General features: G+C 71.2%; 169 protein-coding genes, 5 tRNA genes, 2 pseudogenes and 1 riboswitch (1 of these 177 only partly in view). Of the genes and pseudogenes, 118 read left to right on the forward strand and 58 right to left on the reverse strand.

Features of this window, described 5'->3' with window-relative positions:
- From ACF1GV_RS33205 to ACF1GV_RS33235, 7 genes are all read right to left on the reverse strand, one after another.
- On the reverse strand, positions 1-221 hold the 5' portion of the coding sequence (locus ACF1GV_RS33205) for a DUF742 domain-containing protein (RefSeq protein WP_391688291.1). The gene continues 352 nt to the left of window position 1, outside the view; the window shows 221 of its 573 coding nt (coding positions 1-221); it begins with the start codon at positions 219-221; its stop codon lies off the left edge, out of view.
- Between the two features lie 98 nt (positions 222-319).
- Positions 320-733 carry a roadblock/LC7 domain-containing protein gene (locus tag ACF1GV_RS33210; RefSeq protein WP_004983065.1) on the reverse strand — a complete coding sequence of 138 codons (414 nt, stop codon included), beginning with the start codon at positions 731-733 and terminating at the stop codon, positions 320-322.
- A 10-nt stretch (positions 734-743) separates the two neighbouring features.
- Positions 744-4,016, reverse strand: a complete 3,273-nt coding sequence (locus ACF1GV_RS33215) for a nitrate- and nitrite sensing domain-containing protein (RefSeq protein WP_391688294.1) — start codon at positions 4,014-4,016, stop codon at positions 744-746.
- 420 nt (positions 4,017-4,436) lie between these two features.
- Positions 4,437-5,027, reverse strand: coding sequence for an ATP/GTP-binding protein (locus tag ACF1GV_RS33220; RefSeq protein WP_391688297.1), 591 nt, complete (start codon positions 5,025-5,027; stop codon positions 4,437-4,439).
- Positions 5,008-5,403, reverse strand: coding sequence for a DUF742 domain-containing protein (locus ACF1GV_RS33225; RefSeq protein ID WP_361627748.1), 396 nt, complete (start codon positions 5,401-5,403; stop codon positions 5,008-5,010). Before ACF1GV_RS33225 ends, ACF1GV_RS33220 begins: the two co-directional genes overlap by 20 nt.
- Positions 5,404-5,514: 111 nt before the next feature.
- Positions 5,515-5,928 carry a roadblock/LC7 domain-containing protein gene (locus tag ACF1GV_RS33230; protein ID WP_023546525.1) on the reverse strand — a complete coding sequence of 138 codons (414 nt, stop codon included), beginning with the start codon at positions 5,926-5,928 and terminating at the stop codon, positions 5,515-5,517.
- Between the two features lie 9 nt (positions 5,929-5,937).
- The gene (locus ACF1GV_RS33235) at positions 5,938-9,636 is read right to left on the reverse strand and encodes a nitrate- and nitrite sensing domain-containing protein (RefSeq protein WP_391688300.1); all 3,699 of its coding nucleotides are present in this window, start codon (positions 9,634-9,636) and stop codon (positions 5,938-5,940) included.
- 609 nt (positions 9,637-10,245) lie between these two features.
- Between ACF1GV_RS33235 and ACF1GV_RS33240 the strand changes: the two genes are divergently transcribed.
- The 9 genes from ACF1GV_RS33240 (at position 10,246) to ACF1GV_RS33280 (ending at position 14,238) form a co-directional block, all read left to right on the forward strand.
- Positions 10,246-10,428 carry a hypothetical protein gene (locus ACF1GV_RS33240; protein WP_363266638.1) on the forward strand — a complete coding sequence of 61 codons (183 nt, stop codon included), beginning with the start codon at positions 10,246-10,248 and terminating at the stop codon, positions 10,426-10,428.
- Positions 10,429-10,615: 187 nt separating this feature from the next.
- Positions 10,616-11,401: a fumarylacetoacetate hydrolase family protein gene (locus ACF1GV_RS33245; protein ID WP_391688303.1), complete on the forward strand. Its 786-nt coding sequence runs from the start codon at positions 10,616-10,618 to the stop codon at positions 11,399-11,401.
- Positions 11,394-12,878, forward strand: coding sequence for a glutamate--tRNA ligase (gene gltX / locus ACF1GV_RS33250; protein WP_391688306.1), 1,485 nt, complete (start codon positions 11,394-11,396; stop codon positions 12,876-12,878). The genes ACF1GV_RS33245 and gltX overlap by 8 nt, the downstream gene beginning before the upstream one ends.
- Before the next feature lie 74 nt (positions 12,879-12,952).
- Entirely contained in the window at positions 12,953-13,684 is a 732-nt protein-coding gene (locus ACF1GV_RS33255; RefSeq protein WP_391688308.1) for an HAD family hydrolase, read from the forward strand.
- A gap of 92 nt (positions 13,685-13,776) precedes the next feature.
- A tRNA-Gln gene (locus ACF1GV_RS33260) sits at positions 13,777-13,848 on the forward strand.
- Between the two features lie 21 nt (positions 13,849-13,869).
- Positions 13,870-13,942, forward strand: a tRNA-Glu gene (locus tag ACF1GV_RS33265).
- A 29-nt stretch (positions 13,943-13,971) separates the two neighbouring features.
- Positions 13,972-14,044, forward strand: a tRNA-Glu gene (locus tag ACF1GV_RS33270).
- A 21-nt stretch (positions 14,045-14,065) separates the two neighbouring features.
- Positions 14,066-14,137: transfer RNA gene (locus ACF1GV_RS33275), tRNA-Gln, on the forward strand.
- Between the two features lie 28 nt (positions 14,138-14,165).
- A tRNA-Glu gene (locus ACF1GV_RS33280) sits at positions 14,166-14,238 on the forward strand.
- Between the two features lie 218 nt (positions 14,239-14,456).
- On the opposite strand, the gene ndgR is transcribed toward ACF1GV_RS33280, so the two are convergent.
- Entirely contained in the window at positions 14,457-15,173 is a 717-nt protein-coding gene (gene ndgR / locus ACF1GV_RS33285) for an IclR family transcriptional regulator NdgR (protein WP_361627730.1), read from the reverse strand.
- Positions 15,174-15,369: 196 nt separating this feature from the next.
- Between ndgR and leuC the strand changes: the two genes are divergently transcribed.
- From leuC to ACF1GV_RS33305, 4 genes are all read left to right on the forward strand, one after another.
- Positions 15,370-16,800 carry a 3-isopropylmalate dehydratase large subunit gene (gene leuC / locus ACF1GV_RS33290; protein ID WP_391688312.1) on the forward strand — a complete coding sequence of 477 codons (1,431 nt, stop codon included), beginning with the start codon at positions 15,370-15,372 and terminating at the stop codon, positions 16,798-16,800.
- A 5-nt stretch (positions 16,801-16,805) separates the two neighbouring features.
- Positions 16,806-17,399: a 3-isopropylmalate dehydratase small subunit gene (gene leuD / locus ACF1GV_RS33295; RefSeq protein ID WP_391688315.1), complete on the forward strand. Its 594-nt coding sequence runs from the start codon at positions 16,806-16,808 to the stop codon at positions 17,397-17,399.
- A gap of 276 nt (positions 17,400-17,675) precedes the next feature.
- On the forward strand, positions 17,676-17,906 hold the full coding sequence (locus ACF1GV_RS33300) for a hypothetical protein (protein WP_363266631.1): 231 nt from the start codon (positions 17,676-17,678) through the stop codon (positions 17,904-17,906).
- A 137-nt stretch (positions 17,907-18,043) separates the two neighbouring features.
- Positions 18,044-18,700, forward strand: coding sequence for an HU family DNA-binding protein (locus ACF1GV_RS33305; protein WP_391688320.1), 657 nt, complete (start codon positions 18,044-18,046; stop codon positions 18,698-18,700).
- 163 nt (positions 18,701-18,863) lie between these two features.
- Here the strand turns inward: ACF1GV_RS33305 and ACF1GV_RS33310 are convergent, their stop codons facing one another.
- A complete protein-coding gene (locus tag ACF1GV_RS33310) occupies positions 18,864-19,067 on the reverse strand; it encodes a hypothetical protein (RefSeq protein ID WP_391688323.1) in 204 nt (67 codons plus the stop codon).
- A gap of 10 nt (positions 19,068-19,077) precedes the next feature.
- Entirely contained in the window at positions 19,078-19,716 is a 639-nt protein-coding gene (gene cofC, locus ACF1GV_RS33315; protein ID WP_391688326.1) for a 2-phospho-L-lactate guanylyltransferase, read from the reverse strand.
- A 156-nt stretch (positions 19,717-19,872) separates the two neighbouring features.
- On the opposite strand from cofC, the gene ACF1GV_RS33320 reads away from it, so the two are divergent.
- The 3 genes from ACF1GV_RS33320 (at position 19,873) to ACF1GV_RS33330 (ending at position 22,934) form a co-directional block, all read left to right on the forward strand.
- Positions 19,873-20,655, forward strand: a complete 783-nt coding sequence (locus ACF1GV_RS33320; protein WP_391688329.1) for a lysophospholipid acyltransferase family protein — start codon at positions 19,873-19,875, stop codon at positions 20,653-20,655.
- The gene (locus tag ACF1GV_RS33325) at positions 20,652-21,671 is read left to right on the forward strand and encodes an NAD(P)H-dependent glycerol-3-phosphate dehydrogenase (RefSeq protein WP_391688331.1); all 1,020 of its coding nucleotides are present in this window, start codon (positions 20,652-20,654) and stop codon (positions 21,669-21,671) included. Before ACF1GV_RS33320 ends, ACF1GV_RS33325 begins: the two co-directional genes overlap by 4 nt.
- Before the next feature lie 105 nt (positions 21,672-21,776).
- Positions 21,777-22,934, forward strand: coding sequence for a D-alanine--D-alanine ligase family protein (locus ACF1GV_RS33330; protein ID WP_391688334.1), 1,158 nt, complete (start codon positions 21,777-21,779; stop codon positions 22,932-22,934).
- Between the two features lie 13 nt (positions 22,935-22,947).
- Here the strand turns inward: ACF1GV_RS33330 and ACF1GV_RS33335 are convergent, their stop codons facing one another.
- Both ACF1GV_RS33335 and ACF1GV_RS33340 read right to left on the reverse strand, forming a co-directional pair.
- Positions 22,948-23,448: a DUF3515 domain-containing protein gene (locus tag ACF1GV_RS33335; protein WP_391688337.1), complete on the reverse strand. Its 501-nt coding sequence runs from the start codon at positions 23,446-23,448 to the stop codon at positions 22,948-22,950.
- A 20-nt stretch (positions 23,449-23,468) separates the two neighbouring features.
- Positions 23,469-23,702 carry an Lrp/AsnC family transcriptional regulator gene (locus ACF1GV_RS33340; protein ID WP_029384521.1) on the reverse strand — a complete coding sequence of 78 codons (234 nt, stop codon included), beginning with the start codon at positions 23,700-23,702 and terminating at the stop codon, positions 23,469-23,471.
- Positions 23,703-23,971: 269 nt separating this feature from the next.
- Between ACF1GV_RS33340 and ACF1GV_RS33345 the strand changes: the two genes are divergently transcribed.
- Both ACF1GV_RS33345 and thiD read left to right on the forward strand, forming a co-directional pair.
- On the forward strand, positions 23,972-24,937 hold the full coding sequence (locus ACF1GV_RS33345; protein WP_391688340.1) for a thiamine-phosphate kinase: 966 nt from the start codon (positions 23,972-23,974) through the stop codon (positions 24,935-24,937).
- Positions 24,934-25,734, forward strand: a complete 801-nt coding sequence (gene thiD / locus ACF1GV_RS33350) for a bifunctional hydroxymethylpyrimidine kinase/phosphomethylpyrimidine kinase (RefSeq protein WP_391688342.1) — start codon at positions 24,934-24,936, stop codon at positions 25,732-25,734. The genes ACF1GV_RS33345 and thiD overlap by 4 nt, the downstream gene beginning before the upstream one ends.
- Before the next feature lie 16 nt (positions 25,735-25,750).
- Here the strand turns inward: thiD and ACF1GV_RS33355 are convergent, their stop codons facing one another.
- From ACF1GV_RS33355 to rpmB, 3 genes are all read right to left on the reverse strand, one after another.
- A complete protein-coding gene (locus ACF1GV_RS33355; protein ID WP_391688345.1) occupies positions 25,751-26,947 on the reverse strand; it encodes an FAD-dependent monooxygenase in 1,197 nt (398 codons plus the stop codon).
- A gap of 34 nt (positions 26,948-26,981) precedes the next feature.
- On the reverse strand, positions 26,982-30,011 hold the full coding sequence (locus ACF1GV_RS33360) for a BTAD domain-containing putative transcriptional regulator (RefSeq protein ID WP_391688347.1): 3,030 nt from the start codon (positions 30,009-30,011) through the stop codon (positions 26,982-26,984).
- Positions 30,012-30,163: 152 nt separating this feature from the next.
- The gene (gene rpmB / locus ACF1GV_RS33365) at positions 30,164-30,349 is read right to left on the reverse strand and encodes a 50S ribosomal protein L28 (protein ID WP_004924906.1); all 186 of its coding nucleotides are present in this window, start codon (positions 30,347-30,349) and stop codon (positions 30,164-30,166) included.
- Positions 30,350-30,615: 266 nt separating this feature from the next.
- Between rpmB and ACF1GV_RS33370 the strand changes: the two genes are divergently transcribed.
- Positions 30,616-32,313: a DAK2 domain-containing protein gene (locus ACF1GV_RS33370; RefSeq protein ID WP_391688350.1), complete on the forward strand. Its 1,698-nt coding sequence runs from the start codon at positions 30,616-30,618 to the stop codon at positions 32,311-32,313.
- A gap of 79 nt (positions 32,314-32,392) precedes the next feature.
- On the opposite strand, the gene ACF1GV_RS33375 is transcribed toward ACF1GV_RS33370, so the two are convergent.
- Together ACF1GV_RS33375 and ACF1GV_RS33380 are read right to left on the reverse strand one after the other, a co-directional pair.
- Entirely contained in the window at positions 32,393-35,314 is a 2,922-nt protein-coding gene (locus tag ACF1GV_RS33375) for a tetratricopeptide repeat protein (RefSeq protein ID WP_391688353.1), read from the reverse strand.
- Positions 35,311-37,140 carry an HSP90 family protein gene (locus ACF1GV_RS33380; protein WP_391688356.1) on the reverse strand — a complete coding sequence of 610 codons (1,830 nt, stop codon included), beginning with the start codon at positions 37,138-37,140 and terminating at the stop codon, positions 35,311-35,313. Before ACF1GV_RS33380 ends, ACF1GV_RS33375 begins: the two co-directional genes overlap by 4 nt.
- Positions 37,141-37,366: 226 nt before the next feature.
- Here ACF1GV_RS33380 and recG point away from each other — a divergent pair, with 226 nt between their 5' ends.
- The 8 genes from recG (at position 37,367) to mutM (ending at position 44,638) form a co-directional block, all read left to right on the forward strand.
- The gene (gene recG / locus ACF1GV_RS33385; RefSeq protein ID WP_391688359.1) at positions 37,367-39,580 is read left to right on the forward strand and encodes an ATP-dependent DNA helicase RecG; all 2,214 of its coding nucleotides are present in this window, start codon (positions 37,367-37,369) and stop codon (positions 39,578-39,580) included.
- Positions 39,581-39,684: 104 nt separating this feature from the next.
- Complete coding sequence (rsmD, locus tag ACF1GV_RS33390; protein WP_363266614.1) at positions 39,685-40,272, forward strand: 16S rRNA (guanine(966)-N(2))-methyltransferase RsmD; 588 nt, start codon at positions 39,685-39,687, stop codon at positions 40,270-40,272.
- Positions 40,273-40,298: 26 nt separating this feature from the next.
- Positions 40,299-40,778, forward strand: coding sequence for a pantetheine-phosphate adenylyltransferase (gene coaD, locus ACF1GV_RS33395; RefSeq protein ID WP_391688362.1), 480 nt, complete (start codon positions 40,299-40,301; stop codon positions 40,776-40,778).
- Between the two features lie 58 nt (positions 40,779-40,836).
- Positions 40,837-41,922, forward strand: a complete 1,086-nt coding sequence (locus tag ACF1GV_RS33400) for an ATP synthase F0 subunit B (RefSeq protein ID WP_391688365.1) — start codon at positions 40,837-40,839, stop codon at positions 41,920-41,922.
- 133 nt (positions 41,923-42,055) lie between these two features.
- Positions 42,056-42,703, forward strand: a complete 648-nt coding sequence (locus ACF1GV_RS33405) for a YceD family protein (protein WP_391688368.1) — start codon at positions 42,056-42,058, stop codon at positions 42,701-42,703.
- 2 nt (positions 42,704-42,705) lie between these two features.
- Complete coding sequence (rpmF, locus tag ACF1GV_RS33410; protein WP_003951102.1) at positions 42,706-42,879, forward strand: 50S ribosomal protein L32; 174 nt, start codon at positions 42,706-42,708, stop codon at positions 42,877-42,879.
- 7 nt (positions 42,880-42,886) lie between these two features.
- Positions 42,887-43,687, forward strand: coding sequence for a ribonuclease III (gene rnc / locus ACF1GV_RS33415; RefSeq protein WP_391688371.1), 801 nt, complete (start codon positions 42,887-42,889; stop codon positions 43,685-43,687).
- Between the two features lie 90 nt (positions 43,688-43,777).
- On the forward strand, positions 43,778-44,638 hold the full coding sequence (gene mutM / locus ACF1GV_RS33420; RefSeq protein ID WP_391688373.1) for a bifunctional DNA-formamidopyrimidine glycosylase/DNA-(apurinic or apyrimidinic site) lyase: 861 nt from the start codon (positions 43,778-43,780) through the stop codon (positions 44,636-44,638).
- Here the strand turns inward: mutM and ACF1GV_RS33425 are convergent.
- Positions 44,628-45,029, reverse strand: coding sequence for a winged helix-turn-helix transcriptional regulator (locus ACF1GV_RS33425; protein ID WP_391688376.1), 402 nt, complete (start codon positions 45,027-45,029; stop codon positions 44,628-44,630). The two genes, mutM and ACF1GV_RS33425, sit on opposite strands and share 11 nt — an antisense overlap.
- A 105-nt stretch (positions 45,030-45,134) precedes the next feature.
- Here ACF1GV_RS33425 and ACF1GV_RS33430 point away from each other — a divergent pair, with 105 nt between their 5' ends.
- Positions 45,135-45,719 (forward strand): flavodoxin family protein, encoded by a 585-nt coding sequence (locus ACF1GV_RS33430; RefSeq protein ID WP_391688379.1) that lies wholly within the window; start codon positions 45,135-45,137, stop codon positions 45,717-45,719.
- Positions 45,720-45,983: 264 nt separating this feature from the next.
- Here the strand turns inward: ACF1GV_RS33430 and ACF1GV_RS33435 are convergent, their stop codons facing one another.
- Positions 45,984-47,132: a CAP domain-containing protein gene (locus ACF1GV_RS33435; RefSeq protein WP_391688382.1), complete on the reverse strand. Its 1,149-nt coding sequence runs from the start codon at positions 47,130-47,132 to the stop codon at positions 45,984-45,986.
- A 186-nt stretch (positions 47,133-47,318) separates the two neighbouring features.
- Between ACF1GV_RS33435 and ACF1GV_RS33440 the strand changes: the two genes are divergently transcribed.
- From ACF1GV_RS33440 to ACF1GV_RS33455, 4 genes are all read left to right on the forward strand, one after another.
- Positions 47,319-47,600: an acylphosphatase gene (locus ACF1GV_RS33440; protein ID WP_361627643.1), complete on the forward strand. Its 282-nt coding sequence runs from the start codon at positions 47,319-47,321 to the stop codon at positions 47,598-47,600.
- A 379-nt stretch (positions 47,601-47,979) separates the two neighbouring features.
- Entirely contained in the window at positions 47,980-48,183 is a 204-nt protein-coding gene (locus tag ACF1GV_RS33445; protein WP_361627640.1) for a hypothetical protein, read from the forward strand.
- Positions 48,184-48,420: 237 nt separating this feature from the next.
- Positions 48,421-52,041 (forward strand): chromosome segregation protein SMC, encoded by a 3,621-nt coding sequence (gene smc / locus ACF1GV_RS33450; RefSeq protein WP_391688385.1) that lies wholly within the window; start codon positions 48,421-48,423, stop codon positions 52,039-52,041.
- Positions 52,042-52,280: 239 nt separating this feature from the next.
- On the forward strand, positions 52,281-53,699 hold the full coding sequence (locus tag ACF1GV_RS33455; RefSeq protein ID WP_391688387.1) for a sugar porter family MFS transporter: 1,419 nt from the start codon (positions 52,281-52,283) through the stop codon (positions 53,697-53,699).
- A gap of 460 nt (positions 53,700-54,159) precedes the next feature.
- Here the strand turns inward: ACF1GV_RS33455 and ACF1GV_RS33460 are convergent, their stop codons facing one another.
- The gene (locus tag ACF1GV_RS33460; RefSeq protein WP_391688390.1) at positions 54,160-55,608 is read right to left on the reverse strand and encodes a cytosine permease; all 1,449 of its coding nucleotides are present in this window, start codon (positions 55,606-55,608) and stop codon (positions 54,160-54,162) included.
- A 173-nt stretch (positions 55,609-55,781) separates the two neighbouring features.
- Here ACF1GV_RS33460 and ftsY point away from each other — a divergent pair, with 173 nt between their 5' ends.
- Complete coding sequence (gene ftsY / locus ACF1GV_RS33465) at positions 55,782-56,990, forward strand: signal recognition particle-docking protein FtsY (protein WP_363266599.1); 1,209 nt, start codon at positions 55,782-55,784, stop codon at positions 56,988-56,990.
- A gap of 282 nt (positions 56,991-57,272) precedes the next feature.
- On the opposite strand, the gene ACF1GV_RS33470 is transcribed toward ftsY, so the two are convergent.
- Positions 57,273-57,953: a bifunctional DNA primase/polymerase gene (locus tag ACF1GV_RS33470; protein ID WP_391688393.1), complete on the reverse strand. Its 681-nt coding sequence runs from the start codon at positions 57,951-57,953 to the stop codon at positions 57,273-57,275.
- Positions 57,954-58,414: 461 nt separating this feature from the next.
- Here ACF1GV_RS33470 and ACF1GV_RS33475 point away from each other — a divergent pair, with 461 nt between their 5' ends.
- The 6 genes from ACF1GV_RS33475 to ftsH all read left to right on the forward strand — a co-directional run bounded on the left by ACF1GV_RS33475 (position 58,415) and on the right by ftsH (position 68,100).
- Positions 58,415-59,902 (forward strand): hypothetical protein, encoded by a 1,488-nt coding sequence (locus ACF1GV_RS33475; protein ID WP_391688706.1) that lies wholly within the window; start codon positions 58,415-58,417, stop codon positions 59,900-59,902.
- A gap of 292 nt (positions 59,903-60,194) precedes the next feature.
- Positions 60,195-61,544, forward strand: a complete 1,350-nt coding sequence (locus tag ACF1GV_RS33480; RefSeq protein WP_391688396.1) for an ammonium transporter — start codon at positions 60,195-60,197, stop codon at positions 61,542-61,544.
- Positions 61,541-61,879, forward strand: coding sequence for a P-II family nitrogen regulator (locus ACF1GV_RS33485; RefSeq protein ID WP_103781692.1), 339 nt, complete (start codon positions 61,541-61,543; stop codon positions 61,877-61,879). Before ACF1GV_RS33480 ends, ACF1GV_RS33485 begins: the two co-directional genes overlap by 4 nt.
- A gap of 25 nt (positions 61,880-61,904) precedes the next feature.
- Entirely contained in the window at positions 61,905-64,349 is a 2,445-nt protein-coding gene (locus ACF1GV_RS33490; RefSeq protein ID WP_391688399.1) for a [protein-PII] uridylyltransferase, read from the forward strand.
- A gap of 156 nt (positions 64,350-64,505) precedes the next feature.
- On the forward strand, positions 64,506-66,059 hold the full coding sequence (gene ffh, locus ACF1GV_RS33495) for a signal recognition particle protein (protein WP_391688402.1): 1,554 nt from the start codon (positions 64,506-64,508) through the stop codon (positions 66,057-66,059).
- A gap of 103 nt (positions 66,060-66,162) precedes the next feature.
- A complete protein-coding gene (gene ftsH / locus ACF1GV_RS33500) occupies positions 66,163-68,100 on the forward strand; it encodes an ATP-dependent zinc metalloprotease FtsH (protein ID WP_391688405.1) in 1,938 nt (645 codons plus the stop codon).
- A 7-nt stretch (positions 68,101-68,107) separates the two neighbouring features.
- On the opposite strand, the gene ACF1GV_RS33505 is transcribed toward ftsH, so the two are convergent.
- Positions 68,108-68,953, reverse strand: a complete 846-nt coding sequence (locus tag ACF1GV_RS33505) for an SAM-dependent methyltransferase (RefSeq protein ID WP_391688407.1) — start codon at positions 68,951-68,953, stop codon at positions 68,108-68,110.
- Positions 68,954-69,517: 564 nt separating this feature from the next.
- Here ACF1GV_RS33505 and ACF1GV_RS33510 point away from each other — a divergent pair.
- The 17 genes from ACF1GV_RS33510 to ACF1GV_RS33590 all read left to right on the forward strand — a co-directional run bounded on the left by ACF1GV_RS33510 (position 69,518) and on the right by ACF1GV_RS33590 (position 82,641).
- Positions 69,518-70,114, forward strand: coding sequence for a hypothetical protein (locus ACF1GV_RS33510; RefSeq protein WP_391688409.1), 597 nt, complete (start codon positions 69,518-69,520; stop codon positions 70,112-70,114).
- A gap of 334 nt (positions 70,115-70,448) precedes the next feature.
- On the forward strand, positions 70,449-70,868 hold the full coding sequence (gene rpsP, locus ACF1GV_RS33515; RefSeq protein WP_391688412.1) for a 30S ribosomal protein S16: 420 nt from the start codon (positions 70,449-70,451) through the stop codon (positions 70,866-70,868).
- 2 nt (positions 70,869-70,870) lie between these two features.
- On the forward strand, positions 70,871-71,110 hold the full coding sequence (locus ACF1GV_RS33520) for an RNA-binding protein (RefSeq protein ID WP_005479813.1): 240 nt from the start codon (positions 70,871-70,873) through the stop codon (positions 71,108-71,110).
- A gap of 80 nt (positions 71,111-71,190) precedes the next feature.
- Entirely contained in the window at positions 71,191-71,748 is a 558-nt protein-coding gene (rimM, locus tag ACF1GV_RS33525) for a ribosome maturation factor RimM (protein ID WP_391688415.1), read from the forward strand.
- Positions 71,745-72,578, forward strand: coding sequence for a tRNA (guanosine(37)-N1)-methyltransferase TrmD (gene trmD, locus ACF1GV_RS33530; protein ID WP_391688418.1), 834 nt, complete (start codon positions 71,745-71,747; stop codon positions 72,576-72,578). Before rimM ends, trmD begins: the two co-directional genes overlap by 4 nt.
- 135 nt (positions 72,579-72,713) lie before the next feature.
- Positions 72,714-73,064, forward strand: a complete 351-nt coding sequence (rplS, locus tag ACF1GV_RS33535) for a 50S ribosomal protein L19 (RefSeq protein WP_030866123.1) — start codon at positions 72,714-72,716, stop codon at positions 73,062-73,064.
- Positions 73,065-73,109: 45 nt separating this feature from the next.
- Positions 73,110-73,847 carry a signal peptidase I gene (gene lepB / locus ACF1GV_RS33540; RefSeq protein ID WP_391688422.1) on the forward strand — a complete coding sequence of 246 codons (738 nt, stop codon included), beginning with the start codon at positions 73,110-73,112 and terminating at the stop codon, positions 73,845-73,847.
- Complete coding sequence (lepB, locus tag ACF1GV_RS33545; RefSeq protein WP_391688424.1) at positions 73,840-75,000, forward strand: signal peptidase I; 1,161 nt, start codon at positions 73,840-73,842, stop codon at positions 74,998-75,000. Before lepB (ACF1GV_RS33540) ends, lepB (ACF1GV_RS33545) begins: the two co-directional genes overlap by 8 nt.
- Positions 74,888-75,853, forward strand: coding sequence for a signal peptidase I (gene lepB / locus ACF1GV_RS33550; RefSeq protein WP_391688427.1), 966 nt, complete (start codon positions 74,888-74,890; stop codon positions 75,851-75,853). Before lepB (ACF1GV_RS33545) ends, lepB (ACF1GV_RS33550) begins: the two co-directional genes overlap by 113 nt.
- A gap of 178 nt (positions 75,854-76,031) precedes the next feature.
- The gene (lepB, locus tag ACF1GV_RS33555) at positions 76,032-76,772 is read left to right on the forward strand and encodes a signal peptidase I (protein WP_391688430.1); all 741 of its coding nucleotides are present in this window, start codon (positions 76,032-76,034) and stop codon (positions 76,770-76,772) included.
- The gene (locus tag ACF1GV_RS33560; protein WP_363266583.1) at positions 76,762-77,256 is read left to right on the forward strand and encodes an NUDIX hydrolase; all 495 of its coding nucleotides are present in this window, start codon (positions 76,762-76,764) and stop codon (positions 77,254-77,256) included. The genes lepB (ACF1GV_RS33555) and ACF1GV_RS33560 overlap by 11 nt, the downstream gene beginning before the upstream one ends.
- Positions 77,257-77,312: 56 nt before the next feature.
- Positions 77,313-77,621, forward strand: coding sequence for a DUF2469 domain-containing protein (locus tag ACF1GV_RS33565; protein WP_006139554.1), 309 nt, complete (start codon positions 77,313-77,315; stop codon positions 77,619-77,621).
- Positions 77,622-77,739: 118 nt separating this feature from the next.
- A complete protein-coding gene (locus ACF1GV_RS33570; protein WP_391688434.1) occupies positions 77,740-78,102 on the forward strand; it encodes a YraN family protein in 363 nt (120 codons plus the stop codon).
- Between the two features lies 1 nt (position 78,103).
- Positions 78,104-79,729, forward strand: a complete 1,626-nt coding sequence (locus ACF1GV_RS33575) for a YifB family Mg chelatase-like AAA ATPase (protein ID WP_391688437.1) — start codon at positions 78,104-78,106, stop codon at positions 79,727-79,729.
- Entirely contained in the window at positions 79,726-80,886 is a 1,161-nt protein-coding gene (gene dprA / locus ACF1GV_RS33580) for a DNA-processing protein DprA (RefSeq protein WP_391688439.1), read from the forward strand. Before ACF1GV_RS33575 ends, dprA begins: the two co-directional genes overlap by 4 nt.
- A gap of 245 nt (positions 80,887-81,131) precedes the next feature.
- Positions 81,132-81,974, forward strand: coding sequence for an RNA polymerase sigma factor WhiG (gene whiG, locus ACF1GV_RS33585; protein ID WP_391688442.1), 843 nt, complete (start codon positions 81,132-81,134; stop codon positions 81,972-81,974).
- Positions 81,975-82,083: 109 nt separating this feature from the next.
- Positions 82,084-82,641 carry a TetR/AcrR family transcriptional regulator gene (locus ACF1GV_RS33590; protein ID WP_391688709.1) on the forward strand — a complete coding sequence of 186 codons (558 nt, stop codon included), beginning with the start codon at positions 82,084-82,086 and terminating at the stop codon, positions 82,639-82,641.
- Between the two features lie 40 nt (positions 82,642-82,681).
- On the opposite strand, the pseudogene ACF1GV_RS33595 reads toward ACF1GV_RS33590, so the two are convergent.
- Positions 82,682-83,233 (reverse strand): annotated as a pseudogene (locus tag ACF1GV_RS33595) (murein hydrolase activator EnvC family protein); the annotation flags it as partial.
- 300 nt (positions 83,234-83,533) lie between these two features.
- Between ACF1GV_RS33595 and rpsB the strand changes: the two are divergent.
- The 10 genes from rpsB to ACF1GV_RS33645 all read left to right on the forward strand — a co-directional run bounded on the left by rpsB (position 83,534) and on the right by ACF1GV_RS33645 (position 94,093).
- A complete protein-coding gene (rpsB, locus tag ACF1GV_RS33600; RefSeq protein WP_391688445.1) occupies positions 83,534-84,457 on the forward strand; it encodes a 30S ribosomal protein S2 in 924 nt (307 codons plus the stop codon).
- Between the two features lie 180 nt (positions 84,458-84,637).
- The gene (tsf, locus tag ACF1GV_RS33605; RefSeq protein WP_391688448.1) at positions 84,638-85,474 is read left to right on the forward strand and encodes a translation elongation factor Ts; all 837 of its coding nucleotides are present in this window, start codon (positions 84,638-84,640) and stop codon (positions 85,472-85,474) included.
- Positions 85,475-85,671: 197 nt separating this feature from the next.
- Positions 85,672-86,430, forward strand: a complete 759-nt coding sequence (gene pyrH / locus ACF1GV_RS33610; RefSeq protein WP_361627557.1) for a UMP kinase — start codon at positions 85,672-85,674, stop codon at positions 86,428-86,430.
- Between the two features lie 144 nt (positions 86,431-86,574).
- The gene (gene frr, locus ACF1GV_RS33615) at positions 86,575-87,132 is read left to right on the forward strand and encodes a ribosome recycling factor (protein ID WP_363266575.1); all 558 of its coding nucleotides are present in this window, start codon (positions 86,575-86,577) and stop codon (positions 87,130-87,132) included.
- The gene (locus ACF1GV_RS33620; RefSeq protein ID WP_391688452.1) at positions 87,132-88,319 is read left to right on the forward strand and encodes a phosphatidate cytidylyltransferase; all 1,188 of its coding nucleotides are present in this window, start codon (positions 87,132-87,134) and stop codon (positions 88,317-88,319) included. The genes frr and ACF1GV_RS33620 overlap by 1 nt, the downstream gene beginning before the upstream one ends.
- Before the next feature lie 159 nt (positions 88,320-88,478).
- The gene (locus tag ACF1GV_RS33625; RefSeq protein WP_391688455.1) at positions 88,479-88,928 is read left to right on the forward strand and encodes an SRPBCC family protein; all 450 of its coding nucleotides are present in this window, start codon (positions 88,479-88,481) and stop codon (positions 88,926-88,928) included.
- A gap of 96 nt (positions 88,929-89,024) precedes the next feature.
- On the forward strand, positions 89,025-90,131 hold the full coding sequence (gene rlmN, locus ACF1GV_RS33630; protein WP_391688458.1) for a 23S rRNA (adenine(2503)-C(2))-methyltransferase RlmN: 1,107 nt from the start codon (positions 89,025-89,027) through the stop codon (positions 90,129-90,131).
- A 24-nt stretch (positions 90,132-90,155) separates the two neighbouring features.
- A riboswitch (TPP riboswitch) is annotated at positions 90,156-90,264 on the forward strand.
- 74 nt (positions 90,265-90,338) lie between these two features.
- Complete coding sequence (locus tag ACF1GV_RS33635; RefSeq protein WP_391688461.1) at positions 90,339-91,427, forward strand: thiamine ABC transporter substrate binding subunit; 1,089 nt, start codon at positions 90,339-90,341, stop codon at positions 91,425-91,427.
- Positions 91,428-91,471: 44 nt separating this feature from the next.
- Entirely contained in the window at positions 91,472-93,073 is a 1,602-nt protein-coding gene (locus tag ACF1GV_RS33640) for an ABC transporter permease (RefSeq protein WP_391688463.1), read from the forward strand.
- Entirely contained in the window at positions 93,074-94,093 is a 1,020-nt protein-coding gene (locus tag ACF1GV_RS33645) for an ABC transporter ATP-binding protein (protein ID WP_391688466.1), read from the forward strand.
- A gap of 80 nt (positions 94,094-94,173) precedes the next feature.
- On the opposite strand, the gene ACF1GV_RS33650 is transcribed toward ACF1GV_RS33645, so the two are convergent.
- The 7 genes from ACF1GV_RS33650 to ACF1GV_RS33680 form a co-directional block, all read right to left on the reverse strand.
- A complete protein-coding gene (locus ACF1GV_RS33650) occupies positions 94,174-94,872 on the reverse strand; it encodes an LAETG motif-containing sortase-dependent surface protein (RefSeq protein WP_391688469.1) in 699 nt (232 codons plus the stop codon).
- Between the two features lie 171 nt (positions 94,873-95,043).
- On the reverse strand, positions 95,044-96,168 hold the full coding sequence (locus ACF1GV_RS33655) for an LOG family protein (RefSeq protein ID WP_391688471.1): 1,125 nt from the start codon (positions 96,166-96,168) through the stop codon (positions 95,044-95,046).
- 26 nt (positions 96,169-96,194) lie between these two features.
- Entirely contained in the window at positions 96,195-96,602 is a 408-nt protein-coding gene (locus ACF1GV_RS33660; protein ID WP_391688473.1) for a VOC family protein, read from the reverse strand.
- 100 nt (positions 96,603-96,702) lie between these two features.
- Positions 96,703-98,094, reverse strand: a complete 1,392-nt coding sequence (locus tag ACF1GV_RS33665; protein WP_391688476.1) for a hypothetical protein — start codon at positions 98,092-98,094, stop codon at positions 96,703-96,705.
- Complete coding sequence (locus tag ACF1GV_RS33670) at positions 98,076-98,816, reverse strand: ABC transporter ATP-binding protein (protein ID WP_391688479.1); 741 nt, start codon at positions 98,814-98,816, stop codon at positions 98,076-98,078. Before ACF1GV_RS33670 ends, ACF1GV_RS33665 begins: the two co-directional genes overlap by 19 nt.
- 260 nt (positions 98,817-99,076) lie before the next feature.
- The gene (locus ACF1GV_RS33675; RefSeq protein ID WP_391688482.1) at positions 99,077-100,441 is read right to left on the reverse strand and encodes an aspartate aminotransferase family protein; all 1,365 of its coding nucleotides are present in this window, start codon (positions 100,439-100,441) and stop codon (positions 99,077-99,079) included.
- A gap of 2 nt (positions 100,442-100,443) precedes the next feature.
- On the reverse strand, positions 100,444-100,995 hold the full coding sequence (locus ACF1GV_RS33680; protein WP_391688712.1) for an Lrp/AsnC family transcriptional regulator: 552 nt from the start codon (positions 100,993-100,995) through the stop codon (positions 100,444-100,446).
- Between the two features lie 164 nt (positions 100,996-101,159).
- Between ACF1GV_RS33680 and ACF1GV_RS33685 the strand changes: the two genes are divergently transcribed.
- Positions 101,160-102,599, forward strand: coding sequence for a gamma-aminobutyraldehyde dehydrogenase (locus ACF1GV_RS33685; RefSeq protein ID WP_391688485.1), 1,440 nt, complete (start codon positions 101,160-101,162; stop codon positions 102,597-102,599).
- Positions 102,600-102,856: 257 nt separating this feature from the next.
- A complete protein-coding gene (locus ACF1GV_RS33690) occupies positions 102,857-103,396 on the forward strand; it encodes an HXXEE domain-containing protein (protein ID WP_391688488.1) in 540 nt (179 codons plus the stop codon).
- 6 nt (positions 103,397-103,402) lie between these two features.
- On the opposite strand, the gene ACF1GV_RS33695 is transcribed toward ACF1GV_RS33690, so the two are convergent.
- Both ACF1GV_RS33695 and ACF1GV_RS33700 read right to left on the reverse strand, forming a co-directional pair.
- Positions 103,403-104,566 carry a serine hydrolase domain-containing protein gene (locus ACF1GV_RS33695; protein WP_391688491.1) on the reverse strand — a complete coding sequence of 388 codons (1,164 nt, stop codon included), beginning with the start codon at positions 104,564-104,566 and terminating at the stop codon, positions 103,403-103,405.
- Between the two features lie 148 nt (positions 104,567-104,714).
- Complete coding sequence (locus tag ACF1GV_RS33700; RefSeq protein WP_391688494.1) at positions 104,715-105,089, reverse strand: winged helix-turn-helix transcriptional regulator; 375 nt, start codon at positions 105,087-105,089, stop codon at positions 104,715-104,717.
- A 69-nt stretch (positions 105,090-105,158) separates the two neighbouring features.
- On the opposite strand from ACF1GV_RS33700, the gene ACF1GV_RS33705 reads away from it, so the two are divergent.
- Positions 105,159-105,776 (forward strand): NADPH-dependent F420 reductase, encoded by a 618-nt coding sequence (locus ACF1GV_RS33705; RefSeq protein WP_391688497.1) that lies wholly within the window; start codon positions 105,159-105,161, stop codon positions 105,774-105,776.
- Here the strand turns inward: ACF1GV_RS33705 and ACF1GV_RS33710 are convergent.
- Complete coding sequence (locus tag ACF1GV_RS33710) at positions 105,749-106,474, reverse strand: glycerophosphodiester phosphodiesterase (RefSeq protein ID WP_391688500.1); 726 nt, start codon at positions 106,472-106,474, stop codon at positions 105,749-105,751. The two genes, ACF1GV_RS33705 and ACF1GV_RS33710, sit on opposite strands and share 28 nt — an antisense overlap.
- Positions 106,475-106,556: 82 nt before the next feature.
- Positions 106,557-107,627: an adenosine deaminase gene (locus tag ACF1GV_RS33715; RefSeq protein WP_391688503.1), complete on the reverse strand. Its 1,071-nt coding sequence runs from the start codon at positions 107,625-107,627 to the stop codon at positions 106,557-106,559.
- A gap of 264 nt (positions 107,628-107,891) precedes the next feature.
- Here ACF1GV_RS33715 and ACF1GV_RS33720 point away from each other — a divergent pair, with 264 nt between their 5' ends.
- Positions 107,892-108,752 (forward strand): DUF4190 domain-containing protein, encoded by an 861-nt coding sequence (locus ACF1GV_RS33720; RefSeq protein ID WP_391688506.1) that lies wholly within the window; start codon positions 107,892-107,894, stop codon positions 108,750-108,752.
- 138 nt (positions 108,753-108,890) lie between these two features.
- On the opposite strand, the gene ACF1GV_RS33725 is transcribed toward ACF1GV_RS33720, so the two are convergent.
- Entirely contained in the window at positions 108,891-109,454 is a 564-nt protein-coding gene (locus tag ACF1GV_RS33725) for an NADAR family protein (RefSeq protein WP_391688509.1), read from the reverse strand.
- Between the two features lie 257 nt (positions 109,455-109,711).
- On the opposite strand from ACF1GV_RS33725, the gene ACF1GV_RS33730 reads away from it, so the two are divergent.
- The 8 genes from ACF1GV_RS33730 to ACF1GV_RS33765 all read left to right on the forward strand — a co-directional run bounded on the left by ACF1GV_RS33730 (position 109,712) and on the right by ACF1GV_RS33765 (position 119,367).
- Complete coding sequence (locus ACF1GV_RS33730; protein WP_391688511.1) at positions 109,712-111,253, forward strand: gamma-aminobutyraldehyde dehydrogenase; 1,542 nt, start codon at positions 109,712-109,714, stop codon at positions 111,251-111,253.
- A 53-nt stretch (positions 111,254-111,306) separates the two neighbouring features.
- A complete protein-coding gene (locus ACF1GV_RS33735; RefSeq protein WP_391688514.1) occupies positions 111,307-112,554 on the forward strand; it encodes a spermidine/putrescine ABC transporter substrate-binding protein in 1,248 nt (415 codons plus the stop codon).
- A gap of 5 nt (positions 112,555-112,559) precedes the next feature.
- Complete coding sequence (locus tag ACF1GV_RS33740) at positions 112,560-113,708, forward strand: ABC transporter ATP-binding protein (protein WP_391688517.1); 1,149 nt, start codon at positions 112,560-112,562, stop codon at positions 113,706-113,708.
- Positions 113,708-114,637, forward strand: coding sequence for an ABC transporter permease (locus ACF1GV_RS33745; RefSeq protein WP_363266547.1), 930 nt, complete (start codon positions 113,708-113,710; stop codon positions 114,635-114,637). Before ACF1GV_RS33740 ends, ACF1GV_RS33745 begins: the two co-directional genes overlap by 1 nt.
- On the forward strand, positions 114,638-115,438 hold the full coding sequence (locus ACF1GV_RS33750) for an ABC transporter permease (RefSeq protein WP_391688520.1): 801 nt from the start codon (positions 114,638-114,640) through the stop codon (positions 115,436-115,438).
- A gap of 36 nt (positions 115,439-115,474) precedes the next feature.
- Positions 115,475-116,893, forward strand: a complete 1,419-nt coding sequence (locus ACF1GV_RS33755) for an NAD(P)/FAD-dependent oxidoreductase (RefSeq protein WP_391688523.1) — start codon at positions 115,475-115,477, stop codon at positions 116,891-116,893.
- Between the two features lie 135 nt (positions 116,894-117,028).
- Positions 117,029-117,484 carry a hypothetical protein gene (locus tag ACF1GV_RS33760; RefSeq protein WP_391688526.1) on the forward strand — a complete coding sequence of 152 codons (456 nt, stop codon included), beginning with the start codon at positions 117,029-117,031 and terminating at the stop codon, positions 117,482-117,484.
- Positions 117,485-117,570: 86 nt separating this feature from the next.
- Entirely contained in the window at positions 117,571-119,367 is a 1,797-nt protein-coding gene (locus tag ACF1GV_RS33765) for a chitinase (RefSeq protein WP_391688529.1), read from the forward strand.
- On the opposite strand, the gene ACF1GV_RS33770 is transcribed toward ACF1GV_RS33765, so the two are convergent.
- Positions 119,306-119,944: a phosphatase PAP2 family protein gene (locus ACF1GV_RS33770; RefSeq protein WP_391688531.1), complete on the reverse strand. Its 639-nt coding sequence runs from the start codon at positions 119,942-119,944 to the stop codon at positions 119,306-119,308. The two genes, ACF1GV_RS33765 and ACF1GV_RS33770, sit on opposite strands and share 62 nt — an antisense overlap.
- A gap of 399 nt (positions 119,945-120,343) precedes the next feature.
- Positions 120,344-121,678 (reverse strand): 4-aminobutyrate--2-oxoglutarate transaminase, encoded by a 1,335-nt coding sequence (gabT, locus tag ACF1GV_RS33775; protein ID WP_391688534.1) that lies wholly within the window; start codon positions 121,676-121,678, stop codon positions 120,344-120,346.
- A gap of 239 nt (positions 121,679-121,917) precedes the next feature.
- On the opposite strand from gabT, the gene ACF1GV_RS33780 reads away from it, so the two are divergent.
- From ACF1GV_RS33780 to ACF1GV_RS33795, 4 genes are all read left to right on the forward strand, one after another.
- Positions 121,918-124,383 carry an ATP/GTP-binding protein gene (locus tag ACF1GV_RS33780; RefSeq protein ID WP_391688537.1) on the forward strand — a complete coding sequence of 822 codons (2,466 nt, stop codon included), beginning with the start codon at positions 121,918-121,920 and terminating at the stop codon, positions 124,381-124,383.
- 186 nt (positions 124,384-124,569) lie between these two features.
- Positions 124,570-126,237: a PucR family transcriptional regulator gene (locus ACF1GV_RS33785; RefSeq protein WP_391688540.1), complete on the forward strand. Its 1,668-nt coding sequence runs from the start codon at positions 124,570-124,572 to the stop codon at positions 126,235-126,237.
- A 129-nt stretch (positions 126,238-126,366) separates the two neighbouring features.
- Positions 126,367-127,812, forward strand: coding sequence for an aldehyde dehydrogenase family protein (locus tag ACF1GV_RS33790; protein WP_391688543.1), 1,446 nt, complete (start codon positions 126,367-126,369; stop codon positions 127,810-127,812).
- Between the two features lie 122 nt (positions 127,813-127,934).
- A complete protein-coding gene (locus tag ACF1GV_RS33795; RefSeq protein WP_391688545.1) occupies positions 127,935-128,615 on the forward strand; it encodes a hypothetical protein in 681 nt (226 codons plus the stop codon).
- Between the two features lie 43 nt (positions 128,616-128,658).
- Here ACF1GV_RS33795 and ACF1GV_RS33800 read toward each other — a convergent pair whose 3' ends face one another.
- Positions 128,659-131,481: a glycoside hydrolase family 3 C-terminal domain-containing protein gene (locus ACF1GV_RS33800; protein ID WP_391688547.1), complete on the reverse strand. Its 2,823-nt coding sequence runs from the start codon at positions 131,479-131,481 to the stop codon at positions 128,659-128,661.
- Positions 131,482-131,689: 208 nt separating this feature from the next.
- Here ACF1GV_RS33800 and ACF1GV_RS33805 point away from each other — a divergent pair, with 208 nt between their 5' ends.
- From ACF1GV_RS33805 to ACF1GV_RS33830, 6 genes are all read left to right on the forward strand, one after another.
- Positions 131,690-133,381 carry an extracellular solute-binding protein gene (locus ACF1GV_RS33805; protein WP_391688548.1) on the forward strand — a complete coding sequence of 564 codons (1,692 nt, stop codon included), beginning with the start codon at positions 131,690-131,692 and terminating at the stop codon, positions 133,379-133,381.
- Positions 133,382-133,410: 29 nt separating this feature from the next.
- Positions 133,411-134,445 carry an ABC transporter permease gene (locus ACF1GV_RS33810; protein ID WP_391688551.1) on the forward strand — a complete coding sequence of 345 codons (1,035 nt, stop codon included), beginning with the start codon at positions 133,411-133,413 and terminating at the stop codon, positions 134,443-134,445.
- Positions 134,442-135,389, forward strand: coding sequence for a carbohydrate ABC transporter permease (locus ACF1GV_RS33815; protein WP_391688554.1), 948 nt, complete (start codon positions 134,442-134,444; stop codon positions 135,387-135,389). Before ACF1GV_RS33810 ends, ACF1GV_RS33815 begins: the two co-directional genes overlap by 4 nt.
- A gap of 163 nt (positions 135,390-135,552) precedes the next feature.
- A complete protein-coding gene (locus ACF1GV_RS33820) occupies positions 135,553-137,583 on the forward strand; it encodes a beta-galactosidase (protein ID WP_391688557.1) in 2,031 nt (676 codons plus the stop codon).
- On the forward strand, positions 137,580-139,772 hold the full coding sequence (locus tag ACF1GV_RS33825; RefSeq protein ID WP_391688560.1) for a glycoside hydrolase N-terminal domain-containing protein: 2,193 nt from the start codon (positions 137,580-137,582) through the stop codon (positions 139,770-139,772). The genes ACF1GV_RS33820 and ACF1GV_RS33825 overlap by 4 nt, the downstream gene beginning before the upstream one ends.
- Positions 139,773-139,819: 47 nt before the next feature.
- The gene (locus tag ACF1GV_RS33830; RefSeq protein ID WP_391688563.1) at positions 139,820-140,533 is read left to right on the forward strand and encodes a hypothetical protein; all 714 of its coding nucleotides are present in this window, start codon (positions 139,820-139,822) and stop codon (positions 140,531-140,533) included.
- A gap of 46 nt (positions 140,534-140,579) precedes the next feature.
- Here the strand turns inward: ACF1GV_RS33830 and ACF1GV_RS33835 are convergent, their stop codons facing one another.
- Positions 140,580-141,587 (reverse strand): LacI family DNA-binding transcriptional regulator, encoded by a 1,008-nt coding sequence (locus tag ACF1GV_RS33835; protein ID WP_391688566.1) that lies wholly within the window; start codon positions 141,585-141,587, stop codon positions 140,580-140,582.
- Positions 141,588-141,890: 303 nt separating this feature from the next.
- On the opposite strand from ACF1GV_RS33835, the gene ACF1GV_RS33840 reads away from it, so the two are divergent.
- The 8 genes from ACF1GV_RS33840 to ACF1GV_RS33875 all read left to right on the forward strand — a co-directional run bounded on the left by ACF1GV_RS33840 (position 141,891) and on the right by ACF1GV_RS33875 (position 151,979).
- Positions 141,891-143,855, forward strand: coding sequence for an acyl-CoA dehydrogenase family protein (locus tag ACF1GV_RS33840; protein WP_391688568.1), 1,965 nt, complete (start codon positions 141,891-141,893; stop codon positions 143,853-143,855).
- A gap of 79 nt (positions 143,856-143,934) precedes the next feature.
- Positions 143,935-144,690 carry a hypothetical protein gene (locus tag ACF1GV_RS33845; RefSeq protein WP_391688570.1) on the forward strand — a complete coding sequence of 252 codons (756 nt, stop codon included), beginning with the start codon at positions 143,935-143,937 and terminating at the stop codon, positions 144,688-144,690.
- A 37-nt stretch (positions 144,691-144,727) separates the two neighbouring features.
- Positions 144,728-145,984: a 1-deoxy-D-xylulose-5-phosphate reductoisomerase gene (gene dxr / locus ACF1GV_RS33850; protein ID WP_391688572.1), complete on the forward strand. Its 1,257-nt coding sequence runs from the start codon at positions 144,728-144,730 to the stop codon at positions 145,982-145,984.
- Positions 145,981-147,285 carry a M50 family metallopeptidase gene (locus ACF1GV_RS33855; protein WP_391688574.1) on the forward strand — a complete coding sequence of 435 codons (1,305 nt, stop codon included), beginning with the start codon at positions 145,981-145,983 and terminating at the stop codon, positions 147,283-147,285. Before dxr ends, ACF1GV_RS33855 begins: the two co-directional genes overlap by 4 nt.
- A 170-nt stretch (positions 147,286-147,455) precedes the next feature.
- Positions 147,456-148,613, forward strand: a complete 1,158-nt coding sequence (ispG, locus tag ACF1GV_RS33860; protein WP_391688577.1) for a flavodoxin-dependent (E)-4-hydroxy-3-methylbut-2-enyl-diphosphate synthase — start codon at positions 147,456-147,458, stop codon at positions 148,611-148,613.
- 176 nt (positions 148,614-148,789) lie between these two features.
- Positions 148,790-149,638 (forward strand): GNAT family N-acetyltransferase, encoded by an 849-nt coding sequence (locus tag ACF1GV_RS33865; protein ID WP_391688580.1) that lies wholly within the window; start codon positions 148,790-148,792, stop codon positions 149,636-149,638.
- A 34-nt stretch (positions 149,639-149,672) separates the two neighbouring features.
- Positions 149,673-150,203: a GNAT family N-acetyltransferase gene (locus tag ACF1GV_RS33870; protein WP_391688583.1), complete on the forward strand. Its 531-nt coding sequence runs from the start codon at positions 149,673-149,675 to the stop codon at positions 150,201-150,203.
- 75 nt (positions 150,204-150,278) lie between these two features.
- Positions 150,279-151,979, forward strand: coding sequence for a proline--tRNA ligase (locus tag ACF1GV_RS33875; protein WP_391688586.1), 1,701 nt, complete (start codon positions 150,279-150,281; stop codon positions 151,977-151,979).
- A gap of 368 nt (positions 151,980-152,347) precedes the next feature.
- On the opposite strand, the gene ACF1GV_RS33880 is transcribed toward ACF1GV_RS33875, so the two are convergent.
- Genes ACF1GV_RS33880 through ACF1GV_RS33890 form a run of 3 tightly spaced genes read right to left on the reverse strand, consistent with a single transcriptional unit; the run spans position 152,348 to position 154,297 of the window.
- A complete protein-coding gene (locus tag ACF1GV_RS33880) occupies positions 152,348-153,247 on the reverse strand; it encodes an aminoglycoside phosphotransferase family protein (protein WP_391688589.1) in 900 nt (299 codons plus the stop codon).
- Between the two features lie 22 nt (positions 153,248-153,269).
- Entirely contained in the window at positions 153,270-153,719 is a 450-nt protein-coding gene (locus ACF1GV_RS33885) for a ferritin-like domain-containing protein (protein ID WP_391688592.1), read from the reverse strand.
- On the reverse strand, positions 153,716-154,297 hold the full coding sequence (locus tag ACF1GV_RS33890; protein ID WP_391688595.1) for a hypothetical protein: 582 nt from the start codon (positions 154,295-154,297) through the stop codon (positions 153,716-153,718). Before ACF1GV_RS33890 ends, ACF1GV_RS33885 begins: the two co-directional genes overlap by 4 nt.
- Before the next feature lie 261 nt (positions 154,298-154,558).
- On the opposite strand from ACF1GV_RS33890, the gene rimP reads away from it, so the two are divergent.
- The 9 genes and pseudogenes from rimP (at position 154,559) to ACF1GV_RS33935 (ending at position 165,242) form a co-directional block, all read left to right on the forward strand.
- A complete protein-coding gene (rimP, locus tag ACF1GV_RS33895; protein WP_391688598.1) occupies positions 154,559-155,062 on the forward strand; it encodes a ribosome maturation factor RimP in 504 nt (167 codons plus the stop codon).
- Positions 155,063-155,064: 2 nt separating this feature from the next.
- Entirely contained in the window at positions 155,065-156,075 is a 1,011-nt protein-coding gene (gene nusA / locus ACF1GV_RS33900) for a transcription termination factor NusA (RefSeq protein WP_363266516.1), read from the forward strand.
- Between the two features lie 102 nt (positions 156,076-156,177).
- Entirely contained in the window at positions 156,178-156,474 is a 297-nt protein-coding gene (locus ACF1GV_RS33905) for a YlxR family protein (RefSeq protein ID WP_391688601.1), read from the forward strand.
- Positions 156,475-156,623: 149 nt separating this feature from the next.
- Complete coding sequence (infB, locus tag ACF1GV_RS33910) at positions 156,624-159,680, forward strand: translation initiation factor IF-2 (protein ID WP_391688604.1); 3,057 nt, start codon at positions 156,624-156,626, stop codon at positions 159,678-159,680.
- Between the two features lie 192 nt (positions 159,681-159,872).
- Positions 159,873-160,169 carry a DUF503 domain-containing protein gene (locus ACF1GV_RS33915; protein WP_361638706.1) on the forward strand — a complete coding sequence of 99 codons (297 nt, stop codon included), beginning with the start codon at positions 159,873-159,875 and terminating at the stop codon, positions 160,167-160,169.
- 42 nt (positions 160,170-160,211) lie between these two features.
- Entirely contained in the window at positions 160,212-160,667 is a 456-nt protein-coding gene (rbfA, locus tag ACF1GV_RS33920) for a 30S ribosome-binding factor RbfA (protein WP_391688608.1), read from the forward strand.
- Positions 160,664-161,569: a tRNA pseudouridine(55) synthase TruB gene (gene truB, locus ACF1GV_RS33925; RefSeq protein WP_391688611.1), complete on the forward strand. Its 906-nt coding sequence runs from the start codon at positions 160,664-160,666 to the stop codon at positions 161,567-161,569. The genes rbfA and truB overlap by 4 nt, the downstream gene beginning before the upstream one ends.
- 314 nt (positions 161,570-161,883) lie before the next feature.
- Positions 161,884-164,050, forward strand: a pseudogene (locus ACF1GV_RS33930) (trypsin-like peptidase domain-containing protein); the annotation flags it as partial.
- Between the two features lie 235 nt (positions 164,051-164,285).
- Positions 164,286-165,242 (forward strand): bifunctional riboflavin kinase/FAD synthetase, encoded by a 957-nt coding sequence (locus tag ACF1GV_RS33935; protein ID WP_391688614.1) that lies wholly within the window; start codon positions 164,286-164,288, stop codon positions 165,240-165,242.
- A gap of 74 nt (positions 165,243-165,316) precedes the next feature.
- On the opposite strand, the gene ACF1GV_RS33940 is transcribed toward ACF1GV_RS33935, so the two are convergent.
- The 3 genes from ACF1GV_RS33940 to eccE all read right to left on the reverse strand — a co-directional run bounded on the left by ACF1GV_RS33940 (position 165,317) and on the right by eccE (position 171,698).
- Positions 165,317-169,249 carry an SCO5717 family growth-regulating ATPase gene (locus ACF1GV_RS33940; protein WP_391688617.1) on the reverse strand — a complete coding sequence of 1,311 codons (3,933 nt, stop codon included), beginning with the start codon at positions 169,247-169,249 and terminating at the stop codon, positions 165,317-165,319.
- Positions 169,250-169,584: 335 nt separating this feature from the next.
- Positions 169,585-170,328, reverse strand: a complete 744-nt coding sequence (locus tag ACF1GV_RS33945) for a hypothetical protein (protein WP_391688715.1) — start codon at positions 170,326-170,328, stop codon at positions 169,585-169,587.
- 35 nt (positions 170,329-170,363) lie between these two features.
- A complete protein-coding gene (gene eccE / locus ACF1GV_RS33950) occupies positions 170,364-171,698 on the reverse strand; it encodes a type VII secretion protein EccE (RefSeq protein ID WP_391688620.1) in 1,335 nt (444 codons plus the stop codon).
- Between the two features lie 185 nt (positions 171,699-171,883).
- Between eccE and eccB the strand changes: the two genes are divergently transcribed.
- Complete coding sequence (eccB, locus tag ACF1GV_RS33955) at positions 171,884-173,410, forward strand: type VII secretion protein EccB (protein ID WP_391688623.1); 1,527 nt, start codon at positions 171,884-171,886, stop codon at positions 173,408-173,410.
- Between the two features lie 16 nt (positions 173,411-173,426).
- A complete protein-coding gene (mycP, locus tag ACF1GV_RS33960) occupies positions 173,427-174,674 on the forward strand; it encodes a type VII secretion-associated serine protease mycosin (RefSeq protein ID WP_391688626.1) in 1,248 nt (415 codons plus the stop codon).
- A 198-nt stretch (positions 174,675-174,872) separates the two neighbouring features.
- Here mycP (ACF1GV_RS33960) and ACF1GV_RS33965 read toward each other — a convergent pair whose 3' ends face one another.
- Positions 174,873-175,196: a DUF397 domain-containing protein gene (locus tag ACF1GV_RS33965; RefSeq protein WP_391688629.1), complete on the reverse strand. Its 324-nt coding sequence runs from the start codon at positions 175,194-175,196 to the stop codon at positions 174,873-174,875.
- A gap of 295 nt (positions 175,197-175,491) precedes the next feature.
- Here ACF1GV_RS33965 and ACF1GV_RS33970 point away from each other — a divergent pair, with 295 nt between their 5' ends.
- Positions 175,492-175,830 (forward strand): WXG100 family type VII secretion target, encoded by a 339-nt coding sequence (locus tag ACF1GV_RS33970; protein ID WP_391688632.1) that lies wholly within the window; start codon positions 175,492-175,494, stop codon positions 175,828-175,830.
- Between the two features lie 32 nt (positions 175,831-175,862).
- On the forward strand, positions 175,863-176,174 hold the full coding sequence (locus ACF1GV_RS33975; RefSeq protein WP_391688635.1) for a WXG100 family type VII secretion target: 312 nt from the start codon (positions 175,863-175,865) through the stop codon (positions 176,172-176,174).
- A 352-nt stretch (positions 176,175-176,526) separates the two neighbouring features.
- Here ACF1GV_RS33975 and ACF1GV_RS33980 read toward each other — a convergent pair whose 3' ends face one another.
- From ACF1GV_RS33980 to eccCa, 10 genes are all read right to left on the reverse strand, one after another.
- Entirely contained in the window at positions 176,527-177,003 is a 477-nt protein-coding gene (locus tag ACF1GV_RS33980; RefSeq protein ID WP_391688638.1) for a hypothetical protein, read from the reverse strand.
- Positions 177,004-177,339: 336 nt separating this feature from the next.
- A complete protein-coding gene (locus ACF1GV_RS33985; protein WP_391688641.1) occupies positions 177,340-177,987 on the reverse strand; it encodes a hypothetical protein in 648 nt (215 codons plus the stop codon).
- A gap of 261 nt (positions 177,988-178,248) precedes the next feature.
- Complete coding sequence (locus tag ACF1GV_RS33990) at positions 178,249-178,854, reverse strand: hypothetical protein (protein WP_391688644.1); 606 nt, start codon at positions 178,852-178,854, stop codon at positions 178,249-178,251.
- 254 nt (positions 178,855-179,108) lie between these two features.
- On the reverse strand, positions 179,109-179,567 hold the full coding sequence (locus ACF1GV_RS33995; RefSeq protein WP_391688646.1) for a hypothetical protein: 459 nt from the start codon (positions 179,565-179,567) through the stop codon (positions 179,109-179,111).
- Between the two features lie 74 nt (positions 179,568-179,641).
- The gene (locus ACF1GV_RS34000) at positions 179,642-181,432 is read right to left on the reverse strand and encodes an alpha/beta hydrolase (RefSeq protein WP_391688649.1); all 1,791 of its coding nucleotides are present in this window, start codon (positions 181,430-181,432) and stop codon (positions 179,642-179,644) included.
- A 2-nt stretch (positions 181,433-181,434) separates the two neighbouring features.
- Entirely contained in the window at positions 181,435-181,875 is a 441-nt protein-coding gene (locus ACF1GV_RS34005; protein WP_391688652.1) for a hypothetical protein, read from the reverse strand.
- Positions 181,876-181,933: 58 nt separating this feature from the next.
- Positions 181,934-183,337, reverse strand: coding sequence for a type VII secretion-associated serine protease mycosin (mycP, locus tag ACF1GV_RS34010; protein WP_391688655.1), 1,404 nt, complete (start codon positions 183,335-183,337; stop codon positions 181,934-181,936).
- Between the two features lie 32 nt (positions 183,338-183,369).
- A complete protein-coding gene (locus ACF1GV_RS34015; RefSeq protein WP_391688658.1) occupies positions 183,370-184,974 on the reverse strand; it encodes a WXG100 family type VII secretion target in 1,605 nt (534 codons plus the stop codon).
- Complete coding sequence (locus ACF1GV_RS34020; protein ID WP_391688661.1) at positions 184,974-185,396, reverse strand: hypothetical protein; 423 nt, start codon at positions 185,394-185,396, stop codon at positions 184,974-184,976. Before ACF1GV_RS34020 ends, ACF1GV_RS34015 begins: the two co-directional genes overlap by 1 nt.
- 171 nt (positions 185,397-185,567) lie before the next feature.
- Entirely contained in the window at positions 185,568-189,530 is a 3,963-nt protein-coding gene (eccCa, locus tag ACF1GV_RS34025) for a type VII secretion protein EccCa (protein WP_391688664.1), read from the reverse strand.
- Positions 189,531-189,693: 163 nt separating this feature from the next.
- On the opposite strand from eccCa, the gene eccD reads away from it, so the two are divergent.
- The 6 genes from eccD to ACF1GV_RS34055 all read left to right on the forward strand — a co-directional run bounded on the left by eccD (position 189,694) and on the right by ACF1GV_RS34055 (position 196,871).
- Positions 189,694-191,163 (forward strand): type VII secretion integral membrane protein EccD, encoded by a 1,470-nt coding sequence (eccD, locus tag ACF1GV_RS34030; RefSeq protein WP_391688667.1) that lies wholly within the window; start codon positions 189,694-189,696, stop codon positions 191,161-191,163.
- A 255-nt stretch (positions 191,164-191,418) separates the two neighbouring features.
- Positions 191,419-191,706: a 30S ribosomal protein S15 gene (gene rpsO, locus ACF1GV_RS34035; RefSeq protein ID WP_055632174.1), complete on the forward strand. Its 288-nt coding sequence runs from the start codon at positions 191,419-191,421 to the stop codon at positions 191,704-191,706.
- A 326-nt stretch (positions 191,707-192,032) separates the two neighbouring features.
- A complete protein-coding gene (locus ACF1GV_RS34040) occupies positions 192,033-194,252 on the forward strand; it encodes a polyribonucleotide nucleotidyltransferase (RefSeq protein WP_363266508.1) in 2,220 nt (739 codons plus the stop codon).
- Positions 194,249-195,628, forward strand: coding sequence for a M16 family metallopeptidase (locus ACF1GV_RS34045; protein WP_391688671.1), 1,380 nt, complete (start codon positions 194,249-194,251; stop codon positions 195,626-195,628). The genes ACF1GV_RS34040 and ACF1GV_RS34045 overlap by 4 nt, the downstream gene beginning before the upstream one ends.
- Positions 195,629-195,652: 24 nt before the next feature.
- On the forward strand, positions 195,653-196,405 hold the full coding sequence (gene dapB / locus ACF1GV_RS34050; protein ID WP_391688674.1) for a 4-hydroxy-tetrahydrodipicolinate reductase: 753 nt from the start codon (positions 195,653-195,655) through the stop codon (positions 196,403-196,405).
- A 13-nt stretch (positions 196,406-196,418) separates the two neighbouring features.
- Positions 196,419-196,871: a tetratricopeptide repeat protein gene (locus ACF1GV_RS34055; protein WP_363266505.1), complete on the forward strand. Its 453-nt coding sequence runs from the start codon at positions 196,419-196,421 to the stop codon at positions 196,869-196,871.
- Between the two features lie 92 nt (positions 196,872-196,963).
- On the opposite strand, the gene ACF1GV_RS34060 is transcribed toward ACF1GV_RS34055, so the two are convergent.
- Entirely contained in the window at positions 196,964-197,524 is a 561-nt protein-coding gene (locus tag ACF1GV_RS34060) for a hypothetical protein (protein ID WP_391688678.1), read from the reverse strand.
- Between the two features lie 126 nt (positions 197,525-197,650).
- Positions 197,651-197,890 (reverse strand): hypothetical protein, encoded by a 240-nt coding sequence (locus ACF1GV_RS34065; protein WP_391688681.1) that lies wholly within the window; start codon positions 197,888-197,890, stop codon positions 197,651-197,653.
- A 168-nt stretch (positions 197,891-198,058) separates the two neighbouring features.
- On the opposite strand from ACF1GV_RS34065, the gene thyX reads away from it, so the two are divergent.
- The 3 genes from thyX (at position 198,059) to ACF1GV_RS34080 (ending at position 201,756) form a co-directional block, all read left to right on the forward strand.
- Entirely contained in the window at positions 198,059-198,793 is a 735-nt protein-coding gene (thyX, locus tag ACF1GV_RS34070) for an FAD-dependent thymidylate synthase (RefSeq protein WP_391688683.1), read from the forward strand.
- 211 nt (positions 198,794-199,004) lie between these two features.
- On the forward strand, positions 199,005-199,904 hold the full coding sequence (gene dapA / locus ACF1GV_RS34075) for a 4-hydroxy-tetrahydrodipicolinate synthase (protein ID WP_391688687.1): 900 nt from the start codon (positions 199,005-199,007) through the stop codon (positions 199,902-199,904).
- Positions 199,905-200,070: 166 nt separating this feature from the next.
- The gene (locus tag ACF1GV_RS34080) at positions 200,071-201,756 is read left to right on the forward strand and encodes a ribonuclease J (protein WP_391688690.1); all 1,686 of its coding nucleotides are present in this window, start codon (positions 200,071-200,073) and stop codon (positions 201,754-201,756) included.
- Positions 201,757-201,903: the final 147 nt, after the last annotated feature.

A 201,903-nucleotide genomic window follows, 5' to 3' on the forward strand; every position in this document is an offset into this window, starting at 1 on the left:
GCGGGCGCCGGCTCGGGGGTGCGACGCTGGGGCTGCACGGGCTGGATGCGCGGGGCCGGCGGCTGGTCGTACGGCGACGGGCCGGGGCCCTGGGGCATGTACGGCTGCCGGTGGCTCGGGGCGGAGGGGTAGGCGTACGGGTTCGCGGAACCGTCGCCGCGGCCCTGGCCAGGGCCGTACGACCAGTTGCCCGAAGGCGATCCGCCTGGGGGTGTTGCCACTTTTTCTCCTCCTCCGAGCGTGTCTGGCATCCCACCACGTGGAAGCCCGCGTCCCGAAACCTTACGGCCCCGGGACGCCAATACGCACCGTCCCCCTGTCAGTTGAGCAGGCTGCCCTGGAGCTCAGCCCGCAGATCCGGCGTCAGGACAGTACCGGCCCGGTCCACCAGAAGGGCCATTTCGTATCCGATGAGACCGATGTCCGCCTCCGGGTGCGCCAGCACCGCAAGCGAGGAACCGTCGGAAATGGACATGATGAAGAGGAATCCCCGCTCCATCTCCACAACCGTCTGGTTCACGCTGCCGCCCTCGAAGATCCGGGACGCACCGGCGGTCAGCGAGGTCAGACCGGAGGCGACGGCCGCGAGCTGATCGGCGCGGTCGCGGGGGAAGCCTTCGGACATCGCCAGAAGGAGTCCGTCGGCGGAGACCACCACCGTGTGGGACACCCCCGGGGTGTTGTCCACGAAGTTGGTGATCAACCAGTTCAGGTTCTGTGCCGCCTGGCTCATCGGGCTCACACTAACGCTCCTGGTTGTAGGTGCTGTCAGGACCGAAGCCCTGGCCGTTCGTTTCACTGCCTGCGCTCGCGCTGCGTCCACGCTGGACGCCCCGGCGCAGGTTGCTCAGCCTGCCCCGGACGTCCTCCGGGGCGCGGGAGACCTGTGGGCCCCCCTGGGGGGTGGTTTCGGCGGCGCCGTCGACCAGGTTGGCCTTGGGAATCCGCCGCGGCAGGCCGGAGGCTGTCACCCCGCCTGCCTTGGGCTTCCGAAGCTGCGCGGCCTGCTGCCAGCGGTCGTCGTTCGCCGACCGCCAGCTGCCATTGTCGCCGTTGGGCTCCGGAGTGGGCGCCGGCGCTTCCTCGTTCACGCGCTGCGCGGAGCCGTTCGAACCGCTCGCGTGGGATCCGCGGCGCGGCAGCCCGGCGTCGGTCAACTCGTGGACGGCGGAAGTGGCCGGTCCCGGACGGTCGAAGCCTACGCGGTCCTGCTGACTCGCGTCAGCGGTCCGCTGCGGTTCCGTTTCCGGTGCCTGAGCAGCGTACTGGGACCCGTAGCCGTTCTGGTAGCCGCTGTGCTGCTGGGGCCAGTCGTCCTGGTAGGACGTCCGGTCGAAGCCCGAGGGGCCGTCCGTGGTGCCGGCGTGCGCCGCCGCGGACTCTTCCTGCGCGGGCTCCGCATAGGACGACTCGGAGTAGCCGCCGGCGTTCTGGAAACCGTCGTTCTGCGGTACGTGGCCGTTCTGCCCGTAGTAGGAGTCCTCGTACGACGGCGCCTGCTGCCCGTCGTAGCCGCCGCGCTGCTCCTCGTACGCCGTGTGCTGGTCGTACCCGGCGCCCTGCTCGGGGAAGCCGCCCTGCTCGGGGAAGCCGCCCTGCTGGGCGTCGTAGGCGGACTGCTGCTGGGTGGTGGAGCCGAAGTCGTCGGCGTACCCGCCCTGCTCGGGGTTCTGCTCCTGGGGCTGGCCGTTCGACTGGGACTCCAGGGCCGCGCGGCGCTCCTCGCGCATCAGCGAGCGGCCGACCGGGTCCAGGTCCCGCAGGTCGTCGGGGACCTCGACATAGCGGCTGTCGTCGAAGCCCAGCTCCGCGGCCGTCCGCATCGGCTGGCTGAAGTCCTCACCCCGGTAGTTCTGCTCCGGGATGATCTGCGAGACGGTGAACTCGTCGCGCTGGACGTGCTGTTCGCCGCCACCACCGTGCGTGATCGCGTCCGGCAGCATGACCAGCGAGGTCGTGCCGGCCTGCTCGCCCGAGGGGCGCAGCTGGACCCGGATGCCGTGCCGGTCGGACAGCCGGCCGACCACGAACAGGCCCATGCGCTGGGAGATCGCGACGTCCACGGTCGGCGGGTTTGCCAGCTTGTGGTTGATGTCGGCGAAGTCCTCGGCCGTCAGGCCGATGCCCTTGTCGTGGATCTCGATCATCACGCGGCCGTCCGGGAGACGGGTCGCGGTGACACGGACCTTGGTCTGCGGGGAGGAGAACGTGGTGGCGTTCTCCAGCAGCTCGGCCAGCAGGTGTACGAGGTCGGTCACGGCCCGGCCGTGGATCTCGGCCTCCGGCACGCCCTGTAGCTCGATGCGCTCGTACTGCTCCACCTCGGAGGAGGCGGCGCGCAGCACGTCGACCAGCGGCACCGGCTGGTCCCAGCGGCGGCCGGGCTCCTCGCCGGCGAGGACCAGCAGGTTCTCGCCGTTGCGGCGCATACGGGTGGCGAGGTGGTCCAGCTTGAAGAGGTTCTCCAGCTGGTCCGGGTCGGCCTCGTTGTTCTCCAGGTCCGTGATCAGGGACAGCTGGCCCTCGATCAGCGACTGGTTGCGGCGCGAGAGGTTGGTGAAGATCGCGTTGATGTTGCCCCGCAGCAGGGCCTGCTCGGAGGCGAGCCGGACCGCCTCGCGGTGCACCTGGTCGAAGGCTCGGGCGACCTCGCCGATCTCGTCGGTGGTGGTGATCGGGATCGGCGCGACCCGGGTGTCGACCCGGCCGGGGTCGGTGCGCGAGAGCTGGTCGACCAGCATCGGCAGGCGCTGCTCGGCGATGCCGAACGCGGCGTTGCGCAGCTGGCGCATCGCGCGGCTCATCTGGCGGGCCACGGCACCGGCCAGGATGAAGGCGAGCAGCAGGGCGATCACCACGATGGCGCCGGTGACGATGGCGTCCTGCTTGGCGCTGTCGGCGATGCTCTGCGCGTCGGCCACGGCCTTGTCGACCAGTTCGGTCTCGACCTGGCGGTAGCCGTCGAACTTCGCGGTGGAGGCGCCCATCCAGGTCTGCGGCGTCACGCCCTTGGCGGCCAGCTCCTCGGAGCTGAAGGTGCCGGCGGCGATGCCCTGGAGCATCTTGTCGGCGACGGGCATGGCGGTGTAGGCGCCACCCTGCGTGGAGCTGTTGTCACCGGCGTTGACGGCGGCGCCCCGGTCACCGACCTTCTGGCGCTGCTGCGCCATGACCTGGTCGAGACGGTCGACGTCGGCCTGGGTGGCGCCGGAGACGAACTCGTTGACGGCGATGCCCTCGAGGTAGCGGTACGTGGCGAGGGAGACGCGCTGCTGCGCGGCCACGCTCCGCTTGTCGGCGGGCCGGATCAGCAGGTGCACGCCGATCGCGCGCTGCAGCGAGGTCGCGGCCTTGGCGAGGGAGACGGCGTAGACGGTACGGCCGTAGGAGGTGACGTTGCCGGTGCCGAGACTCAGCTCGTTGGCGAACTCCATCAGGGAGTGCTGGACGAGGACGTAGCCCTCTTCCGTCTTCACCGGGTCCATCGGCTTGGTGAACGCGGCCTGACGCAGGGCGCCCAGCTTGTTCTCGTTGGACCGGAACAGCTGCATACGGCGGTCGAGGGCGGCCGTGTGCGGCAGGTTCTTCGCCGCCTCGTCGAACTTCCCCTTGGCCGAGTCGGTGGCGGCGCGCAGCTGCTTGACCTCGGCCGTCTCGCCCTTGCCCTGGAGCAGGTCGGGGGCGGTGAGGTCACGCTCGTCGAGCAGGGCCTGGCCGTAGTCCTCCGCTGCGCGGACCAGCAGGGCGACGTTCTCCGCGTCCTCCGCGTTCTGCCAGGTGTCGATCGAGCTCTTGACCTGGAAGCCGCCCATGACGAGGCCGACGAGCACGGGTATGAGCAGGATCGCGTTCAGCCGGGTCGGCACCCGCCAGTTGCGGGGGGAGAAGCGGCCGCCGCTCGGGGCCGGCGCCGCCGACGGTTCCGAACCGGGCACAGGAGCGGGCGCCGCTGTGCGCGGCGGCGGGGTGAAGTTGCCCCGCGCCGCCGGCTCGGGACTGTTCTTGCTTCGCCTCACTCGACCAACAACCTCTCGGCGGTCGGCACCTTCGTCGTGCCGCAGCGTGTCCGTGCCCGGTCGGCCAAAACGACTCCCGGTAGGCCTACCAGTACGTCTTTGACTATTGGGCAGTTCAGGCATTCCAGCACGACGACCTGCGCTCTTCCAAACAGCGGAATGCGCGGGCTCGAGGTGATGTAAGCCCCGCATAAAACGGTCATAAAGAGCGAGCCCCGCCAAAAGACGGGGCGTTCGTGCGCACAGCGACACCGGGCGACCGCGACGCGTGGCGGTTCTCCACGATTCCTCTGCCGAACTGTTATGAACACCGGAGCCGGCCGTGTCAAAGGCCACAGCCGGCTCCGTCACCACCCCAGGACAACTGCCGTATCGCCCTTCCGACTTGAGTGCCGGCCCGGCGTCCCACCGAGGTGAGCGCTAGCGCAGGCGCGCCATCAGGGCGTGTTCCACCAGCGTGATCAGGGCGGACTTGGCGTCGGCGCGGTGGCGCGCGTCCGTCGTGATGATCGGGGTGTCCGGCCCGATCTGCAGCGCCTCCCGCACCTCTTCGGGCTGGTAGGGCTGCTGTCCGTCGAAGCCGTTGAGGGCGACGACGAAGGGCAGGCCGCTGTTCTCGAAGTAGTCGACGGCGGGGAAGCAGTCGGCGAGGCGGCGGGTGTCGACGAGTACCACGGCGCCGATGGCGCCGCGGACGAGGTCGTCCCACATGAACCAGAAGCGGTCCTGTCCGGGGGTGCCGAACAGGTAGAGGATCAGGTCCTGGTCCAGGGTGATGCGGCCGAAGTCCATGGCCACCGTGGTGGTGGTCTTGTCTCCGGTGTGGGTGAGGTCGTCGATGCCCGCGGACGCGGACGTCATCACGGCCTCCGTGCGCAGCGGGTTGATCTCCGAGACGGCGCCGACGAACGTGGTCTTGCCCACGCCGAAGCCGCCCGCCACCACGATCTTCGCCGAGGTGGTCGAGCGACCCGCGGCCGTCGCCTGACCGCTAGAGCTTGCGAAGTCCACTGAGCACCCTTTCGAGCAGTGTCACGTCCGGAGCACCGGTGGCCTCGTCGCCGCCCGGCTGGTGGATCGCGACGAGACCGGCTTCGGCGAGGTCCGCGACCAGAATGCGGGCCACGCCCAGCGGCATGTTGAGCAGCGCGGAGACCTCCGCGACCGACTTCACCTCACGGCACAGATGGCAGATGCGCTGGTGCTCCGGGAGCAACCCCATGAGCGCAGCCGGGTCGGCCGTGGTGCTGATCAGCGCCTCGATGGCGAGCTGGTAGCGCGGCCGGGTCCGGCCGCCGGTCATGGCGTACGGCCTGACCAGCGGCTGGTCGCCCTCTTCCTCGTACGACCCTGCGTACGGATCATGATGGGCGGTGGGCGGGGTCATGGATCCTCCGGGCGAGACAGCAAGTCGGTCGGGCTGGCCGTCGGACGGGGCCGGTGGGGGGATTGTGGCGGCCGGACGGTTTTTCGGTGACGCGTATGGATCACGGGCCGGTCAGTGGAGCAGACTTCCTTGGAGCTCGGCACGCAGGTCGGGCGTGAGCACCGCGCCCGCGCGGTCGACCAGGAGTGCCATCTCGTAGCCGACGAGGCCGATGTCGCACTCCGGGTGCGCGAGCACGGCCAGCGACGAGCCGTCCGAGACGGACATCAGGAACAGAAAACCCCGTTCCATCTCGACGACCGTCTGTGCCACGGTGCCGCCCTCGAAGATCCGCGAGGCACCGGCCGTCAGCGAGGTCAGCCCGGACGCGACGGCCGCCAGCTGGTCGGCACGGTCGCGCGGGAAGCCCTCGGACATCGCCAGCAGCAGACCGTCGGCGGAGACGACGACCGTGTGGGACACCCCGGGGGTGTTGTCCACAAAGTTGGTGATCAACCAGTTGAGGTTCTGTGCCGCCTGGCTCATCTGGCTCAACTAACGCTCCTGCTGGTGAGTGGGGCTCGGGAAGCTGCCGGTCTGGCCGCTGCCGGCCTGACGGCCCTGAGCGATGCCCCGACGAAGATTGGTCAGCCGTCCGCGCACGTCCTGAGGCGCGCGCGAGACCTGCGGACCGGCCTGGTTCTGCTGTTGCTGAGCCGTGCCCGGCACGAGGTTCGCCCGGGGCACGCGGCGCGGCAGACCGGAGGTGGTGACCCCACCCGAGGCGGGCTGACGCACCCGCTCCGCCTGCCGGACGAGATCGTCGTTCGGCGAGCTGCGCCAGCCGCTCTGGGCCGGCCGCTGCTGCGGGGCAGCGGGAGCCGGCGCCTGCTGCTGCTGCGGGGCGGGAGCGGCGCTCTGCTGCTGCTCCTCCTCGCGGCCGCCGCGGAACCAGTTGGTCTCCAGCGTGTCGTACAGCGGAGTACGGCCGTCACCCGGACCGCTGGCCGGCGGCAGCGCCTCCGGCTCACGCCGGACGGGACGCTGCTGCGGAGCCTGCGGCTCGGTGTACGAAGGCCGCTGCTGCGGGGCCTGCTGCTGGGGGTAGCCGTAGCCACCCGACTGCGGCTGACCGAACGGGTCGCCGGCCGCGGGCTCCGGACGCGCGGGCAGCGCATGCCGGCCCGTGTTGGAGCCGTCGTGCTGCGGCGCCGGGAACTGGCCGGTGGAGCCGTCGTCGTACGCCTGCGGGGCCGGGAACCGGCCCGTGGCGGGCCCGGCGTCACGGCTGTCGGCGCCGAAGATGTCGGAGCGGACGAACTGGTCGCTGCCCTGGCCACCGCTCGGACGCGGCGTGCCGAAGTCCTGACGGGCGAAGTCGGAGGCGCCGTTCGGGCCCTGCGCCTGGTCCCCGCGGCCCACGACCGGGATCTCGGCGGTCGCGCCGGGACCCTGACGGTCGTCGATCCGCGGCATCCGCGAGGTCTGCTCGGCCTCCGGCTCCTCGTGGCCGCGCGGGGTGTCCAGCGAGGCACGCGACACCGGCGGCTCGCCGCTCTGGTCGCTCCAGCTCGGCGTACGCGGCTGCTGCGGAGCGGTGCCGGGCAGCTCGGCCCGGGCACCACCGCGCGGCGGCAGCTGCGGACGGCGACGCCGGCCGCCCTTCTCCGCGCCCGCACCCGCGTCGTCGGCAGGGCGCTGCGCCGGCGCCGGACCGCGCGAGGGACCGAAGGGGTCCTGGCCGGGCGCACCCGGACCGGCGGCCTGCAGACCCTGCGGCGCGGCCGGCTGACCGAAGGGGGCACCCGTGCCGGCCGGCGCGGGCCGGCCCTGCTGCTGCGGACCGCGGGGAGCGGCCGGCGCACCCGGGCGGGGGCCGTCCCGGCCGGGCAGCGCGGCACGCGGCCCCTGACCGGCGCCCAGCAGGCCGCCGTTGCCGGCACCCGGGCCACCCGCGGACGGCGAGGCGCCGAAGGCTCCGGCGCCCTGGCCGCCACCGTTCTGCACGGCGGCCTGGCGGCGTGCGGCGGCCGCACCGGCGGCGGCCTGCGCGGCGGCGGGACCGCCGGTGGAGCCCTGGCCGGGCTTCGGCGGCTGCGGCTTCTTGCCACCCTGCGCCACGTCGACCGGCAACATGACCAGCGCGGTCGTACCACCGGAGTCGGACGGACGCAGCTGGATGCGGATGCCGTGGCGCTGCGAGAGGCGGCCGACCACGAACAGACCCATGCGGCGGGAGACGGAGACGTCCACGGTGGGCGGCGAGGCCAGCCGCTCGTTGATCGCGGCGAGGTCCTCGGGGGAGAGGCCGATGCCGGTGTCGTGGATCTCGATCAGCACGCGGCCGTCGGGCAGCGCGTGACCGGTGACCTTGACCTTGGTCTGCGGCGAGGAGAACGAGGTCGCGTTCTCCAACAGCTCGGCGAGCAGGTGCACGAGGTCGTTGACGACCCGGCCGGCGACCTCGGTCGTCGGCACGGAGGCCAGCTCGATGCGCTCGTACTGCTCCACCTCGGACGCGGCGGCGCGCAGCACGTCGACCAGCGGAACCGGGCGGGTCCAGCGCCGGCCGGGCTCCTCACCCGCGAGGACGAGGAGGTTCTCACCGTTACGGCGCATACGGGTGGCGAGGTGGTCCAGCTTGAACAGCGAGGACAGCTGGTCCGGGTCGGCCTCGCGGGACTCCAGCTCGGAGATCAGCGACAGCTGGCGCTGGATCAGACCCTGGGAGCGGCGCGAGAGGTTGGTGAACATCGCGTTGACGTTGCCCCGCAGCAGGGCCTGCTCGGCGGCGAGGCGGACCGCCTCGCGGTGCACGTCGTCGAAGGCCGCGGCCACCTGGCCGATCTCGTCGCGGGAGTGCACACCGACCGACTCCACGGAGGTGTCGACGTCCTGCGGGTCCGACTCCGACAGCTGCTTGACCAGCTCGGGCAGGCGGTCCTGGGCGACCCTGGTGGCGGTCTCCTGGAGCCGGCGCAGCGAGCGGATCATGGACCGGGCCACGACGAACGCGCCGACCAGCGACACACCGAGGACCAGCAGGATCAGCGCACCCGAGATGATCGCCTCGCGCTCGGAGTCGCTGCGCAGCTCACGGGCCTTCTGCTCCATCTCGCTGAGCAGGGTCAGCTCGATGTTCGACATCTGCTGGAGCTTGGTGCCGCTGTCGTCCAGCCAGTCCTTGTACGACCGCTTGTCGAGCTTCTTCAGACCACCGATGTCCTGGACCGCACGGCTCGCGTACGTGTCGGCGTCCTCGATGATCGGGTTGCCCTCTTGGATGGGCTTGAGCAGTTCCTCGGCGTTCTTGTCGCCGTAGATGCTGCGGAACGTGCTCAGTTCCGACTTCTGGCCCTCCGTCGCCGACTCGGCGTAGTTGCGGTCGTTCTCGGAGAGGTCGCCGTAGGTGGTGTTGCTGGCGGGCAGGGCGGCCGCGATGACCGCGCGCTGCATGGAGGCGTACTCCTTGGCGGAGGAGAACGCGGCCAGTGCGCGGGTGCGCTGGATCATCTCCGGGTTGCTGGTGGCCTCGGCCATGTCCTGGGAAAGGTCCAGCAGGTGGGTGATCAGCCGGTGGTAGGCCTCGACCGTCTGCGAGGAGTTGCCCTGGGAGGTGTAGGCCTCCTGGCGGATCCTGCCGAGGGTGTTCAGATCCCGGGCGATGGCGACGACGCTCTCGCGGACACCCTGCAGGTTGCCGTCCTCGACCTGCTCCGAGGCGTCGATGAAGTTGTCCTTGGCACGGTCGGTCTTGTCCCGCAGCCCCTTGACGGTGGGGTCCTCGGCCTTGGAACCGTGTGCCAGCGGACCGGCGGACTCGTCGCGCTCCTCCTGGAGCGCCGCGGCCAGCTCGGTGGCCTGCTTGGTCATCTCGGTCAGCAGCTTCATGTTCTCGAGCTGCTGGATGTTGTCCATCGACTCGCTGATGCGCAGGGCGCCCAGGGTGGTCGCGGCGACCACGGGGAGCGCGAGCAGCGACACCAGTCGGGTGGAGATGCGCCAGTTGCGCAGGGCTATTCGCGTGCCGGGGCCGGAGGGGCCCTGCGGCGGCTTGACCTTGGGAGTGGTGGGGCTGGGAGCCGACACGGTCACCCCCGGACGCCCGGGGCGTTCACCGCCGTCGCCGGACGGGGCCGCCTGGCCCGGGTTCTGGGCGTGCTGGGGCGAGGAGCTGACGGCCATCGGGCCAGTCCCGCCGTGCGGCTCCGGCTCCGCCGAAGCGCTGCCATCCCTCTTGAAACGTCCCTGCACTAGCGTCGCAACCTCTGGACCAGGCGTTCCTCCGCAGATACGGAGGAACGGTGTCGGCGTCTTGGGAGATCGCCCTGAATGCGTCTCCCGGGTGGTCGTGAGTGACCGGCGCTGGACTTCCCCTCTCGCCGCCCACCTTGTCGGGAGCGACGCTGCTTCGCGCCCCCCGTGCGCCGGCTCGATCCTGCGGCGGTCCGTGGCATTCCAGCACAGTGCAGGATCTCCAACAAGGTTCGTGGCTGTTGTGTGACCTCTGTGACAGCACGTGAGGGCCGGGTTACCAGGTGTGGAAAGTGATCCCGGACGAATCGGGCGTATCCGAGCGAGTCGGCGGGTCGGGGTCGGTGTCCCAGTCGCCATGATCAGGAGCGGAATGAGGGCTTCAGGGGCTCAATGTCCGTTTCGGTGGGGTGATCCGCGGGTCGGAATTGACCGGTTTGAGCTGTGATTCGTGAGCAAACTCACACGAGGATCATGTGGTCTTCACGCCTTCGACGGGAATGCGCACGTTTGGCCTCGTGCTTGACAAGAGGTGACGTTCTGACAATCCGCGCGTGAGGTAGCTTTGGGCCCCTCCCAGCGCCCCGAGACGAACAGGTCTTGTTAACCGTGAAGACGACGATGATGTTCCACACGCTTGCCAACCCGCGGCGCACGACGCTGGCGCACCTGAAGGACGCCGACGAGCTGCAGATCCCCGAGCAGCCGGAGCACTCCATCGATCTGCCGGCGCAGACCGCCAACCCGCGGCGCACGGTCCTCATGGACGTCCCCGTGACCGCCGCGCACTGAGCGCACAGCCGCGACCCGGCAGCCGAGGGCGCCCGCACCGAGCGGGCGCCCTTCGTCGTACACGGGACGGCACGGGATACACGCGAACCCCGGCGACCATGCGCGAGGTTCCGGCCTGTCCACCGCGTTAGCCTGGAGCGTCAGACTCCAGCCAGCTCAGTGACAAGTTAAGGGGCGCAAGGATCCCGTGCGCATCGCCAGGTTCTCCATCGACGGGAACGTCGCCTTCGGCGCGGTCGAAGGCGGCAAGCCGGACGAGCTCGTCCTCGACATCATCAAGGGCATCCCGTTCGCGGACTTCGAGCTCTCCGGCACCAAGGTGCCGCTGAGCAAGGTGCGGCTGCTGCCCCCCGTGCTGCCCAACAAGGTCGTCGCCTTCGGCCGCAACTACGCCGAGCACGCCCGTGAGCTGGGCAACGAGGTGCCGGACGCCCCCTTCGCCTTCTTCAAGCCGTCCACCTCGGTGATCGGCCCCGGCGACGCGATCCAGTACCCGCCCTTCACCGAGGACCTCCAGCACGAGGCCGAGCTCGCCGTCGTCATCGGCCGTATGTGCCGCGAGGTCCCGCGCGAGCGGGTGGCGGACGTGATCTTCGGCTACACCTGCGCCGTCGACGTCACCGCCCGGGACGTCCAGCGGCGCGAGAAGCAGTGGGCGCGGGCCAAGGGCTTCGACACCTCCTGCCCGCTCGGCCCCTGGGTCGAGACGGACCTGGACCTCGCGACCGCGTCCGACCTGACGATCCAGCTCACGGTCAACGGCGAACAGCGCCAACTGGGCCGCACGAGCGAGATGATCCACTCGATCGAGGATCTGATCGTCAACATCTCCGAGGCCATGACGCTGCTGCCCGGCGACGTCATCCTCACCGGCACCCCGGCAGGGGTCGGCCCCCTGAACGTCGGCGACGAGGTCGCCGTCACCATCGAAGGCATCGGCACTCTCACCAACAAGGTTGTCAAGCGTGGCTAGCGCACCCGGCTCCCCCGTACGCGTCCGTTTCTGTCCCTCGCCCACCGGTAACCCCCACGTGGGCCTGGTCCGCACCGCCCTGTTCAACTGGGCGTTCGCCCGGCACCACCAGGGCACGCTGGTCTTCCGCATCGAGGACACCGACGCGGCCCGCGACTCCGAGGAGTCCTACAACCAGCTGCTCGACGCGATGCGCTGGCTCGGCTTCGACTGGGACGAGGGCCCCGAGGTCGGCGGCCCGCACGCGCCCTACCGGCAGTCGCAGCGCATGGACCTGTACAAGGACGTCGCGCAGAAGCTCCTGGACGCCGGCCACGCCTACCACTGCTACTGCTCCCAGGAGGAGCTGGACACCCGCCGCGAGGCCGCCCGCGCCGCCGGCAAGCCCTCCGGCTACGACGGCCACTGCCGCGACCTGAGCGCCGAGCAGGTCGAGCAGTACCGGGCCGAAGGCCGCGCCCCGATCGTCCGCTTCCGCATGCCCGACGAGACGATCACCTTCACCGACCTGGTGCGCGGCGAGCTGACCTTCACCCCGGAGAACGTTCCGGACTACGGCATCGTGCGCGCCAACGGCGCCCCGCTGTACACGCTGGTCAACCCGGTCGACGACGCCCTGATGGAGATCACCCACGTCCTGCGCGGTGAGGACCTGCTCTCCTCCACCCCGCGCCAGATCGCGCTGTACAAGGCGCTGATCGAGCTGGGCGTCGCCAAGGACACCCCCGCCTTCGGTCACCTGCCGTACGTGATGGGCGAGGGCAACAAGAAGCTGTCCAAGCGCGACCCGCAGTCGAGCCTGAACCTCTACCGCGAGCGGGGCTTCCTGCCCGAGGGCCTGCTCAACTATCTGTCCCTGCTGGGCTGGTCGCTCTCCGCGGACCAGGACATCTTCTCCATCGAGGAGATGGTCGCCGCCTTCGACATCTCCGAGGTGAACCCCAACCCGGCGCGCTTCGACCTGAAGAAGTGCGAGGCGATCAACGCCGACCACATCCGCATGCTGGACGTGAAGGACTTCGCCGAGCGCTGCCGCCCGTGGCTGAAGGCCCCCTTCGCCACCTGGGCGCCGGAGGACTTCGACGAGGCCAAGTGGCAGGCCGTCGCCCCGCACGCGCAGACACGCGTGAAGGTGCTGTCGGAGATCACCGACAACGTCGACTTCCTCTTCCTCGCCGAGCCGGTCTTCGACGAGGCGTCGTGGACGAAGGCGATGAAGGAGGGCTCGGACGCCCTGCTGCGCACGGCCCGCGAGAAGCTGGAGGCGGCCGACTGGTCGTCTCCGGAGTCGCTGAAGGAGGCCGTCCTGGCCGCCGGTGAGGCGCACGGCCTCAAGCTCGGCAAGGCCCAGGCCCCGGTCCGGGTCGCCGTCACCGGCCGCACGGTCGGCCTGCCGCTCTTCGAGTCCCTTGAGGTCCTGGGCAAGGAGAAGTCGCTGGCCCGGATCGACGCGGCGCTGGTGAAGCTGGCGGCGTAGCGCGCACCCGCGTGACAGGGGCGGTGTCCGGCAAGGCCCGGGTGCCGCCCCTGGCGTTTCGCTACCGTCGGCTCATGAGCATCCGAGCCGTCCTCTGGGACGTCGACGACACCCTCTTCGACTACACGAGCGCCGACCGCGCCGGCATGCGCGCGCACCTGGCCGCCGAGGGACTGCTCGGTGCCTTCGGTACGGCGGAGCAGGCGCTCGCACTCTGGAAGCAGGCCACCGAGCTGCACTGGGGGCGCTTCGCGGCCGGGGAGGCGACCTTCGAGGCGCAGCGCCGCGACCGGGTGCGCACGTTCCTGGGCGCGGAACTGACCGACGCGGAGGCCGACGACTGGTTCCGGCGTTACGTCGGTCACTACGAGTCCGCCTGGGCCCTCTTCCCGGACGCCGTGCCCGCCCTGGACGCCCTCGCCGCCGGCTACCGGCACGCGGTGCTGTCCAACTCCAGCCTTGTCGTCCAGGACCGCAAGCTGCGCGTCCTCGGCGTCCACGGCCGCTTCGAGACCATCCTGTGCGCGGCCGAGCTGGGCGTGTCCAAGCCCGAGGCAGCCGCCTTCCACGCGGCCTGCACGGCCCTGCGCCTCGCCCCGCACGAGGTGGCCTACGTCGGGGACCACCCGGACATCGACGGGCGGGGGGCGGCCGAGGCGGGCCTGCTGTCGGTGTGGATCGACCGTGACGGGGCGCGTACGGGCGGTGATGTGCCCCGGGGCCCGCACCGGATCTCGACCCTGGCCGAACTCCCGGCGGTGCTCGGCGCTGATACCCGTTTTGGAGCCCGGTCCACCTTCAGGTAATGTTCTTCCTGCGCCGCCGGGGAGCGGGCCGAAAGGCCGGGACCCGGGGGAGCGAAACTAGAACGAGATCCCCGCAGGGGCTTGAGTTCCAGTGGCCTATGGTGTAATTGGCAGCACGACTGATTCTGGTTCAGTTAGTCTTGGTTCGAGTCCAGGTAGGCCAGCTCGCAGAGCTTATCTGCAAAGCCCCCGTTGTGTAGCGGCCTAGCACGCTGCCCTCTCAAGGCAGTAGCGCCGGTTCGAATCCGGTCGGGGGTACTGATCTCGATCATGTCGGGATCGCTAGGGCCCCCGTTGTGTAGCGGCCTAGCACGCCGCCCTCTCAAGGCGGTAGCGCCGGTTCGAATCCGGTCGGGGGTACTGACTGGTCTAAACCATCATTGGTCTATGGTGTAATTGGCAGCACGACTGATTCTGGTTCAGTTAGTCTTGGTTCGAGTCCAGGTAGACCAGCTCGGACCTGCGGAAACGCAGTGTCCAGGCCCCCGTTGTGTAGCGGCCTAGCACGCCGCCCTCTCAAGGCGGTAGCGCCGGTTCGAATCCGGTCGGGGGTACAAGAAGAAGGCCCTTCGCTTCGGCGGAGGGCCTTCGTCGTGCCCGGCGCCGCAGCAGCGGCTCGTCCAGGGGCCGGCGCGACAACTCGGCATACGGCGCGAGCTCTTCGGCCCCGTCGTAGCCGAGCCTGGGTCGGCCCCCTCGAAGAGGTCCCGCCGCGGCGTCGGGACGGGACCTCTGGCTGTGGGGGCTGACCTCTACCGGTGCGGGGCGGACCTCAGCCCGTGCGGCGCAGGGCCTCCGAGAGGCGGGCCGCGGCATCGATGACCGCCTGGGCGTGCATACGGCCCGGGTGGCGCGTGAGGCGCTCGATGGGACCGGAGACGGACACGGCGGCCACCACGCGGTTGGAGGGGCCGCGCACGGGCGCGGAGACCGACGCGACGCCCGGCTCGCGCTCACCGATCGACTGGGCCCAGCCACGGCGCCGTACGCCGGACAGGGCCGTGGCCGTGAAGCGGGCGCCCTGCAGGCCCCGGTGCAGGCGCTCGGGCTCCTCCCAGGCCATCAGCACCTGCGCCGACGAGCCGGCCTTCATGGTGAGCGTGGAGCCGACTGGCACGGTGTCCCGCAGTCCGGACAGGCGCTCCGCGGCGGCGACGCAGATACGCATGTCACCCTGGCGGCGATAGAGCTGCGCGCTCTCGCCCGTCACGTCACGCAGATGTGTGAGCACCGGGCCGGCGGTGGCGAGGAGACGGTCCTCACCCGCGGCCGCGGCCAGTTCTGCGAGCCGAGGGCCGAGAATGAAACGTCCCTGCATGTCACGCGCCACCATGCGGTGGTGTTCCAGTGCCACGGCCAGGCGGTGAGCCGTGGGTCGAGCCAGTCCGGTGGCCGCGACCAGACCCGCGAGGGTGGCCGGACCGGACTCCAGAGCGCTCAGGACGAGGGCCGCCTTGTCCAGAACGCCGACGCCGCTACTGTTGTCCATGCAACGATACTCGCGTCTCACTCTGTGAAACGCAAGTTCAATTTTCCGTGGAACCCGCCACTCTGGATGTCACGAAGGCACAGCGGCCCGCGATTCGACGGGCCTGGTGGCGGATGTCCGGTCGCAGGGGCGCGGGCAACGCCTCCTCAAGATCTCTAGTTGGGCCGGTGGACGTTTGCCGGTCGGAGGGAAAGCGATGGGTAGGACACTCGCGGAGAAGGTCTGGGACGACCACGTCGTCCGGCGCGCCGAGGGCGAGCCCGACCTCCTCTTCATCGATCTGCACCTGCTGCACGAGGTGACCAGCCCGCAGGCCTTCGACGGCCTCCGCAAGAGCGGCCGCCAGGTGCGCAGGCTCGACCTGACCATCGCCACCGAGGACCACAACACCCCGACCCTCGACATCGACAAGCCCATCGCGGACCCCGTCTCCCGGGTCCAGCTGGAGACCCTGCGCAAGAACTGCGCCGACTTCGGGGTGCGGCTGCACCCGCTGGGCGACGTCGAGCAGGGCGTCGTGCACGTCGTCGGCCCGCAGCTGGGCCTGACCCAGCCCGGCACCACCGTGGTCTGCGGTGACTCCCACACCTCCACGCACGGCGCCTTCGGCGCGCTGGCGTTCGGCATCGGCACCTCGCAGGTCGAGCATGTGCTGGCCACCCAGACGCTGCCCATGGCCCGCCCGAAGACCATGGCGATCACGGTCGACGGCGAACTGCCCGAGGGCGTCACCGCCAAGGACCTGATCCTGGCGATCATCGCGAAGATCGGCACCGGCGGCGGCCAGGGCTACATCCTGGAGTACCGCGGCTCCGCCATCGAGAAGCTCTCGATGGAGGCCCGGATGACCATCTGCAACATGTCGATCGAGGCCGGCGCCCGCGCGGGCATGATCGCCCCTGACGAGACCACCTTCGCGTACCTCAAGGGCCGTCCGCACGCCCCCGAGGGCGCCGACTGGGACGCCGCCGTCGCGTACTGGAAGACGCTGCGGACGGACGACGACGCCCAGTTCGACGCCGAGGTCGTCATCAACGCCGCCGAGCTGTCCCCGTTCGTCACCTGGGGCACCAACCCGGGCCAGGGCGCGCCGCTTTCCGCGTCCGTCCCCGACCCGGCTTCGTACGAAGACCCTTCGGAGCGCTTCGCCGCCGAAAAGGCCCTGGAGTACATGGGGTTGGAGGCCGGTCAGCCGCTGAGCTCCATCAAGGTGGACACCGTCTTCGTAGGCTCCTGCACCAACGGCCGCATCGAGGACCTGCGCGCCGCGGCCGACCTGCTGCGGGGCCGCAAAGTCGCCGACGGGGTACGGATGCTGGTCGTCCCGGGCTCCGCGCGGGTGGGTCTGCAGGCCGTCTCCGAGGGTCTCGACGTGGTCTTCAAGGAGGCCGGCGCCGAGTGGCGGCACGCGGGCTGCTCCATGTGCCTGGGCATGAACCCCGACCAGCTGGCCCCCGGTGAGCGCTCGGCGTCCACCTCCAACCGCAACTTCGAGGGCCGGCAGGGCAAGGGCGGCCGCACCCACCTGGTGTCGCCGCAGGTCGCGGCCGCGACCGCGGTGCTGGGCCACCTGGCCTCGCCCGCCGACCTGACCGACGCCGAGACCCGTACGCCCGCTGGAGTCTGAGGATCATGGAAGCTTTCACCACGCACACCGGCCGGGCCGTCCCGCTGCGCCGCAGCAACGTGGACACCGACCAGATCATCCCCGCCCACTGGCTCAAGAAGGTCACTCGCGACGGGTTCGAGGACGGGCTGTTCGAGGCCTGGCGCAAGGACCCCGAGTTCGTGCTGAACCGTCCCGAGCGGCAGGGCGCCACCGTCCTGGTCGCGGGCCCGGACTTCGGTACCGGCTCCTCCCGTGAGCACGCGGTGTGGGCGCTGCAGAACTTCGGCTTCAAGGCGGTGATCTCCTCCCGCTTCGCCGACATCTTCCGCGGCAACTCGCTGAAGAACGGCCTGCTCACCGTGGTCCTGGACCAGAAGACCGTGGACGCACTGTGGGAGCTGGTCGAGAAGGACCCGACCGCTGAGGTCACCGTGGACCTTCAGGCGCGTGAGGTGCGCGCCGAGGGCATCACCGCCTCCTTCGAGCTGGACGAGAACTCCCGATGGCGGCTGCTGAACGGTCTGGACGACATCTCCATCACGCTGCAGAACGAGGCGGACATCGCCGCGTACGAGGCGAAGCGGCCGTCCTTCAAGCCGCGCACCCTCCAGGTCTGAACCATCGGCCCGGCCCGCGCCCGCTGAGGGTCGGGTTTCGGCCACCGCATCACCCCGCCTGTACCCCCGATCGGCCCGATCGGGGGTACAGGCGTTTTTGGGTCCGTACGGCGTCGGCCGGCGGTCGGGGGCGGTTCAACTTCCCACGTTACGACGGTGGTTGCTGGGGTATCCGAGGCTCAGGAACGCGTCTTCGCGGTGCGCCCGGATGGCTGTTGGAGGCGGCAGTTGCCCCCTGCGCGGGCGACAACTCGCCCCAGATGGCACAATCTGTGCATGGAACACGACGGCCAACTCGAGCTCTATGCGGCGGTCGCGGACCAACTGAAACAAGCGCACGCCAGGGTGCGCGCACTGCAAGTCCCGGAGGGCGTACGGATGGCGCTGACCCGGAAGCTGCTGGTCATTACGGCCGCGGCCAAACACGATCTTGCCGGTGCGACAAGGCGGCTGGAGCGGTTCATGGCGGATCTCGATGCGGGGCGCGTCCCCGAAGAGGACGACTGAACACATCCGTGATCGCCGAGTTCGTTGCGGCACAAGGGTGATAAGCCCGTTTCGTGTTTGATTTGCGGTATATATCTGCCTAACGTGCGAAAAAGCTTGAACACTTTCGTTCTGGCGATGTCTCCGAAGGGGAAGACGTGAACAAGGCGCAGCTCGTAGAAGCGATTGCCGACAAGATGGGTGGCCGCCAGCAGGCCGCCGATGCTGTCGACGCGGTCCTGGACGCCATCGTCCGCTCGGTCGTCGGGGGCGACCGGGTCTCGGTCACCGGGTTCGGTTCCTTCGAGAAGGTCGACCGGCCGGCCCGCTACGCCCGTAACCCGCAGACCGGCGAGCGGGTTCGGGTCAAGAAGACCTCCGTTCCGCGCTTCCGCGCGGGTCAGGGCTTCAAGGACCTGGTCAGCGGGTCGAAGAAGCTCCCGAAGAACGACATCGCGGTCAAGAAGGCCCCCAAGGGCAGCCTGTCCGGCCCGTCCGCCACCATCGCCAAGCCCGCGGGCAAGAAGGCCGCGGCCAAGAAGACGACGGCGGCCGCGAAGAAGACCACCACCGCGAAGAAGGCGACCCCGGCGAAGAAGACCAGCACGGCCGCCGCGAAGAAGACCACGGCCAAGAAGGCGCCCGCGAAGAAGACCACGACGCCGGCCGCCAAGAAGACGACCGCGGCGAAGACCACGGCCGCCAAGAAGACCACGGCGAAGAAGGCCCCGGCGAAGAAGGCGACCGCCAAGAAGGCGCCCGCCAAGAAGTCGTCGGCGCGCAAGACCGCCGCGAAGAAGACCACCGCGCGCTAGGAGGCGACCGCACGGGTTACTCACGCGCCGGGCCGGACTCCCTGACGGAGTCCGGCCCGCGGTGTGTTGTGGACCTGGTGTCCTGGTGGCGGCGCCGCTTTGGGACGGGACGGCCCGGCCGACGGGACATTCCGACCGGGGCCCACGGGGGACGCGGCCGGTGTCAGAACGTCTGCAGGGTCACCAGCGTGATGCGGCGGGAGGCGCCTTCACCTTCCGTTTCGATACGGACCCGTTGGCCGGGGCGCAGCAGGCGCAGGCCGCCCGCATCGAAGGCCGGGGCGTCGAAGGGCACGGGGGTGCCGTCGTCGAGGAGCACCTGGCCGCAGCGGGTCTCGGGGTCGTACGTGTATGCGGTGGCCTGCATGACGGTCAGCCTACTGCCCGGGGATCAGCAGCCGCGCGGCCGCCGCGGCCGTCCGGGGGCCCACGCCGAGGGAGAGCGCGGCGCGCAGGTCGTCGCCGGTGTCCACGTCCTGGCGTACGGAATCGGCCCGGTCCAGGGGCAGCTCGACCGCGCCGGACGCGCGGTGGCGGGCACGGGAGCGAGCGCCGAATGCCGGCTGCAATTCCTGTCCGGCACCGGCCGACAGGAGCGTGGTGCCGATTTCCGCTGCGTCCGGGAGAAATGCGCGCGGGAATGGGGCGGCCGTATCGAGGACCCGGGCCAATTCCAGCGGGCGCAGGGCCGGCAGATCGGCGTTCAGGGCCGCCACGGGAGTTCGGGGGTGCTCGGCGCGTACGACCGCCGTCGCGTGCGCCAGCGCCGCGTTCAGGCCGGCGGACGGGGTGTCGGGGACGATACGGGCGCCCAGGGCCGCCAGCTCATGGCCGGCCAGGGCGTCGTTCGTGACGACCACCACATCATCCACCGCGTCGCAGGCCAGCGCCGCCGCGATCGTGTCCTGGGCGAAGGCGAGCGCGAGGCCCGGGCGCACCCCGTCCCCGGCCGTGTCCGCGAGCCTGCTCTTGGCCCGCGCCAGAGGCTTCAGGGGGATGACCAAGGTCCACTGCACCGGCGTACCGTCCCTCTCGTGTCCTGGTCATTGTCGCCGGGCCATCTCGTCGGCGGGACGGCGGGGCGTACGGTGTTCTCGACAGACCGGCGGCCCGGGGCGACACTTGTGCGGCCCCACGGGCCCCGGTGGCAAGCCCTAGAGGAAGGTGTCCGCGTGCCCCGCCGCAGAATCGGCTTCTGGTACCGCTTCGCCGCGGTGATCTGCAAACCACCGCTGGTGTTTCTGCTCAAGCGGGACTGGCGCGGAATGGAGAACATTCCGGCCGACGGCGGATTCATCACCGTGGTGAACCACAATTCGCACGTCGACCCCTTCGCATATGCCCACTACCAGTACAACACCGGCCGGGTCCCGCGATTCCTGGCCAAGAGCGGGCTTTTCAAGAAGGGCTTCGTCGGCGCCGCCATGCGTGGCACCGGCCAGATCCCCGTCTACCGCGAGTCCACCGACGCGCTCAGCGCCTTCCGGGCCGCGATCGACGCCGTGGAGCGCGGCGAGTGCGTCGCCTTCTACCCCGAGGGCACCCTCACCCGCGACCCCAACGGCTGGCCCATGACCGGCAAGACGGGCGCCGCGCGCGTCGCGCTGCAGACCAGGTGCCCGGTCATCCCGGTCGCCCAGTGGGGCTGCAACGAGCTGCTGCCGCCGTACGCCAGGAAGCCGGACCTCTTCCCGCGCAAGACCCACCGCGTGCTGGCCGGGCCGCCCGTGGACCTCTCCCGCTTCTACGGCAAGGAGATGACCGCGGAGGTGCTGAAGGAGGCCACCGAGGTGATCATGGCGGCCATCACCCGCCAGCTGGAGGAGATCCGCGGCGAGAAGGCGCCCGCCGCGCCGTACGACCCGCGCCGCGAGCGCATCGAGCAGCGCCGCCGCACCCAGGCCCAGGCCGAGGCGCGGGCGCAGGGCAAGCAGGCGGAAGGGCAGGGCACGTGAGCAAGCCGGTCACGCCGGTCAAGGCAGCCGTCTTCAGCGCCGGTTCATGGGGCACCGCCTTCGGCATGGTGCTCGCCGACGCCGGGTGCGAGGTCGTGCTGTGGGCGCGACGCCCCGAGGTCGCCGAGGCGATCAACTCCACCCGGACCAACCCCGACTACTTCCCCGGCGTGCAGCTGCCCGAGAACCTGCGCGCCACCACCGACCCCGCCGAGGCCGCCGCCGGCGCCGACTTCACCGTGCTGTCGGTGCCCTCCCAGACGCTGCGCGCCAACCTCGCCGAGTGGACCCCGCTGCTCGCCCCGCGCACCGTCCTGGTGTCGCTGATGAAGGGCGTCGAGCTGGGCACCACCATGCGGATGAGCGAGGTCATCGAGGACGTCGCCAAGGTGGGCCCGGAACGCGTCGCCGTGGTCACCGGGCCCAACCTCGCCCGTGAGATCGCCGCCCGCATGCCGGCCGCGGCCGTCGTCGCGTGCACCGACGAGGCGGTCGCGCAGCGCCTGCAGACCGTCTGCCACACGCCGTACTTCCGGCCGTACACCAACACCGACGTCGTCGGCTGCGAACTGGGCGGTGCCGTCAAGAACGTCATCGGGCTCGCCGTCGGCATCGCCGACGGCATGGGGCTCGGCGACAACGCCAAGGGCTCGCTCATCACCCGCGGCCTCGCCGAGACCACCCGGCTGGGCCTGGCGATGGGCGCCGATCCGATGACGTTCTCCGGACTGGCCGGTCTCGGCGACCTGGTGGCCACCTGCTCCTCGCCGCTGTCGCGCAACCACACCTTCGGCACCAACCTCGGCAAGGGCATGACCCTGCAGGAGACCATCGCGGTCACCCGGCAGACCGCCGAGGGCGTCAAGTCCTGCGAGTCGGTGCTGGATCTGGCCCGGCGGCACGGCGTCGACATGCCGATCACCGAGACCGTCGTGTCCATCGTGCACGAGGGCAAGTCCCCGGTGGTCGCCCTCAAGGAGCTGATGTCGCGCAGCGCCAAGCCCGAACGGCGCTGAACGGCCCCGCCCGCGCGACGCTGCGCGACCGACCGAGGGACACGGAGTCACGGCGGCCCGGTGGGCGCTGACTCGGGGAATACCAACGGGTACTCTCAACGCGATATGAGCACCGAGAACCTCCCCCAGAGCCCTGAGCAGCCGTCCCGCAAGCCGCGCGTGGCCGTCGTGTTCGGCGGACGCAGCTCCGAACACGGGATCTCCATGGTCACGGCCGGCGCCGTCCTGAGCGCCATCGACCGGACGCGGTACGACGTCCTGCCGATCGGCATCACCCGGGAGGGCCGTTGGGTGCTGACGGCCGACGAGCCCGAGCGGATGGCCATCGCCGACCGCCGCACCCCCGAGGTCGAGGACATGGCGGAGCCCGGCGACGGCGGCGTGGTGCTCCCCGTCGACCCCGCCAGCCGCGAGGTCGTCTACAGCGAGCCCGGCTCGGTGCCCAAGGCGCTCGGCGAGGTCGACGTCGTCTTCCCGGTGCTGCACGGCCCGTACGGCGAGGACGGCACCCTGCAGGGCCTGCTGGAGCTGTCCGGGGTGCCGTACGTGGGCTCGGGCGTGCTCGCGTCGGCCGTCGGCCAGGACAAGGAGTACATGAAGCGGGTGTTCACCTCCTTCGGGCTCAAGGTCGGCCCGTACGTGGTGATCCGGCCCCGCGAGTGGGAGCGGGACACCTCCGCCGCCCGCAAGAAGATCGTCGACTTCGCCGGTGAGCACGGCTGGCCGCTGTTCGTGAAGCCGGCGCGCGCCGGTTCGTCCATCGGCATCACCAAGGTGGACGACCTCTCCGGCCTGGACGAGGCCATCGAGGAAGCGCAGCGGCACGACCCGAAGATCCTCGTCGAGGCGGCCGTGCGCGGCCGTGAGATCGAGTGCGGCGTGCTGGAGTTCGAGGACGGCCCGCGCGCGTCGGTGCCGGCGGAGATCCCGCCGCCGGACGCCCACGCGTATTACGACTTCGAGGCCAAGTACATCGACTCCACGCCCGGCATCGTCCCGGCGCCGCTCACCGACGAGCAGACCGCCGAGGTGCGGCGGCTCGCGGTGGACGCCTTCGACGCGGCGTCCTGCGAGGGCCTGGTGCGCGCGGACTTCTTCCTCACCGAGGACGGCGAGTTCGTCATCAACGAGATCAACACGATGCCCGGCTTCACGCCCATCTCGATGTACCCGAAGATGTGGCAGGCCACCGGTGTCGGCTACGCCGAGCTGGTCGACCGCCTCATCCGGGCGGCCCTGCGCAGGTCGACGGGCCTGCGCTAGTTCCTCCGGGCGCTCAGTCGGCGATCCCCTCGGGGATCGCCTTCTTCATGGCCGGGGCCAGGTCGACGAGTACCGACGAGGTGTCCCGGCCCTTGGGCACGCGCACCTCGACGTAGGCACGGCGGTTGGCGGTGGTGAACCGGTACGCGCCGTCGTCCTGCTTCTCCATGAGCCAGTCGACACCGTCCACGCCGCCGGCGACCGCGTCGGGGTCACCGCCCTCCGAGACCCTCTGGTCGGTCATCTTCGCGGGCCGCTCGACACCGCACCGCAGTATGATCGCCGGGTCCCCCCAGCCCGCGGTCAGCGGTGACGCGGGGGTGGGGTCCCGGCGGTCCTGGCCGTCGACCCGGGACGGCAGCGCCCGGTCCAGCTCTCGGCAGAGCGCCGCGGTCTTCGCCGCCGGCGACGGAACCGCGACCGACGCGCTGTCGTCTGCGAAGGAGCAGCCCGCGACGCCGAGGAGCAGGGCGAGGGCGGGCAGGCCGAGGGGCCGGTGACGGAAGATGCTCACCGGCCAAGGGTAGACGGGGGCTACAGATGGACGACCGGGCAGGTCAGGGTGCGGGTGATGCCGTCCACCTGCTGGACCTTGGCGACCACCATGCGGCCCAGGTCGTCGACGGTGTCGGCCTGCGCGCGCACGATGACGTCGTAGGGACCCGTGACGTCTTCGGCCTGGATCACTCCAGGGATCTTGCCGATCGTCTCGGCGACGGTCGACGCCTTGCCGACCTCAGTCTGGATCAGGATGTACGCCTGTACCACGGAACCTCCAGGGCGGCCACGAGGATCATGTGGGGAAAAGGAACGCCACGGTACCGCGTCGCCGCTCCCCGCGGGGAGACCTGTGGGAACCGGGCCTTGCGTGCCGGGGTGCGGACAGGGCGGACGAGGATGGCTGCAGGGACCGTTCACCGGGGGCCGGTCACATCGACCGGGCACCTGCGGCCGGTCACTTCGACGGTATCGAGGACACTGGTCCCGCGCGACCGGGCACGGACAACGTCAGCAGGGACGGAAGGGGAGCCAGGACAATGAAGGGCACTGTTGGTGAGCTCGGGGAGTTCGGGCTCATCAGGGAGCTCACCTCCCGTCTCACCACCACCCCGGCGGTCCGGGTCGGGCCCGGCGACGACGCCGCCGTGGTGGCCGCGCCCGACCGGCGGGTGGTGGCCAGCACCGACATACTGCTGGAGGGCCGGCACTTCCGCCGCGACTGGTCCACGGCCTACGACGTCGGCCGCAAGGCCGCCGCGCAGAACCTCGCCGACATCGCCGCCATGGGCGCCGTCCCCACCGCGCTGCTGCTCGGCCTGGTCGTGCCCGCCGAACTGCCGGTGGCCTGGCCGACCGAGCTGATGGACGGCATCCGCGACGAGTGCCAGGTCGCGGGCGCCTCCGTGGTCGGCGGCGACGTCGTACGCGGTGACACGATCATGGTGTCGATCACCGCGCTCGGCGACCTGCGCAACCAGGAACCCGTCACCCGGGGCGGCGCGCAGCCCGGCGACCTCGTCGCCGTGACCGGCTGGCTCGGCTGGTCCGCCGCCGGGTACGCGGTGCTCTCCCGCGGTTTCCGCTCCCCGCGCGCCTTCGTCGAGGCCCACCGCCGCCCCGAGCCGCCGTACCACGCGGGTCCCGCGGCCGCGGCGCTCGGCGCGACCGCGATGTGCGACGTCAGCGACGGGCTGATCGCCGACCTCGGGCACATCGCCGAGGCCAGCAAGGTGCGCATCGACATCCGCTCCGGCGCCATCGACATCCCCACCCAGATGCACGACATCGGCCAGGCCGTGGGCGTCGACCCGCTCCAGTGGGTGCTGACCGGGGGAGAGGACCACGCGATCGTCGCGACCTTCCCGTCGGACGCCAAACTGCCCGCCCGCTGGAAGGTGATCGGCGAGGTGCTCAACCCCTCCGCGCTGCCCCAGGTGACCGTCGACGGCGCCCCCTGGACCAGCAAGGGCGGCTGGGACCACTTCGGGGACATCGAGTCATGACCGCGCCGCCCCGGGTGCTCACCGTGGCCGGCTCCGACTCCGGGGGCGGCGCCGGGATCCAGGCCGACCTGAAGACCATGCTGGCGCTCGGCACGCACGGCATGAGCGTGCTCACCGCCGTCACCGCGCAGAATTCCCTCGGTGTGCAGGGCGCCTGGGAGTTGCCGGTCGAGGCGGTGCGCGCGCAGTACCGCAGCGTCGTCGACGACATCGGCGTCCAGGCCGTGAAGACCGGCATGCTCGGCTCCGCCGAACTCGTGGAAACCGTCGCGGAGTTGCTCGCCGGCACCGACGCGCCCGCCGTCGTCGACCCGGTCGGCGTCTCCAAACACGGCGACGCGCTGCTGGCCGCCTCCGCGCTGGACTCCGTGCGTACCAAGCTGCTTCCGGCGGCCACCGTCGCCACTCCGAACCTCGACGAGGTTGCCCAACTCACCGGCGTACACGTCGAGTCGGAGGACGACCTGCGGCGCGCCGCGGCGGCCGTCCTGGCGTACGGGCCGCGCTGGGTGGTGATCAAGGGCGGGCATCTGGCCGGGGACGCCGTGGACCTGCTCACGGACGGCTCCGAGGAGTACTGGCTGCGCGCCCCGCGCCACGACAACCGGCACACCCACGGCACCGGTTGCACGCTCGCCTCCGCCATCGCCTGCGGCCTGGCCCAGGGACGGTCCGTGCCGGAGGCGGTCACGGCCGCCAAGGAGTACGTCACCGGGGCCATCGCCGCCGGCTTCGCACTCGGCGGCGGGATCGGGCCCGTCGACCACGGGTGGGCGTTCAGGAGCGGTACTGCCTGAGCGCCCCAGGGGGTGCTCACGCCGGGTACTCCCCGAGGTCGATGGCGGTCGCCGCCTTCTCCGTCAGCCGCTTGAAGAAACCGGCCAGCATCCGGGAGCTCAGCAGCCGGTACATGCGGTCCCGGCTGCGGATGCGGCGCTCGGTGGCCGGGGCGAAGAACGGGCCCGCGTTGCCGGAGATCTTCTGGCAGCCCCGGGCGAAGTCCCGGATGCGCGCCTCGTACCCGGCCAGCGCGACGCGCACGTCGCCGTCCGCCAGCGCCAGTTCCCCGGCCAGGACGTATGCGCCGACGACGGCCACGCCCGTGCCCATGCCGCCCATCGTCGCCCCGTACCCGGCGTCCCCGAGGAGCGCCACCCGGCCCTGCGTCAGCCGGTCGATGTGGATCTGCGCAATGGCGTCGAAGTACAGGTCGTCGGTCTCCCGGAGCGCCTTCAGCACCGCGGGTGTCTCCCAGCCCATGCCGGCGAACCGCTCGGTGAGGATCCGCTTCTGCGCCTGCAGGTCCCGGCGGTCGTACGCCAACTCCTCGGACCGGAACACCAGCAGGGCACCCGCCCGCTCGGGGTCGCCGTCGTAGTTGCCGACGACGACACAGCGGCCCGGCTCGCTGTACAGCCGGCCCGTACGGTCCAGGCCCAGATGGTTCGGCACGGCGAAACCGGCCACGTAGTGGCCGAAGAAGCGCAGGTGGCGCGACTCGTCGCCGAAGACCAGGCGGCGGGTGTTCGAGTGCAGGCCGTCCGCGCCGACGACCAGGTCGAAGCGGCGGGGCGCGCCGTGCTCGAAGAGGACGTCGACCCCGTCCGGGGTGTCGGTCAGCGCCGTGACCGAGTCGCCGAAGACGTACTCCACGCGGTCCTTGGTGCGTTCGTACATGATCCGGGACAGGTCACCGCGGAAGATCTCCACGTCCCCGCTCATCATCTCCGCGGGCAGGTCCACGCGCGCCTTGCCGTCGGCGTCGACGACCGTCTGCCGGCCCATGCGGGTGCGGTGGGCGTGGACGTCGTCCCAGATGCCCATGGTGGTGAGCACCCGGCGGTGCACGTGCCCGCGGAAGTCGACGGCGAAGCCACCGCCGCGCAGCGCGGGCGCCTTCTCGACGACCGTGACGTGTGCGCCGTACCGGGCGAGGTTGAGGGCGAGGGCCGGGCCGGCGACGCTCGCGCCGGAGATCAGGACGGTGAGACGGCTCAGGTTCTTCGTCATGCGAGGAGCCTCTCGGGCGGCGCTTACCGCCCGCCTACCGTGCGCTGACCGCCGCTGACCGCAGGCGCCGGCCCCGCTCGAAGGCCTCGTCGAAAGCCTCGGGCGACAGCCGCGCACGCGTGCGCCGTGTCGTGCGTACGACGTCGGGGTCGCCGTCCAGGCACAGGCCCCGCAGGCCGGCGGCGGCGCCCAGGAGTTCGGCGGCCTCCTGCGGCCGCGCGGCGAGATCGGCCAGGGCGTCGGCGACATCCGCCGGCAGCAGCACGTCGGACGCCGAAAGGGCCTGGGCGCGGGCTTGGGCGAGCCAGTCGCGGGCGGCGCCGGTGTCGCCCTCGGCGGCGGCCGTCCGGCCCAGGCCGATCAGGATGCGCACCGTCTCGCCGACGCTGAACCAGGTGGCCGCGCACGTCTGCAGAGCGCTCTCGTAGTGCACGCGTGCGCCTGCCGTGTCACCGCCATGGCGGGCCGTGTCACCCAGGCCCCGCAGCGCGCCCGCCACCTTGTCGGCGGCACCGGCCGTGCGGGCCAGATCGCGGCAGCGGGCGAAGTGCGCGGCGGCCTCCTCGTGGGCGCCGAGGGCCAGCAGCACGTACGCCCGCCGGTGCAGCAGGTCCGCCGTCTCCTCGGGGGCGTCCAGCTCCCGCACATGAATCAGGCCCTCGTCGAGCAGCGCGAGGGCACGCCCGTGTGCGCCGCGCGCGTGGGCGAAGCCGCCGAGCGGATCCAGGCAGTTGGCCATGCCCCAGCGGTCACCGGTCGCGCGAAAGCCCTCCCACGCGCGCGTGAAGACCTCCTCCGCCTCGTCCGCGCGCCCCGAGAACCACGCCTGGTAGGCGAGACCGAGGTCCAGCAGGGCCCGGCCCCACGGCTCGTCGCCGACCTGCACGCGCACGTGCGCGTCGACCGCGAGCCGGGGGCCGCCGGTGAGGGACCACAGCACCACCGTGAACGGCAGCCGGAGCGGCGTTTCGAGTGTCGCCATGACCGCGGCCGCCCGCGCGACGAGACCCGGGTCGGCCGGGTCGTCACCCTGCCCGGAGACGGCGTTCATCAGACACAGCGCGTACTCCTCGGCCAGGCGGGCGGGCGGCTCGTCACCGACCGCCCCGAGCAGCGCCCGCGCCTGCCCCACCCGTTCACCGTGCAGGCCCCGCAACCGCCGGAACCAGGTTAGGGCGGCCATCAGGCGCAGCGCCTCGTGCGGGGCGGTGTCCGTCAGACGGCGCAGGGCCGCGTCCAGGTTCTCGTGTTCGGCGGCCAGCCGGGCCAGCCACGGCAGCTGTTCACCGCCGCGCAGGTACGGCTGCGCGCGCTCGGCGAGCTGAAGGAAGTAGGCGGCGTGGGCGTCCCGGAGCCCGGCCACGGCGGTGAGGTCCCCGGCGCCGCCCGCCAGTTCCTCCGCCGCGAACGCGCGGATCGTCTCCAGCATGCGGTAGCGGCCGCCCGACACCTCCACGAACGACTTCTCCACGAGGGACGCCAGGACGTCCTCCGGGTACGGCACCGCGCACACCGCCGCCACCGCGTCCAGGGTGGCGCCGCCGCGGAACACCGTCAGTCGGCTCGCCAGCTCCCGCTCCTGCGCGTCCAGCAGCTCCCAGCTCCACTCCACGACCGCGCGCAGCGTGCGGTGCCGGGGCGCCTTGGCGCGGTCGCCGCGGGCCAGCAGCCGGAACCGGTCGTGCAGCCGCTCGGCCAGCTCCGGCGGCGACAGCGTGCGCAGCCGGGCCGCGGCCAGCTCGATCGCCAGCGGCAGCCCGTCCAGCGCCCGGCAGATCTCCGGCACGCGCGCGTGGTCGCCGTCGACGTCGGGGCGCACGGCACGCGCGCGGTCCAGCAGCAGCCGTACGGCCGGCTCCTCGGGCAGCGGCGGCACAGGGACCAGCACCTCGCCGGTGATGCCCAGCGACTCCCGGCTGGTCGCCAGGACCCGCACGCCGGGGCAGGCGCCCAGCAGCAGCGCGGCGGTCCGCGCGGCGGCCTCGATCAGGTGCTCGCAGTTGTCCAGCACCAGCAGTACCGCGCGGTCCTCCAGCGCGGCCAGCAGCCGGTCGGTGGCGTCCGTGGCGGGAGCGCGGAACCCGTCCCGCACCCCGAGCGCGGCCAGCACCGCGTACGGGATCCGCTCGCCGTCGGCCAGCGGTGCCAGCTCCACCAGACAGACGTCCGGCGCGGTGCGGGCCGCCTCCAGGGCGAGCCGGGTCTTGCCCACACCGCCGGGACCGGTGAGCGTCACCAGCCGGGAGGCGGCGGACGCCTCCGCGATCCGCGCCAGCTCCTCTTCCCGGCCGATGAACCGGGTCAGCTGCGCCGGCAGCCGGGGCCGGGCGGGGGCGCCGGGGCGCGCCCGCAGCAGGTCCAGGTGGAGGGCGGACAGCTCGGGCGACGGGTCGGCGCCCAGCTCGTCGGCGAGGACGCCGCGCGCCTCTTCGAACACCGTCAGCGCCTCGGCGGGCCGCCCGCCCGCGTGCAGCGCCCGCATCAGCTGCCCGTACAGCCGCTCGCTCAGCGGGTGCTCCGCGACCAGCGCCCGCAGCTCCGGCACCAGCTCCGCCCCGCCCCCGCCCCCGAGATCGGCCTCGACGCGGTCCTGCACGACGGCCAGCCGCAGCTCCTCCAGGCGGGTCCGCTCGGCGTGCGCGTCGGGCAGGTCGGGCAGCGCCGGGCCGCGCCACAGGGCGAGGGCGTCGCGCAGCACGGCCGCCGCCCGCGGATGGTCACCGGCGGCGAGGGCGGCACGTCCCTCGGCGGCGAGGCGGGCGAAGCGGTGGGCGTCGACGGCGCCGGGGTCCACGGCCAGCCGGTAGCCGGCCCCGACGGCCTCGATGGCGGTGTGCGGGGAGAGGCGCCGGCGCAGCCGGGAGATCTGCGACTGCAGCGCGTTCGCGGCTCCGGCGGGCGGCTCGGCGCCGTACAGGCCGTCCAGGAGACGGTCCGCCGGGACGGCGCGGCCGGCGTCGAGCAGCAGCAGCGTGAGCAGGGCGCGGGGGCGCGGGCCGCCGGGGGAGAGGGGGGTGCCGTCGTCGGTGAGGATCTCCGACGGGCCCAGGATGCCGAAGCGCATTCCCCGGATTCTGGCAGGCCGGACCGGGGTGTGGGTACGGCAAAAAGCCGGCCCACCTGATGGTGGACCGGCTTTGTGCAGCGAACCGACAGTGGCCGCGCGCGGATGGGGGTCCCCCCTGCTCGAGCGGAGCCGAGCGTGGGGGAGAAGCGTCAGCGCGAGACCTTGCCGGCCTTGATGCACGAGGTGCAGGCGTTCACGCGCTTCGGCGTCCCACCGACCACGGTACGCACACGCTGGATGTTCGGGTTCCAGCGACGGGGCGTACGGCGGTGCGAGTGCGAGATGTTGTTGCCGAAGCCCGGCCCCTTGCCGCAGACGTCGCAGTTGGCAGCCACCGGTCACTCCAAAGACTTCAGATGCACTTACGGTTAATCCCGGCATGCCGGGACGGATCCTGCGATCGGTGAGTGATCTGAGATCTGAGTGGCGCTGCCAGGGGAATCAGCCCGATCGGATCGGGCAACCGGAGCAGCATACAACGACTGCGTCCGGACAACGAAACTACCATGGCGGCCCAGCGGCCCGCCCACGGCCCTCTTCCGGCAGGCACCCGGCCTGGGTCTACGCTGCGTCCCACGTCCAGCAGCTCAGGGAGGCGCAGGTGGCGCAGGTGCCGCAGACATTCTTCGATGCTCTCGCGGTGCGCACGTGGTGCTCCCTCGCGCTGGACGCCCTCGGGCGCGCGCGCGAGGAGATCGACGCGATCAACGTCTATCCGGTGGCCGACGGGGATACCGGCACCAACCTGTATCTGACCTTGGAGTCGGCGGCCGGGGCAGTGGAGGCCGTGTTCGCCGGATACGAGACCGGCGGCGGGCGGCCTTCCCTGGCCGACGCCGTCCACGCGATGGCGCACGGCGCGCTCATCGGGGCGCGCGGGAACTCCGGGACCATCCTCGCCCAGCTGCTGCGCGGCATGGCGCAGGTGCTCGCCGCGCAGGGTGACGACTCTCACGCCGACGGGCCGGGGCTGCGGCGCGCGCTGCGGCGCGCGGCCGACTCCGCCCGGCAGGCCGTCGCCCACCCCGTCGAGGGCACGGTGCTGACCGTCGCCGCCGCGGCCGCCGACGCCGCCGAGGGCGTGGGCGAGGCGGGAGGCGACTGCGGGACGGTCGCGCGGGCCGCGTACGACGCGGCGCGCACGGCACTCGCCGCGACCCCCGGTCAGCTGGCCGCCCTGGAGCACGCCGGGGTGGTGGACGCCGGCGGGCGGGGACTGGTGACGGTGCTGGGGGCGCTCGTGGAGACGTTCACGGGGGAGACACCCGCCGATCCGGACGGCCACCCGCGCGGGCCGGCCGCCTCGCAGGCGCGCGGGTGCCCGTCCGGGACGCTCATCGCCTGCCCCGACCCGGGGGCCGCTCCCGACGGGGGCGGTCCGGCCTTCGAGGTGATCTACCTCCTGGAGGCCGGCGACGACGCCGTGGCCCGGCTGCGCCGCCGACTGGACGCCCTCGGTGACTCGCTGGTCGTGGTCGGCGGCGACGGGCTGTGGAACGTCCACGTGCACGTCGACGACGCCGGCGCCGCCGTGGAGGCCGGGGTGGAGGCCGGGCGGCCGTACCGGATCCGGATCACCCACTTCGGCGCCGACGACGCGCACACCGCGCACGGCGAGCGCCCGCCCCGCGAGCGCGCCCAGCGGGCCGTCGTCGCGGTCGTCCCCGGCGAGGGCCTCGCCGGGCTGTACACCGGGGCGGGCGCGACGACGGTGCTCGCCCGCCCCGGCGAGCCGCCCGCCAGCGGGGAACTGGTGGAGGCCGTACGACGTGCCCACGCGCGCGAGGTCGTACTGCTGCCCAACGACCCCGAACTGCGCCACACCGCCGCGGCGGCCGCCGAACAGGCCCGCACCGAGGGCATCCGGGTGGCCCTCATCCCGACCCGGTCGGCGGTCCAGGGGATCGCCGCGCTCGCGGTGCACGAACCCGACCGCCGCTTCGACGAGGACGTGGTCTCCATGACCTCGGCGGCGGGGGCCACCCGGTACGCCGAGGTCACCGTCGCCGAACACGAGTCCTGGACCACGGCCGGCATCTGCCAGGCCGGTGACGTGCTCGGCCTCATCGACGGCGACGTCGCCGTGATCGGCGCGGACGTCACCGCCACCGCCGAGACCGTGCTGGACCGCATGCTCGCCGCCGGTGGCGAACTCGTCACCCTCGTCCTCGGCGACGAAGCCCCCGACGGCGTCACCGACCACCTTCAGACCCGGGTACGGGAGACGTACCTCGCCGTCGACACGGTCGTCTACCGAGGCGGCCGGCAGGGCGCGCTCCTGCTGATCGGCGTGGAGTGACCCCACCGCCCCGCGGTCCGCAGCGCGGGCGGGGACACCGGAGACGGTGAGAGCGCACTCAGCCCAGCCGAGGGCGCGCTCAGTCCGCCGCCTTCCGCGCCGCCTGCGCCAGCTCTCCCGCCTCCGCTCGGCGGGACGTGACCGTCTCGTCGTCCCCGGGGGCGGTTTCGTACGCCGTGAGGACGGCCCGCGCGCGTGCCTGCGCCGCGTCTGGCCGGCCCAGCTCGGCCGCCAGCCATCCTGCGGCCAGTTCCGCCCCGGTACGGGCATGGACCGCGTCCGGGCCCAGGGAGGCGAAGACGGTGATCGCCTCCTCCAGCTCGGCCAGGGCCTCCTCGAACGCCGCCGGGCCGGACCGGGCCAGCAGATCGCCGAACTGGCGGTGCGTGTGGCCCAGTTCCGCGGTGAGCCGGCGCCGGGACTCCTCGTCCCCGCCTGACGCAGCCAGCGCCGCCGCGCAGTCCTCGACGGCCGCCGACATCAGCTCCCGGGCCGCCGCCAGGCCGTCCTCGGCCCGCAGCGCCAGCCACGCGCGGGCGCGCAGCGAACGGACGAGGCCGTGCACATCGCCCACCGCGCGCCACAGTTCACCGGCACGCGCGTAGGCCTGCCCGGCCTCCTCGGCCAGGCCCGCCGCCTCCAGGCTCGTCGCGGCCAGATGGGCGAGCGTGGCATGGTCCTGCTGCTCCGGCCAGTGCCGGGCGATGTCGGCCGCCTGCAGGCGACGTTCCGCCGCCGCACGGTGCTCGCCCAGCTCGCCCAGGCAGTCGCCGAGCCACCACAGGGTCTGCACCACCGCCCCGTCGCCGTGCGTGTGCGCGCTCACGTCGGGCAGAGCCGACTCCAGTACCTCCGCCGCCTCCGCCCACCGGCCCTGCCGGACGAGCAGCCCGCCGAGCTGGTGCCGCGCCCAGGCGCCCAGCGTCGGCCCCTCGTCGGCCTCGTCCGCCCAGTGCGCGGCCTCCAGGGCGTGCTCGGCGGCCTCGCCTGCCTCACCGCGTCCGCCGACGACTTCGGCGAGCTGCAGATGCAGCTGGGCCCGTCCGACCGGCGTCAGCTGCGCCCCGCCGTGTTCCAGGGCCGCGCGCAGCGCCCGTTCGGCCTCGGCCAGGTCACCGAGGTGGTGGGCGAGCTGCGCCAGCCGCGCCTCGTACTCCACCGCGAACCACGGCACCCCGGCGTCGGTGAACTCCCGTGCGGCCCGCGCGAACAGGTCCGCGGCCGCCTGCGGATCCCCGCCGTGCGCGGCCAGTTCGCCGAGCATCGCCACGGCCTCGGCCTGCCGCGCCGCGAGCCGCACGTCATCACCGGCGCGGCCCTCGACGAGCGCCAGCACCTCCCGTACGGCCCCCTCGGCGCGCTCGGCGACCGCGGCATCCACCAACCCCTCGGCCTCGTGCACCCGCCGCATCAGGATCCGCGCCCGGCTCATCACCACCGACGCGGTCTGCCGCAGCCCGGTGCCGTCCCCGGCGTACAACGCGAGCACCTGCTCGTAGGGCTCCGCGACCGCCGCCAGCGCCGCGTCCACATCACCGGCGAGCGCGCGCACGTACGCCCCACGCGCGCGTGCCGCGAGCGCCTCGCCCTCGTCGCCCGCCCGCTCGTACAGCTCGGCCGCGCGCTCGAACAGCTCGGCGCCCTCCTCGCCCCGGCTCATCGCCTCGTGGTCGAGGAGTTCCGCCCGGTCGTACGGCGCCAGCTCGGCGCCCTGCGCGGCCCGCCGTACCGCCGCCCACGCCTCGAGCGCGTCCGGCTGCAGCGTGTCGGACAGCCGCCGCGCCCGCGCCAGCAGCGCCGGGAGGTCCCCGTCGGGCACCGGCGGCCCGGTGACCGGCGTGGCCACGGGTCCGGTCACCGGCGGCATCGCGGTGGCCGCGGCCGTCCGCACCGACCGCACCCCCAGCGGCAGCCGCTCCACCAGCGGCCGCTGCGCCATCCGCGCGCGGGACTGCTCACTCGTGTACGCCGTGCCGTTGCGCCGGTCGAAGGCCGCGGCCAGCGCCAGCGCCTCGCCACGCGCGTGTGCCGCGAGGCCGCCCGCCGTCCACGCCTGTCCCGCGGGCCCCGGCACCCGCTCTTCGGCCAGACCGAGCTCCACCAGGCGGTCCATGAGCAGCACGACCGCCTCCAGGAAGCTCAGCCGGCTGCGCGGATGCCCGTCGTCGGTGAAGTACGCCGGCCGCTCGGCGAGCAGCTCCAGCGCGCGTGCCTCGTTGCCGCTCAGCGCGCAGAACTCCACATGGTCCGCGAACGCGCCCCGCATGCTCTCCATCGCCCGCACCAGGCGCAGCCCCCGCAGATGGTGGGCGCGCGCCTCGTCCACCCGGCCCAGCCGCAGCAGCGGGGTCAGCGAGGAGGCGAGGACGGCGTGCGGCTCGTGCGCACAGGTGAACTCGCCCTCCAGAACCGGCCGCCACACCTCGATCGCCTCGGCGTACCGCCCCCGCCGCTGAAGCCACCCGCCCTGCTGGTGCAGTTCGCAGGCATGACAGTCGGCCATCTCGTCCCGGTCGGCGGCCAGCCATCCGGCGTACGCCCGCTCGGCCCGCGCGAGGTCCCCCACGTGGGCGGCGACGGCGAACTCCGCGCTGCGCACCGCCCGTTCCGAGTACCCGGCGAGCCGGTAGCGGTGCTCCATCTCACCGAGCCACTTCTCGATGGACGCCAGCGGGATGTGCGGCTGGTCGAGCATGCCGGCCGACACCCACTTGAACACCCAGTGCAGCGAGTGCACCTCGTACGCGTCGAAGTCCTCCGGCCGTTCGTCCCACAGGCGCAGCAGCCGCGCGAACGGGACGAACATCTTCGCCTTCTCGGAGCTGTAGTTGTAGACCTTCAGCTGGTGCCCGAGCGCCTCGATCACGGCGAGCGGGATGTCCAGCTTCTCCGCCTCGGCGAGCAGCTGCTCCGCACGCGCGTTGCGCGCCGGCCCCTCCGGCTGTTCGGAGTTCTCCGCCATCGCGCGGCGCAACGCGTCGAAGTCCGTGATCTCGCTCATCGCTGTTCGCCCTCCCCGTGCGTCGCCCACTCCAGCAGTGAGATGAAGGCGCGGTTCAGCAGCGCCGAGTCGGCGGGCCTGAGCGGCCGCTGCGCCATCAGCAGCGCCTGCCCGTACAGCGACTCCGTGGCGGTGCCGATCAGCTCCGGATCGCCGAGCGCGCTGATCCGGCGGACCAGCGGATTGAGATGGTTGAGCACCAGACGCGCGCGTGGCGCGCTGCCGCGCAGCGAGCCGAGGATGCCCGCCCACAACTCGTCTGCCTGCTCCTCCGTCTCGGCGCGCGCCTGCTCGTGCCGTGCCGCCCGGTCGTCCAGGTGCAGCGCGGGCACCGACAGCGGGTGGAAGGCCCGCAGCACGACATCGCAGCCCAGCGGGTCCAGTTTGGCCCGCGCGGCCGCCAGGAAGCCCGCCAGGGCCAGCTCCACGTCCGCGTCGACACCGTCCAGGTGGGCGGTGACGGTGTCCGCGTCCAGCTCGGCGACGACCGTGCCGGGCCGCACCGACGGCAGCGCCTCGACCAGCTCGCTGTCGTAGGTGTAGCCCCCGTTGACGACACCGACGCCCTGCGCGGAGGCGATCGGCGCGACCTGCCGGTACTCCTCCACCGTCCGCGTGAAGTGCACCACCGGGTGCCGCTGCGCGAACTCCTCCAGCGACAGCCGGCCGTCCGTCGTCTCGAACGGCAGCCACGGCAGCATCGTGCGCAGCATCTCCGCGTCGTGCCGCGCGAGCGACTTCACCCCCAGGTGGTGCACCGACAGGAACGCCGCGAGCCGCTCCGGGTCACCGGCCGCGAGCGACGTCAGCCAGGACCGGATCCGCTCCCCGAGCGCCTCCCGCACGGCCGCCAGCGTCTCGTCCTCGTACAGCGACTCGCGCGAGGCGGTGGGCCGCAGACTGTCGGTGTCCAGCACACAGCGCACGAAGAACGCCCAGTCCGGCAGGAGCTGTTCGGCCCGCTCGGTCAGCAGCATGCCCTTCAGATGCACCCGGTGCCCCGCCCGCTGCGCCGGGCTCACCGCCTGTGGCAGCACGTACGCCACCCCGCGGATGCCGGCCACCGGCACGTCCAGATCGATGGAGTCCAGCGGCGTGAACCCGAACAGCCCGTGGCAGTGCCTGGCCAGCGCCACCCGCCGCGTCGCGGGACTCGGATAGGAGCGGTCCCAGGGCGCGGGCAGGTCCGTGACGGCCTCCTCGCCGACCCGTACGTCGTACGGCAGCAGTGAGCCGAAGTCCCGCGCCAGCGTCAGCACCCGCTCGGGCGTGAGCCACTCGGCGGCCCCGGGGCGCGCGGTGAGGTACACGGTCGTACCGGCCTCGGGCCGCTCCCGCACCGGCAGCGTCCGCACGGTGTACGAACCGTCGTCGCGCGCCGTCCACTCCACCGGCGGCGCGTCGGGCGTACGGGCGCTGCGGCTGACCACCCGGATCCGCTCGGCGACGACGAAACAGGCGAGCAGCCCGATGCCGAACTGCCCGAGGAAGTCCGAGCGTGCCTCGCGCAACCCGTCCGACCGCTTGGAGCTGCGCCCGATGGTCGCCAGCAGGGTGTGCACGTCCGCCTCGGTGAGCCCGATCCCGGAGTCCTCCACGCGCAGGGCGCCGTCCTCGGCGTACAGCCGCACCCGGGCGGGAGCGCCGGGCTCCTCGGCGCGGCGGGCGGTGACGGCGTCGACGGCGTTCTGCAGCAGCTCGCGCAGATAGACCTTCGGACTGGAGTAGAGGTGATGGGAGAGCAGGTCGACCAGACCACGCAGGTCGACCTGGAACGAATGAGGTGTCTGAGGTGACTGGGATGACTGTGAGATCTGCGAGTCCATCGTCACAGCGCCGCTGGTGGGGGAGGGCCGAGGGCGCGGGGTCGGGCGGTCCCGGTGGGGCGGGGATCCGCGGGGGATGGCCGGAGCGCGTCATGTTACGGCTCGAACGAACGTCCTGACCAGGGATTTCCGAAGACGTACCCAAGCCTTGAACCACCCGGCCGGCCGCACGTCGTGGGCGCCGGGTCACCGCACGTCTTCGGCATTGTCAGTGCCGTGGTGTGCAATGGATCTCGTGCCCGCACTGCGAGAACCACTGCAACAACCGCTGAAGTCGGTGCTCGGCCCCGCCACCGCGAAGGTGATGGCCGAGCACCTCGGCCTGCACACCGTCGGCGACCTCCTCCACCACTACCCGCGCAGATACGAGGAGCGGGGCCAGCTCACCCACCTCGCCGACCTCCCCATGGACGAGCACGTCACAGTGGTCGCCCAGGTCGCCGACGCCCGCCTGCACACCTTCGCCTCCTCCCGGGCCCCGCGCGGCAAGGGCCAGCGACTGGAGGTGACCATCACCGACGGCAGCGGCCGGCTCCAGCTGGTCTTCTTCGGCGCCGGCGTGCACAAGCCGCACAAGGAGCTGCTCCCGGGCACCCGCGCGATGTTCGCGGGCAAGGTCTCCGTCTTCAACCGCCGCCTCCAACTCGCCCACCCGGCCTACGAGTTGCTGCGCGGCGACGGCGAGGAGAGCGTCGAGACGTGGGCGGGCGCGCTCATCCCCCTCTACCCGGCCACCGCGAAACTGGAGTCCTGGAAGATCGGCAAGGCGGTCCAGACGGTCCTGCCCAGCGCCCTGGAGGCCGTCGACCCCCTCCCGGACAGCCTGCGCGAGGGCCGGAGCCTGGTCTCCCTGCCCGAGGCCCTGCTGAAGATCCACCGCCCGCACACCAAGGCCGACATCGACGACGCCCGCGCCCGCCTGAAGTGGGACGAGGCCTTCGTCCTCCAGGTCGCCCTCGCCCGCCGCCGCCACGCCGACGCGCAGCTCCCGGCGGTGGCCCGCCGCCCCGAGCCGGACGGCATCCTCGCCGCCTTCGACGCCCGCCTGCCCTTCACCCTCACCGAGGGCCAGCGCAAGGTCTCCCAGGAGATCTTCGACGACCTGGCCACGGAACACCCGATGCACCGCCTCCTCCAGGGCGAGGTCGGATCGGGCAAGACGCTGGTCGCCCTGCGTGCCATGCTCGCCGTCGTCGACGCCGGTGGGCAGGCGGCCATGCTCGCGCCCACCGAGGTGCTCGCCCAGCAGCACCACCGGTCGGTCACCGAGATGATGGGGGAGCTGGCCGAGGGCGGCATGCTGGGCGGCGCCGAGCGCTCCACCAAGGTCGTCCTGCTCACCGGCTCCATGGGCGCCGCCGCCCGCCGCCAGGCGCTGCTCGACCTCGTCACCGGCGAGGCCGGCATCGTGATCGGCACGCACGCGCTGATCGAGGACAAGGTGCAGTTCCACGACCTCGGCCTGGTCGTCGTCGACGAACAGCACCGCTTCGGCGTCGAGCAGCGCGACGCCCTGCGCGGCAAGGGCAAACAGCCCCCGCACCTGCTCGTCATGACCGCCACCCCCATCCCGCGCACGGTGGCCATGACCGTCTTCGGCGACCTGGAGACCTCCGTCCTGGACCAGCTTCCGGCCGGCCGTTCACCCATCGCCAGCCACGTCGTCCCCGCCGCGGACAAACCGCACTTCCTGGCCCGGGCCTGGGAGCGGGTGCGCGAGGAGGTCGAGAACGGCCACCAGGCCTACGTCGTCTGCCCCAGGATCGGCGACGAGGAGGAGGGCACCAAGAAGGCGAAGAAGTCCGCCGAGGACGACGCGGAGAAACGCCCGCCGCTCGCCGTCCTCGACGTCGCCGAGCAGCTCGCCCGCGGCCCGCTGAACGGCCTGAAGGTCGAGGTGCTGCACGGCCGCATGCACCCCGACGACAAGGACGCCGTCATGCGCCGCTTCGCCGCCGGCGAGACGGACGTCCTGGTCGCCACGACCGTCATCGAGGTCGGCGTCAACGTCCCCAACGCCACCGCGATGGTGATCATGGACGCCGACCGCTTCGGCGTCTCCCAGCTGCACCAGCTGCGTGGCCGGGTGGGCCGGGGCGCGGCTCCCGGGCTGTGCCTGCTGGTCACCGAGATGCCGGAGGCCGGCCCCGCCCGCCAGCGCCTGAACGCGGTCGCCGCCACTCTCGACGGCTTCGAACTGTCCCGTATCGACCTCGAGCAGCGCCGCGAGGGCGACGTCCTCGGCCAGGCCCAGTCCGGCGCCCGCTCCTCCCTGCGTGTCCTCGCGGTGATCGAGGACGAGGAGATCATCGCGGAGGCGAGGGAGGAGGCGGCCAAGGTGGTCGCGGACGACCCGGAGCTGGAGCGGCTCCCGGGCCTGCGCACGGCGCTGGATGCTCTGGTGGACGAGGAAAGGGAGCAGTACCTGGAAAAGGGGTGACCAAGGCCGAACCAGGAGCGCGGGCAACTGCCGACCCAGGGGCGCGGAGAACGGCGCGACCAGCCACACTGATACGCGAAGCCGCTCACGACCAAGGACCGAAGATGACCCGCGTAATCGCCGGTGCAGCCGGCGGCCGCCGCCTGGCCGTCCCGCCAGGCACCGGCACCCGCCCCACCTCCGATCGAGCACGCGAAGGTCTCTTCTCGACCTGGCAGTCCCTCCTCGGCGGCCCCCTCGACGGCGAACGCGTCCTCGACCTCTACGCCGGCTCCGGCGCCGTCGGCCTGGAGGCCCTCTCCCGGGGCGCGGGCCACACCCTGCTGGTCGAGGCCGACGCACGGGCCGCGAGAACCGTGCGCGACAACGTGCGGAACCTCGGCCTCCCCGGCGCCGAGGTCCGGCACGGCAAGGCGGAACAGGTCATCCGCACCCAGCCGCCCACCGCGCCGTACGACATCGTCTTCCTCGACCCCCCGTACGCCGTCACGGACGACGATCTTCGGGAGATCCTGCTCACACTCCGCTCGGAAAGCTGGCTCGCTGAGCAAGCGCTCGTCACCGTGGAGCGCAGCACCAGAGGCGGGGAGTTCCGGTGGCCGGACGGTTTCGAAGCGCTCCGGGCCCGGCGCTACGGCGAGGGAACGTTTTGGTACGGTCGCGCCGCCTCTACGTGCGAAGACGCACGATGACCGGACCGGAGAGCGAGGGATCACAAGTGCGCCGCGCCGTCTGTCCCGGGTCGTTCGACCCGATCACCAACGGACATCTCGACATCATCGCCCGCGCCTCCCGTCTGTACGACGAGGTGTACGTCGCGGTGATGATCAACCAGTCCAAGAAGGGCCTGTTCGAGATCGACGAGCGGATCGAGCTGATCCGCACCGTCACCGCCGAGTACGGGAACGTACGGGTCGAGGCCTTCCACGGCCTCCTCGTCGACTTCTGCAAGCAGCGCGACATCCCCGCCATCGTCAAGGGCCTGCGCGCGGTCAGCGACTTCGACTACGAGTTGCAGATGGCCCAGATGAACAACGGCCTCTCCGGTGTCGAGACCCTCTTCGTGCCCACCAACCCCACCTACAGCTTCCTGTCGTCCTCCTTGGTCAAGGAGGTCGCACAGTGGGGCGGCGACGTCGCCCACCTGGTCCCGGCACCCGTGCTGGAGGCCCTCAACGCGCGGCTGCGGCAAGGCTGAACGGGCTACAGTCGTCCCGTCCGTCTCCATCACATCCGTAGAGAGTGGCGAGCACACGGTGGACGTGCAGAAAAAGCTCGACGAGATCGTCTCGGCGGTCTCCGGTGCCCGGTCGATGCCCATGTCGGCCTCGTGCGTGGTCAACCGCGCCGACCTGCTGTCGATGCTGGAGGAACTGCGCGCGGCCCTGCCCGACTCCCTCGCCCAGGCCCGGGAGCTGATCGGCGACCGGGAGCAGATGGTCGAGCAGGCGCGGCAGGAGGCCGAGCGGATCATCGCCGGCGCCCACGCCGAGCGCGGCTCGCTGATCTCGGACACCGAGGTCGCCCGCCGTTCCCAGGCCGAGGCCGACCGGATCCTCGCCGAGGCCCGCAAGGAGGCCGAGGAGATCCGCGCCGAGGCGGACGACTACGTGGACTCCAAGCTCGCCAACTTCGAGGTCGTCCTCACCAAGACCCTCGGCTCGGTCGGCCGCGGCCGCGAGAAGCTGCTCGGCACCGGTCCCGGCCTCGACGCGGACGGCTACGAGGACGAGGACGCCCCGCAGCGCAGCCACGACCCCGAGGTCCTGCGCCGCGACGCCGACGCCTACGTCGACGCCAAGCTCGGCGCCTTCGAGGCGGTCCTGGCCAAAACCCTGGAAGCGGTCGGCCGCGGCCGGCTGAAGCTGCACGGCCGGATCGCCAGCGACGACCTCGGCGCCCTCGACACCAGCACCGTCCAGCACTCCAGCGACGCCGACTACCTCGCCGACCTCGCCGCGCTCGCCGAGCAGGACGCCCAGGCCCCGCCGGCGCAGCAGCCCCAGCAGTCGCCCGAGCCCCAGTACGCCGCGTACGCGCAGCAGCCGGACCCCTACGCCGGCTACCCGCAGCAGTACGCCCAGCAGCAGGATCAGCAGTACGCCCAGGACGCCTACGGCTACCAGCAGGCCGACCCGTACGGCTACGGCGGCTACGACACCGGTCAGCAGCCCGTCTACGACCCGCAGCAGGCCCAGCACCCGCAGCACGCGCAGCAGCCCCACAAGCCCCAGGACGGCGGCCCGCAGCAGTCGTACGCCCTCGACGAGACCAGCCTCTTCGACACCGGCATGATCAGCGCGGAACAGCTCAGGGCCTACGAGCAGGGCCGCGGCCTGTAGCATCCGGCCCGGATTGGGCCGAGAGCGAAAGGTCCAGTATCCTGGCTCTTCGGTCGCGAGTACGTCCGCGATCAGCGCTGCCCGGAGCTTCCGCGGTGGCGTCACCCCCTGAGCTGGAAGACCGAAAGCAGGAATGGCTCACAACGCCCGCCTCGACCACCGCAACCCCCTCGTGTTCGACACGCACGAGCTGGGCCGGCGGCCAGGCGCGCTGCAGCGCCTGACTCGCACGGTCCCCACTCCCCGGGACTTCGGTCTGGTGGGAGTCGTCGGAGTGCCGGAAGGCGCCCCGATGGAGCTCGAACTCCGCCTGGAGTCGGTCATGGAAGGTGTGCTTGTCACAGGCACCGCCCGTGCGACCGCGAAGGGGGAGTGCGTAAGGTGTCTGGAGCCGCTTCAGCTCGATGTCGAAGCGGACTTCCAGGAGATGTTCTCGTACCCTGACGCCGACGACCGGGGCCGTGTCCAGCACACGGAACCGGGCGACGACGCCGAGGACGACGAGGACAGGCTCTTCCTCGAGGACGGACTCTTCGACCTCGAGGCTGTGCTGCGTGATGCGGTGGTGCTCGCACTGCCGATGCAGCCGGTGTGCCAGGAAGACTGCCCCGGTCTGTGCCCCGAGTGCGGGGTGCGGCTCGCGGACGACCCGGACCACCACCACGACGCCGTCGACATTCGTTGGGCGGCTTTGCAGGGATTCGCCGGCTCACTTCGGGACGGCGACAAGGACGACACGAGCGGCGCCGAAGCGGGCGTCGACGAGAAGCAGGAGAAGTAGCCGTGGCTGTTCCGAAGCGGAAGATGTCGCGCAGCAACACGCGCCACCGCCGGTCGCAGTGGAAGGCTGCGGTCCCCACCCTGGTCGCGTGCGAGCGCTGCCACGAGCCCAAGCAGCAGCACATCGCGTGCCCGTCGTGCGGCACCTACAACAAGCGCCAGGTCCTCGAGGTCTGAGCGGCTGGTGAGAGGCACTGTGTCCACGCCCAAGAAGCAGTCGGCGGACAACCAGGCCTCGTCCCACACGCTTCTGGAAGGGCGGCTCGGCTACCAGCTCGAGTCCGCCCTTCTGGTGCGAGCGCTGACGCACCGCTCCTACGCGTACGAGAACGGCGGTCTGCCGACGAACGAGCGCCTGGAGTTCCTCGGGGACTCCGTACTCGGTCTCGTCGTCACCGACACGCTGTACCGCACCCACCCCGACCTGCCCGAAGGCCAGCTGGCCAAGCTGCGGGCCGCGGTGGTCAACTCACGTGCGCTGGCAGAAGTGGGGCGCTCGCTCGACCTGGGTTCCTTCATCCGGCTCGGCCGCGGTGAAGAGGGCACGGGCGGCCGGGACAAGGCATCCATCCTCGCCGACACCCTGGAAGCGGTGATCGGCGCGGTCTATCTCGACCAGGGCCTCGAAGCGGCCTCCGAACTGGTGCACCGCCTGTTCGACCCGCTGATCGAGAAGTCCTCCAATCTCGGCGCCGGCCTGGACTGGAAGACGTCCCTGCAGGAGCTGACCGCGACCGAGGGGCTCGGTGTTCCCGAGTACCTGGTCACGGAGACCGGCCCCGATCACGAGAAGACCTTCACTGCTGCCGCCCGCGTCGGAGGCGTCTCGTACGGCACCGGCACCGGCCGCAGCAAGAAGGAGGCGGAGCAGCAGGCCGCCGAGTCCGCGTGGCGTGCCATCCGCGCCGCCGCGGACGAGCGCGCCAAGGCGGCCGAGGCGGCGAAGGCCGCCGAGACCGCCGACGAGGCGTCGGCCTCCGCCTGATCCGACAAGCGACCGAGCGCCCGCCCCGACACCGGGGCGGGCGCTCGATCCGTACCGTGTGACGCCGTACCGCGTGACGGGGGGAGCCCCATGCCCGAGTTGCCCGAGGTCGAGGTCGTACGGCGCGGCCTGGAGCGGTGGGTCGCCCACCGCACCGTCGCCGACGCCGAGGTGCTGCACCCGCGCGCGGTACGCCGCCACCCGGCGGGCGCCGACGACTTCGCGCACCGGCTCGAGGGGCACCGCATCGGCGTGCCCAGCCGGCGCGGCAAGTACCTCTGGCTGCCGCTGGAGGACACCGGGCAGGCGATCCTGGCCCACCTCGGGATGAGCGGCCAGCTGCTGGTGCAGCCACACGCCGCGCCCGACGAGAAGCATCTGCGCATCCGGGTCCGCTTCACCGACGTCCAGGGCACCGAGCTGCGCTTCGTCGACCAGCGCACCTTCGGCGGGCTCTCGCTGCACGAGACGACCGACGACGGGCTGCCGGACGTCATCGGGCACATCGCCCGCGACCCGCTGGACCCGCTCTTCGATGACGAGGCGTTCCACCAGGCGCTGCGCCGCAAGCGCACCACCATCAAGCGGGCCCTGCTCGACCAGTCGCTGATCAGCGGGGTGGGCAACATCTACGCCGACGAGGCGCTGTGGCGCGCCCGCATCCACTACGAGCGCCCGACGGCCGGCTTCACCCGGCCACGCACCGCCGAACTCCTCGGCCACATCCGCGACGTGATGAACGAGGCCCTCGCCGTCGGCGGCACCAGCTTCGACAGCCTGTACGTCAACGTCAACGGCGAGTCGGGCTACTTCGACCGATCCCTGGACGCGTACGGCCGTGAGGGCCTGCCGTGCAAGCGGTGCGGCACGCCGATGCGCCGCCGCCCCTGGATGAACCGCTCCAGCTACTTCTGCCCCAAGTGCCAGCGGGCGCCGCGCGTCACGCCGTAGCGCGGGTCTCGTCGTACCGCTCGCGGGCGGCCAGGACGTCGTCCATGCTGCCCTCGACGAAGTGGATGAGGCTCAGCAGCCGCTCGGCGACCTGGTGGCCCAGCGCCGTCAGCTCGTAGTCCACGCGGGGCGGGTTCGTGGGCTGGGCCTCACGGTGCACCAGTCCGTCGCGCTCCAGCGCGTGCAGCGTCTGGGACAGCATCTTCTCGCTCACCCCGTCCACGCGACGGCGCAGCTCGTTGAAGCGCAGCGGACCCTCGTGCAGCGCGCCGAGCGTGAGCGCGCCCCAGCGCCCGGTGACGTGCTCCAGCGTGCCCCGCGACGGGCAGGCCTTGGCGAACACGTTGTACGGCAGGTCCTGGTCGGGCGTGCGCTGATCGGTACCGGTCATGGCTCAAGCGTACTCGAACGCAGCGCTATCTGCTGGGTTGCACTAACCAGAAGTTAGTGCTTTCCTTTCTTCATCGCTTACGAGCTGCCCTTACGAGGAGTACGCATGACCACCCCTGTTGTCGCCATCGCCTACCACTCCGGTTTCGGTCACACCGCCGTCCTCGCCGAGGCCGTGCGCGCAGGCGCCGCCGACGCCGGCGCCGAGGTCCACCTGATCAAGGTCGACGAGATCACCGACGAGCTGTGGGAGCTGCTGGACCGCGCCGACGCGATCGTCTTCGGCTCGCCGACCTACATGGGCACCGCGTCCGGCGCCTTCCACGTCTTCGCCGAGGCCACGTCCAAGCGCTGGGCCACCCAGGCGTGGACGGACAAGCTGGCAGCCGGCTTCACCAACTCCGCCTCCAAGAGCGGTGACAAGCTGCACACCCTGCAGTTCTTCCAGATCCTCGCCGCGCAGCTCGGCATGCACTGGGTCAACCTGGGCCTGCTGCCCGGCTGGAACGCGAGCACGGCCTCCGAGAACGACCTCAACCGCCTCGGCTTCTTCTCCGGCGCCGCCGCCCAGACCAACGCCGACGAGGGCGCCGAGGCCGTCCACAAGGCCGACATCGCCACGGCGGAACACCTGGGCCGCCGTGTGACGGAAACGGCGCGGGTGTTCCTGCGGGGCCTGGCGGCGGCCTGACCACGGCCCGCTGGTACGTCGTCGTCCCAACGCCGCGTCACGCCGGCCCCGCGATGCCTCCGTCGCCGGCCCAGTCCTCCGGGAGGAGCGGCGCGGGGATCACAAGGTCTGCAGGGAGTCGTCGCTCCACCCGGCACTCCGACAGACATGCGGCGCAGTACGCGTCCCACTCGGTACGGCGTCTCGGGTTGCGCCGGCACAAGCACCCCCTGTTTTGAACGCGTGCATCGCGTTCGCTCACGGGGGGGGGTGCCGTGCGCCGGTTCAGAAGCCGAAGTCCTGGGTCCACCAAGGGCCGCCCGCGCCGAGGTGGACGCCGACGCCGAGGGTCTTGAAGTCCGGGTTGAGGATGTTCGCGCGGTGGCCCGGGCTGTCCATCCAGGCCGCCACCACCGCCGCCGGGTCGGCCTGGCCGCGGGCTATGTTCTCGCCGCCCAGGCCCGTGATGCCGGCCTTCGCGGCACGGTCCCAGGGGGTGTGCCCGTCGGGGTCGGTGTGATCGAAGAAGCCGCGCGCGGCCATGTCGTCGCTGAAGTTCTCCGCCAGGCCCGTCAGCGCGCTGTTCGCTGCCAGCGGGGCGAGCCCGGCCTTCGCCCGCTCCTCGTTGACCAGCCGCAGGACCTCCGCCTCGGCCCGCGCCTGCGCCGGCACGGTGACCGGCGGTGCGCTGGTCCGCTCCGGCGCCTTCGTGGGGGCAGCCTTGCGCGAGGGGGCGGTCGTGTGCGGCGCTGCCGACGGTTTCTTCGTCGCGGTCTTCGACGGTGTGGGCGTGGGGGAGGGCGACGCCGTGGACGGGGACGCCGACGGCGAAGGGGAGACCGATGCCGGTGCCGACGTCGACGCCGATGCGGACGCCGGTGCCGACGTCGAACGGCCGGGGGTCCGGCCGGTGACCGGGCCGCTCCTGTCGCCGGCCTCGGCGTTGCCGGAGGTACCGCCCTGCTCGCTGGGCGAGTTCGTCGGCGCGTCCGCGGCCTGCACCCCGCCGTCCCCGCCGGCGCTGCCGCCGAGCCGGTAGTTGTGCAGCCCCGGCACCACACCGGAGGCCACGGCGACCGTACCGATGGCGACCGCGCCCGCGACGCCCAGCAGGCCCGTGCGCACCGGCGTCACGGCCCGCCTGCGTCGCCGCCGGCCGCCCCCGCGCGGTGCGCCCGCGTCGGGGGCGAAGCCCGTCCTGGGCCCGCCGCCGCGGGAGCTGTCGTCGGTGGCGAACAGGTAGGCCTGGCTCTTCGCCACGGCCTCCGCGTACGCCTGCGGGTTCAGATAGGGCGCGATGCCCATCGGGGCGGTGTCGCCTCCGGCCGAGTCACCGGGGGTGCGGTGCTCCGCGTAGGAGCCCTCCCGCTGCGTGGCCCCCGTGGCGCGGCCCTTGGCGGCGCGGCCGGCGGCGGAGCGTCGGTGGCGTCCCATGTCCTGGCCTTCCTCGTCCTGGCGGTCGGCCCGCCCAGCGGATCACGGGGGTCCCCTCACCCCCGGCAGCCGACCAGACTCACCCCATCGGGTGAGTTTCATATGAGATGCATTGGGTCGGGACGGTACCCCATGGCGTCAGGGGAGGAAGTGTCCCGAGTGACATTGGCCGGTTAGGTTGCACCCATGAGCGAGGATGTACGACTGGTCGCCTGGGTACGTGGACACGTGCAAGGTGTGGGTTTTCGCTGGTTCACGCGGGCCAAGGCTCTCGAGATCGGTGGCCTGAGTGGTTTTGCTCTCAATTTGGCCGACGGCCGCGTCCAAGTGGTCGCGGAGGGCTCCCGCCCGGGTTGCGAGGGACTGCTCGACTGGCTCCGCGGCGGCGACACGCCGGGGCGCGTCGAAGGCGTCACCGAGATCTGGGACACACCCCGCGGCGGCTACGACGGCTTCGCCATCCGCTGACCCCCGGCCCCCGGCCCGTCCAAGGGCGCGCCGACGGGCGCCGCACGCCCCCTCGCTCCGTGGAAACCGGCAGGTCGTTGCGGAGAAGGGCTTGCGATGGCGGGCTCCGCACGCAAGGATGATCGCCACGCCCCGAGGGGCCCGCAGGAGTCGCAGCGCTGGCGCTTTCGCGCCGCGTGCCCCGGGTCGTCCTCCCATACGGGGCGTGATCGTGTTGACCGTCAAACTTTTTGGTGAGACGCTGAAAGCCCGCGCACCTTAGCTGTTTGGCATGGCTGAACGGCAGCACAACTGCAGGCCCGCCAGGCAGCCGCGGGTGCGAATCCCTCACGACCCACCACCGCTTCGGTCGGTCACTCAGTGTGGAGGACCATCCATCATGGCAAAGGCGCTTCTCGGTTACGTCGGCGGCTCCGACCCGCGACTCCTCGCCGAGATGCGACGGCTCCAGCAGCGCGTCCAGGACCTCGAATCCGAGCTCGTGCGGATCCAGGCCGAGAAGGACGCTCTGCAGGCTGCCGCTTCTCACGACAGGATCATGGAGAGCGTTGACGCACACCAGGCGGAGCCTGCGCTCACCTGATCGCTGCCCGCTCCACAACAGCACAGGCAGTGGTTGGGCTCTCCGCAACCGCTTCAGTGTCAGAAGTGCAAGGGACGCCTCGGCGTCCCTTCTTTCTTTTCCCCGGCGTCTTTCTTTCCCCCGTGCATCCTTTCACCCTCTTCAACGTCTGATGTGCCCTGGGCGTTCAACAGTGAAACCGCGGGTAGCCCCGTGGTTCATAGAGTGAGACAACCCCGGAAGGTAGAGTCCGACGGCGTGCACCTCAAGGCCCTGACGCTCCGCGGGTTCAAGTCGTTCGCCTCGGCGACCACGCTCCGCTTCGAACCGGGGATCACCTGTGTCGTCGGCCCCAACGGCTCCGGCAAGTCCAACGTCGTGGACGCGCTCAGCTGGGTCATGGGCGAACAGGGCGCCAAGTCGCTGCGCGGCGGCAAGATGGAGGACGTCATCTTCGCCGGCACCACCGGCCGCCCGCCGCTCGGCCGCGCCGAGGTGTCGCTCACCATCGACAACTCCGACGGCGCGCTGCCCATCGAGTACGCCGAGGTCACCATCACGCGGATCATGTTCCGCAACGGCGGCAGCGAGTACCAGATCAACGGCGATACCTGCCGCCTGCTCGACATCCAGGAACTGCTCTCCGACTCCGGCATCGGCCGCGAGATGCACGTCATCGTCGGCCAGGGCCAGCTCGACTCCGTCCTGCACGCCGACCCGATGGGCCGCCGCGCCTTCATCGAGGAGGCCGCGGGCGTCCTGAAGCACCGCAAGCGCAAGGAGAAGGCCCTGCGCAAGCTGGACGCGATGCAGGCCAACCTCGCCCGCGTCCAGGACCTCACGGACGAGCTGCGCCGCCAGCTCAAACCGCTCGGCCGTCAGGCCGCCGTCGCCCGCCGGGCCGCCGTCATCCAGGCCGACCTCCGCGACGCCCGCCTGCGCCTGCTCGCCGACGACCTGGTGCGCCTGCGCCGGGCACTGCAGACCGAGATCGCCGACGAGGCCGCGCTCAAGGCCCGCAAGGACACCGCCGAGCAGGACCTGAAGAAGGCCCAGCAGCGCGAGGCCCTGCTGGAGGACGAGGTACGGCAGCTCACGCCACGCCTCCAGCGCGCCCAGCAGACCTGGTACGAGCTCTCCCAGCTCGCCGAGCGCGTCCGCGGCACGATCTCCCTCGCCGACGCCCGCGTCAAGAGCGCCACCTCCGCCCCGCCCGAGGAGCGTCGCGGCCGCGACCCGGAGGACATGGAGCGCGAGGCCGCCCGCATCCGCGAGCAGGAGGCCGAGCTGACGGCCGCCCTCGAGGCCGCCGAACGGGCCCTGGAGGACACCGTCGCGCACCGCGCCGAGCTGGAGCGGGAGCTCGCCCAGGAGGAGCGGCGCCTGAAGGACGTCGCCCGCGCCATCGCCGACCGCCGCGAGGGCCTCGCGCGGCTGCGCGGCCAGGTCGGCGCCGCGCGCTCGCGCGCCGCGTCCGCGCAGGCCGAGATCGACCGCCTGGCCGCCGCCCGCGACGAGGCACAAGAACGCGCCGTCACCGCGCAGGAAGAGTACGAGGCGCTCCAGGCCGAGGTCGACGGCCTCGACGCCGGCGACGAGGAACTGGCCGCACGCCACGAGACGGCCAGGCGACAGCTCGCCGACGCGGAAACGGCCCTGGGTGCCGCCCGCGAGGCCCTCACCGCCGCCGAACGCAGCCGCGCCGCGACCCAGGCCCGCCACGAGGCCCTGGCGCTCGGCCTGCGCCGCAAGGACGGCACCGGCATACTGCTCGGCGCCCGTGACCGCCTGAAGGGAGTCCTCGGACCGGCGGCAGAACTGCTGACGGTGGAGCCGGGCTACGAGGTGGCCCTGGCCGCGGCCTTCGGAGCAGCCGCAGACGCGATCGCCGTCGAAACCCCGGCCGCTGCGGCAGAGGCGATCCGGCTGCTGCGCAAGCAGGACGGCGGAAGGGCGGCACTGCTGCTGGCAGGGGCGCCGGAAGCGCCCCCACGGGGCGCGGTGAACGGCGTGACCAGCCACGACGCACCGGCAGACGCCCGACGACCAGCCACTGCCCACCCCGCGATGCGCCCCGCCGCAGACCTGGTCCGCGGCCCCACCGACCTCATGCCCGCGGTCCGCCGCCTCCTGCAAGGACTGGTGGTCGTCGGCACCTTGCAGGACGCCGAGGACCTTGTCTACGCGCACCCCGAGCTGACCGCCGTCACCGCCGAGGGCGACCTGCTGGGCGCCCACTTCGCCCACGGCGGCTCCGCCGGCGCCCCGAGCCTCCTGGAGGTGCAGGCCTCCGTCGACGAGGCGGCCGCCGAACTCGCGGAGCTGGGGGTGCGGTGTGAGGAGCTGGCCGAGGAGCAGCGGGTGGCGGCTGAGCGGCGTGACGAGGCCGTCGGTCTCGTAGAAGAACTCGGTGAACGCCGCCGGGCCGCCGACCGGGAGAAATCGGCCGTGGCGCAGCAGCTCGGGCGGCTCGCCGGGCAGGCCCGCGCGGCCGCCGGCGAGGCCGAGCGGTCCACCGCAGCCGCGGCCCGCGCGCAGGAGGCGCTGGAGCAGGCCGTCCAGGACGCGGAGGAGCTGGCGGAACGGCTCCTCGTCGCCGAGGAGACCCCCGTCGACGACGAGCCGGACACCTCCGTGCGGGACCGGCTGGCCGCCGACGGGGCCAACGCCCGCCAGACCGAGATGGAGGCCCGCCTCCAGGTCCGCACCCATGAGGAACGTGTGAAGGGCCTGGCCGGACGCGCCGACTCCCTGGACCGGGCCGCCCGCGCGGAACGCGAGGCACGCGCGCGTGCCGAGCAGCGCCGCGCCCGGCTGCGCCACGAGGCGGCCGTCGCCCAGGCCGTCGCCGCGGGTGCCCGCCAGCTGCTCGCGCACATCGAGGTGTCCCTCGCCCGGGCCGAGTGGGAACGGTCCGCCGCGGAGGCCGCCAAGGCCGCCCGCGAGCAGGAGCTGACCGCCGCCCGCATCGCCGGACGCGAACTGAAGTCCGAGCTCGACAAGTTGACGGATTCAGTCCACCGCGGCGAGGTACTCGGCGCCGAGAAGCGGCTGCGTATCGAGCAGCTGGAGACCAAGGCGCTGGAGGAACTGGGTGTCGAACCGGAGGGGCTGGTCGCCGAGTACGGGCCCGACCAGCCCGTGCCGCCCTCGTCCCCCGCCGACGGTGAAGAGCCGGCGGACACGTCATCCGACAGCGGCTCCGCCGCGGGGGACCAGCCGCGCCCCTACGTCCGCGCCGAGCAGGAGAAGCGTCTGAAGGCCGCCGAGCGCGCCTACCAGCAGCTCGGCAAGATCAATCCGCTCGCGCTGGAGGAGTTCGCCGCGCTGGAGGCCCGGCACCAGTTCCTCAGCGAGCAGCTGGAGGACCTGAAGAAGACCCGCGCCGACCTGCTCCAGGTCGTCAAGGAGGTCGACGAACGGGTCGAGCAGGTGTTCACGGAGGCCTACCGGGACACGGCCCGCGAGTTCGAGGGCGTCTTCAGCCGCCTCTTCCCGGGCGGCGAGGGCCGCCTGGTGCTGACCGACCCCGACAACATGCTCACCACGGGCGTGGACGTCGAGGCCCGCCCGCCGGGCAAGAAGGTCAAGCGGCTCTCCCTGCTCTCGGGCGGCGAACGGTCGCTGACCGCCGTGGCCCTGCTCGTGTCGATCTTCAAGGCCCGGCCGAGTCCGTTCTACGTCATGGACGAGGTCGAGGCGGCGCTGGACGACACCAACCTCCAGCGGCTGATCCGGATCATGCAGGAGCTGCAGGAGGCCTCGCAGCTGATCGTGATCACGCACCAGAAGCGGACGATGGAGATCGCGGACGCGCTGTACGGCGTCTCCATGCAGGGCGACGGTGTCTCGAAGGTCATCTCGCAGCGCCTGCGCTAGGGACGTACGGGCTCGGGTGTTCAAGATCATCTGACTGGACGTTCATTTATTGAACACAACGACCCTCGGCTTATCTACAAACTCACAGCCGTTGGACTATTGACTTCGAAACTTGAAGGCATAGTCTCTGCAACGTTGCTTTTACCTTCAGGTGTGAGCGGCGTACCCGTACGCGCCACTGGAAGCCTGGAAGGGCAGACCCCCACCCGGCAGCGTTGCCGGTGGCCCGAGGAGTACACGTGACCAGCACAGCGCAGGCACCCCAGTCAGGAGCCCGTACGGCTCATCCCGATCATCTCGGGCATGTCATCTTCATCGCGGCAGCCGCCGCGATGGGCGGCTTCCTCTTCGGTTACGACAGCTCCGTCATCAACGGCGCCGTCGAGGCCATCCGAAGTCGCTACGACATCGGCTCCGCCGCGCTGGCCCAGGTCATCGCGATCGCCCTGATCGGCTGTGCCATCGGTGCCGCCACCGCCGGCCGGATAGCCGACCGCATCGGCCGTATCCGCTGTATGCAGATCGCCGCGGTCCTCTTCACGATCAGCGCCGTGGGCTCGGCCCTGCCCTTCGCCCTGTGGGACCTCGCGTTCTGGCGCATCGTCGGCGGCTTCGCCATCGGCATGGCCTCCGTGATCGGCCCGGCCTACATCGCCGAGGTCGCCCCGCCCGCCTACCGCGGCCGCCTCGGCTCCTTCCAGCAGGCCGCGATCGTCATCGGCATCGCCGTCTCCCAGCTGGTCAACTGGGGCCTGCTCAACGCCGCCGGCGGTGACCAGCGCGGCAAGCTGATGGGCCTGGAGGCCTGGCAGGTCATGCTCGGCGTCATGGTCGTCCCGGCCGTCCTGTACGGCATGCTCTCCTTCGCCATCCCCGAGTCGCCGCGCTTCCTGATCTCCGTCGGCAAGCGGGAGCGCGCCAAGGAGATCCTCGCCGAGGTCGAGGGCAAGAACGTCGACTTCAACGCCCGGGTCGACGAGATCGAGCTGGCGATGAAGAGCGAGCACAAGTCCTCCTTCAAGGACCTGCTCGGTGGCGGCTTCTTCTTCAAGCCGATCGTCTGGATCGGCATCGGCCTGTCGGTCTTCCAGCAGTTCGTCGGCATCAACGTCGCGTTCTACTACTCCTCCACCCTGTGGCAGTCGGTGGGCGTCGACCCGTCGGACTCGTTCTTCTACTCCTTCACGACGTCGATCATCAACATCGTCGGCACCGTGATCGCGATGATCTTCGTCGACCGCGTCGGCCGCAAGCCGCTCGCGCTCATCGGCTCGGTCGGCATGGTCGTCGGCCTGGCGCTCGAGGCCTGGGCGTTCAGCTACGACCTGGTCGGCGGCAAGCTGCCGAGCACCCAGGGCTGGGTCGCCCTGATCGCCGCCCACATCTTCGTGCTCTTCTTCGCCCTGTCGTGGGGTGTGGTCGTCTGGGTCTTCCTCGGCGAGATGTTCCCGAACAAGCTCCGCGCCGCCGCGCTGGGCGTGGCCGCCGCCGCGCAGTGGATCGCCAACTGGGCCATCACCGCGAGCTTCCCGTCGCTGGCCGACTGGAACCTTTCCGGCACGTACGTGATCTACACGGTCTTCGCCGCGCTCTCCATCCCGTTCGTCCTGAAGTACGTCAAGGAGACGAAGGGCAAGACGCTGGAGGAGATGGGCTGACGCCCTCCCGAACTCGAGGAGACGGGCCAAGTCCCCGCTGCCCTCTCCTCGATCCGTCCGCCGCCCCCACCCGGTCACTGCCCGGGTGGGGGCGGCGGTGTCTTTGCGCTCCGGTGGGTCGGGTGCGGGGTGCGTTGTGGCTGGTCGCGCCCACGCGGCGGAGCCTGTCGAATACAGCCCCGCGCCCCTTTTGGTGCCTGTGGCGGCCCGTTGCGGTGCGGTGGGTGGCTGGTGTCGCGCCTGCGGTTGTCTGTGAGTCGCGGCCGGGGTGAGGGGTGTCCGTCCTCGGTCCGGCCGCCCGTTTCCGACGTGGGCCCCCTTGCCCGGTGCCGGCCGCTGCGGGCGGACACCCCCCACCCCGGCCCCTTCCCGCCGTTCGCGGGTGCGGATCGGTGACCGGTACGAAGAAGCCCCCTCCGGCAGGGCTTCGCCGCTGGAGGGGGCTTGCGGGGGTGGGCGGTCAGACGGTGACGCTCTCGCGCTCCTCGGCCGTCTCCGTCGCCGCCGGCCGGACGACCGCCGGCTTGGGCAGGGCCAGGTAGAGGAGGCCGGAGATCACGACGGTGGCGACCCAGCCGAGGCCGTACTCGCCGATGACGTTGTTCTTCGCGAGCGGGCCGGTGAACCAGTCCGACGTGGTGAACATCAGGCCGCCGACGAGACCCACCGCCCACGAGACGACCGCGGCGGGGGAGAAGCCGCCCCGGTACCAGTACGCGCTGCTGCGCGTGGTGTCGGCCATGGCCGCGCCGTCGTACTCCGTGCGCCGCAGCATGTCCGCGCCGAAGACGCCGACCCACGCCGAGAAGGCGACGGCGAGCAGGGACAGGAAGGCGATGAAGGAGCCCATGAAGCTGGTCGCCACCAGCATCAGCACACCGCCGAAGATCAGCGAGATCACGGCGTTCACGGACACCGCCCAGTGGCGCGGCACCTTGAAACCGAGGGTCTGTGCGGTGAAGCCCGCCGAGTACATCGACATGGAGTTGATCAGCAGCATGCCGATCAGCGCGATCAGCAGATACGGCACGGCGATCCAGGTGGGCAGGATCTCGCCGAGGAAGGACACCGGGTCGGACGCCGAGGCCAGGTCCGGCGTGGACACCGCCATCACCGCGCCCATCAGCACCATCGGCAGGACGACGATGCCGGCGCCGCCGACCGACGTACCGACGATCGCCTTCGAGGACGCCGTACGCGGCAGGTAGCGGGTGAAGTCGGGAGCGGACGGGATCCAGCTGACGCCGCCGGCGGCGATCATGCCGATGCCGGTGATCACCGCGGCCGTGGAACCGGCCGAGTGCTCCATGACCTTCGACCAGTCGGTGTTGACGGCCAGATAGACCAGCACCAGTACCGAGAAGGCGCCGAACAGGTAGGTCGCGTACTTGTTGCACTTCTGCACGGCGTTGATGCCGAGCCCGGAGATCGCGAAGGTGGCGACGACGAACAGCAGCAGCATGACCATGTCGAGCACGCTGTTCGCGCCGATGCCGAGGACGATGTCCAGGATGGTGAGCATGGCGTAGGCGCCGGTCACCGCATTGATCGTCTCCCAGCCCCAGCGGGCCACCCAGATCAGCGAACCGGGCAGCAGATTGCCGCGCTGCCCGAACACCGCGCGCGACAGCGCCATCCCGGGCGCCCCGCCCCGCTTGCCGGCGATGCCGATGAGCCCGACCAGGCCGTACGACACGACGGGCGCGACGGCCGCCACGACGAGCGCCTGCCAGATGTTCAGGTGGTACGCCACGACGAGGCTCGCGCCCATCGTCAGCAGCAGCACGCTGATGTTGGCGCCCACCCAGGTGGGGAACAGCTCACGGGGCTTGGCGGTGCGCTCGTTGTCGGGCACCTGTTCGATGCCGCGGGTTTCGAGAGCGCCTTCGGTCTCGGCGGTCTTACTCATGGGAAGAGGGAGCCTCAAAGGTGGGGGACAGGACGATGTCGGGACTCTACGCGCGTTGACAGGGGTATCACCATCGTACTTTGGTCCGGCTCCTGCCCTCCAGCGGCGTTTGTCTCTCAGAGGAAGCCACAAGACCGCTCCGGCGGACCCCCATGGCTGATACTGGACGGGTTATGGAAACCGTCATCCTTGCTGTAGTCATCGCCGTGGTCGCGATCGTCGCGCTCGGCGGGCTCGTGGTCGGCAGCCGACGGAAGAAGTCGCTGCCCCCGCCGCCCCCCGCCGCGCCCGACATCACCGCTCCTCCGGCCGAGCCGCACGTCGGCGACGAGGCCGAGACGCCGCGGGAGGAACCGCGGCGCACCATCGAGGAGGTGGATCTTCCAGGCGGCCGGGCTCCCGTCGCCGTAGAGGAGCCGCCGGCCGAAGTCGTCGAGGCTCCCGAGATCGAGATCCCGGAGCCCACCGCGGGACGCCTGGTCCGCCTGCGCGCCCGCCTCTCCCGCTCCCAGAACGCCCTGGGCAAGGGCCTGCTCACCCTGCTTTCCCGTGAACACCTCGACGAGGACACGTGGGAGGAGATCGAGGACACGCTGCTCACCGCCGACGTCGGCGTGCAGCCCACGCAGGAGCTCGTCGAGCGCCTGCGCGAACGCGTCAAGGTGCTCGGCACCCGCACGCCGGAGGAGCTGCGCGGCCTGCTGCGCGAGGAGCTGCTCACGCTCGTCGGCCCGGACATGGACCGCGAGGTCAAGACCGAGCCGGTCACCAGCAAGCCGGGCATCGTGATGGTCGTCGGCGTCAACGGCACCGGCAAGACCACCACCACCGGCAAGCTGGCCCGCGTCCTGGTGGCCGACGGCCGCAGTGTCGTCCTCGGCGCCGCAGACACCTTCCGCGCCGCCGCCGCCGACCAGCTCCAGACCTGGGGGGAGCGGGTCGGCGCCCACACCGTGCGCGGGCCGGAGGCCGGGGACCCCGCCTCCGTCGCCTTCGACGCGGTGAAGGAGGGCAAGGAGATGGGCGCGGACGTCGTGCTCATCGACACCGCGGGCCGGCTGCACACCAAGACCGGTCTCATGGACGAGCTGGGCAAGGTCAAGCGGGTCGTGGAGAAGCACGCCCCGCTGGACGAGGTGCTGCTGGTCCTCGACGCCACGACCGGTCAGAACGGCCTCGTCCAGGCCCGTGTCTTCGCGGAGGTCGTCGACATCACCGGCATCGTCCTGACCAAGCTGGACGGTACGGCCAAGGGCGGCATCGTGATCGCGGTCCAGCGGGAGCTGGGCGTACCGGTCAAGCTGGTCGGCCTCGGTGAGGGCGCGGACGACCTGGCCCCCTTCGAACCGGGCGCCTTCGTGGACGCCCTCCTCGGCGACTAGCGACTGCGTCGTCCACACGGATCACCACCCCCGGCGCGATCGCGTGACCGGGGGTGGCTCCATGTCCATGTTGCCCGGCGTCCAGCGCTGCCCGGTGCTGTCGCCGGCCGGGGGTGGGTGCGGCCCCGACTCACAGACATGGCAGGCACGGACACCAGCCACCCACCGGACAGAGACGGGCCGCCGCAGGCCCATAAGGGGCGCGGGGCTGTATGCGACATGCGGCTCCGCCGCGTGGGCGCGACCAGCCACAACGCCCCCGCGGACGACCGCCGACCCCCGTTACCCCAAAGCCCCCCGCGACCGATGCGCCGCATAGGCAAGCGTCCCCAGTACCAACCGCGCCCCCGCCGGCCGGGTAGCCGAATCCAGCGCCGGCGGCCGCAGCCACCGCACCGCCCCCATCCCGCCCCGATCCGACGGCGGAGCCGTGACGTACGTCCCGGCCCCCAGCCCCAGTAGATCAAGTCCCGGATCGTCCCATCCCATCCGGTACAGCGACCGCGGCAGATCGGCGGCCGCCCCCGGCGCCACGAAGAACTGTGCCCGCCCCTGAGGCGTCACCGCGACCGGCCCCAGCGGCACCCCCATCCGCTCCAGCCGCACGAGTGCCCGCCGCCCCGCCGCCTCCGAGACCTCCAGCACGTCGAACGCCCGCCCGACCGGCAGCATCACCGACGCGCCCGGCACCTCCGCCCACGCCGCGGTCACCTCGTCCAGCGTCGCCCCCGCCCGCACCTCGGCCGCGAACGGCAGTGGATGCGCTCCCGGCGCCGGGCAGTCGCCGCGCCCGCACGAGCACACGCCCGCCATCGCCCGAGCGCCCGGCACGACGTCCCAGCCCCACAGCCCGGTGAACTCCGCCACCGCGGTGCACTCCGACGAGCGGCCGCGCCGCCGAGAGGCGGACCGCATGTCGCGGATGTCACGGATGCCCCGACTGCTGCCGATCGTGAAGCCCATGCCCCCTCCAACGGGTCCGACGCACCGGTGGTTACGAAGCGGTGGTTACCAAGAACACTCAACCCGCTACGGAGCGTGTCCTCGACCCTGCCGCGGCCGGCGTCCGGAAGTGCCCGCGGTAGTGCGTCCGGCGACACGCGCCCCCGAATGCATCCGCGCGCTCACTCCCAGCTGTCCTATGTCAAGTGAATCGCGGGAACGCCACCGTGAGTTCATTCGAAGGGGTGGCGAATGGTGGCGTTTACGCTTCCGCCGTGGCCGGACGGGTGATCGTAGGATTACTTTGAGTGCACGGTGCCGGCGGGCACATGCGCTCGTGGGTATGCCGGAGGCAACTCGGTTTTCCGTTCGAAGGGTGAGAACCACCAGACGGAAGACCCCGAGAACCGGCATTCTGATAGGGCTTGGCGCAGCGGCGCGGCAAGGCGCGGCAAGAGGTCATGAGGGATGGGGGCGTTCCAGTGGGCGGCAACGGCGGTAGCGGGACGAACGCTGAGAAGCGCCCCAACGAGCTGCTCGGGTCCTGGTTCGTGCGCAGCGGCTGGTCGAAGGGCGAGCTCGCCCGCCAGGTGAACCGCCGTGCCCGTCAGCTGGGCGCCAACCACATCTCCACCGACACCTCCCGGGTCCGCCGCTGGCTGGACGGCGAGAACCCCCGCGAGCCCATCCCCCGGATCTTGTCCGAGCTGTTCTCCGAGCGCTTCGGCTGCGTCGTCTCCATCGAGGACCTCGGCCTGCGCACCGTGCGCCCCTCGCCGTCCGCCACGGGCGTCGACCTGCCCTGGACCGGCCCGCAGACCGTCGCCCTGCTCGGCGAGTTCTCGCGCAGCGACCTGATGCTGGCCCGGCGTGGCTTCCTCGGAAGCTCGCTGGGCCTGGCCGCGGGCCCGGCCCTCATCGAGCCGATGCAGCGCTGGCTGGTGCCCACACCGGCGCTGCCCGGCCAGCGCCGGGAGGCCGCCCCGCAGACCATCCCCACCAGCCGCGCCCGCGGCCGGCTCTCCAAGCCGGAACTGGACCTGCTGGAGACCACGACCGTGATGTTCCGGCAGTGGGACGCCCAGTGCGGCGGCGGCCTGCGCCGCAAGGCGGTCGTCGGCCAGCTGCACGAGGTCACCGACCTGCTCCAGGAACCCCAGCCCGAGGCCACGACCCGGCGCCTGTTCAGGGTCGCCGCCGAGCTGGCCGAGCTGGCCGGCTGGATGTCGTACGACGTGGGGCTGCAGCCGACCGCGCAGAAGTACTTCGTCCTCGCGCTGCACGCCGCCAAGGAGGCCGGCGACAAGCCGCTCGGCTCCTACGTCCTCTCCAGCATGAGCCGGCAGATGATCCACCTCGGCCGGCCCGAGGACGCCCTGGAGCTCATCCACCTCGCCCAGTACGGCAGCCGTGACTGCGCGAGCCCCCGCACCCAGGCGATGCTGTATGCGATGGAGGCCCGCGCCTACGCCAACATGGGCCAGCCCGGCAAGTGCAAGCGGGCCGTCCGCATGGCCGAGGACACCTTCGCCGACGCCGACGACTGGGACGAGCCGGACCCCGACTGGATCCGCTTCTTCTCCGAGGCCGAGCTGTACGGCGAGAACAGCCACTCCTTCCGCGACCTCGCCTACGTCGCCGGCCGCAGCCCCGCCTACGCCTCCCTGGCCGAGCCGCTGATGCAACGGGCCGTGGAGCTGTTCGCCGAGGACAGCGAGCACCAGCGGTCGTATGCGCTGAACCTCATCGGCATGGCCACCGTCCACCTGCTGCGCCGCGAACCCGAGCAGAGCACGGTCTACGCCGGGCAGGCCATGCGGATCGCCCGGAAGGTGCGCTCCGAGCGGGTCAACACCCGGATCCGTAAGACCGTCGACACCGCGGCCCGCGACTTCGGCGACCTCGCCGATGTCGTCGACCTCACCGACAAGCTCGCCGCCGAGCTGCCGGAGGCCGCCGAGGCGGTCTGACCCCACCCGTTCCACCCACTGAACCCCGGCCGCGGCCGGCCCTCCCGAACCGCCCGACTCGGCTCCCCCGCCAGGTCATCGGAGGGCCGCCCGTGGCCGGTCCCGTTCCCCCGGCAATTCACCGGGGCGTAACACGCCGGGCGCCTTCGTCACCCCGGCGAAACAACGCGGGCCGTCCACCGAAACGGCACTGCGTCAATCTCGTCGCCATAACCAGCCCACCCCTCATTCCGCTGAGGCATTCCGCTCAGGCTTCGCCCGCACGGGGCCGTACAACGACGAGGAGACGCCGATGGCACCAGCAGCCATCATGCTCGCGGCGGACGCACCCAAACTGTCGTCCGCCAACACCGGCTTCATGCTCATCTGTTCCGCCCTGGTGATGCTCATGACCCCGGGCCTGGCCTTCTTCTACGGAGGCATGGTCCGCGTCAAGAGCACCCTGAACATGCTGATGATGAGCTTCATCAGCCTCGGGATCGTCACCATCCTGTGGGTGCTCTACGGCTTCTCCCTCGCCTTCGGCACGGACTCCGGCAGCCTCATCGGATGGAACTCCGACTGGCTGGGCCTGAGCAACATCGGGCTGACCCAGCTGTGGGACGGCTATTCCATCCCCGTCTTCGTCTTCTGCATGTTCCAGCTGATGTTCGCGATCATCACGCCCGCCCTGATCAGCGGCGCGCTCGCCGACCGCGTGAAGTTCAGCGCGTGGGCGCTGTTCATCACGCTCTGGGTGACGATCGTGTACTTCCCCGTGGCGCACTGGGTCTGGGGCGCGGGCGGCTGGGCGTACGAACTGGGCGTCATCGACTTCGCCGGCGGTACGGCCGTACACATCAACGCCGGTGCCGCGGCGCTCGGCGTGATCCTCGTCATCGGCAAGCGCGTCGGCTTCAAGAAGGACCCGATGCGTCCGCACAGCCTGCCGCTGGTCATGCTGGGCGCGGGACTGCTGTGGTTCGGCTGGTTCGGCTTCAACGCCGGCTCCTGGCTCGGCAACGACGACGGCGTGGGCGCGCTGATGTTCGTGAACACGCAGGTCGCCACCGGTGCCGCCATGCTGGCCTGGCTGATCTACGAGAAGATCCGGCACGGCGCGTTCACCACGCTGGGCGCCGCCTCCGGCGCGGTCGCCGGCCTGGTCGCCATCACGCCCTCCGGCGGCGCGGTCTCGCCGCTCGGCGCGATCGCCGTCGGCGCCATCGCCGGTGTGCTGTGCGCGATGGCCGTCGGCCTGAAGTACCGGTTCAACTACGACGACTCCCTCGACGTCGTCGGCGTCCACCTGTTCGGCGGAATCGCGGGCTCCCTGCTCATCGGCTTCTTCGCCACCGGCAAGGGCCAGTCCGCCGCGACCGGCGTCTTCTACGGCGACCACTCCTTCACCCAGCTGTGGAAGCAGTGCGCCGGTGTCGGCGCCGTCCTCGCCTACTCCCTCATCGTCTCCGCGATCCTCGCCTTCGTCCTCGACAAGACGATCGGCATGCGGGTCACCGAGGACGAGGAGGTCCTCGGCATCGACCAGAGCGAGCACGCCGAGACCGCGTACGACTTCAGCGGCGCCGGTGGCGGAGCCGCCCGCACCAGCGCCGTACCGGCCGCCGTGGCCGAGGCCGGGACCCGAAAGGTGGACGCATGAAGCTCATCACCGCCGTCGTCAAGCCGCACCGGCTCGACGAGATCAAGGAGGCCCTGCAGGCCTTCGGAGTCCAGGGACTGACGGTCACCGAGGCCAGCGGCTACGGTCGGCAGCGGGGGCACACCGAGGTCTACCGCGGCGCCGAGTACACCGTCGACCTGGTTCCCAAGATCCGTATCGAGGTGCTGGTCGAGGACGACGACGCCGAGCAGCTGATCGAGGTCGTCGTGAAGGCGGCCCGTACCGGCAAGATCGGTGACGGCAAGGTCTGGTCGATCCCGGTCGACACGGCCGTCCGGGTCCGCACCGGCGAGCGCGGCCCCGACGCGCTCTGACCGCTTGACGAACAGGAGTCGCTGGGTGACGACGACCAACGCTCGCCACGAAGCAGAGGACCCCGGCCCCAGCGGCTACGCGGCGGCCCGGCTGCACCTCCTCACCGAGGGGGAGCAGTCCGGGCCGCCGCGCCGTGCGGCCCTGTCCCGGCTCACGGACGACTGGCTAGCGCAGCTGTTCGCGGCGGGCGCCGGTGAGCTGCGGGGGGTGTCGCTGGTCGCCGTCGGCGGGTACGGGCGCGGTGAGCTGTCCCCGCGCAGCGACCTCGACCTGCTTCTGCTGCACGACGGCGCCGACCCCAAGGCGGTCGCCGCCCTCGCCGACCGCCTCTGGTACCCGGTGTGGGACCTCGGCCTCGCCCTCGACCACTCCGTGCGCACCCCGGCCGAGGCCCGCAAGACGGCCGGGGAGGACCTGAAGGTGCAGCTGGGCCTGCTGGACGCCCGCCACCTCGCCGGCGACCTCGCCCTGACCGCCTCGCTGCGCACCGCCGTCCTCGCCGACTGGCGCAACCAGGCCCCGAGGCGCCTGCCCGAACTCCAGGAACTGTGCGCCGAACGGGCCGAACGCCACGGCGAGCTGCAGTACCTGCTGGAACCGGACCTCAAGGAGGCCCGGGGCGGCCTCAGGGACGCCACCGCCCTGCGCGCGGTCGCCGCGTCCTGGCTCGCCGACGCGCCCCGCGAGGGACTCGACGACGCCCGCCGCCGCCTCCTCGACGTCCGCGACGCCCTGCACCTGACGACCGGCCGGGCCACCGACCGGCTCTCCTTGCAGGAACAGGACCAGGTCGCCGCCGGCCTCGGCCTGCTCGACGCCGACGCCCTGCTGCGGCAGGTCTACGAGGCGGCCCGGGTCATCTCGTACGCCAGTGACGTCACCTGGCGCGAGGTGAGCCGCGTGCTGCGCTCCCGCGCGGTGCGGCCCCGGCTGCGCGCCATCCTGGGCGGTGGCAAACCGGTCGCCGAGCGCTCGCCGCTGGCCGAGGGCGTCGTCGAACAGGACGGCGAGGTGGTGCTCGCCCGTGCCGCGCGCCCCGAACGCGACCCCGTGCTCCCGCTGCGCGCCGCGGCCGCCGCCGCCCAGGCAGGCCTGCCGCTGTCGCTGCACGCCGTGCGCCGGATGGCCGCCACCGCACGCCCGCTGCCGGCGCCCTGGCCCGCCGAGGCGCGGGAACAGCTGGTCACGCTGCTCGGCTCCGGGCGCCCCACCGTGGAGGTGTGGGAGGCGCTGGAGGCCGAGGGGCTGATCACCCGGCTGCTGCCCGACTGGGAGCGGGTGCGCTGCCGGCCGCAGCGCAACGCCGTCCATGTGTGGACCGTCGACCGGCACCTGATCGAGACGGCCGTGCGCGCCTCGGAGTTCACCCGCCGGGTCGGCCGGCCCGACCTGCTGCTGGTCGCGGCCCTGCTGCACGACATCGGCAAGGGCTGGCCCGGCGACCACTCGGTGGCCGGGGAGATCATCGCCCGTGACGTCGCCGCGCGGATCGGTTTCGACCGCGCCGACGTCGCCGTACTCGCCGCCCTCGTCCGCCACCACCTGCTGCTGGTCGAGACGGCCACCCGGCGCGACCTGGACGATCCGGCCACCGTGCGGCTCGTCGCCGAGGCGGTCGGCGCGCCGTCCACGCTGGAGCTGCTGCACGCCCTGACCGAGGCGGACGCGCTGGCCACCGGCCCGGCCGCCTGGTCCTCCTGGCGCGGCTCGCTCGTCGCGGACCTGGTGCGGCGGGTGTCGGCCGTGCTCGCCGGCGACGCGCCGGACGAACCCGAGCCGGCCGCGCCCACCGCCGAGCAGGAACGGCTCGGGCTGGAGGCGGCCGCCACCGGCGGCCCCGTGCTGGCGCTGCGCGCACAGCCGGAGCCGCCCGGCGAGGAGCCGTCCGGCGATCCCGAGCCGCTCGGCGTGGAGCTGCTCATCGCCGTGCCCGACCAGCCGGGCGTGCTGCCCGCGGTGGCCGGTGTCCTCGCCGTGCACCGGCTCACCGTGCGCACCGCCGAGCTGCGCGCGCTGGACCTGCCGGACGGCGTGGACGGCTCGGTGCTGCTGCTGGACTGGCGGGTCGCGGCCGAGTACGGCTCCCTGCCGGAGGCCACCCGGCTGCGCGCCGACCTCGTCCGCGCGCTGGACGGCTCGCTGGACATCGCCTCCCGTCTCGCGGAACGCGACGCGGCCTACCCGCGCCGCCGGGGCGTCGTCCCGCCCCCGCCCCGGGTGACCGTCCACCCGGCCGCCTCCCACCTCGCCACGGTGATCGAGGTCCGCGCCCAGGACGCCCCGGGCCTGCTGTTCCGCATCGGGCGGGCGCTGGAGGACGCGGGCGTCAGGGTGCGCAGTGCGCACGTGTCGACGCTGGGTGCGAACGCGGTGGACGCGTTCTATGTCACGGATCCGGAGGGCGCGCCACTGCCCGGCGAGGAGGCCGCGGCGGTGGCGCGAAAGCTGGAGGAGACGCTGCGGGCGTGACGTCGAGGGCCCGGCATCCGTTGGCCGGTGGTGGTCCCCGCTCACGCGGGGGTGCCGTCCCCGTACGCGATGCGGCGGGCGGGGACGATTGTCTTGCGGAGCCGGATACCCTGGAAGACGCTCATACTGCCCCCGACTCCGAGGACCGACGCCGCCGTGTTCGATACTCTCTCCGATCGCCTCTCAGCGACCTTCAAGAATCTGCGCGGCAAGGGGCGTTTGAGTGAGGCGGACATCGACGCCACCGCGCGCGAGATCCGCATCGCGCTCCTCGAAGCCGACGTGGCCCTGCCCGTCGTCCGGACGTTCATCAAGAACGTCAAGGAGCGCGCCCTCGGCGCCGACGTCTCCCGGGCGCTGAACCCGGCCCAGCAGGTTCTCAAGATCGTCAACGACGAGCTCGTGACGATCCTGGGCGGCGAGACCCGGCGTCTGCGCTTCGCCAAGCAGCCGCCGACCGTGATCATGCTGGCCGGTCTCCAGGGTGCTGGTAAGACCACCCTCGCGGGCAAGCTCGGCCGGTGGCTCAAGGAGCAGGGCCACTCCCCGCTGCTGGTCGCCTGTGACCTGCAGCGTCCCAACGCCGTCAACCAGCTGAGCGTCGTCGCCGAGCGCGCCGGCGTCGCGGTGTACGCGCCGGAGCCGGGCAACGGGGTCGGCGACCCGGTCAAGGTCGCCAAGGACTCCATCGAGTTCGCCAAGTCCAAGGTCCACGACATCGTCATCGTGGACACCGCCGGCCGCCTGGGCATCGACCAGGAGATGATGCAGCAGGCCGCGGACATCCGGGACGCGGTCCGCCCCGACGAGATCCTGTTCGTCGTCGACGCGATGATCGGTCAGGACGCCGTCAACACCGCCGAGGCCTTCCGCGACGGTGTCGGCTTCGACGGCGTGGTGCTCTCCAAGCTCGACGGCGATGCCCGCGGTGGTGCCGCCCTGTCGATCCGGCAGATCACCGGCAAGCCGATCATGTTCGCGTCGAACGGCGAGAAGCTCGACGAGTTCGACGCCTTCCACCCCGACCGGATGGCCTCCCGCATCCTCGACATGGGTGACCTGCTCACCCTGATCGAGCAGGCCGAGAAGACGTTCAGCCAGGAAGAGGCCGCCAAGATGGCCTCCAAGCTGGCGTCGAAGAAGGGCCAGGACTTCACCCTGGACGACTTCCTGGCCCAGATGGAGCAGGTCAGGAAGATGGGCAGCATCAGCAAGCTGCTCGGCATGCTGCCCGGCATGGGCCAGATCAAGGACCAGATCAACAACATCGACGAGCGGGACGTCGACCGCACGGCCGCGATCATCAAGTCGATGACCCCGGCCGAGCGCCAGGACGCGACGATCATCAACGGCTCCCGTCGCGCCCGTATCGCCAAGGGTGCCGGTGTCGAGGTCAGCGCGGTGAAAAACCTCGTCGAGCGGTTCTTCGAGGCCCGCAAGATGATGTCCCGCATGGCGCAGGGCGGCGGCATGCCCGGCATGCCGGGGATCCCGGGCATGGGCGGCGGTCCCGGCCGGCAGAAGAAGCAGCAGAAGAAGGCCAAGGGCAAGCAGCGCTCCGGCAACCCGATGAAGCGCAAGCAGCAGGAGCAGGAGGAGGCCGCCCGCCGCGCGGCCGCCGCCGAGAACGGCGGCGCCTTCGGCCTGCCGGGCCAGCAGGCCGGGCAGGACTTCGAGCTGCCGGACGAGTTCAAGAAGTTCATGGGCTGACCGGCCCGCCGTACGTCCGCCGGGGGGCGCCCTTCGCCAGAGGGGCGCCCCCGGTGTCGTACACCCGCATGCTTCTGTGGCTTTCCTGTCGTAACGTCCGGTTATGGCCAACCCTGCCCCGCCGCGGAAGTCACCCGACCAGCCCTGGCGTACCGAGGGCACCCCCGAGGAGCCGCCGAAACCGCCCTCCGGCGGGCGGCGGATGGGTGGCGGCTGGTGGCGGCTGATCGTCGCCGCGCTGATCGTGTACCTGATCGCCAACCTCATCCTGTCCTTCCAGGACGAGGCGACCGAGCCGACGATCTCCTACACCGAGTTCAGCAAGCAGGTCGACGCCGGCAACGTCAGCAAGATCTACGCCAAGGGCGACGCGATCCAGGGCCAGCTGAGGAAGGCCAAGGACAACCCCGAGGGCTCCGGCACCTACACCAAGTTCAAGACGGAGCGCCCGACCTTCGCCGACGACAAGATCTGGGAGTCCCTGACCAAGCACAACGTCACGGTCACCGCGGAGCCCGTCGTCCAGCACCGCAGTTTTCTCGTCAACCTGCTGATCTCGCTGGCGCCGATGCTGCTGCTCATCGCCGTGTGGTTGTTCATCGCCCGGCGGATGCGCGCGGGGTTCGGCGGGGCCGGCGGCATGCTGGGCCGCAAGGCGCCGCCCAAACCGGTCGAGCTGGAGCCCGGGCAGCCGCGCACCACCTTCGCGGACGTGGCCGGCATCGACGAGGTCGCGGGCGAACTGAACGACGTCGTGGACTTCCTGAAGAACCCCGACGCCTACCGCCGCATGGGCGCCAAGATGCCGCGCGGCGTGCTGCTCGCGGGACCGCCCGGCACCGGCAAGACGCTGCTCGCGCGGGCCGTCGCCGGGGAGGCGGGGGTGCCGTTCTTCTCGGCGTCCGCTTCCGAGTTCATCGAGATGATCGTCGGCGTCGGCGCCTCCCGGGTGCGCGAGCTGTTCGCGGAGGCCCGCAAGGTCGCCCCGTCGATCATCTTCATCGACGAGATCGACACCATCGGCCGCGCCCGCGGCGGCGGCGCGAGCGTCGGCGGGCACGACGAGCGCGAGCAGACCCTCAACCAGATCCTGACCGAAATGGACGGCTTCTCCGGCTCGGAGGGTGTCATCGTCGTCGCCGCCACCAACCGCGCCGACGTCCTCGACCCGGCGCTCACCCGCCCCGGCCGCTTCGACCGGGTCGTCCAGGTCTCGCCCCCGGACCGGGGCGGCCGCGAGGCCATCCTGCGCATCCACACCCGTGAGATCCCGCTCGCCGGCGACGTCGACCTCGCCCAGGTCGCCAGGACCACCCCGGGCATGACCGGCGCCGAACTCGCCAACCTCGCCAAGGAAGGCGCCCTGCTCGCCGTCAAACGCGGCCGGCGGCAGGTCACCCGGTCCGACCTGTCCGACGCCCTGGAGAAGGTGCAGCTCGGCGCGGAACGCGCACTCGTCATGCCGTACGAGGAGCGGCGGCGCACCGCCTACCACGAGAGCGGGCACGCGCTGCTCGGCATGCTGCAGCCGGGCGCCGACCCGGTCCGCAAGATCACCATCGTGCCGCGCGGCCGGGCCCTCGGCGTCACGCTGTCCACGCCGGACGCGGACAAGTACGCCTACACCGAGGAGTACCTGCGCGGCCGGATCATCGGCGCCCTCGGCGGCATGGCGGCCGAGCATGTGGTCTACGACGTGATCACCACCGGGTCGGAGAGCGACCTGGAACAGGTCACCCGCATCGCCCGCGGGATGGTCTCCCGGTGGGGCATGAGCGAACGCGTCGGCCGCCTCTCCGCGCTGCCGAACGACGCCCAGCAGGCCTACGGCCTGGCCGCCGCCCCGCAGACCCTCGACGCGATCGACGAGGAGATGCGCCGGGTCGTCGACGAGTGCTACGAGGAGGCGTGCCGCAAGCTGCGCGACCACCGCGGGCAGCTGGACGCGCTGGCCGAGGCGCTGCTGGAGCGCGAGACGCTGGAGGAGGCCGACGCCTACCGCATCGCGGGCATTTCGCGGCTGACCAAGGACGAGTCCTGAGGGCCGCTCACGGCACGCGGGCTATCAGGTAGCGGAAGACGTTCGGCATCCACACGGTGCCGTCGGCCCGCCGGTGCGGGTGCAGCGCCTCGGTCAGCTCCTTGTCGACCTGCTCCTGGCCGGCGGCCGCGATCGCCGCGTCGAACAGCCCGGTCGACAGCAGACCGCGCCCCGCGCTGTCCACGTCGGCGTACCCGAAGGGGCAGGCCACACGTCCGGAACCGTCCGGGCGCAGTCCCGCCCGCTGGGCGACCTCCTCCAGGTCGTCGCGCAGGGCCGGGCGCCAGCTGCCCGGGCTGCGCAGCGGATCGGCCAGCTTCCCCGCCACCCGCAGCACGGAGGAGGTGGCGCACCGCTCCGGCGGGCCCCAGCCGGCCAGCACCACGGGGGTGCCGCGCTCGGCGACCGCCACCGCCCCGGCGAGCAGTTCGGCGAGACCGTCGGAATCGCCGGCCGTGCACCCGATGGGCTCGAACGCCGTCACCAGCGTGTACGACGGGGCCGCCCGCCGCGGGGTCTCCCGCATCAGCCGTGCGCCGCCACGCGCGCGTGCCCCGGGTGCCTCCGGCTGCAGCCGCTCGCGGGCGAGGGCCAGCCGTTCCGCGGAGTGGCACTCGACGCCGGTGACCTCCGCGCCGCGCACCGCCGCCATCAGCAGGGCCAGGCCGGAGCCGCAGCCCAGGCCCAGCAGGCGGGTGCCGGGCCCCACTTCCAGTCGCTCGTAGACGCTCTCGTAGAGCGGAACCAGCATCCGCTCCTGGATCTCCGACCAGTCACGCGCGCGTGCACACAGGTCCACGCGGGGTGTCGAGCCCACCTGGGGGAGGTGCTGCCGCACGAGCGTAGGTGTCATAGGTACGCGCCCCAATCCGCCGAGAGAAAAGCCGTGTGCCCGTCTCGCTGGAGTTGCCGGTCCTGCATGGCCCCCGTGCAGTGCGCTCGCACTGACCCCCGTATGCCAGGAAACTCCCGCCTCGGCGGTGCGTCCAGTGGAAAGCGACCGCGGGTTGAGAGTTGGCTGTTGGACTGGCTGGATTTCACCTGCGCGCAACGTGGCCCCAACAATGTCCCGCCGACGGCGGCCGGGGTGGCGCCGAGGGAGTGCGACCGACCCGGTAACGTCGCCGTCGTCGCATGCGCTGACGAAGGTGACGGGGCTCGCCGCGTGCGTGACCGAAACGGCCCTTGCGCGCCGGCGAATCCCGTGGAGCGTCCCACGTCGACATGATCTACGCGTAGGTACGTACGTACGCCTACGTCGGTCTACGCACCACCTTGATATGAGCTGTGCGGCATTTCCGCAGATCAGCGCACCCGTCCTCGTCAGGACGCATCAGTGGCAACTGACGGGTACGTGCAAATTATTTGGGATGCCCCGGAATCGGAACACAGAAGCACCCCGGCTCGTTGTCATTACGTGAGCACGACACAGACACCACCTGTTCTCGCCGCCGAGCTGGCGCAGGCGTGGGCCGACATTCAGCGGTACCACCCCGAGCTGCCGGACCTCGCCGCGCCGGAGTCACTGATCGGGGAGTCGTCGTCCGCGTGCGGGCACGAGCTCTCCTTCGAGCGACTGCTGCACGAAGCAGTCCATGGCATCGCCGCCGCGCGCGGCGTGCGCGACACATCCCGGGCCGGGCGCTACCACAACCGCAGATTCCTTGCGATCGCCGAGGAACTGGGCCTGGACCACACCGAGGAGCCGCATCCCAGCAGCGGCTTCTCGCTGGTCACGCTCAGTCCCGAGGCGAAGCGGCGCTACCGGCCCACCATCGAGCGTCTCCAGCGGGCCCTCAAGGCCCACTCGGCGGCGACCTCCTCGGGCGCCACCCGCGCCTTCCGTGGCCCGGCCGCGCGGCACGGGTCCTCGGGCGGCGGCGTCCGGGTCAAGGCGGTGTGCGACTGCGGCCGCAACGTCCGGGTCGTCCCGTCGGTCCTGGCCCAGGCACCGATCGTCTGCGGCGGCTGCGGCAAGCCGTTCCGCATCCCGGAGGTCGTGGGAGCGGCGTAACCGGGGCCGCGCGTACCGGCATCTCGTGGGTGCCGGAGCGGTCGAACAGAGGTGGGGTGCCGCCGGCCGAGACCGGCCGGCTGCGCCCCGTCACGCCGGGTTGCGCACCCGACGGCGTCACGGCGGCGCCGGGTGCCTCTTAAGCGTGCCCACGACAAGCAACCCTCGGCCGGAAGCGCCCCGCCGCGTGTGGCACAATGGCTAGCTGTACTCGACAGTCGCACAGGACCCCTCTCTCCTCCGGCTGACGCGTCCATCGGGCACTCGGGTACCGCAACCCCACGCGGCTCTCTCGCCGTGCCCAACCACGTCAAATTCAGGAGAACCCACTCCCGTGGCAGTCAAGATCAAGCTGAAGCGTCTGGGCAAGATCCGTTCGCCTCACTACCGCATCGTCGTCGCCGACTCCCGTACCCGCCGTGACGGCCGGGCCATCGAGGAGATCGGCAAGTACCACCCGACCTACAACCCGTCGGTCATGGAGGTGGACGCCGAGCGTGTGGCGTACTGGCTCTCCGTCGGCGCTCAGCCGACCGAGCCCGTGCTCGCCATCCTGAAGAAGACCGGCGACTGGCAGAAGTACAAGGGCGAGCCCGCCCCGGCTCCGCTGCTCGTCGCCGAGCCGAAGCCCGCGCGCCCGTCGTTCGAGGCCATCGGTGGCGATGACGACAGCAAGGGTGAGGCGATCACCCAGAAGAAGAAGGCTGAGAAGAAGGACGAGGCTGCGGCTGAGTCCGAGTCGACCGAGGCCTGAGCATGCTCGAGGAGGCTCTCGAGCACCTCGTGAAGGGCATCGTCGACAACCCTGACGATGTGCAGGTGGCCTCGCGCGACCTGCGCCGCGGACGTGTGCTCGAGGTCCGGGTCCACCCGGACGACCTCGGCAAGGTCATCGGCCGTAACGGCCGTACCGCACGCGCTCTGCGCACCGTCGTGGGCGCCATCGGCGGCCGCGGTGTCCGTGTCGACCTCGTCGACGTGGACCACGTCCGCTGACGCTGTGCAGCACCGGCTCGGGCCGGGGAGGGCCACTGGGCCGTCCCCGGCCCGCAGTCGTATGACAGGAGAATGAACAGGTGCAGTTGGTAGTCGCACGGATCGGCCGTGCCCACGGGATCAAGGGTGAGGTCACCGTCGAGGTACGGACCGACGAGCCGGAACGGAGGCTCGCCCCCGGCGCCGTACTCGCCACGGAGCCCGCCTCCACCGGTCCGCTGACCATCGAGTCGGGACGCGTCCACAGCGGCCGCCTCCTGCTGCGGTTCGAGGGCGTCGCCGACCGCACCGCCGCAGAGGCGCTGCGCAACACCCTCCTGATCGCCGAGATCGATCCGGACGAGCTGCCCGAGGAAGAGGACGAGTACTACGACCACCAGCTGATCGACCTGGACGTGGTCACCGAGGACGGCACCGAGGTCGGCCGGATCACCGAGATCTCCCACCTGCCCTCCCAGGACCTGTTCATCGTCGAGCGGTCCGACGGCAGCGAGGTGATGATCCCCTTCGTCGAGGAGATCGTCACCGAGATCGACCTGGCCGAGCAGAAGGCCGTCATCGCGCCCCCGCCCGGCCTGATCGACGACCGCGCCGAGATCGCCTCGTCCCGCGAAGAGTCCGGGGACGACAAGGCATGAGGCTCGACGTCGTCACGATCTTCCCCGAGTACCTCGACCCGCTGAACGTCTCCCTCGTCGGCAAGGCACGCGCGCGGGGGCAGCTGGACGTGCACCTCCACGATCTGCGGGACTGGACGTACGACCGGCACAACACCGTCGACGACACCCCGTACGGCGGCGGCCCCGGCATGGTCATGAAGACCGACCCGTGGGGCGACGCGCTCGACTCCGTGCTCGCCGACGGCTACGAGAGCGGCTCCCGTGAGCCCGCGCTCATCGTGCCCACTCCCAGCGGCCGGCCCTTCACCCAGGAACTCGCCGTCCACCTCTCCGAACGGCCCTGGCTGATCTTCACCCCGGCCCGCTACGAGGGCATCGACCGCCGCGTCATCGACGAGTACGCCACCCGCATGCCCGTGTACGAGGTGTCCATCGGCGACTATGTCCTCGCCGGCGGGGAAGCCGCCGTCCTCGTCGTCACCGAGGCCGTTGCCCGGCTGCTGCCGGGGGTCCTCGGCAACGCCGAGTCCCACCGCGACGACTCCTTCGCGCCCGGCGCCATGGCCAACCTGCTGGAAGGCCCCGTCTACACCAAGCCGCCCGCCTGGCGCGGCCGGGAGATCCCCGAGGTGCTCCTGAGCGGCCACCACGGGAAGATCGCCCGCTGGCGCCGCGACGAGGCACTGCGGCGCACGACGGCCAACAGGCCCGACCTGATCGAGCGGTGCGACCCGAAGGCCTTCGACAAGAAGGACCGCGAGATGCTGTCGATCCTGGGCTGGGAGCCCGACCCCGAGGGCGAGCCGTACGGCCGATTTTGGCGCCGGGCGACCGGCGTGGAAGAATAGACCGCTGCTGTCCGTCCGTCCGGCGTGCGCCCCTGCCACAGGGGGACAGGACGTCCGCTCCGACCCGGGCAGCTTCCCATTGAAAGATCTAGATGCCGTTGATGACCTGTGGCATCAGCGAAGAAAGCAGACGAAATGTCGCACCTGCTCGACTCCGTCGACTCCGCGTCGCTGCGCAGCGACGTCCCGGCCTTCCGCCCGGGTGACACCGTCAACGTCCACGTCCGCGTCATCGAGGGCAACCGCTCCCGTGTGCAGCAGTTCAAGGGCGTGGTGATCCGCCGCCAGGGTGCCGGCGTGCGCGAGACCTTCACGGTCCGCAAGGTCTCCTTCTCCGTCGGCGTCGAGCGCACCTTCCCGGTGCACACCCCGATCGTGGAGAAGATCGAGCTCGTCACCCGCGGTGACGTGCGTCGCGCCAAGCTCTACTACCTGCGCGAGCTGCGCGGCAAGGCGGCGAAGATCAAGGAGAAGCGCGACAGCTGAGCGCTTTCCCGGGGTCACAGCGGGGCCGGATAGCATTCGGCCCCGATGGACACCGAAGCACAGCCCACGGAGCGCGACCGCTCCTCCGAACCCGCAGCGGCGGGTGGGGAGGGACGGTCGCGTTTCGCGTTGGCTGACCGGATCGCCGCGTGGCTCCCCGGCGGTCGTATCAGCCTGACCCTGCTCGTCTGCCTGGTCTTTTCGCTGCTCCTCAACGTTTTCGTGGTGCGGCCGTTCCAGATTCCTTCCGGTTCCATGGAACCGGGGTTGAGGATCGGGGACAGGGTTCTCGTAAATGAGTTGGCATACCGTTTCGGAGCCGAGCCGCGGCGCGGGGACGTCGTCGTGTTCGACGGCGGCGACTCCTTCGGGGACGGTGACTACGTCAAGCGCGTCGTCGGTGTGGGGGGAGACCACGTGGTCTGCTGCGACCAGGAGGGGAGGATCCGGGTGAACGGCCGGTCGGTCGAGGAGTCGGCGTTCCTGTACCCCGGGGACAGCCCGTCCACGGTGACCTTCGACGTCGTGGTGCCCGACGGCCACCTGTTCGTGCTCGGCGACCACCGCGGCGACTCCAGCGACTCCCGTGACCATCTCGGCTCGCCGGGCGGCGGCATGGTGCCGGCCGGCGACGTCATCGGGCGGGCGGACTGGATCGTATGGCCCCTGGGGCATGCGACCCGGCTGGAGCGGCCGGGGGCGTACGCGCGTGTGCCGGAGGCCGCCGGCGGTGCGCTGGGCGCCAGCGGTGGTGCCGGCGGTACGGGGGGCGTCCATGGGTAACCGTGGTCGGCGGCGGGGTGCCGCCGGTGGGGGAGCGGACGATCCGCTGCCCACGGGGTCTCGGCGCGCCTCCGCTCCCAGCGGTGCGCCTGCCGGAGGTGGCCGCACGCGTGCGGAGCGGCGCAGGCTCCAGCGCAAGGTCAAGCGCAAGCGCCGGCGCAGTGCTGTGAAGGAGATCCCCCTCCTGGTGGGGGTCGCCGTGCTGATCGCGCTGGTGCTGAAGACCTTCCTCGTCCAGGCGTTCGTGATCCCGTCCGGCTCCATGGAGCAGACGATCCGCATCGGCGACCGGGTTCTGGTCGACAAGTTCACCCCGTGGTTCGGATCCAAGCCCGAGCGCGGGGACGTCGTGGTGTTCAAGGACCCGGGCGGCTGGCTGAAGGACGAGCAGACGACGGTCAAGAAGAACGACCCGGTCGTGGTGAAGCAGGTCAAAGAGGGGCTGACGTTCATCGGACTGCTGCCGTCGGACAACGAGAAGGACCTCATCAAGCGGGTGGTCGGGGTCGGTGGGGACCATGTGAAGTGCTGTGACGCCCAGGGGCGGATCACCGTCAACGGCGTTCCCCTGAACGAGGACTATCTGAACCCGGGCGACACCCCCTCCGACACGCCTTTCGACGTCACCGTTCCGCAGGGGCGGCTGTGGGTGATGGGTGACCACCGGTCCAACTCCGCGGACTCCCGCTCGCACCAGGGCACCGACTACGGCGGTACGGTCTCCGAGGACGAGGTGGTGGGACGGGCCATGGTCATCGCCTGGCCCCTCGGCCACTGGAGCACCCTGGACGAACCGTCGGCGTACGCGTCCGTGCACGACGCCGCCGGGGCCGACGTGGCGGGCGGGGCCGACGCGGAGGTGTCCGGGTCGGCCACGGCCGGCTCGCTGTCGCATAGGGTTGCCTCCGGTGATCCGGTGGATCACAAGGAAATGCTCCAGCTCCCGACCCCTGCGGAACTCCCGCTCGTTATGGGAGTGGTGGGCCTGCGTCGCGCACGGGGCAGGCAGCGACACAGAGTGAGGAGTTGGCGTGGGGGATGTGGCGGTTGGCGCTCGGTCCGGACACGACGGCGAGGAACACCGCGGACGCCCCGGGGAGTCCGCAGCCTCGACCGCGGACGGCGCCGTGACTTCGAGGACTGCAGGGAATGACCCCGACGTGATGGAGGACGGCGCGGTGCCGGGCGAGGCAGGGCGGACGGTGTCACGGGGTTCGGCGGCAGGGGCTGCCGGGCCGAGGAAGCCGCGCTCCTTCTGGAAGGAACTGCCGATCCTCATCGGGATCGCGCTCGTGCTGGCGCTGCTCATCAAGACGTTCCTGGTGCAGGCGTTCTCCATCCCGTCGGCGTCGATGCAGAACACGCTGCAGGAGGGTGACCGGGTCCTCGTCGACAAGCTGACGCCGTGGTTCGGTTCCGAGCCCGAGCGCGGCGAGGTCGTCGTCTTCCACGACCCGGACAACTGGCTGGCCGGGGAGGCGACCACCGACCCCAACGCCGTGCAGAAGGTGCTCAGCTGGATCGGTCTGATGCCGTCGGCCGAGGAGAAGGACCTGATCAAGCGGGTCATCGGGGTCGGCGGTGACACCGTGGAGTGCAAGGGCACCGGGCCGCTCACGGTCAACGGCCATGCGCTGAACGAGCAGGACTACGTCTACGCCGGGAACACGCCGTGCTCCGACGACCCGGGTGGCGGGACGTTCAAGGTGAAGGTGCCCAAGGGCTACATCTGGGTCATGGGTGACCACCGGCAGGACTCGAAGGACTCGCGCTACAACCAGAACGACAGGCACCACGGCATGGTCCCGGTGAAGGACGTCGTGGGCCGCGCGATCGTCAAGGCGTGGCCGATCAACCGGTGGGGGACGCTGCCCGTGCCGGACACGTTCGGTCAGACGGGGCTGGACAAGCCGTCCTCTGCGGCCGCGGTCCTGCCCGCGGCGCCGGACGCGGTGGTGCTGGCGGGTGTGGTGCCGGTGGCTCTGTGGCGGCGTCGTCGGCCTTGAGGGTCTTCCGGCCGCCGTTCGTCCGCGGGTGAGCGCCGGCTGGTCGCGCAGCTCCCCGCGCCCATGGACGCCTGCGGCGGCCCGCGAGGCCGGGCCGTGCCTCCCACCGCCCGCCGGCGCCGGACCGGGCCAGGTGGGATCTCCCCGCCCGGCGGAGCCCACGGTAGGGTGCGGGGCCATGGGTGAGCGCATACGTGGTGGCGGCAAGGTGGGGCAGCGGGTCTCCGGGCTTGCCGTCGCGCTGGGGATGGTGCTGTTCCTGGGCGGGTTCGTCTGGGGCGCGGTCGTGTACCGGCCGTACACCGTGCCGACCCCCTCGATGACGCCGACGATCGACGTCGGTGACCGGGTGCTGGCCCATCGTGTCGACGGCGGCGACGTGCGCCGCGGTGACGTCGTCGTGTTCAACGACAAGTCGTGGGTGTCGAACGCCCCCGTGGTCAAGCGCGTGGTCGCGGTCGGCGGTGACACCGTCGCCTGCTGCACCCACGGCAAGCTGACCGTCAACGGCAAGCAGATCGACGAGCCGTATCTGGCCGCGGGCACCCCCGCCGAGATCATGAACTTCCCGAAGGTGACGGTCCCCAAGGGCCGGCTGTTCCTGCTCGGCGACGAGCGCCAGGGCTCGCTGGACTCCACCGCCCACCTCACCGACGCGGCCCGCGGCACGGTCGACGAGAGCGCCGTGACCGCGCGGGTCGACGCCGTCGTATGGCCCATGAAGGGCATGCTGGCCCGCCCCACCGGTTTCGAGCCGCTCGGCGCGCTGTCCGAGCCGGGGCCGCTGCGCTCCGTCGTCACCGTGATCGTCGCGGGCGCCGTGCTGGTGCTAGCGGGCGGGGCCTACGGGCCGATCGCCAAGCGGGCGTCGCGCCGGTCCCGCCCCGCTGCGCGGACGGAGCCCGCCGGTGTCCGTTGAGGGTGCGCTGCGCAAGGTCGCGCGGGTGGTCCTGCTCGACCCCGAGGACCGGGTTCTGCTGCTGCACGGCCATGAGCCGGACGATCCGGCCGACGACTGGTGGTTCACGCCCGGCGGCGGCCTGGAGGGCGAGGAGACCCGTGAGGAGGCCGCGCTGCGGGAACTCGCCGAGGAGACGGGCATCACCGAGGTCGACCTGGGCCCGGTGCTGTGGCGGCGCACCTGCTCGTTCCCGTTCGCGGGCCGCCGCTGGGACCAGGACGAGTGGTACTACCTGGCCCGTACGACGACGACGGCGACCCGGGCACTGGCGCTGACGGAGCTGGAACGGCGCAGCGTCGCGGGAGCGAGGTGGTGGTCCTGTGCGGAACTGACCGGGACGCATGAGACGGTGTATCCGACCAGACTCGCCGAGCTGTTGCGCACTCTGCTCGACGAAGGCCCCCCGGGCCGGCCCGTGACCCTGGAGACGGAAATCGTCTAGGGGCGCGCGCGACTGGCGCACAATGGTGGGACCGCACGGCTGAAGGGGAACATGCCATGAGCGCCGAGGACCTCGAGAAGTACGAGACCGAGATGGAGCTCAAGCTCTACCGGGAGTACCGCGACGTCGTCGGTCTGTTCAAATACGTGATCGAGACCGAGCGGCGCTTCTACCTGACCAATGACTACGAGATGCAGGTGCACTCGGTCCAGGGTGAGGTGTTCTTCGAGGTGACGATGGCGGATGCCTGGGTCTGGGACATGTACCGGCCGGCCCGCTTCGTCAAACAGGTCCGCGTCCTCACGTTCAAGGACGTGAACATCGAAGAGCTCAACAAGAGCGATCTGGAGCTGCCCGGCAGCTGATGCCGCCGGTTGTGTCACCCGTGTGGGTGGCCATGTTTTCCACAAGCGGTCAGCCGTCCACCAAGATCCACTTCCTGATGGCGGGTGCGTGATCGTTGGCGCCGGAGGTGGTGCCGACATGAACGCACGCAGTGCCCTCGGCAGGTACGGAGAGACCCTGGCCGCCCGGCGGCTGACCGAGACCGGTCTCGCGGTCCTGGAGCGCAACTGGCGGGCCGGACGGTCCGGAGAGATCGACATCGTGGCGCGGGACGGCGACGTCCTGGTCGTCTGCGAGGTGAAGACCCGCAGGGACGGCTCCTTCGAGCATCCGATGTCCGCCGTCACCCCGGAGAAGGCCGAGCGGCTGCGCGCGCTGGCGCAGCGGTGGATCCAGGCCCACGGAGGGGCCCCACCGGGCGGTGTCCGCATCGACCTCGTCGGGGTGGTCCTGCCACGGCGGGGCGCACCGGTTGTCGAGCATGTGCGGGGGGTGGCCTGACATGGGCTTCGCGCGTACGTGTTCCGTGGCCCTGGTCGGTGTCGAGGGCGTCGTCGTGGAGGTCCAGGCCGACCTCGAACCGGGCGTCGCCGCGTTCACCCTGGTCGGCCTCCCGGACAAGAGCCTGACGGAGAGCCGCGACCGGGTGCGGGCGGCGGTGGTGAACAGCGGGGCCGAGTGGCCGCAGAAGAAGCTCACCGTGGGGCTCTCGCCCGCCTCGGTGCCGAAGGCGGGCAGCGGGTTCGACCTGGCCGTCGCCTGCGCCGTCCTCGGGGCCGCCGAGCGGATCGATCCCCGGGTGCTCTCGGACATCGTGATGATCGGCGAGCTGGGGCTGGACGGGCGGGTGCGGCCGGTGCGGGGCATCCTGCCCGCCGTCCTCGCCGCCGCCGACGCGGGGTACGAACAGGTGGTCGTCCCGGAATGCGCGGCCGCCGAGGCGTCGCTGGTACCGGGAGTGTCGGTCCTCGGCGTGCGCACCCTGCGCCAGCTGATCGCCGTCCTGACCGACGAGCCCGTCCCGGAGGAGGAGCCCGACGAACTGGGGCGGCCCGATCCGCTGCTGGCCGGCCTGCGCATGCCGGGCACCGGCGCGGCCACCGGCATGCACAGCATCGGAGCGGCCCAGCAGGACACCGGTCACGACCTCGCCGACGTCGTCGGCCAGATCTCGGCGCGTACGGCGGTGGAAGTGGCCGCGGCCGGCGGGCACCACCTGTTCCTCGAGGGGCCGCCCGGAGCGGGCAAGACCATGCTCGCCGAGCGGCTGCCCGCCGTCCTGCCCCGGCTGACCCGGCAGGAGTCGCTGGAGGTCACGGCCGTGCACTCGGTGGCCGGGCTGCTGCCGCCGGGCAAGCCGCTGATCGACGTCGCGCCCTACTGCGCCCCGCACCACTCGGCCACCATGCAGTCCCTCGTCGGCGGCGGCGCGAACATCGCCCGGCCCGGCGCGGTCTCCCTCGCCCACCGGGGCGTGCTGTTCCTGGACGAGACCCCCGAGTTCAGCGGCCAGGCGCTCGACGCGCTGCGGCAGCCGCTGGAGTCGGGGCACGTCGTGATCGCGCGCAGTACCGGCGTGGTGCGCTTCCCGGCGAGGTTCCTGATGGTGCTCGCGGCCAACCCGTGCCCCTGCGGGCGTTTCTCGCTCAGGGACAGCCTGTGCGACTGCCCGCCGTCGGTGATCCGCCGCTACCAGGCGAGGATCTCCGGTCCGCTGCTCGACCGGGTCGACCTGCGGGTGGAGGTGGACCCGGTGGGCCGGGCCGAACTCGCGCAGCGCGGTCCCGGTGGTGAGTCGACGGCGACGGTCGCCGGGCGGGTCCGGGCGGCCCGCGAGCGGGCGGCGGCCCGGCTGGAGGGCACCCCGTGGCGCACCAACAGCGAGGTACCCGGCCGGGAGCTGCGCACCCGCTGGCACGCCGTGCCGGGGGCCCTGGACGACGCCGAACGCAGCCTGGAGCGCGGGGTCCTCACGGCCCGCGGGCTGGACCGCGTGCTGCGGGTCGCCTGGACGGTCGCCGACCTCGTCGGCCACGACCGGCCCGACGCGACCGACGTGGCCCTGGCGCTGCAACTGCGCACCGGCGTTCCGCGTGGGGTCCCGATGGCCATCGGAGCGCTCGCATGACCGGCGGCCCCGGACCGGCCGAGGAACTGCTCGGCCGGGTCTTCCTCACCCGCGTCGTCGAGCCGGGGGAGGAGGCCGGAGGGCGGTGGGTGCGCGAGTTCGGGGTGGGCGAGGTCGTGCGGCGGCTGCGGGCCGGGGGACCGGCGCTTCCCGGGGTGAGCGCACAGCGCTGGGCCGGGCTGCTGGCCCGCGCCGGGCGGGCCGAGCCGGAGGCTGACCTCGCCGCCGCGCAGGCCGCCGGCGTGCGGTTCGTGGCGCCCGGCAGCTCCGAGTGGCCCGGGCAGCTCGACGACCTGGGGGACGCCCGCCCGCTCGGGCTGTGGGTGCGCGGCCGGCCCAGCCTGCGCATGTGGGCGCTGAAGTCCGTCGCCGTCGTCGGCGCCCGCGCCTGCACCGAGTACGGCGCCCACATGGCGGCCACCCTCGCCGCCGCCCTCGCCGAGCGGGGCTGGGTCGTCGTCTCCGGCGGCGCATACGGCATCGACGGCGCCGCCCACCGCGGGGCCCTCGGCGCGGGCGGCGCCACCGTCGCCGTCCTGGCCTGCGGCGTCGACCGGCCCTACCCGCGCGGACACACCGAGCTGATCAACCGGATCGCCGACCAGGGGCTGGTGGTCGGTGAGCTGCCGCCCGGCGACCATCCGACACCGAGCCGGTTCATCCTGCGCAACCGGGTCATCGCCGCCCTGACCCGGGGCAGTGTGGTCGTCGAGGCGGCGTACCGCAGCGGCTCGCTCGTCACCGCGCGGGCCGCGCAGCGCCTCGGCCGTCACACGATAGGAGTACCCGGGCCCGCCACCAGCGGTCTGTCGGCCGGAGTGCACGAACTGCTGCGCGGCGGCGCGACCCTGGTGACCGACGCGGCGGAGGTCGTCGAACTGATCGGCGACATCGGCGAGCTGGCTCCGGAGCGGCGCGGCCCGGTGCTCCCGAGGGATCTGCTGGCCCCGGGCGCCCGCCGGGTCCTGGCGGCGCTGCCCGGCCGCCGCGGAGCCCGCGCGTCCGACATCGCGCGCGACGCGCAGACCAGCCAGGACGACGCGATCGCGAGACTGTACGAACTCAGAGCCCTCGGTTACGTCGAACGACACGGCGACGACTGGAAGTTGACACGCCAGGCCGTGGTGGCCGCCAGAGGCGCTCGCTCACCTGGCTGACGGCGTTCGTTCGGCCGTCCGGGGGAAGCCCGAAGCCCAGGGAAATTCCGGCGAGTTGGCGCCCGGGCAGAGCGCGCGCGGTGACTGCCGCGCTCCGCCGGGGCGCCCAGCGGAACGTATCTGCGGATCCTCCGGGACGCCTTCTTCGCACACCGCGATCCTTCAGTCACGCTACGCTCACAAGAATCGGCGACGACACCCCCACATTCACGCGTACGGCACAGCAGAACGGCACAAGGCGACGAATGCCCCAGCACACTTCCGGGTCCGACCGGGCGGCGATCCCCTCAGCCGCCCGTGACGGTGGCAGCGTGCGGCCGCCCGCTCCCTCGACGCTCGACGAGCTCTGGCGGTCGTACAAGGCGACCGGAGACGAACGGCTGCGGGAGCAGCTGATCCTGCACTACTCGCCGCTGGTCAAATACGTGGCGGGCCGGGTGAGCGTGGGCCTGCCACCCAATGTGGAGCAGGCCGACTTCGTCTCCTCCGGGGTGTTCGGGCTGATCGACGCGATCGAGAAGTTCGACATCGACCGGGAGATCAAGTTCGAGACGTACGCGATCACCCGGATCCGCGGCGCCATGATCGACGAGCTGCGGGCGCTGGACTGGATCCCGCGCTCGGTGCGGCAGAAGGCGCGCAACGTCGAGCGGGCCTACGCCACGCTGGAGGCACGCCTGCGGCGCACCCCCAGCGAGCAGGAGGTCGCCGCGGAACTGGGCATCGCGGTGGAGGAACTGCACGCCGTTTTCAGCCAGTTGTCGCTGGCCAACGTCGTGGCGCTGGAGGAACTGCTGCACGTCGGCGGGGAGAGCGGCGACCGGCTGAGCCTGATGGACACGCTGGAGGACACCGCCGCCGACAACCCGGTGGAGGTCGCCGAGGACCGGGAGCTGCGGCGGTTCCTCGCGCGGGCGATCAACACGCTGCCCGAGCGGGAGAAGACCGTGGTCACGCTGTACTACTACGAGGGCCTGACGCTGGCGGAGATCGGCAACGTGCTCGGGGTGACCGAGAGCCGGGTCAGCCAGATCCACACCAAGTCGGTGCTCCAGCTGCGTGCGAAGCTGGCCAGTTTCGGGCGCTGAGCGCCGGCGAGCGGCCCGGGCCGGCAGGGGAGCGGGCCTGGCGAGTGACTCCCGTCCCGGGTGGCGCGTCCGTAAAGTGGTTGACGTGCCAAGGATTCGAGCGGCCTCCGTGGCCGAGCACCGGTCGATGCAGCGCGCCGCCCTGCTGGACGCGGCGCGTTCCCTGCTGTCCGAGGGCGGCACCGAAGCGCTGACGTTCCCGGCCCTCGCCGAGCGGACAGGGCTCGCGCGGTCGTCCGTGTACGAGTACTTCCGGTCGCGGGCGGCCGTGGTCGAGGAGCTGTGCGCGGTCGACTTCCCCGTCTGGGCGGCCGAGGTGTCGGCGGCGATGACCGCGGCGAACGGGCCGCAGGCCAAGATCGATGCGTATGTGCGCACGCAACTGGAGCTGGTGGGGGACCGGCGGCACCGGGCCGTGGTCGCCATCTCCGCGAGCGAGCTGGACGCGGGAGCCCGGGAGAAGATCCGCGCCGCCCACGGAGGCCTCGTGGCGCTGATCGTCGAGGCGCTGGAGGAGATGGGGCAAGGGCAGGCCCGGCTGACGGCGATGCTCGTCCAGGGGATCGTGGACGCGGCCGTGCGGCGCCTCGAGCTCGGAGCGGCGGAGGAACCCTCGGTGATCGCCGAGGCGGCCGTCGCGATGGCGCTGCGGGGCGTGCGCGGCTGAGCTCGGCCACGACAGCAGCAGAGCTGAGCTCCGCTCCCGACGGCAGCGGTACTCCCAGCACCGGCAGCAGCCTCGACGTGCCCCCGTTGCGCAGGCGCGGTGGGAGCAGCAGCAGCGGGTTCAGGTAGGCCTCGGCTCTCCGCAGGCCCCAGTGCACGCACGGCAGAGCGCAGTGGGAGCCCGTCGGCTCCACCGCGCCGATCACCGCGCCCGCCGTCACCTCGTCACCCTGGCGCACCGAGGCCCGTACCGGCGCGTACGTCGTCCGCAGGGGTGGTGTCCCCGTCCCCCGCAGCTCCACCGACACCACGCCCCGGCCCGCCACCCGTCCGGCGAAGGACACCCGGCCCGCCGCCACCGTCCGCACGGGAGCCCCCGGCTCGGCCGCCAGGTCGGCTCCGCGATGGCCCGGGCCGTACGGGGAAGCGGGAGGAGACCACCCGCGGAGGATGCGCGGACGCACCCCGACCGGCCAGGTCGTCGCCACCGCCGGCACCCGCTCTCGCGTACCCGAAGGCACCGGCGGCGGTGGCTGCGCCCAGGCCAGCGGCGCCAGGAGCGTCACCACCAGCCCCACCAGCACCGCCCACATCACCCCTGCGTGTCGCTGTGTCCCCATGCCTCAGACGGTCCCGCACTCCAGGCGACCTCGGCCGGGATCTGTGGACCACTGCCCGATTGTGGACAGCGGCGTCACCCGGCGCCCCGCCGGTCCCGTACACTTCTTCTGGCGATCCGGGTCACCGGGTCGACTTCGCACGCCCCGCTACGGCCACCGGAAACGGTCCGTATCAGCGCCCCTCGGTCCTTCGTGGCACGGCGCACCGCGGGCGTCAGGCGCGACCGCCGTCCGGCGGACGCGGCACAACCGAGAACTCAAGGAGATACGGCCATGGCCGTCGTCACGATGCGGGAGCTGCTGGAGAGCGGCGTCCACTTCGGTCACCAGACCCGTCGCTGGAACCCGAAGATGAAGCGCTTCATCTTCACCGAGCGCAACGGCATCTACATCATCGACCTGCTCCAGTCGCTGTCGTACATCGACCGCGCCTACGAGTTCGTCAAGGAGACCGTCGCCCACGGCGGCACGGTCATGTTCGTCGGCACGAAGAAGCAGGCGCAGGAGGCCATCGCCGAGCAGGCCACCCGCGTCGGCATGCCCTACGTCAACCAGCGCTGGCTGGGCGGCATGCTCACCAACTTCTCCACCGTCTACAAGCGTCTGCAGCGCCTCAAGGAGCTCGAGCAGATCGACTTCGAGGACGTCGCCGCGTCGGGTCTGACCAAGAAGGAGCTTCTCGTGCTCTCGCGCGAGAAGGCCAAGCTGGAGAAGACCCTCGGTGGTATCCGCGAGATGTCCAAGGTGCCCAGCGCCGTCTGGATCGTGGACACCAAGAAGGAGCACATCGCCGTTGGTGAGGCCCGGAAGCTGAACATTCCGGTCGTCGCGATCCTCGACACCAACTGCGACCCCGACGAGGTCGACTACAAGATCCCGGGCAACGACGACGCGATCCGCTCCGTCACCCTGCTCACCCGCGTGATCGCCGACGCCGTGGCCGAGGGCCTCATCGCCCGCTCCGGCGGTGGCGAGGGCAAGGGCGAGAAGGCCGCGGGCGAGCCGCTCGCGGAGTGGGAGCGCGACCTGCTCGAGGGTGAGAAGAAGGCTGACTCCTCCGAGGAAGCCGCTGCCCCGGCCGCCGAGGCTCCGGCTGCCGAGGCTCCGGCCGAGGAGGCCCCGGCTGCGGAGGCTCCGGCCACCGAGGCCGCGCCGGCCGCCGAGGACGAGAAGGCCGCCGAGGGCGAGCAGGCCTGACCCGTCAGCGTCAGCGTTGACGGCGGGAGCGGTACTGAATCCGACGGCGCCTCCGGCGCGGTCGTGTCCGCTCCCGCCGTTCACCCGTAGGTCAGCGGCAGGGCAGCGGCCTCCGACCACATGGAGTCCGCACCCCGCAGATCTTGGATCCTCCAGACTTCGAGAAAGACTCACAGACTCATGGCGAACTACACCGCCGCCGACGTCAAGAAGCTCCGCGAGCTCACGGGCGCCGGCATGATGGACTGCAAGAAGGCGCTGGACGAGGCCGACGGCAACGTCGAGAAGGCCGTCGAGGCGCTGCGTATCAAGGGCCAGAAGGGCGTCGCCAAGCGCGAGGGCCGCTCCGCCGAGAACGGCGCCGTGGTCTCGATCATCGCCGACGACAACTCCTCCGGTGTCCTGGTCGAGCTGAAGTGCGAGACGGACTTCGTCGCCAAGGGCGAGAAGTTCCAGGCCGTCGCCAACACGATCGCCGAGCACGTCGCCAAGACGAACCCGGCCGACATCGAGGCCCTGCTCGCCTCCGAGATCGAGCCCGGCAAGACCGTCCAGGCGTTCGTGGACGAGGCCAACGCCAACCTCGGCGAGAAGATCGTCCTGGACCGCTTCGCGCAGTTCTCCGACGGCTTCGTGCTCGCCTACATGCACCGCACGATGCCCGACCTGCCCCCGCAGATCGGTGTCCTCGTCGAGCTGGACAAGCCGAACGCCGAGGTCGCCAAGGGCGTCGCCCAGCACATCGCCGCCTTCGCGCCGAAGTTCCTCTCCAAGGACGAGATCCCGGCCGACGTCGTCGAGTCCGAGCGCCGCATCGCCGAGGAGACCACCCGCGCCGAAGGCAAGCCCGAGGCCGCGATCGCCAAGATCGTCGAGGGTCGCCTCAACGGCTTCTTCAAGGACGCCACGCTCCTCGGCCAGCCGTACGCGCTGGACAACAAGAAGAGCGTCGAGAAGGTTCTGCAGGAGGCCGGTGTCACCCTGAAGCGCTTCTCGCGCATCAAGGTCGGCATCTGAGTCCGTACGGCGATCGACGCTCGACCCCGATAGGGTCGACATCAGTCGTCCCTGCCGTTCGCGCACGGCGTCACACGCGCGCGTGACGGACGGCAGCAGATCTGACGAGGAGGCCATTGCCGCATGGGATGTGAACCACGCCCCGCCGGCAATGGCCTTCTTCGCATGTGCACCACGTTGAAAGAGGCGGGATCCCCATGACCACCAAGCCCGACAAGAGCGATGACGGCAAAGTACGCGGCCGGTTTCTGCTGAAGCTGTCCGGAGAGGCCTTCTCCGGCGGCGGTGGGCTGGGCGTCGACCCGGACGTGGTGCACGCGATCGCCCGTGAGATCGCAGCCGTCGTGCGTGACGGCGCGCAGGTCGCCGTCGTCATCGGCGGGGGCAACTTCTTCCGCGGGGCCGAGCTGCAGCAGCGCGGCATGGACCGCGCCCGCTCGGACTACATGGGCATGCTCGGCACCGTGATGAACTGCCTCGCCCTCCAGGACTTCCTGGAGAAGGAGGGCATCGTCTCCCGCGTCCAGACCGCCATCACCATGGGCCAGGTCGCGGAGCCGTACATCCCGCTGCGCGCCGTGCGGCACCTGGAGAAGGGCCGCGTGGTGATCTTCGGCGCCGGTATGGGCATGCCGTACTTCTCCACCGACACCACCGCCGCCCAGCGCGCCCTGGAGATCGACGCCGAGGCCCTGCTCATGGGCAAGAACGGCGTGGACGGGGTCTACGACTCCGACCCGAAGGCCAACCCGGACGCCGTGAAGTTCGACTCGCTCGGCTACGGCGAGGTCATCACCCGCGACCTGAAGGTCGCCGATGCCACGGCCATCACGCTCTGCCGCGACAACAAGCTCCCGATCGTGGTCTTCGAGCTCCTGAAGGAGGGCAATATCGCCCGCGCCGTCAAGGGTGAGAAGATCGGCACGCTCGTGGGTGAACAGGGCAGCCGGGACTGACCGGAGAATCACCCCGACCCTGACCGGGGGATGGACAATGTCCTGCAGGTCGGGAACCGTGCAGGAAGAAGACGCGACGCAGCCGGCCGCCGACCACAGCCAGGAACCGCAGCCGGGCCTACTCAAGACACGCAGGAGCAAGTGGTGATCGAAGAGACCCTCCTCGAGGCCGAGGAGAAGATGGAGAAGGCCGTCGTGGTCGCCAAGGAGGACTTCGCCGCGATCCGCACCGGCCGTGCGCACCCGGCGATGTTCAACAAGATCGTGGCCGAGTACTACGGCGCGCCGACGCCGATCAACCAGCTGGCCTCGTTCTCCGTGCCGGAGCCGCGCATGGCCGTCGTGACCCCGTTCGACAAGACCGCCCTGCGCAACATCGAGCAGGCGATCCGCGACTCCGACCTGGGCGTCAACCCGAGCAACGACGGCAACATCATCCGGGTGGTGTTCCCCGAGCTGACCGAGGAGCGCCGCCGCGAGTACATCAAGGTCGCCCGCAGCAAGGGCGAGGACGCCAAGGTCTCCATCCGCTCCGTGCGCCGCAAGGCCAAGGACGCCATCGACAAGCTGATCAAGGACGGCGAGGTCGGCGAGGACGAGGGCCGCCGTGCGGAGAAGGAACTCGACGACCTGACGTCGAAGTACGTCGCCCAGGTGGACGAGCTCCTCAAGCACAAGGAAGCGGAACTGCTCGAGGTCTGATGAACGACTCTTCCTGGGGGGCGCCGCCCCACGCCGGGCAGGCCGGGTACTGGGGCCCCGCCGACCAGGGGCCCGTCCCGGGCTCCGGCCCGGCGGGTCCCGCGTACGATGCGCAGGAAGCGCAGCAGACTCGCCCCATGCCCATCGTGCCCGACGGACCCGCACACGGCGGAGACCAGGATGACGACCGGGGGGCCGCTCGGCTGAGCGGCCCCTTGTTCCGCGACGAGAACGCGCGCGGCGGGAACGTCCGTGCCGACAGCCTCCGGGACGACGACCTCCGCGACCACCGCGTCCGTACCGACACCTTCCGCGAGCAGAATCCGGAGCCCATGCCCGACGCCCCGCAGCCGGCGCCCGCCCCGCAGAAGAAGAGCGCGGGCCGCGACCTGAGCTCCGCCATAGGGGTCGGCGTCGGGCTCGGTGCGGTCATCATCGCCTCCCTGTTCATCGTCAAGGCCGTGTTCGTCGGCGTGATCGCCGTCGCCGTCGTCGTCGGCCTGTGGGAGCTGACCAGCAGGCTGCAGGAGCGCAAGGAGATCCGCGCGCCCCTGGTGCCGCTCGCGGTCGGCGGCGCCGCGATGGTGGTCGCCGGGTACGTGCGCGGCGCCGAGGGCGCGTGGGTCGCCATGGCGCTCACGACGCTCGCGGTACTGGTCTGGCGGATGACCGAGCCGCCGGAGGGCTACCTCAAGGACGTCACGGCGGGCGTCTTCGCGGCCTTCTACGTGCCGTTCCTGGCGACGTTCGTCGCGATGATGCTCACCGCCGACGACGGCCCCTGGCGGGTGCTGACCTTCCTGCTCCTCACGGTGGTCAGCGACACCGGCGCGTACGCCGTCGGCTGGCGCTTCGGCAAGCACAAGCTCGCCCCGCGGATCAGCCCCGGCAAGACCCGCGAGGGCCTGCTCGGCGCCGTGACGTTCGCGATGGTCGCCGGCGCGCTGTGCCTGGAGTTCCTGATCGACGACGGCACCTGGTGGCAGGGGCTGCTGCTCGGCCTCGCGGTCGCGGCGAGCGCCACGCTGGGCGATCTCGGCGAGTCCATGATCAAGCGGGACCTGGGCATCAAGGACATGGGCACGCTGCTCCCCGGACACGGCGGCATCATGGACCGCCTCGACTCGCTGCTGCCGACGGCTCCGGTGGTGTGGCTGCTGCTGGTGCTGTTCGTCGGCGCCGGCTGACCGGCGCGCACGGCTGTGGAGCCCCGTCCTCCTGAGCGGAGGGCGGGGCTCGTCGTCGTACGGCCCGGCCTTCTGTCTTCTGGATGGCTGGGCGACGGATGCGGTGGGACGATTTCGGGTGTAAGCCCCGAACCGGCTCACCCTGGAAAGGGGGCCACCATGTCCGGTTTCCACGATGAGATCGTTCTCGACTGCCGCCCCGACGAAGTGTGGACGTTCGTCACCGACCCCGCCCACCTGCCGGAGTGGCAGGCCAGCGCGGTGTCCGCCGAACAGCTCGACGACGGCCCGTTCGGACTCGGTTCCCGGGTCCGGGTCACCCGGCACATCGGCCGCCGCGACGTTCCCATGACGATGCAGTGCACCGAGTACAAGCCGGGCCGCTCGTGGAGCGTCCACGGGATCGACGGGCCGGTGCGCGGCACCTTCCGCGGCGAGGTCACCCCCGTCGACGAGGGCCGGCGCACCCGGCTGACCGTGGACCTCGACTTCGAGGGCCACGGCCTCGGCAAGGTCCTCATCCCCCTCGTCGTACGCCCCCAGGTCCGCAAGGAGTTCCCGCGCAACGAGCAGCTGCTCAAGCAGCACCTGGAGCACACGACGGCGTAGGGCTTGCCGAACCGCTGCCGCGCCCCTGACCGACGTAACGGGTGGCCGAACCGGCCGGGCGGGCCACCCGAGTCGATCTGCGACACTGGTACCACCATGCCCAAGCCCGGAGAACTTACTTTTGTCGCGCCGCGCGGAGCCAAGACGCCGCCGCGGCATCTTGCCGATCTTTCGCCTGCCGAGCGCAAGGCGGTCGTGGCCGAGATCGGGGAGAAGCCGTTTCGCGCCAAGCAACTGTCGCAGCACTACTTCGCGCGGTACGCGCACGAGCCGGAGCAGTGGACCGACATCCCCGCCGGGGCGCGTGACAGGCTGCGGGAGGCGCTGTTCCCCGAGCTGATGACCGTCGTGCGGCATCTGTCGACCGACGAGGGGACCACGCGCAAGACGCTGTGGCGGCTGTTCGACGGGACGCTCGTCGAGTCCGTGCTGATGCGGTATCCGGACCGGGTCACCATGTGCATCAGCTCGCAGGCCGGGTGTGGCATGAACTGCCCGTTCTGTGCGACCGGGCAGGCCGGGCTGGATCGCAATCTGTCCACCGCCGAGATCGTGCATCAGATCGTCGAGGGCATGCGGGCGCTCCGGGACGGGGAGATCCCCGGTGGGGCCTCCCGGCTGTCCAACATCGTCTTCATGGGCATGGGCGAGCCGCTCGCCAACTACAAGCGGGTCGTCGGGGCCATTCGCGCGCTCACCGATCCCGCGCCCGACGGCCTCGGGCTGTCGCAGCGCGGCATCACCGTGTCGACGGTCGGCCTCGTGCCCGCCATCCACCGGTTCGCCGACGAGGGCTTCAAGTGCCGGCTGGCGATCTCGCTGCACGCCCCGGACGACGAGCTGCGCGACACCCTCGTCCCCGTGAACACGCGGTGGAAGGTGCGCGAGGTGCTCGACGCCGGGTTCGAATACGTCGAGAAGAGCGGGCGGCGGCTGTCCATCGAGTACGCGCTGATCCGGGACATCAACGATCAGGCGTGGCGCGGGGACCGGCTGGGGCGGCTGCTCAAGGGCAAGCCCGTGCACGTCAATCTCATTCCGCTGAACCCGACGCCGGGGTCCAAGTGGACCGCCTCCCGGCCCGAGGACGAGAAGGCGTTCGTCGAGGCCATCGCCGCCCATGGTGTACCGGTGACGATCCGGGACACCCGTGGGCAGGAGATCGACGGGGCGTGTGGTCAGCTCGCCGCCACCGAGCGGTAATCTGACTGGCGTCAGTACATCTACATATTCCGACAGGGGAGCGCCACAGCGCTGAGAGTGCGGCGGACAGGGCCGCAGACCCTCCGAACCTCGCCCAGGTCATTCTGGGTAGGGAGATCGGTCATCACTCGAGCTGTTGCGCCCTGCCCGGGCCGTCGCGAGACGTCCCGGGCAGGGCCGCGTCTCTTCCTGGTCACTCCAGGAGGAATGTCAGTGAGCATCACCAAGAAGGCCACGGTCGTGGTGGTCGGCCTCGGCCTCGTCACGCTGTCCGCGTGCGGGTCGTCCGGCGGGAGCGAGAAGACCGCCGCCGAGTCCAAGACCGTCACGCTCGTCAGCCACGACTCGTGGGCCGTGTCCAAGAACGTCCTCGCGGACTTCGAGAAGCAGTCCGGGTACAAGGTCAAGGTCCTCCCCGGCGGCGACGCCGGGCAGGCCGTCAACAAGGCCATCCTCACCAAGGACAACCCGCAGGGCGACGTCTTCTTCGGCGTCGACAACACCCTGCTCTCCCGCGCCCTGGACAACGGCCTCTTCCAGCCGTACCAGGCCAAGGGGCTCGGCGCCATCGGCGCCCGGTACCAGCTGGACCAGGGCAAGCACCGGGTCACCCCGATCGACTTCGGCGACATCTGCGTCAACTACGACAAGAAGTACTTCGCCGACCACAAGCTGACCCCGCCGGCTTCCTTCGACGACCTGGTCAAGCCGGAGTACAAGAACCTCCTCGTCACGGAAAACGCGTCCACTTCCTCGCCCGGCCTCGGCTTCCTGCTCGGCACCGCCGCCAAGTACGGCGACGCCGGCTGGCAGGACTACTGGAAGAAGCTCAAGGCCAACGGCGTGAAGGTGGTCGACGGCTGGGAGCAGGCCTACGACCAGGAGTTCTCCGGCTCGTCCGGCGGCAAGAAGGCGCACGGCGACCGGCCGCTGGTCGTCTCGTACGCCTCCTCCCCGCCCGCCGAGGTCGTCTTCGCCAAGCCGCAGCCGAAGACCGCGCCGACCGGCGTCGCGGCCGGCACCTGCTTCCGGCAGATCGAGTTCGCCGGGCTGCTCAGCAACGCGAAGAACACCAAGGGCGGCAAGGCGCTGATCGACTTCCTGGTCTCCAAGGAGTTCCAGCAGGACATGCCGCTGAACATGTTCGTCTACCCGGTGCTCGACGGCGCCAAGGTGCCCGCCGAGTTCACCCGGTACGGCCCCGCGGCCAAGGACCCCGAGACCCTGGCGCCGGCCAAGATCGCCGACCACCGCGACCAGTGGGTCAAGCAGTGGACCTCACTCGTACTGAAGTAGCCCGGCGCCCGGACCGCGCGGGGAACGCGGCGCGGCTCGGCCTGATGGCCCTGCCCGTCGCGTTCTTCGCCGTGTTCTTCGCCTACCCCGTGGCCGCGATCGTCGCCCGCGGGCTCAAGGTCGACGGCGCCTGGCAGTTCGGGCGGCTCACCGACGTCCTCGGGCAGTCCGACATCCGGCACGTGCTGTGGTTCACCACCTGGCAGGCGCTGGTCTCCGCCGGGCTCACCCTGCTGCTCGGGCTGCCCGGCGCCTATGTCTTCGCCCGCTTCGACTTTCCCGGCAAGCGGCTGCTGCGGGCGGTGGTGACGGTGCCGTTCGTGCTGCCGACCGTCGTCGTCGGCACCGCCTTCCTCGCGCTGGTCGGCCGCGGGGGCCTGCTCGACCAGCTGTGGGGCGTACGGCTGGACACCACCGTGTGGGCGATCCTGCTCGCCCACGTCTTCTTCAACTACGCCGTCGTCGTGCGGACCGTCGGCGGACTGTGGGCGCAGCTCGACCCGCGCCAGGAGGACGCGGCGCGGATGCTCGGGGCGTCCCGCTTCACCGCCTGGCGCACGGTCACCCTGCCCGCGCTCGCGCCGGCGGTCGCGGCGGCCGCGCTGATGGTGTTCCTGTTCTGCTTCACCTCCTTCGGCATCGTCCAGATCCTCGGTGGCCCCGGCTTCTCCACCCTGGAGGTGGAGATCTACCGACAGACCGCCGACGTCTTCGACCTGTCCACCGCCGCCGTGCTGACGGTTGTCCAGTTCGTCGCGGTCGGCGCGATCCTCGCCGTACACGCCCGGACGGCACGGCGCCGGGAGAGCGCCCTGAAACTGGTGGACGCGGCGACGACGGCACGCCGGCCGCGCGGCGCCGGGCAGTGGGCGCTGCTCGGCGGGGTGCTGCTCACCATCGCCGTGCTGCTCGTGCTGCCGCCCGCGGTGCTGGTGCAGCGCTCCCTGGACGGCGGCCTCGGCTACTACCGGGCGCTGACCAGCCAGGACGGCAACACCTTCCTCGTCCCGCCGATCGAGGCCATCGGCAACTCGCTGCAGTACGCCGTCGCCGCGACCGCGATCGCGCTGCTGATCGGCGCGCTCGCCGCCGCCGCGCTGACCCGCCGGGACGCCGGACGTCTGGTGCGCGGCTTCGACGCGCTGCTGATGCTGCCGCTCGGCGTGTCCGCGGTGACCGTCGGCTTCGGCTTCCTGATCACCCTCGACAAACCGCCGCTGGACCTGCGCAGCTCCTGGATCCTGGTACCGCTCGCGCAGGCGCTCGTCGGCGTCCCCTTCGTCGTCCGGACCATGCTGCCCGTGCTGCGCGCGGTCGACGCACGGCTGCGGGAGGCGGCGACCGTGCTCGGGGCCTCACCGTGGCGGGTGTGGCGGGAGGTCGATCTGCCGATGGTGCGGCGGGCCCTGCTGATCGCCGCCGGGTTCGCCTTCGCCGTGTCGCTGGGCGAGTTCGGGGCGACCGTGTTCATCGCGCGGGCCGACACCCCGACGCTGCCGGTGGCCGTGGCCCGGCTGCTGGCGCGGCCCGGTGACCTCAACTACGGGCAGGCGATGGCCCTGTCGACGATTCTGATGGTGGTGTGTGCCGTGGCGCTGCTCGTCCTGGAGAGCCTGCGGGTGCCCGACCGGACGGGGGAGTTCTAGATGCTGCTCAGCCTCGACGCCGCGACCGTCCGCTTCGGCGAGCGGACCGTCCTCGACGCCGTCGACCTCGATGTCGCCGAGCACGAGGTGGTGTGCGTGCTCGGCCCCAGCGGCAGCGGCAAGTCAACGCTGCTGCGGGCGGTCGCCGGGCTCCAGCCGCTGGACGCGGGCCGGATCCTGCTGGACGGCCACGACCAGGCGAAGGTGCCCGCGCACAAGCGGGGCGTGGGGCTGATGTTCCAGGATCACCAGCTCTTCCCGCAGCGCGACGTCGCCGGGAACGTCGCCTTCGGGCTGCGTATGCACGGCACCGGCAAGGGCGAACAGGGCGAGCGCGTCCAGGAGTTGCTGGAGTTGGTCGGTCTGCCCGGTGCCGGGCGGCGGGCCGTGGCCGCGCTGTCCGGGGGTGAGCAGCAGCGGGTCGCGCTCGCCCGGGCGCTCGCGCCGCGCCCCCGGCTGCTGATGCTGGACGAACCGCTGGGTCAGCTGGACCGTTCGCTGCGCGAGCGCCTGGTCGTCGAACTGCGGGAGCTGTTCGGCCGGTTGGGCACCACCGTGCTCGCCGTCACCCACGACCAGGGTGAGGCGTTCGCGCTCGCCGACCGGGTCGTGGTGATGCGGGACGGGCGCATCGCCCAGTCCGGCACACCCCTCGAGGTGTGGCAGCATCCGGCGGACGCGTTCGTCGCCCGCTTCCTCGGCTTCGACAACGTGGTGCCGGGGACCGTCGTCGGCGAGGCGGCCGATACTCCCTGGGGCAAGCTGCCGGTGCCCGACGGCTCCCCGCAGGGGCCGCGCGACCTGCTGGTCCGCCCGGCCGGGGTCCGGCTGACCGAGGTGGCGCAGGGCCTGCGCTGCACCGTCACCGCCCGCACTTTCCGCGGCACCCATGTCGCCGTCCGTCTCCAGCCCGAGGACGCGCCCCGTCTGGAGGCGGCCTGCGCGCTGCGTGAGGCGCCAGAGGTCGGCGCCGAGGTGGGCGTCGCCTTCGACGGGGCCGAGGTCGTCGTCCTCGGCTGAGGGACGCTTCCGGCACGGCCGGCGGGCAGGCGAACGGCCCGCCCCCGATCTTTTGGGGACGGGCCGTCGTGTGTGCGGGGTCAGCCGTTGTCCTTGGCCCCGCGGCGGCGCATGCCGAGGAAGACGGCGCCGCCGCCGACCACGACCAGGGCGCCCGCGATGCCGGCGATCATGCCGGTGTTGGAGTTCGCACCGGTCTCGGCGAGGTTGGAGTCACCGACCGCCGGGGACGGGGCGTTGCTCACGGTGCCCGCGGGGGCGGTGCTCGCCGGAGCCGACGGGCTCGGCGTGTCCTCGGCCGGAGCGGACGGCGACGGCTTCGGCGCCGGGCTGGTCGGCGGGGCCGGAGGCGTCGTCGGGGTGCCCTTCTTGCAGGTGGTGGGCGGCGTGGTGAGGTTCGGCGTGATGTCCTTGTCCACGATCGGGTGCTTCGTGTCGCCGGCCAGGACGCGGACGCGGTAGACGGCGTTCGGCTTCCAGTCCTCGGCGAAGGTGATGGTCACACCCTCGGACGAGCCGGTGACGGTCTGCTCGCCGACCTTGTGGTCGTCGCTGCCCTTGTTCTCCAGGAAGACGGAGACGAGGGCCGGGGTGCCGGAGGCGTCGACATCGGTGACGGTGATGACACCCTTGTCACCCTCGCACGCGGCCTTGGCGGAGAATTCGCTGATGTCACAGGCGAGCGCGTTGCCGGCGACTCCGAGCGCGAGCGCCGCCGCGGCGGAGGCGACCCCGAGGGCGCGCACGGAACGGGCGGCGGTACGGCGGGATATGGACACGTTTGTCCTTACGGGATGCAACTGCGGGGGGTTGAAGGGGAGTTGCGGCGCCGAGGGGATGCGATCACAACCGCCCGGCACCACAGCCCCCATGAGGCTCACAGGTTTATAAGCGTTCCATAAGAAGTGTCAACGCATATGCCCGCCGGGGGCGTTGCCTTTGCCCTCTTATTAACCGGCGAGATGTTTCAACGCCTCGGGCGCCTCATCGATCCGGTCGACCAGCGCGATCCGGGACGCCATCGAGCGGTCCCGGGCGAGCGACTGCACCAGCGGCCAGGCCGGCAGCCGCTCCGTCCAGTGCGCCCGGTCCACCAGCACCATCGGCGTCACCTCGCCGCGGGACTCGTAGTAGTTCGGCGTCGCGTTGTCGAAGATCTCCTGTACGGTGCCGGCCGCACCCGGCAGGAACACCACTCCGGCGGTGCAGCGGGCCAGCAGGCCGTCCTCACGGGTGGCGTTGGCGAAGTACTTGGCGATGTGCGTGGCGAACGGGTTCGGCGGCTCGTGGCCGTAGAACCACGTCGGGATGCCGATCGACGTGCCGCCGCGCGGCCAGCGGGCGCGCACCTCGAACGCGGCCCGCGCCCAGTCGGTGACCGAGGGCCTGAACGACGGTACCGGGGCGAGGAGTTCGAGGGCCGCGGTCAGCATGTCGTCGTCGAAGGGCGCCGTGTACGCGCCGAGGTTCGCCGCCTCCATCGCGCCGGGGCCGCCGCCCGTCGCCACGGTGAGGCCGTTGTGGGCCAGGGCGCGGCCGAGGCGGGCGGCACCGGCGTACTCCCGGCTTCCGCGCGCCATCGCGTGGCCGCCCATCACCCCCACGACCCGGGCGCCGGCGAGGACTTCGTCGAGGGCGTCGGAGACCGCGTCGTCGTGGATCGAGCGCAGCATGGAGGCGAATATGTCGCCGTCGGCCTTCGTCTGCTGGAACCAGGCGTAGGCGAGCGCGTCCGGGGTGGCCTCGTAGCCGCGGTCGAGGCCGGCGAAGAGTTCCTCGGCGGAGTAGACGAACCCCCGGTAGGGGTCGAACGGCAGGCCGGGGACGGGCGGGAAGACCAGGGCGTCGGAAGCCCGGACGCGGGCGGCTGCCTCGGGGGTCATCGGGCAGCCGAGGAAGATGGCGCCGGCGGTTTCCACGGACAGCAGCACGTCCGTACGGTCCGTCAGGTCCACAGCCTGGACCCGGAACCCGGCGAGAGTGCCGCGCCGGGCGACCACCTCGTCGAACCGGGCGAGGGACTCGATCTCACGGTCATGGGAGCCGTCGTACGGCTGGGCGGGTGTCGGGTGCACCCGCCCATGCTAGGCAAGGGGGTCCGTCAGCCCTGCACGGCCGCCGGGTCCATCCACATGATCTCCCAGGTGTGGCCGTCGAGGTCGTCGAAGGCACGGCCGTACATGAAGCCCATGTCCTGCGTCTTGCCGGTCGCGGTGCCGCCGATCTCGATCGCCCGGTCGACCAGCTCGTCGACCTTGTCGCGGCTCTCGGCGCTCAGACAGATCAGCACCTCGCTGGTCGTCTTCGTGTCGGCGATCCCCTTGTCGGTGAAGGTCGCGTAGAAGGGCTTCGTCAGCAGCATCACGACGATCGTGTCGCTGATGACGACCGACGCGGCGTTCTCGTCGCTGAACTGGGGGTTGATCGTGTAGCCGAGGCCGGTGAAGAACTTCTTCGAGGCCTCGAGGTCGTTCACGGGCAGGTTCACGAAGATCATCTGCTGGGACATGCGGCCTCTCCCGTTGGTGGCGCGGTGTTGTCGAGGGGGTAGACGCCCGGAGACGACGGAACTCATCGGTGGCCGGGGACACTTTTTCGTCCCGGTGTGCTCAGCGGGCGAGGGGCAGCGCGGCCAGTTCCGCCACCAGCAGCGTCAACGGGCCGAAGACGGCCAGCAGGGCGGCCGCGCGCAGGGCCGCGGCGGAGCGCAGCATCGTGGGCGGGGCGCCGAGCCGGAGCAGTGCCGCGATGGTGTCGGCCCGGTCTTGGCGGGCCTCCACGGCGGCGGTGAACAGGGTCGCCATCGCGCAGCCGGCGACGACGAGGGCGCCCAGCGTGGTCAGCGGGCCGAGCGCGGGCGAGCCGTCGTCGCGCAGGGCGGTCGTGGCGAACGCGGCCGACGCGACGGCGCAGACGACACCGAGGGGACGGCCGATGCGGGTGGCCTCCGCCATCAGCACGCGCCCGGCGAGCAGGCGCAGGGCACCCGGGCGGACGGCCTGCAGCAGGCGGCCGGTGAGATGGGTGAGTCCGGGCCCGGCGAGGGCCAGGCCGGCGGCGGTGAGCAGCCAGCCGAGGAGGACGGTGACCGGGCCGGTGGTCAGACCGCCGGGCATGGGCAGGGCCGTCGGGTCGGTGGTGCGGGTGGCGTAGGCCTCGGTGGCCAGGCCGGCGGTGAGAAGGGTGACGCCCCAGGGGAGGAGAGCGGTGGGGTGGGGTTCGGCGGGCGGTGCCGGGTGGGTGCTCTCGGCCGGAGTCTCCTGCGGACCGTCGGGATCGGTGGCCTCGCCCGGCGCTCGCGTGAGCACGTCCGTGTCGGCCGGTGCCGCCCCGGCGGCGGGGCCGGCCGGGGGCTGCGGCCTGCTCACCGGTTCGCTGCCCCGCAGGCGTGCGCCGAACCTGCCGTACGCCCCGAACGTCTCGCGGACCGCCGTGGTGCTGTACGCGCCGAAGCGGCCGTAGGGGTGCGGAGTGGGCCGGGGGCGGGGTTCGCGGGGGCGTCGGGCGAAGGCGACCAGGGCCGAGGCGGTGACCGGGAGGACGGCGAGCAGGGTCAGCGCCGCGGGCACCGGCAGGGGCTGGTCCGCCGCGAGGAACTGGGACGCGGCCCCGTCGAACGGCATGCCGGTGAGGTCACCGCGCAGGTGCAGGAAGACCAGCAGGGCCAGCACCGAGCCCAGCACGGTGGACAGCGCCGTCGTCAGGGCCGCGATCGCCATCAGGCGGGCCGGGCCGAGGCCTACGGCGGACAGGCCGGGGCGGGGCTTGGTCGCGGGGTCGGTGCGGGCGACCGCCAGCGCGAACCACACCGTGGCGGCCAGCGGTACGACGCACCACGCCAGGCGCAGCAGCAGGGACGCCGGGGAGGCGCCGGGGTGGCCCAGCGCGTAGCCGAGGGTGCACAGGAGCAGGAAGCCCGTGCCCGCCGAGGCCGCCGCCACCAGCAGGCGGCGCAGCTGGACGGCCGGGCGGGCACCGCGGGTCAGACGGAGAGCGACCACGCGGTCCGGCCTTCCGTCTCGGCGACCGGCGGCAGGTGCACCGTCTTCACCCGGCGCCCGTCGAGCAGCGACACGGTGCGGTCGGCGAGCGCGGCCGTCTCCGGGTCGGCGGTGGCCAGGACCACGGTGATGCCGTGCGAGCGGGCGGCCGTGGTGAGGGTGCGCAGGACGTGCGCGCGGTCGGCGCGGTACAGGGGCGCGGTGGGCTCGTCGGCGAAGAGGACGGTGGGCGCCGGGGCGAGGGCGCGGGCGATGCAGGCGCGCTGCCGCTCGGCCTGGGTCAGCTCGTGCGGGCGCCGGCGGGCCTTGTCGCCGATGTCGACGCGCTCCAGCCACTCGGTGGCGGCGACCTTGGCGCGGCGCCGGCCGACGCCGCGCAGCATCAGCGGAAGGGCTGCGTTCTCCCACACGTTCAGCTCGGGCACCAGCAGCGGGGCGGGGTCGATCCAGCCGAAACGGTCGCGGCGCAGGCGCTCGCGGGTGACCGGGCCCATGGTGTGCAGCGGCACGCTGTTGAACCACACCTCGCCGCTCTGGGCCGGGGCGAGTCCGGACAGGCAGCGCAGCAGCGTCGTCTTGCCGCTGCCGCGCGGGCCGCCGACGGCGAGGATCTCGCCCTCGCGCACGCCGAGCGAGACCCCTTGAAGCGCGGGGGAGCCGTCGCTGTGCGTGAAGTGCAGGGAGCGTGCCCAGAGCACGTCGTTGTCCGGCGGGGCCTCCATGGGCGTACACCTCGTGTCAGATCCGTAGTTCCCGTGCCATTCCCCCGTGCGGGGGAACGAGGGCAGGGCCGATCGGTCACTGGCACGCTAGGCAGCGGACGCCGGGAGCCCGGACAGCACGCGGCCCCGGGCACCCGTTTCTCACTCGAACGGGGCACCGGGGCCGGGATGATCATCCAGACGGAAGATAGGCCGGGGGATGGCCGATCAGGACGCCGGGACGATCGGTGACGTCGGGACGGTGAGGGCCGTCCGGACGGTCACAGCTTCGTCCACGCCTCCGTCAGCGTCGCGCGCAGGATCTGCTCGATCTCGTCGAACGTCTCCTGGTTGGAGATCAGCGGCGGGGCGAGCTGGATGACCGGGTCGCCACGGTCGTCGGCGCGGCAGTACAGGCCGTTGTCGAACAGCGCCTTGGAGAGGAAGCCGTACAGGACGCGCTCGGTCTCCTCGTCGTTGAAGGACTCCTTGGTGGCCTTGTCCTTCACCAGCTCGATGCCGTAGAAGAAGCCGTTGCCGCGGACGTCGCCGACGATCGGCAGGTCGTGCAGCTTCTGCAGCGTGGAGAGGAAGGCACCCTCGTTGTCGAGGACGTGCTGGTTCAGCTTCTCCTTGTCGAACAGGTCGAGGTTGGCGAGGCCGACCGCCGCCGAGACCGGGTGACCGCCGAAGGTGTAGCCGTGCAGGAAGGTGTTGTCGCCCTTGTAGAACGGCTCGGCGAGCCGGTCCGAGACTATGCACGCGCCGATAGGGGAGTAGCCCGAGGTCATGCCCTTGGCGCAGGTGATCATGTCCGGGACGTAGCCGAACTTGTCACAGGCGAACGTCGTGCCGAGGCGGCCGAAGGCGCAGATGACCTCGTCCGACACGAGCAGCACGTCGTACTGGTCGCAGATCTCGCGCACGCGCTGGAAGTAGCCGGGGGGCGGCGGGAAGCAGCCGCCGGCGTTCTGCACCGGCTCCAGGAAGACCGCGGCGACGGTCTCGGGGCCCTCGAAGAGGATCTCCTGCTCGATCTGGTCGGCGGCCCAGCGGCCGAAGGCCTCGGGGTCGTCGCCGAAGAGCGGGGCGCGGTAGATGTTGGTGTTCGGCACCTTGTGCGCGCCCGGCACCAGCGGCTCGAAGGGGGCCTTCAGGCCCGGCAGGCCGGTGATGGACAGAGCGCCCTGCGGAGTGCCGTGGTAGGCGACCGCGCGGGAGATGACCTTGTACTTGGTGGGCTTGCCGACCAGCTTGAAGTACTGCTTGGCGAGCTTCCAGGCGGTCTCGACGGCCTCGCCGCCGCCGGTGGTGAAGAAGACCTTGTTCAGGTCGCCCGGGGCCTCGTTCGCCAGGCGCTCGGCCAGCTCGACGGCCTTGGGGTGGGCGTAGGACCACACCGGGAAGAAGGCCAGCTCCTTGGCCTGCTTGGCGGCCGTCTCGGCGAGCTCCGTGCGGCCGTGACCGGCCTGGACCACGAACAGGCCGGCGAGACCGTCGAGGTAGCGCTTGCCCTTGTCGTCGTAGATGTAGGTGCCCTCGCCCCGGACGATCGTCGGGACGGGGGAGTTCTCGTACGAGGACATGCGGGTGAAGTGCATCCACAGGTGGTCGTACGCGGACTTGCTGAGGTCCTTTGTGCTCACGGTTATCGGGTTCCCCACATGTAGGTCTGCTTCTTGAGCTTGAGGTAGACGAAGCTCTCGGTGGAGCGCACGCCGGGCAGGGCCCGGATGCGTTTGTTGATGACGTCCAGCAGGTGGTCGTCGTCCTCGCAGACGATCTCCGCGAGGATGTCGAACGAGCCCGCGGTCATCACCACGTACTCGACTTCCGACATGGCGGTCAGCGCGTCGGCCACCGCCTCGACGTCGCCCTCCACGTTGATGCCGACCATCGCCTGCCTGCGGAAGCCCACGGTGAGCGGGTCCGTGACGGCGACGATCTGCATCACGCCCTGATCGAGCAGCTTCTGGACGCGCTGGCGCACGGCCGCCTCCGAGAGGCCGACGGCCTTGCCGATGGCGGCGTACGGCCGGCGGCCGTCCTCCTGAAGCTGTTCGATGATGGCGAGGGAGACGGCGTCCAGATTCGGATTGCTGCCGTTCCTGGACTCACGAGGGGTGTCGCGGGGGGACTCGCGGGAGTCCCGTGCGTCCCTGGGGTCTGCGCTTCGACTGGCCACGACCTCACTGTGCACGACGTCTCGACAGTTGTGCAAGCCCTGATCGATGAAATTCGTTGTTTACGAGACCGCGACCGACGGATTTCGCAGAAGCGAGGGGATCAGGGGTGTTGAAAACGTGGGCGCAGCGATTAGTCTGGGCATCTCAGTGATTGGACACCGAACTTGGAGGGCCGGCAGTGAGCACCGAGCTGCGTCGTCTGCGCAACTACATCGACGGTGAGTTCCGGGACGCCGCCGACGGACGGACCACCGAGGTGGTCAACCCCGCGACGGGCGAGGCGTACGCGACCGCGCCGCTGTCCGGCCAGGCGGACGTCGACGCCGCGATGGAGGCCGCCGCGCGCGCCTTCCCGGCCTGGCGCGACACCACCCCGGCGGAGCGCCAGAAGGCCCTGCTGAAGATCGCGGACGCGTTCGAGGAGCGCGCCGAGGACCTCATCGCGGCCGAGGTGGAGAACACGGGCAAGCCGATCGGGCTGACCCGCTCCGAGGAGATCCCCCCGATGGTCGACCAGATCCGCTTCTTCGCGGGTGCGGCGCGACTGCTGGAGGGCCGCTCGGCCGGCGAGTACATGGAGGGGATGACCTCGATCATCCGCCGTGAGCCGGTCGGCGTCTGCGCACAGGTCGCGCCCTGGAACTACCCGATGATGATGGCCGTGTGGAAGTTCGCCCCGGCGATCGCCGCGGGCAACACCGTCGTGCTGAAGCCGTCGGACACCACCCCGGCCTCCACCGTGCTGATCGCCGAGATCCTCGGCGGGATCCTGCCCAAGGGCGTCTTCAACGTCGTCTGCGGTGACCGTGAGACCGGCCGTGCCATGGTCGAGCACCCGACCCCGGCGATGGCCTCCATCACCGGCTCGGTCCGCGCGGGCATGTCGGTGGCCGAGTCCGCCGCCAAGGACGTCAAGCGCGTCCACCTGGAGCTGGGCGGCAAGGCCCCGGTCGTCGTCTTCCAGGACACCGACATCGCCAAGGCCGTCGAGGACATCTCCGTGGCGGGCTTCTTCAACGCCGGCCAGGACTGTACGGCCGCCACGCGCGTGCTCGTGCACGAGTCGATCCACGACGAGTTCGTCTCCGCGCTCGCCAAGGCCGCGTCCGAGACCAAGACCGGTCAGCCGGACGACGAGGACGTGCTCTTCGGCCCGCTGAACAACCCCAACCAGCTCAAGCAGGTCGAGGGCTTCATCGAGCGGCTGCCCGCCCACGCGCGCGTGGAGGCCGGCGGCAAGCGCGTCGGCGACCAGGGCTACTTCTTCGCGCCGACCGTCGTCTCCGGCCTGAAGCAGGACGACGAGATCATCCAGAACGAGGTGTTCGGCCCGGTCATCACCGTGCAGTCCTTCGCGGACGAGGACCAGGCCGTTCAGTGGGCCAACGGCGTGGAGTACGCCCTGGCCTCCTCTGTGTGGACCAAGGACCACGGCCGCGCCATGCGGATGTCGAAGAAGCTCGACTTCGGCTGCGTGTGGATCAACACCCACATCCCGCTGGTCGCCGAGATGCCGCACGGCGGCTTCAAGAAGTCCGGCTACGGCAAGGACCTGTCCGCGTACGGCTTCGAGGACTACACCCGCATCAAGCACGTCATGACGTCCCTGGACGCGTGACACCACCCCTGCGGGTGCGCTGAGGCCGACGGCCTCGGCCCACGACGCGCGGCCCCGGACGGAGGACGGACCGTCCGGGGCCGCGGTGCGTCCGGCGACGGGACGGGGGCCCGGGGCGGCGGGACGGGGGGCTGGGGCGGAGGTGTGTCCGGCGACGGGACGGGGGGATGCCATCGCCCGCGACATGACGGCCGAGGAGCGGGTGGATTTCGCGAAGCGGTGGAACAAGATCGCCGGGCTGTAGCAGAATCGCCCGTGTGGATAATTCATCGCTCGGTGAAAACCTGTCCGCCCGGGTGACCTTCGGCCTGCTCGCGGCCTGGGCGCTCCACGACCTCGAGGAGCTGGCGGCCGGCCCGCGCTGGGTGCGGCGCAGCCTGCCCCGGCTGCGCGAGCGGTTCCCTGCCGTGCCCGAGCGGGCGTGGCGCGGGATGGAGGCCGTCGACGAGCGGGAGTTCCCGGTGGCGGTCGCGGTCGTCGGCACGTTCGTCGCCGCGGCGTCCGCCGCCGGGCACGCCAGCGGCGGGCGGTCGGCCTTCTACGAGGCCGCACTGAACGGCTTCGGCCTGCACGGCCTCGTCCACATGGCGCAGGCCGCCGCCGTACGCGGCTACACCCCCGGGGCCGCCACCTCGCCGCTCCTCGTGGTGCCGTTCACCCTCTGGGCCCGCGGCCGCCTGCGCCGCGCCGGCGTACTGCGCCCGACCCGCCCCCGCGACCTCGCCGTCGGCCTGGCCACGGCGGGCGCCGTCACGGCCGTGGCGCACGTGGTGGCGCGGCGGGTGGTCGGGCGGTGACCTCGGCTAGCGGGTCGCCGCCGCAACGATCCGCTCGGCGACGGGGTTCGGGTCGTCGTCCTTGGCGTCGGTGTCGCCGACGCAGTACACCACCACCCGGCTCAGGTCACGGGTCGCGGCGACGGCCGAGCTGTAGCCGTACCGCGCACCGGTCTTGAACCAGTAGGTGCGCCCCCCGGCCGTGTACGTCTGCAGTCCCGCGCTGTACGTGGCGCCGTCGATGCCGGCCGGCAGCGTGAACATCTCCTCCAGCTGTCGCCCCGGCACGATCCGGCCCCGGAACAGGGCGGTGATCAGCCGCTCCAGGTCGGCCGTCGTCGAGATCATGTCACCGGCCGCCCAGCGGTCCGCCTGGTTCCACTGCGTGACGTCGACCAGCGTCGTCGTCCCGTCCGGCTGCCGTACCTTCTGGTAGCCGTGGTTGTGCGGGCCGCGGATGCGCGGATCGGTGCCGGGGAAGTACGTGTCCCGCATCCCGGCCGGGCGCAGTACCAGCCGGGTCGCCTCCTCGGCGTACGGGCGCCCGGTCACCTTCTCGATCAGCATCCCCAGGATCGTGTAGTTGACGTTCAGGTAGTGCTGCCGCTTCCCGGGGCCGAACTCCGGCCCCTTCGCCACCGCCGACGCGACCACCTGAGCCGGCGTAAGGGTGTCGAAGCGGTGCGCGTACTGCTCGGCGAAGGAGTCCCCGAAGCCGTCACCCGCCTGGACGCCGCTGGTGTGGTTCAGCAACTGCCGTACCGTCACCGGCTCGTGGAACGCCGGCCCGAGCAGTCCGGGCAGATACCGCTCGACCGGCGCCCCGAGGTCGACGCGGCCCTGCGCCGCGAGCCGCAGCACGGTCGCCGCCGTCACCACCTTCGTCGTCGAGCCGGCCCGGAAGCGGGCGTCCGGGTCGGCCGCCCGGCCACTGGCCAGGTCGTGCACACCGGAACTGCCGCGCCAGCGGCCGCCCGTGCCGCCGACGCGGACCAGGGCGGCCGTGGCGTCCTCGTCGGGCAGCCCGGCGATGGCCGCCCGCAGCGCGGCGGCGTCCGGGCCCGACGTCCCCCGGGCGGCCGTCAGGGACTGCGGCGCGGGCGCGGCGACGGCCGCGGTGGCCGGCGCGGCCACCGTGACGGCGAGGGCGAGAGCGGCGGTGGCGACCAGGGTGCGGCGGCGAGGGGACATGGGCTGCTCCAGAGACTCGGACGAAGACGGTGCGTGATCATCGTCGTCGTCCGCACGGCTGCCCGGATCGTCACCGAGGAGGGCTGCCGACCCTGGCCGGACCCCCATCGACCCACCCGATGCGTCGGGGCACGGGTGGGGTCACCCCCTAAGGGAAGCCGCTGCCTCCGTGCCCCGCACAGCGGTCCTGCGCGGCGAGCACCTCGTCGCCGTGCTCGAAGGCCCATGCGCCGACCGCGTCGATCGGGGCGAGCAACGTCCGGCCCAGGGCGGTGAGTTCGTACTCGACACGGGGCGGCGCACCGCCGTACGCCCGGCGGGCGACCAGCCCGTTGAACTCCAGTCGGCGCAGCGTCTCGGTCAGCACCTTCTGGCTGATCCCGCCGATCAGCGCGCGCAGTTCACCGTGGCGCCGGGGGCCGGTGCCGAGGGCCCACAGCACCACCGCGTTCCAGGTGTTGGCGAGCAGGTCGAAGGCGAGGCGGGCCCGGCAGTCGGCGAGGAAGTCCTGGTCGGTGGTCACGTACCGAATGGTGCCTCAACCCCTGCCTAGCGTGGGGGTGTTGGTCGGGGAACGACGAAGGAGACGCGGATGCGCATCGGAATTCTGGGCAGCGGCGGCATGGCCGACGCGCTCGGCACACAGTGGCGGCGGGCCGGGCACGCGGTGTACACCGGCGGCCGCTCTGGCGGGGACGGCAGCCTGCGGGAGGCGGCCCGGTTCGGCACGGACGCGGTCCTGCTGGCCCTGCCGTACGACGCCGTGGTGGACGTGGTCGCGGGGCTCGCCGACACACTCGCCGCGCGCACTGTGATCGACTGCACCAACCCGGTCGGCCCCGGATTCACCCTCCGCACGGCCGGTGGCCCCTCGGCCGCCGAACGCATCGCCGCAGCGGCACCCGCCGCGCACGTGGTCAAGGCGTTCAACCTCTGCCATGTCGACGTCTGGCGGCTGACCCCGCCCGTCTTCGACGGTCGCCCGCTGGCGGTCCCGCTGTGCGGCGACGACGAGGACGCGCTGTCCGCGGTACGCCATCTCGTCCGCGACCTGGGGTGCGAGCCGCTGAACGCCGGGGGACTGACGGAGGCCGGCCTCCTGGAGGCCACGGCCGCGCTCCTCATCCGCCTGTGGGTGGGCGAGGGCGCGGACGCACAGGCGATCGCACCACCGCTCGCCCCTCAGGGCTGTCCCGAGGAGGCCGGGTGACCCGAACGGCGCCCCTGGCTCTCGCGCAGGGAGTTGAGGAGGTCGATGCGGTTGGTGGTGATGGAGTCGACGCCGGCGGCGATCAGGCGGCGCATGGCGCGACGGGTGTCGGGGGTCCAGACGGACAGCAGATAGCCGTCGCGGTGGACGCGCTCGGCCAGGGCGTGGTCCATCAGGGAGAAGCGGTAGTTCAGCCAGCGCGGCCGCACCGCCTCCAGCAGCGCGGGGCGCGGCGGCGCGAGGCTCGTCCAGGTGAGCGCGATCTCCGCGGAGGGGTCGGCGGCACGCACCGCCAGCATGGCCTGGGCGGCTGCGCAGTAGTACACGCGGTCCTGCGCGCCCGCCTCCCGGACCACGTCCACGACCCGGCGCGCCGCCCTCACGTCCGGCGTGCCGGGCAGGTCGACCATCACCCGGCTGTCGTCCGTCGCCGCCAGCGCCGCCGCGAGGGTCGGCACCCCGCCGCCGGTCAGTCCCTCCACCTCGGCCAGCGACAGCGCGAGCAGAGGGCGGTCCTGCTCCCACAGCCGCTTCAGCGTCTCGTCGTGCAGGAGGACGGGGACGCCGTCCCGGGTGAGCCGTACGTCGATCTCCACGGCGTCCGCGCCCGCGGCGAGCGCGGAACGCAGGGAGGCGATCGTGTTCTCCCGGACGCGGTACGGGTCGCCGCGGTGCGCCACGGCCGTCAGGGTCTCCATGCGGGCCATTGTGACGGCAGCCGGTCCCCGGCCGTCGACCAAGGTCGGTCCGCGCCCGTCGACGGCAGCGGGCCCGTGATCGTCAGGCGGTGAGCCACCGCGCGGTGTACGTGTCGATCTCCTCGCGGATACGGGTCTTGCCGGCGTCGTCCAGGAAGGAGACGTCGACGGCGTTCTTCGCCAGCTCGGCGAGGCCCCGCTCGTCGAGATCCAGCAGCCGTGCGGCGACCCCGTACTCGTTGTTCAGGTCGGTGCCGAACATCGGCGGGTCGTCGGAGTTGATCGTCACCAGGACACCGGCCCGCACGAACTCCTTGATCGGGTGCTCGTCGAGTGTGGCCACCGCGCGTGTGGCGATGTTCGACGTCGGGCACACCTCCAGCGGGATGCGGCGCTCGGCGAGGTGCGCGAGCAGCGTCGCGTCCTGCGCGGAGCTCGTGCCGTGCCCGATCCGCTCCGCGCCCAGGTACGTCAGCGCGTCCCACACCGTCTGCGGGCCGGTGGTCTCGCCCGCGTGCGGCACCGAGTGCAGCCCGGCCGCGATCGCCCGGTCGAAGTACGGCTCGAACTGCGGGCGCGGCACACCGATCTCCGGCCCGCCCAGGCCGAAGGAGACCAGCCCCTCGGGGCGCACCGCGTCGTCCGTGGCGAGCCGGGCCGTCACCTCGGCCGCCTCCAGGCCGGCCTCGCCGGGGATGTCGAAGCACCAGCGCAGCACCGTGCCGAACTCGGCCTCGGCCGCCTTGCGGGCGTCCTCTATCGCCGCCATGAACGCCCGCTCGTCGATCCCGCGGCGCACGGAGGAGTACGGCGTGATGGTCAGCTCGGCGTAGCGCACCTGCTGGCGGGCCAGGTCGCGGGCCACCTCGTAGGTGAGCAGGCGGACGTCCTCCGGGGTGCGGATCAGGTCGACGACGGACAGGTAGACCTCGATGAAGTGGGCGAAGTCCGTGAACGTGAAGTAGTCGGCCAGCGCCTCGGGGTCCGTCGGGACCTTGGAGTCGGGGTGGCGGGCGGCCAGCTCGGAGACGATCCGCGGGGAGGCGGAGCCGACGTGGTGCACGTGCAGTTCGGCCTTGGGCAGACCGGCGATGAAGGCGTGCAGGTCGCGCGGGACGGGCGCGGCGGTGGCCGCGTCGAAGTGCTCGGTCAAGGGTCCTCCCCGGGACGGCGCCCCGGCCGGCGGTGCCGGTGCCGGGACGCGGTGATCGGCTGATCGGTGATTCGGGATCATCGTAGGCCGGGACGGGGGAGGGGTGACGGGGGTCGGCGGGGGGTTCGCTCCTGTCGCTGTCGCTGTCGCTGTCGCTGTCGCTGTCGCTGTCGCCGTCGCCGTCACCGGGCCGGCCGGGGGGCCGGGGTGGGGCGTGCGGCCGGGCCGTAGCATGGCGGGACGTTCGCAGAGGGGGATTCGCGCATGGCCGACGAGACGGGAACACCGGGGATACCTGGGGCGCCCGAGAACGGGACCGCAGACGGGCCCGGCGCGGGGGAGAGCCCGAGGGTGTCGCTCGGCAAGGGCCCGGCGGCCGGGGGTGGGTCCGCCTCCGACGACTTCCCGGCGCATGCCACGGGCGCTGCGTCCGGTTCCGGCGGCCGAGCCGCCCCGTGGGCCGCTCCCGGCGCCGCGGAGGAGCCCGGACACACGGTCGCCTCCTCGGGGCCGCTCGCCCCGTCACCCCTGCAGGAGCAGCAGACGTTCGCCTCCGTCCCCGGCGGTACGGACACCGCGCACTCCTGGCCCGAACCCAACCCCTTCGCCCCGCCGCAGTCGCACCACGCCGGCGGTGCCCATCCTTTCGCCCCGCCGCAGCCGGGCCATGTCACCGACGCCAACCCCTTCGCGCCCCCGGCCGTGTCCACGCCGCGGGGTGAACCGGTGCCGCCGCCGCCCATCGCACCGGACGGTCCCGGCCAGGTCCCCTACGGCTACCCCGGCCCTCTCGGCTACCCGGGAGCGGCCGGCGGTGCCCATGGCCCCGAGGCCCACGGCTACCCGGCCGGCTACTACGGCTGGCCCGGCATGCAGCCCCTGCCCAGCAACGGCATGGGGACGGCGGGGCTGGTGCTCGGCATCATCGGCGCCGTCATCTTCTGCGCGTGGCCGCTGGCCATCATCGCGGGCGCTCTCGGCGTGATCTTCGGCGCGATCGGCCGCAGCAAGGCCAAGCGGGGCGAGGCCACCAACGCCGGCCAGGCCCTGGCCGGCATCATCTGCGGCGCCGCGGGCATCGTCCTCGGCGTGGGCTTCCTGATCCTGGTGATCGCGACCTCCTGACACCGAGGCGCACGCGAGCCGACGTCCCCGGGCGGGCGGGCAACGCCGGCCCACCCCTCACGCGAGCAGCGCCCGCCCGCCCCCCTCACGCGATCAGCGCCCGCCCACGCCCCCACACGAGCCGCGCCCGCCGGCCCCTCACGCGAGCCCTCGACCCAACCGCTCCCGCGCCTCCATCAACGCGAAGCCCAGCAGGTTCGGTCCCCGCCACCGCTCCGGGGCCGTCGCCGCATCGTCGTCCGCCGCGAGGCCGATGCCCCACACACGGTCGACCGGGCTGGCCTCGACCAGCACCCGGTCGCCCGTGTTCAGCAGGAACTCCCGCAGCTCCGGGTCGGCCGAGAACTTGTGCACGCTGCCCTCGACGACGATCCGGAACCGCTCGCGCGCCCACACCGCCTCGTCGAAGCCGCGCACCAGGCGCCCCGCCTTCTTGGCCTCGGCCGGGTGCGAGGCGGCCAGAACCCGCCGCTCCGCCTCCGCGTCGCCGAACAGCCGCGCCTTGCCGGCCATCATCCAGTGCTCCGCCGTGGCGTACCGCACGCCGTCGACCACGAACGGTGAGGGCCACCACTGGCTCAGACAGCTCGCGCCGACCCGGCCGTCGGCTCGCGGCCGGTGTCCCCAGAAGCAGAGGTACTTGATCCTCGCCCCCGCGTGGACCGCCCTGACCAGGGCCTCCCGAGAATCGATCTCCGTCATGCACGCGAGTCTGGCACGCGCCACTGACACTGCGTCCGCCCTTTTCCGGTATCACTCGACACCTGGTCGACCGAATTCGTCGCGTAACCGAAAGGCAACAACGGAATCCCTTGTCCACCTCCCGGTCCTCTGTCAGGATCGGCACTCAAATCGAGCTGGAGCTACGCCACCCACCCCCAAGGGGCAGCCACCCATCCCCACGGGACAGCCACCCGTCTCCCTCACGGGACAGGGGTACGACGGCGGAGGAGAGCGACATGCACAACCCGGGCACCACCCCGGAGAGGTCCGCGGAATTCCCCGCACAGGAGCGTTTCGCGGACGGCGCGCAGTACATCGCGGGACGCCTCACCCGGGGCACCTCGGGCCGCACCCACGCGGTCGTCGACCCGGCCACCGGCGAGGACGTCTTCACCTACGAGCTGGCCGGCGCCGACGACGTCGACGCGGCCGTGGCCGCCGCCCGCGCGGCTTTCCCCGGCTGGGCCGGTGCCACGCCCGGGGAGCGGTCCGACGCCCTGCACCGCTTCGCCGCGGTCCTCGCCGACCGTGCGGAGGACTTCGCCCGCGCGGAGTCCCTGCAGTGCGGCAAGCCGCTCAAGCTCAGCCGCGAGTTCGACGTGCCGGGAACGATCGACAACGCCGCGTTCTTCGCCGGTGCCGCCCGGCACCTCCAGGGGCAGTCGGCCGGTGAGTACTCCGGCGACCACACGTCGTACGTCCGCCGTGAGCCGATCGGTGTCGTCGGGTCCATCGCGCCGTGGAACTACCCGCTGCAGATGGCCGCCTGGAAGATCCTTCCGGCGATCGCCGCGGGCAACACCATCGTGCTGAAGCCCGCCGAGCTGACCCCGCTCACCTCGCTGCTGTTCGCCGAGGCCGCCACCGCGGCCGGTATCCCCGACGGCGTCATCAACGTCGTCACCGGGACCGGGAAGGAGGCCGGTGAGCGCCTGGTGGGTCACCCGGACGTGGCCATGACCTCCTTCACCGGCTCCACCGGGGTCGGCAAGCGGGTCGCCGAGGTCGCCACCGCCACCGTCAAGCGCCTGCATCTGGAGCTCGGCGGCAAGGCCCCCTTCGTGGTCTTCGACGACGCCGACCTGGACGCGGCCGTCAACGGCGCGGTCGCCGGCGCGCTCATCAACACCGGGCAGGACTGCACGGCCGCCACGCGCGTGTACGTGCAGCGCCCGCTGTACGACGAGTTCGTCGCCCGGACCGCCGCGCTGATGGAGACGGTGCGGCTCGGCGACCCGTTCGCCCCCGGCACCGACCTCGGACCGCTGATCTCGCACGCCCAGCGCGACCGCGTGGCCGGCTTCGTCGACCGGGCGCGTGCCTACGCGCGCGTGGTCACCGGCGGGGAGGCACCCGGCGGCGAGCTGGCCAAGGGCGCCTACTACCGGCCCACCCTGGTCGCCGACGCCCCGCAGGACAGCGAGATCGTCCAGGCGGAGATCTTCGGCCCCGTGTTGGTCGTTCTGCCGTTCGACAGCGACGATGAAGGCATCCGGCTGGCCAACGACACCCCCTACGGCCTCGCCGCCTCCGCGTGGAGCCGGGACGTGTACCGGGCGAACCGGGCGACACGCGAGATCAAGGCGGGGTGCGTGTGGATCAACGACCACATCCCGATCATCAGCGAGATGCCCCACGGCGGTTACAAGGCGTCCGGCTTCGGCAAGGACATGTCATCGTATTCGTTCGAGGAATACACGCAGATCAAGCACGTCATGTTCGACAACACGGCGGTCGTCAGGAAGGACTGGCACCGCACGATCTTCGGGGACCGATAGCCACGACGGGCCACCGACCACGGCCCACCCCTCCCGAAAGGGCAACCACGCGCATGGAGAGTTACGAGCCCGACCGCCTGACGCCGGCCCAAGCGGCCGCCATGCGGCGCAGTTTCCGCGGCGGCCGGGCCGCCCTGACCCGCCGTTCCCTGCTGCGCGCCTCCGCGGGCGGCGCGCTGGCGGTCGGCGGACTCGGGGCGCTGAGCGCCTGCGGCATCCCCGCGGCCGGCAAGACGGCGGGCGGCACGTCCGCCGAGGACCACTCGGCCCAGGAGAAGACCGTCAACTTCTCCAACTGGACCGAGTACATGGATGTCGACGACGCGGGCAAGCACCATCCGACCCTCGACGAGTTCACCCGGCGCACCGGCATCACGGTCCGCTACACCGAGGACATCAACGACAACAACGAGTTCTTCGGCAAGATCCAGCCGCAGCTCGCCGCGGGCCAGGACACCGGCCGCGACCTGATCGTCCTCACCGACTGGATGGCCGCCCGCCTGATCCGTCTGGGCTGGGTGCAGAAGCTGGACCCGGCGCACCTGCCGCACGCCTACGCCAACCTCTCGCAGCAGTTCCGCAATCCCGACTGGGACCCGGGACGGGCGTACTCCTACCCCTGGCAGGGCATCTCCACGGTGATCGCCTACAACAAGAAGGCGCTGGGCGGCGTCGAGGTGAAGTCGGTCTCCGACCTGCTCGACAACCGCAAGCTCAAGGGCCGCGTCGGCTTCCTCACCGAGATGCGCGACAGCGTCGGCATGACGCTGCTGGACATGGGCAAGGACCCGGCGAAGTTCACCGACGACGACTTCGACGCGGCGATCGCCCGGCTGCAGAAGGGCGTGGACAGCGGTCAGATCCGCCGCTTCACCGGCAACGACTACACCTCCGACCTCACCAAGGGCGACCTCGCCGCCTGTCTGGCCTGGGCCGGTGACGTCGTGCAGCTGAAGGCGGACAGCCCGGACGTCGACTTCATCATCCCGGACAGCGGGTACATCACCTCGACCGACGTGATGCTGATCCCCAACAAGGCACGTCACAAGACCAACGCCGAGCGGCTCATCGACTACTACTACGAGCCGCAAGCAGCCGCCGAGCTCGCCGCCTACATCAACTACGTCTGTCCGGTCGACGGCGTGAAGGCCGAGCTTGCGAAGATCGACAAGGATGCGGCGAACAACCCGCTGATCATCCCCGACAAGGCAATGCAGGCGAAGTCTCGCCCCTTCCGCTCCCTGACGCAGAAGGAAGAGACCGCCTACGAACAGAAATTCGCGAAGCTCACTGGGGCGTGACGATCATGACGACGACAGACAACAGCGGCGACGTCCGCCTCTCCGGGATCAGCAAGACCTACGGCGCCTTCACCGCCGTACACCCGCTCGACCTGACCGTGCCGCAGGGCTCCTTCTTCGCCCTGCTCGGCGCCTCCGGCTGCGGCAAGACCACCACCCTGCGCATGATCGCCGGCCTGGAGGAGCCCACCAGCGGCACCGTCCGCCTCGGCGACCAGGACGTGACCGGTCTGCCGCCCTACAAGCGGCCCGTGAACACGGTCTTCCAGTCCTACGCCCTCTTCCCGCACCTCGACATCTTCGAGAACGTCGCCTTCGGTCTGCGCCGGCGCGGCATCAAGAGCGTGAAGAAGCAGGTCGAGGACATGCTGGAGCTGGTCCAGCTCGGCGAGCAGGCGCGCAAGAAGCCGCACCAGCTCTCCGGCGGCCAGCAGCAGCGCGTCGCGGTCGCCCGCGCGCTGATCAACCACCCGAAGGTGCTGCTGCTCGACGAGCCGCTCGGCGCCCTGGACCTGAAGCTGCGCCGCCAGATGCAGCTGGAGCTCAAGCGCATCCAGATGGAGGTCGGCATCACCTTCGTGCACGTCACGCACGACCAGGAGGAGGCCATGACCATGGCCGACACGGTCGCCGTGATGAACGCCGGCCGCGTCGAGCAGCTCGGCGCGCCCACCGACCTGTACGAGAACCCGCAGACCACGTTCGTCGCGAACTTCCTCGGCACCTCCAACCTGATCGAGGCCGAGGTCGACACCAAGAGCGGCGACGACATCGTCCTCAAGGCGGGCGGCGGCAAGCTGGTGCTGCCGCAGGCGCGCTGTTCCGCGCCCGCCACCGCCGGCGGCAAGGTGCTGGTCGGCATCCGCCCGGAGAAGATCGCGCTCACGCACGCCGACGACGCGGGCTCGATCCCGGAGGGCCGCAACCGCGTCACCGGAAAGATCGCCGACGCCAGCTTCATCGGCGTCTCCACGCAGTACGTCATCGACAGCCCCGTCTGCGACGAGCTGGCGGTGTACGTGCAGAACGTCGAGCGCGACGGCCGGCTCGTTCCCGGCGCCGACGTGGTCCTGCACTGGAGCCCCGCGCACACCTTCGGCATGGACGCGACCCAGGACATCGACGCGGGCACCGAGGAAGAGGCGGCGGCCTGATGTCGACGCTCACCGAGGCGCCCCCGCCGCTCACCCCCACCGCACCGGAGAAGAAGCCGCCGCGCAAGCGGGGCCGCCTCACGCCGTACTGGCTGCTGCTGCCCGGCCTGCTGTGGCTGATCGTCTTCTTCGCGCTGCCGATGATCTACCAGGGCTCCACGTCCGTGCAGACGGGCTCCCTGGAGACCGGCTACAAGGTCACCTGGCACTTCGCCACCTACTGGAACGCGCTCGCCGAGTACTGGCCGCAGTTCCTGCGCTCGGTCGCCTATGCGGCCGCCGCGACCGTGCTGTGCCTGCTGCTCGGCTACCCGCTGGCCTATCTGATCGCCTTCCGCGCGGGACGCTGGAAGAACCTGGTCATGATCCTGGTGATCGCGCCCTTCTTCACCAGCTTCCTGATCCGCACCCTCGCCTGGAAGACGATCCTCGCCGACGGCGGCCCGGTCGTCGGCGCCCTGAACACGCTGCACGTCCTCGACGTCACCAGCTGGCTCGGCTGGACGGCCGGCGACCGTGTGCTCGCCACCCCGCTCGCGGTGGTGTGCGGTCTGACGTACAACTTCCTGCCGTTCATGATCCTGCCGCTGTACACGTCCCTGGAGCGCATCGACGGGCGGCTGCACGAGGCGGCCGGCGACCTGTACGCGCGGCCGTGGACCACCTTCCGCAAGGTGACCTTCCCGCTGTCGATGCCGGGCGTCGTCTCCGGCACGCTGCTCACCTTCATCCCGGCGGCCGGCGACTACGTCAACGCCGAACTGCTCGGATCCACCGACACCCGCATGATCGGCAACGTCATCCAGACACAGTTCCTGCGGATCCTGGACTATCCGACGGCCGCCGCGCTGTCCTTCATCCTCATGGCCGCGATCCTTCTCATGGTCACCTTCTACATCCGCAGGTCCGGGACGGAGGATCTGGTCTAAATGCCCTTCGTCAACTGGCTCAAGAAGAAGCTCGTCGTCATCGCGGGCCTGATCACGCTCGCCTATCTGCTGCTGCCGAACATCGTCGTCACGGTGTTCTCCTTCAACAAACCGAAGGGCCGCTTCAACTACGAGTGGCAGCAGTTCTCCACGGACGCCTGGAAGGACCCGTGCGGCGTCGCCGACATGTGCGGCTCGCTCGGCATCAGCCTGCAGATCGCGGTGTGGGCGACCGTCGGCGCCACCCTGCTCGGCACGATGATCGCCTTCGCGCTGGTGCGCTACCGCTTCCGCGCCCGGGGCGTGGTCAACTCGCTGATCTTCCTGCCGATGGCGATGCCCGAGGTCGTCATGGCGGCCTCGCTGCTCACCCTGTTCCTCAACATGGGCGCGCCGCTGGGCTTCTGGACGATCCTGATCGCCCACATCATGTTCTGCCTCAGTTTCGTCGTCACCGCGGTCAAGGCGCGCGTGATGTCGATGGACCCGCGCCTGGAGCAGGCCGCGCAGGACCTCTACGCCGGACCGGTGCAGACGTTCCTGCGGGTCACCCTGCCCATCGCGGCGCCCGGAATCGCCGCGGGCGCGCTGCTCGCCTTCGCGCTCTCCTTCGACGATTTCATCATCACCAATTTCAACGCGGGCTCGACCGTCACCTTCCCCATGTTCGTGTGGGGTTCGGCGCAGCGCGGCACGCCGGTGCAGATCAATGTCATCGGTACGGCCATGTTCCTGGTCGCCGTCCTGTGCGTGCTGTTCGCCATGGCGGCCGGAAACCGCCGCAGCAAGCACAAGGCGTGAGTCCCTTTCCGTAAAACCCTGTAGGGAGTTGAAATCATGGCCCCGAGCGCCATGAGCCGTTGGACAGAGTCTCTTTCCGAAGCGCAGCCGGTCCCGTACTGGCTGGACGACCCTTGCAGGCCGCGCCCCGAGCCCGCGCTGACCACCGCCGAGACCTGCGACCTGCTGGTCGTCGGCGGCGGGTACAGCGGACTGTGGACGGCGCTGATCGCCAAGGAGCGCGACCCGCAGCGGGACGTGGTCCTGCTCGAAGGCCGTGAGGTGGGCTGGGCCGCCTCCGGCCGCAACGGTGGCTTCTGCGCCGCCTCCCTGACCCACGGCCTGCCCAACGGGCTGACCCGCTGGCCGGACGAGATCCACACGCTGGAGGAGCTCGGCCGGCGCAACCTCGACGAGATCGAGCAGGCCATCGCCCGCTACTGCATCGACTGCGACTTCGAGCGCTCCGGTGAGATCGACGTGGCGACCGAGCCGTACCAGGCGCGGGAACTGCGCGAGTGGTACGACGAACTGGAGGCGAAGGGTCTCGCCGAGGGCATCGAGTTCCTCGACGCCGACGCGGTGCGCGCGCAGGTGAACTCCCCGACCTTCGAGGCGGGCCTGTGGGACCGCCGCGGCGTGGCGATGCTGAACCCGGCCAAGCTGGCCTGGGGCCTCAAGCGCGCCTGCGTCGACCTCGGCGTGCGCGTCTACGAGCACACCCCCGCGCTCACGCTGAAGACGTACGGCACCGGTATGGCCGTACGCACGCCGTACGGCCAGGTCCGCGCCCGGCAGGTCGCGCTGGGCACGAACATCTTCCCGAGCCTGGTCAAGCGGGTGCGGTCGTACACCGTCCCCGTGTACGACTACGCGCTGATGACCGAGCCGCTGACGGCCGGGCAGCTGAAGTCGATCGGCTGGGAGAACCGGCAGGGCCTCGGCGACTCGGCGAACCAGTTCCACTACTTCCGGCTGTCCGCCGACAACCGGATCCTGTGGGGCGGCTACGACGCGATCTACCCCTACGGCGGCCGGGTGCGGGCCGAGTACGACGACCGCCCGGAGACCTACGCCAAGCTCGCCGGGCACTTCTTCACCTGTTTCCCGCAGCTGGACGGCGTGCGCTTCACGCACGCGTGGGGCGGCGCGATCGACACCTGCTCGCGCTTCTCGGCGTTCTTCGGCACCGCCCACCAGGGCCGGGTGGCGTACGCGGCCGGCTACACGGGCCTCGGCGTCGGCGCGACGCGCTTCGGCGCGGACGTGATGCTGGACCTGCTGGCGGGGGAGCGCACCGAACGCACGGCGCTGGAGATGGTCCGCAAGAAGCCGCTGCCGTTCCCGCCGGAGCCGTTCGCCTGGACCGGCATCGCCCTCACCAAGTGGTCCCTGGCCCGCGCGGACGCCCACGGCGGCCGCCGCAACCTGTGGCTGCGCACGATGGACAAGCTGGGGCTCGGCTTCGACAGCTGACCCTGTCGCGTGACCCGGATCACTCCAACGGGTTGCCGCAACCCGCGTAATGCTCCTGGAAGACCTCCCTCTCGTTCGTGACGTCCGCGACGCGCACCGCGCCGCGACAGGTGCACGGGACAGGGAGGTCTTCTCATGGCAGCGGCGAAGACGGCGGTGGAGTGGCTGGCATCGGTGGCGCCGGATCCCGGGGCCTGCCGCTGGGAGTGGGAGCGCAATCCCCTCGGGGTCGCGCTGCTGCCCGCCGGCCGGGCCTGGGACGTGCTGATCCTGCCGGGCGACCTCGGCTACCCGACGCTCGACGTCCTCACCCGCATCCTCGACCGGCCCGGTCCCGTCCTGGTCGACTTCGGCGACCATCGCACGGGCTTCTTCGTGCCGCCCGGGACCGCCGCGCGCTGGATCGGCACCGGCATCCGCAGCGCCGGGCCCGGCACCTGGATCGTGGTGCCCTACCCGGGCCTGTCCACCGGCGCGGTGCGCTGGCTGCTCCAGCCGGACGGCTCCGGCACGCTGACCGACCCGGCGCTGCTCGAACTGGCGATGCACGAGGCGGCGGCGGGCCGGGCGGCCGGGGGCGAGCAGGGGTGATCCGCCGAAAGCCTTGACAACGCGATTGGTCTGGACCAAGTTGGGCGCGCTCCACCCCTCCACTTCCCCCATGCCCGGAGGCACTTGTGGACCGCACCAGACCCCTGGCCGCCCTGATCACGGCCGCCGTCCTGGCCGTCCCCGGCATCACCGCGCTCTCGTCGGCCGCCCGTGCGGCCGACGCGAACCTCGCGGTGAACGGCGGCTTCGAGTCCGGCCTCGACGGCTGGACCTGCCCCACTGGACAGACCATCACCTCACCGGTGCACAGCGGCAGTCACGCGCTGCAGGCCACCCCGGCCGGCAACGACAACGCCCAGTGCGCCCAGACGGTGGCCGTGCAGCCGAACGCGCAGTACACGCTGACCGGTTACGTCCGCGGCTCCTACGTCTACCTCGGCGCGAGCGGCACCGGCACCACCGACGTCTCCACCTGGACCCAGTCCGCCCCCGACTGGCAGCAGCTCACCACCACCTTCCGCACCGGCGCCGCCACGACCGCGGTCACGATCTACACCCACGGCTGGTACGGCACCGGCGCCTACCAGGCCGACGACCTCACCCTCACCGGCCCCGGCGGCACGACCGGACAGCCGCCCGCCGCTCCGGCGGCCCCGGCGATCGGCACCGTCACCTCCACCACTGTCACCCTGTCCTGGCCGGCGGTGCCGGGCGCCACGGGATACGCCGTCTACCGCGACGGCACGAAGGACCGGGCGGTGACCGGCACGACGGCCACGGTGACGGGCCTGGCGCCGTCGACGCCGTACTCCTTCCAGGTCACCGCGGTCAACAGCGCCGGTGAGTCCGCGAAGTCGGCGGCCGTGACGGCGACGACCGGGGCGACGACGGGCGGCGGCAGCGGCGACCTCCCCGCGCACGCCCTGGTCGGCTACCTCCACGCGAGCTTCGCCAACGGCGCCGGCTACACCCGCCTCGCCGACGTCCCCGACAGCTGGGACGTCATCGACCTGGCCTTCGGCGAGCCCACCTCGGTCACCTCCGGGGACATCCGCTTCACCCGCTGCCCGCTCACCGAGTGCCCGAACGCCGAGTCCGACGCCGACTTCAAGGCGGCGATCAAGGCCAAGCAGGCGGCCGGCAAGAAGGTCCTGATCTCCATCGGCGGCCAGAACGGCCAGGTCCAGCTGACGACCACGGCGGCCCGCGACACCTTCGTCGCCTCCGTCTCCGAGATCATCGACGAGTACGGTCTCGACGGACTCGACGTCGACTTCGAGGGCCACTCCCTGTCCCTGAACGCCGACGACACCGACTTCCGGAACCCCAGGACCCCGGTGATCGTCAACCTGATCTCCGCGCTGAAGACCCTGAAGGCGAAGTACGGCGCCACGTTCGTGCTGACGATGGCCCCCGAGACCTTCTTCGTGCAGAACGGCTACCAGTACTACGGCACCGGCAAGTGGGGCGGCCAGGACCCGCGCTGCGGGGCGTATCTGCCGGTGATCCATGCCCTGCGCGACGACCTGACCCTGCTGCACGTCCAGGACTACAACTCGGGCCCGATCATGGGCCTGGACAACCAGTACCACTCCATGGGCGGCGCCGACTTCCACATCGCGATGACCGACATGCTGCTCACCGGCTTCCCCGTCGCCGGCGACCCCGCCCGCGTCTTCCCGCCCCTGCGCCCCGACCAGATCGCCATCGGCATGCCGGCCTCCACCGACGCGGGCAACGGCCACGTCACCCCCGCCGAGGTCACCAAGACCCTCGACTGCCTGACGAAGAAGACCAACTGCGGTCCCTACACCCCCCACGGCACCTGGCCGTCGCTGCGCGGCCTGATGACATGGTCGGTCAACTGGGACCGCTACGGCGGCGGGGAGTTCCAGCGGACGTTCGACGGCTACTTCGGCTGATCACCCGCCACAGTGCCGTCAGCAGGACGGTGGCCAGGCACCAGCTGGCCACCACGTCCAGCGGCCAGTGGTAACCCCTGATCAGAAGTCCGGTGGACACGGCCAGGACGAGGGCCGTGCACGCGGCGACGGTGACGCGGCGGCCGGCGGGGGAGCGGAGCCAGGGCAGCACGAGCAGGGCCGTGGCGCCGTAGGCCACCGCGGCCGTCGCCGTGTGGCCGGACGGGTAGTAGCCGACGGCCGGGGGCATGACCGGGGTGGCGGGGCGGGCGGTCCATTCCTTCAGGGGCACGACCAGGGCCGGGACCAGCGCCATGGTGAGCGCCGCCGCGGCCGGCGGGAGCCACCAGCGGTCCAGGCCGGCCAGCCGGCCGCGCCAGGCGGCGCAGCCCACCGCCAGAGCCAGCACCGGCACCGCGACCTGGACGTTGCCGAGGTCGGAGAGCAGCTCCCAGAAGCGGTCGGGGTGCACGATGTCGCCGCTGAGGTGCTCGTCCACCGTGAGCAGCGGGCCGTCGGTGACGACCTGCCAGGTGGCGAGGGCGAAGAGCAGGACCGGCAGGAGCAGCAGAAGCATGACGCCCATGATCCGTCAGCGGACGGCGGGCCGGCGGGAAAAGGAGGCGGCCGCCCCGGAACAGGGGGGGGCGTTCCGGGGCGGCCGAACTGACCGGAACGTCGCGCGCCCCGGGGGGTTTGGGGCGGGCGACCGTCCGATCGGTGAGGAGATCCGGAGCCCTGGGGCTCCATCTGTGTGCGCGAGGCACGACCAGGTCGAAGCTGGGGAGGCCTCGGCCTGAGATCACCCACAGTCCCCTGTGGGTGGGGGTGTATCTCTCATCTGGGTAGAACCTACGACAGCCGGTGCGTGGCGAACAGCAGGAACGGCCACCTGCCATCCACCTCGCACACGTTCTTCACACCCTCTGCCGCAGGGCCGCCGGACGTGCGCACGACGTGCGTGCGGACCTCGTACTCAGATGCGGGTGAAGGCCTGCTCGATGATGTCGAGGCCCTCGTTCAGCAGGTCGTCGCCGATGACCAACGGCGGCAGGAAGCGCAGCACGTTGCCGTAGGTGCCGCAGGTCAGGACCAGCAGGCCCTCCTGGTGGCAGGCCTTGGCCAGGGCGGCGGCCGCCTCGGCGTTCGGCTCCTTGGTGGCGCGGTCCTTGACCAGCTCGATGGCGATCATCGCGCCACGGCCACGGATGTCGCCGATGATCTCGAACTTCTCGGCCATGGCGGTGAGGCGGGACTTCATGATCGCCTCGATGTTCTTCGCCTTGGCGTTGAGGTCGAGCTCCTTCATCGTCTCGATCGCGCCGAGCGCACCGGCGCAGGCCACCGGGTTGCCGCCGTAGGTGCCGCCCAGACCGCCCGCGTGCGCGGCGTCCATGATCTCGGCGCGGCCGGTCACGGCGGCCAGCGGCAGACCGCCGGCGATGCCCTTGGCGGTGGTGATCAGGTCCGGGACGATGCCCTCGTCCTCACAGGCGAACCACTGACCGGTGCGGCAGAAGCCGGACTGGATCTCGTCGGCGACGAAGACGATGCCGTTGTCGTTGGCGAACTTCACGATCTCCGGCAGGAAGCCCTTGGCGGGCTCGATGAAGCCGCCCTCACCCAGCACCGGCTCGATGATGATCGCGGCCACGTTGTCCGCGCCGACCTGCTTGGTGATCTGGTCGATGGCCTGCTTGGCGGCCTCGGGTCCGCAGTTGTCCGCACCGGTGGGCCAGCGGTAGCCGTAGGCGACCGGGACGCGGTAGACCTCGGGGGCGAACGGGCCGAAGCCGTTCTTGTACGGCATGTTCTTCGCCGTCAGCGCCATGGTGAGGTTGGTGCGGCCGTGGTAGCCGTGGTCGAAGACGACGACGGCCTGACGCTTGGTGTACGCGCGGGCGATCTTGACGGCGTTCTCGACGGCCTCGGCGCCGGAGTTGAACAGCGCCGACTTCTTCGCGTGGTCACCCGGCGTGAGCTCGGCCAGCGCCTCGGCGACGGCCACGTAGCCCTCGTACGGGGTGACCATGAAACAGGTGTGGGTGAAGTCGGCGAGCTGCGCGGAGGCGCGGCGGACCACGGCCTCGGCGGAGGCGCCGACGGAGGTCACGGCGATGCCGGAGCCGAAGTCGATCAGGCTGTTGCCGTCGACGTCCTCGATGACGCCGCCGCCGGCGCGCGTGACGAACACCGGCAGCGTGGAGCCCACGCCCTGCGCGACCGCGGCGAGACGGCGGGCCTGAAGCTCCTGCGACTTCGGGCCGGGGATGGCGGTGACGACGCGGCGCTCCTGCGGAAGTGCGGTCATGCGGGGCTCCTGGGGGTCTTGCGGATGCTTGCCTTCTTTTCTCGCAGGCTAAGACGGGGAAGGAGGGGCGGGCATGCTCCATGTGGGCGTTGTCGGGGGTGCCCGTTGTCCGCGATGGATATACAGGTGAGGGCGGCCGGCGATGCGGGACCGGCCGCGCACTCGGTGAACTCCCTTGGCGGGGGCGTTAGATTGGCTCGCTAGTGGTCGACGGAACGGCTGGTCAGGGGGCAGGGGCGATGGAGAGCGACGGGACGCACGAGGCGCGGGGCGCCGGGCCGGGTGCTCAGCCGGGCGCCCGGTCAGGCACCCACGCGAACCCGGTGCCGCGCCCGGCCGGGCCGCCGCAGGTGCCGGGGGCCGCTGGGCCTTTTGGGGCCTCCGGGGTGCCACCACGGCCGGCACACGCACCGGGGCAGGCCCCGGTGCCCGGGCAGGTACCGGGGCAGCCCCCCGCGTCCCCCGTCGCCGAGTGGCTGGACGCGCCGCGCCCGGACGCCGAGCCCGGGATCTGGCGGCTCGGCTACCGCCGCCCCGACCCCGGCACCGGCCGCGAGCGGCTCGCCCCCGTCACCCTCGTCGGCATGGCCGTCCCGCTGGTCATCGGGCTGCTGCTGTGGTCCCTGTGGCGGCACGGCAGCCTCCCCTACCAGTGGAGCCTGCTGCGCCTGGTCACCCCCGACGACTGGTGGTGGGGCGGCACCTTCGCCTCCCCCAAGGGCTGGCAGGGCGCCGAGGCCACCGTCGTCTACGGCGGCACCTTCTTCGGCGTGCTCGTCTACGCCATGGGCCGGCTCGGCAGCTGGCCCGGTGTCGTCCGGCACATCGTGGCCCGCCGCCCGCAGCCCGCCCGCGCCCTGCTCGCGCTGCTGTTCGCCCTGGTCGCCCTGAGCTTCGTCTTCCCCAGCGCCTTCCCCGGCGTCGGCTGGGACGCGCTGCCCGTCGTAGGGCCGGTGTTCTCCCTGGTCGCGCTGGTCACCGGCGGCTACGACGTCTTCACCTCGCCCTGGGTCACCGACCTGCTCTACGCCGTCATCACCGCGCTCGTGGTGTGGCCCTTCGCCCGCCTCGGCGCCTGGCTGCCCTACGCCAGGGAACGGCTCGGCGCCCGCCGCGAGGCGCAGACCACCGCCGTACCCGACAAGCCGGTGCCGCCCACCCAGTGGCCCGCCCTGCGCGAGGCCGGCCAGCACCAGGCCGCCGATCTGCTCACCGCCGACGTGCTCGCCGGGCGGATGAACGACGTCGACTGTGCCCGGCTGGAACACGCCTGGCGGCGGGCGCGCGGCCGGGGCCGCCTCGCCGAGTTCACCGACGCCGTCCTGCGCCACGGCTCCGCCGCGCTCACCCACCCCTCCGGCACCCGCGACCTGCCCGCCCGCACCGCCCGGCACGACCTGCGCGCCGGGCAGGTGCGCATCGGCCGCTGGGTCGCGGGGGAGCGCACCCCCCTCGCGTACGGCGACGCCGGCGCCGCCCTGGACCCGGCCGCCCTCGGCACCTCCCTGCTCGTCGTCGGCCCATCCGGCGCCGGCAAGACCCGGCAGTTGACCGCACCCCTCGTCGAGTCCCTCGCCCTGCAGGCGCTGACCGGGCAGTGCGCCGTCGTCGCGGTGGGCGCCGGATGCGGACCCGACGCCTCCTTCGACGTGGTGGTCCGCATCGGCGACCCCGCCTCCGTGCACGACCTCGACCCCTACGCCGGCGCCACCGACCCAGACGAGGCCGCGTCCCTGCTCGCCGAGGCGCTCGCCGGCGACCTTGACACCGTCGGAGCCCAGCGCGCCGCGACCGCGCTGGCCCAGCTGCTCGGGCCGTACCGGGCCGCCTACGGCGTCTTCCCCACCCTGCCCGTGCTGCGCGAACTGCTCGCCGGGGAGCCCACGCCGCTGACCGACCTGCGCGCCGCCCTGGCCGAGGAGCGGCACGCCGTGATGCGGCGCGAGCTGGACGCCCGGGTCCGCCAGTCCGGCACCCCCGGTGACCCCGGGCTCGCGCTCGCCGACCGGCTCGCCCTGCTGGACCGGCCGGTGTTCGCGGAGTTCTTCGGCGCGGGCGGCGACACGATCCAGCCGTTCTCGCTGCGCTCCCTCGCCCACCACCCGCTGCGCGTGCGCATCGATCTGCCCGAGCACGGGCACGAGGAGGCCGCCCGGCTGCTCACCCGGCTGGTGCTCGCCCAGTTCACCGCCGTCGCGCGGGAGAGCGGCCGCGACCACTTCGCCTGCCTCGTCCTGGACGACGCCACCGGCGCCGTCACCGCCGAGTCCGTCCGCCGCATCCAGCGGCTGCGCTCGCAGAACGCCGGCGTGGTCCTCGCGCTGCGCACCGTCGCCGACGTGCCCGAGGCGCTGCACGGGCCGCTGTACGCCGCCGTCGGGTGCCGTATGGCCCTGTCGGGGGTCAGCACCTGGGACGGCAGCCGGTTCGCCGGGGCCTGGGGTACCGAGTGGGTGGAGACCCGGGACGTCGCCCAGCACACCGTCTTCGCCGACCAGCCCATGACCCGCGCCCTGCACGCGCTGCGCAAACTGGTCACCGGCAAGGCCGTCACCACGGAGGCGGTCACCGTCCGGCAGGTCGAGCGGGAGCGGTGGTCGGCCTCCGAGCTGGCGCACTCGGTGCCGCCGGGGCACGCCGTGCTGTCGCTGACCACGGTGACGGGCGAGCACGCCCCGCCGCTGCTGGTGGACCTGCGCGGCTGACGTCACCGCCGGCCTCACGACCTCACGGCTGCTCCCACCGCTGTCCGGAACTCCCGGACGGCGGCGCGCGGCGACCGTACGGTGAGGCAGAATCGACATAGGTCGTTCATACGTGGCGGCCAAAGGATCACAGCGATCACAGCGCTCCCACGACATCCGCAGACCTGCCGCAGACCTGAAGGTCCCATGCCCCTGACGCTCGCCTCCCTCGTCCACCACTCCGCGCTCAAGCTGACCGTGCGGGCGGGCGAGGACCGCCTGGACGTGCCCGTGCGCTGGGCGCACGTCAGCGAGCTCGCCGACCCCGTCCCGTACATGGACGGCGGGGAGCTGCTGCTGATCACCGCGCTGAAGCTGGACGCCGAGGACCCGGAGGCGATGCGGCGGTACGTGCGGCGGCTGGCCGGCGCGGGCGTGGTCGGCATCGGCTTCGCCGTCGGCGTCAACTACGAGGAGACCCCGAAGGCCCTGGTCGACGCCTGTGCCGACGAGGGCCTGCCGCTGCTGGAGGTGCCGCGCCGCACGCCCTTCCTGGCGATCAGCAAGGCCGTGTCGGCCGCGATCGCCGCCGACCAGTACCGGGCCGTCACCGCCGGCTTCGCCGCCCAGCGCGAGCTGACGAAACAGGCCCTGAACTCCGGCCCCGAGGGGCTGCTCGCCGCGCTCGCCGCGCAGGTCGACGGCTGGGCGGCGCTGTACGACGCCTCCGGTGCCGTCGTCGCCACCGCGCCCGACTGGGCCGTACGCCGGGCGGCCCGGCTCACCCCCGACGTGGAGCGGCTGCGCGAGCGGCCCGCCCCCGCCTCCTCCGTGGTCGGCGGCCCGGACCACGAGGACCGCGTCGAACTGCACTCCCTCGGCACCGGCCGCCGCCCCCGCGCCGCCCTCGCCGTCGGCACCGCCGCCACCCTCGGCACCGCCGAGCGCTACGCCGTGCACTCCGCGATCGCCCTGCTCACCCTCACCACCGAGCGCTCCCGCTCGCTGCACGCCGCCGAGCAGCGGGTCGGCACCGCCGTGCTGCGCATGCTGCTCGCCGGGGAGCCCGACCACGCGCGGGCCGTCGCCGGGGACCTGTACGGGACGCTGCTGGACGCGCCGTTCCGGGTGATCGTCGCCGAGTCGGCGTCCGCCTCCGCCGCCCGGGCCCATGCCGACGCCCACGCGCACGTGACGGCTACGAAACCGGCCCCCGCCGGGCCCGCGGCCGCCGTGGACTCCTCGGGCGACCCGCTCGGCGGCCTCGCCGAGACCGTCGAGGCGGCCGCCGCCCGCGCCGGTGAGGCCGTGCTCGTCGTCCCCGACGGGGAGCGCCTCGTGGTGCTCGCCACCGACGGCGGCGCGGCCGTCGGCGCCTGCACCGCGTACGCGGCGGCCCTGGAGGCGGGACGCGCCACGGAGCCGCACGAGCAGGCCGGCGGCGAGGACGACGAACTGATCGTGGGCCTGTCCGCGCCGTCCGGGCCGATCGCGGCCGCCGCCGCGTACAAGCAGGCCGAACAGGCGCTGTCGGTCGCCCGCCGGCGCGGCAGGGTGTGCGTCGAGCACGAGCATCTGGCGTCCGGGTCGGTGCTGCCGCTGCTCGCCGACGACGCGGTCAAGGCGTTCGCCGACGGCTTGCTGCGGGCGCTGCACGAGCACGACGCGACGGGCCGCGGCGACCTGGTGGCCTCCCTGCGTGCCTGGCTGTCCCGGCACGGACAGTGGGACGCGGCCGCCGCCGACCTGGGCGTGCACCGGCACACGCTGCGCTACAGGATGCGCCGCGTGGAGGAGATCCTCGGCCGCTCCCTGGACGACCCGGACGTCCGTATGGAGCTGTGGCTGGCGCTGAAGGCGACATCGACCGAATAGTCGTACGCCAAAGCGGCGTACGCGCGCCGCCGACTGCTACGGGTCGGACAAACGACCCCCGCCCGCCCCGGCCCTACGGTGGTCTCGAAAGCACGCACACCCCCTACGCGGAAGGGCCGGGACTCGCACATGACTTCCACCCACGCCTTCTGGCTCGCCGGCCGCCAGGCCACCGGCGACGACACCTTCGACGTCAGCTCCCCGTGGGACGGCCGGCTCGTCGGCACGGTCGCCGTGCCCACCGAGGCGCAGGTCGAGGAGGCCGTGGCCGCCGCGTACGCCGTGCGGGACGAGTTCGCCGCCACCCCGGCGCACGTACGCGCCGCCGCTCTGGACCACGTCAGCAAGCGGCTCGTCGAGCGCACCGAGGAGATCGCCCAGCTGATCTCCGCCGAGAACGGCAAGCCGATCAAGTGGGCCCGCGGCGAGGTCGGCCGTGCCGTGTCCGTGTTCCGCTTCGCGGCCGAGGAGGCCCGCCGCTTCAACGGCGGCGACGGCCAGCGCCTCGACACCGACGCCGGCGGCCAGGGCCGTCTGGCGATCACCCGCCGCTTCCCGAAGGGCGTCGTGCTCGGCATCGCGCCGTTCAACTTCCCGCTGAACCTGTGCGCCCACAAGGTCGCCCCCGCGATCGCCGCCGGCGCCCCGATCATCCTGAAGCCGGCCCCCGCCACCCCTCTGTCGGGCCTGATCCTCGGCGAGCTGCTGGCCGAGACGGACCTGCCGGCCGGCTCCTGGTCGATCCTGACGGTCCCGAACGACCGCATGCCCGCCCTGGTCAAGGACGAGCGCCTGCCGGTCATCTCCTTCACCGGCTCCGACAAGGTCGGCTACGCCATCATGGACTCGGTGCCGCGCAAGCACTGCACCCTGGAGCTGGGCGGCAACGGCGCGGCCGTCGTGCTCGGCGACTGGGCGAGCGACGAGGACCTGGACTGGGCCGCGACCCGCATCGCGACCTTCTCCAACTACCAGGGCGGCCAGTCCTGCATCTCGGTGCAGCGCGTGATCGCCGACGCGTCGGTGTACGACCGCCTGCTGCCGCGCATCGTCTCGGCCGTCGAGGCGCAGGTCACCGGTGACCCGTCCGACGACAAGGTGGACGTCGGCCCGCTGGTCAGCGAGGACGCCGCCAAGCGCGTCGAGTCCTGGGTCGACGAGGCCGTGGCGGCCGGCGCGAAGCTGCTCGCGGGCGGCAAGCGCGACGGCGCCTCCTACGCGCCGACCGTCCTCGCCGAGGTCCCGGCCGACGTCACGATCGCCTGCGAGGAGGTCTTCGGGCCGGTCCTCACCGTGCAGAAGGTCGACGGCGAGGCCGAGGCTTTCGCCGCGGTCAACAGCTCCAAGTTCGGCCTCCAGGCGGGCATCTTCACGCACGACCTGCAGACCGCCTTCCGCGCCCACCGCGCCCTCGAGGTCGGCGGCGTCGTCATCGGCGACGTCCCCTCCTACCGCGCCGACCAGATGCCGTACGGCGGCGTCAAGCAGTCCGGCGTGGGCCGCGAGGGCGTCCGCTTCGCGATGGACGACTACACCTACGAGCGGGTCCTGGTCCTGACGGGCATCGCCCTCTGACCGACCCCTCCCCAGGCCAACGGCCTCAGCCCACTGTGCGGGGGCTGAGGCCGTTGTCGTCCCCGCGTGCGAGGGCGGCCCGGCAGGCGCTGCTCCCCCGTGGCTGCGTAGGATCAACGGCCATGATCCACAGCAGGCTGGGCGACCTCATCGCCACCGGTCTGACCGACCGCCTCGACCGGCGCGACCGTATGCTCCTGGAGCGTCGTGCGGGTATCAAGTCCGCCGGGGACAAGCCCTTCCCGCTGGATCCTCGCGGCTGGTGGTACGCGGTGCCCGGTGAGACGTACGACGGGGCCTTCGAGGCGCTCGGTCTGCACGACCGGTTCCCGGTCACCATGGACGAGGGTGCCGACGTCGAGGACCTGCCCTTCCGCGAGGATGCGGTCCCTGCTTTCATCACTCCCGAACTGGACGGCTGGCGGCTGGTCTTCGGCAATCTGCCCGACCTGATCGGCCTCGACTGGGACGCGTGGATGGCCGCGGCGGAGCGGCTGAGTGCCCTGTGCGGCGAGGCCCAGATGTTCTACGAGGACGGAGCCGGCGGCACCTGCCTCTGGGTGGTCGCCCGCGAGGGCCGCATCCGCCGGCGCTGCGCGGCGCAGAACGACGCGGACTGCGTCGGCGACCCGTTCCCCTGGGAGGAACACGACGGCACGACGACGGTGGCCCGGGCGTGCGGACGGCTGTCCGTCGACCCCGGCCTCGTCGGTGCGTCCACGCGTATGCGCGGCCACGGCTGGCTCGCGCTCAGCCGGCCGGGCATCGGCCACGAGAACCTGAACGCCCTCGTGCGGCTCTGAGCCGGCCGGCTTCGCCCAGGAGGCAACCCCGGGGCGGTCGGACTCACCTGGTGAAGCCGAGGCGCGCGAGGCGCAGGGTGCCGTGCAGGGTGAGGCGCAGGTCGTGGACTCCTGCCGTGGCGAAGGCGGCCGTCAGTCGCGTGTAGGCGTACGGGTCACTGCCGTCCGCCTCCAGCACGGCGAGCAGTGACCCGCCGTGCACCGAGATCTCCAGCCGGCCCTCGCCGGCCGCCTCCGCCGTCACCTCCCGCACTCCGTCCGGTCCGAAGTCGCAGGCCCGGAAGAGGAGTTCCGCCGGGGAGTCCGGCGCCGGCGTCACCGCGTCGCCCGAGGTCTTCGTCCGGTCCACGATCTGCGCGCCGCTCTGCTCGTCGAAGTCGGCCGCGTCCAGGCCCCGTTCGCGGACCGGGCGAGGGGCCGCGGGCTCGCCGTCCAGCCGAAGTGCCGTCCGCAGCCGGATGTCCTCGCTGGAGGCGCCGACCAGGATCTCGTACGGTCCCGGTTCCAGGCGCCATTCACCGTGCGCCACGTCCCAGAACGCGAGCGCGGACAACGGGACGTCGAAGCACACCTCCGCCGTCTCGCCCGCGGCCACGGTGAGACGACGGTGGGTCAGCAGCTCCCGCCGCGGCCGCGGCACCGACGGTTCCACGGCACGGCCGTACAGCTGGGCCACCTCGTCCGCGGGACGCGCCGAGGTGTTGGTCACCGTGAAGGACACCCGCAGCGTGTCGTCCGCGACCGACGTCCGCAGGTCACCGTAGGCGAAGGACGCGTACGACAGGCCGTGCCCGAAGGGGAACAGCGCGGTGCCCTCGAAGTAGAGGTACGTCTGGCGGGAGCCGATCACGTCGTAGTCCAGCAGGTCGGGCAGGTCGGCGTCGTCGGCGTACCACGTCTGCGGGAGGCGGCCCGCGGGGGAGACGTCCCCCGCAAGGACGCGGGCCAGGGCGGTGCCCGCCGCCTGGCCGCCGTGCGCCGTCCACAGCACCGCCGGCAGCCGCTCCCCGTCCAGCGCGTACGGGTACGCCGACACCAGCGCGAGCACCGTGCGCGGATTGGCCTCCCGGGCCGCATGCAGCAGCCGTTCCTGCTGGGCGGGCAGCCTGAGCGTCGTGCGGTCCTCGGTCTCGCGGCCGTTGATGTGGGGATCGTTGCCCGCCACCAGTACGACCACGTCGGCCCGCGCCGCGGCCCGGGCCACCTTGTCCTCGCCGCGCTCGGTGACGACCACGGTGAAGATCTCCGGGTTCTCCGCGGCAACCTTCACGCCGTCGGCGGCGACCGTGACATGGCGACCCGTTCCCAGGTGACGCAGGAGGTGACCGTCGCCATGCGGTTCCAGGCGGAACGTCTCCTGGACGACCCAGCCGCCCGGCTGGTCGGCGGAGGCGCGGAGGTAGCCGTCCTCGGCGACGGACAGGTAGCGGCCGTCGGCCGCGCGCAGCGTCAGGACGCCCTCGCCCCAGTCGACGAGGGCCAGTTCGCTGCCCACGGGGGACGCGGTCAGCGGCGGCAGGTCCGTACGGCCGGCCAGCAGCGCCGGGTCGAGCGCACCCACCGCCCAGGGCGCCTCCGCACCGGCATCGTCCGCCTCCGGCACCTGGAGGAACGCTCCCCCGGAGGTCCGCAGCCGTACCCGGTCCACGCCCTCCGCGAACTCCACCCTCTCCGCCCCGAACCGCTCGTGCAGCCCCTCCAGCGGAGTGGACCGGTGCAGGAGCGTGCCGCTGTACCAGTCGAGCTTGCACTCGTCGACGAGCAGCCCCACCACCGCGATCCGGGTGCCGGCGGCCAGCGGCAGCAGCCCGTCGTTGCGCAGCAGCACGATCGCCTGCTCGGCCGCCTCCCGCGCCAGCTCCCGGTGGCCCGGCGTGTCGAAGGCGCCCGCGTCCTCGTACCCGTCGAACTCCCCGAGCCGGAACCGGACGGAGAGCTGGCGGCGGACGGCTGTGTCGATGTCCGCTTCCGTCAGCAAGCCTCGCGCATACGCCTTCTCCACCCGCGCCACGATCTGCGTCGCGTCCGTGCCGTGGTCGGTGAAGCTGTCGACGCCCGCCTTCAACGCGGCCGCCGTCGCCTCCTCGTGGGTGGCGAAGTAGCGCTCCGAGTCGACCAGGTTGGACGGCGCGCCCGCGTCGGAACAGACCAGCAGCTCCTCGTCCGTCCAGCGCCGCAACTGCTCGTTCAGATACGGCGATACGTGGTTGGGGCGGCCGTTGACCAGGTTGTACGCCGGCATCACCCCGGCCACCGCGCCCGCCTCGACCGTCTCGCGGAAGGCGCGCAGGTCGTATTCGTGCAGCACGCGCGGCCGCACCGAGCTGGAGGTGGTGTCCCGCCGTGTCTCGTTGTTGTGGGCGAGCCAGTGCTTGAGGACGGGCGCGGTGCGCCAGTACACCGGGTGGTCACCGCGCAGGCCGTGGGTGTAGGCGGTGGCGATGGCGGAGGTGAGCTTCGGATCCTCCGAGTAGCCCTCCTCGCCCCGGCCCCACAGCGGGTGGCGCAGCAGATTGACCGTCGGGGCCCAGACGTTGAGGCCGACGCGCTCGTCACGGGCGCGCATCGCCCGGACCTCCTTGGACACGGCCTCGCCGACCCGGCGCACCAGCTCGGGGTTCCAGGTCGCGCCGAGGCCGACGGCCTGCGGGAAGACCGTCGCCGGGCCCATCCAGGCCACGCCGTGCAGCGCCTCCTGCCCGGTGCGGAACGCGGCGACGCCGAGCCGCGGCACGGCGGGCGCGAACTGGTGCAGGAAGGAGATCTTCTCGTCCAGGGTGAGGCGGCCCAAAAGGTCCTCGACGCGCTTGCCCATCGGCACCGGCGGGTCGCGGAAGGGCAGGGCCGGAGTGATGTCAGCGGTCATGTGAAGTCCCCTTCTTCGAAGCGCTTCGATGCTCTTCGGCTGGGTCGCTCGCTGTCAAGGGACCGCGACATGACTCTTGTGCGCCCCCGGGCCGTCACTTAACCTCGCTGCAACATCGAAGCGCTTCGACATCGGGTAGCCGCTGTGAAGTCCGCTTCCGCCTCAGCCAGTTCAACCGGTTCACGCAGTTCCCTGAAGGGTTGACGCAATGACGCCGAACGCCGCCTCCGCTGCCTCCGGGACCAGCCGGAGAAGCTTCCTCGCCTCCACCGCGGCCGCCACCGCAGCGGTAGCCGGGGGCATGCCGCTCCTCGCCGCCTGCGGCGGTTCGGACAGCGGCTCGCGCGAGGGAACCACGTCGGGCAAGAACGCCGGGAAGATACTTCCGGCGTACGTCGCCGGCAGCGTGGTGGCGCCCGACATCCCCTCCAAGAACGGCTCCGCGATCGGCTTCACCGGCAAGCTCGACCTGGCCGGGCTGAAGACGTCGGTGCCCAAGAAGCTCGGCAGGGGCGGCAAGGTCACCGTCATGTCGCCGTTCTGGGGCTCCCCGCCGAAGAACGACAACGCCTACTACCGGGCGATGAACGACCTGATCGGCGTCGACGTCCGGTGGCAGAACCAGGACGGCAACACCTACGAGCAGAAGCTCGGCGCGGTCCTCGCCTCCAGCGACGTCCCGGACGTGGTCGTCGTCCCCGGCTGGAACATGAACGGCAAGATCCCGAGCGCCGTCATCGGCAAGTTCGCCGACCTCGGCCCTTACCTGTCCGGGGACGCCGTCAAGGACTACCCCAACCTCGCCGCGATCCCCACGGACGCCTGGCAGCGCTCCCTCTTCGGCGGCAAGCTGCGCGGGCTGCCCATGCCCGCCTCCTACGTGCCCAACATCGTTCCCCTCTACCGCAAGGACATCTTCGACAAGGAGGGCTACGAGATCCCGCGCTCGGCGGACGAGTTCCTGGCGCTGGCCAAGGAGATCACCAACGCCAAGGCCAAGCGCTGGGCCTGCCTCGACATGAAGTGGACCGCCTTCCAGGCCTTCGGCGTGCTCTCCGGCGGCGAGAAGCCGCTCGGCTGGAACCTGGTCGACGGCAAGCTGATCAACCGCATCGAGACCGAGGAGTTCCTCGAAGCCCTGGAGTGGACCCGCAAGCTCTTCGCCGCCGGGGTCGTGCACCCCGACGCCCGGCTGGGCAAGAGCCAAGCCACCGACCCGGGGCCCAAGTTCGCGGCGGGCGAGTTCCTCATCTACGCCAACGACATCTCGCAGTGGTGGAGCCGCGCCGCCGAACAGGCCAAGCAGAACCCGGCCTTCCGGATCTGGGGCATGGACGTCTTCGGCCATGACGGCGGCCGTCCCACCCTGTGGGCCACGCAGCCGGCCAACATCTTCGCCTTCGTCAACAAGAAGGCGTCCGAGCCGGTCGTCCGCGACGTGCTGGCCCTCGCCAACGTCACCGCCGCGCCGTACGGCACCAAGGAGTACATGCTCACCAACTACGGCGTCGAGGGCACCCACTACACGGTCAAGGACGGCACCCCGGTCAAGACCGACCAGGGCAACATCGACGTGATGAACGCCTACGTGATGGTCGCGAGCCCCGCCGCGACCATCGCCCACCCCGACTTCCCCGACGTCGCCAGGGGACAGGTGGAGTGGCAGCAGCGGATGGGCGCCTTCACCAGGAAGTCGTCCTTCTACGGCATGCAGATCACCGAGCCCGGCCGCTACACCAGCCTCGGCAACGACTTCGAGCAGCTGGAGGACGACATCGTCCGCGGCCGCAAGAAGATCGGCGACATGCAGCAGGCCGTCTCCGACTGGAAGAGCAAGGGCGGCGACGAACTGCGCGACTGGTACAAGAAGATCCTCGACGAGAACGGCCCGGCCAACTGACCCGCCGCCTTCAGGCAAGGAGAACGGCCGTGTCCCACAGCACGGTGCCTCGGAGCAGGTCCGAGGCCGAGACAACGGCGCACACGTCGGTGACGGCCCGTGGTGCCACCGGGTCCGGGGGCGAGGGGCCGTCGGGGAAGGTGAGTTTCCGGACCAGGTTCCGCCGCGACCGTCTGCTGCTCCTGATGACGCTCCCGGCCCTGCTGCTGGTACTGCTCTTCAACTACGTACCGATCCTCGGCAATGTCGTCGCCTTCCAGGACTACGACCCCTACATCAGCGACAACGGCGTCGTCTCCCTCCTCCACAGCCCCTTCGTCGGCCTGGAGAACTTCCGGCGGATCTTCGAGGATCCGGACTTCTGGAGCGCGGTCCGCAACACCCTGGTGCTGTTCGCGCTCCAGCTCGTGCTGTACTTCCCGGTCCCCATCCTGCTCGCGCTGCTCATCAACAGCGTGGTCAGGCCCCGGGTGCGGGCCGTCGCGCAGGCCGTGCTCTACCTGCCGCACTTCTTCTCGTGGGTGCTCGTCATCGCCGTCTTCCAGCAACTGCTCGGCGGCGCGGGGCTGCTGTCCCAGCTGCTGCGCCAACACGGCTACGACGGCCTCGACATCATGAGCGACCCGAGCACGTTCAAGTTCCTCATCACCGCGCAGGGCGTGTGGAAGGACGCCGGCTGGGGGATCATCGTCTTCCTCGCCGCCCTCGCCTCCGTCAGCCCCGATCTGTACGAGGCCGCCGCGATGGACGGCGCCGGCCGCTGGCGCCGCATCTGGCACGTCACGCTGCCCGCGCTGCGCCCGGTGATCGCGCTGCTGCTGGTGCTGCGGGTCGGTGACGCGCTGACCGTCGGCTTCGAGCAGATCCTGCTGCAACGCGATGCGGTCGGACCGGGGGCGTCGGAGGTGCTCGACACCTTCGTGTGGTGGAACGGCGTGCGCAACCAGGACTTCGGCTACGCGGCCGCCGCCGGGCTGGTCAAGGGCGTCGTCAGCATCGGCCTGGTCCTCGCCGCGAACAAGGTGGCCCATCTCATGGGCGAGCAGGGGGTGTACAAGAAATGACCGCCGTCATCGACGACCCCGGGCCCCGGCCGGTGGACCGGCCACACCGGTGGGCCGCGCCGCCCCGCCCGGTGTGGGAGGAGACCCCGACCCGGGCCGGACTCGCCGGCAAGGGACTGGTGCTCTCCCTCGCCTGCCTGGGCGTCCTCTTCCCGTTGTGGATCGTCGTCGTCACCAGCCTGTCCTCCCGGCAGACCATCGACGAGACCGGCGGCCTGGTCATGATCCCCAGGAGCGTCACCTTCGTCGCCTACCGGGAACTGCTCAGCGGCGGCCAGGTCACCCGCGCCGCGGTCATCAGCGTCCTGGTCACCCTCGTCGGCACGCTGTTCTCGATGACCGTGTCCGTGCTGTGCGCGTACGGCCTGTCCCGCAGCGGGTCGCTCGGCCACCGCTGGGTGCTGATGGTGCTGATGGCCACGATGTTCTTCAGCGCCGGCCTGATCCCCGCCTACCTGCTGGTGCAGACGCTCGGCCTGACCGACACCTACCTCGCGCTGATCCTGCCGAGCGCGGTGAGCGTGTTCAACATCCTGGTGCTGCGCGGCTTCTTCATGGGCATCTCGCCGGAACTCATCGACAGCGCGCGGATCGACGGGGCCGGTGACTTCCGCATCCTGTGGCAGATCGTCATGCCCCTGTCCCGCGCGGTCCTCGCGGTGATCACGCTGTTCTACGCCGTGGGCTACTGGAGCGCCTGGTTCAACGCCTCGCTGTACCTGAACGACCAGGACATGATGCCGCTGCAGAACGTCATGATCCAGCTGGTGCAGAAACAGGAGGCACCGGTCGGGCTGGGCCAGGCCATCAAGACGGGCGAGCTGTCGGGGCTCGCCGTGCAGATGGCGGTCATGGTCATGGCGCTGCTCCCGGTGGCCGTTCTCTCGCCCTTCGTCCAGAAGCACTTCAAGAAGGGCATGCTCACGGGCGCGGTCAAGGGCTGACCCGAGACCCGCGCCCCCTCGATCCGCCGCGGCCGACCTGCGCCTGCCCCGCGGTCGGCCGCGGCGACCCACGCCCCGTCCCTCCAGAGCCGCACAGAACGAGGTATGTCATGCACGCGACCCGTCCGAGCCGCCGGGCCTCTCTCCAGTACGGGGTGCCCGCATGACACCGTGGCGCAAGGGACCGGCCCTCGCCGACGCCACCCGCGGCCGCCTTCTCTTCGGCGGCGACTACAACCCCGAGCAGTGGCCCGAGGAGACCTGGCAGGACGACGTGCGGCTGATGCGCGAGGCCGGCGTCAACTCCGTCACGGTCGGCGTCTTCTCCTGGGCGAAGCTCGAACCGGAGCCAGGGGCACGGGACTTCGGCTGGCTGGACCGGCTCATGGACCTGATGCACGGCCACGGCATCGGCGTCGTCCTCGCCACCCCCACCGCCTCACCACCGCCCTGGCTGGGCCGCCTGTACCCGGACACCCTGCCCCGCGACGCCGACGGCCGCGTCGAGTGGTGGGGTGGCCGCCAGCACTTCTCGCACTCCAGCCCCACCTACCGCCGCTACGCCGCCGCCATCACCGAGGACCTGGCCGCCCGCTACGCCACCCACCCGGCCCTCACCATGTGGCACATCAACAACGAGTACTGCACCTTCGACCACGGCGACGAGGCAGCCGCCGCCTTCCGCCGCTGGCTGCGCGAGCGGTACGGCACCCTCGGCGCCCTCAACGAGGCCTGGGGCACCGCCTTCTGGAGCCAGGGCTACGACACCTGGGACGGCGTCCTGCCCCCGCGCCACGCCCACTACCTGAAGAACCCCACCCAGGTGCTGGACTTTCGCCGCTTCACCTCCGACATGCTCATGGAGTGCTTCACCGCGGAGCGCGACATCGTCGCCCGGCACACCCCGCACCTCCCGGTCACCACCAACTTCATGCCGCTGTGGGCCGGGCAGGACGCCTGGCGCTGGGCCCAGGAGGAGGACGTCGTCTCCGTCGACCTCTACCCCGACCCGCGCGACCCGCTCGGCGGCGCCCGTCACGGGGCGCTCGTGCAGGACATGACCCGTTCGCAGGCCCAAGGACCGTGGATGCTGATGGAGCAGGCGGCCGGAGCCGTCAACTGGCGCGGTGTGAACCACCCCAAGCCGCGCGGCCTGAACCGGCTGTGGTCCTTGCAGGCCGTGGCGCGGGGCGCGGACGCCGTCTGCTACTTCCAGTGGCGCCAGTCCCGGCAGGGCGCCGAGAAGTTCCACTCCGCGATGGTCGGCCACGCGGGGGAGGAGGGCCGGACGTACCAGGAGGTCAGACAGCTCGGCGCGGAGCTGGCCCGGCTCGGCCCGCACGTCACCGGCACCCCGGTCACGGCCGAGATCGCCGTCCTGCACGACTGGCACGCCTGGTGGGCCGGCGACCAGGAGGCCCGCCCGTCCACCCGCTTCGCCCAGCCCGACCTGCTGCACGCCTGGCACCGCGCCCTCGGCGAGGCCCACCTCACCACGGACGTCGTCCACCCCGAGCACGACCTGTCCGGGTACAAGGCGGTGTTCGTCCCGCAGCTCTACCTGCTCACCGACGCCGCGATCGAGAACCTCCTCGCGTACGTCCGCCGGGGCGCCACCCTGGTCTGCGGCTTGCACACCGGCGTCGCCGACCGGGACGACCGGATACGCCCCGGCGGCATGGACGCCCGGCTGCGCGAGCTGTTCGGTATCCGCGTCCTGCACGAGTGGTGGCCGCTGGAGACGGGGGAGACCGTCACCTGCGCGGGCTTCACCGGCGCCCCGGGGCCGGGGAGCGGCCTCGCCTGCGGGGACTTCGCCGGCACCCTGTGGTCGGAGGAGATCGAACCCGCCGACCCCGACGAGACGATCCCTTACAAGGGAGGCGAGCTCGACGGCCTGCCCGCCGTGCTGCGCCGGGGCCGCGCCTGGTACCTCTCCACGCTCCCCGAGCCCGACGCGCTGCGCGCCCTGCTCGCACGCATCGCCGCCGACGCCGGCGCCCGCCCGGTCCTGGACGGCCTCCCGGCGCACGTGGAGGCCGTACGCCGCGGTGACCTGCTGTTCCTGCTCAACCACAGCCGCGAGCCGGTCACCGTCGTCGTCCCCGGCACCCACGGCGAACTGCTGACCGGCGCGAGCGTCACGGGCGAGGTCACGCTCGGGCGCTACGGAGCGGCGGTGCTGAGGCGATGAGCGACACCCCGGTCCACGGCACCTGGGAGCCCGAACCCGCCGCCCGCTGGGAGGACGCCTTCCTGACCGGCAACGGCCGGCACGGGGCCCTGGTGCACGGCGATCCCGGCGACGACCGGATCATCGTCACCCACCACACCCTCGTCCGCCCGGGAGGCGGCGAGCGCGCCCGCCCACCGCGCCTCGCCGACCGGCTCCCCGCCCTCCAGGACCGGCTGCTGGCCGGTGACACCACCGCCGCCGAGGACTTCACCGACGGGCGGCCCCTGCAATGGGTGCAGCCCTTCCACCCCGCCTTCGCGATACGGCTGCGCAGCCGCGTGGGCGACCGGCGCAGCTATCGGCGCCGGCTCGACTTCACCACCGGCGAGGCCATCGCGCGGTGCGCCGACCGGACCAGCCGCGTCTTCGTCTCCCGCGCCGACGACGTGATCGTCCAGCACCTGACCGCGGTCTCACTCACCGTCGACGTCCACCTCGACCCGCGCCTGCCCGGCGCCCCCGCCACCCTGGCCGTCGGCCACGGCGCACTCCTCACCCCGCAGGGCGCCGACCTCAGCCTGCGCGCCCGCTATCCCGGCAGCGACCGCGCCTGTACCGGCGTCACCGTCCTGGCCGTCACCGGCGGCCGCACCACCCTCACCCCGCCCGGCGCCCGCATCGAGGGCGCCCGGGCCGTCCTGCTGCTCACCCGGGTCCGGCGGCACCGCGGCGAGCTGGACGTCACCGCCGAGACACGGGCCCTGCGCGAGCTGCCGTCGTCGTACGACGTCCTGCTCGGCCGGCATCTCGAGCGGCACCGCACCGCCTACACCCGGGTCACCCTCGACCTGGGTGCCGACCCGGCCGAACGCGCGCTGCCCGGCTCCGCGCTGCTCGCCCGCCCGCACAGCCCGGCCCTGCTGGAGCGGCTGTTCGCCGCCGGCCGCTACCACCTGCTGTCCTCCAGCGGCCTCAACCCGCCCCGCCTGACCGGCCTGTGGACCGGCACCTGGGACACGGCGTGGTCGGGGGCGTTCACCCACGACGCCAACCTCCCCCTGCAGACCGCCTCCGCCCCGGCCGCGGCGCTCCCCGAAGTGACCGACGCCCTCGCCTCACTGATGCATCGTCAGCTGCCGGACTGGCGGGAGAACGCCCGCGCGGTCTTCGGCGCCCGTGGGGTGGTCGCGCCCGCGCACAGCGACGGTGAGTCGGGACACTCGTACCACTTCAGCCGGGAGTACCCGCTGCACCTGTGGACCGCGGGCGCCGACTGGCTGCTCAAGGCCCTCGTCGACCACGACGACATCCACGGCGAGCGCGATGCGCGCACCGGCGCGGTCCTCGCCGAAGTGGCCCGTTTCTACGAGGACTTCCTCATCCGCACGGACGCCGACGGGCACCTGGTCGTCGTCCCGTCCTACTCGCCCGAGAACCGGCCCGCGAACGCGAGCTGGGGCGCGATCAACGCGGCCATGGACCTCTCCGCGGCCCGGCACGCCCTGCGCACGGCCGCCGCCTACCACCCGGGCACCGCCGACGCCGAGCGATGGCTCGCCCTCGCCGACCGGCTGCCCCCGCACCGGCTCAACGCCGACGGCGCGCTGGCGGAGTGGGCCTGGCCGGGGCTGGAGGACGCCTACGACCACCGCCACCTCAGCCACCTCTACGCCGTCTGGCCGCTGGACGAGATCAATCCCTACGACGCGCCCGGCCTGGCCGCAGCCGCCCACCGCGCCCTCGCCCTGCGCGGCGCCGAGAACGACTCCGCGCACGGGTATCTGCACCACGCGTTGATCGCGGCCCGGCTGCGCGACGCCGACCGGGTCGGCCGGGCCCTGGCCGCCGTCCTCGGGGGCGACTTCTTCCACACCTCTCTCATGAGCGCGCACTACCCGCGCCGCGACGTGTACAACGCCGACGCCGCGCACACCCTGCCCGCCGTGCTCGTCGAGGCGCTGGTGCAGTCCACGCCCGATCGGCTGGTCCTGCTCCCGGCGGTGCCGCCGAGCTGCCCGCAGGGCGAACTGCGCGGCGTGCGCACCCGGTTCGGCGCCCGGGTCGACCTCGCCTGGTCACCCGACGGAGCCCGGGCCGTCCTCACGCCGACCCGCACCGTCCGCGTCGAACTACGGACTTCCTCCGGCACCGAGCCGCTCGACCTGGTCGCCGGGGAAGACCGCGTCCTCACCCTGGGGACGTGGTGACTCGCAATTCCCCCCCCGTAGATCCCCCCACCCATGGAAGGGACACCATGGCCACACGTACAACGCGCCGGATCACCCTGGGCCTCCTCGCCCCCGCGCTGGCCCTCGGCGCCACCGTCGGCCTCGCCGCGGCCCCCGCCTCGGCCGCCGTCTGGAACTCCTGCGACCAGTGGGGCAGCACCATCCTGAACGGCTACACCCTCTACAACAACATCTGGGGATCCGGCGCCGGCAGCCAGTGCGTCTGGGCCAACTCCGGCACCAACTGGGGCGTCTGGGCGAACCACCCCGACACCGGCGGCATCAAGTCCTACCCCAACGCCAAGAAGGTGATCAACAAGCCGATCACCTCGCTGTCCTCGCTCACCAGCAGCTACCACGTCACGGTCCCGTCGGCCGGCGCGTACAACACCTCGTACGACATCTGGGACACCGACCACGACTACGAGATCATGCTCTGGGTCAACAAGACCGGAGCCGTCGGCCCGCTCGGCACCTCGCAGGGCAACGTCACGCTCGGCGGGCACACCTGGACGGTCTACAAGGGGAACAACGGCGCCAACGAGGTGTTCTCCTTCGTCCGCACCGCCAACTCCACCTCCGGCACGGTGAACATCCTGCCGGTCCTGAAGTGGATCAAGGACACCAAGGGCTGGTTCGGCAACGAGACCATCGGGGACGTGCAGTTCGGCTACGAGATCACCTCGTCCTCGGGCGGCCTCGACTTCGTCACCGACAACCTGACGGTGAGCGGCGGCTGACCGAAGGGTGCGGCCGGTCCCTCCCCTACGGGGCCGGCCGCACGGCTCAGGAAGGCGCCGGACCCGAACTCGACCGGACCGTCAGCTCCGGCGCGATCAGCACGACGTCGTCGCTGCCGCGTCCGTCCAGCTTGGCTACCAGCTGCTCGACGGCGTTGCGCCCCATCTCCTGCGCGGGCACGGCGACGGACGTCAGCCGCACCGAGCCCTGCGTCGCGACCTGGTCGGGGCAGATGGCCACCACCGACACGTCCTCCGGTACGGCACGGCCCTGCTGGCGCAGCAGCGCGAGCAGCGGCTCCACCGCCGCCTCGTTCTGCACCACGAACCCGGTGGTGCCGGGCCGCTCGTCGAAGATCCGGGCGAGCGTGGCCGCCATCGCGTCGTACCCGCCCTCGCTCGGGCGGTGCAGCACGCGCAGGCCCAGCGTACGTGCGCGTGAACGCAGCCCGTCCAGGGTGCGCTCGGCGAAGCCGGTGTGCCGTTCGTAGACGGCCGGCGCCTCGCCGATGACGGCGATGTCACGGTGGCCGAGCGCCGCCAGATGCTGAAGGCACAGCGCGCCCGTCGCGCCCCAGTCCAGGTCGACGCAGGTCAGACCGGTGGTGTCGGCGGGCAGACCGATCAGAACACTGGGCTGTCCGCTTCCGCGCAGCAGCGGCAGCCGCTCGTCCTCCAGCTGGACGTCCATCAGGATCATCGCGTCGGCGAGCCCGCTCCCGGTGACGCGGCGCACGGCGTCGGGGCCCTCCTCGCCGGTGAGCAGCAGTACGTCGTACCCGTGGGTGCGGGCGGTGGTGGCGACCGCGATGGCGATCTCCATCATCACCGGCACGTACATGTCGGTGCGCAGCGGGATCATCAGCGCGATGATGTTCGAGCGGCTGCTGGCCAGGGCGCGCGCTCCGGCGTTCGGGTGGTAGCCCAGCTCCCGGATGCTCTGCTCGACGCGCTGCCGGGTGGTCGCGGAGATGGACCGCTTGCCGCTGAGGACGTAGCTCACCGTGCTCGCCGAGACTCCGGCGTGCTGGGCGACCTCGGCGAGGGTGACCATCCGGTTCTCCAAGCGATGTGAAGCGCTTCGACGGCGCTCGCGGTGGACAGATGTGATCAGGGTACTTCGACCCTAGTCTGCCTCTGAGTCCGGTGTCCAGATGTGGTGTCGAAGCGCTTCGACGCCGCCCCAGTACCCGCAGCTCGCTCGGCCTCTGCCGCACCCGCCCCGAAGGTACCGGCATCGGCTGAACGGACGCGCGAGGACTGGTGAGGACGTCCGCTTTCGGGTACCAACGATCCAGTAGCACTGGTCGGTAACGAACGGTCCCCGAACATCCCTCTTCGCGGCGAGGTGACCCTCATGTCCGCCCCCACCACTCCCTCCTCCTCTCCCTCCACCCCACCGCCCTCCCGGCCCGCCGTCAGCGAGCGCGAGGCCCGTGAGGTGGCGGAGGCCGCCCGCGAACAGCACTGGCGCAAGCCCAGCTTCGCCAAGGAGCTGTTCCTCGGCCGCTTCCGGCTCGACCTCATCCACCCGCACCCGCTGCCCGCCGACGACGCCGTCCAGCGCGGCGAGGCCTTCCTCGCCAAGCTGCGCGACTTCGTCGAGACCCGGGTCGACGCGGCCCGCATCGAGCGCGAGGCCCGCATCCCCGACGAGGTGATCGACGGCCTCAAGGAGCTCGGCGCCCTCGGCATGAAGATCGACCCCAAGTACGGCGGGCTCGGCCTCACCCAGCTGTACTACAACAAGGCGCTCGCCCTGGCCGGCTCGGCGTCCCCCGCGATCGGCGTGCTGCTGTCCGCGCACCAGTCGATCGGCGTGCCCCAGCCGCTGAAGATGTTCGGCACCCAGGAACAGAAGGAGAAGTTCCTGCCGCGCTGCGCGCGCACCGACATCAGCGCCTTCCTGCTCACCGAGCCCGACGTCGGCTCCGACCCGGCCCGGCTCGCCACCACCGCCGTACCCGACGGGGACGAGTACGTCCTCGACGGGGTGAAGCTGTGGACCACCAACGGGGTGGTCGCCGACCTGCTCGTCGTCATGGCCCGGGTGCCGCGCGGCGAGGGCCACAAGGGCGGCATCACCGCCTTCGTCGTGGAGGCCGACTCGCCCGGCATCACCGTCGAGAACCGTAACGCCTTCATGGGCCTGCGCGGCATCGAGAACGGCGTCACCCGCTTTCACCAGGTCCGCGTCCCCGCCGCCCACCGCATCGGCGAGGAGGGCCAAGGCCTGAAGATCGCCCTGACCACCCTCAACACCGGCCGGCTCTCCCTGCCCGCCTCCTGCGTCGCCGCCGGCAAGTGGTGCCTGAAGATCGCCCGCGAGTGGTCGGCGGCCCGCGAACAGTGGGGCAAGCCCGTCGCCCAGCACGAGGCGGTCGGCGCGAAGATCTCCTTCATCGCCGCCACCACCTTCGCCCTGGAGGCCGTCACCGACCTCGCCTCCCAGATGGCCGACGAGGACCGCAACGACATCCGCATCGAGGGCGCGCTCGCCAAGCTGTACGCCTCCGAGATGGCCTGGCTGATGGCCGACGAACTGGTCCAGATCCGCGGCGGCCGCGGCTTCGAGACCGCCGAGTCCCTGCGCGCCCGCGGCGAACGCGCGGTCCCCGCCGAGCAGCTGCTGCGCGACCTGCGCATTAACCGCATCTTCGAGGGCTCGACGGAGATCATGCACCTGCTGATCGCGCGGGAGGCCGTCGACGCCCACCTGTCGGTCGCGGGCGACCTCATCGACCCGGGAAAGTCCCTGTCCGACAAGGCGAAGGCGGGCGCGAACGCCGGCGTCTTCTACGCCAAGTGGCTGCCGAAACTGGTCGCAGGACCCGGCCAGCTGCCCACCGCCTACGCCGAGTTCAAGCGCGAGGTGGACCTCTCGCCGCACCTGCGCTACGTCGAGCGCACCGCCCGCAAGCTCGCCCGCTCCACCTTCTACGGCATGTCCCGCTGGCAGGGCCGCATGGAGTCCAAGCAGGGCTTCCTCGGCCGTATCGTCGACATCGGCGCCGAACTGTTCGCGATGAGCGCCGCCTGCGTGCGTGCCGAGCTGCTGCGCGCCCAGGGCCGCAACGGCCGCGAGGCCTATCAGCTCGCCGACGCCTTCTGCCGCCAGTCCCGGCTGCGCGTCGAGGAACTCTTCGGCCGCCTGTGGAACAACACCGACGACGTGGACCGCACGGTCGTCAAGGGCGTCCTCACGGGCACGTACGCGTGGCTGGAGGACGGCATCATCGACGCCTCCGGCGACGGCCCCTGGATCGCCGACACCACCCCCGGCCCGAGCACGAAGGAGAACGTGCACCGCCCGATCCGGTGACATCCCGCGCTTCCCGCCCCGGCGCGTGGTGCACAATCGTCGACCATTCGACCGACGGCACACGACCACAGGGGTGGGGATGCTCGGCGCACGGGCACGACACACGGCGGCCGCCGCGCTCGCGGCGGCCGTCCTCACGGCCACGGCCGCCTGCGGCGCACACGACGCCGGCCGGACGGCCGCCGCCTCACCGGCCGTCTCCTCGCCCGCCCCACCGGTCGCCGCCCCGGCCGGACCCGAGCCGCTGACCCGGACCCAGCTGCTGGCCGCCGCGCTCTCCGAGGAGGACGACGCCGGGGCGTACACGGCGCAGGAACCCGTCGACGGCGAGCCGCCCGCCGGCGACACGTACACCGCCGAACCGGACGTCTGCCAGCCGCTCGTCAGCCTCGCCAAGGGCGCCACACCGCACGACCCGGCCGCCGAGATCGTCCGCACCGTCTGGGACCCGGACGCCGAACGGGGCGTCGACATCGACCTCCGTCTGCGCTCCTACACCTCCGCCGACGCCGCCGCCGTGATGAGGGCCCTCGGCAGGGCGGGCCGGGAGTGCGCGCACGGCTTCACCGAGGAGCGGGTGCTCGCCGACGCGAAGGTGGTGCGGGTGGAGACCCTGCGGCCGCCCGACGCGGGCGAGGAGGCGTACGCCTTCCGCATCACCACACAGGACGTCGAGGACACGCGCGTGGAGCTGTACGAGTACCTCACCGTCATCCGCGCCGGTTCCACCATCCTCTCCTTCCGGGCCGACACGCACAGCACCGAGGACGTCGGCGGCGTACCGCAGGACGTGGTGGACGCGCAGTGGCGGAAGTTCCGGCGCGCGACCCCGTGAACACCTCCCGGGCCCCGGAGGGGCAAGAATGGGGGTCATGAGTGACAGTCCCGCACCCCTCGCCGATCCGCACCTCGTCTACGACCCGGTGACCGCGGACGGCCCGAAGGACGTCGTGATCCTCGGCTCCACCGGCTCGATCGGCACCCAGGCCGTCGACCTCGTGCTGCGCAACCCCGGCCGGTTCAGGGTCACCGGCCTGTCCGCCAACGGCGGCCGCGTCGCCCTGCTCGCCGAGCAGGCCCGCCGGCTGAGGGTGCGCACCGTCGCGGTGGCCCGCGAGGACGTCGTACCGCACCTGCGCGAAGCGCTCGCCGGGCAGTACGGTGCCGGGGAGCCGCTGCCCGAGATCCTCGCCGGGCCCGACGCGGCCACGCAGCTCGCCGCCTCCGACTGTCACACCGTCCTCAACGGCATCACCGGCTCCATCGGTCTCGCGCCGACCCTCGCCGCCCTGGAGGCGGGCCGCACCCTCGCGCTCGCCAACAAGGAGTCGCTCATCGTCGGCGGCCCGCTGGTCAAGGCGCTGGCCAAGCCCGGCCAGATCATCCCGGTCGACTCCGAGCACGCCGCGCTCTTCCAGGCGCTCGCCGCCGGCACCCGCGCGGACGTGCGCAAGCTCGTCGTCACCGCCTCCGGCGGCCCCTTCCGCGGCCGCACCAGGGCCGACCTCGCCCACGTCACCGTCGAGGACGCCCTCGCCCACCCCACCTGGGCCATGGGACCCGTCATCACGATCAACTCCGCGACCCTCGTCAACAAGGGTCTGGAGGTCATCGAGGCACACCTGCTGTACGACATTCCCTTCGACCGCATTGAGGTCGTCGTGCATCCGCAGTCGTATGTCCACTCGATGGTGGAGTTCACGGACGGATCGACGATGGCCCAGGCGACGCCCCCCGACATGCGGGGCCCGATCGCCATCGGCCTCGGCTGGCCCGAACGTGTCCCCGACGCCGCGCCCGCCTTCGACTGGAGCAAGGCCTCCACGTGGGAGTTCTTCCCGCTGGACAACGACGCCTTCCCCTCCGTGAACCTCGCCCGGCACGTGGGTACGCTCGCGGGCACCGCCCCGGCGGTGTTCAATGCCGCCAACGAGGAGTGCGTGGACGCGTTCCTGCGCGGCGCGCTGCCGTTCAACGGGATCATGGACACCGTCATCCGGGTGGTCGAGGAACACGACACGCCGGTCACGGGAACTTCACTCACCGTGCCGGACGTCCTCGAGGCGGAGACCTGGGCGAGAGCCCGGGCCAGGGAACTGACAGCGAAGACCGCGGAGGCCCGTGCATGACGACCCTGATGATGATCCTCGGCATAGTGGTCTTCGCGGTCGGCCTGCTCGTCTCGATCGCCTGGCACGAGCTGGGGCATCTGTCCACGGCCAAGCTGTTCGGCATCCGCGTGCCGCAGTACATGGTCGGCTTCGGCCCGACCATCTGGTCGCGGAAGAAGGGCGAGACCGAGTACGGCGTCAAGGCCGTCCCCTTCGGCGGCTACATCCGCATGATCGGCATGTTCCCGCCCGGCGACGACGGCCGGATCACCGCCCGCTCCACCTCCCCGTGGCGCGGCATGATCGAGGACGCCCGCTCGGCGGCCTTCGAGGAACTGCAGCCCGGTGACGAATCACGCCTCTTCTACACGCGCAAGCCGTGGAAGCGGGTCATCGTGATGTTCGCGGGCCCCTTCATGAACCTGATCCTCGCCGTCGCCCTCTTCCTCGTCGTGCTCATGGGCTTCGGCATCCAGCAGCAGACCACCGCCGTCAGCTCCGTCTCGCCCTGCGTCATCTCGCAGAGCGAGAACCGCGACACGTGCAAGAAGACCGACCCCCCCTCCCCGGCGGCGGCCGCGGGCATGAAGGCCGGCGACAAGATCGTCGCCTTCGGCGGCCGACGCACCGACGACTGGAACACGCTGTCCGACCTCATCCGCGACAGCGCCGGCAAGACCGTGCCGATCACCGTCGACCGGGGCGGCCGGGAGGTGACCCTGCACGCGAAGATCGCCACCAACATGGTCGCCAAGAAGGACGGCTCCGGCGCCTACGTCCAGGGCGAGTACGTCAAGGCCGGCTTCCTCGGCTTCAGCGCCGCCACCGGCGTCGTCAAGCAGGACTTCGGCCAGTCCGTCACGTGGATGACCGACCGGGTCGGCGACGCGGTCGACTCCCTCGCCGCCCTCCCGGCCAAGATCCCCGCCCTGTGGGACTCCGCCTTCCACGGCGCGCCCCGCGCCCCCGACTCGCCCATGGGCGTCGTCGGCGCGGCCCGTGTCGGCGGTGAGATCTTCACCCTGCACATCCCGCCCACCCAGCAGCTCGGCATGGCCCTGATGCTGGTCGCCGGCTTCAACCTCTCCCTGTTCCTGTTCAACATGCTCCCGCTCCTCCCGCTCGACGGCGGGCACATCGCGGGCGCCCTGTGGGAGGCCCTGCGCCGCCACCTCGCGAAGGTGCTGCGCCGCCCGGACCCCGGCCCGTTCGACGTGGCGAAGCTGATGCCGGTGGCCTATGTGGTGGCAGGGATCTTCATCTGCTTCACCGCCCTCGTCCTGATCGCGGACGTGGTCAACCCGGTGAGAATCTCGTAGTCACGGGTGCTTTCCGGCGGCCGGGCACCCCAGGGCGCCCGGCCGCTCTCTTCGAGTGTGTTGTGCGGGTGGGATGTGCCCGCTCGATCGCCCGTGCCGTAATCTCGAAACCCGGAGCCCGCCGCTGACGGGACCGGGACCTTGATCCACGACTTGGGGTTGCACAGCAGATGACTGCGATTTCTCTCGGCATGCCGTCCGTTCCGACCAAGCTCGCCGAGCGCCGGAAGAGCCGGCAGATCCAGGTCGGATCCGTGGCCGTCGGCGGAGACGCCCCCGTCTCGGTGCAGTCGATGACGACGACCCGCACGTCCGACATCGGCGCCACGCTCCAGCAGATCGCCGAGCTGACCGCCTCCGGCTGCCAGATCGTGCGAGTGGCCTGCCCGACGCAGGACGACGCCGACGCGCTCGCCACGATCGCCCGCAAGTCGCAGCTCCCGGTCATCGCCGACATCCACTTCCAGCCGAAGTACGTCTTCGCCGCGATCGAGGCCGGCTGCGCTGCGGTCCGCGTCAACCCCGGCAACATCAAGCAGTTCGACGACAAGGTCAGGGAGATCGCCAAGGCCGCCAAGGACCACGGCACCCCGATCCGCATCGGCGTCAACGCCGGCTCCCTGGACCGGCGCCTGCTCCAGAAGTACGGCAAGGCGACCCCCGAGGCCCTGGTGGAGTCGGCCCTGTGGGAGGCGTCCCTCTTCGAGGAGCACGACTTCCGCGACATCAAGATCTCCGTCAAGCACAACGACCCGGTCGTGATGATCGAGGCCTACCGCCAGCTCGCCGAGCAGTGCGACTACCCCCTCCACCTCGGCGTGACGGAGGCCGGCCCCGCCTTCCAGGGCACGATCAAGTCGGCGGTCGCCTTCGGCGCCCTGCTCTCCCAGGGCATCGGCGACACCATCCGCGTCTCCCTCTCGGCCCCGCCCGTCGAGGAGGTCAAGGTCGGCCTGCAGATCCTGCAGTCCCTCGGCCTGCGCCAGCGCGGCCTGGAGATCGTCTCCTGCCCGTCCTGCGGCCGCGCCCAGGTCGACGTCTACAAGCTGGCCGAAGAGGTCACCGCCGGCCTCACCGGCATGGACGTCCCGCTGCGCGTCGCCGTCATGGGCTGCGTCGTCAACGGCCCCGGCGAGGCCCGCGAAGCCGACCTCGGCGTCGCCTCCGGCAACGGCAAGGGCCAGATCTTCGTCAAGGGCGAGGTCATCAAGACCGTCCCCGAGTCCAAGATCGTCGAGACCCTGATCGAAGAGGCCATGAAGCTCGCCGAGCAGATGGAGAAGGACGGCACCGCCTCCGGCGAACCGTCGGTCACGGTCGCGGGCTGAACGTTCGGACGTCAGCGGCGCAGGCGCCCCGAAAGGGGCGCGGGGAACTGCGCGACCAGCCACAACGAACCCGCACCCGCCCATTGAACCCGAGCCTCCCGATCCAGAAGGCGCCCGGCAAAGCAGCGCAGCTATAGTGCGGAGATCAGTGCACACCCGACCGTGAGGCCCCACCCGTGCTGACCCAGACCACCTCACGGGTCCTCGAACCGAGCGACCTGGACGCCGCGCTCGCCGTCCTGCACCGCGAGCCGGTCACGAACGCCTTCGTGACCTCGCGCGTCCAGGTCGCGGGCCTCGACCCGTGGCGGCTCGGCGGCGAGATGTGGGGCTGGTACGAGGACGGCATGCTCACGTCCCTGTGCTACGCGGGCGCCAACCTCGTGCCGATCTGCGCCACCCCGCGCGCAGTGCGGGCCTTCGCCGACCGCGCCCGGCGGGCCGGCCGCCGCTGCTCCTCGATCGTCGGCCCCGCCGGCCCCACCGCGGAGCTGTGGCGCCTCCTCGAACCCCACTGGGGCCCGGCCCGCGACGTGCGCGCGCACCAGCCCCTGATGGTCACCGACCGCATGCCCGACGACATCGCCCCGGACCCCTACGTCCGCCGCGTCCGCAAGGACGAGATGGAGACGATCATGCCGGCCTGCGTGGCGATGTTCACCGAGGAGGTCGGCGTCTCCCCGATGGCCGGCGACGGCGGCCTGCTCTACCAGGCCCGGGTCGCCGAACTCGTCGGCTCGGGCCGCTCCTTCGCCCGCGTCGACGAACACGGCAAGGTGATGTTCAAGGCGGAGATCGGCGCGGCGACCCCGCAGGCCTGCCAGATCCAGGGCGTGTGGGTGGACCCCGCATACCGCGGCAAGGGCCTCGCGGCCCCCGGCATGGCGGCCGTCCTGCGCTACGCGCTGGCCGACGTGGCACCCGTCGTGAGCCTGTACGTCAACGACTTCAACACCCCGGCACGCAGGACGTACCGGCGCGTCGGCTTCCGGGAAGTCGACGAATTCATGAGCGTGCTTTTCTGATCCCCGCGCACAGGCCCCACTGTAGGCTCCCGGCATGGATGTCGTGATCGGCCCGCTGGACCTGTCCGCCCACGTCGACGAGGCACTGGCCGTCCAGGCCCTCGCCTTCGGACTGGGCGCCGACGAGGTGGCCGTACGCCGTCAGATCGTCATCCGCCACATGACCCACCCGGGCGCCCGCGCCCTCGGCGCCACCGTCGAAGGCCGCCTCGTCGGCTTCGTCTACGGCATGCCCAACGACCGCGCCCACTGGTGGTCCACGGTCGTCGAGCCCTACCTGCGCGCCCAGGGGCACGAGGAGTGGCTCGACGACTCCTTCGTGATCACCGAGCTGCACGTCCACCCCGACCACCAGAACCGGGGCATCGGCCGCCGCCTGATCACCACGATCACCGACAGCGCCACCGAGCGCCGCTCGATCCTCTCCGCGATCGACACCGAGAGCCCGGCCCGCGCCCTGTACCGCTCCCTCGGCTACCGCGACCTGGCCCGCCAGGTGCACTTCCCGAGCGCCCCCAAGCCGTACGCCGTGATGGGCGCCCCCCTGCCGCTGCGCCGCCCGTGAAACGGATTTCCGGCGACGGCGGCCGCCCGGCTAACCTCCTAGCCATCACCTACACGTAGCGGGAGTAAGAGAGCCATGGCGAACGCACCGGTCCAGCGCATGTCCCAGTTGATGGCGAAGACGCTGCGCGACGACCCGGCGGACGCCGAGGTCCTCAGCCACAAACTCCTCGTCCGCGCCGGCTACGTCCGCCGCACCGCCGCCGGCATCTGGACCTGGCTGCCGCTCGGCAAGAAGGTCCTCGCCAACGTCGAACGGATCGTGCGCGAGGAGATGGACGCCATCGGCGCCCAGGAGGTGCTCCTGCCCGCCCTGCTGCCCCGCGAGCCCTACGAGGCGACCGGCCGCTGGGACGAGTACGGCGCCGAGCTGTTCCGCCTGCAGGACCGCAAGGGCGGCGACTACCTGCTCGGCCCGACCCACGAGGAGATCTTCACCCTCCTGGTGAAGGACCAGGCATCGTCCTACAAGGACCTGCCGGTGATCCTCTACCAGATCCAGACGAAGTTCCGCGACGAGGCCCGCCCCCGCGCCGGCATCCTGCGTGGCCGCGAGTTCCTGATGAAGGACTCCTACTCCTTCGACACGGAGGACGAGGGCCTGGCGAAGTCCTACGCCCTGCACCGCGAGGCCTACCAGCGCATCTTCGCCCGCCTGGGCCTGGACTACCGCATCTGCGCCGCGACGGCCGGCGCGATGGGCGGCTCGAAGTCGGAGGAGTTCCTCGCCCCGGCCGAGGCCGGCGAGGACACCTTCGCCGACTGCCCGAACTGCGACTTCGCGGCCAACACCGAGGCGATCACCTACGAGCTGAAGCCGGTGGACGCCACCGGTGTCCCCGCGGCCGAGGACATCCCCACCCCCGCCACGCCCACCATCGAGACCCTGGCCGCCCACCTCGGCGTCCCGGCCTCCGCCACCCTCAAGAACCTCCTGGTCAAGGTGGACGGCGAGATCGTCGCCGTCGGCGTGCCCGGCGACCGCGAGGTCGACATGGGCAAGGTCGAGGCGCACTTCGCCCCGGCCACCGTCGAGATGGTCACCGAAGAGGACTTCGCGACCCGCACCGACCTGGTCCGCGGCTACGTCGGCCCGCAGGGCCTGGACAAGGTGAAGTACATCGCCGACCCGCGCGTCGCCCCCGGCACCGCGTGGATCACCGGCGCGAACAAGGCCGACACGCACGCCAAGAACGTCGTCGCCGGACGTGACTTCGAGGTCGACGAGTACGTCGACGTCGTGGTCGTCCAGGAGGGCGACCCCTGCCCGAAGTGCGGCACCGGCCTCAAGCTGGACCGCGCCATCGAGATCGGCCACATCTTCCAGCTGGGCCGCAAGTACACCGACGCCCTCAAGCTGGACGTCCTCGGCCAGAACGGCAAGCCGGTCCGCGTCACCATGGGCTCCTACGGCGTCGGCGTCTCCCGCGCCGTCGCGGCCCTCGCCGAGCAGACCGCCGACGACAAGGGCCTGTGCTGGCCCCAGGAGGTCGCCCCGGCCGACGTCCACGTGGTCGCCGCGGGCAAGGCCCTGCAGACCGAGCTGGCCCTCGACGTCTCCGAGCAGCTCGCCGCGGCCGGCGTCCGCGTCCTCGTCGACGACCGCGCGGGCGTCTCCCCGGGCGTGAAGTTCACCGACGCGGAACTGATCGGCGTGCCCTGGATCCTGGTCGCGGGCCGCCGCGCGGCCGAGGGCGTCCTCGAACTGAAGAACCGCCGCACGGGAGAGCGCGAGGAGCTCCCCGCAGCGGAGGCGATCAACCGCCTCACGGCCTGACACAAAAAAACGCCGGGCGCGCTGCCCTACGCGCCCGGCGCTCCGCCGCTTGGAGCCACTCGCCACGGCATCGCCGCACCCGCGTACGGCGGGAAGGGGACGGGATGGGGGGTGTCCGCCCGCAGCGGCCGGCACCGGCACAGGGCACCGTCGTCGGGGACGGGCGGCCGGACCGAGGACGGACACCCCACCCCGGCCCCGACTCACAACGAACGGCAGGCGCGACACCAGCCCACCACGCACCGCAACGGGCCGCCGCAGGCACAAAAAAGGGGCGCGAGGAACGGCGCGACCAGCCACGACGAACCCGCACAGGCCGCCGCGCAGGCACAGTCACCCCCACAGGCGCCGCAGGCACTGGCACCCCGTCACAACCACCCCGCGAACTCCAACAACAACTCCGCATCCCTCTCCCGCCCCACCCGCCGAGCCCGCACCCCCGACTCCACGGCCCGGAACAGCGTCCACCCCCGCAACCGCTCCTGATCGACCTCCAGCGACTCCGCAAGCCGCTTCACCCGCCGCCGCGTGGTCGTCGCCCCCGACGGCGAGGCGATCAGATCCTCCACCCGGTCCCGCACCAGCCGCGCCAGATCGAAGGCGCACTCGCCCACCACCGGATCCGGCCCCACCGCGAGCCACGGCATCCGATCCCCGGCCAGCACCTTGCTCTGCCGGAAGGTCCCGTGCAGCAACCGCCGCTCAGGCGGAGCCTCCACCAGCGCGTCCCGCGCGGCCAGCGCCTCCGCCACCAACGGCGCCACCTCGGCATCCCGCTCGGCGCTCGCCCGCATCGCCTCGGCCTGCCGCCCGGTCCGCTCGGCCACCGTCTCGAACGCGTACTCCGCAGGCGGCTCGACCCACAGCCGCCGCAACGTCCCCGCCGCCTCCAGCAGCGCCCGCGCCTCCGCCAACGACCGCACCGACACTTCCGGATGCAACCGCTCGAGCAGCAGCGCCCCCGCCGTACCGGAGTCCTCCACCAGCTGCACGGCCCCCCGCCCGCCCCAGTGCGCCAGCGCCGCCCGTTCAGCCTCGGGCCGGGCCCGCGGAGGCGCCAGCTTCAGCACGGCAGGCGTCCCGTCCGCGCACCGCACGAGCAGCACCAGGCTGCTGCGACCGCCCGGCACCTGCACCCGCTCGACGGTCAACTCGCGTAGCGCGACGGCCTGCGCCACGGCTTCCGGCAGCCTTTCCAGCCACTCGTCACCGCCCGGTGCCGTCTCACCCAGCGCCCTCACCAGACGCCGCGGCGGTTCGAAAGCCATACGCGAGCCGCTCCTTCCTTCGCTACGCCGTGGGCGTCCCGCCCCGTTCGGCGAGCCCAGGGAAGGCTACGCTCCCGCCGCGCCACCGCACCGCCCGGACCGCCGCCTCCCGCAGCGCGCCGGCCGCCTCCCGCCGCCGTTCCCCGGCACTGGCCCGCACCAGGTCGGAGTACACCCCGGCGACACGATCCTCCAGGTCGGCGGCGAGCCTCACCGCCGCGTCCGCGTCAGGTACCGGGAACGGCAGCGCGTACCCGGCCGCCGCGGCGACCGGCCGCGCGCCCCGGTCGCGCACCTCGCGCACCAGTGCGTCACGCCGCGCCCGGTGGGCGTCGTACGCCGCTCGCGCCTCCGCGCGCCGGGCGGTGCCGATCCGGCCGCCGACGACGCCGTAGCCGTACACGGCGGCGTGCTCGGCGGCCAGCGCCGCCTGCAGCGCCCTGATCACCTCGGTATCGCTCGTGTCGCTCATGCGGCCCCCTCCGTCAGCAGGAACGCGTGCGCGGCCCCGGCCGCCGCCACGGAGGCCAGCAGCCGTGCCAGCTCACCGTCGACGCCGACCAGCTCGGCGGTGCGCCGGTCGGCCAGCTCCCGCTCGGCGGCGGCCAGCTGCGCCAGCGCCTCTCTCTCCGTCCCGGGAACGACGCCGGGCGCCGGGGACACCGACGCGGAAGGAGAAGCCGACACCGAAGCCGACACCGAAGGAGACCCCGACGGACTCCCCGCCGCCGCGGACGTGCCCACCGCACTCCCCGTCCCCCCGAACGCCTCCACATGCCGCACGACCTCCGCCCGCAACGGCCGCAGCCGCCCGGCCAGCGGCACATGGACGGCCAGCACGGCGTCGTACCGCGCCACCAGTCCCGCGCTGTCCCGCGCCGCACGCGCGCGTGTCCGCTCGGTCGTCGACGGACTGCCGCCCGGACCCCCGCCACCGTCCCCGGGACCGCCGGAGCAGCCGGTGACGAGCAGGGCGCCCGCGGCGGAGGCGACGAGCAGGGTTCTTCGGCGCGGCCCCGAGGGCAGGCGCGGCGGCGGAGGGAACGGCACGGCAGTCGTCCTCAGGGAACTCGTACGAGCGGGACCGGCGGGCACACGGCCCGTGATCACCGTACCCGCGCCCATGTCGACCACCACTCAGCGGCACCGCCCGCAGCACCGCCCACCACCCCTCGGCACTCGCCGGTTCCCCCACCACGCACCGGCACCGCCCGTACACAGGTGGACGGCATCACCGCCTGGGACCGGATACCCTTTGACCTGACACGCGACCCATCCCACAACAGCACACGCGGCCGAGGAGTCACCCGGATGAGCACCACCCACAACGAGAGGCTGCGGGAACTGCTGGAACCGCTCGTCACCTCCCAGGGCCTCGATCTCGAAGAGATCGCCGTGGACTCCGTCGGACGCAAGCGTGTGCTGCGCGTCGTCGTGGACTCCGACACCGGAGCCGACCTGGATCAGATCGCCGATGTGAGCCGCGAGCTCTCGGCGAAGCTCGACGAGACCGACGCGATGGGCGAGGGGGAGTACACCCTCGAGGTCGGCACCCCGGGCGCGGAACGCCTCCTCACCGAGCACCGGCACTACGTGCGTGCCACGGGCCGGCTGGTGAAGTTCCAGCTGGTTGAGGGCGGCGAGCTTCTCGCGCGGATCCTGCAGGTCGACGACGAGGGACTCGACCTCGAGGTGCCCGGGGTCAAGGGACGCAAGGCCACCACCCGCCGGGTCGTCTTCCCGGAGATCGAGAAGGCGCGTGTGCAGGTGGAATTCAGCCGCAAGGACAAGAACGAGAACGCAGAGGAGGCGTAGCCGTGGACATCGACATGAGTGCCCTGCGGGGCTTGGTCCGGGAGAAGGAGATCTCCTTCCCCCTGCTGGTCGAGGCGATCGAGGCGGCCCTCCTCATCGCCTACCACCGCACCGAGGGAAGCCGCCGACACGCGCGCGTGGAGCTCAACCGGGAGACCGGGCATGTGACCGTGTGGGCGAAGGAGGACCCGGACGACCTCGAGGAGGGCCAGGAGCCCCGCGAGTTCGACGACACCCCCTCCGGCTTCGGCCGGATCGCCGCGACCACCGCCAAGCAGGTGATCCTGCAGCGCCTTCGGGACGCGGAGGACGACGCGACGCTCGGCGAGTACGCCGGCCGCGAGGGCGACATCGTCACCGGCGTGGTCCAGCAGGGCCGCGACCCGAAGAACGTGCTGGTCGACATCGGCAAGCTGGAGGCCATCCTGCCGGTGCAGGAGCAGGTCCCGGGCGAGACCTACCCGCACGGCCTGCGCCTGAGGTCGTACGTCGTACGGGTGGCGAAGGGCGTGCGCGGTCCGTCCGTCACGCTCTCGCGCACCCACCCGAACCTGGTGAAGAAGCTGTTCGCGCTGGAGGTCCCGGAGATCGCCGACGGATCCGTCGAGATCTCCGCGATCGCCCGTGAGGCCGGCCACCGCACCAAGATCGCCGTCCGCTCCACCCGCTCGGGCCTGAACGCCAAGGGCGCCTGCATCGGCCCGATGGGCGGCCGGGTGCGCAATGTCATGGGCGAGCTGAACGGCGAGAAGATCGACATCGTCGACTGGTCGGACGACCCGGCCGAGATGGTGGCGAACGCGCTGTCACCCGCACGGGTGTCGAAGGTCGAGATCGTCGACATGTCGACCCGTTCCGCCCGGGTGACCGTCCCCGACTACCAGCTGTCGCTGGCGATCGGCAAGGAAGGGCAGAACGCCCGGCTCGCGGCCCGGCTCACCGGCTGGCGGATCGACATCCGGCCGGACACCGAGCAGGCCGCTCAGCCGGATGAGCAGGCCCGCGGGGAATAAATACCGGCCGCGCGTCGCTGAGATCACGACAGGTTGGTGTACGGCAACTGTTCGAACCCTGCCCCAAAGGGGTGAGGTGCGTACGGGGAGGTAGACTTAAGGGTGTCTGGCCGGACACGGGACCGAGCATGCCCTGAACGCACCTGTGTGGGGTGCCGGAAACGAGCGGCCAGGACGGAGCTGCTGCGCATCGTGGCGATCAAGGACGAGTGCGTCCCTGATCCACGCGGTACGCTGCCCGGCCGGGGTGCGTATGTGCACCCCACCCTGGTCTGTCTCGATCAGGCGGTACGCCGCCGGGCGTTCACGCGGGCACTGCGCGCCCCGGGAGCGCTCGACACAAAGGCGTTGCGCCAGTACGTCGAGCAGGCAACAGTTGCCGAGCAGGCAACACGGTAAGAAGACGTGCCGCACGGCACCCCGTGCGGTGTAGGTACCTCGCGAGTCGAAAGCAGGTCGAGATTGCGATGAGCACTCGATGAGTACGCGATGAGTACGCCCATGAACTAGCGACGGTCCGGCTTCAACCCGGACCTCAAAGGAGCGAAGTGGCTAAGGTCCGGGTATACGAACTCGCCAAGGAGTTCGGTGTCGAGAGCAAGGTCGTCATGGCCAAGCTCCAGGAACTCGGTGAATTCGTCCGTTCGGCGTCTTCGACGATCGAAGCGCCGGTGGTACGCAAGCTGACCGACGCCTTCCAGGGAGGTGGCTCCGGCAAGTCCGGCAAGCCCGCCGCCCCGAGGAAGGCCGCCCCCAAGCCCGCCCCCGCGCCCTCTCCGGCGCAGGCGGCACGTCCGGCTGCCCCGAAGCCGCCGGCCGCCCCCAAGCCCGCGGCCGAGCAGCCCGCGGCTCCGGCCGCGCAGGCCCCCGGCCCGCGCCCGGTGCCCGGCCCCAAGCCCGCGCCGCGTCCGGCACCGGCCGCCCCGGAGTTCACCGCTCCGCCGGCCGCTCCCGCCGCCCCGCAGACTCCGGCCGCCCAGGGCCCGCGCCCCGGCGCGCGTCCCGGTGCCCCCAAGCCCGGTGGCGCCCGTCCCGGCGCTCAGGGTCAGGGCCAGCAGGGCCAGCGTCCGGCCGCCGCTCAGGGCGGCGCGCGTCCCGGCGGCGGTTCGCCGCGTCCGGGCGCCCGTCCGGCCGGTCCGCGTCCGGGCAACAACCCCTTCACCTCCGGCGGCAACGCCGGCATGGCGCGTCCGCAGGCTCCCCGCCCGCAGGGCGCCCCGCGTCCCGGCGGTCCCGGTGCTCCCGGCGGCGGTCCCCGTCCGCAGGGCTCCGGCGGCCAGGGCGGCGGTCCTCGTCCGCAGGCTCCGGGCGGCGCCCGTCCGACCCCGGGTGGCATGCCTCGCCCGCAGGGCGCAGGTCCCGGCGGCCCGCGTCCCGGCGGTCCCCGTCCCAACCCCGGCATGATGCCGCAGCGTCCCGCTGCCGGCCCCCGTCCCGGCGGCGGCCCCGGCGGTCGCGGTCCGGGCGGTGCGGGTCGTCCCGGCGGTGGCGGCGGTCGTCCCGGCGGCGGCGGCTTCGCCGGTCGTCCCGGCGGCGGCGGTGGCGGCGGCTTCGCCGGTCGTCCCGGCGGTCCCGGTGGCGGTGGCGGTGGCTTCGCCGGTCGTCCCGGCGGTCCCGGTGGCGGCGGTGGCCGTCCCGGCTTCGGTGGCCGTCCCGGCGGTCCTGGTGGCCGTGGTGGCACGCAGGGCGCCTTCGGCCGTCCCGGCGGTCCCGCGCGTCGCGGTCGCAAGTCGAAGCGGCAGAGGCGCCAGGAGTACGAGGCCATGCAGGCCCCGAGCGTCGGCGGCGTGATGCTGCCGCGCGGCAACGGCGAGGCCATCCGTCTCTCCCGCGGCGCGTCGCTCACCGACTTCGCGGAGAAGATCAACGCCAACCCGGCGTCGCTCGTCGCGGTCATGATGAACCTCGGCGAGATGGTCACCGCCACGCAGTCCGTCTCCGACGAGACCCTGCAGCTCCTCGCCGACGAGATGAACTACACGGTTCAGATCGTCAGCCCGGAGGAGGAGGACCGCGAGCTGCTCGAGTCCTTCGACATCGAGTTCGGCGAGGACGAGGGCGACGAGGAGGACCTGGTGGTCCGTCCGCCGGTCGTCACCGTCATGGGTCACGTCGACCACGGTAAGACCCGACTGCTCGACGCCATCCGCAAGACGAACGTCATCGCGGGCGAGGCCGGCGGCATCACCCAGCACATCGGTGCCTACCAGGTCTCGACCGAGGTCAACGACGAAGAGCGCAAGATCACCTTCATCGACACCCCGGGTCACGAGGCGTTCACCGCCATGCGTGCCCGTGGTGCGAAGTCGACCGACATCGCGATCCTGGTCGTCGCGGCCAACGACGGCGTCATGCCGCAGACGGTCGAGGCGCTCAACCACGCCAAGGCGGCCGACGTGCCGATCGTGGTCGCGGTCAACAAGATCGACGTCGAGGGTGCCGACCCGACCAAGGTGCGCGGTCAGCTGACCGAGTACGGCCTGGTGGCCGAGGAGTACGGCGGCGACACGATGTTCGTCGACATCTCCGCCAAGCAGGGTCTGCACATCGACTCGCTGCTGGAGGCCGTGGTCCTCACGGCCGACGCCTCGCTCGACCTGCGGGCCAACCCGAACCAGGACGCGCAGGGCATCTCGATCGAGTCCCGCCTCGACCGCGGCCGCGGTGCCGTGGCGACGGTCCTCGTCCAGCGAGGCACCCTGCGGGTCGGCGACACGATGGTGGTGGGCGACGCCTACGGCCGCGTGCGCGCCATGCTCGACGACAACGGCAACAACGTCGTCGAGGCCGGCCCGTCGACGCCGGTCCAGGTCCTGGGCCTGACCAACGTCCCGGGTGCGGGCGACAACTTCCTGGTGGTCGACGAGGACCGTACGGCCCGTCAGATCGCCGAGAAGCGCGCCGCCCGCGAGCGCAACGCCGCGTTCGCCAAGCGCACGCGCCGTGTCTCGCTGGAGGACCTGGACAAGGTGCTCAAGGCCGGCGAGGTCCAGCAGCTGAACCTGATCATCAAGGGTGACGCTTCTGGTTCCGTTGAGGCGCTCGAGTCCTCCCTGCTCCAGCTGGACGTCGGCGAAGAGGTCGACATCCGCGTCCTGCACCGCGGCGTCGGTGCGGTCACGGAGTCCGACATCGACCTGGCGATGGGCTCCGACGCCATCGTGATCGGCTTCAACGTCCGTGCGGCCGGCCGCGCGGCGCAGATGGCCGAGCGCGAGGGTGTGGACGTCCGGTACTACTCGGTCATCTACCAGGCGATCGAGGAGATCGAGGCGGCCCTCAAGGGCATGCTCAAGCCGGAGTACGAAGAGGTCGAGCTCGGCACGGCGGAGATCCGCGAGGTCTTCAAGTCGTCCAAGCTGGGCAACATCGCGGGTGTTCTCATCCGCTCCGGCGAGGTCAAGCGCAACACCAAGGCCCGCCTCATCCGCGACGGCAAGGTGGTCGCGGAGAACCTCAACATCGAGGGTCTGCGTCGCTTCAAGGACGACGTCACCGAGATCCGCGAAGGCTACGAGGGTGGTATCAACCTCGGAAACTTCAACGACATCAAGGTCGACGACGTCATCGCGACGTACGAGATGCGCGAGAAGCCGCGGGTGTAACACCCACGGTGCGTGCCGGCCGACGGGACTTCGGTCCCGTCGGCCGGCACGCCGTTTGCGGCCCGTTCCCACGGTCGACGGAGGGTAATATCCGTCGATCGTGCGGGCCGCTTCGTTGTACGGTTCTTGATGTCCCCGGCCACACGGCTGCGGGCCATCGATCCCGTACCGGCGGGTGAACCGGTTACACACATGTACGTGGGGACGCTGTCCTTCGACCTCCTCCTCGGCGACGTCCACTCGCTCAAGGAGAAGCGCTCCGTCGTCCGCCCGATCGTCGCCGAACTCCAGCGCAAGTACGCGGTGAGCGCGGCCGAGGTGGACCACATCGACCTCCACCGGCGGACGATCATCGGCCTCGCCGCGGTCTCCGGTGACGCGGGGCACCTCACCGACGTACTCGACCGGTGTGAACGGCTGGTCGCCGGCCGCCCCGAGGTGGAGCTGCTGTCCGTACGACGGCGGTTCCACGGCGAAGACGACGACTGACCACAGAACGCAAGCAGAGAAGAAAGAACGGGAGACGGACCAGTGGCCGACAACGCGCGGGCGAAAAGGCTGGCGGACCTCATCCGAGAGGTGGTGGCCCAGAAGCTGCAGCGCGGGATCAAGGACCCGCGGCTCGGTTCGCACGTCACCATCACGGACACCCGGGTCACGGGTGACCTGCGGGAGGCGACCGTCTTCTACACGGTGTACGGCGACGACGAGGAGCGCCAGGCCGCGGCCGCCGGCCTGGAGAGCGCCAAGGGCGTCCTCCGCTCGGCCGTCGGGGCGGCCGCCGGCGTGAAGTTCACGCCGACCCTCACCTTCGTGGCCGACGCCCTTCCGGACACCGCCCGGAACATCGAGGACCTGCTCGATCGGGCCCGTCAGTCCGACGAGAAGGTGCGCGAGGTCTCCGCCGGCGCCACGTACGCCGGTGAGGCGGACCCGTACCGCAAGCCGGGCGAGGACGACGACGAGACGGACGACACCGCCGAATGACCAGCAAGCCCACCCCGCCCGACGGCCTCGTCATCGTCGACAAGCCGTCGGGCTTCACTTCGCACGACGTGGTCGCCAAGATGCGCGGGATCGCCAGGACCCGCCGCGTCGGCCACGCCGGCACCCTCGACCCGATGGCGACCGGTGTGCTCGTCCTCGGCGTCGAGAAGGCCACCAAGCTCCTCGGTCACCTCGCGCTGACCGAGAAGGAGTACCTCGGCACCATCCGCCTCGGGCAGACCACGATCACGGACGACGCCGAGGGGGAGCTCAGCTCCTCCACCGACGCCTCCCGGGTCACCCGGGACGCCATCGACGCCGGCATCGCCAAGCTGACCGGCGAGATCATGCAGGTGCCGTCCAAGGTCAGCGCCATCAAGATCAACGGCGTGCGCTCCTACAAGCGGGCCCGTGAGGGCGAGGAGTTCGACATCCCGGCCCGCCCGGTGACCGTCTCCTCCTTCGCGGTGTACGACGTCCGCGAGGCCGTCGCCGAGGACGGCACCCCGGTGCTCGACCTGGTCGTCTCCGTGGTCTGCTCCTCCGGCACCTACATCCGCGCCCTGGCCCGCGACCTCGGCGCCGACCTCGGCGTCGGAGGGCACCTCACCGCCCTGCGCCGCACCCGGGTCGGCCCCTACAAGCTGGACGCGGCCAAGACCCTGGACGAGCTGCAGCAGGAGCTGACGGTGATGCCGATCGCCGACGCGGCCGCCGCCGCGTTCCGCCGCTGGGACGTGGACGCGAGGCGCGCCCGACTGCTCGCCAACGGCGTACGCCTGGAGATGCCGGACGAGTACGCGGACGCCGGTACCGTGGCCGTCTTCGGCCCGGAGAACCGGCTGCTCGGCCTCGTCGAGTCGCACAAGGGCAAGGCCAAGAGCCTCGCGGTCTTCGCCTGACCGAGGGGACCTGCCCGTGGAGCGGCGGTCACGGGGTACTCGCTGCCGCCGCTCCACGGTCCCCCCTCGGTTCCCCCCACCCCTAGGGTGTACACAGCACCCCCACTCCATTCACCCGTCCGGGCAGGCGCTCGGAGTGAACCGGGGGAGTGCAGGGGGGCGCGCGTTCACGACGCGATCTGTCCCGCCGATCACCCCGCGCCTGCCGTCGAGGCAAGGGGCACACGCGGGAGGTACGACGATGGCGGGACGGGGCCCGCGGGACCGTTCCGGCACACGTACGACACTCCACCCCTGACCGGCCCGACGCCGCCCTGGTCCGCGTCCGCGACCTGGCCGGCCACCCCCGCGGCCTCGGCTTCGCCGCCGACCACCACGGCACCGTCGTCACCAGCCACGAGGCCGTCGACGGCCTCGCCCGCCTCGCGCTGTACGGCACGGACGCGTCGTCACCGCCGACGCGGTCACCCCGCTGCCCGAACGCGGCCTCGCCCTCGTCCGCGCCGACGGCCTCGGCACCGACCCGCTCCCCCTCACGGTCCGGGACCGAGTCGAAACCGGCACCTGTGTCCGCCTCCCCGCCGGCTGCTGGCGCGAGGCCCGCCTCCTCGGCGCGACGAGTGTCACGTACACCGCCACCGACCGCTTCCATGTCCTCGACGACGCCCTGGAACTGGCGATCGGCCCCTCCGGGGAGGACGCCCTCCGGCTGGGCGGCGGGGCCGCCGGCGCCCCGGTGCTCGACGCCAGCACCGGCGCCGTCCTCGCCCTCGTCGGCGCTCCCGGCAGCGGCCGTACGACGCAGCTCGCGGCCCTCGCGGACCGCCAGCACCATGGCGCCGACCCCGCACCCACCCTGTGACTCCGCGGCGCCGACCTTGCCGGCGACGACAGCTCTGTCGCCGACGCGGCCGGCCGCGCCTTCGCCCGTGCGGCGCGGATCGTCGCCGCCTCCCGTGCCACGGACGCCCCGGACGACCTGCCCCGACCGGGTGGCCCGCCTCGCCCGGGACGCCGGCCGCCCGCTGCTCCTGCTGCTGGACGGCCCCGAGGAGATGCCGCCCGTCCTCGCGCACCGCCTGGGGGAGTGGACCGCGGGGACGGCGGCGTGGCTGACGCGGACGGGGGCCCGGCTGGTGGTGGCCTGCCGTGCGGAGTACTGGGAGGAGGCCGGGGTGTGCTTCCCGCCCCCCGCTGCTGCACGGACGTCCCGCCCCCGGGCTGCCGCCCTGCGTACGCCTCGGCGACCTGAGCGACGAGGAGGCCAGGATCGCCCGCGCCCGCCACGGCATCCCCGACCGCGTCGTCGCCGATGCCGACGCCCGCCATCCCCTCACCCTGCGGCTGCTGGCCGAGGTCCGCGCGGCACTGCCCGAGCCGCCTTCCCGCTCGTCCTCCGCTGCGTCCGCCGTTCGCGTCGACTCGCCGTCCGCCCCCTGCTCGGCCCCCTGCGAGCTGCCGTCGGCTGTTCGCGTCGACCGGCACGACGTCCTCGCCGCTCACCTGGACCTGATGTGCCTGCGCATCGCCGTCCGGCTCGCCGCCGGGCCCGGTCTGCGCGGCACGGCCGTGCGACGGCTCGCCGCGAAGGTCGCGGGGCAGGTCCACGAGGCAGCGCGGCGCAGCCTCGGGCCAGGCCAGGGCGAGCTGGACCGGCCGTCCTTCGAGGCCGTCTTCCCCTGGGGACAGGCCCCGGCCGCACTCGGCGGCGGCACCGGCTGGGCTCCGCCGTACTCACTGAAAGCCTCCTCGTCCCGGCCGACGACGGCTACCGCTTCGCCCACGAGGAACTCGCCGACTACCTCCACGGCATCCACCTCGACCTCGACGCGGCCCTGCGCGCCCTCGTCCACCGCGCCGCCGCCCACCCCCTGCCCGTCCCACCCCACCGCATCGGCCCCGTCGTCCAGGCCCTGCTCCTGCTGGAGCGCCAGCAGGGCCCGCACGCCCTGGCCGCGCGCCTGGCCGAACTGCTCGACGCCCTGGACGCCGATCCGGACTCCTGGCGGGCCGCCCACCTGCTCGCCGAAAACCCTGCCGCGGGTGCCGGACGGCACCCGTCACCTCGCCGTGCTGCGGACCATCGCCGACCGCATCGCCGAGCGACGGCTCGCGCCGACGTGGTTCGGGCCGGCCTTATGGACCTCCCTCGGGCCGGACACACCCGACCTCCTCGACCTGCTGCGCCGGCTCGTCCTCGCCGATCCCGCCCCCGCCCCGCAGGACGGCGGGACACCACGCTTCCTGGACACGGCCGCGGAGCTGCTCGCCGCCGACCTCACCGCCGTACAACGGCATCTGGTGTGCTGGTTCGACGACGGGCGGCCGCTGCCCGCCACCCCGCACGCCACCGTCGCGACGGTCGCGCAGGCGCTGCTGCACACCCACCGGCACCGCTCCTTGGACGACCTCACGGAGGCCCTCGTGGACGCGGCCCATCCGCGCGCCGACGAACTCCTCGGTGCCCTCGCCGAGGAGCAACTGGCCGGCGTCCGGGTCCCCGCGTGACCGTTCCGTCGGAACAGGCCCCGTCTGTCGGAAGGTCCCATCCGTTGGAACAGGTCCCGGCCACCCGCCCGAAACGGCCCCGGACCGTCTGCGGCGGCGTGCAGCCGGTCACAGCGATGATGCCGATGCAGGCAGGGCGGGCGCGGCATGGCACCCTTAGACCTGCGTAAGAACGTAGACACGGACACGGGTTCGAGGAGCGGTCACAGTGCAGCGCTGGCGTGGCTTGGAGGACATCCCCCAGGACTGGGGGCGCAGCGTCGTCACCATCGGCTCCTACGACGGAGTGCACCGGGGCCATCAGCTGATCATCCGGCACGCCGTGGACCGCGCCCGCGAGCTGGGCGTCCCCGCCGTCGTGGTCACCTTCGACCCGCACCCCAGCGAGGTCGTCCGGCCCGGCAGCCACCCGCCGCTGCTCGCCCCGCACCACCGCCGCGCCGAGCTGATGGCCGGCCTGGGCGTGGACGCGGTGCTGATCCTGCCCTTCACGACGGAGTTCTCGAAGCTCTCGCCCGCCGACTTCGTCGTCAAGGTCCTGGTGGACAAGCTGCACGCCAAGGCGGTCGTCGAGGGCCCCAACTTCCGCTTCGGCCACAAGGCCGCGGGCAACGTGGAGTTCCTCGTCGAGCAGGGCAAGGTGTACAACTTCGAGGTCGAGGTCGTCGACCTGTACCTGTCGGGCGAGGTGGCCGGCGGGCAGCCGTTCTCCTCCACGCTGACCCGGCGCCTGGTCGCCGAGGGCGACGTGGCGGGCGCCGCCGAGATCCTCGGCCGCCCGCACCGGGTGGAGGGCGTGGTCGTACGCGGCGCCCAGCGCGGGCGCGAACTCGGCTTCCCCACGGCCAACGTCGAGACCCTCCCGCACACCGCGATCCCGGCCGACGGCGTCTACGCCGGCTGGCTGCACGCGAACGGTGAGGCGATGCCGGCCGCGATCTCCGTGGGTACCAACCCGCAGTTCGACGGGACCGAGCGCACGGTGGAGGCGTACGCCATCGACCGCGTCGGGCTGGACCTGTACGGCCTGCACGTGGCCGTCGACTTCCTGGCCTTCGTGCGCGGCCAGGCGAAGTTCGACACGCTGGACGCGCTGCTGGAGCAGATGGCGCAGGACGTGAAGCGCTGCCGTGAGCTGGTGGCGGGGTCGCAGCCGCCGCGCTGACCTTCCCTTACGACGCCGAAGGGCGGCCGGTGCCTGAGGGGCACCGGCCGCCCTTTCGTATGGCTGGCCTGCGGCTACTGCTGGGGCGGGGCCGGGGGGTACCCCGGCTGCCCCGGCTGCTCCGGCTGCTCCGGCTGTCCGGTGTGGGGCTGCGGGTAGCCGTAGCCGGCGGGCGGGTAGCCGGGCTGCTGGCCCGGCTGGCCCGGCTGGCCCTGCTGGGCCGCCTCCGGATCGGGCTGCTGGGCGGGCACCGCGGGCTGCCCGGGCTGGGGGTAGGGCTGTCCGGGCTGGGGGACGGCCTGCGGATACGGCTGCGCCGGCTGGGCGGTGGCCTGCGGGTAGGGCTGTCCGGGCTGGGGGACGGCCTGCGGATACGGCTGCGCCGGCTGGGCGGTGGCCTGCGGGTAGGGCTGTCCCGGCTGCGGGGCCGCCTGGGGGTACGCCTGACCGGGCCGGCCCGGCTGACCGGGGATCGGCTGGCCCGGCGCGGGCTGCCCCGTGGCGGGCTGCCCGGGCATCGGCTGGCCGGGGTAGGGCTGACCAGGGAAAGGCTGACCCGCCACCGGCGGAGGGCCGGGGTAGGGCTGGCCAGGAGCAGGCTGACCCGAATACGACTGTTCGGGAGCCTGCTGACCCGGGTACGACTGTTCGGGAGCCTGCTGACCCGGGTACGGCTGCCCGGGGACCGGCTGGCCAGGGAAGTGCTGATCAGGCATCGGCTGGTCGGGGATCGGCTGGCCCGGGTACGGCTGCCCGGGAGCCTGCTGGCCCGGGAACGGCGGGGCGGCCACCGGCGGCGGGTTGCCGTCGCTGGTCCACAGGCCGTGCGACTGCTGGTGCCGGACGAAGTCCTCGGCGACCATCGCCGCGAGGTTGAAGTACGCCTCCCGCACCTTGGGCCGCATCATGTCGAGGTCGACCTCGGCACCGGCGGACAGATGCTCGTCGAACGGCACCACGATCACCCCGCGGCAGCGGGTCTCGAAGTGCGACACGATGTCCTCGACCTTGATCATCTTGCCGGTCTCGCGGACCCCGGAGATGACGGTGATGGACCGGGAGACCAACTCGGCGTACCCGTGCGCGGACAGCCAGTCCAGCGTCGTACTGGCGCTGCTCGCACCGTCCACGGACGGCGTCGAGATGATGATCAGCTGGTCGGCGAGGTCGAGCACACCGCGCATCGCGCTGTACAGCAGGCCGGTACCGGAGTCGGTGAGGATGATCGGGTACTGCTTGCCGAGCACGTCGATGGCGCGCCGGTAGTCCTCGTCGTTGAACGTGGTCGACACGGCCGGGTCGACGTCGTTGGCGATGATCTCCAGACCGGACGACGCCTGCGAGGTGAACCGGCGGATGTCCATGTAGGAGTTGAGGTAAGGGATCGCCTGGACGAGGTCACGGATGGTGGCCCCGGTCTCCCGGCGCACCCGGCGCCCGAGGGTGCCCGCGTCCGGGTTGGCGTCGATGGCGAGGATCTTGTCCTGCCGCTCGGTGGCGAGGGTCGAACCCAGCGCGGTGGTCGTGGTCGTCTTGCCCACGCCGCCCTTGAGGCTGATGACGGCGATCCGGTAGCAGGAGAGCACCGGCGTGCGGATCAGATCGAGCTTGCGCTGCCGCTCGGCCTCCTCCTTCTTGCCGCCCAGCTTGAACCGCGAACCGCCGCCGACCGGACGGCTGCTCTTGGCCTTCTGCTTCTTGGAGTTGAGCAGCCGGTCGGAGGACAACTCCACGGCGGCGGTGTAACCGAGCGGCGCACCGGGGTTGGTGGGCTGCCGCTGGTCATGCTGCATGGGCTGCGGCCAGGCGGCACCGAGCCGAGGATCGACCGGAGGCTGCGGGGCCTGGGGGGCCTCGGGAGCCTGCGGGGCATGCGGGGTGTCCGGCGCGCCGGGGTACGCCTGCGCGGGCTGGCCGGGGTGTCCGGGCTGGCCGGGGTGTCCGGGCTGGCCCGGGTGGGCGGGCGGCTGCGGGAATCCGTAACCACCGGGCTGCACAGGGGCGTTGGGTGCAGCGGACTGCTCCGGCTGCGCACCGGGGTGCGGGAAGCCGTACCCGGCGGGCGGGTTCGGCGCGGAGGCGGGTGCACTGTTCTGCGGGAAGCCGTAACCGCTGCCGGGCTGTTCGGGGGCGTGGGGCTGCGGATTCGGTGCGGGCGGCGCGGGCTGAGCGTTGGGCGCGGGCGTGCCGGGCTGGGGGAAGCCGTAGCCGCTGGGGGCCTGCGGCGGCGTGGGCGCGGGGGCTGCTGCGGGCTGCGGGAATCCGTAACCGGCCGGCTGCTCGGGGGCGTTGGCCTGCGGGTTCGGGGCAGGCTGCGCGTTCGGAGCGGGCGGCGGGAAGCCGTAACCGGCGGGCGGGTACGGCTGGCCGGCCTGCGGCGCGGCGGGCGTGTTCCAGCCGGACGGCGCGGGCTGCGGCGCCTGCGGCTGGAACGGGGGCTGCTCCTGCGGGGCGGCGGCCGGGGGCTCCGGCTGCGACTGCGCGGGCCACTGAGCGGCCGGGGCGGGCGCGGCGGGCTGATACGACGGCGGCAGCGGAGGAACCCCGGCCGGGGGAGCCGACGGGGTGTTCCAGTCGGCGGGCGGCGCATTCTGCGGCTCCGGGGCCGCGGCGGGAACGGCGTCCCGCGGCTCGTCGGCCACCTCGGCGGCCGGTACGGCGTCGGCGGGCTCCTCGGCGGAGGGCGCGGCGTCGACAGACCGGGACTCCGCCTCCCGCTCGGGAGCGTCGGCGGGGGAGTCCGCGCCGGACGCGCCGGACCCACCGGAGTCGTCGGAGCCGACCGTCTCGGCGTCCGCGGAGGCGTCACCGACGGACTCCACTGACTCTGCCGACTCTACGGACGGTTCGGAATCAACGGACTCAGTCGGCTCGCCGGGCTCATCGGCGGGCACAGGCTTCTCGCCCTCGCCCTCGCCCTCACCCGCGCCTTCGCTCTTGTCGGCGTCCGCGCCCGAGTCGTCCTGCGCCGCATCCGCGACCGACGACTCCTCGACCTCGGTTTGGGCGTTCGCAGAGCCGTCCTCGTCGGCTGCCGCGTCGGCGCTCTCGCCAGTCTCCGCGGCGCCATCGAGAACCTCGTCGCGTTCCTCGCCCTCGGGCTCGGCGGCGGTCTCGGGCTCGGCGCCGGCCGCGGGCTTGGCCTCGACCGGGTCCTCGACCTCGGCCTCCGCCTGAACGGTCGCGGCATGCTCGGCGATCTGCCGCTTCAGTGCGACCGCCGAGAAGCGCATCGTGGCACCGCTCTCGATGTCCCCTGCACCGGACGAGGCGTCGTCGCCGCCCGAACCTGCAGACGAGTCCCCGGCACCGGGCACGCTCTGCGGAGCCCCCCACTGCCCCTGGAACCCAGGAACGGGAATGTTCGGCACGGCAGTCGGCGAAGCCGGAACAGCCGACGGCGCAGGCGCAGGCGCAGACGGCGGCACGGCGCCAGCCGGCGTCTCGGGGGACGCATCCGGCAGCTGCGGCTCCCGAGGAACTTCCGGCTGCTGCGGCTCGAACCCGCTGCCCACCGGAAGCTTGGGCACCGCGACCGGACTGCCGGTCGGCGGCGGAGGCGGCGTGTAAGCGGCCCCGGGCGCGGGCGCCGGAGGAGTGAAGGGCGCACCCGGCGCGGACACAGGCGCGGCGGGAGGAGTGAAGGGCGCCCCCGGCGCGGGGGCGGGCGCAGGCGCCGGCGGAGGCGGGGAGAAGGACGCCCCGGACCCACCGGCGGCGTGCGGCGGCGGCGTCAGCCCGGGCAGCGGAACGTTGGGTACGGCCGTGGGCCCCGAGGCCGTACCGCTCCCCGAGGCCCCCGCCGAGCCGGAACCGGACGCGCCGGCCCCCGAGCCCGGCCCGGAGCCCCCGCTCCCCGAGCCCCCGGACGCGTTCTGCGTGTACCAGGCAGGCGGCGCGTAGTCGATGGTGAACTCGCCCGTCGTCTCGATGGCGGACTCCGCGTCGGGCTGGTCGTCGCCGGGCGTGGCCCAGCCCCCGCGGTTCCCGTCCCGATCGCTGCTCACAGTTCCTCCTGGTGTGGTCGAGCACCCCCACGCCGTGTCGGGGCGACCCTTGCGTGTCGTGCCAAGTCCTTCGAGGTCGACCGATCCCACCGGCCCTTCCCCCACGGGCGCCGACGCTCCGTCCACCGGATCCGCGCCGTGCCTGCCCCCAGCCTAATCACCACAGGCTCGGCCTCAGCAGGCATGCCCGCCTCTGGTAACCCTCAGGCCAGGCCGGGGCGGACCCGCAACTGCTCGGACCGCTCACCGGCTTACCCGGCGAACCGGGCCAAACGGTAGGGGGTCACCACTTGCGGGCAGCTGTGAAGGGAACAAACGGGGCAATGATCGGCAGTTCAGTCCATTCGGCGCGGAGTGCCCAACAACCCGATCTCGGCGTCGGTGGGTTGAGCCATCACATACTGCCTGTCCCGGTCGCTGCACCACAGGGTGACGCCGTCGGCCAGCGTCGGCAGGGACTCCACCTCGGCCTGGGACAGCCTCATCGTGCGCCCCAGTACCACTGCTTCGTCCGGGGAGACCCGCTGAATTCCGGTGAGCCGCGCCTGGCGCAGCAGCCGGGGCGCGACTGGGCTGAGATAAGGCAGCAAGGTCAGCACCGACTGCCAGGGCCCGGACACCACCCGGCCGCGCGGAGGCCGCATACCGCAGTCTCGGACCACGAGCACGGGCGTACCGGCGGAGGCGCCCTGCGGGGGCACCCGCCCGACGTCGTACACAGACAGCCCGTTCTGCCCGCCTCCCATGGCATGCATCATCTGCATCCAGGCCTGCGGCCGCCCGGTTTCCACGGCGACCCGCGCACCGGTCGCCGCCGAGCGCAGCGCCAGCACCTGCGCCGTCCACAGACCCCCGATAAGGACTACGTCGTACGGCGTCGGCCGGTTGATTCCCAGCACGGCCGCCTGCCCCTCGGCATCGACCCCCGCTACCACCCCGTCGTCTCCGATGGGCAACGCGAGCGCATCCAATTGGGAGGGCGGGAGGGAATGCCGGCCGTGCCGGGGACCGAGCAGGCCGGCCCCGCGGCGTAGCTGCTCGCCCAGTCGTCGCGGAGCGGAAGACGTCGCAGGCCCCAGCGAGTCCGGTACAGGGTGGGCCGTCGCATTCGTCGTCACCGCGCACCTCCGAGAGGCAGTGTGGCCAGCATGCCGGGCAGCTGCTCGCGGTCCAGGCGGGACAGGCCGGCACCGGACTGCCGGACCGCTGCCTCGAGTGCCCGCCGGGCCGCCACGAGCTCGTCGTCGCTGCGCCCGGTCACCCGCAGATGCCCGGATAGCGAGACTTCCTGTCGCTCGCCCCGAGTGACGGTGAGACTGAATGTGGTGGCCAGGGCCGGTATGGCCGTCACCCGGGCAAGGAACTCGGGGAGCGATCCACCGCGGCCGCCGTCCAAGGGCGGCCAGCGCCGGATCCAGTACGTGGTGTGCCTCCGGTTGTCGCAGCGCCAGCTCCGCCCGGTTTCCTCTGTCCGGCGTGCTGCCTCGTTGCGGCTTGCGTCGGCGGTGACCAGAGGGTTGGCACAGGCGGATGTGGCCAGTGCGGAGATCATTTCCTCCTCGTCGAGCACCCGCGCCCGGAATCCCGCACCGGTCAGCCGACTCGCCAGATGGTCCGCGACGCGTACGACACACTTCTGGGCCCCGGTCAGCCCGCCGCCGCGTGCCGCGACGGCCTCCGCGGACAGCTCGGGATCGAGCTTCAACGCGATCCAGGTGATGCGCACGGCTGGGGCTCCGGTCAGCTCCTGTAGCGGCAGGTAGTTGGCGACCGCCACGGACTGCCGAGGCAGGCTGAGCGCGGGCGCCGGCTGAGTGTGCAGCACGACCTGGGCCGACTCCAACCGGATCCCGTCCACTTCGAGTGCATCCCGCACCAGACCCAGTGGAAGCGGCTGTCGGCTGCGCTCAGCTCGCAACGCCGTGGCGTCCGCCTCCACTTGGAGAACGGCCGTGACGAAGGTGCCGTCGCCGACGATCCCGACCGGTCTGCGGTCCCGTACGCCGTAGGAGTAAGTGCGCAGGGCAGGCTCGCACTCCATGACCGGGACCAGAGCAGGTTCCGTACCCGGCGGGATCGGCGTCTGCGCCGCCCGCCTCTGACGCGCCTGCAACTCGCGCGCGGTGGCGAGCCACTCCGGCAGAGAGCGCCCGCGCCGCCGTACGAAGGCCAGCAGCAGGAGCGCCACCGCGACGACGCCGGCCGCTGCCAACGCCACCATTCCCACGACCCAGCCGACGAGGAGCACCGCCAGCGCCAGTTCCGCCAGTACCAGGCGTTGCAGCCGGGACGAACCGGCCTTGCCCGACCGTGTCCGGAAGTGCGGCGCGCGGTTACCGGGTGCCTGGCTCGGCGACTCGGCCGACCGGCGGGACGGTGCAGGCCGGGACGCCCGAGAACCCGCGACCCTCGACCGGCCATGCGATCGCGTCCCAGTATCGGAAGCCATCACTCCATCCCCCCGTTATCCTCGCAACTCGCCAAGTCGGCCGTCACACTTGGGCCTGGACGAGGCCCCGGTACCCTACCCGGTCCACCAGTCCACCTGGACAACATGCATAGTAGGGGGCCGGTCTGACAGCGAGGCGGGGGACGGGTTCCCGCCGACGCGACCACGGGGAGAAGCAGGCGCTCATGGCATCACAGCGGGACGAACTCAACGCCTACACGTTCGCGAAGCGGCGCACTCTCGCGGCCTTTCTCCAACCATCGCCGTCCGGGTCGGAGGAAGGGGCGCCCAAGCCGCTCCGCGCGATCGTCCCCAGCCTCGTCGCCGGCGCGTTGACGCTGGCCGTGTTCGGCGCCTGGGGCATGTTCCAGCCGACGGCGCCTGCCGGCTGGGACACGCCCGGCACCCGGGTGATCGTGGGCAAGCAGTCCACGACGCGCTATGTGGTGCTCAAGACGGGCAAGGCCACCAGGCTGCACCCGGTGTTGAACCTGGCCTCCGCACGCCTGTTGATGAACGACGCCGACTACCAGGTCATCCAGGTCAGCGACAAGATTCTGGACTCCGGCAAGCTGCCGCGCGGCCCGATCCTCGGCATTCCCTACGCGCCTGACCGGTTGCCCTCTGCAGAGGAGGCCGGTACGGCCAAGCGGTGGGCTGTGTGCGAACAGCCCGGCGGCAAGGGCGAGACCGTGCAGCAGGCCACATTCGTCCTCGCGGAACGCGACGCCCCGAAGACCGAGGGAGCTGGCCGCCTCACCGCGGGCGACGCGCTGTATGTCAAGACCCGCACCGGCGAGCGCTACTTGGTCGACGCGGACGGCACGTCCTACGCCCTGACCGGAACCGAGTCCGACGCCCTCACCACCGCCCTGGTCGGCAGCCGCAAGCCCCAGCTCGTCACCAAGGAGTGGCTCGGCACCCTCCACCAGGGCGACCCGATCAAGTTTCCGCGACTGCCCGCGGGCGTTGGCTCACCCGCCCACGTGCCTGGACAGCTGTCGGCCACCGAGAACCAGGTCGGCATGGTCCTCAAGACCCGGACCGGGGACGGCACCAAGTACTACGTCGTCCTCCCGGGCAAGGTGCAACCCGTCAGCGAGTTCACGGCCTGGCTGCTCATGTCCTCACCCCAGACCGCCGTGCTGAACATGAACGGTGAGGCACGCACCGTGGGGTTGCAGGACTTCACCGCCGACCCCGAGCGCTTCGCCGGGCAGGCCGCCAAATGGCCTCAGCAGCGGACTCGGCAGGTCAACTCCGCCTCTCCCTTCGGCCGCGACACCGTGTGCAGTGTCCTGCGCGGCGTCGACGTCAACTCCGCCGACGTCACCACACTGAGCACCTGGGCGGGCAAGGACTACCCGGTGCAGATCACAGCGGACGGCACGGGAACTTATGTGACCCCTGGCACCGGCCTCCTCTACACGCAGATTCAGGGCACCGAGACCGCAGCGGGAGCGCTTTTCCTGGTCACCGACACCGGACTGCGGTATGCCGTTCAGGCCAACGGGGACAGCGACAACCGCAAGTCCGACATCGGCGCTGCCGGCAAGAAGACCTCGGACGGCAGCCCCGAGGCCAGCGAGGCCCAGGTCAAGCTCGGTTATCAGAATGTCCGGCCCGCAAAGGTGCCCGCGGTCTGGTCCGAACTCCTTGCGAAGGGACCCCGCCTCGACACCAACAGCGCCCGCCAGCCACAGGGTTCATGACGTGTTCCACCCCGACATGACTGTTGGACATGCGAAGAGGAGTGCCGTACGCGTGCTGCGGAAGAAGGCGACCCTGCTGATCGGGCCTGCCCTGCTCATAGCCCTCGGCACCGCCCCGCCTTCGCCCGGAGTCAGGCTCGACGGCAGCGGCGAATGCACCTTCCCCGCCGAGCAGATCAAAGGCACCCCCTGGTCATTGCAGCGCGTCCTGCTCGACCAGCTTTGGCGGGGCACGAACAAGGGCAAGGGGGTACGGGTCGCGGTCATCGACACCGGCGTCGACGACAAGAATCCACAACTCGCCTCCGCCGTGGACAAGGCCGATGGCCGGGACTACCTGACCAAGGGCAAGAACGGGGACCCCACCGACGACCAGGTAGGACACGGGACAAAGGTCGCGGGCATCATCGCGGCCCACCCCAGCAAGGGCACGGGCTTTGTGGGGCTCGCGCCGAACGCCACGATCATCCCCATCAGACAGAACGACGCGCAGAACAGCGGCGACTCGGACACCATGGCCCAGGCAATTGCTTACGCCGTGTCCAAGGGTGCCGACGTCATCAACATCTCCCAGGACACGACCAAGCCGCTGTCGCGCACGTCTGCACTCGCCGACGCCGTGCGCAACGCGATCGCACGCGGCGTCGTCGTGGTCGCCTCCGCGGGGAACGACGGCCTGGACGGCAAGGTCAAGAACACCTATCCGGCTGCCTTCCCCGGGGTACTGGCCGTTGCCGCCTCCGACCGCAACAACGAACGGGCGTCGTTCTCCCAGGCGGGAAGCTTCGTCGGAGTCGCCGCGCCGGGCGTGGACATCGCCTCCACCGTGCCGGGTGGCGGGCAGTGCACCGACGACGGAACCAGCTTCTCAGCGCCATTCGTCGCCGGCGTGGCGGCTCTTCTCAAGGAGAAACATCCGCACTGGTCAACCGCCCAGATCAGCACCCAGATCGAGCAGACGGCCGAGCGCTCCATCAACGGGCACGACAACTTCGTCGGGTGGGGCGTCGTCGATCCGGTCCGCGCCGTCCAGGAATCGGACATCGCCGACCCGCCGTCATCCCCGACACCCGATCCCGGTCCGTCCAAGGCACCGGAACCCGACGTGGCACCGTTCTCCCTGGCTGAGACCCCCCAAGAGCGGAGCCGGCGCTACGCCGTCTACGCGCTGGCGATCACCGTCGTCCTGGTTGCCGCCATCGCCGGCGCCACCGTGGTGGCCCGCGATCTGCGACGCCGCCACCACAAGGACTTGTCAACGTGAGGGTCAGCCGGCCTGGGTCGATCCACCGGCAAGGCTCTTGAGAAGGCCGTCACCAACCGCATCGAGGGCTGCGAGATCGAGCATGGCCACGACGAGAGGCCTGGACCCTGGGGTTCGACGGCCGCGGCCGCGTCACCAGCCGCCAGGCGACCGCCGACGGGGCGGCCGTGTCTGCCGCCCCGTCGCTCGTGCACGGCCTCAGCGGCCGTCCGTCTTGTTCTCCACCGCTGCCCCGGCCGCCGGCCCGCCGGCGTGCGGCGTGGGCTCCAGGTCGAACTCCCCGTCCCGCGCGCCGAGCACGAAGGCCCGCCACTCGGCTTCCGTGTACCGCAGCACGGTGTCCGGATCCAGGGAGGACCGCATGGCCACGGCGCCCTGCGGGAGATAGGCGATCTCCACTCGCTCCTCGTGCTTCTCCGTACCCGGGGCGCAGTGCCACGTGACACCGGAGAGGTCGAGGGCGTACAGCTCGTCCCGCTCCCGCTCCTTGCGTGCCTTGATCTCCTCAGCTGTCTCCGCCATGCCGCAGCGACCCCTTCCGACGACGAACGAACCCGGTGTGAGTCACAGTAGTCGCCACGGTACGCGCCGAAGCAACTTGCCTGGCTCGCCTTTGCAGTTGGAAGGGCTAGGCCAAGTGACTAAAGTGGCTGGCGGTACCACGCCGTGGTGCTCACGGGGGCGGTGCGATGCTGCGGCCACGCGGCGCGTGGACGAAACGCAGCAGGTCTTGCCCGCCAGGAGGCCCGGATCACAGGTCCGGACGGAACCGTCGCGGCGGTGAAGTTCATCGCCGCTTCAAAGGAGGGCAAGAAGCATGGCTTCAGGCGTTGACCACAGTGCACACGCGCTCACAGGTCTGGCTAACGACATTCGCGACTTCCATCACCAGGTGAGCGAGCGGGTCACCTCGCTCAACCGAGTCGTGGACATGATCCAGGCCGGCTGGAGGGGTGCGGCGGGCAAGGAGTTCGACACGGTGCAGCAGGGGGTCAACAAGCACCTCAAGAAGCTCCAGGACGATCTCGTCGACCTCGAGGAGGCGATGAGGGCGAGCGTCGGCGGCTTCACCGACCAGGAGCAGGAGCGCATCTCCCACATCCGGAAGGTCGACAACTCCTACCACGTCACCAGCCGCATCACCGACCTGGCCTGAGCCCGACCGCATTCACGAGGGAGAGACGCATCATGACCTACGAGGCCGACCGCACAGCAGTCAACTACGACACCGTCACCCAGGCCGCGGTGGACGTCCGCAACACGGCCAAGAACCTGTCGGAGCAGCTGGAAGCCCTGCTGCGCCGGGTGAAGGCCGTCGCTGACACGTGGGAAGGCGAGGCGAAGACCGCCTACATCGAGATCCAGCGGGACAGCGGCGAGCAGATGGCGGGGATGAGCCAGAAGCTCGGCCGCATCGCCCAGCTCCTCGACGAGTCCGTCATCGGCTACCAGGACACGGACAAGGGCAACGCGGCGCGCTTCCGCATGCTGATGGGCTGAGAAGTAGCCCTAGAAGGGAGGCAGCCCCGGCCCGGGCTGCCTCCCTTCCGTTTTCCTGCCACCCCTACGGTGGAGGCAGTGCCGACGCGTATCGGCGTGGGGTTGCCGGCGAGCTTGGCTGCGTGAATCCCGGCTTGTCAGCCGGAGCCCCGAAGCCTGAAAACAGGTGGCGCAGTCGCAGCTCGCGTGTCGGTTACGTGGTCGTGGGATGGCCTGAATGACCAGATCAGTTGTGTACGCGGGGTGGGCTGAACGGAGGTGGATGAGTTGCTTGGCAACCTGTCTGCATCTCAACGTCGAAAAGCATCCGGCTCGCCAATAGGGCGAGGTCCTGCTGCCGGGTCTTCTCCTTCTAGCCGGCGGATCCGCTGGCCCGGGCGGTAATGGCGAGGTAGGGGTGTGCCATGCCGGCGGTGTAGCTTGAGCCCTCGACGTGCGACCTGCACTTGACGTAGATCGCGGCTTGTCTTCCCCAGACAACGGCCTCGGTACCCGTGTCGAAGCGGGATACCTTTGAGGGGGATCCCAGCTTCGCGAACCAGTCGTCGCGGCTACCGTCCCTCATCTCCGCAACCAAATCCACGGCACCGCTGCTGGTGGAGTTCCTGCAGAGGAACTTGAAGGAATTGTCCGTAGCCACTCTCGACCGGGTCGGCTTGAAAGAGGAATCCGGAGACAGCAGCCTCTCCAGGGGCTCCACATTGTCGGAGAAGACGCCCTCGTCGCATGTGTCCATAGCCCTCAGCGGCTCAGTCTGATCCCTCGCGGCAAGTGCCCATACCCCTGCCCCCACCACGAGGGCAGCCAGTGTGCCAAGGGCCACGATCACTGATCGACGGCGGCCTCGGCTGACCTCCCGCGTTCGCTCCGCCGGTGGTGTTGTCGACACGAATTACGCCTTCCCTCGCGACTGCCGTACTCCGGAACCACGTCGCGCGACTCGTCCCCTTCAAAGTGGCCTTCACTCACCGCGGCTTCGCGGGTCTGCCCGCTGACACCGGAGACCGCGGCAGCTACATCGCCCTTCCGGAATAACCTCCGCACACCTCTTGGCCTCCCTTTCCCAAGAGGTGTCTTATCTGTCCGGTCCACATGCGCTCACAGCCGCAGTAAAGGCAGCAGGAGCACCATCGTTCTCGCTTCCTTGTGCGTCAGCTGTCTTGATCTAGGCCTTTGGCGGCATGCTGTACTGGTTCGGAAGGCCTGCGTTGCTCTCACAACCGAGTGCCTTGCTCAAGGCCAGGCTCGCTGAGTGCATGACGACGAGGTTGTTGCTGCTCGCGGCGGCAGTGTCATGCGGTGTGTATCGGTTATTGGTCTCCCCGCGAAGCACGATAGTCTGCCTGGACCCGTCGGACGCGAACTTCACGCTGGAGCACTTCAGGTAAATGACCGCGCGCTGAGGGCTGGTAAGCGCCAAGGCGCCCAAGCGATACGGGGTGAACATTGAGGCCACCTCATTTGGTCTCGGCACTCTGTCGGAGACGGCGAAAGAGATGGTGATGTCACTCAGATCCTTTTCTCCACCATAGAGCCAGCAGAACCCTGCTCTTACTACTTCGTCGGTTCCATGAGTGCGGTACTCAGAGACAAGTGTCTTCGCGGCTCCAGCAGCGCCGTCCTCTGCCGAGGTGATGAGGGTTCGGCGGCCGATGAGCTGTTTCGCAGCGTTCACAGCCGAGCCGTTCAACGAGCCGTCGCAGTTCGTGTCGACGGCCTCGCTTTTCTGACCGCTACCGGAATCGCACGCCGAGACTCCGAGAAGCAGCAGGGCGAGGCCAGCCCAGACGCCCGCAGTACGTACGGACATCATCTCGCCTCCTTATCAATCCTGTTTGGGGACGTACGCCCTGCTGAATTCACGGTCGATGCCCTTGTCGTAGCCAGCTTCTAGAGTTTGAGCAGTGCGCATCGGTACGAGCCCCCCACAACTCGTCGAACGACGTGTCTGTCCTCTCGGCCGTCATGGGCAATCGATCGAGTACGTTCCACGAACTTTGCTGTGCCGGGCGAGGTGGCGCACCCTCGGCTCGCGTCTCGGTGACGTGGCCGTGGGCTGGGCCGACCGACCCGATCAGTCGTGTACCCGTGGCTGGTCGGACGGAGGTGTGGCAAACGTTCCTTGGCAGCCTGTCTCCATCTCAGCCTCGAAAAGCATCCCGTTGGCCAACCGAGCGAGGTCCTGGTGCCGGGTCTTCTCCTCCTGGCCGGCGGATCCGCTGGCCCGGGAGCTGACGGCGAGGTAGGGGTGTGCCATGCCGGCGGTGTAGCTTGAGGCCTCGGTGTGCGACCTGCACTCGACGTAGATCGCCGCTTCTCTGCCCCAGACAACCGCCTCGGTGCCGGCGTCGAAGCGGGACACTTTTGAGGGGGCATGCAGCTTCGCGAACCAGTCGTCGCGGCTGCCGTCCCTCATCTCCGCAACCAGGTTCACGGCACCGCTGCTGGTGGAGTTGTTGCAGCTGATCTTGAAGGAGCTGCCCACAGCCACACGTGACCAGGCCGGCTTGTATGAGGAATCCGGAGAAAGCAGCCTCTCCAGGGGCTCCATCCTGGAGGAGAAGATGCCTTCGTTGCATGTGTTCATGGCCTTCAGCGGCTCAGTCTGATCTCTCGTGACGTACGCCCATACCCCTGCACCCACCGCAATGGCAGCCAGTGTGCAGATGGCCACGATCACCGGTCGACGGCGACCTCGGCTGCTCTCTCGTGTTCGGTCCGCCGGTGGTGTTGTCGACACGGTTTACGCCTTCCCTCGCGACTGCCGGTACTCCTGAATGACGTCGTGCGCGCGACTCGTCCCCTCGAAGTGCCCTTCACGCACTGCGGCTTCGCGGTCTGCGTCTGACAAGCCGGACGGATACGTGCCATCTGCCGCCGCAGCAGCGAGTGTGTTGTGACCCCTTTTCAGCTCGGCAGGAGCCCTCTCTAGTGTCAAGCCGACGCCGACCAAAATGACGAGTGCACATTAGGCGTGGGCAACTCTTGTTTGGAGTAGTCGTAGCCGTTCGGTTCACTGGTCGGTGGCGCCACACTCGACGGCGTGACGCAGGGAGTGGTGACCTCGAAAAACGCTTGGCCCGCATAACCGAACTTGATGCTCGCCTGAAATCCGTCCGCGCTGGCGTAGTATGCCGCAGATTTGTCGGGCGCGTGTGCGCGCAACTTAAATCCCTTGCTCAACCAGTAGCGCTCTACAAGGCCCATGAAGCTTTCCCGGCGATGTGGGGAGATGATCGTCATTACTGCACGGATACGGTCGGTCGAGCAATCACGCGGCGGAGTGACTCTGTGCGTCCATTCGACCGGCGGCTTGATGGCGGCTAGCGTCTCGTCCAGCAGTGCATCCGCTTTATCTGCCGCTTGCTGCATGTTCATGTTGTTGCTCTCCACGCTTCCGGATGATCCGACCGAACCGCATCCAGTCAACAGGGCGGTTAGGGCGACGCAAACCGCGAACCAGCGCCTCATCGGCGTGCCTCGGGGATCACGGAATTGTACTGTCCGGCCACGATAGCTCCAATGTTGTCCGTGGAGATCTGATCCTTCTCCGGGTTGAAATAATTAGAATGAGCATTCGTGTCGAGTGTCGAATCCCAAACGTCCGGAAACTTTCCGTCGACGACAAAGGGGCCCGGTTCTGTCCGGAACCTGTTCGCTCCGAAGTCGCTGCTTGCTGGATCTTTGCCGAACCAGAGGTCGTCATCGTCCGGGTCGCTTAGGTAGCTGCCGATGAGGGCGCCGCTCGGGCCAGCCGCCAGACCTCCGAAGCCGGCGGCGACCTCTCCCTTGGAGGGGAGGTGGGTCACGATGTCATTGGGCGCAGCGCCCACCCATACATGTTCCTTACTCACTCCGAGATCCGCCGCGGTATCTACGCCCGTGCCCGGGCTACCCACCAGAATGATGTCGTCCGCGCCTGGGATCCCGCCTGGTTCCTGTGTCGCCTTGCCTACAGTCAGGGACCCGTAAGAATGGCCGATCGCTGTGATGTGAGGATCCGCGTTTTCATTCGTTGCCGAGATGCCCGCCATGAAACGGTCGTACGCTGGAGCCCCTTTCTCGGCATCGGCCGGACTCATGACATCGGCTGATTGGGGAGCGTCGTACCCCAACCAGACGATTGAGGCGCTCGAAGGATCCTTCTGACGTGCTGCATAGGCCGTATCGAAGGCTCGTCTCATCGTGCCGTGCTTACCTGACGCGAATTCAGCATCCAGCTTGGTACCCAGACCGGGCACGTAAGCTGACACATTTCTGGAAGTGTCCGGGTTCCCGTAGGAAACGATGGCGCGCCCGTTCCCCTCGTCGCCGATGCCCAGCAAATACATGGGGGGATCGCTGCCGGCTCGTAGCTGACTGTCGATCTCGCGGAGGCCGGCCAGCTTGGTCTTGGAGTCCTCGTCGCCCTGCGCTTCCAGCTTGCCCATCAGTTGCGGAAGGTACAGACGGTTGGCCTCGTCCCGGGCAGTTGCGGGGATTCCGTCGAGGTAGCCGATCGTGTCTGGGTAAACGGCCAGATATTCCGTCTGTTCGGCCGGGCTGAGGCTGTCCCACCACTTCTTGCGCTCGGCTGGCGACTTGTCGGTGGGGATGTTGCGCTTCAGGACGTCATCTGCGGCCCCGTGCACAGCAGCCGCATCACCGCTGACGTCGGCCCAGGTGGATTCGGTGACGTCGAGCCCTTCGGCAGCCTTCAGACGACGCAGCGCGTCCGCGTACTGTCCATCGATCTCCGTGGCCTCGGCGAGCGCGCTGGCGATGGTGTCTGCTATGCCCTGAGCGAGAGCGGCGTTGGGGTTCGGGTTTGCCGCAGCCGTGGCGCTTCCCATGGCCTTGCCGATAAAACTGCTGTTACCCTCCACGGTGTCACCGGGCAGGGTCGTCTCACCGGGGCTTGCCTCCGGGTAACGCACAGAGCCATCGCCGTAGACCTCAAAGCCTGCCTGCCTGGCGTCTTCGAGGGCGTTGAGCAACTTCCGCTGAACGGGCGCCAGTTCCTCGGCCAGGCCCGTGAGGGCCGCGCTGATCAGTCCACATTCGGCGTGGATGTACTGGTAGTTGTTACTGAGTCGGCCGAGCCGCACGATGGCCCAGAAGGACGCGTCGCCCACCTGGGTCGAGGACAGGCCCGCGCTGATCTCATTGGTGACTCTGTTTCGGGATGCGTAGGCGCTGTTGCTGACGGTGCTCCAGCCGTGAGCTTCTTCCGTAAGCTCGGAGAGCTTGAGATTACGCAGCTGGTCGAGGGTGATCATGGTTACTTATCGCTCCCGAAGTGCTTGCTCGCGGTTTTCTCCGCAGCGATGGCAGCCTTGATTCTCGCTTCGTTCTCACCGTGATCCTTGGCAGCCTGGCGCATGGGCTGCTCCAATTTCTCGCACTCGTCGCGAACCGCTTTGAGCCGCCGGTGCCAGCTGTCCCGAACGGCGTCCAGAGCCAGGACGGACGCCAGCCCTTCCAAACCCGCAGTGCCCCCGGCTTTTGCCTCGGCCAACTGGGTCACCGAGGTGTTGGTGGTGGTCCGCAACTCACCCAGAATTTGAGCACCGTTGGTCCATGGGTAGCGAACATAGACCAAGTTGCCGGACCCGCCCCCGCCCGAATTGGCGGAGGCGAGGGTCATGTCGGATGCATCAGAGGGACTGGACTTGGCCGCGGCATGCGTGCGCGCGGACGCCCACTGTTCTTCGAACGTCACAGAGACCTCATTCGTTGAATTGCCGCAGCCGTACGGCTCTCGGCCGTTAACCACCGGATCAGCCGGTCTGGCCGGGCCCCTGTGGCGCTTGATAAGGGGCCTGCGGTGTGGGCGGCTGGTACGGCGGCGGCTGGTACGGCGCTGGTGGGGCGGCGTAGGGCGACGGATAGGCCGGCGGCGTACTGGAACCAAGCGGGGCCGGCGCCGCTCGACGCCTACGCGCACGGAGAACGATGGGAACGACGATCGCGGTTCCGAGGATCACGGCGGCGGCGATGCCCAGGCCGATCCACAAGGTGGTGTTGTTGTCGTTGCGTCCCTCGGATGCCGCAGCCTCTGACCTCTCGCCGCTCTCGGCACCGGCTGCGGCACCCGGTGAGCCCGATGCCTTCGACGACGGAGACTTGACAGCTGCGGCGGCCAGGTCCGGAAGGGGGTACTCGTCGGCCGGGCCAGGGTCTCCCGGATTCACGAGCGCGACACGGGGCCGGACGACGCCGTAGCCGAAGTCGTCGTTCCTCGTCCAACCCTTCTCGTTCCCCTTCATCGTGTTGATGAGGACGCGAAGGACCTGGTTGTTCGTCCAGTCGGGGTGCTTGGACCAGATGAGAGCTGCCGAGGCGGACGCGATCGCGGTCGCGTCACTGGTGCCTTCACCCTTGCAGACCTCTGTGCCACCCGGGCAGGCGTGGTACATGTCCACTCCGGGAGCGGTTACGTCCACCTCCTGGCCGTGCTCTGAGAAGGCAGCCCGCTTGATCTTCGGCGTGATGGCTCCGACACCGACGACACCGGGTGTCGAGGCCGGATACAGAGGAAGGTTAGAAGTGTTGCCACTGTTCCCTACACCGGCGAACAGCAGCTTCCCCTTGGAGATGGCGTACTTCACCGCCGCGGCCAGCTCAGGGGTTCCGGCATTGGGGGCGGTCGGCGATTTCGACCTGCCCAGTGACATGTTGATGATCTGGGCCTTGCTGTCCGCGGCGTAGCGAATGGCCTGGGCCAGCAGTCGGAAGAACTGGGCCGTGTCGTCGACTTCCCCGTAGTGCTCGCTGGCGTAACGCATGCGGACCGGGAGGATCTTCGCCCCTGGAGCAAGGCCGTACGAGCCTTGCACAGGCCCTCGTGCGCCGGTGCCCGCGATCAGAGCCGCGATGCCCGTTCCGTGGCCGTCGATGTCGGTGTGTTCGTCACCGCGTTGGTCGGAGAAGTCCTTCCCCTTCAGGACCTGGCCTTTGAGATCGGCCAGCGAGTCCTCCACACCGGAGTCGATGACAGCCACCGTAATGCCGCGGCCTGTGCTGGTCTTCCACATCTCCTCGGCGTGCATGGCATCGAGATGCCACTGACGTGCCCTGACTGAATCCGCGTAGGCCGGAGTGGAACCGAGGCCCACCAGCAGTAGACCGAGAACAGCTGACACCGTCGGCAATGACCGCAGGGTCCAGTTGGTGGCGCGCATGTGCCTTCCTGATGGGGAGTCGCGAGCGGGCTTTATTCGACGACCGGAGGAACCGAGCGACGGCTGTTGGTCGACCACGTCTCCTCGTCCTCAACGGCGTAGTCGGGCCGCTCTCCCTGCTGCCGGTCCTTACGAGATGAGCCCCCCGCGTCGGTGGAGGTGGCGGACTCTTTACGTCCGTTCGCCGGCCCACGTGCCGTGGACGGCTCGCTGGAGGACGCACGCACAAGGCCCGATCCGCCCTGCGTGAACGGGCGTCCGCCGCTCCGTCCTGGCTGGGCCAGGCGGTTGCCGACGATGCCACCGGCCTCCGAGGCCAGGCGACGGCCACCGGCCATGCCACTCGCGGAGCCTGCACCGCCGACGCCGGAGCCCTGTCCGCCCTTCGCCATGCCGGTTCGGCCTTGGACACCCTCCCTGCCGATGACCGTTCCCCGCGGGATACCGCTCTGCGGTCGCCCGGTTGCTGACGACACAGGCCGACCGCCGACGATGCCTGTCTCACGGGGGAGCTGAGGCGGTCGCCCGGTCGACACACCACCAGGAGACGACAACTGCGGCACGCGCCCGGTGGAGACGCCCCCAGGCACCGTTGTCTGCGGGAACCGCGACTGCGACGGAGTCCGGGAACCGGAGGAAGTGCCGGGTACAGGGCTGCCGCTGGTGAAGACCGGAGGCAAAGTGGTCGGCTGTTGCCCAGGCACAGGTACTTCGGGACGAGGAATGCCCGGCTGAGCCACAGTGGGCCCAGTGGTGTTCGGGGTGGGCGTGCGCGGCAGTGTGTCGACGCCGTCGATTCCCATCTCGACGGGCCGTTCGTGGGGGACGGGCTGCCTTCCGTGCACGGGCGTGGGTGTTGCAGACCCCGCGATGTGGGGAGCACTGATGTGGCTCGTGACCGTGTGCTGTACGGGTGTTCCCCCGCCCGCCGCTTGGCCGCCCGAGCCCAACTTCGTCGCTGCCGCGTAGTCGCCAGAGCCTACCGAGACATGCTCGCTGTTTTCGATCCAGTCCTTTCCCATGTGCTGCGCCGGCGGCGGAAACGTAGGCGGTGTCACGCTCGTGACCTGCTGGGCCGAGTACTCGTACGTCTGCGCCAGCTTCCGCATCTGCTGGATCGCCTCGGCGCGGGCCGCCTCGATGCGCTTCTCGGCGGCCGCGGCGTCCGTATGCGCCGTCCGGGCCAGCCTCTGCGCGTCGGGGTCGTTGTGGGACCCCGGCTGCCTGGTCGCCGCCAGCGTCTCGTGCGCGTTGGCGAGGTCCGTCTTGGCCGCCGTCGTCTCGGAGACATCGGGCATGGCCGCCTTGGCGTCGGCGATGGCCTGCGACACCGTGCCCATCCAGCGGGACGCCACCTCGGCGTACTGGCCCAGGCGGAGCGTCGAGCTCGCCGTCTGACCGCCCCAGTCGCGGAACGTGTCGCCGGCTTCGCCCTGCCACTCCAAGCCTTTGACATACCCCATGAGGTCGTCACCGATCTTGGTGATCGCCGATGCCGCCTTGGAGAGCTTGCTGGACAAGTGCGACGCCCCGGCCGTACTCGCGGAAGCGAGCATGGCGGCGAGCTGCTCGTGAGTCATGGACTCGAAGTCCGTGCGGGCGAGCTGTGGTTCGCGTCCCTTGGACCGTTCCGCCATTACAGACCCTCCTCGCTACCGTCCGCCGGGGCGGAAGGTGTCGGCCGCGTGCGTCGGTCGGCGTACGGATCACGGTCAGGGTCGTAGTACTTCTCCGCTTCCGCGTTGATGGCCCGCATCCGAGCCTTGATGGCGTCGTCGAGGTTCGCGTAACCGACCCGCGACGCGTGCACGGCCAGCCCCATCCCCTCAAGCTGAGTACTCAAAGCCTTCGAGAGGTTCTCCAACTCGTCATGGACGATGGTGTACGAGTCGTAAAGGAACTGTGCTTCCTTGAAGTCGGCGGACCCCAGATGGGCGCGCGGCAAGCGGTCCTCGCCGACCTTGCCCGAGGCCGCTTCGGACTCGTCCAGTTCACGCAGCAAGGCGTCGACGCGCCTTTTGAAGTCCTTCAAGGCGCTGTGCTGGATGTCCAACGCCATCTGCGGATTCACATGAGACAACGTGTCAAAGGACTTGCCGGTGTCCGGTGCATGGCCCCGGTCTCCCGAAGAGCTTGTCCCCCCGTTCGAACTCACTAGGACTCCTCCCCGTTTCCCCGTCTCCCCGTTCGTTCCGTTCACCAGAACGGAACAAAGACTCGATCGATCACTCTAATGCCGTTGCGCGAGCAACCCCACCTGAATCAGGGCTGTTCCACGCTTGCGGGTCGCGAGCACACCGCGCCCGGGCGGCATCGGACGCGCACGGACACTGCCCAGGATGTCGCCCTCGCTCGGGTCGCCGGAAAGGACGACGCCCTGGGCCCCGAGTTCCTTGATGCGCTGCATGAACGGCTCGTACATGGCCCGCGAGGCGCCGGCCGCGCTGCGGGCGATGATGAACTTGACACCGACGTCACGGGCGAAGGGCAGGTGCTCGACCAACTGGGCCAGCGGATTGCCAGAGTTGGTGGCCACCAGCTCGTAGTCATCGACGATGACGAACAGCTGAGGGCCGTTCCACCAGCTCCGGTCACGCAGTTGCTGAGGAGTGATGTCCGGCTTCGGTGCGCGCATCTCCATGAACTGGCGTACCGCGTCCATGTGGACGTCCATCGCCGACGCCATGGGCGCGTACTCGAGCGGGTGCTCCTCCGGGATGGCCTCGAGCATGGTGCGCCGGTAGTCGCCGACCACGATGCGGGCCTCGGCCGGGGTGTACCGCTCCGTGATCTGCTTCGCGATCAGCCGCAGCAGGTTCGTCTTGCCCGATTCACTCTCGCCGAAGACGAGGAAGAAGGGATCCGTGTCGAGGTCGAGGAAGACCGGCTCCAGATCGGCCTCGTCGATACCGATCGCAATGCCGTGCTGGGGGAACTCGAAGCCCTTGGGCAACTGGTCCGCCGGCAGCTTGCGGGGCAGCAGCCGTACCGCGGGCGCGGGCGGACCGGGCCAGTGGGCCTTCACCGTCTGGACGAACTGTGCCGTCGCCTCGGAGAGGTCGTTCGCCAAGGGCGAGGAGTCGATGCGCGGAAGGGCGGTCATGAAGTGCAGCTTCTCCGGCACCTGGCCGCGTCCGGGCACGCCGGTCGGGACGTTCGCGGCGACCTTGCGGTCGAACTCGGAGTCCATCGGGTCGCCCAGGCGCAGCTCCAGCCGGCCCAGGAGCTGATCCTTCAGGGCCGCGCGGACCTCCATGTAGCGCGACGCCGAGACGATGACGTGAACGCCGTAGCCGAGGCCGCGGGCCGCGATGTCGTTGACGATGCCTTCGAGGCCCTCGTAGTCGGCCTTGAAGTTGCCCCAGCCGTCGATGACCAGGAAGACGTCACCCCAGGCCTCCCCGGGCAGCTCGCCCGCCGCGCGGCGCCTGCGGTAGGTCACCACGGAGTCGACGCCGTGGGAGCGGAAGAATTGCTCACGGCGGTTGAGGACACCCGCCACCTCCGCGACCGTACGACGGACCTGCTCGGGATCCAGTCGGGACGCCACCCCGCCGACGTGCGGCAGGTCCGCGAGCGCCGCGAGGCCACCGCCGCCGAAGTCCAGGCAGTAGAACTGCACCTCGTACGGGGTGTGGGTGAGCGCGAAGGCTCCGATCAGCGTGCGCAGCAGTGTGGACTTGCCGGACTGCGGGCCGCCGACGACCAACATGTGGCCGGCCGCGCCGGAGAAGTCCCGGAAGAGCAGCTCGCGCTTCTGCTCGAACGGTTTGTCGATCAGACCGAGCGGAACCGCCAACCCACCCAGGTGGGTGTACTCAGGTGCCTGCAGACCGCGCTCCGCGGACACGGAGAGCGTCGGCAGCAGCTGGTCCAGCGTCGGCGCCTGGTCCAGAGGCGGCAGCCAGACCTGGTGCGCGGGCACGCCCTGGCCCTCCAGCCGCTGCACGATCACGTCGAGAACGGTGTCGGCCAGCGCGTCGTCCTCCGGACGGGCGGCCGGCGCCGGCGTCTGTGCCGGGTCGGACACCGTGTAGGCAATCGGCACGGGAAGGGCCGTGAACCGCGCCGGTCGGCGCTCGCCGGGCATGCTGCCCGGCGCCGGCTCCGGGCCGTTCGGACGGTACGCGCCCGACACGTACGCCGCCTTGAAGCGGACCATCTCCTCCGTGCCGAACTTCAGGTACCCCGAGCCGGGTACGGAGGGGAGGTGGTAGGCGTCCGGGACGCCGAGAGCCGCACGGGACTCGGCAGCGGAGAAGGTCCGCAGACCGATCCGGTACGACAGGTAGGTGTCGAGACCGCGCAGCCGACCCTCTTCCAGGCGCTGCGAGGCAAGCAGGAGATGCACGCCCAGGGAACGGCCGATGCGCCCGATCTGGATGAACATGTCGATGAAGTCGGGCTTTGCCGTGAGGAGTTCGCTGAACTCGTCGATCACCAGCACGAGCGAGGCCAGGGGCTCCAGGGGGGCGCCGGCGGCACGCGCCTTCTCGTAGTCGTGGATGTTGGCGTAGTTGCCCGCCGCCCGCAGCAGTTCCTGGCGCCGTTGCAGCTCACCCCGGATCGCGTCTCCCATGCGGTCCACCAGGGTGAGGTCGTCGGCCAGATTGGTGATCACCGCGGCGACGTGCGGCATCTGGGACATACCGGCGAAGGTCGCGCCGCCCTTGAAGTCGGCGAGGACGAAGTTCAGGGTTTCCGAGGAGTGCGTGACCGCCAGACCCAGCACCAGTGTGCGCAGCAGCTCGGACTTGCCCGAGCCGGTTGCGCCCACACAGAGGCCGTGCGGACCCATGCCGTCCTGTGCGGCCTCCTTGAGGTCCAGCATCACGGGCCGGCCGTCCTCGCCCACGCCGATCGGCACCCGCAGTCGCTCCGGCGTCGAACGCGGTCGCCAGGTGCGCCTGACGTCGACGGAGGCGGCGTCACCGAGGCCCAGCAGGTCGGTGAAGTCCAGGTTGGCCAGGAGGGGTTCGTCGTCGTCACCGCCGCCCATGCGCAGCGGGGCGAGCTGTCGGGCCAGCGCCTCCGCGGCCGGAAGCGAGAGAGCGTCGGGCAGCCCCTCGTAGGCGACTCCGCCGCCGGAGTCCAGCAGCAGCCGCTCCGGGGCCACGACGATCGACAGATCGCCGCGCGGTTGGTCCAGTCGGCCCGGGACGACCTCTACGACTGTCACACCCTGCAGACCCTCCGCAGCGGCGAACGCGGAGGTCGGCGGCACCATGCCGCCGTCCAGCACCACCAGGATGTGCGGCTGGTCCAGCAACGGCTGGCCGTCTCGGCTGAACCGCGGCCGGCCGTCCAGTCGGCTCGCGAGCAACTGCTCCAACTCGCCCAGGTCATCACTGAACAACCGGCGGGTGCCCGCGCCGTCGAACCGGCCCGCCACCTGGAAGTGCGGCAGCCACTTGGTCCAGTCCCATCGGGCCACGGCGCTCGGCGACGCCACCACGGCCACAACGAGGTCGTCAGGGGAGTGCAGCGTGGTGGCCTGGGCCACCAGCGCGCGCGCCGCCGACTGCGCACACTCCGCGTCGCCTGAGATCGTCAGGTGGTAGAAGGCGCGCAGCGAGATCGCCACGGGCAGATTGTCGAGCTGGCCGTGCACAGCGAGGAACCGTTGCATGGCTCCGGCGCACAACGGCTCCAGCTCGTCCAGCGGGGCGGTTTGCGGCGCCAGCAGGGGAGTGGCCAGTTGCTGCGGGCCGAGCCCGATGCGTACCTGTCCGAAGTCCTCGTCGGCTATGCGGCGTTCCCACACCCGGCTGCCCTCGGCGACCACCGACCACAACTGCTCCGGAGCAGGGTGCAGGTAGAGCTGCGCGTCGCGTTGGCGCAGAGCCGTCCTGCGCACCGAACGCCTTGTCTGAGCCAGGTAGCGGAGGTAGTCCCGGCGAACGTCGGCCATTTGCCCTTGCGTACCGCGGCGATGGCGCACGATCTGCGAGACCACCATGGCGGCCGTCGAGACGAGCATGACGACGCCCATGATCCGCATGAACGGATGGGCGTTGGGGGACGCGAAGTAGAACACCACGGACGAGCCCATGCCGAGGGTCGGCAGGACCTGCATCAGCATGCCTTCCTGCTGCCCGCGCGGCAGTTCGGGAGGAGCCTCCAATTGCAGCTCATCCGAGGGCACTTCGGGCGGCAGTGCACGTGGCGGACGCTTGATGACGATCTGGCTCACCGGAGCATCAATCCTCGTATACGGACGATCGGTTGATCACCGGCACCCCCGTGGCGACGGTTGTCCTTCGCTTGTTGGCCGATCCTACTGGTCACCACTGACACCACGTCCCGGTAGGGTGACGCCCGCAGTGTGCGCATCCGCGAACAGGGGGTCAGGGAAGGTGAGTTCCACCGCGACTACGGGGTTCTGCAGAGTCACTGTGGTGGCGCCCGACAGCCGTATCGACGTGGCGCTCCCGGTGGACATCGCCGTGGCCGACATCTATCCGGAGATCCTGCGCCTGACCGGGCAGTCCCAGGCGGTCGGCGCTCCCACCGGATACCACCTCGTGCGCCGCGACGGCCGCGTCCTCGACAGCGGCCGCACCCTCGCCGAAGAGCGCGTCCTGGACGGCGAGGTGCTCAGCCTGCGGCCCTTCGCGGACTCCCTCCCGCCCACCGTGTACGACGACGTCTCCGACGCCGTCGCCTCCGCCGTCGTGCGCGACCGGCACCTGTGGAGCGAGGAACTGCTCCGGGTCGCCGGCCTCACCAGCGGTGCGCTGCTGACGGTGCTGTCCGGCTTCGTCCTCTGGTACGCCGATCCCGTGCGGCATGACATGCACGGACTGCCCGGCCTCATCGCCGCGGGCATCGGCGTGCTGGTGACCGCCTTCGCGGGCATCCGGGCGCGGGTCTACGACGACAGGATCACCGCCGCGGCCCTGGGGCTCGGTGCCTTGCCCCTGCTGATGATCGCAGGCTCGGGGATCGTCGGCCCGGCCGCCGGTCAGGGTCCGGGCAGGCTGCAGTTCATGCTGGGCTGTGCGGCGGTCCTGATCGCGTCCGTCGCGCTCGTGGCGGTCGCTCCCGGCGGGGACGCCCCCTTCGTGGCCGCATCCTTCCTGGCGACGGTCGGTGTCCTGGCCACGTTCGCGGCCATCGTCACCGACGCTTCCGCCACCGCCACGGCGTCCGTGTGCGCCCCGGTGGCGATCGGCCTGGTCGCCTTTCTGCCCGGCCTGTCCGCCCGCTTCGCGCGACTGCCCATCGGCTACGCGTCCCCGCGCTCCCAAGGGGGCGACGATTTCGCGGACGAGGCCACGCGGGGCACGGATGCCGATGCGCTCGACGCCGAGCGCATCGCTGCGCAGGCCCGCCGCGGTCACGAGGTGCTGTTGGGACTGGTGGGTGGAACGGCGGCCGTCGTGGTCGCCTCCGCAGCGGTCCTGGGGTTCTCCGACAGCGTCTGGGGTCAGCTCCTCGCGCTGACCACAGGTCTCGCCATGCTCATCCGCGCGCGCCTGTTCCGCTACACCTCGCAGGTGTGCTGCGTCCTGGTGGCGGGGATCGGGGCCGTCGCGCTGCTGTTGCTGGGGCTTGCGCTGAATCCGCCTGCCGGCGCCCTCACCGACCTGGTGCTGCACCACGACCGCGGCGCCCTCGACCTGCGCACCACTTGGCTCACCGCGGCCGTCGTCGCGGGTGCCGCGCTGATCACTGCGATCGGCCTGATCGTCCCGCGCAAGGGGCTGTCCCCCTTCTGGGGCCGCATGCTGGACCTCTCGGAGGGCGCTGTCCTGCTCTCCCTGGCGCCGCTGTCCCTTGCGGTCGTGGGTGTCCTGACCGAGGTGCGTTCGATGGTCGGCTAGGTTCGTCTCGTACCGCGCGAGACCGGCGCACCGCCGTCTGCGCCCGCACCGGCAAGGGCGGCAGCCCAAGGGCACGACGAAGCCGCCACCAGGACCCTGGTACCCTGGCTGACGGCCGTATGTGTACGCACCCCCGGAAGCCCTCGCGGGCCCTGGTGGTCGCGCCCAGCGGATCCCCGCCTCCCGAGTTGTGGAAGCTCCCCCGAGACGTAGACCGGGGGCACTCGGCGGCAATCACAGTATTGAGGAGTACGCGTGTCGCTCGACGCCGCTACGAAGAAGCAGATCATCGCCGAGTTCGGTCAGAAGGAGGGCGACACCGGCTCCCCCGAGGTCCAGGTCGCCATGCTCTCGCGCCGGATCTCGGACCTGACCGAGCACCTCAAGACCCACAAGCACGACCACCACTCCCGTCGTGGTCTGCTGATCCTGGTCGGTCAGCGTCGCCGCCTGCTGCAGTACCTGGCCAAGAAGGACATCCAGCGCTTCCGTGCGCTGGTCGACCGCCTCGGCATCCGCCGCGGTGCGGCGGGCGCCAAGTAAGACGCCGTGAAGGGAGCGGTTCCCTGGGAAAAGGGGGCCGCTCCCTTTGCTGTACGTGCGCACTGTCACTGCCCCTTTGTAGTGTGGTAGCACAACGCAATACGTACGACACCGCGTGATAAGGCCCGCCCACGGAGGGTAGAGGCTGACGCGTAAGACGAAGAGGAGAAGCGCACCACGCCGCCGCCGGTCCTCGGTAGTGGCCCCCGGGACAGCGATTCCCGGGTGCTTCGATCGAAGACCGGCCCGCACCGCACGGAGCGCTTCTCCGCCACCGTCCCCCCGCCACACGGGCGAGGAGGGACGAGGACGAGGAGAAAACACTAGTGGAGAACGAGACCCACTACGCCGAGGCCGTCATCGACAACGGCGCCTTCGGCACCCGCACCATCCGTTTCGAGACGGGCCGCCTGGCCAAGCAGGCCGCCGGCTCCGCCGTGGCGTACCTGGACGACGACACCATGGTGCTGTCGGCCACCACCGCCTCCAAGAACCCCAAGGACCAGCTCGACTTCTTCCCGCTGACGGTCGACGTCGAGGAGCGGATGTACGCCGCCGGCAAGATCCCCGGCAGCTTCTTCCGCCGTGAGGGCCGGCCGTCGGAGGACGCGATCCTCACCTGCCGCCTCATCGACCGCCCGCTGCGCCCGTCCTTCAAGAAGGGCCTGCGCAACGAGATCCAGGTCGTCTGCACGATCATGGCGCTCAACCCCGACCACCTGTACGACGTCGTGGCGATCAACGCCGCGTCCGCGTCCACGCAGCTGGCCGGCCTGCCCTTCTCCGGCCCGATCGGCGGCGTCCGCGTCGCGCTGATCCGCGGCCAGTGGGTGGCCTTCCCGACGCACACCGAGCTCGAGGACGCCGTCTTCGACATGGTCGTCGCGGGCCGCGTCCTGGAGGACGGCGACGTCGCGATCATGATGGTCGAGGCCGAGGCCACCGAGAAGACCATCAAGCTGGTCGAGGGCGGCGCCGAGGCGCCCACCGAGGAGGTCGTCGCCGCCGGTCTGGACGCCGCGAAGCCCTTCATCAAGGTGCTCTGCAAGGCCCAGTCGGACCTGGCGTCCAAGGCCGCCAAGCCGGTCGGCGAGTTCCCGATCTTCCTGGACTACCAGGACGACGTGTTCGAGGCGCTCACCGCCGCCGTCAAGCCCGAGCTCGCCCAGGCGCTCACCATCGCCGGCAAGCAGGAGCGCGAGTCCGAGCTGGACCGCGTCAAGGGCCTGGCCGCCGAGAAGCTCCTGCCGGAGTTCGAGGGTCGCGAGAAGGAGATCTCCGCCGCGTACCGCGCGCTGACCAAGCAGCTGGTCCGCGAGCGCGTGATCAAGGAGAAGAAGCGCATCGACGGCCGTGGGGTGACGGACATCCGTACCCTGGCCGCCGAGGTCGAGGCCATCCCGCGGGTGCACGGCTCCGCGCTGTTCGAGCGTGGCGAGACCCAGATCCTGGGCGTCACCACCCTCAACATGCTCCGCATGGAGCAGCAGCTGGACACCCTCTCGCCGGTGACCCGCAAGCGCTACATGCACAACTACAACTTCCCGCCGTACTCCACCGGTGAGACCGGCCGCGTCGGCTCCCCGAAGCGCCGCGAGATCGGCCACGGCGCCCTCGCCGAGCGCGCGCTCGTGCCGGTCCTGCCGACGCGCGAGGAGTTCCCCTACGCGATCCGCCAGGTGTCCGAAGCCCTCGGCTCCAACGGCTCGACGTCCATGGGTTCGGTCTGCGCCTCCACCATGTCGCTGCTGAACGCCGGTGTGCCGCTGAAGGCCCCCGTCGCCGGTATCGCCATGGGTCTGATCTCCCAGGAGATCGAGGGCGAGACGCACTACGTCACCCTCACCGACATCCTCGGTGCCGAGGACGCCTTCGGTGACATGGACTTCAAGGTCGCCGGCACCAAGCAGTTCGTGACCGCCCTCCAGCTCGACACCAAGCTGGACGGCATCCCGGCCTCCGTCCTGGCCGCGGCCCTCAAGCAGGCCCGCGACGCCCGCCTCCACATCCTCGACGTGATGATGGAAGCGATCGACACGCCGGACGAGATGTCCCCGAACGCGCCGCGGATCATCACCGTGAAGATCCCGGTGGACAAGATCGGTGAGGTCATCGGCCCCAAGGGCAAGATGATCAACCAGATCCAGGAGGACACGGGCGCCGACATCACGATCGAGGACGACGGCACGATCTACATCGGCGCTGTCGACGGTCCCTCGGCCGAGGCCGCCCGCGCCACGATCAACGGCATCGCCAACCCGACGATGCCCGAGGTCGGCGAGCGCTACCTGGGTACGGTCGTGAAGACGACCACCTTCGGCGCGTTCGTCTCCCTGCTGCCCGGCAAGGACGGTCTGCTGCACATCTCGCAGATCCGCAAGCTGGCCGGCGGCAAGCGCGTGGAGAACGTCGAGGACGTCCTCGGTGTGGGCCAGAAGGTCCAGGTCGAGATCGCCGAGATCGACTCCCGCGGCAAGCTCTCCCTCGTTCCCGTGATCGAGGGCGAGGACGGCGACGAGAACGCGAAGGACGACGCCGACCAGTGACGTCCCGTGGCTTCAAGGCGACGGCCCGCACCTCTTCGGAGGCGCGGGCCGTCGCCCGTACCCAAACCCTCATCAAGGGCGAGAACGGCATCGGCACGGTCCGCAGGACCACCCTCCCCGGCGGTCTGCGCATCGTCACCGAGACGCTGCCGTCGGTCCGCTCCGCCACCTTCGGCATCTGGGCGCACGTCGGCTCCCGCGACGAGACCCCGGCCCTGAACGGCGCCACGCACTACCTGGAGCACCTGCTCTTCAAGGGCACCTCCCGGCGCAGCGCCCTGGACATCTCCTCGGCCCTCGACGCCGTCGGCGGCGAGATGAACGCGTTCACGGCCAAGGAGTACACGTGCTACTACGCGCGTGTGCTCGACGCCGACCTGCCGCTCGCCATCGACGTGGTCTGCGACATGCTGACCGGCTCCCTGATCCTCGAGGAGGACGTCGACGTCGAGCGCGGCGCGATCCTCGAAGAGATCGCGATGACCGAGGACGATCCGGGCGACTGTGTGCACGACCTGTTCGCGCACACGATGTTCGGCGACAACCCCCTCGGCCGCCCCGTCCTCGGCACGGTCGACACGGTCAACGCCCTCACCGCCGACCGCATCCGCCGCTTCTACAGGAAGCACTACGACCCCACCCACCTGGTCGTCGCCTGCGCCGGCAACATCGACCACAACAAGGTCGTACGCCAGGTCCGCGCCGCCTTCGAGAAGGCCGGCGCCTTCCGCGACGAGGACGCCGAGCCGATCGGCCCGCGCGCCGGCAGCCGGACCATCCGCGCGGCCGGCAAGGTCGAGCTGCTGAACCGCAAGACCGAGCAGGCGCACGTGGTCCTCGGCATGCCTGGCCTGGCCCGCACAGACGACCGCCGCTGGGCGCTCGGCGTGCTCAACACCGCTCTCGGCGGCGGCATGTCCTCCCGCCTCTTCCAGGAGGTCCGCGAGAAGCGCGGCCTGGCCTACAGCGTGTACTCCTACACCTCCGGCTTCGCCGACTGCGGCCTTTTCGGCGTGTACGCCGGCTGCCGGCCCTCGCAGGTGCACGACGTGCTGCGGATCTGCCGCGACGAGCTGGACCAGGTCGCCGAGCACGGTCTGTCCGACGACGAGATCGAGCGGGCCATCGGCCAGCTGCGCGGCTCCACCGTGCTCGGCCTGGAGGACACGGGTGCGCTCATGAACCGCATCGGCAAGAGTGAGCTGTGCTGGGGCGAGCAGATGTCCGTCGACGACATGCTGGCCCGGATCGCGGCGGTCACCCCGGACGAGGTCCGCTCCGTCGCCCGCGACGTCCTGGGCCGGCGTCCGTCGCTGTCGGTCATCGGCCCGCTGAAGGACAAGCATGCCGCGCGGCTGCACGACGCGGTCGCGTAAGTCACTCCGTTAAGGAAGCAACAGATGAGCAAGCTGCGCGTGGCGGTCCTCGGTGCCAAGGGCCGGATCGGGGCCGAGGCGGTCAAGGCCGTCGAGGCCGCCGAGGACATGGAGCTGGTGGCCGCCCTCGGCCGCGGTGACAAGCTGGAGACGCTGGCGGAGACCGGCGCCCAGGTCGCGGTCGAGCTGACCACCCCGGCCTCGGTCATGGGCAACCTGGACTTCTGCGTCCGGCACGGCATCCACGCCGTCGTCGGTACGACGGGCTGGACCGACGAGCGCCTCGCGCAGCTGAAGGGCTGGCTCGCCCAGTCCCCGGAGACGGGCGTCCTCATCGCCCCGAATTTCTCCATCGGCGCCGTGCTGACCATGAAGTTCGCGCAGATCGCGGCCCCGTACTTCGAGTCCGTCGAGGTCGTCGAGCTGCACCACCCGAACAAGGTGGACGCCCCCTCCGGCACCGCCACCCGCACCGCCCAGCTGATCGCCGAGGCCCGCGCCAAGGCGGGCTCCGCCCCGGCGCCGGACGCCACGGTGACCGCCCTGGACGGTGCCCGCGGCGCGAACGTCGACGGTGTGCCGGTGCACGCGGTCCGGCTGCGCGGCCTGCTGGCCCACCAGGAGGTGCTGCTCGGCGGCGAGGGCGAAACTCTCACGGTCCGGCACGACTCGCTGCACCACAGCAGCTTCATGCCGGGCATCCTGCTCGGCGTGCGCCGCATCGTGAGCACCCCGGGCCTGACCTTCGGCCTGGAACACTTCCTGGACCTGAACTGAGCCTCTGACCCTCATGCGCGCGAAGATCACCTACCTCGTCACGGCCGCCGTCCTCGTCTTCTACTTCGTCCTGGTCGGCAGCCGCGGCGTCATGCTCATCCAGTCCGGCACTCCGCTGACCGTCACCTTCGGGATCGCGGTGCTGATCCTGCCGGTGATCGGCCTGTGGTTTCTGTGGAAGAACACCGAGTTCGTCCGCAAGGCCAACGCCCTCGCCGCGGAACTCGAGGCCGAGGGCGGCCTCCCGGTCGACGAGCTGAAACGCCTGCCCAGCGGCCGCATCGACCGTGACTCGGCGGACGAGGTCTTCGCCAGGCGCAAGGCCGAGACCGAGGCCTCGCCGGACGACTGGCGCTGCTGGTTCCGCCTGGCCGTCGCCTACCACGACGCCCGCGACACCCCGCGCGCCCGCAAGGCGATGCAGCGAGCGATAGCACTCCACGAAGGCCGCCCGGTCCAGGTCTGACCCGGCCGTACGTCGAAGGGGCCGGTCCGCGTCCACACGCGGGCCGGCCCCTTCGCGCTGCGTCGTACCGGGTCGCCGTCGTCCTGGATCGCTCAGGCCCGGCGGTACTCCGCGGCCCACGCCTCCACCGCGTCCGCCGCGCGGTCGAAGGCCTCGGCGCGGCTCAGGAAGTCCGCGTTGTGCGAGGTCAGCAGCGGGGGTACGGCGTCGCCGGCGCGGTCGGCACGCGCCAGGAGCAGCGCCTGCCCCTGCACCGTGCGCGGCAGCCCCAGCCAGCGCACCGGCTGCTGCACCGTGCGCACGTCGACCACGCGCTCCCACCGCACCGTGCGCGTGATGAAGAAACCCACGTGCCGCAGCCCGCGCGCGCTCACCCACACGCCCATGCGCAGCAGCCGTACCGCACCGGCGACGATCAGCAGCGCGACGCCGAAGACGGCGGCGGCTCCGCCGGCCGTGCCTGTCAGCGCGATGATCACGGCAGCGCTCAGCACGTACGAGGCCAGCAGCAGACAGAGCGCCGCCGCCCCGACCCGCCAGGGGCCGGGCCGGTAGGGGCGCCGCCAGCGGTCCCGGTCGTCATGCGGCAGGGCGACATCGTCGGCTGCCTCTGTGTCGAACGCGCGGTCGGCCGTCAGGAAGGGCAGGGGCACGGCTGGTCCTCACTCGATCCCGGCATCTGCTGTGCCCGGTGAGGCTATCCGGCCGCGCCCTGGCTCTCCAGCATTGGGGGCCATGGCGGCGCTCCACGCCCACGCCCTGACGGCCGTGGGTGAGCATCAGTGCCCTTGAGACGCCTGCGAATGCTGGGGCGAGGTGGAGGAGTGATCCAGGCTGAGCGCCGGCATCCCCACCATCAGGGAGCCGACCAGCGCGGCGACGATGGTCAGCCCCAGCAGCAGCCGGCCGGTCAGCTGACCGGCGGACGCACGCTGAGGGGGCGGAGGAGTGACATTACTGCGGAACCTGTCGGCGTCGGCTATGAAGGCGAACGGGACAGGTTCACGCGGACCGGACATCGGGGGTGGGTCTCCCTTCGGGGACAGAACGGATCTTTGTCATCCGTAGAGACGAACGAACCGCCTCAAAGGTGCCCCGTTTCACCGACTTCTTGCAGTGCGGCGCCAAACCCGCCACTGGGTAGAGTGGCGTCGCCATACGACGAGACGGGAAGGCCCACCCAAACCGTGATCCCCGAGGATGACATCAAGATCGAGTTCCGCAGCGACGTCACGGTGGAGCTGGTGAAACACAGCGCGGCCGACTCCGACGTGCTGTTCGCCGCCCGGGTGTCCACGCTCGGTGAGCAGTCGCTGGACGAGCTGCAGAAGGACCCGGAGCGCTCCAAGGGCCTGATCAACTACCTCATGCGCGACCGGCACGGCAGCCCGTTCGAGCACAACTCCATGACGTTCTTCATCAGCGCCCCGATCTTCGTCTTCCGCGAGTTCATGCGGCACCGGGTCGGCTGGTCGTACAACGAGGAGTCCGGCCGCTACCGCGAGCTCCAGCCGGTCTTCTACGTCCCCGACGCCTCCCGCAAGCTGGTCCAGGAGGGCCGTCCGGGCAAGTACCGCTTCGTCGAGGGCACCCCCGAGCAGCACAAGGTCATGAGCGACTCGATGGAGGAGTCCTACCGCCAGGCGTACCGCACGTACCAGGAGATGCTTGCCGCCGGTGTCGCCCGCGAGGTCGCCCGCTCGGTGCTGCCGGTCGGCCTGTTCTCCTCGATGTACGCCACCTGCAACGCGCGCTCGCTGATGCACTTCCTCGGCCTGCGCACCCAGCACGAGCTGGCGAAGGTGCCGTCCTTCCCGCAGCGGGAGATCGAGATGGTCGGCGAGAAGATGGAGGCCGAGTGGGCCGAGCTGATGCCGCTCACCTACGCCGCCTTCAATGCGAACGGGCGTGTGGCGCCGTAACGGACCCCCGTTCCCCTGCTCGGTACACATGTACGGTTCAGCCTTGCGAAGTGTCCGTATTGCGGGGGTAAGAGAAGTTCATCTAGCCTGATCAAACGGACCCGGCACTGCCTGAACCCCCGAGCAGGCAGTGCCGGGCTCCTCTTTTGTCCTGACTTGCCCGGCCCCCCGAGGGAAGACCCCGTGGTGAGCAACGAGTAGCGTGTAACCCATGGCTCCGACCTCCACTCCGCAGACCCCCTTCGGGCGGGTCCTCACCGCCATGGTCACGCCCTTCACGGCGGACGGCGCACTCGACCTCGACGGCGCACAGCGGCTCGCCACCCACCTGGTGGACGCAGGCAACGACGGCCTGATCATCAACGGCACCACCGGCGAGTCGCCCACCACCAGCGACGCGGAGAAAACGGATCTCGTACGAGCGGTCCTGGAGGCCGTCGGCGACCGGGCCCACGTGGTCGCCGGCGTCGGCACCAACGACACCCACCACAGCATCGAGCTGGCCCGCGCCGCCGAGAAGACCGGCGCCCACGGCCTCCTCGTCGTCACGCCGTACTACAACAAGCCCCCGCAGGAGGGCCTGTACCGGCACTTCACGGCCCTCGCCGACGCCACCGAGCTGCCGGTCATGCTCTACGACATCCCCGGCCGCAGCGGCGTCCCGATCAACACCGAGACGCTCGTCCGCCTCGCCGAGCACCCCCGGATCGTCGCCAACAAGGACGCCAAGGGCGACCTCGGCCGCGCCAGCTGGGCCATCGCCCGCTCCGGCCTCGCCTGGTACTCCGGCGACGACATGCTGAACCTGCCGCTCCTCTCCGTCGGCGCGGTCGGCTTCGTCTCGGTCGTCGGCCACCTCGTCACCCCGGACCTGCGCGCCCTCGTCGACGCGTACGTCTCCGGCGACGTCTTCAAGGCCACCGAGATCCACCAGAAGCTGCTCCCGGTCTACACCGGCATGTTCCGCACCCAGGGCGTGATGACCACCAAGGCCGCGCTCGCCCTGAAGGGCCTGCCCGCCGGGCCGCTGCGCGCGCCCATGGTGGAGTGCTCGCCCGAGGAGATCCGGCAACTCAAGATCGATCTTGCCGCCGGCGGGGTACAGCTCTGACAACAGACTTCGCGCGGCCGTGCGTACCCGCCCGCGCACCTGAGCTTCACAACTGAATAAGCAGGCCACCGGTGCCTGCGACACGACAACAACAACTGCTTCTGCACGAACGTCACACGCGCCACGTGCCCGACCGGTACGTGGCGTGCGTGGTGAGGAGAGTCTTTTGAGTCATCCGCATCCTGAACTGAGCCCGCCCCCGCCGCTCCCCGAGGGCGGCCTGCGGGTCACCCCGCTCGGCGGCCTCGGCGAGATCGGCCGGAACATGACGGTCTTCGAATACGGCGGCCGCCTGCTGATCGTCGACTGCGGCGTGCTCTTCCCCGAGGAGGAGCAGCCCGGCATCGACCTGATCCTGCCGGACTTCACGTCCATCAGAGACCGCCTCGACGACATCGAGGGCATCGTCCTCACCCACGGCCACGAGGACCACATCGGCGGCGTCCCCTTCCTCCTGCGTGAGAAGCCGGACATCCCGCTGATCGGCTCCAAGCTGACCCTCGCCCTGATCGAGGCCAAGCTCCAGGAGCACCGCATCCGCCCGTACACCCTCGAGGTGTCGGAGGGGAACCGCGAGCGCCTCGGCCCCTTCGACTGCGAGTTCATCGCGGTCAACCACTCCATCCCGGACGCCCTGGCCGTCGCCATCCGCACCCCCGCGGGCATGATCGTGCACACCGGCGACTTCAAGATGGACCAGCTCCCGCTGGACAACCGCCTCACGGACCTGCACGCCTTCGCGCGCCTGAGCGAGGAGGGCATCGACCTCCTGCTCACCGACTCCACGAACGCCGAGGTCCCCGGCTTCACCGCGCACGAGCGGGACATCTCCAACGTCCTGCGGCAGGTCTTCGCCGGCGCCCGCAAGCGGATCATCGTGGCGAGCTTTGCCAGCCACGTCCACCGCATCCAGCAGATCCTGGACGCGGCCCACGAGTACGGCCGCCGGGTTGCCTTCGTCGGCCGCTCGATGGTCCGCAACATGGGCATCGCGCGCGACCTCGGCTATCTGCGGGTCCCGCCGGGTCTGGTGGTGGACGTCAAGACGCTCGACGATCTTCCGGACCACGAGGTGGTCCTGGTGTGCACGGGTTCCCAGGGCGAACCGATGGCGGCCCTGTCCCGCATGGCCAACCGGGACCATCAGATCCGCATCGTCGACGGCGACACCGTGATCCTGGCGTCCTCGCTGATCCCCGGCAACGAGAACGCGGTCTACCGCGTGATCAACGGTCTGACGCGCTGGGGCGCGAACGTGATCCACAAGGGCAACGCCAAGGTGCACGTCTCCGGTCACGCGTCCGCGGGCGAGCTGCTGTACTTCTACAACATCTGCCGCCCGAAGAACCTGATGCCGGTCCACGGCGAATGGCGCCACCTGCGCGCCAACGCCGAGCTGGGCGCCCTCACGGGCGTCCCGCACGATCACATCGTCATCGCCGAGGACGGCGTGACCGTCGATCTGGTCGAGGGCAAGGCCAAGATCTCGGGCAAGGTCCAGGCGGGCTATGTCTACGTCGACGGTCTGTCGGTCGGCGATGTCGGCGAGCCGGCCCTCAAGGACCGCAAGATCCTGGGCGAGGAGGGCATCATCTCGGTCTTCGTGGTGATCGACTCCTCCACGGGCAAGATCACCGGAGGCCCGCACATCCAGGCACGCGGCTCCGGCATCGAGGACCCGGCTTTCGTGGACATCCTCCCGAAGGTCACCGAGGTGCTCGAGCGCTCGGCCCAGGACGGGGTCGTCGAACCCCACCAGCTGCAGCAACTGGTCCGCCGGACCCTGGGCAAGTGGGTCTCGGACAACTACCGGCGCCGGCCGATGATCCTGCCGGTCGTTGTGGAGGTTTGACGCCCGTCCAAGCGTGAACCCGGAGCGGGGGGGGGGGGGGGGGGGGGGGGGGGCGCCCCCCCCCCCCCCGCCCGATAGGGCCGACCCACAACCGGGACCAAAGCCGGTTGCAGGGCCGCGGAGCCGCCCGCGGGGGGGGGGTGGAGC

The sequence above is a fragment of the Streptomyces sp. NPDC014006 genome, from assembly GCF_043088925.1.
Lineage (GTDB): Bacteria > Actinomycetota > Actinomycetes > Streptomycetales > Streptomycetaceae > Streptomyces.

What these genes read in the sequence shown, in the direction of transcription:
- rlmN (WP_391688458.1), top strand. Translation starts at nt 89,025, where the DNA reads ATGCCCAAGCCCGGAGAACTTACTTTTGTCGCGCCGCGCGGAGCCAAG.
- ACF1GV_RS33300 (WP_363266631.1), top strand. Translation starts at nt 17,676, where the DNA reads ATGGAACACGACGGCCAACTCGAGCTCTATGCGGCGGTCGCGGACCAA.
- ACF1GV_RS33660 (WP_391688473.1), bottom strand. Translation starts at nt 96,602, where the DNA reads ATGTCCCAGCAGATGATCTTCGTGAACCTGCCCGTGAACGACCTCGAG.
- ACF1GV_RS33480 (WP_391688396.1), top strand. Translation starts at nt 60,195, where the DNA reads ATGGCACCAGCAGCCATCATGCTCGCGGCGGACGCACCCAAACTGTCG.
- gabT (WP_391688534.1), bottom strand. Translation starts at nt 121,678, where the DNA reads ATGACCGCACTTCCGCAGGAGCGCCGCGTCGTCACCGCCATCCCCGGC.
- mycP (WP_391688626.1), top strand. Translation starts at nt 173,427, where the DNA reads ATGACTGTTGGACATGCGAAGAGGAGTGCCGTACGCGTGCTGCGGAAG.
- ACF1GV_RS33635 (WP_391688461.1), top strand. Translation starts at nt 90,339, where the DNA reads ATGTCAGTGAGCATCACCAAGAAGGCCACGGTCGTGGTGGTCGGCCTC.
- ACF1GV_RS33815 (WP_391688554.1), top strand. Translation starts at nt 134,442, where the DNA reads ATGACCGCCGTCATCGACGACCCCGGGCCCCGGCCGGTGGACCGGCCA.
- leuD (WP_391688315.1), top strand. Translation starts at nt 16,806, where the DNA reads ATGGAAGCTTTCACCACGCACACCGGCCGGGCCGTCCCGCTGCGCCGC.
- ACF1GV_RS33710 (WP_391688500.1), bottom strand. Translation starts at nt 106,474, where the DNA reads ATGGAGACCCTGACGGCCGTGGCGCACCGCGGCGACCCGTACCGCGTC.
- ACF1GV_RS33380 (WP_391688356.1), bottom strand. Translation starts at nt 37,140, where the DNA reads ATGGACTCGCAGATCTCACAGTCATCCCAGTCACCTCAGACACCTCAT.
- ndgR (WP_361627730.1), bottom strand. Translation starts at nt 15,173, where the DNA reads ATGGACAACAGTAGCGGCGTCGGCGTTCTGGACAAGGCGGCCCTCGTC.
- ACF1GV_RS33460 (WP_391688390.1), bottom strand. Translation starts at nt 55,608, where the DNA reads ATGAGTAAGACCGCCGAGACCGAAGGCGCTCTCGAAACCCGCGGCATC.
- mutM (WP_391688373.1), top strand. Translation starts at nt 43,778, where the DNA reads ATGCCCGAGTTGCCCGAGGTCGAGGTCGTACGGCGCGGCCTGGAGCGG.
- ACF1GV_RS33880 (WP_391688589.1), bottom strand. Translation starts at nt 153,247, where the DNA reads ATGGCTTTCGAACCGCCGCGGCGTCTGGTGAGGGCGCTGGGTGAGACG.
- ACF1GV_RS33360 (WP_391688347.1), bottom strand. Translation starts at nt 30,011, where the DNA reads ATGCGCTTCGGCATCCTGGGCCCGTCGGAGATCCTCACCGACGACGGC.
- dprA (WP_391688439.1), top strand. Translation starts at nt 79,726, where the DNA reads ATGACCGGCGGCCCCGGACCGGCCGAGGAACTGCTCGGCCGGGTCTTC.
- ACF1GV_RS34020 (WP_391688661.1), bottom strand. Translation starts at nt 185,396, where the DNA reads ATGGCGTTGGACATCCAGCACAGCGCCTTGAAGGACTTCAAAAGGCGC.
- ACF1GV_RS33800 (WP_391688547.1), bottom strand. Translation starts at nt 131,481, where the DNA reads ATGACCGCTGACATCACTCCGGCCCTGCCCTTCCGCGACCCGCCGGTG.
- ACF1GV_RS33785 (WP_391688540.1), top strand. Translation starts at nt 124,570, where the DNA reads ATGCCCCTGACGCTCGCCTCCCTCGTCCACCACTCCGCGCTCAAGCTG.
- ACF1GV_RS33670 (WP_391688479.1), bottom strand. Translation starts at nt 98,816, where the DNA reads ATGGAGGCCCCGCCGGACAACGACGTGCTCTGGGCACGCTCCCTGCAC.
- lepB (WP_391688430.1), top strand. Translation starts at nt 76,032, where the DNA reads ATGGGTGAGCGCATACGTGGTGGCGGCAAGGTGGGGCAGCGGGTCTCC.
- ACF1GV_RS33790 (WP_391688543.1), top strand. Translation starts at nt 126,367, where the DNA reads ATGACTTCCACCCACGCCTTCTGGCTCGCCGGCCGCCAGGCCACCGGC.
- ACF1GV_RS33470 (WP_391688393.1), bottom strand. Translation starts at nt 57,953, where the DNA reads ATGGGCTTCACGATCGGCAGCAGTCGGGGCATCCGTGACATCCGCGAC.
- ACF1GV_RS33735 (WP_391688514.1), top strand. Translation starts at nt 111,307, where the DNA reads ATGGAGAGTTACGAGCCCGACCGCCTGACGCCGGCCCAAGCGGCCGCC.
- ACF1GV_RS34065 (WP_391688681.1), bottom strand. Translation starts at nt 197,890, where the DNA reads ATGTCCGGTCCGCGTGAACCTGTCCCGTTCGCCTTCATAGCCGACGCC.
- ACF1GV_RS33755 (WP_391688523.1), top strand. Translation starts at nt 115,475, where the DNA reads ATGGCCCCGAGCGCCATGAGCCGTTGGACAGAGTCTCTTTCCGAAGCG.
- dapA (WP_391688687.1), top strand. Translation starts at nt 199,005, where the DNA reads ATGGCTCCGACCTCCACTCCGCAGACCCCCTTCGGGCGGGTCCTCACC.
- ACF1GV_RS33805 (WP_391688548.1), top strand. Translation starts at nt 131,690, where the DNA reads ATGACGCCGAACGCCGCCTCCGCTGCCTCCGGGACCAGCCGGAGAAGC.
- ACF1GV_RS34000 (WP_391688649.1), bottom strand. Translation starts at nt 181,432, where the DNA reads ATGATCACCCTCGACCAGCTGCGTAATCTCAAGCTCTCCGAGCTTACG.
- ACF1GV_RS33875 (WP_391688586.1), top strand. Translation starts at nt 150,279, where the DNA reads ATGGCGAACGCACCGGTCCAGCGCATGTCCCAGTTGATGGCGAAGACG.
- ACF1GV_RS33750 (WP_391688520.1), top strand. Translation starts at nt 114,638, where the DNA reads ATGCCCTTCGTCAACTGGCTCAAGAAGAAGCTCGTCGTCATCGCGGGC.
- ACF1GV_RS33310 (WP_391688323.1), bottom strand. Translation starts at nt 19,067, where the DNA reads ATGCAGGCCACCGCATACACGTACGACCCCGAGACCCGCTGCGGCCAG.
- ACF1GV_RS33485 (WP_103781692.1), top strand. Translation starts at nt 61,541, where the DNA reads ATGAAGCTCATCACCGCCGTCGTCAAGCCGCACCGGCTCGACGAGATC.
- ACF1GV_RS33760 (WP_391688526.1), top strand. Translation starts at nt 117,029, where the DNA reads ATGGCAGCGGCGAAGACGGCGGTGGAGTGGCTGGCATCGGTGGCGCCG.
- ACF1GV_RS33645 (WP_391688466.1), top strand. Translation starts at nt 93,074, where the DNA reads ATGCTGCTCAGCCTCGACGCCGCGACCGTCCGCTTCGGCGAGCGGACC.
- truB (WP_391688611.1), top strand. Translation starts at nt 160,664, where the DNA reads ATGACCAGCAAGCCCACCCCGCCCGACGGCCTCGTCATCGTCGACAAG.
- ACF1GV_RS33820 (WP_391688557.1), top strand. Translation starts at nt 135,553, where the DNA reads ATGACACCGTGGCGCAAGGGACCGGCCCTCGCCGACGCCACCCGCGGC.
- ACF1GV_RS33355 (WP_391688345.1), bottom strand. Translation starts at nt 26,947, where the DNA reads ATGACGAAGAACCTGAGCCGTCTCACCGTCCTGATCTCCGGCGCGAGC.
- ACF1GV_RS33255 (WP_391688308.1), top strand. Translation starts at nt 12,953, where the DNA reads ATGAGCATCCGAGCCGTCCTCTGGGACGTCGACGACACCCTCTTCGAC.
- whiG (WP_391688442.1), top strand. Translation starts at nt 81,132, where the DNA reads ATGCCCCAGCACACTTCCGGGTCCGACCGGGCGGCGATCCCCTCAGCC.
- ACF1GV_RS33915 (WP_361638706.1), top strand. Translation starts at nt 159,873, where the DNA reads ATGTACGTGGGGACGCTGTCCTTCGACCTCCTCCTCGGCGACGTCCAC.
- ACF1GV_RS33520 (WP_005479813.1), top strand. Translation starts at nt 70,871, where the DNA reads ATGCTCGAGGAGGCTCTCGAGCACCTCGTGAAGGGCATCGTCGACAAC.
- ACF1GV_RS33770 (WP_391688531.1), bottom strand. Translation starts at nt 119,944, where the DNA reads ATGCTTCTGCTGCTCCTGCCGGTCCTGCTCTTCGCCCTCGCCACCTGG.
- ACF1GV_RS33565 (WP_006139554.1), top strand. Translation starts at nt 77,313, where the DNA reads ATGAGCGCCGAGGACCTCGAGAAGTACGAGACCGAGATGGAGCTCAAG.
- ACF1GV_RS33210 (WP_004983065.1), bottom strand. Translation starts at nt 733, where the DNA reads ATGAGCCAGGCGGCACAGAACCTGAACTGGTTGATCACCAACTTCGTG.
- ACF1GV_RS33225 (WP_361627748.1), bottom strand. Translation starts at nt 5,403, where the DNA reads ATGACCCCGCCCACCGCCCATCATGATCCGTACGCAGGGTCGTACGAG.
- ACF1GV_RS33985 (WP_391688641.1), bottom strand. Translation starts at nt 177,987, where the DNA reads ATGATGTCCGTACGTACTGCGGGCGTCTGGGCTGGCCTCGCCCTGCTG.
- dxr (WP_391688572.1), top strand. Translation starts at nt 144,728, where the DNA reads ATGAGTGACAGTCCCGCACCCCTCGCCGATCCGCACCTCGTCTACGAC.
- ACF1GV_RS33230 (WP_023546525.1), bottom strand. Translation starts at nt 5,928, where the DNA reads ATGAGCCAGGCGGCACAGAACCTCAACTGGTTGATCACCAACTTTGTG.
- eccE (WP_391688620.1), bottom strand. Translation starts at nt 171,698, where the DNA reads ATGGCTTCCGATACTGGGACGCGATCGCATGGCCGGTCGAGGGTCGCG.
- ACF1GV_RS33445 (WP_361627640.1), top strand. Translation starts at nt 47,980, where the DNA reads ATGGCAAAGGCGCTTCTCGGTTACGTCGGCGGCTCCGACCCGCGACTC.
- ACF1GV_RS33840 (WP_391688568.1), top strand. Translation starts at nt 141,891, where the DNA reads ATGTCCGCCCCCACCACTCCCTCCTCCTCTCCCTCCACCCCACCGCCC.
- ispG (WP_391688577.1), top strand. Translation starts at nt 147,456, where the DNA reads ATGACTGCGATTTCTCTCGGCATGCCGTCCGTTCCGACCAAGCTCGCC.
- ACF1GV_RS33345 (WP_391688340.1), top strand. Translation starts at nt 23,972, where the DNA reads ATGAAGGGCACTGTTGGTGAGCTCGGGGAGTTCGGGCTCATCAGGGAG.
- ACF1GV_RS33745 (WP_363266547.1), top strand. Translation starts at nt 113,708, where the DNA reads ATGTCGACGCTCACCGAGGCGCCCCCGCCGCTCACCCCCACCGCACCG.
- ACF1GV_RS34055 (WP_363266505.1), top strand. Translation starts at nt 196,419, where the DNA reads ATGCGCGCGAAGATCACCTACCTCGTCACGGCCGCCGTCCTCGTCTTC.
- ACF1GV_RS33855 (WP_391688574.1), top strand. Translation starts at nt 145,981, where the DNA reads ATGACGACCCTGATGATGATCCTCGGCATAGTGGTCTTCGCGGTCGGC.
- ACF1GV_RS33505 (WP_391688407.1), bottom strand. Translation starts at nt 68,953, where the DNA reads ATGACACCTACGCTCGTGCGGCAGCACCTCCCCCAGGTGGGCTCGACA.
- ACF1GV_RS33835 (WP_391688566.1), bottom strand. Translation starts at nt 141,587, where the DNA reads ATGGTCACCCTCGCCGAGGTCGCCCAGCACGCCGGAGTCTCGGCGAGC.
- ACF1GV_RS33725 (WP_391688509.1), bottom strand. Translation starts at nt 109,454, where the DNA reads ATGACGGAGATCGATTCTCGGGAGGCCCTGGTCAGGGCGGTCCACGCG.
- thiD (WP_391688342.1), top strand. Translation starts at nt 24,934, where the DNA reads ATGACCGCGCCGCCCCGGGTGCTCACCGTGGCCGGCTCCGACTCCGGG.
- rplS (WP_030866123.1), top strand. Translation starts at nt 72,714, where the DNA reads ATGTCGCACCTGCTCGACTCCGTCGACTCCGCGTCGCTGCGCAGCGAC.
- ACF1GV_RS33720 (WP_391688506.1), top strand. Translation starts at nt 107,892, where the DNA reads ATGGCCGACGAGACGGGAACACCGGGGATACCTGGGGCGCCCGAGAAC.
- ACF1GV_RS33885 (WP_391688592.1), bottom strand. Translation starts at nt 153,719, where the DNA reads ATGAGCGACACGAGCGATACCGAGGTGATCAGGGCGCTGCAGGCGGCG.
- mycP (WP_391688655.1), bottom strand. Translation starts at nt 183,337, where the DNA reads ATGCGCGCCACCAACTGGACCCTGCGGTCATTGCCGACGGTGTCAGCT.
- lepB (WP_391688422.1), top strand. Translation starts at nt 73,110, where the DNA reads ATGGACACCGAAGCACAGCCCACGGAGCGCGACCGCTCCTCCGAACCC.
- ACF1GV_RS33705 (WP_391688497.1), top strand. Translation starts at nt 105,159, where the DNA reads ATGCGCATCGGAATTCTGGGCAGCGGCGGCATGGCCGACGCGCTCGGC.
- ACF1GV_RS33830 (WP_391688563.1), top strand. Translation starts at nt 139,820, where the DNA reads ATGGCCACACGTACAACGCGCCGGATCACCCTGGGCCTCCTCGCCCCC.
- ACF1GV_RS33825 (WP_391688560.1), top strand. Translation starts at nt 137,580, where the DNA reads ATGAGCGACACCCCGGTCCACGGCACCTGGGAGCCCGAACCCGCCGCC.
- ACF1GV_RS33425 (WP_391688376.1), bottom strand. Translation starts at nt 45,029, where the DNA reads ATGACCGGTACCGATCAGCGCACGCCCGACCAGGACCTGCCGTACAAC.
- ACF1GV_RS33965 (WP_391688629.1), bottom strand. Translation starts at nt 175,196, where the DNA reads ATGGCGGAGACAGCTGAGGAGATCAAGGCACGCAAGGAGCGGGAGCGG.
- trmD (WP_391688418.1), top strand. Translation starts at nt 71,745, where the DNA reads ATGAGGCTCGACGTCGTCACGATCTTCCCCGAGTACCTCGACCCGCTG.
- leuC (WP_391688312.1), top strand. Translation starts at nt 15,370, where the DNA reads ATGGGTAGGACACTCGCGGAGAAGGTCTGGGACGACCACGTCGTCCGG.
- rsmD (WP_363266614.1), top strand. Translation starts at nt 39,685, where the DNA reads ATGACCCGCGTAATCGCCGGTGCAGCCGGCGGCCGCCGCCTGGCCGTC.
- pyrH (WP_361627557.1), top strand. Translation starts at nt 85,672, where the DNA reads ATGACCACCAAGCCCGACAAGAGCGATGACGGCAAAGTACGCGGCCGG.
- lepB (WP_391688424.1), top strand. Translation starts at nt 73,840, where the DNA reads ATGGGTAACCGTGGTCGGCGGCGGGGTGCCGCCGGTGGGGGAGCGGAC.
- ACF1GV_RS33435 (WP_391688382.1), bottom strand. Translation starts at nt 47,132, where the DNA reads ATGGGACGCCACCGACGCTCCGCCGCCGGCCGCGCCGCCAAGGGCCGC.
- ACF1GV_RS33620 (WP_391688452.1), top strand. Translation starts at nt 87,132, where the DNA reads ATGAACGACTCTTCCTGGGGGGCGCCGCCCCACGCCGGGCAGGCCGGG.
- ACF1GV_RS33570 (WP_391688434.1), top strand. Translation starts at nt 77,740, where the DNA reads ATGAACGCACGCAGTGCCCTCGGCAGGTACGGAGAGACCCTGGCCGCC.
- ACF1GV_RS33740 (WP_391688517.1), top strand. Translation starts at nt 112,560, where the DNA reads ATGACGACGACAGACAACAGCGGCGACGTCCGCCTCTCCGGGATCAGC.
- ACF1GV_RS33575 (WP_391688437.1), top strand. Translation starts at nt 78,104, where the DNA reads ATGGGCTTCGCGCGTACGTGTTCCGTGGCCCTGGTCGGTGTCGAGGGC.
- ftsH (WP_391688405.1), top strand. Translation starts at nt 66,163, where the DNA reads ATGGCCAACCCTGCCCCGCCGCGGAAGTCACCCGACCAGCCCTGGCGT.
- ACF1GV_RS33730 (WP_391688511.1), top strand. Translation starts at nt 109,712, where the DNA reads ATGCACAACCCGGGCACCACCCCGGAGAGGTCCGCGGAATTCCCCGCA.
- ACF1GV_RS33795 (WP_391688545.1), top strand. Translation starts at nt 127,935, where the DNA reads ATGATCCACAGCAGGCTGGGCGACCTCATCGCCACCGGTCTGACCGAC.
- ACF1GV_RS33845 (WP_391688570.1), top strand. Translation starts at nt 143,935, where the DNA reads ATGCTCGGCGCACGGGCACGACACACGGCGGCCGCCGCGCTCGCGGCG.
- ACF1GV_RS33695 (WP_391688491.1), bottom strand. Translation starts at nt 104,566, where the DNA reads ATGTCCCCTCGCCGCCGCACCCTGGTCGCCACCGCCGCTCTCGCCCTC.
- recG (WP_391688359.1), top strand. Translation starts at nt 37,367, where the DNA reads ATGGATCTCGTGCCCGCACTGCGAGAACCACTGCAACAACCGCTGAAG.
- ACF1GV_RS33870 (WP_391688583.1), top strand. Translation starts at nt 149,673, where the DNA reads ATGGATGTCGTGATCGGCCCGCTGGACCTGTCCGCCCACGTCGACGAG.
- ACF1GV_RS34015 (WP_391688658.1), bottom strand. Translation starts at nt 184,974, where the DNA reads ATGGCGGAACGGTCCAAGGGACGCGAACCACAGCTCGCCCGCACGGAC.
- ACF1GV_RS33625 (WP_391688455.1), top strand. Translation starts at nt 88,479, where the DNA reads ATGTCCGGTTTCCACGATGAGATCGTTCTCGACTGCCGCCCCGACGAA.
- dapB (WP_391688674.1), top strand. Translation starts at nt 195,653, where the DNA reads ATGAGCAAGCTGCGCGTGGCGGTCCTCGGTGCCAAGGGCCGGATCGGG.
- ACF1GV_RS33975 (WP_391688635.1), top strand. Translation starts at nt 175,863, where the DNA reads ATGACCTACGAGGCCGACCGCACAGCAGTCAACTACGACACCGTCACC.
- eccB (WP_391688623.1), top strand. Translation starts at nt 171,884, where the DNA reads ATGGCATCACAGCGGGACGAACTCAACGCCTACACGTTCGCGAAGCGG.
- ACF1GV_RS33780 (WP_391688537.1), top strand. Translation starts at nt 121,918, where the DNA reads ATGGAGAGCGACGGGACGCACGAGGCGCGGGGCGCCGGGCCGGGTGCT.
- tsf (WP_391688448.1), top strand. Translation starts at nt 84,638, where the DNA reads ATGGCGAACTACACCGCCGCCGACGTCAAGAAGCTCCGCGAGCTCACG.
- rimP (WP_391688598.1), top strand. Translation starts at nt 154,559, where the DNA reads ATGAGCACCACCCACAACGAGAGGCTGCGGGAACTGCTGGAACCGCTC.
- ACF1GV_RS33330 (WP_391688334.1), top strand. Translation starts at nt 21,777, where the DNA reads ATGAGCACCGAGAACCTCCCCCAGAGCCCTGAGCAGCCGTCCCGCAAG.
- ACF1GV_RS33430 (WP_391688379.1), top strand. Translation starts at nt 45,135, where the DNA reads ATGACCACCCCTGTTGTCGCCATCGCCTACCACTCCGGTTTCGGTCAC.
- ACF1GV_RS33640 (WP_391688463.1), top strand. Translation starts at nt 91,472, where the DNA reads ATGGCCCTGCCCGTCGCGTTCTTCGCCGTGTTCTTCGCCTACCCCGTG.
- ACF1GV_RS33375 (WP_391688353.1), bottom strand. Translation starts at nt 35,314, where the DNA reads ATGAGCGAGATCACGGACTTCGACGCGTTGCGCCGCGCGATGGCGGAG.
- ACF1GV_RS33970 (WP_391688632.1), top strand. Translation starts at nt 175,492, where the DNA reads ATGGCTTCAGGCGTTGACCACAGTGCACACGCGCTCACAGGTCTGGCT.
- rpsB (WP_391688445.1), top strand. Translation starts at nt 83,534, where the DNA reads ATGGCCGTCGTCACGATGCGGGAGCTGCTGGAGAGCGGCGTCCACTTC.
- ftsY (WP_363266599.1), top strand. Translation starts at nt 55,782, where the DNA reads ATGGAAACCGTCATCCTTGCTGTAGTCATCGCCGTGGTCGCGATCGTC.
- ACF1GV_RS33440 (WP_361627643.1), top strand. Translation starts at nt 47,319, where the DNA reads ATGAGCGAGGATGTACGACTGGTCGCCTGGGTACGTGGACACGTGCAA.
- ACF1GV_RS33405 (WP_391688368.1), top strand. Translation starts at nt 42,056, where the DNA reads ATGGCTCACAACGCCCGCCTCGACCACCGCAACCCCCTCGTGTTCGAC.